The 230,686-nt window shown below is 52.0% G+C and carries 212 protein-coding genes, 3 tRNA genes and 3 pseudogenes (2 of these 218 only partly in view); 96 read left to right on the top strand and 122 right to left on the bottom strand.

Features of this window, described 5'->3' with window-relative positions:
• The 4 genes in view from flgE to flgB are tightly spaced (at most 26 nt apart) and all read right to left on the bottom strand, a layout consistent with a single transcriptional unit that may run on beyond the window.
• Nucleotides 1-1,012, bottom strand: partial view of a flagellar hook protein FlgE gene (gene flgE / locus ACLJPE_RS05900; protein ID WP_000010562.1) — the 5' portion only. The gene continues 200 nt to the left of window position 1, outside the view; only the first 1,012 of its 1,212 coding nucleotides appear in the window; it begins with the start codon at nt 1,010-1,012; its stop codon lies off the left edge, out of view.
• 26 nt (nt 1,013-1,038) lie between these two features.
• Entirely contained in the window at nt 1,039-1,737 is a 699-nt protein-coding gene (gene flgD, locus ACLJPE_RS05905; protein WP_000020450.1) for a flagellar hook assembly protein FlgD, read from the bottom strand.
• 11 nt (nt 1,738-1,748) lie between these two features.
• On the bottom strand, nt 1,749-2,153 hold the full coding sequence (gene flgC / locus ACLJPE_RS05910) for a flagellar basal body rod protein FlgC (protein ID WP_001196448.1): 405 nt from the start codon (nt 2,151-2,153) through the stop codon (nt 1,749-1,751).
• Nucleotides 2,154-2,156: 3 nt separating this feature from the next.
• Complete coding sequence (gene flgB / locus ACLJPE_RS05915) at nt 2,157-2,573, bottom strand: flagellar basal body rod protein FlgB (RefSeq protein WP_000887043.1); 417 nt, start codon at nt 2,571-2,573, stop codon at nt 2,157-2,159.
• Between the two features lie 156 nt (nt 2,574-2,729).
• On the opposite strand from flgB, the gene flgA reads away from it, so the two are divergent.
• The 3 genes from flgA to flgN all read left to right on the top strand — a co-directional run bounded on the left by flgA (nt 2,730) and on the right by flgN (nt 4,201).
• The gene (gene flgA / locus ACLJPE_RS05920; RefSeq protein WP_001194086.1) at nt 2,730-3,389 is read left to right on the top strand and encodes a flagellar basal body P-ring formation chaperone FlgA; all 660 of its coding nucleotides are present in this window, start codon (nt 2,730-2,732) and stop codon (nt 3,387-3,389) included.
• A gap of 91 nt (nt 3,390-3,480) precedes the next feature.
• On the top strand, nt 3,481-3,774 hold the full coding sequence (gene flgM / locus ACLJPE_RS05925) for a flagellar biosynthesis anti-sigma factor FlgM (RefSeq protein WP_000020893.1): 294 nt from the start codon (nt 3,481-3,483) through the stop codon (nt 3,772-3,774).
• A 4-nt stretch (nt 3,775-3,778) separates the two neighbouring features.
• Nucleotides 3,779-4,201: a flagella biosynthesis chaperone FlgN gene (flgN, locus tag ACLJPE_RS05930; protein WP_000197547.1), complete on the top strand. Its 423-nt coding sequence runs from the start codon at nt 3,779-3,781 to the stop codon at nt 4,199-4,201.
• A gap of 81 nt (nt 4,202-4,282) precedes the next feature.
• On the opposite strand, the gene murJ is transcribed toward flgN, so the two are convergent.
• The 4 genes from murJ to rimJ all read right to left on the bottom strand — a co-directional run bounded on the left by murJ (nt 4,283) and on the right by rimJ (nt 8,314).
• Complete coding sequence (murJ, locus tag ACLJPE_RS05935) at nt 4,283-5,818, bottom strand: murein biosynthesis integral membrane protein MurJ (protein WP_001537775.1); 1,536 nt, start codon at nt 5,816-5,818, stop codon at nt 4,283-4,285.
• Nucleotides 5,819-6,121: 303 nt separating this feature from the next.
• Nucleotides 6,122-7,045, bottom strand: coding sequence for a Gfo/Idh/MocA family protein (locus ACLJPE_RS05940; RefSeq protein ID WP_001259733.1), 924 nt, complete (start codon nt 7,043-7,045; stop codon nt 6,122-6,124).
• Nucleotide 7,046: 1 nt separating this feature from the next.
• Nucleotides 7,047-7,694, bottom strand: coding sequence for a YceH family protein (locus tag ACLJPE_RS05945; protein WP_000873043.1), 648 nt, complete (start codon nt 7,692-7,694; stop codon nt 7,047-7,049).
• Between the two features lie 35 nt (nt 7,695-7,729).
• Entirely contained in the window at nt 7,730-8,314 is a 585-nt protein-coding gene (gene rimJ, locus ACLJPE_RS05950) for a ribosomal protein S5-alanine N-acetyltransferase (protein WP_000468204.1), read from the bottom strand.
• A 236-nt stretch (nt 8,315-8,550) separates the two neighbouring features.
• Between rimJ and mdtH the strand changes: the two genes are divergently transcribed.
• The 10 genes from mdtH to ACLJPE_RS06000 all read left to right on the top strand — a co-directional run bounded on the left by mdtH (nt 8,551) and on the right by ACLJPE_RS06000 (nt 15,960).
• Nucleotides 8,551-9,759 (top strand): multidrug efflux MFS transporter MdtH, encoded by a 1,209-nt coding sequence (mdtH, locus tag ACLJPE_RS05955; RefSeq protein WP_000092174.1) that lies wholly within the window; start codon nt 8,551-8,553, stop codon nt 9,757-9,759.
• Between the two features lie 63 nt (nt 9,760-9,822).
• Entirely contained in the window at nt 9,823-10,470 is a 648-nt protein-coding gene (grxB, locus tag ACLJPE_RS05960; protein WP_000780893.1) for a glutaredoxin 2, read from the top strand.
• Nucleotides 10,471-10,594: 124 nt separating this feature from the next.
• Entirely contained in the window at nt 10,595-11,155 is a 561-nt protein-coding gene (locus ACLJPE_RS05965; RefSeq protein ID WP_000713054.1) for a lipoprotein, read from the top strand.
• A gap of 103 nt (nt 11,156-11,258) precedes the next feature.
• Complete coding sequence (gene pyrC / locus ACLJPE_RS05970; RefSeq protein WP_000126604.1) at nt 11,259-12,305, top strand: dihydroorotase; 1,047 nt, start codon at nt 11,259-11,261, stop codon at nt 12,303-12,305.
• A 73-nt stretch (nt 12,306-12,378) separates the two neighbouring features.
• Nucleotides 12,379-12,624, top strand: coding sequence for a DNA damage-inducible protein I (dinI, locus tag ACLJPE_RS05975; RefSeq protein WP_001217763.1), 246 nt, complete (start codon nt 12,379-12,381; stop codon nt 12,622-12,624).
• Between the two features lie 289 nt (nt 12,625-12,913).
• Nucleotides 12,914-13,168: a biofilm formation regulator BssS gene (gene bssS / locus ACLJPE_RS05980; RefSeq protein WP_000414441.1), complete on the top strand. Its 255-nt coding sequence runs from the start codon at nt 12,914-12,916 to the stop codon at nt 13,166-13,168.
• A 112-nt stretch (nt 13,169-13,280) separates the two neighbouring features.
• Nucleotides 13,281-14,399 carry an N-methyl-L-tryptophan oxidase gene (gene solA / locus ACLJPE_RS05985; protein ID WP_039513127.1) on the top strand — a complete coding sequence of 373 codons (1,119 nt, stop codon included), beginning with the start codon at nt 13,281-13,283 and terminating at the stop codon, nt 14,397-14,399.
• A gap of 40 nt (nt 14,400-14,439) precedes the next feature.
• Nucleotides 14,440-14,553, top strand: a complete 114-nt coding sequence (locus ACLJPE_RS05990) for a YceO family protein (RefSeq protein ID WP_001253282.1) — start codon at nt 14,440-14,442, stop codon at nt 14,551-14,553.
• Between the two features lie 262 nt (nt 14,554-14,815).
• On the top strand, nt 14,816-15,388 hold the full coding sequence (locus tag ACLJPE_RS05995; protein ID WP_001159784.1) for a cytochrome b: 573 nt from the start codon (nt 14,816-14,818) through the stop codon (nt 15,386-15,388).
• The gene (locus tag ACLJPE_RS06000) at nt 15,385-15,960 is read left to right on the top strand and encodes a YceI family protein (RefSeq protein ID WP_000739886.1); all 576 of its coding nucleotides are present in this window, start codon (nt 15,385-15,387) and stop codon (nt 15,958-15,960) included. The genes ACLJPE_RS05995 and ACLJPE_RS06000 overlap by 4 nt, the downstream gene beginning before the upstream one ends.
• A 51-nt stretch (nt 15,961-16,011) precedes the next feature.
• Here the strand turns inward: ACLJPE_RS06000 and ACLJPE_RS06005 are convergent, their stop codons facing one another.
• Complete coding sequence (locus tag ACLJPE_RS06005) at nt 16,012-17,064, bottom strand: rhodanese-related sulfurtransferase (RefSeq protein ID WP_001144628.1); 1,053 nt, start codon at nt 17,062-17,064, stop codon at nt 16,012-16,014.
• Between the two features lie 219 nt (nt 17,065-17,283).
• Between ACLJPE_RS06005 and ACLJPE_RS06010 the strand changes: the two genes are divergently transcribed.
• From ACLJPE_RS06010 to ACLJPE_RS06020, 3 genes are all read left to right on the top strand, one after another.
• A complete protein-coding gene (locus ACLJPE_RS06010; RefSeq protein ID WP_000163977.1) occupies nt 17,284-18,204 on the top strand; it encodes a Kdo(2)-lipid IV(A) acyltransferase in 921 nt (306 codons plus the stop codon).
• A gap of 154 nt (nt 18,205-18,358) precedes the next feature.
• Nucleotides 18,359-19,573, top strand: coding sequence for a multidrug efflux MFS transporter MdtG (mdtG, locus tag ACLJPE_RS06015; RefSeq protein ID WP_000075053.1), 1,215 nt, complete (start codon nt 18,359-18,361; stop codon nt 19,571-19,573).
• A gap of 81 nt (nt 19,574-19,654) precedes the next feature.
• Nucleotides 19,655-20,029, top strand: coding sequence for a MysB family protein (locus tag ACLJPE_RS06020; RefSeq protein WP_000180050.1), 375 nt, complete (start codon nt 19,655-19,657; stop codon nt 20,027-20,029).
• On the opposite strand, the gene ACLJPE_RS06025 is transcribed toward ACLJPE_RS06020, so the two are convergent.
• The 3 genes from ACLJPE_RS06025 to mdoG form a co-directional block, all read right to left on the bottom strand.
• A complete protein-coding gene (locus tag ACLJPE_RS06025) occupies nt 20,030-20,257 on the bottom strand; it encodes a YceK/YidQ family lipoprotein (protein ID WP_001219156.1) in 228 nt (75 codons plus the stop codon).
• A gap of 73 nt (nt 20,258-20,330) precedes the next feature.
• Nucleotides 20,331-22,874, bottom strand: a complete 2,544-nt coding sequence (mdoH, locus tag ACLJPE_RS06030; RefSeq protein WP_039513125.1) for a glucans biosynthesis glucosyltransferase MdoH — start codon at nt 22,872-22,874, stop codon at nt 20,331-20,333.
• Nucleotides 22,867-24,402, bottom strand: coding sequence for a glucans biosynthesis protein MdoG (gene mdoG, locus ACLJPE_RS06035; RefSeq protein WP_001562609.1), 1,536 nt, complete (start codon nt 24,400-24,402; stop codon nt 22,867-22,869). Before mdoG ends, mdoH begins: the two co-directional genes overlap by 8 nt.
• 271 nt (nt 24,403-24,673) lie before the next feature.
• Between mdoG and mdoC the strand changes: the two genes are divergently transcribed.
• Nucleotides 24,674-25,828: a glucans biosynthesis protein MdoC gene (mdoC, locus tag ACLJPE_RS06040; protein ID WP_000100058.1), complete on the top strand. Its 1,155-nt coding sequence runs from the start codon at nt 24,674-24,676 to the stop codon at nt 25,826-25,828.
• A 16-nt stretch (nt 25,829-25,844) separates the two neighbouring features.
• Here mdoC and ACLJPE_RS06045 read toward each other — a convergent pair whose 3' ends face one another.
• The 6 genes from ACLJPE_RS06045 to csgB all read right to left on the bottom strand — a co-directional run bounded on the left by ACLJPE_RS06045 (nt 25,845) and on the right by csgB (nt 29,685).
• Entirely contained in the window at nt 25,845-27,332 is a 1,488-nt protein-coding gene (locus ACLJPE_RS06045; protein WP_000976323.1) for a phospholipase D family protein, read from the bottom strand.
• Nucleotides 27,268-27,807, bottom strand: a complete 540-nt coding sequence (gene ymdB / locus ACLJPE_RS06050; RefSeq protein ID WP_000203939.1) for an O-acetyl-ADP-ribose deacetylase — start codon at nt 27,805-27,807, stop codon at nt 27,268-27,270. The genes ACLJPE_RS06045 and ymdB overlap by 65 nt, the downstream gene beginning before the upstream one ends.
• A gap of 86 nt (nt 27,808-27,893) precedes the next feature.
• Nucleotides 27,894-28,214, bottom strand: a complete 321-nt coding sequence (locus ACLJPE_RS06055; RefSeq protein ID WP_000111254.1) for a type 1 fimbrial protein — start codon at nt 28,212-28,214, stop codon at nt 27,894-27,896.
• A 130-nt stretch (nt 28,215-28,344) separates the two neighbouring features.
• On the bottom strand, nt 28,345-28,671 hold the full coding sequence (gene csgC, locus ACLJPE_RS06060) for a curli assembly chaperone CsgC (RefSeq protein WP_000557256.1): 327 nt from the start codon (nt 28,669-28,671) through the stop codon (nt 28,345-28,347).
• 61 nt (nt 28,672-28,732) lie between these two features.
• Complete coding sequence (gene csgA / locus ACLJPE_RS06065) at nt 28,733-29,188, bottom strand: curli major subunit CsgA (RefSeq protein WP_000771416.1); 456 nt, start codon at nt 29,186-29,188, stop codon at nt 28,733-28,735.
• 41 nt (nt 29,189-29,229) lie between these two features.
• On the bottom strand, nt 29,230-29,685 hold the full coding sequence (gene csgB / locus ACLJPE_RS06070) for a curli minor subunit CsgB (protein WP_000791656.1): 456 nt from the start codon (nt 29,683-29,685) through the stop codon (nt 29,230-29,232).
• 754 nt (nt 29,686-30,439) lie between these two features.
• Here csgB and csgD point away from each other — a divergent pair.
• The 4 genes from csgD to csgG are packed head-to-tail and all read left to right on the top strand — an operon-like array spanning nt 30,440 to nt 32,793.
• Complete coding sequence (csgD, locus tag ACLJPE_RS06075) at nt 30,440-31,090, top strand: biofilm master transcriptional regulator CsgD (RefSeq protein ID WP_000481517.1); 651 nt, start codon at nt 30,440-30,442, stop codon at nt 31,088-31,090.
• Between the two features lie 4 nt (nt 31,091-31,094).
• The gene (csgE, locus tag ACLJPE_RS06080; protein WP_000833305.1) at nt 31,095-31,490 is read left to right on the top strand and encodes a curli production assembly/transport protein CsgE; all 396 of its coding nucleotides are present in this window, start codon (nt 31,095-31,097) and stop codon (nt 31,488-31,490) included.
• A gap of 26 nt (nt 31,491-31,516) precedes the next feature.
• Nucleotides 31,517-31,933 carry a curli production assembly/transport protein CsgF gene (gene csgF, locus ACLJPE_RS06085; RefSeq protein ID WP_001264072.1) on the top strand — a complete coding sequence of 139 codons (417 nt, stop codon included), beginning with the start codon at nt 31,517-31,519 and terminating at the stop codon, nt 31,931-31,933.
• A gap of 26 nt (nt 31,934-31,959) precedes the next feature.
• The gene (gene csgG / locus ACLJPE_RS06090; RefSeq protein ID WP_001137620.1) at nt 31,960-32,793 is read left to right on the top strand and encodes a curli production assembly/transport protein CsgG; all 834 of its coding nucleotides are present in this window, start codon (nt 31,960-31,962) and stop codon (nt 32,791-32,793) included.
• Between the two features lie 38 nt (nt 32,794-32,831).
• Here csgG and ACLJPE_RS06095 read toward each other — a convergent pair whose 3' ends face one another.
• The 4 genes from ACLJPE_RS06095 to ghrA form a co-directional block, all read right to left on the bottom strand.
• Complete coding sequence (locus ACLJPE_RS06095) at nt 32,832-33,314, bottom strand: DUF1097 domain-containing protein (protein WP_001546652.1); 483 nt, start codon at nt 33,312-33,314, stop codon at nt 32,832-32,834.
• Between the two features lie 100 nt (nt 33,315-33,414).
• Nucleotides 33,415-33,969, bottom strand: a complete 555-nt coding sequence (locus tag ACLJPE_RS06100; protein WP_001001890.1) for a molecular chaperone — start codon at nt 33,967-33,969, stop codon at nt 33,415-33,417.
• 23 nt (nt 33,970-33,992) lie between these two features.
• Nucleotides 33,993-34,730: a phosphatase gene (locus ACLJPE_RS06105; protein WP_000283646.1), complete on the bottom strand. Its 738-nt coding sequence runs from the start codon at nt 34,728-34,730 to the stop codon at nt 33,993-33,995.
• 84 nt (nt 34,731-34,814) lie between these two features.
• Complete coding sequence (ghrA, locus tag ACLJPE_RS06110; RefSeq protein WP_000402553.1) at nt 34,815-35,753, bottom strand: glyoxylate/hydroxypyruvate reductase GhrA; 939 nt, start codon at nt 35,751-35,753, stop codon at nt 34,815-34,817.
• A 235-nt stretch (nt 35,754-35,988) separates the two neighbouring features.
• Between ghrA and ACLJPE_RS06115 the strand changes: the two genes are divergently transcribed.
• Nucleotides 35,989-36,076 (top strand) — tRNA-Ser (locus ACLJPE_RS06115).
• Nucleotides 36,077-36,483: 407 nt separating this feature from the next.
• On the opposite strand, the gene ACLJPE_RS06120 is transcribed toward ACLJPE_RS06115, so the two are convergent.
• From ACLJPE_RS06120 to ACLJPE_RS06135, 4 genes are all read right to left on the bottom strand, one after another.
• On the bottom strand, nt 36,484-37,590 hold the full coding sequence (locus ACLJPE_RS06120; RefSeq protein ID WP_000988594.1) for a Gfo/Idh/MocA family protein: 1,107 nt from the start codon (nt 37,588-37,590) through the stop codon (nt 36,484-36,486).
• A gap of 10 nt (nt 37,591-37,600) precedes the next feature.
• Complete coding sequence (locus ACLJPE_RS06125) at nt 37,601-38,881, bottom strand: MFS transporter (protein ID WP_000560755.1); 1,281 nt, start codon at nt 38,879-38,881, stop codon at nt 37,601-37,603.
• 282 nt (nt 38,882-39,163) lie between these two features.
• Nucleotides 39,164-39,856 carry an oligogalacturonate-specific porin KdgM family protein gene (locus ACLJPE_RS06130; protein WP_000700859.1) on the bottom strand — a complete coding sequence of 231 codons (693 nt, stop codon included), beginning with the start codon at nt 39,854-39,856 and terminating at the stop codon, nt 39,164-39,166.
• Between the two features lie 44 nt (nt 39,857-39,900).
• The gene (locus tag ACLJPE_RS06135) at nt 39,901-41,055 is read right to left on the bottom strand and encodes an N-acetylneuraminate epimerase (RefSeq protein WP_001643958.1); all 1,155 of its coding nucleotides are present in this window, start codon (nt 41,053-41,055) and stop codon (nt 39,901-39,903) included.
• Nucleotides 41,056-41,560: 505 nt separating this feature from the next.
• Between ACLJPE_RS06135 and ACLJPE_RS06140 the strand changes: the two genes are divergently transcribed.
• From ACLJPE_RS06140 to ACLJPE_RS06150, 3 genes are all read left to right on the top strand, one after another.
• Nucleotides 41,561-42,241 (top strand): N-acetylmannosamine-6-phosphate 2-epimerase, encoded by a 681-nt coding sequence (locus ACLJPE_RS06140; protein ID WP_000054242.1) that lies wholly within the window; start codon nt 41,561-41,563, stop codon nt 42,239-42,241.
• 336 nt (nt 42,242-42,577) lie between these two features.
• Nucleotides 42,578-44,074 carry a sodium:solute symporter gene (locus tag ACLJPE_RS06145; protein ID WP_000628085.1) on the top strand — a complete coding sequence of 499 codons (1,497 nt, stop codon included), beginning with the start codon at nt 42,578-42,580 and terminating at the stop codon, nt 44,072-44,074.
• 285 nt (nt 44,075-44,359) lie between these two features.
• Nucleotides 44,360-45,241, top strand: a complete 882-nt coding sequence (locus ACLJPE_RS06150; RefSeq protein WP_000433674.1) for a MurR/RpiR family transcriptional regulator — start codon at nt 44,360-44,362, stop codon at nt 45,239-45,241.
• A 105-nt stretch (nt 45,242-45,346) separates the two neighbouring features.
• Here the strand turns inward: ACLJPE_RS06150 and phoH are convergent, their stop codons facing one another.
• Entirely contained in the window at nt 45,347-46,135 is a 789-nt protein-coding gene (gene phoH, locus ACLJPE_RS06155; protein ID WP_000533527.1) for a phosphate starvation-inducible protein PhoH, read from the bottom strand.
• Nucleotides 46,136-47,027: 892 nt separating this feature from the next.
• Nucleotides 47,028-48,536 carry a sodium/proline symporter PutP gene (gene putP, locus ACLJPE_RS06160; protein WP_001643951.1) on the bottom strand — a complete coding sequence of 503 codons (1,509 nt, stop codon included), beginning with the start codon at nt 48,534-48,536 and terminating at the stop codon, nt 47,028-47,030.
• A 421-nt stretch (nt 48,537-48,957) separates the two neighbouring features.
• On the opposite strand from putP, the gene putA reads away from it, so the two are divergent.
• Together putA and ACLJPE_RS06170 are read left to right on the top strand one after the other, a co-directional pair.
• The gene (gene putA / locus ACLJPE_RS06165; protein WP_023232798.1) at nt 48,958-52,920 is read left to right on the top strand and encodes a trifunctional transcriptional regulator/proline dehydrogenase/L-glutamate gamma-semialdehyde dehydrogenase; all 3,963 of its coding nucleotides are present in this window, start codon (nt 48,958-48,960) and stop codon (nt 52,918-52,920) included.
• A gap of 58 nt (nt 52,921-52,978) precedes the next feature.
• Nucleotides 52,979-53,374 carry a lysozyme inhibitor LprI family protein gene (locus ACLJPE_RS06170; RefSeq protein ID WP_000821064.1) on the top strand — a complete coding sequence of 132 codons (396 nt, stop codon included), beginning with the start codon at nt 52,979-52,981 and terminating at the stop codon, nt 53,372-53,374.
• Here ACLJPE_RS06170 and rutR read toward each other — a convergent pair.
• Nucleotides 53,371-54,009 carry an HTH-type transcriptional regulator RutR gene (rutR, locus tag ACLJPE_RS06175; RefSeq protein WP_001529158.1) on the bottom strand — a complete coding sequence of 213 codons (639 nt, stop codon included), beginning with the start codon at nt 54,007-54,009 and terminating at the stop codon, nt 53,371-53,373. The genes ACLJPE_RS06170 and rutR overlap by 4 nt on opposite strands.
• A 136-nt stretch (nt 54,010-54,145) precedes the next feature.
• Entirely contained in the window at nt 54,146-54,313 is a 168-nt protein-coding gene (locus ACLJPE_RS06180) for a general stress protein (protein ID WP_001273663.1), read from the bottom strand.
• A gap of 384 nt (nt 54,314-54,697) precedes the next feature.
• Here ACLJPE_RS06180 and wrbA point away from each other — a divergent pair, with 384 nt between their 5' ends.
• Together wrbA and ACLJPE_RS06190 are read left to right on the top strand one after the other, a co-directional pair.
• Nucleotides 54,698-55,294 carry an NAD(P)H:quinone oxidoreductase gene (gene wrbA, locus ACLJPE_RS06185; protein ID WP_001062898.1) on the top strand — a complete coding sequence of 199 codons (597 nt, stop codon included), beginning with the start codon at nt 54,698-54,700 and terminating at the stop codon, nt 55,292-55,294.
• Nucleotides 55,295-55,314: 20 nt separating this feature from the next.
• A complete protein-coding gene (locus ACLJPE_RS06190; RefSeq protein ID WP_001143125.1) occupies nt 55,315-55,542 on the top strand; it encodes a YccJ family protein in 228 nt (75 codons plus the stop codon).
• Nucleotides 55,543-55,575: 33 nt separating this feature from the next.
• Here ACLJPE_RS06190 and agp read toward each other — a convergent pair whose 3' ends face one another.
• From agp to ACLJPE_RS06215, 5 genes are all read right to left on the bottom strand, one after another.
• A complete protein-coding gene (agp, locus tag ACLJPE_RS06195; RefSeq protein WP_023137355.1) occupies nt 55,576-56,817 on the bottom strand; it encodes a bifunctional glucose-1-phosphatase/inositol phosphatase in 1,242 nt (413 codons plus the stop codon).
• Between the two features lie 132 nt (nt 56,818-56,949).
• Nucleotides 56,950-57,456, bottom strand: coding sequence for a protein disulfide oxidoreductase (locus ACLJPE_RS06200; RefSeq protein ID WP_000907530.1), 507 nt, complete (start codon nt 57,454-57,456; stop codon nt 56,950-56,952).
• Nucleotides 57,446-58,069 (bottom strand): DsbA family protein, encoded by a 624-nt coding sequence (locus ACLJPE_RS06205; RefSeq protein ID WP_000876694.1) that lies wholly within the window; start codon nt 58,067-58,069, stop codon nt 57,446-57,448. The genes ACLJPE_RS06200 and ACLJPE_RS06205 overlap by 11 nt, the downstream gene beginning before the upstream one ends.
• Nucleotides 58,066-59,952 carry a protein-disulfide reductase DsbD family protein gene (locus ACLJPE_RS06210; RefSeq protein WP_000972972.1) on the bottom strand — a complete coding sequence of 629 codons (1,887 nt, stop codon included), beginning with the start codon at nt 59,950-59,952 and terminating at the stop codon, nt 58,066-58,068. Before ACLJPE_RS06210 ends, ACLJPE_RS06205 begins: the two co-directional genes overlap by 4 nt.
• 48 nt (nt 59,953-60,000) lie before the next feature.
• A complete protein-coding gene (locus ACLJPE_RS06215) occupies nt 60,001-60,363 on the bottom strand; it encodes a copper resistance protein (protein ID WP_001118902.1) in 363 nt (120 codons plus the stop codon).
• A 235-nt stretch (nt 60,364-60,598) separates the two neighbouring features.
• Here ACLJPE_RS06215 and cbpA point away from each other — a divergent pair, with 235 nt between their 5' ends.
• From cbpA to ACLJPE_RS06230, 3 genes are all read left to right on the top strand, one after another.
• Entirely contained in the window at nt 60,599-61,519 is a 921-nt protein-coding gene (cbpA, locus tag ACLJPE_RS06220; RefSeq protein ID WP_000420603.1) for a curved DNA-binding protein, read from the top strand.
• A complete protein-coding gene (gene cbpM, locus ACLJPE_RS06225; protein ID WP_001284251.1) occupies nt 61,519-61,824 on the top strand; it encodes a chaperone modulator CbpM in 306 nt (101 codons plus the stop codon). The genes cbpA and cbpM overlap by 1 nt, the downstream gene beginning before the upstream one ends.
• 653 nt (nt 61,825-62,477) lie before the next feature.
• Nucleotides 62,478-62,840: an anti-adapter protein IraM gene (locus ACLJPE_RS06230; protein WP_001542612.1), complete on the top strand. Its 363-nt coding sequence runs from the start codon at nt 62,478-62,480 to the stop codon at nt 62,838-62,840.
• A gap of 407 nt (nt 62,841-63,247) precedes the next feature.
• Here ACLJPE_RS06230 and ACLJPE_RS06235 read toward each other — a convergent pair whose 3' ends face one another.
• From ACLJPE_RS06235 to hpaG, 9 genes are all read right to left on the bottom strand, one after another.
• Nucleotides 63,248-64,186, bottom strand: a complete 939-nt coding sequence (locus tag ACLJPE_RS06235; protein WP_000976558.1) for an MBL fold metallo-hydrolase — start codon at nt 64,184-64,186, stop codon at nt 63,248-63,250.
• A gap of 13 nt (nt 64,187-64,199) precedes the next feature.
• Entirely contained in the window at nt 64,200-65,096 is an 897-nt protein-coding gene (gene hpaA / locus ACLJPE_RS06240; RefSeq protein ID WP_000336602.1) for a 4-hydroxyphenylacetate catabolism regulatory protein HpaA, read from the bottom strand.
• Nucleotides 65,097-65,105: 9 nt separating this feature from the next.
• On the bottom strand, nt 65,106-66,482 hold the full coding sequence (gene hpaX, locus ACLJPE_RS06245) for a 4-hydroxyphenylacetate permease (protein ID WP_001285795.1): 1,377 nt from the start codon (nt 66,480-66,482) through the stop codon (nt 65,106-65,108).
• Between the two features lie 72 nt (nt 66,483-66,554).
• Nucleotides 66,555-67,346, bottom strand: a complete 792-nt coding sequence (hpaI, locus tag ACLJPE_RS06250) for a 4-hydroxy-2-oxoheptanedioate aldolase (protein WP_000785062.1) — start codon at nt 67,344-67,346, stop codon at nt 66,555-66,557.
• Between the two features lie 10 nt (nt 67,347-67,356).
• The gene (gene hpaH / locus ACLJPE_RS06255) at nt 67,357-68,160 is read right to left on the bottom strand and encodes a 2-oxo-hept-4-ene-1,7-dioate hydratase (protein ID WP_000884795.1); all 804 of its coding nucleotides are present in this window, start codon (nt 68,158-68,160) and stop codon (nt 67,357-67,359) included.
• A gap of 143 nt (nt 68,161-68,303) precedes the next feature.
• Nucleotides 68,304-68,684 (bottom strand): 5-carboxymethyl-2-hydroxymuconate Delta-isomerase, encoded by a 381-nt coding sequence (locus ACLJPE_RS06260; protein ID WP_001119849.1) that lies wholly within the window; start codon nt 68,682-68,684, stop codon nt 68,304-68,306.
• A 9-nt stretch (nt 68,685-68,693) separates the two neighbouring features.
• The gene (gene hpaD / locus ACLJPE_RS06265; protein ID WP_000516978.1) at nt 68,694-69,545 is read right to left on the bottom strand and encodes a 3,4-dihydroxyphenylacetate 2,3-dioxygenase; all 852 of its coding nucleotides are present in this window, start codon (nt 69,543-69,545) and stop codon (nt 68,694-68,696) included.
• Nucleotide 69,546: 1 nt separating this feature from the next.
• Nucleotides 69,547-71,013, bottom strand: a complete 1,467-nt coding sequence (gene hpaE, locus ACLJPE_RS06270) for a 5-carboxymethyl-2-hydroxymuconate semialdehyde dehydrogenase (protein WP_000723524.1) — start codon at nt 71,011-71,013, stop codon at nt 69,547-69,549.
• On the bottom strand, nt 71,010-72,299 hold the full coding sequence (gene hpaG, locus ACLJPE_RS06275) for a 4-hydroxyphenylacetate degradation bifunctional isomerase/decarboxylase (RefSeq protein ID WP_000679210.1): 1,290 nt from the start codon (nt 72,297-72,299) through the stop codon (nt 71,010-71,012). The genes hpaE and hpaG overlap by 4 nt, the downstream gene beginning before the upstream one ends.
• Nucleotides 72,300-72,573: 274 nt before the next feature.
• Here hpaG and hpaR point away from each other — a divergent pair, with 274 nt between their 5' ends.
• The 3 genes from hpaR (at nt 72,574) to ACLJPE_RS06290 (ending at nt 75,324) form a co-directional block, all read left to right on the top strand.
• Nucleotides 72,574-73,014 (top strand): homoprotocatechuate degradation operon regulator HpaR, encoded by a 441-nt coding sequence (gene hpaR / locus ACLJPE_RS06280; RefSeq protein WP_000543922.1) that lies wholly within the window; start codon nt 72,574-72,576, stop codon nt 73,012-73,014.
• 217 nt (nt 73,015-73,231) lie between these two features.
• The gene (gene hpaB / locus ACLJPE_RS06285) at nt 73,232-74,794 is read left to right on the top strand and encodes a 4-hydroxyphenylacetate 3-monooxygenase, oxygenase component (RefSeq protein ID WP_000801496.1); all 1,563 of its coding nucleotides are present in this window, start codon (nt 73,232-73,234) and stop codon (nt 74,792-74,794) included.
• Between the two features lie 17 nt (nt 74,795-74,811).
• Complete coding sequence (locus ACLJPE_RS06290; RefSeq protein ID WP_001195556.1) at nt 74,812-75,324, top strand: 4-hydroxyphenylacetate 3-monooxygenase reductase subunit; 513 nt, start codon at nt 74,812-74,814, stop codon at nt 75,322-75,324.
• Between the two features lie 332 nt (nt 75,325-75,656).
• Here the strand turns inward: ACLJPE_RS06290 and hiuH are convergent, their stop codons facing one another.
• The gene (gene hiuH / locus ACLJPE_RS06295; RefSeq protein WP_000833188.1) at nt 75,657-76,067 is read right to left on the bottom strand and encodes a hydroxyisourate hydrolase; all 411 of its coding nucleotides are present in this window, start codon (nt 76,065-76,067) and stop codon (nt 75,657-75,659) included.
• Nucleotides 76,068-76,202: 135 nt separating this feature from the next.
• Here hiuH and hprR point away from each other — a divergent pair, with 135 nt between their 5' ends.
• From hprR to ACLJPE_RS06315, 4 genes are all read left to right on the top strand, one after another.
• A complete protein-coding gene (gene hprR / locus ACLJPE_RS06300) occupies nt 76,203-76,883 on the top strand; it encodes a response regulator transcription factor HprR (RefSeq protein WP_001629039.1) in 681 nt (226 codons plus the stop codon).
• The gene (locus ACLJPE_RS06305; protein ID WP_001529185.1) at nt 76,876-78,240 is read left to right on the top strand and encodes a heavy metal sensor histidine kinase; all 1,365 of its coding nucleotides are present in this window, start codon (nt 76,876-76,878) and stop codon (nt 78,238-78,240) included. Before hprR ends, ACLJPE_RS06305 begins: the two co-directional genes overlap by 8 nt.
• A 171-nt stretch (nt 78,241-78,411) precedes the next feature.
• On the top strand, nt 78,412-79,881 hold the full coding sequence (locus tag ACLJPE_RS06310) for a C69 family dipeptidase (protein ID WP_039513107.1): 1,470 nt from the start codon (nt 78,412-78,414) through the stop codon (nt 79,879-79,881).
• A gap of 108 nt (nt 79,882-79,989) precedes the next feature.
• Nucleotides 79,990-80,100, top strand: a complete 111-nt coding sequence (locus ACLJPE_RS06315; protein ID WP_000174815.1) for a hypothetical protein — start codon at nt 79,990-79,992, stop codon at nt 80,098-80,100.
• Here the strand turns inward: ACLJPE_RS06315 and ACLJPE_RS06320 are convergent, their stop codons facing one another.
• The gene (locus ACLJPE_RS06320; protein ID WP_001111006.1) at nt 80,101-80,271 is read right to left on the bottom strand and encodes a YlcI/YnfO family protein; all 171 of its coding nucleotides are present in this window, start codon (nt 80,269-80,271) and stop codon (nt 80,101-80,103) included.
• A 331-nt stretch (nt 80,272-80,602) separates the two neighbouring features.
• Here ACLJPE_RS06320 and sopB point away from each other — a divergent pair, with 331 nt between their 5' ends.
• Together sopB and sigE are read left to right on the top strand one after the other, a co-directional pair.
• Entirely contained in the window at nt 80,603-82,288 is a 1,686-nt protein-coding gene (gene sopB / locus ACLJPE_RS06325) for an SPI-1 type III secretion system effector inositol phosphate phosphatase SopB (protein ID WP_031601786.1), read from the top strand.
• A 16-nt stretch (nt 82,289-82,304) separates the two neighbouring features.
• A complete protein-coding gene (sigE, locus tag ACLJPE_RS06330; protein WP_000444724.1) occupies nt 82,305-82,646 on the top strand; it encodes a type III secretion system chaperone SigE in 342 nt (113 codons plus the stop codon).
• A gap of 9 nt (nt 82,647-82,655) precedes the next feature.
• Here the strand turns inward: sigE and ACLJPE_RS06335 are convergent.
• Nucleotides 82,656-82,977 (bottom strand): annotated as a pseudogene (locus ACLJPE_RS06335) (hypothetical protein).
• A 217-nt stretch (nt 82,978-83,194) separates the two neighbouring features.
• On the opposite strand from ACLJPE_RS06335, the gene pipB reads away from it, so the two are divergent.
• Together pipB and ACLJPE_RS06345 are read left to right on the top strand one after the other, a co-directional pair.
• On the top strand, nt 83,195-84,070 hold the full coding sequence (gene pipB / locus ACLJPE_RS06340; protein ID WP_001123036.1) for an SPI-2 type III secretion system effector PipB: 876 nt from the start codon (nt 83,195-83,197) through the stop codon (nt 84,068-84,070).
• Nucleotides 84,071-84,240: 170 nt separating this feature from the next.
• Nucleotides 84,241-84,741 (top strand): annotated as a pseudogene (locus ACLJPE_RS06345) (PipA/GogA/GtgA family type III secretion system effector); the annotation flags it as partial.
• 136 nt (nt 84,742-84,877) lie between these two features.
• On the opposite strand, the gene ACLJPE_RS06350 reads toward ACLJPE_RS06345, so the two are convergent.
• A tRNA-Ser gene (locus tag ACLJPE_RS06350) sits at nt 84,878-84,965 on the bottom strand.
• A gap of 394 nt (nt 84,966-85,359) precedes the next feature.
• On the opposite strand from ACLJPE_RS06350, the gene yccA reads away from it, so the two are divergent.
• Nucleotides 85,360-86,019, top strand: a complete 660-nt coding sequence (gene yccA, locus ACLJPE_RS06355; protein WP_000374046.1) for an FtsH protease modulator YccA — start codon at nt 85,360-85,362, stop codon at nt 86,017-86,019.
• 86 nt (nt 86,020-86,105) lie between these two features.
• Nucleotides 86,106-86,435 carry a sulfurtransferase TusE gene (tusE, locus tag ACLJPE_RS06360; protein WP_039513103.1) on the top strand — a complete coding sequence of 110 codons (330 nt, stop codon included), beginning with the start codon at nt 86,106-86,108 and terminating at the stop codon, nt 86,433-86,435.
• Here the strand turns inward: tusE and yccX are convergent.
• The 3 genes from yccX to ACLJPE_RS06375 are packed head-to-tail and all read right to left on the bottom strand — an operon-like array spanning nt 86,432 to nt 88,115.
• Nucleotides 86,432-86,713, bottom strand: a complete 282-nt coding sequence (gene yccX / locus ACLJPE_RS06365) for an acylphosphatase (protein ID WP_000072884.1) — start codon at nt 86,711-86,713, stop codon at nt 86,432-86,434. The genes tusE and yccX overlap by 4 nt on opposite strands.
• Before the next feature lie 48 nt (nt 86,714-86,761).
• The gene (locus ACLJPE_RS06370) at nt 86,762-87,541 is read right to left on the bottom strand and encodes a helix-turn-helix transcriptional regulator (protein WP_000548082.1); all 780 of its coding nucleotides are present in this window, start codon (nt 87,539-87,541) and stop codon (nt 86,762-86,764) included.
• A gap of 25 nt (nt 87,542-87,566) precedes the next feature.
• Nucleotides 87,567-88,115: a YbhB/YbcL family Raf kinase inhibitor-like protein gene (locus ACLJPE_RS06375; RefSeq protein ID WP_000859418.1), complete on the bottom strand. Its 549-nt coding sequence runs from the start codon at nt 88,113-88,115 to the stop codon at nt 87,567-87,569.
• 214 nt (nt 88,116-88,329) lie between these two features.
• Between ACLJPE_RS06375 and rlmI the strand changes: the two genes are divergently transcribed.
• Nucleotides 88,330-89,541, top strand: a complete 1,212-nt coding sequence (rlmI, locus tag ACLJPE_RS06380) for a 23S rRNA (cytosine(1962)-C(5))-methyltransferase RlmI (RefSeq protein ID WP_039513100.1) — start codon at nt 88,330-88,332, stop codon at nt 89,539-89,541.
• Nucleotides 89,542-89,598: 57 nt separating this feature from the next.
• Complete coding sequence (gene hspQ / locus ACLJPE_RS06385) at nt 89,599-89,916, top strand: heat shock protein HspQ (RefSeq protein ID WP_000561983.1); 318 nt, start codon at nt 89,599-89,601, stop codon at nt 89,914-89,916.
• Nucleotides 89,917-89,960: 44 nt separating this feature from the next.
• Here hspQ and ACLJPE_RS06390 read toward each other — a convergent pair whose 3' ends face one another.
• Nucleotides 89,961-90,374 carry a CoA-binding protein gene (locus ACLJPE_RS06390; RefSeq protein WP_001537782.1) on the bottom strand — a complete coding sequence of 138 codons (414 nt, stop codon included), beginning with the start codon at nt 90,372-90,374 and terminating at the stop codon, nt 89,961-89,963.
• Between the two features lie 173 nt (nt 90,375-90,547).
• Between ACLJPE_RS06390 and ACLJPE_RS06395 the strand changes: the two genes are divergently transcribed.
• Entirely contained in the window at nt 90,548-91,210 is a 663-nt protein-coding gene (locus ACLJPE_RS06395) for a DUF2057 family protein (RefSeq protein WP_000847732.1), read from the top strand.
• A 94-nt stretch (nt 91,211-91,304) separates the two neighbouring features.
• Complete coding sequence (mgsA, locus tag ACLJPE_RS06400) at nt 91,305-91,763, top strand: methylglyoxal synthase (protein ID WP_000424187.1); 459 nt, start codon at nt 91,305-91,307, stop codon at nt 91,761-91,763.
• A gap of 35 nt (nt 91,764-91,798) precedes the next feature.
• On the opposite strand, the gene helD is transcribed toward mgsA, so the two are convergent.
• Nucleotides 91,799-93,853 (bottom strand): DNA helicase IV, encoded by a 2,055-nt coding sequence (gene helD / locus ACLJPE_RS06405; RefSeq protein ID WP_039513098.1) that lies wholly within the window; start codon nt 93,851-93,853, stop codon nt 91,799-91,801.
• Between the two features lie 123 nt (nt 93,854-93,976).
• Between helD and ACLJPE_RS06410 the strand changes: the two genes are divergently transcribed.
• Both ACLJPE_RS06410 and yccS read left to right on the top strand, forming a co-directional pair.
• Nucleotides 93,977-94,423, top strand: coding sequence for a YccF domain-containing protein (locus ACLJPE_RS06410; protein ID WP_001261222.1), 447 nt, complete (start codon nt 93,977-93,979; stop codon nt 94,421-94,423).
• Between the two features lie 18 nt (nt 94,424-94,441).
• Nucleotides 94,442-96,595 carry a YccS family putative transporter gene (gene yccS / locus ACLJPE_RS06415; protein WP_023215050.1) on the top strand — a complete coding sequence of 718 codons (2,154 nt, stop codon included), beginning with the start codon at nt 94,442-94,444 and terminating at the stop codon, nt 96,593-96,595.
• On the opposite strand, the gene ACLJPE_RS06420 is transcribed toward yccS, so the two are convergent.
• On the bottom strand, nt 96,582-97,187 hold the full coding sequence (locus tag ACLJPE_RS06420) for a TfoX/Sxy family DNA transformation protein (protein ID WP_001202375.1): 606 nt from the start codon (nt 97,185-97,187) through the stop codon (nt 96,582-96,584). The genes yccS and ACLJPE_RS06420 overlap by 14 nt on opposite strands.
• A gap of 216 nt (nt 97,188-97,403) precedes the next feature.
• On the opposite strand from ACLJPE_RS06420, the gene sulA reads away from it, so the two are divergent.
• Together sulA and ompA are read left to right on the top strand one after the other, a co-directional pair.
• On the top strand, nt 97,404-97,913 hold the full coding sequence (sulA, locus tag ACLJPE_RS06425) for an SOS-induced cell division inhibitor SulA (RefSeq protein ID WP_000288732.1): 510 nt from the start codon (nt 97,404-97,406) through the stop codon (nt 97,911-97,913).
• A 356-nt stretch (nt 97,914-98,269) separates the two neighbouring features.
• Entirely contained in the window at nt 98,270-99,322 is a 1,053-nt protein-coding gene (ompA, locus tag ACLJPE_RS06430; protein WP_001562588.1) for a porin OmpA, read from the top strand.
• A gap of 71 nt (nt 99,323-99,393) precedes the next feature.
• Here ompA and matP read toward each other — a convergent pair whose 3' ends face one another.
• The gene (matP, locus tag ACLJPE_RS06435; protein ID WP_000877172.1) at nt 99,394-99,846 is read right to left on the bottom strand and encodes a macrodomain Ter protein MatP; all 453 of its coding nucleotides are present in this window, start codon (nt 99,844-99,846) and stop codon (nt 99,394-99,396) included.
• A 185-nt stretch (nt 99,847-100,031) separates the two neighbouring features.
• Here matP and ACLJPE_RS06440 point away from each other — a divergent pair, with 185 nt between their 5' ends.
• Together ACLJPE_RS06440 and fabA are read left to right on the top strand one after the other, a co-directional pair.
• Nucleotides 100,032-101,792, top strand: a complete 1,761-nt coding sequence (locus ACLJPE_RS06440) for a Lon protease family protein (protein ID WP_000156458.1) — start codon at nt 100,032-100,034, stop codon at nt 101,790-101,792.
• Nucleotides 101,793-101,860: 68 nt separating this feature from the next.
• A complete protein-coding gene (gene fabA / locus ACLJPE_RS06445) occupies nt 101,861-102,379 on the top strand; it encodes a bifunctional 3-hydroxydecanoyl-ACP dehydratase/trans-2-decenoyl-ACP isomerase (RefSeq protein ID WP_000227928.1) in 519 nt (172 codons plus the stop codon).
• A 100-nt stretch (nt 102,380-102,479) separates the two neighbouring features.
• Here the strand turns inward: fabA and rmf are convergent, their stop codons facing one another.
• The 6 genes from rmf to rlmKL form a co-directional block, all read right to left on the bottom strand.
• On the bottom strand, nt 102,480-102,647 hold the full coding sequence (gene rmf / locus ACLJPE_RS06450) for a ribosome modulation factor (RefSeq protein ID WP_001537784.1): 168 nt from the start codon (nt 102,645-102,647) through the stop codon (nt 102,480-102,482).
• Nucleotides 102,648-102,902: 255 nt separating this feature from the next.
• Entirely contained in the window at nt 102,903-103,466 is a 564-nt protein-coding gene (gene pqiC / locus ACLJPE_RS06455) for a membrane integrity-associated transporter subunit PqiC (protein WP_000759136.1), read from the bottom strand.
• The gene (gene pqiB / locus ACLJPE_RS06460) at nt 103,463-105,103 is read right to left on the bottom strand and encodes an intermembrane transport protein PqiB (RefSeq protein ID WP_023233085.1); all 1,641 of its coding nucleotides are present in this window, start codon (nt 105,101-105,103) and stop codon (nt 103,463-103,465) included. Before pqiB ends, pqiC begins: the two co-directional genes overlap by 4 nt.
• Nucleotides 105,104-105,107: 4 nt before the next feature.
• Nucleotides 105,108-106,361 carry a membrane integrity-associated transporter subunit PqiA gene (pqiA, locus tag ACLJPE_RS06465; protein ID WP_000333143.1) on the bottom strand — a complete coding sequence of 418 codons (1,254 nt, stop codon included), beginning with the start codon at nt 106,359-106,361 and terminating at the stop codon, nt 105,108-105,110.
• 14 nt (nt 106,362-106,375) lie between these two features.
• A complete protein-coding gene (locus ACLJPE_RS06470) occupies nt 106,376-108,283 on the bottom strand; it encodes an ABC transporter ATP-binding protein (protein ID WP_000053043.1) in 1,908 nt (635 codons plus the stop codon).
• Nucleotides 108,284-108,295: 12 nt separating this feature from the next.
• Entirely contained in the window at nt 108,296-110,404 is a 2,109-nt protein-coding gene (gene rlmKL / locus ACLJPE_RS06475; RefSeq protein ID WP_001086481.1) for a bifunctional 23S rRNA (guanine(2069)-N(7))-methyltransferase RlmK/23S rRNA (guanine(2445)-N(2))-methyltransferase RlmL, read from the bottom strand.
• Nucleotides 110,405-110,502: 98 nt separating this feature from the next.
• Between rlmKL and ACLJPE_RS06480 the strand changes: the two genes are divergently transcribed.
• The gene (locus ACLJPE_RS06480; RefSeq protein WP_023212160.1) at nt 110,503-111,612 is read left to right on the top strand and encodes a YcbX family protein; all 1,110 of its coding nucleotides are present in this window, start codon (nt 110,503-110,505) and stop codon (nt 111,610-111,612) included.
• Here ACLJPE_RS06480 and zapC read toward each other — a convergent pair.
• The 3 genes from zapC to pepN all read right to left on the bottom strand — a co-directional run bounded on the left by zapC (nt 111,609) and on the right by pepN (nt 116,147).
• Complete coding sequence (gene zapC / locus ACLJPE_RS06485; protein ID WP_001220671.1) at nt 111,609-112,151, bottom strand: cell division protein ZapC; 543 nt, start codon at nt 112,149-112,151, stop codon at nt 111,609-111,611. The genes ACLJPE_RS06480 and zapC overlap by 4 nt on opposite strands.
• 165 nt (nt 112,152-112,316) lie before the next feature.
• Nucleotides 112,317-113,327 (bottom strand): quinone-dependent dihydroorotate dehydrogenase, encoded by a 1,011-nt coding sequence (pyrD, locus tag ACLJPE_RS06490; RefSeq protein WP_000291723.1) that lies wholly within the window; start codon nt 113,325-113,327, stop codon nt 112,317-112,319.
• A gap of 207 nt (nt 113,328-113,534) precedes the next feature.
• The gene (gene pepN / locus ACLJPE_RS06495) at nt 113,535-116,147 is read right to left on the bottom strand and encodes an aminopeptidase N (protein ID WP_000193768.1); all 2,613 of its coding nucleotides are present in this window, start codon (nt 116,145-116,147) and stop codon (nt 113,535-113,537) included.
• 266 nt (nt 116,148-116,413) lie between these two features.
• On the opposite strand from pepN, the gene pncB reads away from it, so the two are divergent.
• From pncB to aspC, 4 genes are all read left to right on the top strand, one after another.
• Nucleotides 116,414-117,616 carry a nicotinate phosphoribosyltransferase gene (gene pncB / locus ACLJPE_RS06500; protein WP_000191405.1) on the top strand — a complete coding sequence of 401 codons (1,203 nt, stop codon included), beginning with the start codon at nt 116,414-116,416 and terminating at the stop codon, nt 117,614-117,616.
• A 168-nt stretch (nt 117,617-117,784) separates the two neighbouring features.
• On the top strand, nt 117,785-119,185 hold the full coding sequence (asnS, locus tag ACLJPE_RS06505) for an asparagine--tRNA ligase (protein ID WP_000117867.1): 1,401 nt from the start codon (nt 117,785-117,787) through the stop codon (nt 119,183-119,185).
• A gap of 606 nt (nt 119,186-119,791) precedes the next feature.
• Nucleotides 119,792-120,883: a porin OmpF gene (gene ompF / locus ACLJPE_RS06510; RefSeq protein WP_000977709.1), complete on the top strand. Its 1,092-nt coding sequence runs from the start codon at nt 119,792-119,794 to the stop codon at nt 120,881-120,883.
• Between the two features lie 184 nt (nt 120,884-121,067).
• On the top strand, nt 121,068-122,258 hold the full coding sequence (gene aspC / locus ACLJPE_RS06515) for an aspartate transaminase (RefSeq protein ID WP_000462653.1): 1,191 nt from the start codon (nt 121,068-121,070) through the stop codon (nt 122,256-122,258).
• A gap of 61 nt (nt 122,259-122,319) precedes the next feature.
• Here the strand turns inward: aspC and ACLJPE_RS06520 are convergent, their stop codons facing one another.
• The 7 genes from ACLJPE_RS06520 to cmoM all read right to left on the bottom strand — a co-directional run bounded on the left by ACLJPE_RS06520 (nt 122,320) and on the right by cmoM (nt 133,264).
• On the bottom strand, nt 122,320-122,967 hold the full coding sequence (locus ACLJPE_RS06520; RefSeq protein WP_001109471.1) for an MBL fold metallo-hydrolase: 648 nt from the start codon (nt 122,965-122,967) through the stop codon (nt 122,320-122,322).
• Nucleotides 122,968-122,994: 27 nt separating this feature from the next.
• Nucleotides 122,995-123,543, bottom strand: a complete 549-nt coding sequence (locus ACLJPE_RS06525; RefSeq protein ID WP_000357052.1) for a YcbK family protein — start codon at nt 123,541-123,543, stop codon at nt 122,995-122,997.
• Nucleotides 123,544-123,802: 259 nt separating this feature from the next.
• Entirely contained in the window at nt 123,803-125,650 is a 1,848-nt protein-coding gene (ldtD, locus tag ACLJPE_RS06530) for a L,D-transpeptidase (protein ID WP_000925894.1), read from the bottom strand.
• 344 nt (nt 125,651-125,994) lie between these two features.
• Nucleotides 125,995-130,461, bottom strand: coding sequence for a chromosome partition protein MukB (mukB, locus tag ACLJPE_RS06535; protein WP_000572739.1), 4,467 nt, complete (start codon nt 130,459-130,461; stop codon nt 125,995-125,997).
• Entirely contained in the window at nt 130,461-131,165 is a 705-nt protein-coding gene (mukE, locus tag ACLJPE_RS06540) for a chromosome partition protein MukE (RefSeq protein ID WP_000060025.1), read from the bottom strand. Before mukE ends, mukB begins: the two co-directional genes overlap by 1 nt.
• Entirely contained in the window at nt 131,146-132,468 is a 1,323-nt protein-coding gene (mukF, locus tag ACLJPE_RS06545) for a chromosome partition protein MukF (RefSeq protein WP_001288828.1), read from the bottom strand. Before mukF ends, mukE begins: the two co-directional genes overlap by 20 nt.
• The gene (gene cmoM, locus ACLJPE_RS06550; RefSeq protein WP_039513088.1) at nt 132,461-133,264 is read right to left on the bottom strand and encodes a tRNA uridine 5-oxyacetic acid(34) methyltransferase CmoM; all 804 of its coding nucleotides are present in this window, start codon (nt 133,262-133,264) and stop codon (nt 132,461-132,463) included. Before cmoM ends, mukF begins: the two co-directional genes overlap by 8 nt.
• Nucleotides 133,265-133,399: 135 nt before the next feature.
• Here cmoM and elyC point away from each other — a divergent pair, with 135 nt between their 5' ends.
• On the top strand, nt 133,400-134,176 hold the full coding sequence (gene elyC / locus ACLJPE_RS06555) for an envelope biogenesis factor ElyC (protein WP_023251629.1): 777 nt from the start codon (nt 133,400-133,402) through the stop codon (nt 134,174-134,176).
• On the opposite strand, the gene ACLJPE_RS06560 is transcribed toward elyC, so the two are convergent.
• From ACLJPE_RS06560 to ACLJPE_RS06625, 14 genes are all read right to left on the bottom strand, one after another.
• On the bottom strand, nt 134,156-135,049 hold the full coding sequence (locus ACLJPE_RS06560; RefSeq protein WP_000436893.1) for a YcbJ family phosphotransferase: 894 nt from the start codon (nt 135,047-135,049) through the stop codon (nt 134,156-134,158). The two genes, elyC and ACLJPE_RS06560, sit on opposite strands and share 21 nt — an antisense overlap.
• 210 nt (nt 135,050-135,259) lie before the next feature.
• A complete protein-coding gene (kdsB, locus tag ACLJPE_RS06565) occupies nt 135,260-136,006 on the bottom strand; it encodes a 3-deoxy-manno-octulosonate cytidylyltransferase (protein ID WP_023251630.1) in 747 nt (248 codons plus the stop codon).
• A complete protein-coding gene (ycaR, locus tag ACLJPE_RS06570) occupies nt 136,003-136,185 on the bottom strand; it encodes a protein YcaR (protein ID WP_000350056.1) in 183 nt (60 codons plus the stop codon). Before ycaR ends, kdsB begins: the two co-directional genes overlap by 4 nt.
• A 51-nt stretch (nt 136,186-136,236) precedes the next feature.
• A complete protein-coding gene (locus ACLJPE_RS06575) occupies nt 136,237-137,469 on the bottom strand; it encodes a winged helix-turn-helix domain-containing protein (protein WP_000056927.1) in 1,233 nt (410 codons plus the stop codon).
• A 43-nt stretch (nt 137,470-137,512) separates the two neighbouring features.
• Nucleotides 137,513-138,490 carry a tetraacyldisaccharide 4'-kinase gene (lpxK, locus tag ACLJPE_RS06580; RefSeq protein ID WP_000561679.1) on the bottom strand — a complete coding sequence of 326 codons (978 nt, stop codon included), beginning with the start codon at nt 138,488-138,490 and terminating at the stop codon, nt 137,513-137,515.
• On the bottom strand, nt 138,487-140,235 hold the full coding sequence (gene msbA / locus ACLJPE_RS06585; RefSeq protein ID WP_039513083.1) for a lipid A ABC transporter ATP-binding protein/permease MsbA: 1,749 nt from the start codon (nt 140,233-140,235) through the stop codon (nt 138,487-138,489). The genes lpxK and msbA overlap by 4 nt, the downstream gene beginning before the upstream one ends.
• A 36-nt stretch (nt 140,236-140,271) precedes the next feature.
• A complete protein-coding gene (locus ACLJPE_RS06590) occupies nt 140,272-142,536 on the bottom strand; it encodes a ComEC family protein (protein WP_000705778.1) in 2,265 nt (754 codons plus the stop codon).
• Between the two features lie 229 nt (nt 142,537-142,765).
• Nucleotides 142,766-143,050: an integration host factor subunit beta gene (gene ihfB / locus ACLJPE_RS06595; protein WP_000167332.1), complete on the bottom strand. Its 285-nt coding sequence runs from the start codon at nt 143,048-143,050 to the stop codon at nt 142,766-142,768.
• A 155-nt stretch (nt 143,051-143,205) separates the two neighbouring features.
• Nucleotides 143,206-144,879 carry a 30S ribosomal protein S1 gene (gene rpsA / locus ACLJPE_RS06600; RefSeq protein ID WP_000140324.1) on the bottom strand — a complete coding sequence of 558 codons (1,674 nt, stop codon included), beginning with the start codon at nt 144,877-144,879 and terminating at the stop codon, nt 143,206-143,208.
• 113 nt (nt 144,880-144,992) lie between these two features.
• Nucleotides 144,993-145,676, bottom strand: coding sequence for a (d)CMP kinase (gene cmk, locus ACLJPE_RS06605; protein WP_000125007.1), 684 nt, complete (start codon nt 145,674-145,676; stop codon nt 144,993-144,995).
• A 172-nt stretch (nt 145,677-145,848) separates the two neighbouring features.
• Nucleotides 145,849-146,610 carry a M48 family metallopeptidase gene (locus ACLJPE_RS06610; RefSeq protein ID WP_000792301.1) on the bottom strand — a complete coding sequence of 254 codons (762 nt, stop codon included), beginning with the start codon at nt 146,608-146,610 and terminating at the stop codon, nt 145,849-145,851.
• Between the two features lie 142 nt (nt 146,611-146,752).
• Nucleotides 146,753-148,036, bottom strand: coding sequence for a 3-phosphoshikimate 1-carboxyvinyltransferase (gene aroA, locus ACLJPE_RS06615; protein WP_000445190.1), 1,284 nt, complete (start codon nt 148,034-148,036; stop codon nt 146,753-146,755).
• Nucleotides 148,037-148,106: 70 nt separating this feature from the next.
• Entirely contained in the window at nt 148,107-149,195 is a 1,089-nt protein-coding gene (gene serC / locus ACLJPE_RS06620) for a 3-phosphoserine/phosphohydroxythreonine transaminase (RefSeq protein WP_000079590.1), read from the bottom strand.
• 185 nt (nt 149,196-149,380) lie between these two features.
• On the bottom strand, nt 149,381-150,073 hold the full coding sequence (locus ACLJPE_RS06625; RefSeq protein ID WP_000642868.1) for a DUF421 domain-containing protein: 693 nt from the start codon (nt 150,071-150,073) through the stop codon (nt 149,381-149,383).
• Nucleotides 150,074-150,209: 136 nt separating this feature from the next.
• On the opposite strand from ACLJPE_RS06625, the gene ycaO reads away from it, so the two are divergent.
• The 3 genes from ycaO to pflB all read left to right on the top strand — a co-directional run bounded on the left by ycaO (nt 150,210) and on the right by pflB (nt 155,574).
• Complete coding sequence (gene ycaO / locus ACLJPE_RS06630) at nt 150,210-151,970, top strand: 30S ribosomal protein S12 methylthiotransferase accessory factor YcaO (RefSeq protein ID WP_000194826.1); 1,761 nt, start codon at nt 150,210-150,212, stop codon at nt 151,968-151,970.
• Nucleotides 151,971-152,374: 404 nt separating this feature from the next.
• The gene (focA, locus tag ACLJPE_RS06635) at nt 152,375-153,232 is read left to right on the top strand and encodes a formate transporter FocA (protein ID WP_000642539.1); all 858 of its coding nucleotides are present in this window, start codon (nt 152,375-152,377) and stop codon (nt 153,230-153,232) included.
• Between the two features lie 59 nt (nt 153,233-153,291).
• Nucleotides 153,292-155,574, top strand: coding sequence for a formate C-acetyltransferase (pflB, locus tag ACLJPE_RS06640; RefSeq protein ID WP_001292803.1), 2,283 nt, complete (start codon nt 153,292-153,294; stop codon nt 155,572-155,574).
• A 71-nt stretch (nt 155,575-155,645) separates the two neighbouring features.
• Here pflB and sopD2 read toward each other — a convergent pair whose 3' ends face one another.
• Entirely contained in the window at nt 155,646-156,605 is a 960-nt protein-coding gene (gene sopD2 / locus ACLJPE_RS06645; RefSeq protein WP_001145572.1) for a type III secretion system effector SopD2, read from the bottom strand.
• Nucleotides 156,606-156,735: 130 nt separating this feature from the next.
• On the opposite strand from sopD2, the pseudogene ACLJPE_RS06650 reads away from it, so the two are divergent.
• Together ACLJPE_RS06650 and pflA are read left to right on the top strand one after the other, a co-directional pair.
• A pseudogene (locus tag ACLJPE_RS06650) lies at nt 156,736-157,062 on the top strand (cytoplasmic protein).
• A gap of 118 nt (nt 157,063-157,180) precedes the next feature.
• Complete coding sequence (gene pflA, locus ACLJPE_RS06655; RefSeq protein ID WP_000067928.1) at nt 157,181-157,978, top strand: pyruvate formate lyase 1-activating protein; 798 nt, start codon at nt 157,181-157,183, stop codon at nt 157,976-157,978.
• Between the two features lie 281 nt (nt 157,979-158,259).
• Here the strand turns inward: pflA and ACLJPE_RS06660 are convergent, their stop codons facing one another.
• From ACLJPE_RS06660 to lrp, 10 genes are all read right to left on the bottom strand, one after another.
• On the bottom strand, nt 158,260-159,681 hold the full coding sequence (locus tag ACLJPE_RS06660) for an APC family permease (protein WP_001134260.1): 1,422 nt from the start codon (nt 159,679-159,681) through the stop codon (nt 158,260-158,262).
• Between the two features lie 217 nt (nt 159,682-159,898).
• Nucleotides 159,899-161,047 carry an MFS transporter gene (locus tag ACLJPE_RS06665; RefSeq protein ID WP_039513079.1) on the bottom strand — a complete coding sequence of 383 codons (1,149 nt, stop codon included), beginning with the start codon at nt 161,045-161,047 and terminating at the stop codon, nt 159,899-159,901.
• A 349-nt stretch (nt 161,048-161,396) separates the two neighbouring features.
• Nucleotides 161,397-162,260 carry a dimethyl sulfoxide reductase anchor subunit family protein gene (locus ACLJPE_RS06670; RefSeq protein ID WP_000534679.1) on the bottom strand — a complete coding sequence of 288 codons (864 nt, stop codon included), beginning with the start codon at nt 162,258-162,260 and terminating at the stop codon, nt 161,397-161,399.
• A 1-nt stretch (nt 162,261) separates the two neighbouring features.
• Complete coding sequence (dmsB, locus tag ACLJPE_RS06675) at nt 162,262-162,879, bottom strand: dimethylsulfoxide reductase iron-sulfur subunit DmsB (protein ID WP_000213069.1); 618 nt, start codon at nt 162,877-162,879, stop codon at nt 162,262-162,264.
• 10 nt (nt 162,880-162,889) lie between these two features.
• On the bottom strand, nt 162,890-165,334 hold the full coding sequence (gene dmsA / locus ACLJPE_RS06680; protein WP_000850250.1) for a dimethylsulfoxide reductase subunit A: 2,445 nt from the start codon (nt 165,332-165,334) through the stop codon (nt 162,890-162,892).
• A gap of 237 nt (nt 165,335-165,571) precedes the next feature.
• Nucleotides 165,572-166,864, bottom strand: a complete 1,293-nt coding sequence (serS, locus tag ACLJPE_RS06685; protein ID WP_000886699.1) for a serine--tRNA ligase — start codon at nt 166,862-166,864, stop codon at nt 165,572-165,574.
• 258 nt (nt 166,865-167,122) lie between these two features.
• Complete coding sequence (gene rarA, locus ACLJPE_RS06690) at nt 167,123-168,466, bottom strand: replication-associated recombination protein RarA (RefSeq protein ID WP_000067787.1); 1,344 nt, start codon at nt 168,464-168,466, stop codon at nt 167,123-167,125.
• Between the two features lie 9 nt (nt 168,467-168,475).
• Nucleotides 168,476-169,087: an outer membrane lipoprotein chaperone LolA gene (lolA, locus tag ACLJPE_RS06695; protein WP_001519746.1), complete on the bottom strand. Its 612-nt coding sequence runs from the start codon at nt 169,085-169,087 to the stop codon at nt 168,476-168,478.
• A 142-nt stretch (nt 169,088-169,229) separates the two neighbouring features.
• Nucleotides 169,230-173,228: a DNA translocase FtsK gene (ftsK, locus tag ACLJPE_RS06700; RefSeq protein ID WP_001542595.1), complete on the bottom strand. Its 3,999-nt coding sequence runs from the start codon at nt 173,226-173,228 to the stop codon at nt 169,230-169,232.
• 134 nt (nt 173,229-173,362) lie between these two features.
• Nucleotides 173,363-173,857, bottom strand: coding sequence for a leucine-responsive transcriptional regulator Lrp (gene lrp, locus ACLJPE_RS06705; protein ID WP_000228469.1), 495 nt, complete (start codon nt 173,855-173,857; stop codon nt 173,363-173,365).
• Nucleotides 173,858-174,403: 546 nt separating this feature from the next.
• Here lrp and trxB point away from each other — a divergent pair.
• The 5 genes from trxB to infA all read left to right on the top strand — a co-directional run bounded on the left by trxB (nt 174,404) and on the right by infA (nt 180,254).
• Complete coding sequence (gene trxB / locus ACLJPE_RS06710; protein ID WP_000537405.1) at nt 174,404-175,372, top strand: thioredoxin-disulfide reductase; 969 nt, start codon at nt 174,404-174,406, stop codon at nt 175,370-175,372.
• A gap of 114 nt (nt 175,373-175,486) precedes the next feature.
• Nucleotides 175,487-177,253, top strand: coding sequence for a heme ABC transporter permease/ATP-binding protein CydD (gene cydD, locus ACLJPE_RS06715; protein ID WP_001044531.1), 1,767 nt, complete (start codon nt 175,487-175,489; stop codon nt 177,251-177,253).
• Nucleotides 177,254-178,975 carry a heme ABC transporter ATP-binding protein/permease CydC gene (gene cydC / locus ACLJPE_RS06720; RefSeq protein WP_001202249.1) on the top strand — a complete coding sequence of 574 codons (1,722 nt, stop codon included), beginning with the start codon at nt 177,254-177,256 and terminating at the stop codon, nt 178,973-178,975.
• A gap of 44 nt (nt 178,976-179,019) precedes the next feature.
• Nucleotides 179,020-179,724, top strand: coding sequence for a leucyl/phenylalanyl-tRNA--protein transferase (gene aat / locus ACLJPE_RS06725; RefSeq protein WP_001241640.1), 705 nt, complete (start codon nt 179,020-179,022; stop codon nt 179,722-179,724).
• A gap of 311 nt (nt 179,725-180,035) precedes the next feature.
• Nucleotides 180,036-180,254, top strand: coding sequence for a translation initiation factor IF-1 (gene infA / locus ACLJPE_RS06730; RefSeq protein WP_001040187.1), 219 nt, complete (start codon nt 180,036-180,038; stop codon nt 180,252-180,254).
• Between the two features lie 90 nt (nt 180,255-180,344).
• Here the strand turns inward: infA and ACLJPE_RS06735 are convergent, their stop codons facing one another.
• Nucleotides 180,345-181,256 (bottom strand): LysR family transcriptional regulator, encoded by a 912-nt coding sequence (locus ACLJPE_RS06735; protein WP_000597928.1) that lies wholly within the window; start codon nt 181,254-181,256, stop codon nt 180,345-180,347.
• Nucleotides 181,257-181,364: 108 nt separating this feature from the next.
• Between ACLJPE_RS06735 and ACLJPE_RS06740 the strand changes: the two genes are divergently transcribed.
• The 3 genes from ACLJPE_RS06740 to ACLJPE_RS06750 all read left to right on the top strand — a co-directional run bounded on the left by ACLJPE_RS06740 (nt 181,365) and on the right by ACLJPE_RS06750 (nt 183,158).
• Nucleotides 181,365-182,225 carry a pirin family protein gene (locus tag ACLJPE_RS06740; RefSeq protein ID WP_000809969.1) on the top strand — a complete coding sequence of 287 codons (861 nt, stop codon included), beginning with the start codon at nt 181,365-181,367 and terminating at the stop codon, nt 182,223-182,225.
• A 19-nt stretch (nt 182,226-182,244) separates the two neighbouring features.
• Nucleotides 182,245-182,922: a hydrolase gene (locus ACLJPE_RS06745; RefSeq protein WP_000097892.1), complete on the top strand. Its 678-nt coding sequence runs from the start codon at nt 182,245-182,247 to the stop codon at nt 182,920-182,922.
• Nucleotides 182,923-183,070: 148 nt separating this feature from the next.
• Nucleotides 183,071-183,158: transfer RNA gene (locus ACLJPE_RS06750), tRNA-Ser, on the top strand.
• A gap of 188 nt (nt 183,159-183,346) precedes the next feature.
• Here the strand turns inward: ACLJPE_RS06750 and clpA are convergent.
• The 3 genes from clpA to ACLJPE_RS06765 all read right to left on the bottom strand — a co-directional run bounded on the left by clpA (nt 183,347) and on the right by ACLJPE_RS06765 (nt 186,147).
• Nucleotides 183,347-185,623, bottom strand: a complete 2,277-nt coding sequence (gene clpA, locus ACLJPE_RS06755; RefSeq protein ID WP_000934064.1) for an ATP-dependent Clp protease ATP-binding subunit ClpA — start codon at nt 185,621-185,623, stop codon at nt 183,347-183,349.
• A gap of 30 nt (nt 185,624-185,653) precedes the next feature.
• Nucleotides 185,654-185,974: an ATP-dependent Clp protease adapter ClpS gene (gene clpS, locus ACLJPE_RS06760; RefSeq protein WP_000520789.1), complete on the bottom strand. Its 321-nt coding sequence runs from the start codon at nt 185,972-185,974 to the stop codon at nt 185,654-185,656.
• A 95-nt stretch (nt 185,975-186,069) separates the two neighbouring features.
• A complete protein-coding gene (locus tag ACLJPE_RS06765; RefSeq protein ID WP_212742690.1) occupies nt 186,070-186,147 on the bottom strand; it encodes a hypothetical protein in 78 nt (25 codons plus the stop codon).
• Between the two features lie 150 nt (nt 186,148-186,297).
• Between ACLJPE_RS06765 and cspD the strand changes: the two genes are divergently transcribed.
• A complete protein-coding gene (cspD, locus tag ACLJPE_RS06770) occupies nt 186,298-186,519 on the top strand; it encodes a cold shock-like protein CspD (RefSeq protein WP_000447499.1) in 222 nt (73 codons plus the stop codon).
• A gap of 129 nt (nt 186,520-186,648) precedes the next feature.
• Here the strand turns inward: cspD and macB are convergent, their stop codons facing one another.
• Entirely contained in the window at nt 186,649-188,595 is a 1,947-nt protein-coding gene (gene macB / locus ACLJPE_RS06775) for a macrolide ABC transporter ATP-binding protein/permease MacB (protein WP_000125891.1), read from the bottom strand.
• Entirely contained in the window at nt 188,592-189,710 is a 1,119-nt protein-coding gene (macA, locus tag ACLJPE_RS06780; protein ID WP_039513072.1) for a macrolide transporter subunit MacA, read from the bottom strand. The genes macB and macA overlap by 4 nt, the downstream gene beginning before the upstream one ends.
• Before the next feature lie 145 nt (nt 189,711-189,855).
• On the opposite strand from macA, the gene ACLJPE_RS06785 reads away from it, so the two are divergent.
• On the top strand, nt 189,856-190,806 hold the full coding sequence (locus ACLJPE_RS06785) for a VirK/YbjX family protein (RefSeq protein ID WP_039513068.1): 951 nt from the start codon (nt 189,856-189,858) through the stop codon (nt 190,804-190,806).
• Here the strand turns inward: ACLJPE_RS06785 and ACLJPE_RS06790 are convergent.
• Nucleotides 190,803-192,461, bottom strand: a complete 1,659-nt coding sequence (locus ACLJPE_RS06790; protein ID WP_000599770.1) for an ATP-dependent endonuclease — start codon at nt 192,459-192,461, stop codon at nt 190,803-190,805. The two genes, ACLJPE_RS06785 and ACLJPE_RS06790, sit on opposite strands and share 4 nt — an antisense overlap.
• 200 nt (nt 192,462-192,661) lie before the next feature.
• Between ACLJPE_RS06790 and ACLJPE_RS06795 the strand changes: the two genes are divergently transcribed.
• The 7 genes from ACLJPE_RS06795 to ACLJPE_RS06825 all read left to right on the top strand — a co-directional run bounded on the left by ACLJPE_RS06795 (nt 192,662) and on the right by ACLJPE_RS06825 (nt 201,806).
• Complete coding sequence (locus ACLJPE_RS06795; RefSeq protein WP_000491118.1) at nt 192,662-193,561, top strand: lysine exporter LysO family protein; 900 nt, start codon at nt 192,662-192,664, stop codon at nt 193,559-193,561.
• Nucleotides 193,562-193,704: 143 nt separating this feature from the next.
• Entirely contained in the window at nt 193,705-195,357 is a 1,653-nt protein-coding gene (gene hcp / locus ACLJPE_RS06800; RefSeq protein ID WP_000458787.1) for a hydroxylamine reductase, read from the top strand.
• A gap of 11 nt (nt 195,358-195,368) precedes the next feature.
• Entirely contained in the window at nt 195,369-196,337 is a 969-nt protein-coding gene (gene hcr / locus ACLJPE_RS06805; RefSeq protein ID WP_000178698.1) for an NADH oxidoreductase, read from the top strand.
• A gap of 157 nt (nt 196,338-196,494) precedes the next feature.
• The gene (poxB, locus tag ACLJPE_RS06810; protein WP_000815324.1) at nt 196,495-198,213 is read left to right on the top strand and encodes a ubiquinone-dependent pyruvate dehydrogenase; all 1,719 of its coding nucleotides are present in this window, start codon (nt 196,495-196,497) and stop codon (nt 198,211-198,213) included.
• Nucleotides 198,214-198,251: 38 nt separating this feature from the next.
• On the top strand, nt 198,252-199,253 hold the full coding sequence (ltaE, locus tag ACLJPE_RS06815; protein WP_000566346.1) for a low-specificity L-threonine aldolase: 1,002 nt from the start codon (nt 198,252-198,254) through the stop codon (nt 199,251-199,253).
• 10 nt (nt 199,254-199,263) lie between these two features.
• A complete protein-coding gene (locus ACLJPE_RS06820) occupies nt 199,264-200,697 on the top strand; it encodes an SDR family oxidoreductase (RefSeq protein WP_000079016.1) in 1,434 nt (477 codons plus the stop codon).
• A gap of 95 nt (nt 200,698-200,792) precedes the next feature.
• The gene (locus ACLJPE_RS06825; protein ID WP_000866902.1) at nt 200,793-201,806 is read left to right on the top strand and encodes an NAD-dependent epimerase/dehydratase family protein; all 1,014 of its coding nucleotides are present in this window, start codon (nt 200,793-200,795) and stop codon (nt 201,804-201,806) included.
• On the opposite strand, the gene ACLJPE_RS06830 is transcribed toward ACLJPE_RS06825, so the two are convergent.
• Nucleotides 201,803-202,633 carry an N-acetylmuramoyl-L-alanine amidase gene (locus tag ACLJPE_RS06830; protein ID WP_001202293.1) on the bottom strand — a complete coding sequence of 277 codons (831 nt, stop codon included), beginning with the start codon at nt 202,631-202,633 and terminating at the stop codon, nt 201,803-201,805. The genes ACLJPE_RS06825 and ACLJPE_RS06830 overlap by 4 nt on opposite strands.
• Complete coding sequence (locus ACLJPE_RS06835) at nt 202,630-202,953, bottom strand: heavy metal-binding domain-containing protein (protein WP_001160725.1); 324 nt, start codon at nt 202,951-202,953, stop codon at nt 202,630-202,632. Before ACLJPE_RS06835 ends, ACLJPE_RS06830 begins: the two co-directional genes overlap by 4 nt.
• A 127-nt stretch (nt 202,954-203,080) precedes the next feature.
• On the opposite strand from ACLJPE_RS06835, the gene ACLJPE_RS06840 reads away from it, so the two are divergent.
• From ACLJPE_RS06840 to artJ, 6 genes are all read left to right on the top strand, one after another.
• Nucleotides 203,081-203,596 (top strand): lipoprotein, encoded by a 516-nt coding sequence (locus tag ACLJPE_RS06840; protein ID WP_001270724.1) that lies wholly within the window; start codon nt 203,081-203,083, stop codon nt 203,594-203,596.
• Between the two features lie 228 nt (nt 203,597-203,824).
• Entirely contained in the window at nt 203,825-204,553 is a 729-nt protein-coding gene (gene artP, locus ACLJPE_RS06845) for an arginine ABC transporter ATP-binding protein ArtP (protein WP_000027186.1), read from the top strand.
• Nucleotides 204,554-204,570: 17 nt separating this feature from the next.
• Nucleotides 204,571-205,302, top strand: coding sequence for an arginine ABC transporter substrate-binding protein ArtI (artI, locus tag ACLJPE_RS06850; RefSeq protein ID WP_000756586.1), 732 nt, complete (start codon nt 204,571-204,573; stop codon nt 205,300-205,302).
• 6 nt (nt 205,303-205,308) lie between these two features.
• A complete protein-coding gene (gene artQ, locus ACLJPE_RS06855) occupies nt 205,309-206,025 on the top strand; it encodes an arginine ABC transporter permease ArtQ (protein ID WP_001001677.1) in 717 nt (238 codons plus the stop codon).
• The gene (gene artM, locus ACLJPE_RS06860) at nt 206,025-206,693 is read left to right on the top strand and encodes an arginine ABC transporter permease ArtM (RefSeq protein WP_000895398.1); all 669 of its coding nucleotides are present in this window, start codon (nt 206,025-206,027) and stop codon (nt 206,691-206,693) included. Before artQ ends, artM begins: the two co-directional genes overlap by 1 nt.
• Before the next feature lie 236 nt (nt 206,694-206,929).
• On the top strand, nt 206,930-207,661 hold the full coding sequence (artJ, locus tag ACLJPE_RS06865) for an arginine ABC transporter substrate-binding protein ArtJ (RefSeq protein WP_000737538.1): 732 nt from the start codon (nt 206,930-206,932) through the stop codon (nt 207,659-207,661).
• A gap of 206 nt (nt 207,662-207,867) precedes the next feature.
• Here the strand turns inward: artJ and ACLJPE_RS06870 are convergent, their stop codons facing one another.
• From ACLJPE_RS06870 to ACLJPE_RS06930, 13 genes are all read right to left on the bottom strand, one after another.
• Nucleotides 207,868-209,355: a sulfatase gene (locus tag ACLJPE_RS06870; RefSeq protein WP_000644025.1), complete on the bottom strand. Its 1,488-nt coding sequence runs from the start codon at nt 209,353-209,355 to the stop codon at nt 207,868-207,870.
• A gap of 9 nt (nt 209,356-209,364) precedes the next feature.
• Nucleotides 209,365-209,685 carry a PTS sugar transporter subunit IIB gene (locus ACLJPE_RS06875; protein WP_000655399.1) on the bottom strand — a complete coding sequence of 107 codons (321 nt, stop codon included), beginning with the start codon at nt 209,683-209,685 and terminating at the stop codon, nt 209,365-209,367.
• 29 nt (nt 209,686-209,714) lie between these two features.
• Nucleotides 209,715-211,058, bottom strand: a complete 1,344-nt coding sequence (locus tag ACLJPE_RS06880; protein WP_000399318.1) for a PTS sugar transporter subunit IIC — start codon at nt 211,056-211,058, stop codon at nt 209,715-209,717.
• A gap of 294 nt (nt 211,059-211,352) precedes the next feature.
• The gene (gene rlmC / locus ACLJPE_RS06885) at nt 211,353-212,480 is read right to left on the bottom strand and encodes a 23S rRNA (uracil(747)-C(5))-methyltransferase RlmC (RefSeq protein ID WP_001633252.1); all 1,128 of its coding nucleotides are present in this window, start codon (nt 212,478-212,480) and stop codon (nt 211,353-211,355) included.
• Nucleotides 212,481-212,522: 42 nt separating this feature from the next.
• Nucleotides 212,523-212,996, bottom strand: coding sequence for a YbjO family protein (locus ACLJPE_RS06890; RefSeq protein WP_000505788.1), 474 nt, complete (start codon nt 212,994-212,996; stop codon nt 212,523-212,525).
• A gap of 73 nt (nt 212,997-213,069) precedes the next feature.
• Nucleotides 213,070-213,915: a putrescine ABC transporter permease PotI gene (gene potI / locus ACLJPE_RS06895; RefSeq protein WP_001061629.1), complete on the bottom strand. Its 846-nt coding sequence runs from the start codon at nt 213,913-213,915 to the stop codon at nt 213,070-213,072.
• Complete coding sequence (potH, locus tag ACLJPE_RS06900) at nt 213,912-214,865, bottom strand: putrescine ABC transporter permease PotH (RefSeq protein WP_000105453.1); 954 nt, start codon at nt 214,863-214,865, stop codon at nt 213,912-213,914. The genes potI and potH overlap by 4 nt, the downstream gene beginning before the upstream one ends.
• 9 nt (nt 214,866-214,874) lie before the next feature.
• On the bottom strand, nt 214,875-216,008 hold the full coding sequence (potG, locus tag ACLJPE_RS06905; protein ID WP_001000698.1) for a putrescine ABC transporter ATP-binding subunit PotG: 1,134 nt from the start codon (nt 216,006-216,008) through the stop codon (nt 214,875-214,877).
• Between the two features lie 87 nt (nt 216,009-216,095).
• The gene (gene potF / locus ACLJPE_RS06910) at nt 216,096-217,208 is read right to left on the bottom strand and encodes a spermidine/putrescine ABC transporter substrate-binding protein PotF (RefSeq protein ID WP_000125769.1); all 1,113 of its coding nucleotides are present in this window, start codon (nt 217,206-217,208) and stop codon (nt 216,096-216,098) included.
• Between the two features lie 348 nt (nt 217,209-217,556).
• Nucleotides 217,557-218,033, bottom strand: coding sequence for a YbjN domain-containing protein (locus ACLJPE_RS06915; RefSeq protein ID WP_000624810.1), 477 nt, complete (start codon nt 218,031-218,033; stop codon nt 217,557-217,559).
• Nucleotides 218,034-218,128: 95 nt separating this feature from the next.
• The gene (gene rimK, locus ACLJPE_RS06920) at nt 218,129-219,031 is read right to left on the bottom strand and encodes a 30S ribosomal protein S6--L-glutamate ligase (protein ID WP_000684366.1); all 903 of its coding nucleotides are present in this window, start codon (nt 219,029-219,031) and stop codon (nt 218,129-218,131) included.
• A gap of 57 nt (nt 219,032-219,088) precedes the next feature.
• Nucleotides 219,089-219,811, bottom strand: a complete 723-nt coding sequence (gene nfsA, locus ACLJPE_RS06925) for a nitroreductase NfsA (RefSeq protein WP_000075300.1) — start codon at nt 219,809-219,811, stop codon at nt 219,089-219,091.
• Nucleotides 219,795-220,085, bottom strand: a complete 291-nt coding sequence (locus ACLJPE_RS06930; protein ID WP_001259137.1) for a YbjC family protein — start codon at nt 220,083-220,085, stop codon at nt 219,795-219,797. The genes nfsA and ACLJPE_RS06930 overlap by 17 nt, the downstream gene beginning before the upstream one ends.
• A gap of 169 nt (nt 220,086-220,254) precedes the next feature.
• Between ACLJPE_RS06930 and ACLJPE_RS06935 the strand changes: the two genes are divergently transcribed.
• Nucleotides 220,255-220,518, top strand: a complete 264-nt coding sequence (locus tag ACLJPE_RS06935; protein WP_000495513.1) for a GrxA family glutaredoxin — start codon at nt 220,255-220,257, stop codon at nt 220,516-220,518.
• A 31-nt stretch (nt 220,519-220,549) separates the two neighbouring features.
• Here ACLJPE_RS06935 and ACLJPE_RS06940 read toward each other — a convergent pair whose 3' ends face one another.
• Entirely contained in the window at nt 220,550-220,927 is a 378-nt protein-coding gene (locus ACLJPE_RS06940) for an inner membrane protein YbjM (RefSeq protein ID WP_000680849.1), read from the bottom strand.
• Nucleotides 220,928-221,197: 270 nt separating this feature from the next.
• Between ACLJPE_RS06940 and ACLJPE_RS06945 the strand changes: the two genes are divergently transcribed.
• Nucleotides 221,198-222,883 (top strand): aspartate:alanine antiporter, encoded by a 1,686-nt coding sequence (locus ACLJPE_RS06945; protein ID WP_001024853.1) that lies wholly within the window; start codon nt 221,198-221,200, stop codon nt 222,881-222,883.
• A 116-nt stretch (nt 222,884-222,999) separates the two neighbouring features.
• Here the strand turns inward: ACLJPE_RS06945 and ACLJPE_RS06950 are convergent, their stop codons facing one another.
• On the bottom strand, nt 223,000-223,620 hold the full coding sequence (locus ACLJPE_RS06950; protein ID WP_000661873.1) for a TetR/AcrR family transcriptional regulator: 621 nt from the start codon (nt 223,618-223,620) through the stop codon (nt 223,000-223,002).
• A 167-nt stretch (nt 223,621-223,787) separates the two neighbouring features.
• Here ACLJPE_RS06950 and ACLJPE_RS06955 point away from each other — a divergent pair, with 167 nt between their 5' ends.
• Nucleotides 223,788-224,999, top strand: a complete 1,212-nt coding sequence (locus ACLJPE_RS06955) for an MFS transporter (RefSeq protein WP_039513062.1) — start codon at nt 223,788-223,790, stop codon at nt 224,997-224,999.
• Nucleotides 224,996-225,811, top strand: a complete 816-nt coding sequence (locus tag ACLJPE_RS06960; protein WP_000023542.1) for a Cof-type HAD-IIB family hydrolase — start codon at nt 224,996-224,998, stop codon at nt 225,809-225,811. The genes ACLJPE_RS06955 and ACLJPE_RS06960 overlap by 4 nt, the downstream gene beginning before the upstream one ends.
• A 53-nt stretch (nt 225,812-225,864) precedes the next feature.
• Here the strand turns inward: ACLJPE_RS06960 and ACLJPE_RS06965 are convergent, their stop codons facing one another.
• Nucleotides 225,865-227,097 carry an MFS transporter gene (locus ACLJPE_RS06965; protein ID WP_001181284.1) on the bottom strand — a complete coding sequence of 411 codons (1,233 nt, stop codon included), beginning with the start codon at nt 227,095-227,097 and terminating at the stop codon, nt 225,865-225,867.
• Between the two features lie 312 nt (nt 227,098-227,409).
• On the opposite strand from ACLJPE_RS06965, the gene ybjG reads away from it, so the two are divergent.
• Entirely contained in the window at nt 227,410-228,018 is a 609-nt protein-coding gene (ybjG, locus tag ACLJPE_RS06970; protein ID WP_001531378.1) for an undecaprenyl-diphosphate phosphatase, read from the top strand.
• A gap of 71 nt (nt 228,019-228,089) precedes the next feature.
• The gene (gene deoR / locus ACLJPE_RS06975; protein ID WP_000450103.1) at nt 228,090-228,848 is read left to right on the top strand and encodes a DNA-binding transcriptional repressor DeoR; all 759 of its coding nucleotides are present in this window, start codon (nt 228,090-228,092) and stop codon (nt 228,846-228,848) included.
• Nucleotides 228,849-228,892: 44 nt separating this feature from the next.
• On the opposite strand, the gene dacC is transcribed toward deoR, so the two are convergent.
• Complete coding sequence (dacC, locus tag ACLJPE_RS06980; RefSeq protein WP_000195712.1) at nt 228,893-230,095, bottom strand: serine-type D-Ala-D-Ala carboxypeptidase; 1,203 nt, start codon at nt 230,093-230,095, stop codon at nt 228,893-228,895.
• Nucleotides 230,096-230,338: 243 nt separating this feature from the next.
• Here dacC and ACLJPE_RS06985 point away from each other — a divergent pair, with 243 nt between their 5' ends.
• Nucleotides 230,339-230,686: the 5' portion of a glutathione S-transferase family protein gene (locus ACLJPE_RS06985; RefSeq protein WP_039513058.1), read on the top strand. The gene runs 279 nt beyond the window's last position; the window shows 348 of its 627 coding nt (coding positions 1-348); the start codon lies at nt 230,339-230,341; the stop codon falls past the right edge of the window.

A 230,686-nucleotide genomic window follows, 5' to 3' on the forward strand; every position in this document is an offset into this window, starting at 1 on the left:
GCGTCGCCGCCCAGACGTTATCGCCCTGGGATGCCAGACCTTCGTTGTTGGCGAAGTTAGCCAGCACAATCTGCCCCAGCACCTGCTCCTGTTCGTTGGAATAGTTGCCAACTACGGTGCCATCGTTGTTAATCTGGTAGCTCACCAGGTCGCCCGGCTTATAGCCGTTCTGATTGGTGGCGACGATGTTGTTAGCCCCGGTGTTCTGCTGCATGGAGTTAAGGAAGCTGAGGGAGAAGGTGGCCGCTGTCGCGCCATTAATCGTACCGGTGGTGATGTTCACCGTACCGCCGGATTGCAGTGTCCCGTTTGCGTTAAATACCAGAGTGGTTGATGGTGCCGCCGGCGCTGTGGCTGCAGGATCGCTACTGTCATGGGTGTACACGGCCCATTCATTATCTTTGGTTTTCACAAAATAGACGTTCATGTCATGGGCATTACCCTGGCTGTCATAAACGGTGACGGTGCCTTTTTTGTTATACGAATCCGCATCACTCACGCTAAAGGGCGTTTTAGACGGTACAGGGTCCGTCGAGTTCAGGTTGATCTGCATTGACGCGGTGGTGGTCGATTTCGCCGCCATCAGCGTGTTCGGAATGGTGATCGGCGCAGGATTCGCCCCCTGCTGAATGGTCGGCGGCGTACCGGTGGCCGGATAGCCGGTCAACTGCATCCCCTGCATATTGACCAGGTTACGGTTCTCGTCCAGTTTGAACTGGCCGTTGCGGCTATAGAACACGGAACCGTTGCTGTCTACCAGGCGGAAAAAACCGTTCTGGCTAATCGCGACATCCAGCCCGCGCCCGGTGTTCGTTGTCGTACCGTCGGTAAAATCCTGGGTAATCCCCGCCACTTTTACGCCCAGCCCCACTTTGGAACCGGCAAACATATCGGCAAATGATGCCGTACCGGACTTAAAGCCATAGGTGGCGGAGTTGGCGATGTTATTACCGATAACATCAAGGTTGGTGGCCGCAGCGTTCAGGCCGCTAACCGCTTGAGAAAAAGACATGACTGACTCCTGATAAGTGTAAGGGCTTAGATTATTTGCCGAACTTCGTCGAGTGTGGTGGTGCCGTAGGTACCCAGATCCAACAGGTTGCCGTTACTGCCCTTCGTCACACCCTGTACCAGAGCGAATTGCAGCGGCTGCGCCACCAGTTGCGTCCCGCCATTGCTGGCGGTAATCGCAATGTTGTAAGAACCATTCGGTACCGTTGTTCCGTCCGTTTGCTTACCATCCCAGGTAAAGGTGTGTACCCCGGCTCGCAACTCACCGATCTCCAGCGTCCGTACCACCCGGCCATCTTTATCGGTAATGGTTGCCGTCACTTTGTCCGCAGGCTGTTGCAATTCCACGCCAAACGGCGTCGTGGACGTCACGGCCCCTTCTTCCGCGCCTTTACCCGCCAGAATTGTGGTGCCAGGCACCATAACGCCATGTCCAATCAGCGTGGTCGCCTGTAGGGACTGACTATTATCGATTTGCCCGGAAATAGCCCCCAGCGTCGTATTCAGTTTTTCAATGCCGCTCACGGTACTGATTTGCGCCAACTGTGTCGTTAACTCATTATTTTGTAATGGGTTAGTCGGGTCCTGGTTCTTCAATTGCGCGACCAGTAAGGTCAGGAAACTGCTTTGCAGATCGGCAGCGTTGCTTCCGGTCATCGACCCGCTGCCGGTCGTCGTTTTGACGCCCGTGTTGGTCGGGTCATTCATATTTACGGCAATAGACATACGCGCCTCCTTTACTGGCCTAATGTCAGCGTTTTAAGCATCATGCTTTTTACGGTATTCAGGACTTCGATATTTGCCTGATAGCTGCGCGAGGCTGACATCGTGTTAACCATTTCGCCGACCACATCGACGTTGGGCATTTTGACGTAACCATTAGCGTCCGCCAGCGGATTGCCTGGCTCATAAACCAGCTTTTCCGGTGCCTGACTTTCAATCACGCTGGCGACCTTTACCCCGCCAGTGGCTTGACCCGGCGCGGCGTCCACCTGAAAAACCACCTGTTTGGCGCGATAAGGCTGTCCGTCCGGGCCGGTGACGCTATCCGCATTCGCCAGGTTACTGGCCGCAACGTTCAACCGCTTGGACTGCGCGGCAAGCGCCGATCCGGCAATATCAAAAATGTTTAACAGCGCCACGAATTAGTTTCCTCCCTGTAGCACATTCATCATGCCTTTGAGTTGGCTACCCAGAACGGTAAGCCCCATCTGATATTTGAGACTGTTATCCGCAAACTGCGTACGTTCCCTGTCCATATCTACGGTGTTACCATCCAAAGAAGGCTGATCGGGTACGCGGTAAAGCAGATCCACTGCGGGAGAAGAGACCGCCTGAGCGGGAATATGGTGAGAGGAAGTCAACGTTAACGCGACGCCGCCGGTTTCTTCCCGTCCACGCACCATCACCTTTTTTAACTCACTGGCAAAATCAATATCGCGCGCCTGATACCCCGGCGTATCGGCATTGGCGATATTCGCCGCTAATATTTCCTGACGTTGCGCGCGCAGATTTAGCGCTTCCTGCTGAAATCGTAAGGCGGCATCGAGCCTGTCGAGCATATCTCCTCCGCAAATGGCAAAATTCAGCCGACAGCTTAAATGCCTTCACGCGCGCGTTATCGCCGGAATAAACGCAAAATGCGTCGCTATTTATTGCGTTGATGCTTGCTTCACACGGGTAGAATCCTGTCATGACATCAACCAGGGGGAAGTACCATGCAAACGTTAAAACGAGGATTCGCCGTGGCGGCTTTGCTGTTCAGCCCCCTGACAATGGCGCAGGACATCAACGCCCAATTGACCACGTGGTTTTCCCAGCGTCTGGCTGGCTTCAGCGATGAGGTGGTTGTCACGCTCCGTTCATCGCCTAATCTGCTGCCGAGCTGCGAGCAGCCAGCCTTCAGCATGACGGGCAGCGCGAAGCTGTGGGGCAACGTCAATGTGGTGGCGCGCTGCGCCAATGAAAAACGTTATTTGCAGGTGAATGTGCAAGCGACCGGCAATTATGTCGCCGTTGCCGCGCCCGTCGCGCGCGGCGGAAAATTGACGCCGGCCAACGTCACGCTAAAACGTGGCAGGCTGGATCAGTTACCGCCGCGGACGGTACTGGATATCCGTCAGATTCAGGATGCCGTCAGTTTGCGCGATCTCGCTCCTGGGCAGCCGGTACAGCTTACGATGATACGTCAGGCCTGGCGCGTCAAAGCGGGGCAACGAGTACAGGTCATCGCCAATGGCGAGGGGTTTAGCGTCAATGCGGAAGGTCAGGCGATGAATAATGCCGCCGTCGCGCAAAATGCGCGCGTGCGCATGACATCGGGTCAAATCGTGAGTGGAACCGTCGATTCTGATGGGAATATTCTTATTAACCTATAATTGTGTAAAGATTTTGTCGCGGCTGCCGATGAGATATTCAACCATGATGGTAGCTGGCCGCTACAACGTAACCCTCGATGAGGATAAATAAATGAGCATTGACCGTACCTCACCTTTGAAACCCGTTAGCACTGTCCAGACGCGCGAAACCAGCGATACGCCGGTACAAAAAACGCGTCAGGAAAAAACGTCCGCCGCGACGAGCGCCAGCGTAACGTTAAGCGACGCGCAAGCGAAGCTCATGCAGCCAGGCGTCAGCGACATTAATATGGAACGCGTCGAAGCATTAAAAACAGCTATCCGTAACGGTGAGTTAAAAATGGATACGGGAAAAATAGCAGACTCGCTCATTCGCGAGGCGCAGAGCTACTTACAGAGTAAATAAGCGTATGACTCGTTTGTCAGAAATACTTGACCAGATGACCACCGTCCTGAATGACCTGAAGACGGTGATGGACGCCGAGCAACAACAGCTTTCCGTAGGCCAGATTAACGGCAGCCAGCTACAGCGTATTACAGAAGAAAAAAGCTCGTTGCTGGCGACGCTGGATTATCTGGAACAACAGCGCCGTCTGGAGCAGAACGCGCAGCGTAGCGCAAACGATGACATTGCAGAGCGCTGGCAGGCGATTACCGAAAAAACGCAGCATCTTCGCGACCTCAACCAGCACAACGGCTGGCTACTGGAAGGGCAAATTGAGCGTAATCAACAGGCGCTGGAGGTGCTGAAACCTCACCAGGAGCCGACCTTGTACGGGGCTGACGGTCAGACTTCCGTCTCTCACCGCGGCGGTAAAAAAATTTCTATCTAATCAGTGCCGGATGGCGACGTTGCGCCTTTCCGGCCTGAATGCCTTGTAGGCCTGATAGCACAGCGCTATCAGGCACTGAATTTACGCCGTCCGGCGAACAAACTCTTTCACTTTAAAGCCCAGCACGGCAAGCGCGGCGAAATAGGCCGCGATACCCGCGATCACTACCGCCATCAAACGTAGCAAACGCCATAGCATCGACCCTTGCGACCACTCCGGCATAATATGCAACACGCCGAACAATACGGCGGCCATCACCAGTACGGAAATGATCAGACGCATCAGGAACCACATCCAGCCCGGTTGTGGCGTAAAGATATTCTGTTTGCGCAGTTGCCAGTACAGCAGCGACGCATTGAGACATGCCGCCAGACCAATAGAGAGCGACAGCCCGGCGTGTTTCAGCGGTCCAATAAACGCCAGGTTCATTAACTGCGTCATGATTAACGTCACGATGGCGATTTTCACCGGCGTTTTAATATCCTGGCGAGAATAGAAGCCCGGGGCCAGCACTTTTACGACGATCAAGCCAATCAGCCCCACCGAATAGGCGATTAACGCCCGCTGCGTCATTGCCGCATCAAAGGCGGTGAATTTACCGTACTGAAACAGCGAGACCGTCAGCGGCTTCGCCAGAATGCCTAACGCTACCGCGCTCGGCAACGCCAGTAAAAAGCACAAACGCAGCCCCCAGTCCATCAGGCGGCAGTACTCATCATGATTGCCGCTGGCAAAGCTTTTCGACAATGACGGCAACAGGATGGTCCCCAATGCCACGCCCAGCACGCCGGACGGGAACTCCATCAACCGATCGGCATAGTACATCCATGAGACCGAGCCGGAGGCCAGAAACGAGGCAAAAATGGTATTGATGATAAGGGAGATCTGACTGACGGATACGCCCAAAATCGCCGGCCCCATCTGTTTGACCACCCGCATCGCCCCGGTGTCGCGAAAGTTAATGCGCGGCAGCACCAACATACCGATCTTTTTCAAATACGGAAGTTGATACACCAGTTGCAGCACGCCGCCGACGGTGACTGCCCAGGCTAACGCCAGCACCGGCGGATTAAAGTATGGCGCGGCGAATAATGCAAAACCGATCATGCTGATATTAAGAAATGTCGGCGCAAAAGCGGGAATGGAGAAGCGATTCCAGGTGTTGAGAATGGCGCCAACCAGTGAAGCCAGCGAGATCAGCAGAATATAGGGAAACGTAATCCGCAGCAGTTGCGTCGTCAGCGCGAATTTATCCGCAGTATCGGCAAAACCCGGCGCGGTTACCATAATCACCCACGGGGCGGCCAGCATACCGGCCACCGTCACGACGGCCAATGCCAGCGTCAACAGGCCGGAAACGTAAGCGACAAAGATCCGCGTCGCTTCTTCACCCTGCTTGCTCTTATATTCCGCCAGGATAGGCACAAAGGCCTGAGAAAAAGCGCCTTCGGCAAAGATCCGGCGTAGTAGATTGGGGAGTTTAAACGCCACAAAAAAGGCGTCGGTCGCCATCCCTGCGCCAAAAATTCTGGCGACAATCGCATCACGGGCAAAGCCCAACACGCGTGAAAACATAGTCATCGAGCTGACAGCAGCCAGCGATTTCAATAAATTCATTTCTTTTGTATTCCAGACCCTGGCGTAAAACTCCTGCATGGCTGATCCATCGACCGGATAACGCAACTTCTGCCGTATCCGGCTGTATCACCGCGCCTGACGGCGACGTTAAAACGTCTTATCAGGCCTTACAGACTCCCCACGGTTTGCCATTATTCACTGTGAAAAGAGGTATTATGTAGAGTGGGCATATATACCCGCCATACTTCGAGTTGCATGTGCGTTAGCTTTTCTGCAACTCGAATTATTGAGGGTATAGTACCTGGATTACGATGAATTACTACCGCCAGATGTTACAGAGGATTATTCGCTGATGGCGTCCCGCCACAGCGCCTCCACGACGCGCTGGGCCAAAATCGCCTGCTCCCCCGCCGTTTCCGGAACCGTCTGATTTTGTACGCAGTCAATGAAATGTCGCGCGCATCCGACAAAACCACGCTGTTCAAGCGTCGTTTGCCAACCCGGAATGGGTTTGATGAGAATACCCTGCCCGCGCTCTTCGCGCCATTCACGCATATCCGTTACGTCATACAGCCCGCCGTCGGTGACGGCCTGGACCGATTCACGCTGACTTCCGGCGCGCCGGTGCATACTGGTAGTAATTTGTAGTTTGTCGGCGGAAAAATGATGTTCCGCATAGCACATTTCGCCGGACTCGCTGGTGAGCAACGTGCCGCTGGCAAGGCGCGCCTCGCCGCCCGCCAGCCACAGAGCGGTATCCACGACATGCAGATAGTCATCGAGCAAAGTAAAACGTAAGTCGTGCGGCCCGATGCTATCGGTACGATGTTTATCCATACGCAGTGACGCCGCAGTACCGAGGCGCGTCTTCAGTTCGCGGTACAGCGGCGCGAAACGGCGATTAAAGCCAACCATCAGCGTCAATTTTTTTTGCGCCGCCAGCGCCACCAGCCGTTCGGCATCACGTAGACTTTCCGCCAGCGGCTTATCCACGCAAACATGGACGCCGGCATTGAGAAGTTCGCTGACCACGGCATAATGGCTTGCGGTACTGGAGTGGACGAAGACTGCATCGCAGCCGGACGCTAAATTCGCCAGCGAATCCACATACGGTATGCGCCAGCTTTCGCAGATACGTAAGGCTTTATCCCGCGAAGGAGACCAGGCGCCCTGTAACGTCCATCCGGCGGTGTTGGTTAATACCGGCAGCCAGGCCTTCTGCGCAATACCGCCTAATCCGACAATGCCAATCCGTAATGTTCTCACATTACTCTCCCAGGTGAGCTAACAAAGAATCCAGCCGCTGCTTTAACTCCGCCACTTCGCTTTCCAGCGCTTCGACGCGCGACTGAAGATCGCCCGACGCACTTTCCGGCGCAGACGTCTGGAGAGACAGTTCATCGACGTCGCCGCAAAAAAGGTGCATATAACGGCTTTCGCGCTTACCCGGTTCACGCGCCAGACGGATGACATACGGGCCGTCCTCACGACTGGCAAGCCGTTCCAGCGTGGATTCAACTTCCGCCATATCGCTGAATTCATGCATCCGCGACGCCCGACTACGCAACTCGCCGGGCGTTTGCGCGCCGCGCAGCAGCAGCGTAGTGACGAGCGCCACTTCCGCCGCGCTAAGTTTCAGATCGCCAAATTCGGAATTACAGAAGCGCTGTTCATATTTGGTGACGCGATTGCCAAACCCACTGACCGTACGCAAAAAGTGGCGTTTCACCAGGTTATCGAGTTGTTCTTGTACCTCTTGTTCCGTCAGGTTCATCACCGGTTCACGGTTGGTTTTCTGATTACAGGCTGTCACCACCCCGTTGACGGAAAGCGGATACTGTTCCGGCGTTGTCACCTGCTTTTCCAGCAGACAGCCAATCACTCGCGCTTCAGTGGCGGTTAATTCATATTTCATCGTTTTCTCCCTTTGCCTCTCATTCCGTAAGCCGCTCAACGCCCCGGCGTCCATAACGGCGTGGTTAACGCCGTCAGGACATGGTCGCGCCATTGTCCATCAATCAACAGGTAATCTTTCGCATAGCCTTCTTTTTCAAAGCCAAGCCGCGCCAGCAACGCGCCGCTACGTTTGTTGTGCGGCATATAGTTCGCCATGATACGGTGGATATGCTGAGTGCGCTGCATATAGCGAATCGCAGCGGTTAAGGCTTCAAACATCAGCCCCTGCCCCTGCCACTTTTGCGCAATGGAATAGCCCAGATAACAGGCATGAAAAGAACCGCGCACCACATTGGAAAAATTCGCCACGCCGATAATTTCTTTTTCTTCCGGATCAAGTAGCGCGAAATAGAAGGCGGAGCCCTGTTTGTGAAATTCACCGATCATTCCCAGACGCGCCTGCCATCCTGAAGGATAACAATGACTTTCATCACGGACCGGTTCCCAGGGTTTTAAAAAATGACGATTTTCCGCGTAATAATCGGCCAGACGCCAGGCATCACGCTCATGCACTAAACGTACCACCAGACGATCGGTGGTTAAGCGCACTTTTGGCACGTTACTACGATAGCCAAACATTCTATACCTACTCCTTCCTGTAACGTCTTCAGCACGCCAGTAACATTACTATACCTGCGCAACCAGGCTCTGTGAAAAGCGCAAATCGTCATTTTTTGAATTGCTGCCACATTTTGATGAAAACTCTCGATTAAAAAGGACTTTTGATAAAAAAATATTGTCCCGCTAACGGTAGGAAAAAACGAAACGCCGCCGCAGAATAGAAGACGCTCATCTTTTATTTCCCGGGAGGGGAAATGTCGCGCGTCTCGCAGGCGAGGAACCTGGGTAAATATTTTCTTCTCATCGATAACATGTTAGTGGTGCTGGGTTTTTTCGTCGTCTTCCCGCTCATCTCTATTCGCTTTGTCGATCAAATGGGGTGGGCTGCCGTAATGGTAGGGATCGCGCTCGGCCTGCGCCAGTTTATTCAACAAGGTCTGGGCATTTTTGGCGGCGCCATCGCCGATCGCTTTGGCGCGAAACCGATGATTGTCACCGGTATGCTGATGCGCGCCGCCGGCTTTGCCACTATGGGTATCGCGCATGAGCCCTGGCTCTTGTGGTTTTCCTGCTTTCTTTCCGGTCTCGGCGGTACGCTTTTCGACCCGCCGCGCTCAGCGCTGGTGGTCAAATTAATTCGTCCGGAGCAACGGGGCCGCTTCTTCTCTCTGTTGATGATGCAGGACAGCGCGGGTGCGGTGATTGGCGCGCTGCTGGGAAGCTGGTTGCTACAATACGATTTTCGCCTGGTCTGCGCGACGGGCGCTATTTTGTTCATATTATGCGCCCTTTTCAACGCATGGCTGCTTCCGGCCTGGAAGCTATCAACGGTCAGAACGCCGGTGCGTGAAGGAATGCGCCGCGTCATGAGCGATAAAAGGTTTGTCACCTACGTGCTGACGCTGGCGGGCTATTATATGCTGGCGGTACAGGTCATGTTAATGCTGCCGATTATGGTAAACGATATCGCCGGTTCGCCTGCTGCCGTGAAATGGATGTACGCTATCGAAGCGTGTCTCTCGCTGACGTTGCTCTACCCGATTGCCCGCTGGAGCGAAAAGCGTTTTCGGCTGGAGCATCGGCTGATGGCTGGTTTACTCGTCATGTCGCTGAGCATGATCCCCATCGGGATGGTGGGCAATTTACAACAGCTTTTTACGCTTATTTGCGCTTTCTACATCGGCTCGGTTATCGCCGAACCGGCGCGCGAAACGCTCAGCGCGTCGCTCGCGGACGCGAGGGCGCGGGGAAGCTATATGGGCTTTAGCCGTCTGGGATTAGCCATTGGCGGCGCGATTGGTTATATCGGCGGCGGCTGGTTGTTTGATATGGGTAAAGCGCTTGCGCAGCCTGAACTACCGTGGATGATGCTCGGTATTATCGGCTTTATCACCTTTTTGGCTTTAGGCTGGCAATTTAGTCATAAACGCACGCCGCGCCGGATGCTGGAACCCGGCGCCTGATTTGATACCTGTCGCTATCTCCTCCATACTGGTCAGGAACCGACAGTCAAATGGAGGAGAAACGTGAAGCTTTATATTTACGATCATTGCCCTTTCTGCGTTAAAGCCCGCATGATTTTCGGCCTGAAGAACATCCCCGTTGAACTTAACGTGTTACAAAATGACGACGAGGCGACGCCCACCCGGATGATTGGTCAAAAGATGGTGCCCATCCTGCAAAAGGATGATAGTCGCTACCTTCCTGAAAGTATGGATATTGTACATTATGTCGACAACCTCGACGGCAAACCGCTGTTAACCGGGAAACGCAATCCAGCCATTGAGGAGTGGTTGCGCAAAGTTAACGGTTACGTTAATCAGCTACTGCTGCCGCGATTTGCAAAATCCGCTTTCGATGAATTTTCTACCCCTGCGGCGCGCCAGTATTTTATCCGCAAAAAAGAAGCCTCATCTGGCAGTTTTGACAACCATCTTGCGCACTCTGCCGGACTGATTAAAAAGATCGGCGATGATTTACGTTTGCTGGATAAACTCATCGTACAGCCTAACGCCGTTAACGGCGAATTATCGGAAGATGATATTCATCTGTTTCCGCTTCTGCGTAATCTGACGCTGGTCGCCGGTATTCACTGGCCGACAAAAGTCGCGGACTATCGCGATAATATGGCAAAGCAGACGCAAATTAATTTACTCTCCTCAATGGCTATCTAACGCCCGCCAGGCGGCAACCCTTTCTTGCCGCCTTTTTCAGCTTTTTCTAGTGGCGCCATGTCCGCTGGCGCGACATGCTGCTTTGTGTCAAGATTAGGGCACAGGCAACATGCTAAGGAACGCCATGAAAAAGTTTTTTTTTGCCGCTGCGCTGGTAGTTAGCGGCCTGTTAGTGGGTTGTAATCAACTTACTCAATACACCATTAGCGAACAAGAAATCAATCAAGCGCTTGAAAAACGGAATAATTTCTCAAAAGATATTGGTCTGCCCGGCATTGCCGACGCGCATATCGTATTGACTAACCTTGCCAGCCAGATTGGTCGGGAAGAGCCTAATAAAGTCACCCTTACTGGCGATGCCAGGCTGGATATGAATTCCCTGTTTGGCAGTCAAAAAGCGACGATGAAACTCAAGCTAAAAGCCCTGCCGGTCTTTGATAAAGAAAAAGGCGCCATCTATCTTCAGGAGATGGAAGTAGTAGACGCCACCGTGACGCCGGAGAAAATGCAATCGGTGCTACAAACGCTCCTGCCCTATTTAAATCAGTCTTTACGTAGCTACTTTAACCAGCGGCCCGCTTACGTGTTGCGTGAGGACAGCAGTAAAGGCGAAGCGTTAGCGAAGAAACTCGCGAAAGGCATTGAAGTTAAACCTGGTGAAATCGTTATTCCTTTCACCAATTGATATCGGAGGGCGCGCTCGCGCCCTTTTTTTACGTGCAAACGAAAACGTTTCCACTTATCCTTTGTTTCCGGCAAAAAGACTATTCCTCAGCCGGAGCTTATTAATGACTGCACCATCCCAGGTTTTAAAGATCCGCCGCCCGGACGACTGGCACGTTCACCTTCGCGATGGCGACATGTTAAAAACGGTCGTACCCTATACCAGCGAAATTTATGGTCGCGCTATCGTGATGCCGAACCTGGCGTCCCCCATCACGACCGTTGATGCAGCGATCGCCTACCGCCAGCGTATTCTCGATGCGGTGCCCGCCGGGCATGATTTCACGCCGTTAATGACCTGCTATTTAACGGATTCGCTCGATGCCGATGAACTGGAGCGTGGTTTCCATGAAGGCGTGTTTACTGCGGCTAAGCTTTACCCGGCCAATGCCACCACTAACTCCAGTCATGGCGTAACGTCAGTCGACGCTATCATGCCGGTACTGGAGCGGATGGAAAAACTCGGAATGCCATTGCTGGTCCACGGTGAGGTGACCCATGCGGAGGTTGATATCTTCGATCGTGAAGCGCGTTTTATCGACACCGTAATGGAACCGCTACGCCAGCGTCTGACCGCGCTTAAAGTGGTCTTTGAACACATCACGACCAAAGATGCCGCGCAGTATGTCCGTGACGGCAACGACTACCTGGCGGCTACCATTACGCCTCAACATTTAATGTTTAACCGTAATGATATGCTGGTTGGCGGCATTCGTCCTCACCTGTACTGTCTGCCGATTCTGAAACGCAATATTCACCAGCAGGCGTTACGCGAACTGGTTGCCAGTGGTTTTACGCGCGCCTTCCTGGGGACGGATTCAGCGCCGCATTCACGTCATCGTAAAGAGACCAGTTGCGGCTGCGCCGGTTGTTTCAACGCCCCCTCCGCCCTTGGCAGTTATGCCGCCGTGTTTGAGGAAATGAACGCGCTGGCGCACTTTGAAGCGTTCTGTTCACTGAATGGCCCGCAATTCTATGGCCTGCCGGTGAATACGGGGTGGGTGGAACTGGTTCGCGATGAACAACAGGTACCGGAAAATATCGCGCTGGCTGATGATTCGCTGGTGCCTTTTTTAGCGGGTGAAACAGTACGCTGGTCAGTAAAAAAATAAAAAATGCGCTTACTTGTTGCTATATATTGGATTCAACTGTATATATATCCAGTATATTCAACAGGGGGCCATTATGCGTATTGAAGTCACTATAGCCAAAACGTCACCTCTGCCTGCCGGTGCGATTGATGCGCTGGCGGGCGAACTCTCCCGTCGTATTAGCCATCATTTTCCTGAGAACTTGGGTAACGTCACCGTACGTTACGCTACCGCCAACAACTTGTCCGTCATTGGCGCATCAAAAGAGGACAAAGAACGCATTAGCGAGATTCTCCAGGAGACCTGGGAGAGCGCTGATGACTGGTTCATCAATGAATAAAAAATGATATGCAGTGATGTATGTTTGCCGGGTCGCCCCGGCTTTTTTATTTGCGCAACTGATGAATATTTCGCCTGACCGTCAAAATAATTGCACAACATCCTAAAAAAATATGAATGAACTGCCGCTTTATTGTTCATATAATTCTTAAAAAGAGAAATTTATCCTCCGGTCTCTTTAAAAACGCAGTGAATAGCCTTATTAATTGGTATACTGAAGTTGCTTCAGAAGAAAAACACGCATTGAACCTCGAGAACCGTTGTCTTATAACACGTACCAGGGGGGCATGATGGAAAAGAATAATGAAGTCATTCAGACCCATCCGCTTGTAGGATGGGACATCAGCACCGTCGATAGCTATGATGCGCTGATGCTGCGTTTACACTACCAGACCCCAAATCGTCCGGAACCGGAAGGGACTGAAGTTGGTCAAACGCTCTGGTTAACGACAGATGTAGCCAGGCAATTTATTTCAATATTAGAAGCCGGCATCGCCAAAATAGAATCAGGTGATTACCAGGAAAACGAGTATCGTCGCCATTAGCGTGACGCGCTCCCCCTCTCTCAGGCACCGTAAGGTGCCTCACTTATTTCTGGCTTGTATATCTCAGCGCAGTTATTTACCCTGAAATCATCGCGATAGCAGAGAGAAGCTGATGAAATACGACCTTATTATTATCGGCAGCGGTTCGGTTGGCGCCGCCGCTGGTTATTACGCCACCCGCGCCGGGCTAAAGGTCCTGATGACCGATGCGCATATGCCGCCTCATCAACAGGGCAGCCATCACGGCGATACCCGTCTTATCCGCCATGCTTATGGTGAAGGCGAAAAATATGTCCCACTGGTGCTTCGCGCCCAGGCGCTTTGGGATGAACTCTCCACACACAATGAAGAGCCTATTTTTGTCCGCTCCGGCGTCGTCAACCTCGGCCCGGCCGATTCCGCTTTCTTAGCCAACGTCGCACGAAGCGCGCAACAGTGGCAATTGAACGTCGAGCGCCTGGACGCGACGGCCCTCATGACGCGCTGGCCGGAAATTCGCGTGCCCGATAATTATATCGGGCTGTTTGAAGCTGACTCCGGTTTCCTGCGCAGCGAATTAGCCATTACCACATGGCTTCGTCTGGCCCGAGAGGCAGGCTGCGCACAGCTATTTAACAGCCCGGTAAGCCATATTCACCATGATGATAACGGTGTGACGATAGAGACGAGTGAAGGCTGCTACCACGCCAGCAAGGCGCTGATTAGCGCGGGCACCTGGGTCAAAGCGCTGGTACCGGAGCTGCCCGTTCAGCCCGTACGTAAAGTTTTTGCCTGGTTTAAGGCGGATGGACGTTACAGCACTAAAAACCGCTTTCCGGCTTTTACCGGCGAAATGCCCAACGGCGATCACTATTACGGCTTCCCGGCGGAGAACGACGAGTTAAAAATCGGCAAACACAATGGCGGGCAGCGAATACAGGCTCCGGAAGAGCGCAAGCCCTTTGCCGCCGTTGCCAGCGATGGCGCGGAAGCATTTCCTTTCCTGCGTAATGTACTGCCGGGTATCGGCGGTTGTTTACATGGGGCGGCATGTACCTACGATAATTCGCCGGACGAGGATTTCATTATCGATACGCTGCCTGGTCATGAGAATACGCTTGTCATCACTGGACTCAGCGGACATGGTTTTAAATTCGCCCCCGTGTTAGGAGAAATCGCTGCGGATTTTGCGTTGGGAAAAACGCCCCCCTTTGATCTGACGCCGTTCCGGCTTTCCCGTTTTAGCCAATAATTTGTCGGCCCCGTAAAGGGGCTGTTTATTAAGGTAAGCTATGCGTCGTCTCTTTCATTTTCTGATGAATAATATTCGCGAACATTTCATGCTTTACGTTATTCTTTGGTCGCTGCTGGCGGTGATGGATATTGTTTATCTCCTTTTCTTCTAATTGCTTTTCATTGACGTTAACTGACACTTCCTGAAAGTTCCTCACTTTTTATTTCATAACGTTGAAGCACGGCAATAATGCCAGTTCCTGCCGTTGCGCGGTTATCAGGGGGAAATATCTCGAAACTTCTGAAGCTGAACCGCAAACAACATCAAAATTATTGAAATAAAAATAAATATCATTCAAATTCTTATTTATAAGTTGCATTCGGCGCTTTTCCACGCCATTTTCATTCTCTCGTGAAATATTCATTGGTGTGTTTATGCAATTTAAAAATACTCCACAGCGTTATGGCGTGGTTTCCGCCGCGCTCCACTGGCTGACCGCCCTGGTGGTCTATGGCATGTTTGCGTTGGGTTTATGGATGGTCACGCTCAGTTATTACGACGGCTGGTATCACCAGGCACCGGAAATACATAAAAGTATTGGCATATTACTGATGATGGCGCTGATCGTGCGTATTATCTGGCGGCTTTATTCTCCACCGCCCGTTGCTTTGACCAGCTATTCCCGTTTAACGCGCGCTGGCGCCGCCGCGGGTCATCTCCTCCTGTATCTCCTGCTCTTTGCGATAATCATTAGCGGCTACCTGATTTCCACCGCCGACGGTAAACCGATTAGCGTCTTTGGCTGGTTTGAGATTCCGGCCACGCTTACGGACGCGGGCGCGCAGGCTGACATCGCCGGAACGCTGCATCTGTGGTTTGCCTGGTCGCTGGTCATTATCTCGCTCTCGCATGGGGTTATGGCGCTAAAACACCATTTCATCGATAAAGACGACACACTGAAACGTATGACAGGAATGTCGTCATCTGACTATGGAGCTCAAAAATGAAAAAAAACCTGCTGGGATTCACCCTCGCATCCTTGTTATTCACGACCGGTTCCGCCGTGGCGGCGGAGTATAAAATTGATAAAGAAGGCCAACATGCGTTCGTCAATTTCCGCATTCAGCATCTGGGCTACAGCTGGCTGTACGGCACCTTTAAAGATTTCGACGGCACGTTCACTTTTGACGAAAAAAATCCATCGGCAGACAAAGTGAACGTGACCATTAACACCAATAGCGTCGACACTAACCATGCCGAACGTGACAAACACCTGCGTAGCGCGGAATTTCTTAATGTTGCGAAATTCCCGCAGGCAACCTTCACCTCTACCAGCGTGAAAAAAGAGGGCGATGAACTGGATATTACCGGCAATCTGACGCTCAATGGCGTGACTAAACCGGTGACGCTGGAAGCGAAGCTGATGGGCCAGGGCGACGATCCGTGGGGCGGTAAGCGCGCGGGCTTTGAGGCCGAAGGAAAAATTAAGCTGAAGGATTTCAATATAACTACCGATCTCGGCCCGGCCTCACAAGAGGTTGAGCTTATCATCTCAGTAGAAGGCGTTCAGCAGAAGTAACGCCTGGCGAAATGCCGGATAGCGGCCTTTACGCTGCTATCCGGCAAAATATTACTCAGCCGGATCGGGAATGCTCAGTTTGCTATTAAGCCGACCACGCGATTTATTAAAAATTTTGTTGCCGTTCTCGCGACCCGCGCGACGTCGGCGCTGTTCTTCCTCCGGCAAGGCCAACTCTTCACAGCATTGTTCACTACAGCAGCCGTTAAATTTACTGGCGCACTGCGGACACTGAATAAACAGCAGATGGCAACCGTCGTTTTTGCAGTTGGTATGGCTATCGCAGGGCGCGCCGCACTGATGGCAATGCGCGATAATATCATCCGAGATTCGTTCGCCCATTCGTTCATCAAATACAAAGTTTTTGCCGATAAAGCGAACGGGAAGCCCCTGCTCGCGCGCGCGACGGGCGTACTCAATGATGCCACCCTCAATATGCCAGACTTTATTGAAACCGTTGTGTTTCATCCAGGCGCTGGCTTTCTCACAACGAATACCGCCGGTACAGTACATCACTATCTTTTTATCTGCATGTTCCCGCAGCATTTCAACCGCTTTTGGCAACTGTTCACGAAACGTATCCGCCGGGATTTCCAGAGCATTTTCGAAATGGCCGACTTCATACTCATAGTGGTTGCGCATATCAATAAAGACCGCGTCAGGATCGTCCAGCATCGCATTCACATCTGCCGCCTTCAGATAATCGCCGACATTACTGGCGTCAAAAGTCGGATCGTCAATACCGTCAGCGACGATACGGTCGCGAACTTTCATACGCAGCACCCAAAATGACTTTCCGTCATCCTCCAGCGCGATATTTAAACGCAGCCCGTCCAGCGCGGGGTCGAACGTATAAAGCTGTTGACGAAAGGTCTCGAGCTTGCTTTGCGGCACGCTGATTTGCGCATTGATGCCTTCATGCGCCAGGTAAACGCGACCAAAAACGTCCAACGCCGTAAACACCTGATACAACGCGTCCCGCGTCTGTTGCGGCGAGGCGATAGTGAAATATTTATAAAAAGAAATTGTCGTACGCGGCTCGCTTTCCGCCAGCATTTTGGCTTTCAGCTCGTCATTAGAGATGCGGTTGTGTAACACTGGCATGGTGTACGTATCCTGCAATCAGCAAAAAATAAAGTGGGCAGGCATGATAAGGCAAGTCTCGCCAATTTACATCCACACATTTTGCGCTACATTTCCTGCTTTACACTAAATAATTAACAACAATTGTCGATTTAATCGCCACTCTCCTGCTACATATTTTTGCTCAACGCAAAAAGATGCGAGAATACGGGGAATTGTTCGTTGAAAGACAGGATAGAAATGACGAAGTTGCCTAAGTTCTCCGTGGCCTTACTGCACCCGCGCTATTGGTTAACCTGGTTGGGTATAGGCGCGCTTTGGTTGGTCGTGCAACTCCCCTACCCGGTCATCTATAAATTGGGTTGCGCATTGGGCCACCTGGCGCGACGCGTAATGAAACGCCGCGCGAAAATCGCCTATCGCAACCTTGAATTATGCTTTCCGGAAATGACCGCGCAGGAACGCCACACCATGGTGGTCAAAAACTTTGAATCCGTCGGTATGGGCGTGATGGAAACCGGCATGGCCTGGTTCTGGCCCGATCGGCGAGTGAACCGCTGGATGGAAGCGAGCGGTCTGGAGCATATCCGTGAAGTTAAGGCGCAGGGGCTGGGGTTCATTCTGGTAGGAATACATTTTCTTACCCTTGAGTTTGGCGCCCGCATGTTTGGTATGCATAACCCGGGTATCGGAGTTTATCGCCCGAATGATAATCCGTTGCTCGACTGGTTACAGACCTGGGGACGCTTACGCTCCAATAAATCGATGTTGGATCGCAAAGATCTGAAAGGCATGGTTAAGGCATTGAAAAGCGGCGAATTGATCTGGTATGCGCCGGATCACGATTATGGCCCGCGCGCCAGCGTTTTTGTACCATTATTTGCCGTCGACCAGGCTGCCACGACCTCCGGTACCTGGATGCTCGCGCGCATGTCTAAAGCCTGTATTATCCCCTTCGTGCCTCGCCGTAAACCCGATGGGAAAGGCTACGAACTGATCATTCTTCCTGCGGAATATTCGCCTCCACTGGAGAGCGCAGAAGCGACTGCCGCATGGATGAATAAGATTGTTGAGCAGTGCATTATGATGGCGCCAGAGCAGTATATGTGGCTGCATCGCCGCTTTAAAACTCGCCCTGAAGGCGTACCGTCGCGCTATTGACAGGATTGCAGCCGTCAGGCTGCAATTTTTCCCCTCTTTTAGCTTTAAAAGCTCCCCACATTGCGAGGCTGGTAAGGTCGGCGCATAATTATAATTAGTACGCTCATAATTAAATTGATGATAGCGCAAAACGCGCATCATACTGTGGAACGCTATGTCACCCTCTGATGTCCCCATAAACTGGAAACGCAATCTAACCGTTACCTGGCTGGGCTGTTTTTTAACCGGCGCGGCATTCAGTCTGGTCATGCCTTTTCTCCCTCTCTACGTTGAGCAACTCGGCGTAACAGGCCATAGCGCGCTCAACATGTGGTCCGGGCTGGTCTTTAGTATTACGTTCCTCTTTTCAGCTATCGCTTCCCCTTTTTGGGGCGGTCTGGCGGATCGTAAAGGGCGTAAGATCATGCTGTTGCGTTCCGCTCTCGGCATGGCCATTGTGATGCTGTTAATGGGCATGGCGCAAAATATCTGGCAATTTCTGATCCTCCGCGCGTTATTAGGCCTGCTGGGCGGATTTATTCCCAACGCCAATGCGCTCATCGCCACTCAGGTGCCGCGCCATAAAAGCGGCTGGGCGTTAGGGACGCTCTCTACTGGCGGCGTCAGCGGCGCTCTGCTTGGCCCACTTGCGGGCGGTCTGCTCGCCGACCATTACGGCCTTCGCCCGGTCTTTTTTATTACCGCCAGCGTTTTGTTTATCTGTTTTCTGCTCACCTTCTTTTTTATTCGCGAGAATTTCCTGCCGGTGAGCAAAAAAGAGATGCTTCACGTTCGGGAAGTGGTCGCCTCGTTAAAAAATCCCCGCCTGGTGTTAAGCCTGTTTGTCACCACGCTGATTATTCAGGTGGCGACGGGGTCTATTGCGCCCATCCTGACGCTCTATGTGCGCGAACTCGCGGGAAATGTCAGTAATATTGCGTTCATTAGCGGGATGATAGCGTCCGTGCCCGGCGTGGCGGCATTACTTAGCGCCCCCCGACTCGGCAAGCTCGGCGACAGAATTGGCCCGGAAAAGATCCTTATCGTCGCGCTGATTATTTCCGTACTGCTGCTGATTCCAATGTCTTTTGTGCAAACGCCGTGGCAGCTCGCGCTATTGCGGTTTCTGCTTGGCGCGGCGGATGGCGCGCTGCTGCCAGCCGTTCAAACTCTGCTGGTTTACAACTCTACCAACCAGATAGCCGGGCGCATATTCAGTTACAACCAATCTTTCCGCGATATCGGCAACGTCACCGGCCCTCTCATGGGCGCCGCAATTTCCGCGAGCTATGGCTTCCGCGCCGTATTCTGCGTCACGGCAGGCGTGGTGTTGTTCAATGCTATCTATTCATGGAACAGCTTACGACGGCGCAGACTGGCAATAGAATGATTTTTGCGCTTTCATACTTGCAATATCACAGAATCAGCTATTCTTTCCCTAAATACCTCGTCAAATCAAAGGGAGACACTGATGACCATGTATGCCACGCTGGAAGAAGCTATCGATGCAGCCCGGGAAGAATTTCTGGCTGACCATCCAGGCCTCGAACAAGATGAAGCGAATGTGCAGCAGTTCAACGTTCAGAAATATGTACTGCAGGATGGGGACATCATGTGGCAGGTCGAATTTTTCGCCGATGAAGGTGAAGATGGCGAATGTCTGCCGATGCTGAGTGGTGAAGCCGCGCAGAGCGTGTTTGACGGCGATTATGATGAGATAGAGATCCGCCAGGAGTGGCAGGAAGAGAATACTTTGCATGAATGGGATGAAGGGGAATTCCAGCTTGAACCCCCGCTTGATACCGAGGAAGGCCGTACTGCGGCAGACGAATGGGATGAGCGTTAATTACTCATAAGGCCCGTGGTGAATATCGAGCGGCAGCAGCAATGTATCGAAGATCAGTGAGAAGGGCAGATCGAGGATAGTGATATAGCGCCATGCGGAATCACGCATATCCCACTGCACGCCAGGGTAATACTGGTTGCCGTGTCCTTGTCCGGGGATCGTTCTGCTGATAATACTGCCGCAGCCGCTCAGGGTAATCACCATTATGCTCACCACGAATATACGCACCTGATACCTCATTTCACTATAAAAATACCGGCATCACGCCGGTATTTTTCACCTCACTCCAGACCTCAAGACTTTATCCCGCTGACGATGCTCGTCCCTGCAACGCCTGCGGATTCAGGACGAGAGACTGATAATGGTTTACCCAGGAAGAGTATCTCTCTGGCGCATTCCAGACCCGATAGTGTAAACGCGCCATCGTCACCGGATCGCTGAGCAAAACCAGACGCCGATCGCGGTTCAGTTTCTCCGGCGTTTCGTTTAGCGCCTGCTCCACATGACGATCGCGGGCTATTTCCAGCACCTTACTGGCGCGGTGACGCGCGGTGGCCATCGCGGTCGCCAGCGCATTAAGCGACGGGTTAAATACCGCATGCATAAAGCCATCGTCCAGAATACGGCGGCGATTCATCTCCAGATATTTATCTGTATCGACCAATACCTGAGGCGGCGAATACTCTTCCGGGATCAGGAACAGCTTCCAGCGTTTGGTGCGTAATCCTACCGTTGAACGACTGGAGATCACCGAAACAAATGGCGACAGAATCAGCGAAAAGACAATCGGCGCCAGCCAGAACAGAAAGCGTAAATCCAGCCACGCCATACCCACCGCCCAGACCAGCCCCAGCAGCAGTTGAGAACCGTGACGCATAAAGGCTTCTCCCCACGGCGTAGAATCATCGTCGCGTTGCGGTGAGTTCCAGACCACTTCCCAGCCGAGAAACGCGCTGACCACAAACACGGTATGAAACAGCATACGCACCGGCGCCAGCAACACGGAGAACAGCACTTCCAGCAACAGCGACAGCGTAACGCGCCAGAAACCGCCATACTCTTTGGTGCCTTTACACCAGATCAGCATAATACTAAGCAGCTTCGGCAGGAACAGCAGCACCATCGTTGACGCAAACAGCGCGATTGCCAGTTCCGGACGCCACTGCGGCCAGACCGGAAAAAGCTGGCGCGGCTGAAGGAAATATTGCGGCTCTGTTAACGCATGAACGACCTGCAGCGCGGTAGAAAGCGCGAGGAACATAAACCATAACGGCGCGGACAGATATGACATTACCCCCGTCAGGAACACGGCGCGATGCACCGGGTGCATTCCTTTCACCAGGAACAGACGAAAGTTCATTAGGTTGCCGTGACACCAGCGGCGGTCGCGTTTAAGCTCATCCAGCAGGTTTGGCGGCAGCTCTTCATAGGAGCCGGGGAGATCGTAGGCAATCCAGACGCCCCACCCTGCCCGACGCATTAGCGCCGCCTCCACAAAGTCGTGGGAAAGAATCGATCCGGCGAACGAACCTTCTCCCGGCAGCGGCGCCAGAGCGCAGTGCTCGATAAACGGCTTCACGCGGATAATGGCATTGTGCCCCCAGTAGTGCGACTCTCCCAACTGCCAGAAGTGCAGCCCGGCGGTAAACAGCGGCCCATAAACACGGGTCGCGAACTGTTGGCAGCGGGCATACAGAGTATCCATCCCCGACGCTTTCGGCGAAGACTGGATAATCCCGGCGTTTGGATTCGCTTCCATCAGGCGCACCAGCCCGCTCAGACACTCGCCACTCATCACTGAGTCCGCGTCCAGCACCACCATATAGCTGTACTGATTGCCCCAGCGGCGGCAAAAATCGTCAATATTGCCGCTTTTGCGTTTCATACGGCGGCGGCGGCGGCGGTAAAAAATTTGGCCTTCGCCCTGCACTTCCGCGATAAGCTCCATCCACGCCTTTTGCTCCGCCACGCAGATATCCGGGTTATAACTGTCGCTAAGGATATAGACGTCAAAATGCGCGGCGTTGCCTGTGGCTTTAACGGACTCCCAGGTCGCGCGCAGACCGGCGAAAACGCGGCTAACGTCTTCATTACAGATAGGCATGATCAGCGCCGTCCGGTGTTCCGGATTGAGGGGCTCATCGCCAACCGTAGACGCGGAGATGCTGTACTTATCGCGCCCGATAAGCAGTTGCAGGAAGCCCATCAGCGCCGTCCAGAATCCGGCTGACACCCAGCAGAACAGCACGGCAAACAAAATCAGGATACCGGTTTGCAGCATGTAGGGCAGGAGCTGCATAAAGGAGACCCAAATATCCTGCCCCACCATATCCATAGGATTGATGAGCGCCCATCCCTGATAAGGCAGAATGGTCTTCATATACCAGGTCGCGACAACGGTTTGCGCCAGAGTCAAAATTAACAAAATATAGCGGCGTATAGTGCCGACGGTACGCCATTTTTGCTCGCTCGCCTGCTCTTCTTTTGTCAGACGAGAAACATAGCGCGGCGTTACATCCCGCCCACGCAGGCGATCCCAGAAACGGCCAACCGGGTTGGTTCGCCAGGGATCGGGAAACATCGAAGAGCGCGTCGCTTTTGGCATAGCCTGCAACTGATCGCGCCCTTCATCATCTTTAATTAACTGCCCCTTCGCCAATGAATCCGGCCAGGCGTGTTCAAGGCGGGCTTTTACGGAACCCTGCGGTGAATCGTCTTCTCGCGAGTAAGTCCGATGCTCGGCATCCAGCGCCTGATGTACGGCGCGGATGTCAGTTTTCGGCAATGCCGCTTTCTCACGTTCAGAAAACAGCAGTGCGTCAATATACTCAGTTGTTTTATTCATTGGCAGGTAACTGGTAGCTCCAGGTTTCACTTAGCGTCTGATCGGCATTCACCAATGCGGCACGCATTTCCGTGGTTTTCTTCGCGTCTTTGACTTTCACGCGCAGCATTAAACGCCAGCCTTTAGTGACTGGGTTATAGCGTACATTACTGTCAACGATTTCACCGTTATCGCCAATGCTGGTTTGCGCAGCGACAGGCGTATCCGGCGGCAGTTTTTTCATGTCGGCACCAACGAAATCCACCACAAAGGCAATAGTGCCGTCGGGCTGGCGAATCAGATTCGACTGTTTAACGTCGCCCGTTGAGCGGCGTGTTTGCAGCACCCAGGCATTATCCGGCGCATGAAGTTTATCTTCATCGCGGCTGAAGGTCAGAGTGTACTTGAAGTTCATCTCTTTACCCGGTTCCGGCAATTGATCCGGAGTCCAGTAAGCGACGATGTTATCGTTGGTTTCATCATTGGTCGGAATTTCAACCAGTTCAACCTTACCTTTGCCCCAGTCGCCTTTCGGGGTAATCCAGGCGCTTGGACGCAGGTCGTAGCGATCGTCTAAATCTTCAAAGCGCGAGAACTCGCGGCCGCGCTGCAACAGGCCGAATCCCTGAGGGTTTTCCATCGCATAGCTGCTCACCGCGAGGTGTTTTGGATTGTTCAGCGGACGCCAAATCCACTCGCCATTACCCGCATGAATGGATAAGCCGTTCGAGTCATGCAGTTCCGGACGATAGTTGGTCGTCGGCGACGGCTGGTTTGGCCCAAACAGGAACATACTGGTTAATGGCGCAACGCCCAGCTTGCCTACTTTATCGCGCAGATAGACTTTTGACTGCACGTCCACCACGGTATCGCGGCCAGGAATGATCACAAAACGGTAAGCGCCGGTCGCGCGCGGAGAATCGAGTAATGCATAGACGGTCAAACGCTTATCGGTGGGTTTTGGACGCTCAATCCAGAACTCGCGAAAGCGGGGAAACTCTTCACCAGATGGTAAGGCGGTATCAATCGCCAGGCCGCGCGCAGATAAGCCATATACCTGGCCTGCGCCGATCACGCGGAAATAGCTGGCGCCAAGCATACTGACGATTTCGTCGTTCTTATCTTTACTGTTGATGGGGTACAGGACTTTGAACCCGGCGAAGCCTAAATCTTTTACCGTGTCTTTATCATGCTGAACATTGCCAAAATTGAAGTAATCCGGGCTGTATTTGATTCTTTTGACCGTCGTCGCCGTCACTTCGTTAATCTTGACCGGCGTATCGAAGTACATCCCCTGATGGTAAAATTCGAGCTTAAAAGGGGTCTTTAAGTTGTTCCAGTAGGCTTTATCGCTGTTAAACTGGATCTGCTGATAATCCGCATATTTCATGTCGCGGAAAACGGAGGGCAAGTTGCTTTTAGGCGCCTCATAGCCTTTCCCGGCTAAAGATTGAGCTTGTTTTGCCACGTCATCAATACTGAACGCCCAGCTCGATGATGCGTAGAGCGTTAACATAATAGCTGCGCCCAACCAACGCATTTTCATCATTTGTCGTTTATGTTTCATAATAAGTAAGCACTTCCCCCTTTGTGTGCTTATATCGATCCGATCCATTTTAATGGATAATCAGGCATTACGACAACTGAATCCAGGCTTTGTTCAGCGCGCTGGCTCATGGATTAAGCACCTCCCGCGCCTGTTTTCACTTTGCGTGCTTATCCTGGAGACAGGTTGTCGGAGTTGGTGTAGGGTTGCTACCGAATGTAACTATAATTCGCCTTATGGATAAGGTGAAAAATCTGAGAATACGTGACCTTATATGAGCTCTGTACCCGCGCCGCGCGAATATTTTCTTGACTCTATCCGCGCATGGCTGATGTTGTTAGGGATTCCCTTTCATATCTCGTTGATCTATTCCACTCACAGTTGGCATGTCAATAGCGCCGCGCCATCGTGGTGGCTAACCCTGTTTAACGATTTTATCCACGCTTTTCGTATGCAGGTGTTTTTTGTTATTTCTGGTTATTTTTCGTACATGTTGTTTTTACGTTATCCGTTAAAACGCTGGTGGAAAGTACGGGTAGAACGTGTGGGTATTCCCATGCTTACCGCAATCCCTTTGCTTACCTTGCCGCAATTTATCCTGTTGCAATATGTCAAAGAGAAAACAGAGAACTGGCCTACACTCTCTGCCTATGAAAAATATAATACGTTAGCGTGGGAACTCATTTCACATCTGTGGTTTTTACTGGTGCTGGTGATATTAACCACAGTCAGCATCGGGATTTTTACCTGGTTCCAAAAAAGGCAGGAAACAAGCAAGCCTCGTCCCGCCGCTATTTCACTGGCCAAACTTTCGCTTATTTTTTTCCTGCTGGGGATCGCTTACGCCGCTATCAGGCGCATTATTTTCATCGTATATCCAGCAATCCTCAGTGACGGCATGTTCAATTTTATTGTGATGCAAACGCTATTTTATGTGCCATTTTTTATTCTCGGCGCGTTGGCCTTCATTCACCCCGATCTGAAAGCGCGCTTCACCACGCCCTCACGCGGATGCACTTTAGGCGCTGCCGTTGCTTTTATCGCGTATCTGCTGAATCAACGTTATGGGAGCGGCGACGCCTGGATGTACGAAACCGAATCCGTGATTACGATGGTCATGGGGCTGTGGATGGTGAACGTGGTATTCTCACTGGGGCATCGCTTGTTAAACTTCCAGTCCGCGCGTGTCACCTATTTCGTGAATGCTTCGCTGTTTATCTATCTGGTGCATCATCCCTTAACGCTTTTCTTTGGCGCGTATATTACACCGCATATCACCTCCAACCTGATCGGGTTCTTGTGCGGGCTGATATTTGTTATGGGTATTGCGTTAATTCTGTATGAAATTCATTTACGCATCCCGCTCCTGAAATTTCTCTTTTCAGGTAAACCGCCGGTAAAACAAGAAAGCCGCGCCGCGATCGGGTAGTTTTCCGCGCGCGGGTTCACAGCAACCATTCCACAGGTAAAATTGCCGCCAACCGTACCAGAACTCGCTGCCAGAAACGCGTAGCGGGTTCTTTCTTTAACACCTTTTCCTCTTCTTGCTGACGATCGATCCAGTTAATTCGTCCCCAGCGATCCAGCCGCAGTTGCCAGGCCGCATCGCGTTGGCTCTGCGTAAAACGCTTATGAATAAGCGTCGCCAGCGTTTCACTTTCAATGACAAAGCCCATTTCGGTATTTAAAAGCGTTGAACGGGGATCAAAATTAAGCGACCCGATAAACACCTTACTACCATCAATACTGAACGTTTTAGCATGTAAGCTGGAACCTGAGTTCCCGGTGAGTCCGCGATCATGTACGGCGGTTTCATGTTCGCGGGTCGGTTTCAGTTCGTAGAGCTCCACGCCATAGCGCAGTAATTTCTTTCGCCAGCGCGCGTACCCTGCGTGAACGACCGCCACATCGTTGGCCGCCAGAGAGTTAGTTAAGATGGCGATCTTCACGCCCTTCCTGACCAGATTAAGCAACTGCGCCACGCCTGCGCGCGTAGGGACAAAGTAAGCGGAAATAATGTCGATACGCTCAGTCGGCGAGCCCATCACGTCAAATAATCGCTGCGGAAGAAGCGAATGGCGCTGCGCCTTCCCCTCGCCTTTAGAAGGGTCATCGCTAAGTAAGCGTGTTTTTGCCCAAATCAGCGGCAATGTTCCGCGATCGAGATCCGCCATAAACTGACTGGTTTCCAGCTTATGCAGATAGCGGCGGGTGATCTCATCGTTATACCAGGATTCGGGAAGTTCGATACGCTGCGTCAGTTCCTGCTCAGAAAGGGATAATACTTGCTGCAATGTCGACACTGAACTACAGCGCCAGTAACGTTCAAAATCATTGGCGACATCATTGACCACCGGGCCAATGGCCATCACGTCCAGATCGGAAAATAGCGGCTCCTCGCCAGCGCCGAAATAGGCATCGCCGATGTTGCGCCCACCGACCAGCGTCACTACGCCGTCGGCAGTGTAACTTTTATTGTGCATCCGCCGATTCAGCCGCGCAAAATCCGTCAAATATCCCAGCGCGCGTAGCGTACGAAAAGAGAAAGGATTAAACAGACGAACTTCGATATTAGGATGGCTATCCAGCAAGCGCAACGTATCATCCAGACCAGGCGTATTGTTATCATCCAGCAGCAGACGAACATGAACGCCACGCTTCGCCGCCGACAGCAGTACCGAAAAGAGCAGCCGCCCGGACATATCGTCTTCCCAAATATAATACTGCACATCCAGCGTCCGCGCCGCCATTTCGGTCAGGCGGTAGCGGGCGGCAAAAGCGTCCAGACTGTTATCCAGCGCCAGAATGCCGCACTCTCCGGGATGGCGCGCGCATAGCGGTTCAACGGCACGCTCCAGGCGTGTTTTATCAGGCAGGGTCGTCGCCTTGCTGAGTAAGTAATCTTGCGTAAAGCCGGGCAGTTTCTTCATCATAACAGACAAAGTATACCTGTTCAGGCAGAGCGTAACGGGTAATAAAATCTGAAACCGTCCTGACGGCGACTTCAGCGGCCTGGGCGCGTGGATAGCCATAAACGCCGGTACTGATTGCCGGAAAAGCGATGGAACGAAAGTGATTCGCCTCGGCAAGCAGTAAACAATTCCGGTATGCCGCTTCGAGTAGCTCAGCTTCCTGGTGTTCGCCGCCTCGCCAGACGGGCCCCACTGTGTGAATAACCGCCTTTGCCGAAAGCTTGCCAGCAGGCGTGATAACCGCATGTCCCGTCTGACATTCGCCCTGTTGCTGGCGGATGAGTTTACAGGCGTCCAGCAATGCCGGCCCCGCCGCGCGATGAATCGCGCCGTCTACGCCGCCGCCGCCCATTAATGATGCGTTAGCGGCATTCACAATCGCATCGACGCTAAGTTGAGTGATATCACCCTGTATGACCTGAAGACGTGATGTCATAACCCCCCCCTTTGTCTCACCTTATCTGCAAAGTGTACAGCAGGGCTTTCAACAGAGTCGCTCTTTTTATATCTATGACACCGCCGTTAACGGTACTCAATATTCATCACCGCCAGGCTTTTTTGCGCATCGAGATAATGCAGCCGCACCGTCGCAATGGACTGAATATCCTGCGGTAATCCAGATGCCTGCCGAAGGTCAATCCGGTGCATTTGCTTTTTACCTTCACGTAGGCAGGTTAAATCAATATTTTCGGCGTGAGTAGAAATATCGCACAGTGGCTCAACAATCGCGCCGCGAAAATGGATAACGCCGCCCTGTACCGTTTGTTGCCCTACCGCAGAATGGATAAAAAAAGCGCAGATACACAGACCTATGGCAGGGATATTTTTCTTGATTACGGACATGTTAACTCCTCAATGATTAGTCATCCTCGAGGGTTCGGCGTTACCTTTTAGCGACATGCCGAGACGATGAGACGCTTTTATCGCCTCTTTATACCCAGGTCAGCCAATCCATTTCCGCCACCATCAAAAACTACTGTGCAGAAGGCGGCCATTGTTGTGATAAATGCAGTGATTGTCCGTCCGAAACAGTAACAATAATTTTAACCGAGTCCTCTGAAGATATATTTACACTAAGACGAGACAACTCAATCGGTTGATTAGCAGGTAAAGATAGCGTTTGTTTTTGCTGTGTATGGCTTTGTCCCCCGACGCCGTCGCGCACAGAGAGAATTTGCACCTGACAGACGCAGGGTTCGTTTAATGTGACCTGAGGGATCACCGTGTAAATATCGCCTTGCTGAGTTGTGGTAAACGTAATCTGATTTGAAAGTGCGGCAAGGAGCAATAAAGTATGCATAATTTCCTCCCGAAAAAAAACAGGGCTTACGCCCTGTTTTTTTATTAGCGCAGACGCTAAATTAATACTGGTTAGCCGTGGCGTTGTTGCCAAAACCAACCTGACGCACCATTACGCTGGAATCAGATGCGGTCTGATTAACCAGCGCGGCGTTATTACCGCCGTATTGGCCGACAGTAATATCGGAGTTTTTAGCGTTCCACTGGTCGATGGTGGCATTGTTTCTGAAACCATTCTGAGTCAGTTCAATAGTACTATTATCCGCACCCTGGCCTACATCGGCGCCGTTACCATAACCGCTCTGGGTAATGGTCGTTTCAGATTTACGGGCATCGCTTTGCAGAGCAAGCGCAGCGTTAGCGGAACCGTACTGATAAATGCTCAACGTTGAGTCCGGGCCGGAACTATTGCCGCCGCCGTTATGATTACCGCCGCCGCCCCATTGTGGAACGACGCCTGCCAGAGCACTGCCAGAAACTACGATTGCTGCGAATGCTGCCACTTTTAAAAGTTTCATGGTAAAACCCCCATCGGATTGATTTAAAAGTCGTAACGGTATTAGCGTTGGGTGACGCGAATAGCCATCTGCGACTGTTTCTGCACTACAACTGCTGTTTTCTGCGTACCGTACTGGGTAATATTGGCCTTATTTCCAGAGCCTTTCTGGATAATAGCCGCACTATTACCGTAAGCGCTTTGCGATATACTGGCATCGTTGGCATTGCCCGTTTGCTCAATATACGCAAAGTTATAATTCCCTGCCTGGTCGACTTTCGCCCGATTATTTCCTCCTTCTTGTGAAATAACGGACAATAGTTTTGATCCTTCCTGGCGTACTCTGGCACTATTATCCGTGCCGACTTGACCAATAATGGCCGCCTGATTAAATGAAGACTTGCTTAATTCATTTACCGCAAAATTATATTCTGAACGAGCCAGATCATAATTTGTCGCGGTTGCAATCCCAGGCGCACCCAGTATTGTCAACATCATAAATAACAATTTGTTTTTCATGCTGTCACCCTGGACCTGGTCGTACATAGCGAAAACTATCTATTGTTTTGTTAGCGACATGCGTTTTTTGTTAACGCGTCGTTACGATGAAGAGTATGTCCGTGGAAACATTTTTAATAACTCACCCACGCGTGGTATTTTGTTATTTAAGCTCATACCAAAGTGCTAATAAAACGATAGCCATGTGATTTTTTATAATTGATTTTTGGCCACAGAAGAGAGTGTATCGCGCACCCAAAAAATGAAGTGTTGGTGTGTGTTATGCCACCATGGGGATGTTCTTATGCTTCCCATGGGGGGCAATACGCACAAGACGTGACACACTTCGTTTTTTTTGTCTTTGTGCTGTCCAGGTTAATGCCACGTCTCAAATTTTAAGAAAAAATAAAATCAAAACATGACTTACAATAATTAAAATGATTAAAAATCAATGAATTATTATAATTTGTATGATTTTTTAAATCTATGCAATAACAGCTAAATGTACAACTTTACTATCAAATCTAAACTTCAAAAAAACCCAAAAACAACATTTTAATATATATTTTTACATCTTGTTACAAGTTTAACACTTGCTTTAAGATTTGTAATGGCTAGATTGAAAACAGTTAAAAGTATTTTCGTAAATATTTTTCTCTTTCTGGATAATGGGCTATTTCAACCCACAGCAGTGCAACATCTGTCAGTACTTCTGGTGCCTTTATTTTATGGGGGCAGCTGTCAGATGTGCGATTAAAAAAAGTGGAGTTTCATCATGTTTAATGAAGTCCATAGTAGTCATGGTCACACACTATTGTTGATCACAAAGCCATCTCTGCAAGCTACGGCATTATTGCAACATTTAAAGCAATCGCTGGCCATAACCGGAAAACTGCATAATATTCAACGTTCTCTGGAAGATATCTCAGCCGGTTGCATTGTTTTAATGGATATGATGGAAGCGGATAAGAAGCTTATCCACTATTGGCAGGATAATTTAAGCCGCAAAAACAATAATATAAAAACATTATTGTTAAATACCCCTGACGATTATCCCTACCGTGAAATTGAAAACTGGCCTCATATTAACGGCGTGTTTTACGCCACTGAAGACCAGGAACACGTGGTCAGCGGATTACAGGGTATTCTGCGCGGCGAATGCTATTTTTCACAAAAATTAGCCAGTTACCTGATTACACACTCAGGAAATTACCGCTACAACAGCACCGAGTCCGCATTACTCACTCATCGCGAAAAAGAGATCCTCAATAAGTTACGTATTGGTGCCTCTAATAATGAAATCGCCAGGTCGCTATTTATCAGCGAGAATACGGTTAAGACACATCTTTATAATCTTTTCAAAAAGATAGCTGTCAAAAATCGCACCCAGGCAGTTTCATGGGCAAACGATAATCTCAGGCGGTAAGGCCATGAAACGCTATCTGACCTGGATTGTAGCAGCAGAGTTACTGTTCGCTACCGGAAACCTGCATGCCAATGAAGTTGAAGTCGAGGTTCCCGGATTGTTAACCGACCATACCGTCTCTTCGATAGGACATGAATTCTATCGTGCATTCAGCGACAAATGGGAAAGCGACTACACCGGCAATCTGACCATTAATGAAAGACCCAGTGCGCGTTGGGGAAGCTGGATCACCATAACGGTAAATCAGGACGTTATTTTCCAGACTTTTTTATTTCCAATGAAAAGAGACTTCGAGAAAACCGTCGTCTTCGCATTAGCGCAAACAGAGGAAGCATTAAATCGCCGACAAATAGATCAAACGCTATTAAGTACGAGTGATTTAGCGCGTGATGAATTCTAAAACATGATTTTTATCCGGAGGCTGTCATGCGTGTTAAACATGCAGTAGTGCTGCTCATGCTTTTTTCGCCATTAACCTGGGCTGGAAATATGACGTTCCAGTTCCGTAATCCTAACTTTGGTGGAAACCCCAATAACGGTTCCTTTTTATTGAATAGCGCCCAGGCGCAAAATTCATATAAAGACCCCGCTTATGATAACGATTTTGGTATCGAACCCCCCTCAGCGTTGGATAACTTTACGCAGGCTATTCAATCGCAAATTCTGGGCGGCTTGTTGACCAATATTAATACCGGGAAACCAGGACGTATGGTGACCAACGATTTTATTATCGATATCGCTAATCGCGACGGACAGCTCCAGCTCAACGTCACGGACAGAAAAACGGGAAGAACCTCGACCATCGAAGTGTCAGGTTTACAAACTCAGTCAACCGATTTTTAAGCTACAGTCACTAAAGGATATAAATCATGCCGCGCTTACTTATTTTGGTTGCCGTTTTATTGTTGAGCGGATGCTTAACTGCCCCGCCGAAACAAGCTGCGAAACCGACATTAATGCCCCGCGCACAAAGTTACAAAGATTTGACGCACTTACCTGCTCCCACCGGTAAGATCTTTGTTTCGGTATATAACATTCAGGATGAAACGGGCCAATTTAAACCTTACCCGGCAAGTAACTTTTCCACGGCTGTGCCGCAGAGCGCCACCGCTATGTTGGTCACTGCGCTGAAAGATTCGCGCTGGTTTATCCCGCTGGAACGACAAGGCTTACAGAATCTTTTGAATGAACGGAAAATTATTCGCGCAGCCCAGGAAAACGGCACCGTGGCGATGAATAACCGTATCCCGCTTCAGTCGCTGACGGCGGCAAATATTATGGTGGAAGGTTCTATTATTGGTTATGAAAGTAATGTCAAATCCGGCGGGGTCGGCGCAAGATATTTCGGTATTGGCGCCGATACTCAGTATCAGCTGGATCAGATTGCTGTCAACCTGCGCGTGGTTAACGTCAGTACGGGCGAGATCCTTTCTTCGGTGAACACCAGTAAAACGATCCTTTCCTATGAAGTACAGGCAGGCGTGTTCCGTTTTATTGATTACCAGCGCTTACTGGAAGGCGAAATCGGCTATACCTCGAACGAACCGGTGATGCTGTGTCTGATGTCAGCCATTGAAACCGGCGTTATCTTCCTTATTAATGATGGTATCGATCGTGGACTGTGGGATTTGCAGAATAAAGCGGACAGGCAAAATGATATTCTGGTGAAATACCGTGAGCTGTCAGTACCGCCAGAATCCTGATGAATACGACAAAGCGTGGGGAAGACCCCACGCTTTTTTTATTTTGTGACCGCCGTATTCGCTGAATGTTGCTCGCGGCGTGATGCCAGCCATAGACCACTATTTTTCATGGCATAGCCAAAAATTAGCCCCAGCGCCAGCGACGGTAATACCAACCGCCAGTCACCCTGCCCTGCAAATGTCGCGCAGGCACCGATAAATGTTCCCGGAACAAAAGAAAGCAATAGCTGCTTTGCCTGGATACACATCAGGAATGCCACGATCCCCGTCAACACGTAACTGACAATTTCCAGATGCGGCGCCAGCGCGCTACCGTGAATAATGACCAGCGCCCACACCATACCGCTTAACAGCGTACAGGCGGAAATCAACAATCCCTTAAAGCCTCCCTGCGGACAGGCGAAATAAGCCGTACAGCCTAAAAAACCGGCCCAGCTTAGTAACCCCAGGGAGACGGCCACCCATCCCCATATTCCAGAAAGGATGCCCGTCGTGATAGCAATAGAAAGAAGTATGTTCATGGCGCGCATCATAGCAGAAAAGCGGCACATTAATGAGATCACGCACACATTTTATGCAATGAAGTAAAACCCGTTGCAGTTAAGGGTGATTTACATCACATTATTCTTCATCTTCTTCCTGAAGTTCATCCCACATGGCCCCTATCGCATCACGCGTTAGCGGCGCCAAAGTGCGCCAGAATGGCGTAACGGCATGGGCTTCAACTTTACCGAGGAAGGTATTGCACCAGGGAAGCAGATAATCGGCAAATAAGGTTTCCAGCGCTTCACTTTCATCTTCGGCAGACTGATCTTCCAGCCAGGAGGCCGCGAGCAATAAAGTACCAATGTGATCGGCAGGCGTATCGGCCAGCGGCATCCCTCGCGACGTTAAAAAAGCGCGCACCTCAGACTCTTCCGCGCCTTCGACCCACGCACTGCGGTATGGCGCTACCGCGCACTCTTCCCCAACAAATAACGCATTGTAATCAGTGGAAATCTGCGTGATATCGCAGCTTTTCTGTAAACGCGCCAGCATATCATCCTGCTCCAGCGGCCAGTTTGCCGCCAGTTTACCTTCACGGATTAACGTAAACAGCGGAACCAGTAAAGGATCTTGCGGTTGGCGGTAATACAACGATCCCAGCACACGGCACAGGATTGAAAACTCATTCATTGATATCTTCCCGTAAATAACGATTAAAGTTCGGCAAATTCCGGTACAGGCGCCATACCGCGTGATTCGAGAAAGGCCAGTAAGCGCTGCGGCGAGACGTTCAGGATTCGATCTTCCGGAAAATTCACCGCATCCAGAATTTTCCGGCATTCGGTGAAATCGCCAAGCGTAAAGGCCGTATGGGAATCAGAGCCTAACGCTACCCAGCCTCCCGCATCGCGTACGGCGGCAGCGACCGCGCGGCAATTATCTTCGCTTCCTTTACGCGAATGCAGAAAAGAAGAGTTGTTGATTTCCAGCGCTACATGGTGTTTCGCCGCCGCCTGCGCGATGGCGTTAACCTCCACTGGATACTTTGGATTTCCGGGGTGACTAATTATATGCACCTTGCCGCTGGCGATGGTCGCGATCATCGCCTGAGTATTGGTTTCTTTATCATGCGGCGCAAAAACGGGCTCATGAAAGCCTGCGATAATCAGATCCAGCGAGTCGAACATCTTTCCGGAGCAATCAATTTCACCGTTAATGTTCTTGATATTCGCCTCAATGCCACGCAGTATCCCCACGCCGTCAACCAGACGCGGCCAGATGCGCATGTTAATAAAATGCCAGTGATGCGGCGCATCTTCCATGTCCGGACCATGGTCGGTAATCGCAAAAAGTTTAATGCCTTTGCGTTTGGCTTCCGCGATATAATCGCTCAAAGTACTGTAGGCATGAGTGCTGGCGACGGTATGCATATGCAGGTCAACGGGATACATTGCTCTCTCCTGTAGTCATTTCCGACAAGGATAGCAGGTATCGCCAGCGTTTTTTAGCGAAACCCGGCCCGCGCCGGGTTGATGTCAATATCCTCTCGCCCGATCCACCTGCCCCGTCACCGGCTCTCCCTTCTCCAGCTGGGTAATTGTGCGGCTAATATAATCGATGGCTTCCGCCGGACGGGTGACTGCCGCAATGTGCGGCGTCATGGCGACTCGCGGATGGCGCCATAATGGACTTTCCTGCGGTAACGGTTCCTGGCTAAAGACATCCAACATCGCGCCTTTTAGCTTACAGCTATCAAGCGCAGCCAGCAGATCAGCCTCCTGAACATGAACGCCGCGCGCGAGATTCAGCACGTAGGCGCCATCCGGCAATTGATCCAACAATTCGCTATTAATAATTCCTACCGTTTGGGCCGTATTCGGCAGCAGATTAATCAGCACCCGCGTCTGGCTCAGGAAAGCGCGCAGCTCTTCACGCCCCACATAACTTTCCACGCCAGGCCAGGATTTGCGGCTACGACTCCAGCAACGTAACGGGAACCCCCACGCCTGTAGACTTTCTGCCACTTTTGCGCCCAGCACCCCTGCGCCCATGATACCGACGCTAAATTCTTCGCGGGTATATTCCGGCAACGGTTTCCATAGCGCCTGATTCTTCAGCGCCTGATAATCATCGAAACGACGGAACCAGTGTAATACCTGGCTGACGGCATACTCCTGCATTTGCAGGCCCATTCCGGTATCTTCCAGACGGAATAGAGGAATGGAGGCGTCCAGCATTTCCGGATGCGCATTTAATTTACTCAGAATTGCATCCACCCCCGCGCCCAGCGCAAAGACGGCTTTTAAGCGTCTTCCGGCCAGCATTTCAACCGGGGGCTGCCATACAAGCGCATAGTCTGCGGGGTTGTTATCACCGACCTTCCATTCACGAACGCGCGCATGTGGGAGAGCCTTCTCCAGCGCATTTACCCACCAGGCGGCGTTAAATGTCGGGTGATAAAAAATTATCTCCATGTTATCTCCTGAGCAGTATGGTGCGGAATGTGATTGCGCCTGTTATCAGCGTTTTCAACGGGATGTGCAGCATAGCAAATTTCCCGGCGCGGGCAAAAAAAGCAGTTTTCGCTTATTAAAGCCACAGATTGGTGGAAGTTTGTATAAACGCGCTTTTTTTTGAAAAAGTTGATTGACGTAGAAAGGATATTTCCCTACATTAGCGCCCGTTCCAGTAATGCTGGAGCGACAATTTGGTGAGGTGTCCGAGTGGCTGAAGGAGCACGCCTGGAAAGTGTGTATACGGCAACGTATCGGGGGTTCGAATCCCCCCCTCACCGCCATATTTAAGTTGAGAGCCTGTACAGAAGTACGGGCTTTTTGCTTATATGTATCCCCCAAACCAAGGGGGGATGAGAACCACCGACCGGGGTTCGACACAAAAACGCCGGGAGCGTTTTTGAACAGAGCTTGCTCTGGCCCCGAAGGGGCGAGGCCCAGGGATGGGCTGAGTAGCGGCGCAGCCAGTTGGACAGACGACGAGCCTGCGAGGAGACTGCCCGAAGGGCGAGCGCAGCGAGTCAATCCCCCCCTCACCGCCATATTCAAGAAAGAGCTCGTACGAAAGTACGGGCTTTTTTCGCATTAAGCCCCCGTCCATTGCCGGATGGCGCATAGTTCACAGGTGCCTTATCCGGTCTACATAAGCGCAGCGCCACCGGGTAATAACACCACCATCCGGCTTTCAATTTTAGCCAAGAATTTCAGTGAGTTTTACTTTGCGCCCCTCGTTTGAGGAAAGCGTCGCAGCATCAGCGGTAGCAATGGCATTTGTCGCCGCTTCTCCTGTTAGCAATTTAGCAAACTCCTCGCCTGGCTCCAGACCGTTTATCACATCATGCAAGTACTGCATCTCCAGTTTCATAATTGATGAGAGCCACATCGGCGTACGTTTACCGGGTTTACCATAAGCGATTGCGCCATCCATCTCGCTGGATATGTTACCGTTGCGACGATCGTCATCCTCCGCCTGGCTTTCATGCACAAGAAAGTGTGTTTTTTTGCCCGCTTTTATTAGATAACCAGCCGTATTTTGCATATCAATGAGAATTGCACCTGTCGTGCCCTCAATTAATACATAGTGCTCAGGGTAGTGGAACGATGATCCCCACTGAAGTGTCGCGAAACGACCGCTTTCGAACTCAAGAGTGATTAGGACAACATCATCTTCATCACCAAATTTTTCACCTTTGTGCGCAACATTCCCCGCCGCCATTGAAACCAGGGATGGGGTTTCATCCATGATGAACAGTGTACAATCTAGCTCGTGAATGTGATGGTACAGATGCCCGCCTGACTTTGCGCGAATCTTCTTCCATGAGATCTCATCCTGCACGTCTTCAAAACCATTACGTTTAGTGTGAACTTGTGTAACTTCACCGATTTCACCGGCTTTGATGAGCGCTTTAGCGTGGCGAACCCCGTGAAAAAAGTTCATAACGTGACCCGCCATAAAGGTAACACCAGCTTCTTTGCAGGCATCAACCATATCCTTACAATCCTGGTAATTTAAGGCGATAGGTTTTTCACAAAACACGTGTTTACCCGCTTTAGCCGCCGCAATGACCGGCGCTTTATGTAAGTAATTTGGTGAAGCAATAATTACGCAATCCACATCAGGATGGGTACAAAGCGCCTCCATCGTTGCAGTGGCGACACAGTTCAGCTCTTTCGCTATCGGATCCGCATTTACCGGATCGTAAATCGCAGTGATTTTCGCTCCTTCAACCTTAGACATAAATCGCGCCAGTTCAGCGCCAAAATAACCCGTACCTACAACACCGTATTTCGTCATCATTTATCCTCTATTAAAATTCTTTTGTTGACTGAAAACTTTCACGACGTGCTTTTAGTCTATCCGGTATGGATAAACCAATAATGAGTAGAATTGTTGCGGTCCAGAAAGCAACAATGAACGTTAGCGCAGCGCCTAGCCCCATTGTTATTCCAAGCCAGGTCGCCGCCATTGAATTGAATGTGCCTGATGTCGCAGCAAGATTATAAATCAGTCCGGTACCCAAACCACGAACCTCAAGAGGAAAGTAGTCGTAGAGGAATTTGGGAACCAGCCCGCCAACACCTACGTTAGTCGCCATTAAACCGAATAAACATGCGCCCAGCAGTAAATAATTATCTTGCGGAATTCTGAATAACGGGAAAATGAATAAAAAGGACATGAGAAGACCAATGCTGAACGTTTTCTTCAAACCAATTCTATCTGCGCACAGACCCCAAACGATATTTCCCAATACAGTGCCGAATGCTGCCGCCGTCATTAAATTAGAGACCACGCCCGTATCAAAGCCCTCGCCCGCTAAATATGTAGGCAGTAGACCAAAGATTGGCCAGTTTGCGCCGAAAATAGAGAACAGAACAATAAATACACATAATGTCAGTGGAAATTGAGCTCGATTAAATAGCCCTTTCATTGACAAAGAGAAAACTGACCAGGCACTTTGTGAGAGCTTTCCGAGACCACTGAGTTTGGCTTCTTCCCACTCTTTAGATTCAGGAGCCCTGGCCCGGATGTAGATTACTAAAAGAACGGGTAGCAAACCGACAAAAAAAGCAGCACGCCAACCATACGCTTCGGCAAATGAAGGCATAAAGTAGGCTGCTATGATGTTACCAATACCGAAACCTGAAACCAGAAATGCGCTCGCTTTAGATTTTAAATGCTTTGGCCAACTTTCCACGGCATAAGTAGAAGCGCAAGCATACTCCCCCGCCATCCCCATACCGACAATGAAACGACTAAGCGTCAGCATAATTACACCGGAAGCCAGGCCACTTAACCCTGTACCTACAGAATAGGCAACTATCGACCACATCATTAACGGCTTACGGCCAAATTTATCTGCCAGCAGACCAAATAGCGCCCCGCCAAATGGTCGCCCAATAAAGGCCGCTGTGGCAAGGAATGCGCCCTCCATATCTGTCAATCCTAAGTCAGCCTTGATCAGATACATAATGTAGAAAATCAGCATAAAGTCGAAGCCATCAAAAACGTAACCCAGCCATGCTGAAAATAAAGCATTTTTTTGTGGACGAGTTATCTCGCTATACCACGGGAAGAATTTTGCTATCACAATAAAACCCTTATTTGCTGTTACCGTCTGAAATGCTTACGGAATTAATTTTTAAGTCATATCAATTGCCGAATAAGACACTATCAACCGGCACTTTCCGACAACCGCCTGAGATCGTAGCTATGTAAAGCGTATATTCATTGTTTATCATCCTTATTCGTAGCTACGTTAAGGACGTGAATACTCAAGACAAAGTCTAACGTTCTGTAACGTAGCCACGGGCTATAAGATTATCGATATGAATACTAAGCAAAGATTAGTACAGTAACTCTTTAACCTTTCTCAAAAGTGGTATTGTAATCCAACGCGATAACGGGTCTGTCTCTCATCGGTATTATTTCTCACCGCTACATTTCCGACCTCAACGTATGGTGTAAATGACTTATTCAGTTTCCAGGCTAAAGCCACATTATGCTCATAGTTTGTTTTTTTGTTATCAAATTTAATTTGATCGCTATCCATCCAGGTAAAGTTATATTCTAATTTCAACTCATCAAAAACATAACCTATATAAGTATCAAATCTATTCGTTTTCTCATCATCATTGTAGTTAGCTGTCTTTCTTGCATAGTCATAGCGGTAACGACCAGCCATATAAATACCAGAATCAAAATTATATTGCACCCTTAAATAAGGCTTATAAATTGAAGTGTCTGGACCGCTTTCAAATATAAATCCAGGCTGCAAAACAAAATGGTCCGTAACTTTATAATTATAACTTACGCCCAGTTCTATAGCGTTTGCGACGAGATCGCTTAAATGCTTATCCTGCTCACCATCTACTCCTCCCGATTTAACGCTGGCATCGACATAAAAACCAATGCCGTTAGGAAGTTTTTCAATTATAGCAATACGGTCTTTATTAATTCTGGTTCTATCAGCATATTCATGCCGATAATCAAGGGTTGCCGCTTGTAGATATGATGAAAATGCTATAAACGAAACCATACCCAGAAGATATCTGTTGATTTTCATAAAATACTCCGCTTATCAATTAACTTTATTTTTGTATTTAAAAATTATTTTATTAATAAATTACCATCACGCATGGTAAAGGAGGTTACAGACGAAACAGGTTTCCCTTTAGCATTTTCACCACCGATAAGGAAAACTTCATCACCATAACTTACTGATACACCATAGCCGAGAGGTTGTTTCATTTTACCCATATATTGCCAATGGCCATTAACCAAACCATAGACTTCATCTCGCCATTTTTTATTTATTCCTTCGTGGGAATAAAACTTTCCATTGGTATAATTTTGTTTTGCTCCCGGAAAATTCGCGCCACCACCGACAAGCAGGACACCGTGACTATAGCCCGAAAATGCTCCGGCCAACCCTTCCTGCTGTTGTTCTCCAGGCGATGGCGGTAACTGGCTGTTCTTCAACCATGTTAGCTTATCGTTATCCCACATGGCGCGGTAAATCACATCGGTACGTAAACCCGGTTTGAGCTCACCATTAATCAGCATCAGGAAATTATTTTCCATTACCGATGACGATCCTGCCGTCCCCGCGCCTGGCAGCTCACCGGCATTCTTCCATGTGTTCTCTTTAGCATTGTAGATAAATACGATTTTATTAAAAAAATAATCTTTGGCAGGTTTATTAAAATAATTATAGATGACTTTATTTTTTTCACTTTCATCCGCAGCCGCTATATCAATAAAATACTTATCAAAGATATGCTCATTAACCCCTCCGGTAATAAGTACCATCGTTTCGTTTAATTTTACTCCCGTATGCCCTGTTAATCCAACTGGAGATATAGTGTCAACTTTTTGCCATGTATTTTTCACCGGTGAGTATTTGTACACATCGCTATAAACCTGCAACGGTGATTCACTGTTTTTTTTCCCTACGCCACCAAAAACATAAAGCTCATCATTTAAAAATACCGACACGGATTGCTCACGAGCTCCACCAGGAAACGACTTTATACGCTCCCAGTCTTTATGTTGCTTTTTAAGATCAATTTTATACCAGGATGTCCCTGCGGTACCTAAGCCGACATAAATCACGCCATTATTATCAATAGCGCCAGTACCATTTTTCAGTGGTTCTGGTATATCAGGAAGCGTCGTTGCATATCCTGATGTGGTGATAGCAACTGAGAAACATAGCGCCATTAGCGTCATCATTTTCTTAAAATTTTTCATCTGCATCCCCATGCGAAGAAATACAATTGGAGTAAAGCTTCATCATTAGTGATCTTATGGTGCACAATTTCAACAATGACAATGACAAAATGTGACCAAGCGCTAAAAATAATTACATGGAGTTATCATGTGCGAGGTAAAAGCACCCCATGGTGATGTTAGAAGTGATTATGGGTGATCTGTTATGGCCAAACTCATTAGTGATAGCATTCTGAATAAATACAACAAGAATTATGTGATGCATTTCATACTGGCTATCCCGTGGCGTATAAGCTCCTTCTGAGCATTTTATCTTTATGCCGGAAGCAGTTAATAAAATACAGCATGCTGCCGTCAGAATGAATTGTATTTGTCTTGTAGCTTCAGGTTATAGCCTCAAATCCGCTGGCGCAGTAATTGAATAACAAACATACCTTATGACTGTGTTCACATTTTTCTATCTTTTTGCTTGATGTAGCAACACTCCAAGACATAACATAAAACGGAGCAAAACTTCAAATATATAAGGCGGAACTGGATGTCACTATTAGCCAGGCTGGAACAAAGTGTACACGAAAACGGTGGGCTGATTGTCTCATGCCAACCGGTACCAGGCAGCCCTATGGATAAACCTGAAATTGTGGCTGCAATGGCACAGGCAGCGGCTTCGGCGGGTGCGGTCGCTGTGCGCATTGAAGGCATTGAGAATCTGCGGACTGTTCGTCCCCATCTTTCTGTTCCAATTATTGGGATAATTAAACGTGACCTTACAGGGTCGCCAGTCCGTATCACTCCCTATTTACAGGATGTTGACGCCCTGGCGCAGGCAGGTGCCGATATTATCGCTTTTGATGCCTCATTCCGCTCTCGCCCGGTTGATATTGATAATTTACTGACACGTATTCGCCTGCATGGATTACTGGCGATGGCAGACTGTTCAACCGTGAATGAAGGCATAAGTTGCCATCAGAAAGGAATCGAATTCATTGGTACAACATTGTCTGGCTATACCGGCCCCATCACGCCGGTTGAGCCAGATTTGGCAATGGTGACGCAACTGAGCCATGCAGGTTGTCGTGTTATTGCCGAGGGGCGCTATAACACGCCTGCACTGGCGGCCAATGCTATTGAGCATGGTGCCTGGGCAGTTACCGTTGGTTCCGCTATCACCCGTATCGAGCATATCTGTCAGTGGTTCAGTCACGCAGTAAAACGCTGAACAGGAAAAGAAAATGAACACGCTTACTATTGATATTTATGTCTCAGAGAATAATCCGACGTTAATAATGCTATCGGCAAATACGATACCCAGGCCTGAAGCCTGTTTGAACGCAATATCGGATATCTGCTATTTCAGGTATCCGGCAGGACATACGTCTGGGCATCACCATTGGTGGAGCATAAATGTTCTGCCTTTTACATCTCATGATTACCGTCATTGAGATTAACAAAAACTATTACTTGATCTGAATATCGTATCGTCTGAATGATGGGAAGATAAAAATACACAGACGATGACCGCAACTCTACTCAAAACCATAAGCAGGAAAGAACTATGATTACACATTCTTTCGGCATCGTTAATTATCTTGTATTATTTGGCTACCTCCTGGCCATGATGTTAGTCGGTGTCTATTTTTCCAGACGGCAAAAAACAGCAGACGATTATTTTCGCGGTGGTGGCCGGGTTCCTGGTTGGGCGGCTGGGGTCAGTGTATTTGCTACTACGTTAAGCTCAATTACATTTATGTCAATTCCTGCCAAAGCGTTTACTTCCGACTGGACGTTTATCATTGGTCAGTATCTGGCTATCGCAATTTTACCGCTGGTTTTTTATTTCTATATTCCGTTTTTTCGGAAATTGAAAGTCACATCAGCCTATGAATATCTCGAAGCACGGTTCGATGTGCGCTGCCGTCTATTCGCCAGCATGTCATTTATGTTGTTTCATATCGGACGTATCGCCATTATCACTTTCCTCACCGTGCTGGCCTTGCGCCCCTTCATCGCTATAGACCCGGTGATTTTGGTACTGTTGATTAGCGTGATGTGTATCATTTATACCTGGATGGGTGGAATTGAAGGAGTAATATGGACTGATGTTATTCAAGGCCTCTTACTTTCTGGCAGCGCGATACTGATTTTTATAGTGATATGTCTCAAAGTCCAGGGCGGCATTGGTGAAATTTTTACGGTGACGCAGCAGGCGGATAAATTCTTTCCGGCTACGCAGTTCCACTGGAGCTGGACGGAAAGCACAGTACCTGTATTGATGATTGGTTTTCTGTTTGCCAATATTCAGCAATTTACTGCCAGTCAGGATGTGGTCCAACGCTATATCGTGACTGACTCCATAGAGGAAACGAAGAAAACATTACTTACAAATGCCAAACTGGTTGCTGTGATCCCTGTTTTCTTTTTTGCTATCGGCTCGGCATTGTTTGTCTACTATCAGCAACATCCACAATTATTACCGGCGGGATTCAACACTGGCGGCATTTTACCCTTATTCGTGGTCACCGAAATGCCAGTCGGCATTGCAGGGTTGATAATCGCCGCTATTTTCGCTGCCGCGCAGTCCAGCATCTCCAGCAGCTTAAACAGCATTTCCAGTTGTTTTAATTCCGATATCTATCAGCGTTTGAGTCATAAAAAAAGAACGCCAGAAAACCGTATGAAAATAGCTAAGTTAGTTATTCTGGTCGCGGGCCTGATAAGTAGCGCGGCCTCGGTATGGCTGGTCATGGCCGATGAATCAGAAATCTGGGATGCATTTAATAGTCTGATAGGTCTGATGGGAGGGCCAATGACCGGTCTGTTCATGCTGGGCATTTTCTTTAAACGAGCAAATGCCGGGAGTGCGGTTTTAGGAATTATTATCAGCGTCATTACCGTGCTGGGCGCACGCTATGCCACTGACCTTAACTTCTTCTTTTATGGGGTCATTGGCTCGCTAAGCGTGGTGATCAGCGGCGTTATTTTCGCCCCGTTATTTGCCCCGGCACCGCCATTGACGCTGGATGAAAAACCTGAACCAAAGGTGACATTATGATTTCATGATACCACGCTATACCGACACAGCACACGGTGACGCCAACGCCCGGGGCGACAATACCGGGCCAGGTATAAACCATCCGTCAAATGGCGCGCTATAAACACCGTAAGAGCAAACAGATTACTCTCCAGTGATGTTCTGTCATAAGTTGGCAACGCGATGTAAATATTCCCCCTCCTTTACTTACATCGCGCTTTTTTTCATGCCGCAGACTTGATAGGCTCTGCTCTGTTCGATATTGCAGGCTTTGTGCCGCAATCAGCCCTCAAGAGCAGGAACTATATGGAGCCTCAACCCCCACGTCTTAAACCCGGAAAAATCCTTGACACTCTGGGTGCTATGCAAAAAAGCCTGACACGTGCCTCCCAGCGTATTGCGCAATATATTTTAGCCTTCCCCAGACAGGTGACACAGTCATCTATTGCCGATTTGTCACGCGAAACACAGGCCGGAGAAGCCACGGTTATTCGCTTTTGTCGCACCCTGGGCTATAAAGGTTTTCAGGATTTTAAAATGGACCTGGCCATTGAACTTGCCACTACCGAGTCTGATGACAGTAGTCCTCTACTGGATGCCGAAGTTAGCGAATCCGACGATGCCCACGCCATTGGTTTAAAATTGCAGAACACCATTAGTAATGTATTATCTGAAACGCTAAATCTGCTTGATATGCAACAGGTTCTCGGTGTCGTGGACGCCCTACGTCACTGTCACTCAGTTTATATCTTTGGTGTGGGCTCATCGGGGATCACGGCGCTGGATATGAAACACAAGCTAATGCGTATTGGTTTACGGGGCGATGCGGTAAGCAATAACCATTTTATGTACATGCAGGCTACGCTATTAAAAGCAGGCGATGTCGCGATGGGTGTCAGTCACTCGGGCACATCGCCAGAAACAGTGCATTCACTCCGATTGGCCCGACAGGCTGGCGCCACCACAGTCGCCATTACCCATAATCTGGGTTCTCCATTATGTGAAGAGGCCGATTTTTGCCTGATCAATGGTAATCGGCAAGGAATGTTGCAGGGTGACTCGATCGGTACGAAAGCCGCGCAGCTTTTCGTCTTTGACCTGCTCTATACCCTTCTTGTACAGTCCTCGCCGGAACAGGCCCGAGAAAGCAAATTACGGACAATGAATGCCCTGGACATGACAAAATAATTCCCTTCACGTACAGGCGTCATTTTCCTTTTTTGTCCATGAGTCTGCTGGACGCTTTATAGACAACAAAGCCCGGTCTCCCGGGCTCTGAAAGTCAATGCTATATTAGCTGTATGCGTGGAGCGTTCGCTGACAAAGCGCCGAGCGCACGCAGTCGTCTTTGTTGAAATGCACAATCCCTACCATTTCATCTTCTTCAAAGCGTTCCAACGCATCGCTCAATCCGGAACGCACGCCGCGCGGCAGGTCGCATTGCGTAATATCGCCATTGACAATGACCGTGACATTTTCGCCTAATCGCGTCAAAAACATTTTCATTTGCGCCGCAGTCACATTTTGCGCCTCATCGAGGATCACGACCGCATTTTCAAAAGTACGCCCACGCATATAGGCGAACGGGGCAATTTCTACCTTACCGATTTCCGGGCGCAAGCAATATTGCATAAAGGACGCGCCTAACCGTTTAAGCAGGACATCGTAGACGGGCCGAAAATAAGGCGCGAATTTTTCAGCGATATCACCGGGCAAAAAACCAAGATCTTCATCAGCTTGCAATACCGGACGCGTCACAATGATCCTCTCGACGTCCTTATGAATCAATGCTTCTGCCGCCTTTGCCGCACTGATCCATGTTTTCCCGCAGCCGGCTTCGCCGGTCGCAAAAATAAGCTGTTTACTGTCGATAGCGTTCAGATAATGCGCCTGTGCTTCATTTCGTGCCTTAACAGGCGAGGTATCGCGACTATCGCGCGCCATGCCAATGGCTTCTACTCCGCCCATCTGTACCAGTGACGTGACCGATTCTTCTTCACGTTGCTTATGACTACGCGAATCTCGTCTCAACACACGCTTTGCTTCACGACGAGCTTTGATCACTGCTTTTTGTCTTCCCATGGATAGCACCTTGAGTTGTAGGTATACATCACCCGCGTTCTCTTAAACGCGATTATGCGCACACACATCTGAGGGTTGGCTTCCTTGTAAGCCTTAGCTTGCTTTTTGAAACGACGCCACACACGGCTACGCGCACCACATATGACGTCATGGGTATGGACAGTAAGGGAAATGATGAGAGCTTTTAAGATGACAAGACCACCACCGGAGAGAGAATGTCCGTACAGGGTGTTGTAACTACTGTAAACAATGTGTCCTGGTACGGACATTACCATTCGCGATCTCCATAGTGAGTGGCCATCACTGCCGGGGAACTACCGCTATTACTACTAAGTACAACACAAAACATCAATAATGCAACAATATATTCACCAAACATTAACTAAACATTATTGCGTCATTGTCAGTCTCTTACAGAAAGATTACACGATTATTTCATCGGCAGGAGACTAAAAAAGATAATCATTAGCTACTGCGGGTATTAATGCTGAAAACATCCATAACCCATTGAATATCCAATATATAAAAGGTTAAAACGGAGTAATTAACGTGTCCTCTCTCCCATCGCTAAAACGGCATTATTTATGCAAAATTTTGTACGGCATACTTACGCCAGTAACGCTGACTCGTTTTAATTTTTGTCATTACTCTATTGCGTCAAGGCTATTGGTACCATTAACAGGCGATTTCATATATGGCCAGTTAGTGATTACTCGAGACGTATTACGCCCGCGTTAACGGCGCTCAAGGGCTAAAAATAGTTTGAGAGAGCGTCCTCATTTACCTGAACATCTTCAGTCAATCGGTCCGGGACTTATCAGAGGACCAGGCGGGCGTATAACGCCGCCTGGTAAAATATGTCCGATGGCAATAATGCTATCGGACATGTCGGTTATTCCGCCTGTAGCTTCGACGGCGGCGCGGAATGATAATGCGCGTCCGCTTTTGCAAAGCGTTCCTGCATCGCTGCTGTCGGCGCTTTGCCAAGCAGGCTAAAGATTACGATCCCCAGGCTGCCGAAAATGAAGCCAGGGATGATCTCATACAGATCCAGCCAGCCATATTGTTTCCAGACGATAACCGTCACCGCGCCAATAATCATTCCCGCCAGCGCGCCGTTACGTGTCATACGCGACCACATCACAGAAAACAGGACAACAGGTCCAAATGCCGCGCCGAATCCAGCCCAGGCGTAGCTCACCAGCCCCAGCACACGGTTATCGGGATTCGCCGCCAGCGCAATGGCGATCAGCGCTACCACCAGCACCATCACTCGCCCTACCCATACCAGCTCTTGCTGGCTGGCGCTTTTACGCAGAAAAGCCTTATATAAATCTTCCGTAATCGCGCTGGAGCATACCAGCAACTGACAGCTCAACGTCGACATCACCGCCGCCAGGATAGCAGACAGCAGAACACCGGCAATCCACGGGTTAAACAGGATCTGCGCCAGTTCAATAAATACGCGCTCTGAGTTTTGGTTCACCGCCCCGGCCAGCGCGGGGTTATTGTTAAAGTACGCAATGCCAAAGAAGCCCACCGCCACCGCGCCCGCCAGACACAGAATCATCCAGGTCATACTGATACGACGCGCATGAACAATGCTGTGATGGGAGTCCGCCGCCATAAAGCGCGCCAGGATATGCGGCTGACCGAAGTAACCCAGTCCCCAGCCCATCAGGGAAATAATGGCGACAAAATTCAGCCCCTTGAGCATGTCGACATTCTCGATGCTCTTTTGCTTGATCACCTCCAGCGACTCGCTAAAACCGCCTACGCCGACAATAACCATCACCGGCGTCAGGATTAACGCAAAAATCATCAGGCTGGCCTGAACGGTATCCGTCCAGCTAACGGCAAGAAACCCGCCGATAAAGGTATAAATAATGGTTGCCGCGGCCCCCGCCCACAGTGCGGTTTCATAGCTCATACCGAAGGTGCTTTCGAACAGTCGTGCTCCAGCGACAATACCTGACGCGCAATAGATAGTGAAAAACAGCAGAATGACCAGCGCGGAAATAATACGCAGGACTCGGCTCTTATCCTCAAACCGACCGGTAAAATAGTCCGGCAACGTGAGCGCGTTATTGTTAAATTCGGTATGCACGCGCAGGCGCCCGGCCACCAGCTTCCAGTTAATCCATGCGCCTAACGTCAGGCCAATGGCGATCCAGCTTTCAGAGATCCCCGACAGAAAGATAGCGCCAGGCAGCCCCATTAACAGCCAGCCGCTCATATCCGACGCGCCGGCTGATAAAGCCGTAACAAACGGCCCCAGGCTGCGACCGCCAAGAATATAGTCATCAAAGTTTTTGGTTGAGCGCCAGGCGATAAACCCAATCAATATCATGCCCAAAATATAGACACAGAATGTCACCAACATCGGTGTGCTAATAGCCATCAAGGTTCTCCAAATTTATTTATTGGCACTACCGTAGCGTGCCGTTTTGTACCCTGCCGGAACGTGGCAAGGGTGTTATGTTTACCAGGGCGACCGTATCCTGCCGGAAGCGGTGGTTATTCACAATCGATTTAACACACCATTTACATCAAATTTGATTGCAGAGGGATACTATTTTTCTCCAGGTTGCACTCTCTCACATTTTTTGCGGTTGCACCTTTTAAAAGTGTTAACTACCGCAGAGAAAATAAATCCAGATGGTTTTCCCCGTCAGACTCCCACTTTCTTTTTTTAACAATTTATTCATTTTTAAGCTTGCAACGCAGGTCACATTTAACGCGGTTGCACAAAGTTGCAACATAGTGGATATTTTCCGCTAACTATTGGTTAGCAGATAGAGCGAATAACAGGAGTAGAGGGTATGGGAACCACCACGATGGGGGTTAAGCTGGACGACGCCACGCGCGAACGGATCAAAATGGCCGCCTCGCGTATCGATCGCACGCCGCACTGGTTAATAAAACAGGCAATCTTTAGCTATCTGGACAAGCTGGAAAATAGCGATACGCTACCGGAGCTACCTGCGCTGTTTGCCGGCGCGGCAAATGAAAGCGAGGAGCCGGTCGCGCCGCAGGATGAGCCGCATCAGCCCTTTCTGGAGTTTGCCGAACAGATTCTTCCCCAATCCGTCTCTCGCGCCGCCATCACTGCCGCCTGGCGCCGCCCGGAAACCGATGCGGTGTCAATGCTAGTGGAACAGGCGCGCCTGTCGCCGCCTGTCGCTGAGCAGGCGCATAAACTGGCGTATCAACTGGCGGAGAAATTGCGCAATCAAAAATCCGCCAGCGGTCGCGCGGGTATGGTGCAAGGCCTGTTGCAGGAGTTTTCCCTCTCTTCGCAAGAAGGCGTAGCGCTGATGTGTCTGGCGGAAGCGCTGCTGCGTATTCCCGACAAAGCTACGCGCGATGCGTTAATTCGCGACAAAATCAGTAATGGCAACTGGCAGTCGCATATTGGCCGTAGCCCGTCGCTGTTTGTAAACGCCGCCACCTGGGGGCTGCTCTTTACCGGCCGCCTGGTCTCAACGCATAACGAAGCCAATCTTTCGCGCTCGCTGAACCGCATTATCGGCAAGAGCGGCGAACCGTTAATCCGCAAAGGCGTCGACATGGCGATGCGTTTAATGGGCGAGCAGTTCGTGACTGGCGAAACCATTGCTCAGGCGCTGGCGAATGCCCGAAAACTGGAAGAGAAAGGGTTCCGCTATTCTTACGATATGCTGGGCGAAGCCGCGTTAACCGCCGCCGATGCGCAGGCCTATATGGTTTCTTACCAGCAAGCGATTCATGCCATCGGCAAAGCGTCTAACGGTCGCGGTATTTACGAAGGGCCAGGCATCTCGATTAAGCTGTCCGCCCTGCATCCACGCTATAGTCGCGCGCAATACGATCGGGTAATGGAGGAGCTTTATCCGCGCCTGAAATCCCTGACGCTGCTGGCGCGCCAGTATGATATCGGTCTCAATATCGACGCCGAAGAGGCGGATCGTCTGGAGATCTCGCTCGATCTGCTGGAAAAACTCTGCTTCGAACCCGAACTGGCGGGCTGGAACGGCATTGGCTTTGTGATCCAGGCTTACCAGAAACGCTGCCCGCTGGTCATTGATTATTTAGTCGATCTGGCCTCCCGTAGCCGCCGTCGGCTGATGATTCGTCTGGTGAAAGGCGCCTACTGGGATAGCGAGATCAAACGCGCGCAAATGGAAGGGCTGGAGGGTTATCCGGTTTATACCCGCAAAGTGTATACCGATGTCTCTTATCTGGCCTGTGCGAAAAAATTGCTCGCCGTACCTAATCTGATCTACCCGCAGTTCGCGACCCATAACGCACACACACTGGCGGCGATTTATCATCTGGCCGGGCAAAATTACTATCCGGGTCAGTACGAATTCCAGTGCCTGCACGGCATGGGCGAACCGCTGTATGAACAGGTCACCGGTAAAGTAGCGGACGGAAAACTTAACCGTCCCTGCCGTATTTACGCGCCGGTGGGAACACACGAAACCCTGCTGGCCTATCTGGTACGACGCCTGCTGGAAAACGGCGCCAACACCTCTTTTGTCAACCGCATCGCCGATGCCACCCTACCGCTCGATGAACTGGTGGCCGACCCGGTCGAGGCCGTGGAAAAACTGGCGCAGCAGGAAGGTCAGGCTGGCATACCGCATCCGAAAATTCCGCTGCCGCGCGATCTGTACGGCGAAGGTCGGATAAACTCCGCCGGACTTGATTTAGCGAATGAACATCGCCTCGCCTCGCTTTCTTCTGCCCTGTTAAGCAACGCCATGCAGAAATGGCAGGCCAAACCTGTGCTGGAACAACCGGTGGCCGACGGTGAGATAACGCCGGTTATCAACCCGGCGGAACCGAAAGATATTGTCGGCTGGGGACGCGAAGCGACAGAAAGCGAGGTTGAACAGGCATTGCAAAACGCGGTCAATCAGGCGCCGGTTTGGTTTGCGACGCCGCCGCAAGAACGCGCCGCCATTTTGCAGCGGGCGGCGGTATTGATGGAAGACCAAATGCAGCAGTTGATTGGCCTGTTGGTGCGCGAAGCGGGGAAAACGTTCAGCAACGCCATTGCCGAAGTGCGCGAAGCGGTAGACTTCCTCCATTATTATGCCGGTCAAGTGCGTGACGATTTCGATAACGAAACGCATCGCCCGTTAGGGCCGGTAGTCTGCATCAGTCCGTGGAACTTCCCGCTGGCCATTTTCACCGGCCAAATCGCCGCCGCGCTGGCGGCAGGTAACAGCGTTCTGGCGAAACCGGCAGAGCAGACATCGCTGATTGCCGCCCAGGGCATTGCCATTTTGCTGGAAGCGGGCGTACCGCCGGGCGTCGTGCAACTGTTGCCGGGACGAGGAGAAACCGTCGGCGCCCAGCTTACCGCCGATGCGCGTGTACGCGGCGTGATGTTTACCGGTTCCACGGAGGTCGCGACGTTGTTGCAGCGCAACATCGCCACGCGTCTTGACGCCCAGGGCCGCCCTATTCCGTTGATTGCGGAAACCGGCGGTATGAACGCTATGATTGTCGACTCTTCCGCGCTCACCGAGCAGGTGGTCGTGGATGTGCTGGCTTCCGCTTTCGACAGCGCCGGACAACGCTGTTCCGCGCTCCGCGTGCTGTGTTTGCAGGACGATATCGCCGAACATACGCTGAAAATGTTACGTGGCGCGATGGCGGAGTGTCGGATGGGGAATCCAGGCCGTCTGACGACCGATATCGGGCCGGTGATTGATAGCGAGGCCAAAGCCAACATCGAGCGTCATATCCAGACGATGCGCGCCAAAGGCCGCCCGGTTTTCCAGGCCGCGCGTGAAAACAACGATGACGCGCAGGAATGGCAGACCGGTACGTTTGTTATGCCCACGCTTATTGAGCTGGAAAACCTCGCAGAACTGGAAAAAGAGGTCTTCGGGCCCGTGCTGCACGTCGTGCGTTATAACCGTAACCAACTGGCGGAGCTTATCGAACAGATTAACGCTTCCGGCTACGGGCTAACGCTGGGCGTACATACCCGTATTGATGAAACCATTGCGCAAGTCACCGGTTCCGCCCATGTCGGCAACCTGTACGTTAACCGTAATATGGTGGGCGCGGTCGTCGGCGTCCAGCCGTTTGGCGGCGAAGGCCTGTCCGGCACCGGGCCAAAAGCGGGAGGACCGCTCTATCTCTACCGCCTGCTGGCACACCGCCCGCCCAATGCGCTCAATACGACGCTAACTCGTCAGGATGCGCGTTACCCGGTGGATGCGCAGCTTAAAACCACGCTACTCGCGCCGTTGACCGCCCTGACGCAATGGGCGGCGGATCGCCCGGCGCTACAGACGCTCTGCCGACAATTCGCCGATCTGGCGCAGGCCGGCACGCAGCGCCTGCTACCGGGACCGACCGGCGAGCGTAATACCTGGACGCTATTGCCGCGTGAACGGGTGTTATGCCTGGCTGATGATGAACAGGATGCGCTGACACAGCTTGCCGCCGTTCTCGCCGTCGGCAGTCAGGCGCTATGGTCAGACGACGCCTTCCACCGCGATCTGGCGAAACGTCTCCCCGCCGCCGTCGCGGCGCGTGTCCAGTTTGCGAAAGCGGAAACGCTGATGGCGCAGCCGTTTGACGCGGTGATTTTCCACGGCGACTCCGACAAGCTACGAACCGTGTGCGAAGCCGTCGCCGCCCGCGAAGGCGCGATAGTGTCGGTACAGGGGTTCGCCCGCGGCGAAAGCAATATACTGCTGGAACGGCTCTATATTGAACGTTCGCTGAGCGTAAACACTGCCGCCGCTGGCGGTAATGCCAGCCTGATGACAATTGGCTAATACTGTGGTTAATTAAGGCTCCGTCAATGGAGCCTTTTTACTCGCGTCAGAGGACCGTATGAAACGAATTTTCCTTACCTGCGCTGCGTTGTTGTTCAGCAGTCAGGCGTTGGCTGATGAGTGTGCCAGCGCCAGTACGCAGCTGGAAATGAATCGCTGCGCCGCCGCGCAATACCAGGCGGCAGATAAAAAGCTGAACGAAACCTATCAAAGCGCGCTTAAGCGTGCGCAACCGCCGCAGCGCGAGCTGTTGCAAAAAGCGCAGGTGGCATGGATTGCCCTGCGCGACGCCGATTGCGCTCTGATTCGTTCAGGTACGGAGGGCGGCAGCGTGCAACCCATGATCGCCAGCCAGTGCCTGACCGATAAAACGAACGAACGCGAAGCGTTTTTAGCCTCGCTGCTGCAATGTGAAGAGGGGGATTTGAGCTGCCCACTGCCGCCAGCCGGTTAACGCACGCGAATCCCTTCAATAATAATGCGCTGAACGCTTTCGACCGTTTGGTTGAAAAAGGCTTCATCGCGAAGCGTCGCGCCGGTTACCGCTTCAACCTGAGGGGCGAAATCGGCGTAATGTTGCGTGGCGGCCCAAATCATGAAGATCAAATGGTGTGGGGAGACGGGCGCCAGTTTCCCGCTGTGCACCCATCCGGCAATCAGCGCGGATTTTTCATCTATCAACGCTTTTAGATCGCCGGTCAGTTCCTCCATTAAGAGCGGCGCGCCCGCCAGCATCTCCATGCAGAAGAGCCGCGACGCCTGCGGATAATCACGCGAAACTTCCAGCTTGAGACGGATATACTCTTTGATGGCCTCCAGAGGGGAAAATTCTGCGCGAAACGCCTTGAGCGGCGCCAGCCAGACATCCAGGATCTGTCGCATTACCGCGACATACAGCACCTCTTTCGAGGGATAATAATAAAGCAGATTGGTTTTGGAGACGCCTGCCCGCTCGGCGACCTGCTCAAGACGCGCGCCATGAATGCCATACTGGGAAAAAACAGCAAGCGCGGCGGTTAAGATAAGCTGCCGTTTTGCACCGGTGGCCTGCGAGCGTTTCCCGATTTTTTTCTCTGTGCGTTGCGACATGCGCCCTCTCCTTTTTGTCAGGACGCAAGCATACCAAATCCGGCTTATAAACAAAAAAACCGCCGGAAATCCGGCGGCGGTGGCGTATGACGCTTTTTAGCGCGAAACGCTCAGCGTCTTACTGTTGTGACGCAGGCTAGCTATTACGGTTACTGCTTTTGCCCCCTTTTTTGCCTGCTTCGGATGCACGCTGCGGGTCATTCTTAAAATTGCCCCCGCTGTGCTGACCACCTTTACGACCTGCTTCTGATGCTCTTTCGCGGTCTTCCGCAAAATTACCGGAACCGCCACGATGGTTTGCCATTACTGACCTCCGTCATAGATTAGACATCATATTGCATAGGTAATGAGGAGTATCTCCTCGCGCAGCGTATGAACGATATCATCAGTAACGCCGCGTAAAATTAAGCATAGTGAAAAACGCCGTGGTAGGCCGCTTACCGAAATATTCTGCAACATCGGAAGCCGAATACGCAGAATAATAACCATAAGAAATAAATAAGTTATTCTTATATTTAGAAAAATCAAAGCGCTTAAAAATGTATCATTTTGCAACAAAGGTCGCCAAATTAATTATTGTTATAAATCAAAGAAATGGCGCTGAAATTTGCACTCTTCACAGGAGGGCATATCTTTAAATAGACGTAGCGAATCGCTACACACCTGATTAATCTGAGGAGTAGTACAAATGGCAAAGATTCTGGTGCTCTATTATTCCATGTACGGACACATTGAAACCATGGCGCATGCGGTGGCGGAAGGGGCAAAGAAAGTCGACGGCGCAGAGGTCATTATAAAGCGTGTGCCAGAAACAATGCCGCCTGAAATCTTCGCAAAAGCTGGCGGTAAAACACAAAACGCACCGGTTGCCACCCCACAGGAGCTGGCGGATTACGATGCCATTATTTTTGGTACGCCAACCCGGTTTGGCAATATGTCAGGCCAGATGCGTACCTTCCTGGACCAAACCGGCGGACTGTGGGCATCCGGCGCGCTATACGGCAAGCTCGGCAGCGTGTTCAGTTCTACCGGAACGGGCGGCGGCCAGGAGCAGACCATCACCTCGACCTGGACTACGCTTGCCCATCATGGGATGGTGATTGTCCCGATAGGCTATGCAGCACAGGAACTGTTTGACGTCTCCCAGGTTCGCGGCGGCACGCCTTACGGCGCAACGACTATCGCCGGAGGCGACGGTTCACGTCAACCAAGCCAGGAGGAACTCTCTATCGCTCGCTATCAGGGGGAATACGTCGCCGGTCTGGCAGTCAAACTCAACGGCTAATCTTCAACAGGAGGATTCGAATGCCAACTCAAGAAGCAAAAGCGCACCGCGTCGGCGAATGGGCAAGCCTGCGTAATACGTCGCCGGAAATTGCCGAAGCCATTTTTGAAGTCGCTCACTATGACGAGAAACTGGCAGAAAAAATATGGGAAGAAGGTAGCGATGAGGTGCTGATCAAAGCCTTTGAGAAAACGGACAAAGACTCGCTCTTCTGGGGCGAACAAATCATCGAACGTAAGAACGTATAACACAAACGCCCCCGCCTGCGCGGGGGCATACGGCTATTTTGCGGCAGTGTTCATGACGTTATCGAACTTATCCAGCGGACAGAAGCCGTTCGCATCCACCGGACATCCTTTCAGTTCCAGGGTTACCCTTTGCGCGGGCGATTTGAGCGTTAACGCTTCCGCATTGCGTAACTGCCGGGCGCTCTGGTAGACATACTCGATTTTCATCAAATCCCGGTTAGCGTTGCCGTCATGCCAGCGTTGGAAGACAAGCTGGCCGCCAATCGGCGTTCTCTCATACTGGTCATGGAGCTGATAGGGTTTAAAATCCAGCGCCGTCAGCAGCGACGCGATATTGGAGTCATGCCCCACCAGCACGGTAACCTTCGGCGCGCTAACGCGATCGGCAACCAGCACCTTATCGATATATTTCACCAGCGGCGCAGCGATATTGCGCGCCACCGTGGGTGAGGTAAACAGGCTGTCCTGATAGCCGTTTTTCAGTTTTGACAGCACCTTCCACTGCCGATCGGTGTGGATCCCGCCCCAGGCGACCTGATCCATCGGAAACCCTTCGTAATATTGCAGGGTAAACGCATCCACCAGCGAGTTCCCTACTTTCAGCGGCCCCTGCACGCCAGGCTCTTGCTGATAGTTCGCGCTGAAGGTATCTTTCGCGTCGATTAGCGAACACTGATGCTTCTCTTTGCAGGACGGCGAGTCCTGATAATGCGTTATCTGCTCAAGCAGTTTATAACTCTCATCAAGATGTAGCTGACTACGCGCCTTTTCCATCGCCTGTACGGCCTGTTGCCGGAACGCGGCGGAATCATCGGTAATTACCGGATTGAAGGTAGGGTCCATAGTGCCCATTTTTTCCTGATGATGAACAGGAATATCACAGCCGGGGAAAGCGCCAGTAATGAAAAATTGCGCGGTGGCGACGGTGCGCTGCAAACTATTCGCATAGGCATATACCGTGTCGGGCGCCGGACATTCTCCCGACGGTATCAGCCCCTGCGCGACCAGCCATTCACGTGTGTAGTGTCCCATATAGACTTCCAGCACGCCGCCTTTCGTCGTCAGTTGCCCACCGGGAACGTCCCACGCCGGCCAGGCGTTCGGCGTCGACTGCGCCAGTACGCTGCCATTATTCGCCAGCGGCGCCCGCAGATTATGGCGGCTCATCATCAGCACCTGTTGTAATTGATAACCCTCCGGCGTTGTCTGCGCCTGTACGGCGGATGACAACAAAACAGCCCCTGCCACAGCAACAGCGAGTAATGATTTTTTCATCCCTATGACCTCTTGTTGTTATCAAATCGTTCTGAGTGTGACAGAAATGGATCATTTTTCCGGGAACGATTTCGCAAAACGGGGGTTTTTCTTACAGTAAACGCGTTAGCGCCGGGAAACCCCGGCGCATATTCAGAACGTTTTTGCCCACCATAGCCGAAGCTTCATGCCCCAATAGCTGGTCCAGCCGCTGGTGGTGAACACAACCCGACCTTGTGAAACCACCACCAGCGTTGGCGTCACGCTGATTTCCCAGCCAGCGGATAAGGCGCCATTAGCATCATTGACGACCGGAAAGTCAACGCCCTTGCGCGCCAGCCAGCGGGCAACCTCAGCGTCATCGCCGGAGCGGAGCGCAACGGTCATGACGTTTTCCCCTTCCGCCGCCAGGCGAGCGACCGCAGGCGTAGTAAAGCGGCATACCCCGCACCAGCTGGCCCAAAAATAGAGCAGTACGGGGCGTTCTTCGCTCAATGTCGCCAGAGTTGTCGACTCTCCCGTCAGCGTACGTAACGGTGTCGTGGCAAACGCCGGAGGCGCCTGCGGCGCGCGCCAGACGTCCATGACCACCATTATCGCGATGAGGAGCGCCAGAAAAACCGCGGCTTCACGCAGCCAACGCCGCAGTTTACCCGCCATTGGCAGCCGCCAGTTTTTCTTTCACCACCGCTTCCAGCGTATCCCAGGGCACTGCGCCCGGAATCAGCTCGTCGCCAATGATCGTCGCTGGCGTTCCTTGCACGCCGACCAGCCTTGCCAACTGCAAATTAGTGCGTATCGTTTCCATGCTTTTTTCATCCAGCGTCACTGGCGTAGCCCCTGCTTTCTGCTGGGCCTGTTTAATACTGTCATCCGTATGGTAACCGCGCTTTTGCATGAGTTTTTCATGTAGCGCGAGGAACTGTTGCGGATGCTCGCGCCAGGTGGTCAGCGCAATACGCGCCGCCAGTACGGAGCTCTCTCCTTTGAATGGCAGCGGTTTAATAATGACCGCAACGTCAGGATATTTCTGCACAATCTTTTCCAGCATCGGATCGAGCTGTTTGCAGTACGGGCAGTTGTAATCCGTAAAGTTCACCAGCGTCAGCTTAGGGTGTTTAGTGCCTATCCGCGGGCTGGCAGGATCGTTAAACAACGCCGCATGGATCAGATTTTCAATCTGCTTTTCCTGATCCGGCGTAAAAGGAGCAGTTTCTTGCGCGATGCTCAGCGTCGAAAACAGCGCCAGCAGTAAAACAATCATGTATTTCATTGGGTTATTCCTTTCGCTTTTTTCAACGTTTGTAATACCGCATCGCGGGTCAGCAAAGTGGGCAGTGCCTCCCCTTCCGGCAAGCCGGGGCCATATACCTGATTAAACGGCACGGCGACCTGACCACGCGTTTTCAGAAAATCTGTAATGGCATCGGACGGCAGCGTCCAGTCTCCCCGCAGCGCCACAACATCCGGCTGTTGCAAGGCGTCCTGCACATCCTCTTTTTGCAGGACGTTGTATTTATTCACTTTACAGGTAATACACCAGTCCGCAGTAACATCGACAAATACCCGCTTATGCTGCGCCAGCGCCGACTGGATTGCCTGTTCACTCAACGGTTGCCACTGAACCGTGTCTTGCGCGCTCTTTGACGCAGTGAAGCCGAAATGCGGCAGGAGTAACGTCGCCAGCCAGATAGCCGACCCCAGCATCATCAGACCGAGGATCCTGCGCAGGACATTCATCCAACGCCCGGGGCGCGGTAAACGTAGCGCAAGCCCTGGTCGTATCGCGACCAGTAGCCACGGCGCGCTCATTCCCAGGCCAAGCGCAAGGAACAGCCCCCATAGCGTCGGCAACGACGCCGTGAGCGCCACCGCCACCGCCGTACCCAGAAACGGCGCGCTACAAGGCGTCGCCAGCAGCGTGGCGAACGCCCCCTGCCAGAAATGTCCCGACATACCGTTACCGCCGTAAGTGGCCAGTTTCGTGGTCATAGATGAGGGAAGCCTGAACTCAAAAAGCCCGAACAGGCTGGCGCTAAACAACAACATCACCAGAGCCATAAAACCAATAAACCATGCATTCTGGAACTGGACTCCCCAGGCCAGCGCATGGTTTGACAGGCGAAGGAGGGTCATAAACGCCGCCAGCGCCATAAATGACGCAATGATACCGGCGACCGAAGCCAAAAATTGTCGCCTGATGTGAGAGCGGCTTTTTTCCTCTACCAATAAAATAGAGCCAAGTTTCATGCCCAGAACCGGCAGCACGCAGGGCATTAAATTAAGAATCAGTCCGCCGATCAGCGCCATCATTACAACTTGCCAGAAAGGTAGCGCCGCATTGTCCGGCGTTTGCGCTGGCGCAGCGCCAATGGTTTGCGTGCTCTCCTGGGCGATAGCGCCATCGGCTAACACGAGGGTCAGCGATTTGTTGCGCAAATCGGGCGCCTTTTCGCCCCAACTGTCCGTCACCGGCACCGTCGCCTGTAACCTGTCGCCCTCTACGCGCAGGCGAGGCTTCGCAAAATCGACGTCATCTATGGTGTCAAGATAGAGCCCGGGCGATGACCAGCCCGCCGCTCGCGTAGCAGTGACCACCAGTTCTCCCGGGCGATAGCCGACTTCAAGCGAGTCCGTTAGCCCACTGCGGAGTGGAACTTTACCCATCGCCCGTGCATAGTCATGGGCAAAATCGGCATTCTGCACAGTGGGCGTCACGGAAAAGGGGTAATCGGTCAACAGACAAACATTGCTGCAGGTTGATAACGTCAACACGCCGCTCAAGGTCGCCGGCGGCGTACCGCGCACGATCATCGGAAAGGTCACCTCGTCGTGATATCCCTGGGTGGTGATATTCGCCACATCAAAGCGCGAGGGGGTTGGCCAGAACCAGCTTACCTCAGGCATGTCGCCTTTCCAGGCGATAGAGGGTGCCACGCCCCCTTCCCCCGGCGCGCGCCAGTAGGTTTTCCAGCCGTTTTCCAGTTTGACATCCAGCAACAGCCGGGTCTCACCGTTAGCGGACGTATCGGCACGTAGCCGTATGCTGGCATGGTCGTTATCGGGCGAACGCAGCCAGCCGCTTTCCGCCGCCCAGGAGACGGGCAGCCAAAGCCATAACAGGCAGAACAGTATCCGCCTGAACAAAATCATCATATTTTTTCTCCGTGAATGAGTAAGTAACCGTTAGCAATAACCGGTCTGTCATTCACGGAAGACACAAAATCGTAGATGTACCCGTAATGTGGGCGGCGAAATAGCCCGTGGAGGCGAAAACGGCAGGCGCATGACCCGGACAGGCGCCAGTAAGGAAAGCAGTAGACAAAGCGCAAGGATAGCGCCTTCAAAGAGTACCGGAGGCGCCGCCAGCAGCGACTTGGCGCTTAATTCACAGGGAGTGACCGGCGAGCCGTCATCTGTCGAAGAGGGAGCGCTGACCACCGCAGCAGAGGCCGTCGCCTGCATCTGCAAGGCGTGCAGGCCCGCCATGCGTTGCGCGGTACAAACCATTACCACGACACATGCAAGGCAAAGAAACCACCAGCCCATCCGTTGTTGTTTCGCCATTGCGCCCTCACTGTTTAACGCGAGTTATCTTAGCCACTGGCGCGGTTTTGGCAACCTTTCCCCTGTAAAGTTATGTCGGCGCGCTGCGCAACCTTCTGATAGTCGAACAACGTAATTTATTCTTACTAATGATATAACTGGTGTTTTCATACGCACTTTTCAGGTTTACCCTACACTTAGTGGAGAAACCTTTTTGGGGTCCCTTCTGTATGTATTGATTTAGCGAGATGATGCTATGGAACTTAAGGATTATTACGCCATTATGGGCGTGAAACCGACGGACGATCTCAAGACGATTAAGACCGCCTATCGCCGACTGGCCCGCAAGTACCATCCAGATGTCAGCAAAGAACCCGATGCCGAAGCCCGTTTCAAAGAGGTTGCTGAAGCATGGGAAGTGCTGAGTGATGAGCAACGGCGCGCCGAGTATGACCAGTTATGGCAACACCGTAACGATCCACAATTTAATCGCCAGTTCCAGCAACACGAAGGCCAACCGTATAACGCCGAAGATTTTGATGATATTTTCTCGTCTATTTTTGGTCAGCACGGTCGCCATTCGCACCACCGCCACGCCGCACGCGGTCATGATATCGAAATTGAAGTGGCGGTATTCCTGGAAGAAACGCTGGAAGAGCACCAGCGTACGATTAGCTATTCCGTCCCCGTTTATAACGCGTTCGGTCTGGTGGAGCGGGAAATTCCCAAAACATTGAATGTGAAAATCCCGGCTGGCGTCAGCAACGGGCAACGAATCAGACTGAAAGGCCAGGGCACGCCGGGGGAAAACGGCGGACCTAATGGCGATTTATGGCTCGTTATCCATATTGCCCCGCATCCGCTCTTTGATATCGTCAATCAGGATCTGGAAGTCGTCCTTCCGCTTGCCCCATGGGAGGCGGCGCTCGGCGCGAAGGTGTCTGTGCCAACGCTTAAAGAGCGTATTTTGCTGACCATTCCCCCCGGCAGCCAGGCAGGTCAGCGGCTGCGTATCAAAGGAAAAGGATTAGCCAGTAAAAAGCACACTGGCGATCTCTATGCCATCATCAAAATCGTTATGCCGCCGAAACCTGACGAGAAAACAGCTGCCCTGTGGCAACAACTGGCGGACGCGCAGTCGTCCTTTGACCCACGCCAGCAATGGGGGAAAGCATAATGGCTAACATCACTGTCACCTTTACCATCACCGAATTTTGTTTGCACACCGGCGTGACGGAAGAGGAGCTAAACGAAATCGTCGGACTTGGGGTAATTGAGCCTTACGAAGACGATAACGCCGACTGGCAATTCGACGATCGCGCAGCGAGCGTGGTACAACGCGCGCTACGCTTACGCGAGGAGCTGGCGCTCGACTGGCCTGGGATCGCGGTCGCGTTAACGCTGCTGGAAGAGAATTCACGGCTGCGCGAAGAAAACCGGTTACTGCTGCAACGCCTTTCTCGCTTTATCTCGCATCCCTAATCCACGATAAAGGCAATAAACCGAGGGTGGGCTTTCTGCCCACCCCGGATTTACATGCACCCGGTATAATACCAGAATGCCTCTGACATACTTCCCCCAACGGAAGAAATATAGCCTTTCACCGCGCACAACCCGATCAACGAACCGCCAATGTCAGCCATTAATGCGCCATTGCGAAGATCATCGTTTAAATAAAGACCAGCCACAAGTTCACATTTTTTAGATACGTCGGTTATTTTTACACGTTAGCGATCATTTATTGCCTGAAGAATATATTCTTTCACTGTTTTGTACTCTCTGGTTGATACGTACCTTCTCCCTGTCAATGCCGGGTAAAATGAACCGCTGCGCTTACAGGTTGCAGTATTTATAAATAAGAAATACAACAGTCACTTACAGTTTAATAATTGAGCGTTATAACATCCACTGCCGCCCAATATTTACACCACGTATAAAATACAAAAATGTAATAGAATGTAAACAAAATAAGAGCATAAAATAAATAACTTATTAAAAAATCAATATAAATAGAGTGGTCAATAAAAAACGATCGTTTTCAACGAGTTATGTTTCTCAGATTTTCATCTATCCTGAATAGGCTTGCGGAAAATGTAATTTACACCATTGACTATTTCACTTAAAAGGTTTCTGTAATGGAATGGAAGGTCGTTGATACAGTTATAAGTCCCTCTACCGGAGTATCGTTCTCATGCATACATAGCCTAAAAAATCTTAGATTGACCTTATGGTATCAGGCAGATGTTTACATGCCTCCAGGTAGCATTATCATCCCCTTTAATAAGGGGGTCTTAATAAACGATAAACTTTATCCCGTTACTGTTTACAACGTTACCAGGTTTAATCCTGCTCTATGGAAATCGCTTAAAGAAAATAGCCACTGTCCTGGTAACTGCAATCCTAAACCAGAAGCCTGCAGTTATCCTTTCGAGTGTCTGGTATCCGTTTGTCCATTTGGTTTAACCAGAAATATTCAAATAGATAATAAGAAAGTTTAGGAAATAAAGTATGCATTAGCCATACTACTGATTAAGTGTATTCGCGCACGTTTGCAGTATTTTGCAGTTAAATATGTTTGATATAAAAATTGTACAGTTCGGATATTTTTTGATTCGTTTAATCTAACCTTCACTTTGGCAACGAGGAGCCGGTACAGAGGATATTACTGATGGCCGGCAGACAAAGAAACGCATTGCTTTTAACACTGTATAAATTCCATCCGTGACATTCTTATTTAGTAATATTTCACCAGAGCAATCATCTTACCTTTATTGTGCATAAAAATCAGCAAGTAGTGTTTAGAAAAAATAATGTTTTAGACAAAAGCTCTGCGTGTCATGCTGATCGCCAAAAGCATAACGGGCTGACATCATGTCAGCCCGTGGGTTTACCCCTGCCCTGATACTTACGGTACGCTTATCGTCATATTGTCATGACCGACAATGACAGGGCCCGGGTAATTTTTCATGGCTTCCTGTTGCCAGACGTCATCCGCAACCGTCGCAGGCACCAGATGACTTAACACCAGTTTTTTCACGTGGGCCTCGCGAGCAATCTTACCGACATCTTCAATCGTGGTGTGATGCGACGCAATCGCTTCAGCCAGCGTTTTTCCGTTGCCAATACTATTAGCCAGTTTTGCTACCGAAGGGACATGTACCGCCTCATGTACCAGGATATCCGCCCCTTGGGCAAACGTTGCAAGCGGCGGAAACCAGGACGTATCGCCAGAGAAGACGATTCGCTTACCCTGGGTATCAAAACGGTAAGCAAACGCTTCACCGTCCGGGAAAGGGGAATGAGGCACTTTCAGCGCGCTTATTGTAACCAGTTCATCTTTATAGATGACGCCCTGGCTAATATCGGTCGCCTTAACCAGGTTGCGCGGATCGGGTTTCCCCTCTTCTTCCATGCGTAGCGTGATATCCCTGTCAAAGACCTTCCAGCTAGCCTTCGTCATCGCCTGGGTTCCCGGCGGGCCATACACCTGTATGGTATGGTCTTTCAGACCACTTGCCCAGGCATTCATCAGCAAGGAAGGATAATCCAGTATGTGGTCGCTGTGCAGATGGGTGAGCAAAATAGTATTGATGTTGCGCAGTGGAATACCGTTTTTCACCAGTTGCAGACTGGCGCCGTAGCCGGCATCTATCAGCCATATTTTATCGCCGATAGTGAGCGCCGTCGCTTGCGGTAGTCTGGCTGTATTGAGCAAAGAAGGCCCGCCTTTGGTGCCCAGTAAAACAATGTTGATCTCTTGAGGCGCAGGAGCACCAGCAGCAATAGCAAGGTGGCTTTGCGCCAGCATACAAACCGCCAGCATAGCGACGCTTTTTTTCATCATGTTTTTACTCTTCTTAGTTGAGAAAAGAGGGAACTTCACGTTGGCGAAACTGCGAAGGAGAACAGCCAGCAAGGCGATTAAAGAAACGGGCGAAATAAGCCGGATCTTTAAAACCTAATTGCCAGGCGATCTCGTTGACAGCATTGTCGGAAAAAAGCAGCAGTCGTTTCGCCTCGCGTAATTGCCGATCAAAAATCAGGCGTTTAGGCGGGCGATTAGCAAAACGTCGGCAAATATCGGTCAAACGAGATTCGGTAATATGCAACTCGCAGGCATAATCGGGCACCGTCCAGTGCTGATGGAAGTGGTTGTCAATTAACAGGGTAAAGCGCTGAAAAAGTTTCAGTTCACCGCGCATCCCGGTTGCGGCGTGATCGTCCAGCTTCGCATTACGCAACAGCAAGGTAAATACCGCCTGCGCCAGTAGCACCAGGGTATGTTCGCAGCCAGCCAGTTGTTCCGTGGACTCCCGCTCAATTAGCTGCCAGTAATGTTTGAGCGCCGCCAGCTCATTGGGTTTATCCGCCAGCGACAGACAGATCCCCGGCAAGCCGAAGGCCTCTCTGGTGCCGGGATAAAGCACTTCCAGCAGCGGCCAAACCAGCTCTTCGCGTACCGTCAGAACATGGCCATCGCTATCCGATTCGGTAATAAAAGCATGCGGCACCGAGGGCGGCGTAAGCACAAATAGCGGCGCCTGCACCGAATAGCGATGATCGTCGAGCTGTAGCTCAATCTGCCCGGTATCAAGAAAGTGCATTTGAAAAAACTGGTCGTGGCGATGCGCCTGCATATCACGACCAAAGAAATCCGCCATACGAGCAAACGATTGATAATGCACATCGTTACTGCCCATACTTTCGTCATACTCTTTGCTGATATCAATATTGGCGATCGCACGTTGGCACATAGTTTCTCCTCAAGGGGTGGCGCGCGGACGCGATGCTTTCATGGGAATGAGCCAGATAATGGCGGCGCCGACGACTAACAGAGAAGCGACAAACCAGAGTCCGCTATTGAAGCTACCGGTGATATCTTTTAGCCAGCCAATCATAAATGGGCTGAGTGCGGAGCCAATATTGCCGGTGGCATTGATGACCGCAATGCCTATCGCCCTGGCGCGTAAACTGATCGACTGATCCGGCGTGGTCCAGAAGATCGCCATCGCGCTAAAGGAACCCGTGGATGCCATCACGATCCCCAGGAGCTGGATCAGGTTATGGTCGGTCGCCGACGCCAGCAGCCAGCCCGCGGCGGCAAACAGGAACGGCAACGCCGTGTGATGTTTACGCTCCTGATGTTTGTCCGAATGGCGGCTCCAGTAAATCATGCCCAGAATAGTACAAATCTGCGGGATCGCCGCCAGCAGGCCGATGGTGATATTGCTGCTGCCTTCATTAAAACTTTTCAGGATTTGCGGCGTCCAGATACTAATGGCGCTAAGCGTATTGGTAAGGCAAAAATAGGCCAGCGTATACATCAGTACAATTGGCGTGAATACTTCGCGCCACAGACTACGCTGCTGCATGGCGTTATGGCTGATGGCCCCCTCCGGCTGAACCAGCGTCAGGCGGTCATTATCCATCATCTCCTGCAAACATTTTTTATCCTCTGCCGTCAGCCATTTGGCTTTTGCCGGGGTATCATCCAGGTAAAACCAGACCATAATGCCTAACAAAACTGACGGAAATCCCTCCAGCAGGAATAACCACTGCCATCCATGCAGATTGAATATGCCGTCCAGCGATAAAATATAGCCGGAGACAATCGACCCCAACGCGGTAGTGGCCGGCATGGCAATCATAAATAATGCGTTGGCGCGGGCGCGGAAAAATGCCGGGAACCAGTAGGTTAAATAGAGCAATATTCCTGGCAAAAAGCCCGCTTCGGTAATGCCCACCAGCATTCGCAGCACATACAGGCTTTTCGGTCCCACCGCGAACATCGTGGCGGTAGATGCAATGCCCCATAGCACCATAATGGTCGCAATCCAGCGGCGGGCGCCGACGATGCTCAACATCACGTTGCTGGGAATGCCGAAAATGACGTAGGTGGCGTAAAACAGCGTCGTGGCAAGGCCAAACATGGTGGCGCTTAACCCCAGATCCTGCCCCATCGTCAACCCGGCAAAACCGATGTTGATACGGTCTAAAAACGAGAAGATAAACAACACGAATAAAAATACGATCAGTCGGCGGAACAGTTTATTTATGACGGTTTGTTGACCCGTGCTGAGCGCGTTGTGCGAACGGACAGACTCGGGGCTTTCCGGAAGTGCAGATGATGTGTCGCTCATTTTTTTTCCTCTGATGGGAATTTTTGTAGGGTACTACGGTTGCCCGGTAGCGCTACGCTTACCGGGCCAGGCTTAATAGACGCCGGACGCACCGGACAGGTTTTTTTCTGCGCCAAAGCGCGCCGCCAGCGCCTCCGCTCCGCGCGCCAGCAGCGTGGTGTCAACGCCGACGGCGACAAATAGCGCCCCCAGTTCCAGATAACGTTTCGCCAGTGCTTCATTGGCCATCAGAATCCCCGGCGCTTTCCCCGCCGCGCGTATCTGCACGATGGCGTTCTCAATCGCCGCCTGCACTTCCGGGTGCTGCGGATTGCCGGCAAAGCCCATATCGGCGCTGAGGTCCGCCGGGCCGATAAACACGCCGTCAATGCCATCCACGTCGAGAATTGACGCCAGATTGCTCATCGCCTCACGCGTTTCAATCTGCACCAGTACGCACATGGCGTCGTTGGCCTGGTGGAGATAGTCCGGAATGCGGTTCCAGCGCGATGCCCGCGCCAACGCGCTGCCCACGCCGCGAATACCGGCAGGCGGATAACGCGTAGCCGCCACGGCGTTTCGCGCTTCATCGGCATTCTGCACCATCGGTATCAGCAGCGTTTGCGCGCCGACGTCGAGCAGTTGCTTAATCTGTACCGGATCGTTCCATGACGGACGCACCACCGGCTGGCTGGGATAAGGCGCAATCGCCTGCAACTGGGTCAACACCGTCTGCACGTTGTTTGGCGCGTGTTCACCGTCAATCAGTAGCCAGTCGAAGCCGGCGCCCGCTAACAGTTCAGCGCTGTAACTGTTGGCAAGCCCCAGCCACAAACCGATTTGCGGGCGCCCCGCTTTTAACGCGTCTTTGAAAGCATTTTTCATCGTTTTTTCCTTACACAAACCGGCAACTGATCGCGCCCATGTTGCCGTAATCGACATGGAAGGTGTCGCCCTTGCGCGCCGGCACCGGGCGGGTGAACGAGCCGCCGAGGATGATCTGCCCGGCTTCAAGCTGGACATCGTAGGGGGCAAGCTTGTTCGCCAGCCACGCCACGCCGTTGGCCGGATGATTCAGCACGCCTGCGGCGACGCCGGTTTCTTCGATCACGCCGTTGCGATAGAGCAGCGCGGAGATCCAGCGCAGATCCAGCTCGTCTGGTTTGATGGGACGACCACCGAGGATCACCCCGGCGTTGGCGGCGTTGTCGGAAATGGTGTCGAACACTTTGCGCGGGCGCTGGGTTTCCGGGTCGATGTTGTGGCTGCGGGCGTCAATCAGTTCCAGCGCCGGAATCACATAATCCGTGGCATTGTAGACGTCGAACAGCGTGCAGTGAGGGCCGCGCAGCGGTTTCGCCAGCACGAACGCCAGCTCCACTTCAATACGCGGGACGATAAAACGGTCGGTGGGGATATCGCCGCCGTCATGGAAGAACATATCGTCAAGCAGCGCGCCGTAATCCGGTTCGCTGATTTGCGAGCTGGCCTGCATCGCTTTTGAGGTCAGGCCGATTTTGTGGCCTTTGAGCGTGCGCCCTTCGGCAATTTTGATATTGACCCATTCACGCTGTACGGCATAGGCATCTTCAATAGTGATGTTGGGATAATCCAGCGACACTGCGCGAATCTGTTCACGCTGTTTTTCAGCCTGATTAAGTCGCTGGGCGATCAGGGTATGGGTCTGTTTATCGAGCATAGTTGCTTCCTGTTACGTCATGCGGTGCTGCTGCGCCGGGTGGCGACGCGGGTGCGTCTTACCCGGCCTACGGTTCGGTATTGCTTCGCGCATCGTTTTTTTGTAGGCCCGGTCAGCGCAGCGCCACCGGGCGAAACAGTGTGCTATTTAAATAACGCGTGTACGTTGTTTTGTTTGTAATTGAGCGTCGGATGTAGCTCGGCAATCTCAAACGACAGCGCCAGATAGCGGTTCTCCATCAGGTCGGCGAAGTGGGCTTTAATCAGCCCAAACAGCATTTCGCCGACTTCCTGACGGCTCTCCAGGCTGCGCCCGGCACCGATTTTCAGCGTCATATGCACAAACGCGTAATCATGCTTACCGTCAGCCATCTGCCAGGTATCCAGCCAGTGGGCGCGACTGCGGATACCGCCGATGGGGAAAATCCCGCTGGCGGCCAGCGCCTCGTTTACCTTGCTGAACAGGCCGGGTAAATCAGCCTGCTCGCGAATATTTTCAGTACATTCAGCAATAAAGTGCGGCATAAACACCCCTTACGCAGGCAGCGGGAAAACAGCGTTCACCTGGCCGGTACCGGAGCTGGCGAACAGATCGGTGATGAACTCCACCTTGCCGTCGTATTTGTCCCAACCCAGCATTCCCAGCAGCATGACCGTGTCGTGCATGTTGCCTTCGCCGTAGCAGTAGTCGGCGTACTCCGGCAACATGGTGCAAAACTCCTTGAATTTGCCTTCGCGCCACAGCTTGACCACGCGCTCGTCCATCTGGTGATCGAACTCGCGGGTGTAGCTGTTCATCCCCTCTTCCGCCCGTTGGTCGTCAATAAAACGGTGCGACAGAGAACCACTGGCGAATACCGCTACGGTACCGTCATATTTCTCAATCGCCTTGAGAATGGCTTCACCCAGTCTGCGGCTGTCGGCAAAATCATGCACAGTGCAGAACGCCGAGATGGAGACCACTTTGAAGTGCTTGTCGCTGTTCATGTAGCGCATCGGCACCAGCGTGCCATACTCCAGCTTCAGGCTCGGGATGTTATGCGCTTTAGCGCGCACGCCCAGTTTGACTGCCTCGTCGGCGATCAGATGGCCGAGCTCCGGATTACCGTCATAGTCATAGGTCATGTCGCGAATAAAGTGTGGCAATTCGTTGCTGGTATAGACGCCCTGGAAATGGTCGGCACAATTAATGTGGTAAGCGCTATTCACCAGCCAGTGGGTGTCGAATACGATAATGGTGTCAACGCCCATTTCGCGGCAACGCTTGCCAATTTCAATATGACCATCAATGGCTGCCTGACGACAACCGTGATTTTTTCCCGGCAGTTCAGAAAGATACATAGACGGCACGTGGGTAATTTTTGCTGCTAACGCTAACTTGCCCATATCAAACTCCCCATTTTGGGATAGGATGGTCGCCCATTGAGATGCAGACGTTTTTCATTTCCGCAAACACTTCGAAGCTATATTCGCCGCCTTCGCGCCCGGTACCGGAGGCTTTCACGCCGCCGAACGGCTGGCGCAGGTCGCGGACGTTCTGGGTGTTGACGAAGACCATGCCGGCTTCAATCCCACGCGCCAGGCGCAACACTTTGCTCACGTCCTGGGTCCAGATATAAGAGGCCAGACCGTATTCCACGTCGTTCGCCAAACGTAACCCTTCCGCTTCGTCTTTGAATGGCAGCAGGCAGGCGACCGGCCCAAAGATCTCTTCCTGCGCGACGCGCATACGGTTGTCGACATCGGCCAGCACGGTTGGGCGCAGGAAGTTACCGCCTTTCAGATGCGCAGGCAGGTCAGTGGGTTTTTCCGCACCGCCCGCCAGCAGCGTTGCGCCCTCTTCAATGCCGAGGCGAATATAACCGGAGACTTTTTCCCAGTGCTGTTGGCTAATCAGCGCGCCGACCTGGGTATTCGGGTCGGTCGGATCGCCGACACGCAGGCGATTCGCGCGTTCGGCAAAGCGCTTCACGAACTCAGGGTAAATGCTCTGCTGGATAAAGATGCGCGACCCGGCGGTGCAGCGTTCGCCGTTGATCGAGAAGATGGTGAACAGCGCGGCGTCCAGCGCGCGCTCAATGTCGGCATCTTCAAAAATCAGCACCGGCGATTTGCCGCCCAGCTCCATCGAGTATTTTTTCAGGCCAGCATTTTTCATGATATTGCGACCGGTGGCGGTCCCGCCGGTAAACGACACCGCACGCACGTCATGGTGGCGTACCAGCGCATCGCCCGCCGTCGCACCATAGCCCTGCACCACGTTCAGCACGCCTGCCGGAATTCCTGCCTCCAGCGCCAGCTCGCCCAGCCTGTCGGCAGTCAACGGCGACAGCTCGGACATTTTGAGCACCGCGGTGTTACCCAGCGCCAGGCACGGCGCGACTTTCCAGGTCGCGGTCATAAACGGCACGTTCCACGGCGACACCAGCGCGCAGACGCCGACGGGCTGCACCAGCGTATAATTGAGCATTTTATCGTCAACCGGATAGGTCTTGCCGTTCATCTGCTGGCACACTTCGGCGAAGAATTCGAAGTTATGCGAGGCGCGCGGAATCAGCACGTTTTTAGTCTGGTGAATAGGCAGGCCTGTGTCGGCGGTTTCCATCGCCGCGATTTCCGGCACATGCTGGTCAATCAGGTCGCCAAGGCGGCGCATCAGGCGCGCACGCTCTTTCATCGGCAGGTTGGCCCATTTCGGGAACGCCTCTTTGGCCGCCGCGACAGCCTGGTTCACTTCTGCTTCACCGCCGGAGGCCACTTCCGCCAGCACGTCACCAGTCGCCGGGTTAGTGGTTTGGAAGTAGTCGTTACCTGCAACATTTTTGCCGTTAATCCAATGATTTATTTTCTTCATTTTGCGCTCTCCTCACTGACGATTCGGTTAACCAGGCGACCCACGCCTTCTACTTCCACGACAACCTCATCCCCCGGCACCACATCAGACAACCCTTTCGGCGTACCGGTGGCAATCATGTCGCCCGGTTGCAACGTCATAAATTCGCTCAGATAAGAAATCAGGAACGGGATGCTGAAGATCAGATCGGCGGTCGTCCCTTCCTGCCGCAGCTCACCGTTGACAAAGGTGCGTAACGTCAGGTTATGCGGATCAGAAACCGCCTCTTTATCCACAATCCACGGGCCTATCGGCGTCAGGCCGTCGCGGCTTTTTACCCGCAGATTTGGACGGTAGTAGTTTTCCAGATAGTCGCGGATCGCGTAGTCGTTACAGACGGTGTAACCGGCCACATACTCCATGGCTTCGGCTTCGCTCACCTTACGCGCCGTTTTGCCAATTACCACGACCAGTTCGGCTTCATAGTGCATATATTCGACGTTGTTCGGGCGCACCGACGTTTGATGATGTTCGGTAAAGGTGTTTGGCGCTTTGATAAATACCAGCGGCTCTTTCGGCGGCGTAAATGCCAGCTCGCTGGCATGATCGGCGTAGTTCAACCCCAGCGCAAATAGCGTTCCCGTTGCTGACAACGGCCACGTAAACGTCTGGTGGCGGGCGAATTCATCTTCTGCGACAACCGGATTTTCCAGAGCGGGTAAACCTTTCGCCAGAATACGCACCCGATCGCCGGGACGCAGCGCAACACGATTCTGCGGCGTACCGAGTAAGATCGCATCGCCAGGGTTAAGCGTAGCGAACTCACTTAACGCGCTAAGCAGCTGTGCGGCGCTACGCTGTAAATCGGCAGTATTCCAGTGGTCCGCTTCTCGTCCGTTGATTTCAGTGATAATGGTGAGGTTATCCACATCACTCAGCGGCGCCATTTCACCCAGAGGGCAAAAGCCATCGCGACATTTCGCTTTAATCGCCGGGCGATAAAAGCTCTCTTCCGGCAGGCTGACCTCGTTAGCCAACGCATACCCGGCGATATAGTCCGCCGCCGCTTCAGGGCGTATCCGGCTGGCGGTTTTCCCCACAATGAGCGCCACTGTCGCGCCGCTCAGTACCTTTTCTCCCTGCGGATAAGGAATGGGTTCGCCGTGACGAATCACCGTATTACGCGGCTTGATGAACCACACTGCGGTTTTAGGCGGCGCATTATAGGGAGGCTGAGAGAAAGCCTCTTGCCAGGCATCAAGCTGGCTGCGATGGTTTAACGCAACGGCGAAAACAGTACCCTTCATACATAAACTCCTCAGGCCGATTTAACGGGCTGTGATTTCATTAATATATTAATGATTAGATTTATGCTTTCGCTGTACATTTAGCAAGCTGAAGTAAAGTATTTGTGATGTGATTAACAATATTTTCACAAAATAATAATTAAATACAAATATATCAAATAGTTAAATAAAACCCCTTGTTTCTGTTAAACTTTGGACATAAAACAGATGTCATAGCTCACATCGGTAAACACGATTATTCAGGTATTAATAATTCTGCAAAAGAGAAACGCTTATGCATGATTCATTAACCATCGCATTGCTTCAGGCGCGCGAAGCGGCAATGACCTATTTCCGCCCCATCGTTAAAAGCCACAATCTGACCGACCAGCAATGGCGCATTGTGCGAATCCTGGCCGATAGCCCCTCTATGGATTTTCACGAGCTGGCCTTTCGTACCTGCATTTTGCGTCCAAGTCTGACCGGAATATTGACGCGCATGGAGCGAGACGGACTGGTGTTGCGACTCAAGCCGGTTAACGATCAGCGTAAGTTATATGTCATGTTGACGGAGCAGGGACAAACGTTGTACGCCCGTGCCCGGAGCCAGGTAGAAGAGGCTTATCGAAAAATTGAGGCCGATTTCACGCCCGAAAAAACACAGCAATTGATGCTGCTGCTGGACGATCTTATTGCCCTGGGGCGCCAGCATCCTGATAGCGAAGCGGAAGCATAGTATTATTACCTTCCCACGCCGCCGACACGGGAATCCCCTCCCGCTTACAACGTTGACGGCGATCGCATTTTACTCTTCTTCTTCGACGTTCATCTGAAAAGTACCCGCCGTTGTCCTGAAAGTCTCTTCACAGTTTACGCTTCTGCCTATTCAATTAAACAACAAATAAGAAACATATTATTAACAAAACATTCCGATTAACGAGGAAGAGGCCGCAATGAAACCTGAAGATTTTCGTACTGATAACAAGCGTCCGTTAACGGGCGAAGAGTATTTAAAAAGCCTGCAGGACGGGCGGGAAATTTATATTTACGGCGAACGCGTTAAAGATGTTACGACACATCCGGCATTCCGCAATGCCGCAGCCTCTGTCGCACAACTGTATGACGCATTACATAAACCGTCGATGCAAGATACCCTGTGCTGGAATACCGATACCGGCAGCGGCGGTTATACGCATAAATTTTTCCGCGTGGCGAAAAGCGCAGACGATCTGCGCCAACAGCGTGATGCTATCGCCGAGTGGTCACGCCTGAGTTACGGCTGGATGGGACGCACACCGGATTACAAAGCCGCCTTTGGCTGCGCTCTGGGCGCTAACCCAGCCTTCTACGGCCAGTTTGAGCAGAACGCCCGCAACTGGTACACCCGTATTCAGGAGACCGGCCTGTACTTTAACCATGCTATCGTCAACCCGCCTATCGACCGCCACAAACCTGCCGACGAAGTGAAAGACGTCTATATCAAGCTGGAGAAAGAGACGGACGCCGGGATTATTGTCAGCGGGGCGAAAGTCGTCGCCACTAACTCCGCCCTGACTCACTACAACATGATTGGTTTCGGCTCAGCCCAGGTGATGGGCGAAAACCCGGATTTTGCGCTGATGTTTGTCGCGCCAATGGATGCCGAAGGCGTAAAACTTATTTCGCGCGCCTCGTATGAAATGGTCGCGGGCGCGACGGGCTCGCCGTTTGATTATCCACTCTCCAGCCGCTTTGATGAAAACGATGCCATTCTGGTGATGGATAAGGTGTTGATCCCGTGGGAAAACGTGTTGATTTACCGTGATTTCGATCGTTGCCGTCGCTGGACGATGGAAGGCGGCTTTGCCCGTATGTATCCACTGCAAGCCTGTGTTCGTCTGGCGGTTAAACTTGATTTCATTACCGCGCTGCTGAAAAAATCGCTCGAATGTACGGGTACCGTAGAGTTCCGTGGCGTGCAGGCCGATCTCGGCGAAGTCGTGGCCTGGCGCAATATGTTCTGGGCATTGAGCGATTCTATGTGTTCTGAAGCAACCCCGTGGGTAAACGGCGCCTGGCTACCGGACCACGCCGCGCTGCAAACCTATCGTGTGATGGCCCCAATGGCCTACGCGAAAATTAAAAATATTATTGAACGTAACGTTACCAGCGGCCTGATTTACCTGCCTTCCAGCGCCCGCGATCTGAATAATCCGCAAATCGACCAGTACCTGGCGAAATACGTACGTGGCTCTAACGGAATGGACCATGTTGAACGTATCAAAATTCTTAAATTGATGTGGGATGCCATCGGCAGCGAGTTTGGCGGTCGCCATGAGCTGTACGAGATTAACTACTCGGGCAGCCAGGATGAAATTCGTCTGCAGTGCCTGCGTCAGGCCCAGAGCTCCGGCAATATGGATAAGATGATGGCAATGGTCGATCGCTGCCTCTCCGAATACGATCAGAATGGCTGGACGGTTTCGCATTTGCACAATAACGACGACATCAATCAACTGGATAAGCTGCTGAAATAACGCGGCAGGAGGTTCTCATGCAAGTAGATGAACAACGTCTGCGTTTTCGCGATGCGATGGCAAGTCTGGCGGCAGCGGTCAACATCGTAACCACGGCGGGTCACGCCGGACGCTGCGGTATCACCGCAACAGCGGTCTGCTCCGTCACCGATACGCCGCCCTCCGTGATGGTATGTATTAATGCCAATAGCGCCATGAACCCCGTCTTTCAGGGCAACGGCAGGCTGTGCATTAATGTACTTAACCATGAGCAGGAGCTGATGGCGCGCCACTTTGCCGGTATGACGGGGATGGCGATGGAGGAGCGTTTTCACCAGCCATGTTGGCAAAACGGGCCGCTGGGCCAGCCGGTACTTAACGGCGCGCTGGCCGGTCTTGAAGGCGAGATCAGCGAGGTACAAACCATTGGCACGCATCTGGTGTATCTGGTGGCGATCAAAAATATTATTCTTAGCCAGGATGGGCATGGCCTGATTTATTTCAAACGCCGTTTTCATCCGGTCAGACTTGAGATGGAAGCGCCTGTTTAACCGTCACTCATGCCCACAAGCGGGATAACCACCGCTTGTGGGAGAAGAGTCAATACGCTGAAGATTTTTATTCCCGCCGCGATGTTTGCTCGCCATAAATCGCGGCGATTAATAAAATCTAAGAGCCTATCCCACCAGGCGTTATTGGCGCAGCCAGTTTGAACACGGACAGCGCGCAAAAACCGGAGCGTACATGTAGTACGTGAGGTTTGACTCGCTACGCTCGCCCTTCGGGCCGCCGCAAGCGGCGTTCAAAACGCTAACGCGTTTTGGCGAGCACTGCCCAGGTCCAAAATGGCAAGTAAAATAACCCTAATGGGATAGGATCTAAATTAGCTCCCGCGATAGGTTGAATAACCATACTGACTTAATAACAGCGGCACATGATAGTGCTCATTCGTTTTGCTGATATGAAACTCGACGGGAATCTCCGGGAAAAACGTATCCAGTTTTTTACTTTCAAAATACTGGCCGGTTTTAAAAATAACGCGATAATCCCCCGGCGCGGCAGCTTTTTCGGGCCACAGAGCTTTAATACGTCCATCCTGGTCGGTATGCCCGGTGTTTAATTGCGTCCATCCGTTATCCTTTTTCTGCTCCAGTACCACCTCCACGCCGGGCGCCGGTTTGCCTGTTTGCTGATCGAGAATATGTACGCTGAGAATATTGTTGCCAGCGGCCAGCGCCATTGCCGGGGCTGCAACAAGAGATGCTATCACGGTAGCCAGTATATATCGTTTCATGCTTCACTCCTTTACGGTATTGATGCAGGAAAATATATCTGGCGCGTCCAGGATTAACCTTACACGGACATGACAATTATGTCATCTTGTTGGAGATTTACGGATTCGCTAACAAGCCTATGGCATACTGCGTTGATGAAGATTTTATTGATTGAAGATAACCAGAAAACCATTGAGTGGGTACGTCAGGGACTCACGGAAGCAGGCTATGTGGTTGATTATGCCTGTGATGGACGAGACGGATTACACCTGGCCCTTCAGGAACATTATTCTTTGATTATTCTTGATATTATGCTGCCGGGGCTTGATGGATGGCAGGTTTTACGCGCGTTACGCACTGCGCATCAGTCCCCTGTTATTTGCCTGACGGCGCGTGACTCGGTTGAGGATCGCGTCAAAGGTCTTGAGGCGGGCGCTAATGATTACCTTGTTAAGCCTTTTTCCTTCGCCGAACTGCTGGCCCGGGTGAGAGCTCAACTCAGACAGCATGTCCCGGTCTTTACCCGACTGACGATCAATGGTCTGGACATGGATGCCACAAAGCAATCGGTGTTACGAAATGGCAAACCGATTTCCCTGACCCGCAAAGAATTCCTGCTCCTCTGGTTACTGGCGTCCCGGGCAGGAGAAATCGTGCCCCGAACCGCGATCGCCAGCGAAGTTTGGGGAATTAACTTTGATAGTGAAACCAACACCGTTGATGTCGCGATTCGTCGGCTGCGCGCCAAAGTAGACGATCCATTTGAAAATAAGCTCATTATGACCGTCCGGGGGATGGGTTATCGATTACAGGCGGAAGCGTCGCAGAATGGTTAAGTTATCAATGACGCTGCGCCTGACAATTTCTTTTATCGCCATACTTATCCTCGCCTGTACCGGCATTAGCTGGACGCTCTATAACGCGCTGAGCAAAGAATTAACGTATCGGGATGATATGACGCTAATAAATCGGGCGGCGCAAATGCAGCAACTGTTACTGGATGGCGCCAGGCCGGAAAATCTGCCGCTCTATTTCAATCGGATGGTGGATACGAAGCAGGATATCTTATTGATCCATTCAGCAACAGGCCACAATGTTGCGATTAATCATAGCGGCATCCCCGACCAACGCTTTAACGAGATTCCGCTGGCTAAAAACATCACCCGCGAAACCTTATTTCGCCAGGCGGTACAAGGCACGGAGCTGACCGCGGTACGAGTAAACGCCAGAAGCGGCGATGACCCGCTGACCCTTACTATTGCCAGGCTGGCGACGGAAAGGCGGCAAATGCTGACGCAATATCGCCGCAACAGTTTGCTGATTAGCCTTATCGCGATCCTCGTCTGTTCGGCGCTCAGTCCATTAGTCATCAGAAACGGGCTGCGGGCCATTACGTCGCTCAGCCGACTCACCGCGGCGACAGATAGCGGCACACTTCGCCAGCCGCTGGCGGAACAGGCGTTACCCGTCGAGCTCAGGCCGCTTGGACAAGCGCTAAATACCATGCGCCAGAAGCTTTCCGACGATTTTGAACGCCTGAACCAATTTGCTGACGATCTGGCGCATGAGCTGCGCACGCCGATTAATATTTTACTGGGGAAGAATCAGGTGATGCTGAGTCAGGAACGCAGCGCCGAAGAGTATCAACAAGCCCTTGTCGATAATATTGAAGAGCTGGAGGGACTGTCGCGACTAACAGAAAATATTCTCTTTCTGGCACGCGCGGAGCACCAGAATATAGCGGTAAAAAAACAGCCTGTTTCGCTCAATGCGCTGGTCGAAAATATGCTGGATTATCTTAGCCCCCTTGCCGAGGAGAAGCGCATCTGTTTTATAAATCAATGTCAGGGAACGGTATGGGCTGACGAAATATTATTACAAAGAGTGCTCTCAAACCTGCTGACGAATGCCATCCGTTATTCTGATGAAAACGCCGTGATACGTATTGAAAGCGCTTATGATGATAACGTTGCAGAAATTCGGGTCGCTAATCCGGGCAGCCACCCCGCCGATGCGGATAAGCTTTTCCGGCGTTTTTGGCGAGGAGATAATGCCCGCCACACTGCCGGTTTCGGCCTGGGGTTATCGTTAGTTAACGCGATTGCTCTATTACACGGTGGTTCGGCATCTTACCGCTATGCCGATGAACATAATATCTTTTCGGTTCGTCTGCCTGATAGCGGTGATAGCTAAGGTCAGTACAGGTTCTGTTCCCCTTCCCTGCCACAGGGCTGTGGTTATCAATACAACCTCAATAAAGAGAAAATAAAGGATGCCGGCAAAGAATATTGCTGGCTCGATCACTTTCTCGGTTTCCAATCCAGGGTCAATTCATCCCATAACGCGTTATTCAGTGGGAACCTTATGAAAAAGTATCTTGCATTCGCCGTTACGCTGCTGGGTATGGGTAAAGTCATCGCCTGTACTACCCTTTTGGTAGGCAATCAGGCTTCGGCTGACGGCTCCTTTATTATCGCGCGCAACGAGGATGGCTCGGCAAATAACGCCAAGCATAAGGTTATTCATCCCGTCGCGTTTCATCAACAAGGCGAGTATAAAGCACATCGGAACAATTTTAGCTGGCCGCTTCCGGAGACAGCGATGCGCTATACGGCGATTCATGACTTTGATACTAACGATAACGCCATGGGTGAAGCCGGTTTCAATTCGGCGGGCGTCGGAATGAGCGCAACGGAAACCATTTATAACGGCAGAGCGGCGCTGGCTGCCGATCCTTACGTGACAAAAACGGGAATCACGGAAGACGCCATTGAGTCCGTGATCCTGCCAGTGGCGCAATCGGCGCGTCAGGGCGCCAAATTACTGGGAGACATTATTGAACAAAAAGGCGCAGGCGAAGGTTTCGGCGTCGCGTTTATTGATAGCAAAGAGATATGGTATCTGGAGACGGGAAGCGGTCATCAATGGCTGGCAGTACGACTTCCGGCAGATAGCTATTTCGTTTCCGCCAATCAGGGACGTTTACGCCATTGCGATCCGAATGATAACGCGAATTATATGGCGTCACCAACGTTAGTAAGCTTTGCGAAAAAGCAGGGATTATATGATCCGGCCCGTGGCGAATTCGACTTTCATCAAGCCTATTCGCAGGATAACAAAAACGATACCACCTATAATTATCCGCGCGTCTGGACGCTACAACACCAGTTTAATCCGCATCTGGATACGGCCGTTAGCGAAGGAGAAACATTTCCTGTTTTTTTAACGCCAATAACGAAAATTAGCGTGGCGGCAGTAAAAAACGCGTTACGCAATCACTATCAGGGAACGTCGCACGACCCTTATGCCAGTCATAATCCACAAGAACCATGGCGACCTATATCCGTTTTTCGTACCCAGGAGTCACATATTTTACAGGTCAGACCGAAATTACCGCAGGCTATCGGCAACGTAGAATACATCGCCTATGGAATGCCATCTCTTAGCGTCTATCTCCCCTATTATCAGGGGATGCGTCATTATCAACCCGGAGATGATAAAGGAACCGATCGGGCGAGCAACGACTCTACCTACTGGACATTCCGCACGCTGCAAACGCTGGTTATGCAGGACTACAATGCGTTTGCGCCAGATGTGCAAAACGCCTGGAAAACATTTGAACAGCAAACAGCTAAGCAGCAGTATAAGATGGAACAGAGCTATCTGAGATTATATGCGTCGCATCCGAAAGAAGCGCAACGCTTACTGCAAAATTTTGAAGATAAAACGATGCAAAATGCGCAGACGCTCGCCCGTCGCCTGACCAATAATATTATTACGACAATGACTTACCGCACAGATATGAAATATCACTTTTCAAGTACGCAACCATAAATTTAATGACAATCTATTAGCCACTCATACACAATAAGATAAAGCGGCACCAGAATTAGCCAGATATAAAAGACAATAATTATTATGGATTCATAGAGAGGATAGTTTATGACACTCCAGGCAAATATCAGCAGAGAGACAAAAGCGGCAAAAACCCAGGAGGTATATAAGCACGTTGTTCTTTTCAAAATGGCCGCCTCCTCTCGCATAAAACGATAACTACAACTTATGTCCCGTGTTACATAACTTTTCCCGACAGGCCTCTTTTACCCACGCTGAAAAATTCCGCGTCTTTTCAGATTTCAACGCGAATTCTATCTGTTCAAGCATGGAATAGGAAAAACGAATATTCTTCGTCACGGTCTTACTTGTCCGGGGCTTTGCTGGCATACACACACCTGTATAACATTTGATGTAACGCCGTTACTTTACGCAGGAGTAAATCGGTGAATTTGATCTGAGTCAAGAAGGTGGGTTTTCAATAAAAGTTGTGCCCTAAATTGTGAAGTTTGTAGATTTTATGAACATTTGATGCGCCGTTCCCCCCCATGATCGCCACTACGTATGCACGTCAGGACACCTCCCCGCCTGATCAGAAGCGTTTCCTCATTAAAAAGGACATTTTTTTAAAGTTCCTGGCGCATAAAAGTCACATTCTTTTAAAGGGTTGTTAACCCTGTTGAATGTTCCCACTCCCCTATTCAGGAATACTAAAAACGCTATGCAAATACAGAGCTTCTATCACTCAGCTTCACTAAAAACCCAGGAGGCTTTTAAAAGCCTACAAAAAACCTTATACAACGGAATGCAGATTCTCTCAGGCCAGGGCAAAGCGCCGGCTAAAGCGCCCGACGTTCGCCCGGAAATTATTGTCCTGCGAGAACCCGGCGCGACATGGGGGAATTATCTACAGCATCAGAAGACGTCTAACCACTCGCTGCATAACCTCTATAACTTACAGCGCGATCTTCTTACCGTCACGGCAACCGTTCTGGGTAAACAAGACCCGGTTCTAACGTCAATGGCAAACCAAATGGAGTTAGCCAAAGTTAAAGCGGACCGGCCAGCAACAAAACAAGAAGAAGCCGCGGCAAAAGCATTGAAGAAAAATCTTATCGAACTTATTGCAGCACGCACTCAGCAGCAAAATGGCCTACCTGCAAAAGAAGCTCATCGCTTTGCGGCAGTAGCGTTTAGAGATGCTCAGGTCAAGCAGCTTAATAACCAGCCCTGGCAAACCATAAAAAATACACTCACGCATAACGGGCATCACTATACCAACACGCAGCTCCCTGCCGCAGAGATGAAAATTGGCGCAAAAGATATCTTTCCCAGTGCTTATCAGGGAAAGGGCGTATGCAGTTGGGATACCAGGAATATTCATCACGCCAACAATTTGTGGATGTCCACGGTGAGTGTGCATGAGGACGGTAAAGATAAAACGCTCTTTTGCGGGATACGTCATGGCGTGCTTTCCCCCTATCATGAAAAAGATCCGCTTCTGCGTCAGGTCGGCGCTGAAAACAAAGCCAAAGAAGTATTAACTGCGGCACTTTTTAGTAAACCTGAGTTGCTTAACAGAGCCTTAGAGGGCGAAGCGGTAAGCCTGAAACTGGTATCCGTCGGGTTACTCACCGCGTCGAATATTTTCGGCAAAGAGGGAACGATGGTCGAGGATCAAATGCGCGCATGGCAATCGTTGACCCAGCCGGGAAAAATGATTCATTTAAAAATCCGCAATAAAGATGGCGATCTACAGACGGTAAAAATAAAACCGGACGTCGCCGCATTTAATGTGGGTGTTAATGAGCTGGCGCTCAAGCTCGGCTTTGGCCTTAAGGCATCGGATAGATATAATGCCGAAGCGCTACATCAGTTATTAGGCAATGATTTACGCCCTGAAGCCAGACCTGGTGGCTGGGTTGGCGAATGGCTGGCGCAATACCCGGATAATTATGAGGTCGTCAATACATTAGCGCGCCAGATTAAGGATATCTGGAAAAATAACCTACATCATAAAGATGGCGGTGAACCCTATAAACTCGCACAACGCCTTGCCATGTTAGCCCATGAAATTGACGCGGTGCCCGCCTGGAATTGTAAAAGCGGCAAAGATCGTACAGGGATGATGGATTCAGAAATCAAGCGAGAGCACATTTCTTTACATCAGACCCATATGTTAAGTGCGCCTGGTAGTCTTCCGGATAGCGGTGGACAGAAAATTTTCCAAAAAGTATTACTGAATAGCGGCAACCTGGAGATTCAGAAACAAAATACGGGCGGGGCGGGAAACAAAGTAATGAAAAATTTATCGCCAGAGGTGCTCAATCTTTCCTATCAAAAACGAGTTGGGGATGAAAATATTTGGCAGTCAGTAAAAGGCATTTCTTCATTAATCACATCTTGAGTCTTGAGGTAACTATATGGAAAGTCTATTAAATCGTTTATATGACGCGTTAGGCCTGGATGCGCCAGAAGATGAGCCACTGCTTATCATTGATGATGGGATACAGGTTTATTTTAATGAATCCGATCATACACTGGAAATGTGCTGTCCCTTTATGCCATTGCCTGACGACATCCTGACTTTGCAGCATTTTTTACGTCTGAACTACACCAGCGCCGTCACTATCGGCGCTGACGCAGACAATACTGCTTTAGTGGCGCTTTATCGCTTGCCGCAAACCAGTACCGAAGAAGAGGCGCTCACTGGTTTTGAATTATTCATTTCAAACGTGAAGCAATTGAAAGAGCATTATGCTTAATTTAATACGTCAACATACTTTCTTAATGAGATAAAACGCGATACGTATGCCCTTTACAAGAGACAAAACCATAATCTTTGGTGGAAATGTAAGGGGCAAACGTTCCTCTTTCTCATTTTGCTCTGTTTGCGGGAGCATTTTTAGTGTGTAAGTATTTCTGCTCGTCAGGTTTTTACGCCATCTACGCACATTTATTCTGCTATAAGTTGAAATACTGCAAAAAAATATTAAGGCTTATTATTTTTTCTTTAGGTAAATTTTCGCTCAACAAACTTAATTGTTTATTCATTGATGATGAAGCGTAAGCTATGCTGGAAATGAAGGAAGTCAATAGTAAGGATAATCTTATTATTCACGGGTGATATTACTTCTGCTTCACCGTTATGGCAGATATCATCGCCTCTTGTCAGATGCCAGACACCTACTCATACTCAACCAAAGCTCTAAATACAAAAATCACCTTATATCTTTTTTTATTATTCCTTGTATAAATGTGACTTGACTCACACCTATAAGGAATCGACTCACTTCCATAAGAAGGAATCAAAATGCCAATAACTAACGCGTCCCCAGAAAATATATTAAGATATTTGCATGCGGCCGGTACCGGTACGAAAGAAGCAATGAAAAGTGCAACTTCACCACGCGGTATACTGGAATGGTTTGTCAATTTTTTTACCTGTGGTGGAGTAAGAAGAAGCAATGAAAGATGCTTTCGGGAGGTAATTGGAAAACTGACCACATCATTATTATATGTAAATAAAGATGCTTTCTTCGATGGTAATAAAATATTTCTGGAGGATGTCAACGGGTGTACTATATGTCTGTCATGTGGAGCAGCATCCGAAAATACGGATCCCATGGTCATTATTGAAGTGAACAAAAATGGAAAAACTGTAACGGATAACGTTGATAGTGAGAGATTTTGGAATGTATGTCGAATGTTAAAGCTGATGAGTAAACATAATATACAACAGCCTGATTCACTTATAACCGAGGATGGTTTTCTGAACCTGCGCGGAGTAAACCTGGCTCATAAAGATTTCCAGGGGGAAGATTTGTCAAAAATAGATGCTTCTAATGCAGATTTCCGTGAAACAACTCTTTCTAATGTAAATTTAGTCGGTGCAAATTTGTGTTGTGCAAATCTACACGCTGTAAATCTAATGGGTTCAAACATGACTAAAGCAAACCTGACTCACGCAGACCTGACTTGCGCTAACATGTCCGGTGTAAACTTAACCGCTGCAATTCTATTCGGCTCAGACTTAACTGACACCAAACTAAATGGTGCAAAATTAGATAAGATAGCTCTAACTTTAGCGAAAGCATTAACAGGAGCCGATCTGACAGGTAGTCAACATACCCCTACTCCACTCCCGGATTACAATGATAAAACGCTTTTCCCCCATCCAATATTTTAGTCGAGATAAAGGGATTTTATAAACAAGAAGTATTCAAACAGAAGCCCCCCTTGTTTTATTAAATAAACCCCGCCCCTAAGTTTCATTATAAATAACATTTTCAGCGTATTTTTACATTGTTGATATGAGAGCGTAGCAGAATAAGCTCTTTGATTAAAAATATCCAGGCTGTGGAGTACCTTATCTCAGGCGCGGGTGGAATAGACCCTGATACAGAAATTGATGACGACACTTATGACGAATGCTACGATGAACTATCCTCCGTACTTCAAAATGCGTATACCCAAAGCGAAACATTCCGCAGACTGATGAATTACGCATATGAAAAAGAACTACATGATGTGGAGCAGCGCTGGCTATCGGGGGCAGGCGAAGCCTTTGAAACTACCGTGGCTCAGGAACACTTCAAACTTTCAGAAGGCAGGAACGTTATTTGTCTCAATCTGGACGATTCTGATGATTCATATACCGAACATTATGAAAGTAACGAAGGACCACAACTTTTTGACATAAAACGTTCATTTATTCATGAAGTTGTACATGCACTGAGCCATCTTCAGGATAAAGAAAAAAATCATCCAGGAGACCCTGTTGTCGAATATACCAACATTATTCTGAAAGAGATGGGGCATCCTTCACCTCCTGGAATGGCCTACATCTTCAATAAATAGACACATCAGGAAACGAAAAGAAACTAAAGACCCGCGTAGTCCGTTTTTTCGGGAAATATTCTAGCAGTATTTTCTAACTATATTCTAAGCGCCTAAAAAAAAAAGGGGCTACCTTTCGGTAACCCCTTGTTTAATCTGGCGGAAGCGCAGAGATTCGAACTCTGGAACCCTTTCGGGTCGCCGGTTTTCAAGACCGGTGCCTTCAACCGCTCGGCCACACTTCCGGAATGAGGCGCACTATAAACATCCCGGTGCGTCATGTAAAGACCGAATGTGTTCGTTTGCGTGAAAAACAGGCAAAATTTCGTTAATTGCCTGAAATAGCGGCACATTGACCATTTCTTCAACACAAAAACTGGCTTAATACGTGTTGATCGTCCCCACTGTTTTACCGCTGTGATTATCAATTTTTTATCGGTAACGCGTGGTTGGCGCTGCCGCCTGTTTTATGGCGTAGCGCCAGGCATGAGAAGACCGTTTTAACGACTGTAATCACCTGAAATCTCTTAAGGAAACTAAACGTAAACGAATGCGTAAAGATGGGTAAAACCACTGGGTGACAGTGACTGTTTTTATTATTCTCCTTTATTAATTACATCTGTCATAAGAGAGTGACTAATGGATCGTATCATTACATCATCGCGTGATCGTAGCTCGCTACTGAGTACGCACAAAGTACTGCGCAACACCTATTTTCTGTTGAGCCTGACGCTGGCTTTCTCCGCAATTACCGCGACAGCCAGTACGGTACTGATGCTGCCCTCCCCCGGCCTGATTCTGACGCTGGTCGGTATGTATGGGCTGATGTTCCTGACCTATAAAACCGCCAATAAGCCGGTCGGTATCCTGTCTGCTTTTGCGTTTACCGGCTTCCTCGGCTATATCCTGGGCCCCATTCTTAACGCCTATCTGTCAGCAGGCATGGGCGATGTCATTGGCCTGGCGCTGGGTGGTACCGCGTTAGTATTTTTCTGCTGCTCCGCTTACGTTCTGACCACCCGTAAGGATATGTCTTTCCTGGGCGGTATGTTAATGGCCGGGATCGTCGTCGTGCTGATTGGTATGGTGGCGAATATTTTCCTGCAACTGCCTGCATTGCACCTGGCGATTAGCGCGGTGTTTATCCTGATTTCCTCGGGCGCTATCCTGTATGAAACCAGTAACATCATTCACGGCGGTGAAACCAACTATATTCGTGCGACCGTCAGCCTGTACGTTTCGCTGTACAACATCTTTGTCAGCCTGCTCAGCATTCTGGGCTTCGCCAGCCGCGACTAATCGACATTCCCCTCTTCCAGCCCTGCTTATGCAGGGCTTTATTTTTTGCTACACTGCCGTCCGTGTTGATTACGCAGTGAAACGTTATGTTGATCTTTGAAGGTAAAGAAATCAGTACTGATAGCGAAGGCTATCTGAAAGAGACGACGCAGTGGAGTGAAGCGCTGGCAGTCGCTATCGCCGCCAATGAAGGCATTGAGCTCTCTGCGGAACACTGGGAAGTCGTGCGCTTCGTGCGCGAATTTTACCTGGAGTTTAATACCTCTCCCGCCATCCGAATGCTGGTAAAGGCGATGGTGAATAAGTTCGGCGAAGAAAAAGGCAACAGCCGCTATCTGTATCGTCTGTTCCCGAAAGGCCCGGCAAAGCAAGCGACCAAAATCGCCGGTCTGCCCAAGCCGGTAAAATGTATTTAATACCGAATACTAAAGCCTGTTAGCGTCTCGCGAGGGCTGTGCGGTTCAGTGAGGATTTTGTCCACACGAGCAGAGCGCGGCCCGCCCTCTTTCAGCCACTTGATGAGTTTTTCCACCTGCGCTGCGTCGCCACAGGCCACCACTTCTACGCTTCCGTCATCCATATTCTTCGCATAGCCGGTTAACCCCAGCCGCTGCGCCTCATGCTGCGTGGTATAGCGAAACCCGACTCCCTGAACGCGACCATAAACCCAGGCGATAATGCAGACGTTCGACATGATGGTTCTCCTTTCATAATCAGTGGTGGAGGCTCATACAGGACATACTTAACGTACCTGACTGGGCAGACACCCATAATGTTGGCGGAATCTGGCCGTAAATCTCGACCCCGACAGGTAACCGCACCGTAGCGCTATTTCGCCGATCGGCAGCGTCGTCGATTGCAGTTGAGAAAGCGCGCAGGACATGCGCACCTCTTCAACAATTTGTCGATAACTCTGCGATTCGCGCTGCAAACGCCGACGCAGCGTCGATGTTCCCATAGCAAGACGGCGGGCTATCTCCTGGGCTGTCCATAGCTTAGCAGGCGAGAGCATAATCAGTTGCCGCACCTGCTCCGTGAGGGTGTAACGCCGTTCAATAAGCAGCGGTCCTGCCGCGCCATCATGCAAAAGCGCTAACAGTAACCCCATCGCCTGATGTTCCTGTAGCCCAACGGGTAAACCCTGGCGCACAGCATCCAACACGTTCTCCCACATAAATGTCAGGCTACGGCTCATCGGCGTACACAGCGATGTCAGGTTTGCCGGTGGATAATCCTGAACGTACATCGTTTTAAAGCGAGCAATAATCTCCGGTGAAAGTAACAACAGGTCGGAGCGAAAACCGTTCTGCGCAGGCTGATTAATAATCTCCAGCGGCGTGTTCGCCGGAATAATAATCAACTCGCCCGGCCCGGCGACAAGGCGGCTATCATCCTGAATGATGACTTTACTGCCCTGCGTAATATGGCAGATAGCGGCGGAAAAAAGCGTAACACGATGCAAACGGTGCAGATGACTGGAACGCACCTCTGCCGTCGTAAGATCCTGATGTCGAATATGCATCTCCTGCACCGTGCCGTCCTCTATTTTATCTTCCGTATGTGGCCGTGAATTGTGCTTTCGCAATCACATGCGCGTTAAGCATAAACCCTACCAACGCGCCACTCGACTCACTGTGGAGCGGCAGTGTTGCCGTATTCAGCGCCCACACAGTAAACTGATAGCGATGAGGCTTATCGCCCGGCGGCGGACAGGCGCCGCCAAAGCCAGCATAACCGAAATCATTCCGTCCCTGCACCACTCCAGCGGGTAACGTTTTTTTATCAGCCCCCGTCGGCAGGTCGTGGATCTGCGCAGGAATATTCACCATCGTCCAGTGCCACCAGCCGCTTCCGGTGGGCGCATCAGGATCGAAGACGGTAATAGCGTAGCTTTTGGTTCCGGCAGGCGGATTGCGCCAGCTCAGCTGCGGCGAAATATTTTCTCCGCTACAACCAAATCCTTTAAAGACGTGCTGTTGCGTTAAACGAAAATCCGCCGGAATATCCGCGCTACTGAGGCTAAACGCCGACGCGGCAGATACGCCGCCACTCAATGCCATCATTGCGGCTGCGGTCAAAGAGAAGACTGTTTTCATTGTATTTCCTTCTTCGTGTAAAGAAAGAACACTATAAAAAGCGTCCGCTGAAGAAACTGTGCCTTTACGATTCTATTTTGTGCAGAAACGCTCACCGCCATACGCTGGTGATTGCCTCTCTCATCTGTGCTACCCTACGCGCCATTTCGTTTTCACGGTCCCTGGCTGGAGCTATTATCCGGCTCGCGTCACTGTTTGTGAGAGGTTACTCCGCATGACTGAATCTACATTTCCGCAATATCCCCGTTTAGTCCTCAGCAAAGGGCGAGAAAAATCTTTACTCCGCCGCCACCCATGGGTCTTTTCCGGTGCCGTATCCCGCCTGGAAGGCAAAGCCAACCTCGGTGAAACTATCGATATCGTTGACCATCAGGGAAAGTGGTTAGCACGCGGCGCCTGGTCGCCAGCATCCCAGATCCGCGCGCGCGTCTGGACATTTGATAAAGCAGAATCCATTGATATTGCGTTTTTCACCCGCCGCCTGCGCCAGGCGCAGCAGTGGCGCGACTGGCTGGCGAAAAAAGACGGCCTGGATAGCTATCGTCTGATCGCCGGTGAGTCCGATGGCCTGCCTGGCGTCACTATCGATCGTTTTGGTCATTTTTTGGTGCTGCAACTGCTCAGCGCCGGGGCCGAATATCAACGCGCCGCATTAATTAGCGCTCTACAAACATGCTATCCGGATTGCGCTATTTACGATCGCAGCGACGTCGCCGTGCGGAAAAAAGAAGGGATGGCGCTGACGCAAGGTCCGGTCACTGGCGAACTGCCGCCTGCGCTTCTGCCAATTGAAGAACACGGTATGAAATTACTGGTCGATATCCAGGGCGGCCACAAAACCGGTTATTATCTTGATCAGCGCGACAGTCGTCTGGCGACGCGCCGCTACGTGGAAAATCAGCGGGTACTGAACTGCTTCTCTTATACCGGCGGTTTTGCCGTGTCGGCATTAATGGGCGGTTGTCGCCAGGTTGTCAGCGTGGATACCTCACAGGATGCGCTGGATATCGCCAGGCAAAACGTTGAACTGAACCAACTGGACTTGAGCAAAGCCGAATTCGTGCGCGATGACGTGTTTAAGTTGCTGCGCGCTTACAGTGAACACGGCGAAAAATTCGACGTCATCATCATGGACCCGCCCAAATTCGTCGAAAATAAAAGCCAGTTAATGGGTGCCTGCCGGGGCTATAAAGACATTAACATGTTAGCGATTCAACTGCTCAATCCGGGCGGCATACTGCTGACATTCTCTTGCTCCGGACTGATGACCAGCGATTTATTTCAGAAAATCATTGCCGATGCCGCAATAGATGCCGGTCGTGATGTACAATTTATAGAGCAGTTCCGTCAGGCCGCCGATCACCCGGTGATCGCCACCTACCCGGAAGGGCTGTATCTGAAAGGGTTTGCCTGTCGCGTCATGTAACTTGAAAAGTGGAATAGTATCCTCATATAAAGGGTATCTATTTCCCGGGAGGTGACTATGATAGCCAGCAAATTCGGTATCGGCCAACAGGTCCGCCATTCCCTGTTAGGTTACCTCGGAGTGGTCGTCGATATCGACCCGGAATATTCGCTTGATGAGCCGTCGCCTGATGAACTGGCGGTTAACGACGAACTTCGCGCCGCTCCGTGGTACCACGTGGTAATGGAAGATGATGATGGTCAGCCAGTGCATACTTATCTGGCCGAGGCCCAGTTGCGAAGCGAAATGCGGGACGAGCATCCAGAACAGCCATCGATGGATGAACTGGCGCGTACCATTCGCAAACAGCTTCAGGCGCCGCGACTACGTAACTGATTGTATTTAAAAGGCCGGAGGGCGATATCCGGCCATTTAAACTTTTATTTCGCCAGCCCCAGGCGAGGGATCTCAATCGCCGGGCAGCGATCCATCACCACGGTCATGCCTGCATCCCGCGCCAGTACCGCCGCCTGCTCGTTGATCACGCCAAGCTGTAGCCACAGCGTTTTTGCGCCGATAGCGATAGCTTCCTGCGCAACGCCCCATGCAGCTTCAGAGTTGCGAAAAACATCCACCATATCGACTTTTTCTGGAATGTCCGCCAGCGTGGCATACCCCTGTTGCCCCAGCAATGTCTTACCCGCGACTTTTGGCGCAACCGGAATCACATGGTAACCCTGCTCAAGCAGGTATTTCATTACCCGATAACTTGGACGATCGGGTTTATCGCTCGCACCTACCAGCGCGATAGTGCGAGTGGACGTCAATACATCAGCAATATCGGTCTCTTTCATCATCTTTCTCCTGGCTGTTTTGCAAAGTGTACGACAAACCTGACATAGCAACCATTCATCCCATACCGATGTATGAGAGCAAAACGCCAAAATATGTCTATATGTTAGTAAACATGATCTAAGAAAAATTTCGATACATTATTAGCCAGACGGCCTTTGGACAGGAGAACCTTATGAAAACCGGCGCGCTAACCACCTTCCTTGCTCTCTGTTTGCCGGTGACTGTTTTTGCCACAACGCTCCGTTTGTCGAATGAGGTTGATCTGCTGGTGCTGGACGGTAAAAAGGTGTCCAGCTCTTTATTACGCGGCGCAGAGAGCATCGAACTGGAAAACGGGCCGCATCAACTCGTTTTCCGGGTGGAAAAAACCATCCGCCTGCCCGGTAATGAAGAGCGGCTTTATATTTCTCCGCCGCTGGTGATAAGTTTCGATACCCAGCTGATAAGTCAGGTCAATTTTCAGCTCCCGCGGCTGGAAAACGAGCGCGAAGCCTCGCATTTTAACGCGGCGCCGCGTCTGGCGCTTTTGGACGGCGACGCCATGCCCATTCCGGTAAAACTCGATATTCTGGCCATTACTTCTACGGCTAAAGTGGTCGATTATGAAATAGAGACCGAGCGTTATAATAAATCGGCGAAACGCGCCTCGCTTCCTCAGTTCGCCACGATGATGGCAGACGACAGCACATTACTTTCCGACGTCTCAGAGCTTGATACCGTACCGCCGCAATCACAAACTCTGACAGAACAGCGGCTGAAATATTGGTTCCGACTGGCCGACCCGCAGACACGCCATCATTTTCTGCAATGGGCGGAAAAACAGCCGCCCTCTTGATATGAGTTGTCCCAGCGCGCAATTTTTTTGTCTTTCTCTTGCAGCATCAAGCGCTTCCAGTAATCTGTAGACAGGTTAACTACGGAATCGAATTATGGAACTGACGACTCGCACCTTGCCGACGCGCAAACATATCGCGTTGGTTGCTCACGACCACTGCAAACAGATGTTAATGAACTGGGTGGAACGCCATCAGCCGTTGCTGGAAAAACACGTTCTTTATGCAACCGGCACCACGGGGAATCTGATCCAGCGCGCAACCGGTATGGACGTTAATGCGATGCTGAGCGGCCCGATGGGCGGCGACCAGCAGGTTGGCGCGCTCATTTCAGAAGGGAAAATCGACGTGTTGATTTTCTTCTGGGACCCGCTTAACGCGGTACCGCACGACCCCGATGTCAAAGCGCTACTGCGTCTGGCCACCGTATGGAATATTCCTGTCGCCACTAATGTCTCAACGGCGGACTTTATCATCCAGTCCCCGCATTTTAATGACGCTGTAGATATTCTTATTCCGGATTATGCGCGTTATCTGGCCGAGCGCCTGAAATAACCGCTACGCGGGCGGGATGCTGTACCGCCCGCGCTTTAGGGCTTCCTCGCCACCGGCACATCCAGCTGTTTAAGCGCCTCCACAAAGCGCGAGGGATTATCTTTATTAAAAAGCAGCCAGACCCGCGCACGCGCGCGCGTCAACGCCACATATAACAAACGCCGCTCTTCAGCGTCCGGAAAATCCTCAACCTGAGGAAGAAGCGCACTTTCCATAATGGATTCTCGCGCCGGGGCGGGGAAACCGTCGTTACCCTCCTGCAATCCGACAAGAATCACGTAATCGGCCTGTTGGCCTTTGCTGGCATGGATAGTCATGAAGTCTATCTGTAACTTCGGCCAGCGAGTCGCCGCTTTTTGTAGACTCGCGGGTTTCAGATGATGATAGCGCGCCAGCACCAGGATACGTTCATCTTCCTTCGCATAGCCGGATAATTTATCCAGTAACGCGTCCAACTGGCTTTCATCTAATAACGTCACCGCTTTTTTATCGCCTGGGGTCAGACTATTTAACGGTTTTTTAAGCTGGTGCGGATTCTGCTGTACAAAGCGATTGGCAATATCGCCAATCCGACTGTTAAAACGGTACGTGGTGTCCAGGTGGCAATGCTCGCCCTCGCCGAACGTCTGATGAAACGCCGTCGTTAAGGAGAGCTGCGCCCCGCTAAAACGGTAAATCGCCTGCCAGTCATCGCCAACGGCAAACAGTGTAGTCTGGCTATTCTGCTTGCGCAGCGCCTCTAACAGCGACGCCCGTTGCGGGGAAATATCCTGAAATTCATCGACCAGAATATGCTTCCACGGGCTGATAAAACGCCCTTTTTCGAGGATCACCATTGCCTGATGGATCAGCCCGGAGAAATCAACGGCATTTTCCGCTTTCAACGCGCTTTTCCAGGACTTCAGCAGCGGCGCCATCAGCTTAATGCGTTTGCCAAACAGCTCGCGGCACTCCTCTGGCGCGCCAGCGATCATTTCTGCCTGCGCGCCGCCGTGCATACGCATCAAGCTGACCCAACGATCCAGACGAGGGGCCAGACGCCGCTGCAATGTCTCATCGTCCCAGAAATTACCTTCCGGCACCGCCCACTGCATCTCCTCTTCCAGCCACTGACGCCAGCCTTTGGCCTGCGCTTTTTTCTCGCTACACTGCTGACGCCAGGTGTGCAGAAATAGCTGATGCCGCGCGGTGGCGTCACTTTCCAGCTTACTGACAACCGGCGCTTTTTTACTGCCTTGCTGAATAATATATAGCGCCAGCGAATGGAACGTACGGGCAGTAATCTCTTCCGTATGTAAGCGCTCGCGGATACGCTCATCCATCTCCTCTGCCGCCTTGCGGCCAAACGCCAGTAAAAGAATTTGCCCCGCATCGGCTTGTCCGCGCGCCAACAGCCAACCCGCGCGCGCCACCAGCACCGAGGTTTTGCCGCTTCCCGCCCCCGCCAGTACCAGTAACGATGATTCGCCATTAACCACCGCCCTGGCCTGGGAGGGATTAAGCGGAGAGGATTCTATCTGCGTAAAAAAGTCGGCATGCGCTTCCAGCATGGCATCAGCATACGCCTGATTATGCTGCTGCCGACTTCCCTCGCTATCCTGTAACCAGGCCAGACACTTACGCCATATCTCGCGACAGTGAGCAAACTCCTCCAGACGTGAGACCGGTAGCGGCAAGGCGGCAAACGTCTGGCGAATTTCGTGTTCCAGCCCCCGAACGCGTTCACGGGTAAGCCATTGGTTTTCGCCCGTTCGCTCACTAATACGCGCCCATTGCTCTTGTAATGCCTGCGCGGCGACATCACTCATCTCCTGGCTCCAGCGACGCCAGTGCGCGTCCAGATAGCGATGGAATTTCTGGGTTTCCGACCACTCGGTACCGTGCAAACGCACGACTTTATCCTCCGGCAGGACAAACTCCAGCTCGCCCCATACCAGCCCACGCTTACAGTGAATCGCCAATAACTGATTGAATGGAATAAGATATTCATGCCTGTCGCCAGACACTTTCACCCCAGCGTTGAGGATCACGGCACGATCATACGGGTGTTGCGCCAGACGTTTTCCAAGAGAAGTTGCTTTCAGTTCCATGACTCAGCGAATCCAGACGTAAAGATGTGCTTATCAGTGTAACCGCCAGAGAAAACGTGCTCCAGTCTAAAAAAACGTTACAATTGCCCGCAGTGATAGAAAACCGGAATGAACTGAGGGTTTATGCGTACCGTTCTGAATATTTTAAACTTTGTACTGGGCGGCTTTGCCACTACGCTGGCCTGGCTGCTGGCGACGCTGGTCAGTATTGTGCTTATTTTCACCCTGCCGTTGACCCGCTCCTGCTGGGAGATAACCAAACTGTCCCTGTTCCCTTACGGTAATGAAGCCATTCACGTTGACGAACTTAATCCGGCGGCGAAAAGCGTATTAATGAATACTGGCGGTACTTTGCTGAATATTTTCTGGTTACTTTTTTTCGGCTGGTGGCTATGCCTGATGCACATTGCCTCCGGTATCGCGCAGTGTGTCACTATCATCGGGATACCTGTCGGTATTGCGAACTTTAAAATTGCCGCGATTGCGCTTTGGCCTGTCGGTCGCCGCGTCGTCTCTGTAGAAACCGCTCGCGCCGCGCGAGAAGCTAACGCGCGCCGCCGTTTTGAATGATCGGGACAAATAGCCTTTATGTTAAGTCCGTTGATTCGCCGTTATACCTGGAACAGTGCCTGGCTGTATTACATCCGCATTTTTATCGCTCTGTGCGGCACCACCGCCCTGCCCTGGTGGCTGGGCGACGTCAAACTTACCATCCCGCTCACGCTCGGTATGGTTGCCGCAGCGCTAACCGATCTCGACGACCGCCTTGCCGGACGCTTGCGTAATTTAATCATTACCTTAATTTGCTTTTTTATCGCGTCGGCTTCTGTGGAGCTGCTCTTTCCCTGGCCGTGGCTATTTGCGTTGGGCTTAACGTTATCCACCAGCGGATTTATTCTGTTGGGAGGATTAGGGCAACGCTATGCTACCATCGCGTTCGGCGCGTTACTCATTGCCATCTATACGATGCTGGGTACCTCTTTATACGATCACTGGTATCAGCAACCACTGCTCCTGCTGGCAGGCGCAGTATGGTATAACCTACTGACGCTAACCGGGCATCTGCTATTTCCGATCCGTCCGTTGCAGGATAATCTGGCACGCAGTTACGAACAGTTAGCGCACTATCTGGAACTGAAATCACGTCTGTTTGATCCTGATATTGAAGATGAAAGCCAGGCGCCGCTCTATGATTTAGCGTTAGCGAACGGGCAGTTAATGGCGACGCTGAACCAAACGAAAGTGTCGTTGTTGACTCGCCTGCGCGGCGATCGCGGTCAACGCGGTACGCGCCGCACCCTCCATTACTATTTTGTGGCGCAGGATATTCATGAACGCGCCAGTTCTTCGCATATTCAATACCAGACGCTGCGCGATTATTTTCGCCATAGCGACGTCATGTTCCGCTTTCAACGTCTGATGTCGATGCAGGCGCAGGCCTGTACGCAGCTGGCGCGCTGTATCTTACTGCGTACGCCGTACCAGCATGATCCGCGTTTTGAACGCGCCTTTACCCACATTGACGCCGCGCTTGAACGTATGCGCGCCAGCGGCGCTTCTTTAGAGCTGTTAAATACGCTTGGGTTCTTATTAACCAACCTACGCGCCATTGATGCGCAACTGGCGACGATCGAGTCGGAGCAGGCCCAGGCAATGCCGCGCAATGAGTCAGAAAACCAGTTGGCTGATGATAGCCTGCACGGGTTTAGCGACATCTGGCTGCGTCTGAGCCGTAATTTTACCCCGGAGTCCGCTCTCTTTCGCCATGCGGTACGCATGTCGCTGGTATTGTGCATCGGTTATGCTCTCATCCAAATTACCGGGATGCGCCACGGGTACTGGATATTGCTCACCAGCCTGTTCGTTTGTCAGCCTAACTATAACGCGACCCGCCATCGCCTTGCGCTCAGGATTATCGGTACGTTGGTAGGCGTTGCGATCGGCCTGCCGATTTTATGGTTTGTCCCTTCGCTTGAAGGACAGTTAGTTCTGCTGGTGATTACCGGCGTGCTTTTCTTCGCATTCCGTAATGTGCAGTATGCCCATGCGACGATGTTCATCACCCTGCTGGTATTACTCTGCTTTAACCTCCTGGGCGAAGGCTTCGAGGTAGCGTTACCGCGCGTCGTCGACACGTTAATTGGCTGCGCTATCGCCTGGGCTGCGGTCAGCTTTATTTGGCCGGACTGGCGCTTTCGCAACCTTCCCCGGGTACTCCAGCGCGCCACCGATGCTAATTGCCGCTACCTTGATGCGATCCTTGAGCAATATCACCAGGGACGGGATAACCGCCTGGCCTATCGCATTGCCAGACGCGACGCGCACAACCGCGATGCAGAACTGGCATCCGTGGTTTCTAATATGTCGAGCGAACCCGACGTCACGGCCGAAACCCGGGAGGCGGCGTTCAGGCTGCTTTGCCTCAATCACACTTTTACCAGCTATATCTCCGCCCTCGGCGCGCACCGCGAAAAGCTCAGTAATCCGGACGTGTTGGGGCTTCTGGATGACGCGGTCTGCTACGTTGATGATGCGCTTCATCATCAACCTGAAGACGAACAGCGCGTACACCAGGCGCTGGAGGGTTTAAAGCAGCGAGTTCAGTCGCTGGAAACACGTCCGGACAGCAAAGAACCTCTGGTTGTTCAACAAATTGGTTTGCTCATTGCCTTACTGCCCGAGATTGGACGCTTGCAACGGCAAATTTCACCGCCGACTTCTACATTAATTACCCAGCCGTAAGCGAATGAGCCCAGTCGGCAAGCTCCTGGCGACGACTCGCCGGGAGCGCCGCTTCATGTACGCCGACAATTGCGCCTTCCAGGGCATACAAAACTTTCACTGTCAGCAAGGGATTGCTTTGTCGCAACCTTAGCCAGCACATTTTCGCGCCCAGTATGCGTAACATATTTTCGTCCTTTATCCCTGACTCATTGAGCAATGTTTCCAGATGGAAGGTCATATTGGGGAGATCTTTGAGTCTGTGCTGTAAAATACGGCTGTGTTTTTCCTTCATTGCCGCGTCAAGAGAATACTTCGATAAACGTACCAGCTGCTGCTGATCGCGCCACAGGCTTTCATCCACCCGGTAATAGTTGAGCATAACGGGACGTCCACATTTCATAAACATGAGCCAGGCGGGAGGATGCTTCACACAGTAGGGTACGCTTTCTTCACAGGCGCGGAGATAAAGCTCGCCATTAGCCACCATCGCAAAGACGGTATCCTCCACGGTCAGACTATAGCTACCGAATAAAGATCGATACTGGATCGTCCCCAAAGAGGCCAAATATTCTTGCGATTTATAGATCCTGTCATAAGAGAGTGCTCTCATAAAATTCCTTTTAAATCATAAAGTAAAAGAATGATTTGCAGTAACGGATCCGTTAATGACGAAAATAGGCAACTTATACTCCGCGAGCAAGATGATTTTTATTTTTGACGCCACTAAGAATAAAAATTGCGAGACAGTTTCCGAAAATAGAGTTGATCTTTCATCGCCACAGGGGTACTGTATGAATATACAGTAACTCACAGGGCTGGATTGATTATGTACACTTCAGGTTATGCAAATCGTTCTTCGTCATTTCCTACCACTACCCACAACGCAGCGCGCACCGCTACGGAAAATGCCGCGGCAGGACTGGTCAGTGAAGTTGTCTACCACGAAGACCAGCCCATGATGGCGCAGCTCCTGCTTTTGCCTTTACTTCGTCAGTTAGGCCAACAATCACGCTGGCAGCTCTGGCTCACGCCACAGCAAAAGCTCAGCCGAGAGTGGGTACAGTCTTCAGGTTTGCCATTAACGAAAGTGATGCAAATTAGCCAGCTTGCGCCTCGTCATACGCTGGAGTCGATGATCCGCGCTTTGCGTACAGGAAATTACAGCGTGGTAATTGGTTGGATGACTGAAGAACTGACAGAAGAAGAACATGCCAGCCTGGTTGAAGCAGCGAAGGTAGGTAATGCGGTAGGGTTTATCATGCGCCCTGTACGTGCGCACGCTTTACCCAGGAGACAGCATTCCGGGCTAAAAATTCACTCTAATTTGTATCATTAAGTAAAATTAGGATTTATCCTGGACTTTTTTTTACGCGAACGCATCTCCTTTGAGTGGTAACGTTTTTTTTGCGAGAAAGCTTGCCAGAAGCGGTTTCCGCAATTTTTGCTGTACGATTTATCATCTGAAACTGTTAAATGATGTGTATATCCAGCATGTTTTTTTCACATGTCTGACGGAGTTCACACTTGTAAGTTTCCAACTACGTTGTAGACTTTACATCGCCAGGGGTGCTCAGCATAAGCCGTAGATATCGGTAGAGTAACTATTGAGCAGATCCCCCGGTGAAGGATTTAACCGTGTTATCTCGTTGGAGATATTCATGGCGTATTTTGGATGATAACGAGGCGCAAAAAATGAAAAAGACAGCTATCGCGATTGCAGTGGCACTGGCTGGTTTCGCTACCGTAGCGCAGGCCGCTCCGAAAGATAACACCTGGTACGCTGGTGCTAAACTGGGCTGGTCTCAGTACCATGACACCGGCTTCATTAACAATGATGGCCCGACTCATGAAAACCAACTGGGCGCAGGTGCTTTTGGTGGTTACCAGGTTAACCCGTACGTTGGCTTTGAAATGGGCTACGACTGGTTAGGCCGTATGCCGTACAAAGGCGACAACATCAATGGCGCTTATAAAGCTCAGGGCGTTCAGTTGACCGCTAAACTGGGTTATCCAATCACTGACGATCTGGACGTTTATACCCGTCTGGGTGGTATGGTATGGCGTGCAGACACCAAGTCTAACGTCCCTGGCGGCGCGTCTACTAAAGACCACGACACCGGCGTTTCCCCGGTATTCGCGGGCGGTATCGAGTATGCCATCACCCCTGAAATCGCAACCCGTCTGGAATACCAGTGGACTAACAACATCGGTGATGCCAACACCATCGGCACCCGTCCGGACAACGGCCTGCTGAGCGTAGGTGTTTCCTACCGTTTCGGCCAGCAAGAAGCTGCTCCGGTAGTAGCTCCGGCACCGGCTCCGGCTCCGGAAGTACAGACCAAGCACTTCACTCTGAAGTCTGACGTACTGTTCAACTTCAACAAAGCAACTCTGAAACCAGAAGGCCAGCAGGCTCTGGATCAGCTGTACAGCCAGCTGAGCAACCTAGATCCGAAAGACGGTTCCGTCGTCGTTCTGGGCTTCACTGACCGTATCGGTTCTGACGCTTACAACCAGGGTCTGTCCGAGAAACGTGCTCAGTCTGTTGTTGATTACCTGATCTCCAAAGGTATTCCGTCTGACAAAATCTCCGCACGTGGTATGGGCGAATCTAACCCGGTTACCGGCAACACCTGTGACAACGTGAAACCTCGCGCTGCCCTGATCGATTGCCTGGCTCCGGATCGTCGCGTAGAGATCGAAGTTAAAGGCGTTAAAGACGTGGTAACTCAGCCGCAGGCTTAAGTTTCCGTCTGATAAAAAACCCCGCGTCGCGGGGTTTTTTGCTCTGGTCTGGATGACAACGCCTTTCAGCGTTACTTCTTGCCTAATAACGCCTGTAAATCCTGCTTTAACGTGGTCATTTGCGTGGCATATTTCTCTTTATGCTCCGCGTCTTCTATCAGTTGCACTATCGTTTCGGATAATGTTTTACCGCGTCGCTGCGCAAGGCCCGCCAGACGCTGCCAGACCATAAACTCTAAATCGATAGATTTTTTGCGCGTATGCTGATGTTCCGCATTGAAGTGTCGTTTGCGTCTTGCCCGAATGGTTTGTTTCATCCGATTAAGCAAGGCAGGATTCATATGCCTGTCTATCCAGACATTTACCCGCACCGGTTCATTTTCGAGGGCCAACAACAAATTGACGGCTTCCTGGGCAGCACTGGCTTCCACGTAGCGGGTGATCAACTCCCCTTCGCGGTGCTTTTTCACCAGATATTTCCATTTCCAACCGCTTTCAAGATTTTCAAGTTGTTGATATTTCATTGTGATCCCAATGTTACCGTGTAACTGTTATCAGAATATCAGTTTTTTAGCCATCTGAAGAAAAGAATCTCGAACCTGTGAATGGTTACACGTCTTCATATTACTTTGCATTCGCTTTCCGCGTGTGCAGCGTGACGGGTTAGGCTATAATCCCCCCTTTTACAACAGACTAAAAAACCTCAACTTTGACCATTACGAAACTTGCATGGCGTGATCTGGTTCCGGATAGCGAAAGCTATCAGGAGATATTTGCACAGCCACACGCGACTGACGAAAACGACACCTTACTCAGTGATACTCAGCCACGACTGCAATTTGCGCTTGAGCAGCTTATTCAGCCGTGGAGCTCATCCTCTTTTATGCTGACTAAAGCGCCTGAAGAGCAAGAGTATCTCACTTTACTTTCAGATGCCGTCCGCGCTCTGCAAACCGATGCCGGACAATTAACCGGCGGACATTATGACGTTTCCGGGCATACTGTTCATTACCGCGCCGCGCAGAATGCGCAAGACAACTTTGCCACCGTCACACAAGTCGTCAGCGCGGACTGGGTCGAAGCCGAACAGCTCTTTGGTTGCCTGCGGCAGTATAACGGCGACATTACCCTGCAGCCGGGACTGGTTCATCAGGCGAACGGCGGCGTGCTGATTATTTCCTTACGAACCCTTCTGGCGCAGCCGTTACTGTGGATGCGTCTGAAAGCCATCGTTAGCCGCGAGCGTTTTGACTGGGTGGCGTTTGACGAGTCGCGTCCATTACCGGTCTCCGTGCCATCAATGCCGCTCAAACTGAAGGTGATTCTGGTTGGCGAACGTGAATCACTGGCTGATTTTCAGGAAATGGAACCGGAGCTCGCGGAACAGGCTATCTACAGTGAATTTGAAGACAATTTACAGATAGCGGACGCAGAAGCTATGACCCTGTGGTGTCAATGGGTGACGCGTATCGCTTTACGCGATAATTTGCCCCCTCCGGCACCGGACGCCTGGCCCGTCCTGATACGCGAGGCTGTGCGCTATACCGGCGAACAGGATACGCTGCCTCTTTGCCCACTGTGGATAGCCCGCCAGTTTAAGGAGGCGTCGCCTTTATGCGAAGGCGATACCTGCGGCGCAGAAGCGCTCAGCCTGATGCTTGCCCGACGCGAATGGCGAGAAGGCTTTCTGGCGGAGCGGATGCAGGATGAGATTCTGCAAGAGCAGATCCTGATTGAAACCGAAGGCGAACGTGTTGGACAAATCAATGCGCTTTCCGTCATTGAGTTTCCCGGACATCCACGCGCCTTTGGCGAACCGTCGCGAATTAGCTGTGTTGTGCATATCGGCGATGGCGAATTTAACGATATTGAGCGCAAGGCCGAACTTGGCGGAAATATCCACGCTAAGGGAATGATGATTATGCAGGCCTTCCTGATGTCGGAGTTGCAGCTGGAGCAACAAATTCCCTTCTCTGCCTCGTTAACCTTTGAGCAGTCCTACAGCGAAGTGGATGGCGATAGCGCCTCTATGGCGGAATTATGTGCGCTCATCAGCGCGCTGGCCAATGTGCCAGTGAATCAAAACATTGCGATTACCGGCTCGGTCGATCAGTTTGGTCGCGCTCAACCGGTGGGTGGGCTAAACGAAAAAATTGAAGGTTTCTTCGCCATCTGCGAGCAGCGGGAATTAAACGGTAAACAGGGCGTGATTATCCCTGCCGCCAATGTCCGCCATCTCAGTCTTAAATCTGAACTGCTGCAAGCGGTTAAAGAAGAGAAGTTCACTATCTGGGCGGTAGACGACGTGACCGACGCCTTACCGCTACTGTTAAATCTGGTGTGGGATGGCGAAGGTCAAACGACGTTGATGCAGACTATCCAGGAGCGTATCGCGCAGGCGACGCAACAGGAAGGCCGTCATCGTTTCCCGTGGCCATTACGTTGGCTGAACGCTTTTATTCCGAACTGATCGGACTTGTTCAGCGTACACGTGTTAGCTATCCTGCGTGCTTCAATAAAATAAGGTTTACATAAAACATGGTAGATAAACGCGAATCCTATACAAAAGAAGACCTTCTTGCCTCTGGTCGTGGTGAACTGTTTGGCGCTAAAGGGCCGCAACTCCCTGCGCCGAACATGCTGATGATGGACCGCGTCGTTAAGATGACCGAAACGGGCGGCAATTTCGACAAAGGCTATGTCGAAGCCGAGCTGGATATCAATCCGGACCTATGGTTCTTCGGATGCCACTTTATCGGCGATCCGGTGATGCCCGGTTGTCTGGGTCTGGATGCTATGTGGCAATTGGTGGGATTCTACCTGGGCTGGTTGGGCGGCGAAGGCAAAGGCCGCGCTCTGGGCGTGGGCGAAGTGAAATTTACCGGCCAGGTTCTGCCGACAGCCAGGAAAGTCACCTATCGCATTCATTTCAAACGTATCGTAAACCGTCGCCTGATCATGGGCCTGGCGGACGGTGAGGTTCTGGTGGATGGTCGTCTGATCTATACCGCACACGATTTGAAAGTCGGTTTGTTCCAGGATACTTCCGCGTTCTAAGTGTTGAATTGATATTCCGCGCTATCGGTATCATGCTTGCAAAGCCAATAAAGGCGAAACCTCCGCACTGCGGAGGTTTCTTTTTTCTAAAGAGACAGAATCAGGCCATTACCGCCCTGTCCTCCATGGCTTGTCGCCAACCTCCCAACCAGTATGACCGTTGATTCAGCGTCTGATAGGGACACATTTCTTTTGATCGTCCGGCGATGCCGGCCTGATATCCACGTTGATGTGCCCGTTCCAGGCGATCTCGTTTTTGTCTCTTCATGCCTCGTTTCCCTCATATTTGTATCTGGTGGAAAAGAAAACAGTGATTACAAAATGTGCAATCACACTACACGAATACCTCTAAATGGATCGCCCGTCAATGCGCAAAATTCACACCAATGTCATATTTGTGAGCTATACGGTAAATCATTTGTACAAAAAATGTGAGCCATAACAACTATTTTTCCGGCGTCAAAAATAAAAAAACCGCCTCAGGCGCACGACCTGAAGCGGTTAAATTTACATTACTTTTATCTCAGGGAAGGCGCTTTATCTCATCTGCGATAGCGGCTGCTTCCTGACTCCATGCGCTTGCCAGTACTTTGACCATCTCATCATAGCCATCTTTCTGCTGGCTGGCTTCGATATGGAAAGGCCGCTTAATCAGTTGTCCGTTGTGGTTTAATAGCCACTCCCCGCTGACGATAACCTTACCATCGTAACGTCCATGGAATCCGGTTACGGTAACGTTCAACGTATCCTGGGTGGTTCCCAACGGCTGGGAAGCGACGACCCAGCCAGGAAGCCGGGCGCTAAGATTCGCCACCAGCGTGTTACGTAATTGCTGGTCCAGCGGGCTGGCCCACAGATTGTTATTGGCAATCACATACTGGACATCACTGGTTTGATACACCACGCCGTTACCTGCCAGATAGTCAGGTACGGAAACCTGCTCTACCCATAAGAGACGGTTGCCCTGGCTTGCGGTGCTTTGCACACCGCTTTGCGCTATCGGGAGCTGATAATAGCTTTTATTCTCTCCGCCGGAGCTACATGACGCCAGCCAGAACGCCATTATCACGACTAGCCATTTTTTCATTGTTTCGCCCTCTTAGGCTCAGGATCTTTTTTATCCTTCGCTTCAAATACCAGCGCGTTGCTCTTCTCGTTCAGAGTTTTCAACACCGGTTGTAACTCACGAAGCACCTGATCGAGACGCTGCATATCCGCCATCATTTTGTTATACGCCGCCGATCCAGGCTGGAAGCCTTGCATACTGCGGTTAAGTTCGCGTAACGTCGTTTGCATATCCGCCGGAAGCTGCTGCATCGACTGACTGGAGGTAATCTTGTTCATATTATCCAGCGTGGTTTGCAGCCGACGCATAGTACGCTGGCTTTCAGACAGCGTATTGGTCGCTTGTTCAATCATCGGATTCAGCGGCAGGTTGTTGATCTTATCCAACGTTTCCACCAGTCGCTGTTGAATTTGCGCCAGGCCGCTGCTGACGGTGGGAATAATTTCATAACCATCAAATTCGCGTAGCCCGGTAATCGGCGGTTCCTTAGGATAAAAGTCCAGATCGACATACAGCGCTCCGGTCACCAGGTTACCGGTTTTAAGCGATGCACGCAGACCGCGCTTAAGCAGCTCCGCCAAATGCGCGGCAACATCCGCATTTTCTCCCAGTTGCGCTTTCAGACGCTCCGGTTCAATGCGCACCAGCACAGGAATACGGTAATCATCGTTAAATACCTGGCGCATTTTAGACGCAAAGAAAGGCACTTTGCTTACCGTCCCCAGACGAATACCGCGGAACTCCAGCGGCGCGCCAGGTTGTAATCCGCGCACCGAATCTTTAAAGAACATCAGGTAATCGATATGATCGGTGTACAGCGAATCCTGAATACTTTTTTGATCGTCGTAGAGATTAAACGCCGTTTTTTCGGCGACAGGTTGCCCCTGCTCAAGTCCTTCCGGCACATCAAAACTCACGCCGCCGCCAAACAATGTCGTCAACGATCCCATTTCCACGCGCATTCCCGCCGATGTCAGATCCACAGCGATACCGCTATCTTTCCAGAATCGGACATTACTGGTAACCAATCGATCGTTTGGCGCCTTAATGAACAACTGATAACTCATTGTCCGTTTTTGCGGATCGAAAGAGCTGGTTTCAACGGATCCTACCCGATAGCCCCGGAACAGAACGGGATCGCCAGGACTGAGCTGACCGGCCTTTTTGCTGTCCAGAATCACACGAATGCCTTTGGCATCGGGCGGCGCCAACGGCGGTGAATCAAGAAGCTGATAGCTTTCCGGCTGACTGCCCTTACTTCCTGGTTGTAGTTCAATATACGCGCCTGATAGCAGCGTCCCAAGCCCGCTGATGCCTTCACGCCCCACCTGCGGTTTTACGACCCAAAATACCGAGTCTTTATGCAGCAACTTTTCCATGCCGGAATGAAGCCGCGCTTTGATTTGTACATGGGTCAGATCGTCAGTCAGCGTCGCGCTTTCAACCACGCCGACATCCACGCTGCGACTTTTGATCGTCGTTTTTCCGCCTTCAATACCTTCCGCATTGGTGGTAATTAAGGTAACTTCCGGTCCCTGGTGGCTGTAGTGATAAAACAGAATCCAGGCTCCGATAAGCGCAGTAACAATCGGGAATATCCAGACAGGCGACCAATTTTTCACCTTTTGTACTTTGGCTTCCCCTTTTTTAGGTTCCATGCTATCAGGACTCCTCATGGCCTGGTTCGTATTCACGATCCCACGACAGACGCGGATCAAAGGTCATCGCAGAAAACATTGTCATTATGACGACTAAAGCAAACATCAACGCACCCATCGCAGGATAAATATTCATTAACCCTCCCATACGCACCAGCGCAGAGAGTACGGCAATGACAAAGACATCAATCATTGACCAGCGCCCCACAAACTCCACTACTTCATAAATAAAATGCATCCGTTCACTGTCGCGCTTACCGTGGCCCTTCGCATCCCAACAAAGCCAGGCAATAGCGATCATTTTTAGCGTCGGCACCATAATACTGGCGAGAAAGATAACCGCCGCCACCGGATAAGACCCCTCGCTCCACAGCAAAATCACGCCAGCCAGAATGGTCGACGGCATTTTAGAGCCCAGTAAGTCGGTAATCATAATCGGCAAAATATTGGCGGGCAGATAAAGCATGATCGAGGTAAATAATAACGCCAGCGTCCACTGCAAACTGTTTTTACGCCGGACATAGCCTTTCGTATGGCAACGCGGACAGACGAGACTCTCCGCAGGCAGGATCGCCGTGCAGCAGGCGCAAGAACGCAAAGACTGCCGGATACCGGTAATCCCCGGCGTTAACGGCTGCGCCAGTGCAGGCTGCGGGGCGATATCATCCCACAACCAGCGGCGATCGACACACTGGAACGCCCGCAGTTGAACGAGACAAAATAAGCACCAGGGAATAAAACTGCTGCCGATGCCGATATCGCCGTAGGCCATCAGCTTAACAAAACTGACCAACACCCCGGCGAGAAATATTTCCGCCATTCCCCACGATTTGAGGAGGAAAAAGATCCTTGCCAGCGTTTTTTTTACCGACAACGGCAGATTGGCACGGTTGACAAGTAATAGAATGGTCACCAGGCAAAATGCCGGCACCAGTTGGACAAATAATAAAAAGAACGTGCCGAGGCTGGCGTAATCTTCAGAAAACATGACGCCGGGGATTTCCAGAAGCGTGACTTCGCTGGTGACGCCCGCGACATTCATATTCACGAAGGGAAAAAGGTTAGAAAGCAGCAACATAAATAGTGCCGCTAACGCATAGGCGGTAGGACGCTGCCGGGGCGCGTCCCACTCGGTCGTTAACGTTGCGCCGCATCGTGGACATGCTGCTTTTTGCCCATGCGAGAGGCGGGGTAAAGCCACCAGCATGTCGCATTGCGGGCACAATATGTGCTTCGCAGCATGGTGATGTTCACACATAGGCGCTCCTTTCGTTATGCCCCGTTTTTCAGGCCTTCAAGATACTCCCAACGTTCGAAGGCTTGCTCAAGTTCTTGCTCCGCCTGACTTAAATCGGCCAGAACTTTTTGCGTTTGCTCATGGGGTTGGCTAAAAAAGGCCGCATCCGCAACCTGCGCCTGTAGCGCTTCCAGCTTCGCTTCCAGGTCTTCAAGCTGACCGGGTAACAGCTCCAGCTCGCGCTGCAGTTTATAGCTTAGTTTGCTACTGCCACGTTTTACAATTTCTGCTTTAGGGGCAATAACTTCCTCATTTTTTTTCGCCATCGGCTGTTTCGTCGCCAGATGCTGCTCTTGCTGCGCACGCGCATCATGGTAGCCGCCGATATAACGTCCGATTTTGCCGCCGCCCTCGAAAATCCAGCATTCCGTCACTGTATTATCGACAAATTGCCGATCGTGGCTGACCAGTAGTACCGTGCCCTGATAGCCATCAATTAATTCTTCTAATAGTTCCAGCGTTTCGACGTCAAGATCGTTCGTTGGTTCATCGAGAATTAAAAGATTGCTCGGCTTGAGGAACAGTCGCGCCAGCAGCAGACGGTTACGTTCGCCGCCAGAAAGCGCGCGAACGGGCGTCATCGCCCGTTTGGGATGAAACAGGAAGTCCTGCAAATAGCCCAGTACATGGCGCGGCTTACCGTTTACCATCACCTCTTGCTTGCCTTCCGCAAGGTTATCCATCACGGTTTTTTCCGGATCCAGTTCGGCGCGATGCTGATCGAAGTAGGCGACTTCCAGCTTCGTTCCTACGTGGATGCGCCCGCTGTCAGCCTGAAGCTGTCCCAGCATCAGTTTCAGTAGCGTGGTTTTACCGCAGCCGTTCGGGCCAATTAACGCAATCTTGTCGCCGCGCTGCACCTGAGCGGAGAAATCTTTTACCAGTTGTTTTCCTTCTACCTGGTAATCGACATTCTCCATCTCAAAAACGATTTTACCGGAGCGCGTCGCCTCTTCGACCTGCATCTTCGCCGTGCCCATCACTTCCCGGCGCTCGCTGCGTTCACGACGCATCGCTTTTAACGCCCGCACGCGCCCTTCATTACGGGTGCGGCGCGCCTTGATACCCTGGCGAATCCAGACTTCTTCCTGCGCCAGTTTGCGATCAAATTCCGCGTTTTGTAATTCTTCTACGCGCAGCGCTTCTTCTTTCTCCAGCAGGTATTGATCGTAATTTCCCGGATAGGTGACAAGTTTGCCACGATCGAGATCGACAATGCGGGTCGCCATATTGCGAATAAACGAACGATCGTGAGAGATAAAAATAATCGTTCCGTTAAAGGTTTTCAGAAACCCTTCCAGCCAGTCGATAGTTTCGATATCCAGATGGTTAGTCGGTTCATCCAGTAACAATACGCGCGGATTGCTGACCAGCGCCCGACCCAGCGCGGCTTTACGCAGCCAGCCGCCGGAGAGCGACGACAGCGCGGCGTTAGGATCGAGTCCAAGCTGCGCCAGCACTTCATTAATACGGTTTTCCAGCTGCCACAGATTATGATGATCGAGCTGTTCCTGTACGCGCGCCATTTCATTGAGGTTTTTCTCGCTGGGATCGGTCATCACCAGACGGGAAATCTCATGATAGCGCTTGAGGTATTCCGCTTGTTCTTCGATACCTTCGGCGACAAAGTCATAGACGCTGCCCGCAATATTACGGGGCGGGTCCTGTTGCAGACGCGCGACGATCAGATCCTGCTCATAAATAATACGCCCATCGTCCAGACCCTGTTCGCGGTTGAGGATCTTCATCAAGGTGGATTTCCCGGCGCCGTTACGCCCCACCAGACAGACGCGTTCGTTATCTTCGATATGCAACTCTGCGTTATCGAGAAGCGGCGCGTCGCTGAACGACAGCCATGCGCCATGCATACTGATTAATGACATTTACTTTTCCTTTCAGGCGGCGCGGATCAGCCAACAGTTATGAATCTGACGGTTACGGGCAAAATCCGGGGAAAGCGTTTTTTGCGTAATTTCTTGTGCGGTAAGCCCCAGCTCAGCCAGCCCTTCCAGATCCATACGGAATCCGCGCTTATTATTTGAGAACATGATGGTGCCGCCTTTACGCAGCAGGCGTTTTAAATCTTTCATTAACGCAACATGATCGCGCTGAACATCAAACGACTCTTCCATACGTTTTGAGTTAGAGAACGTTGGCGGATCGATAAAGATCAAATCGAACTGTTCATTCGCCTCGCGCAGCCAGCCCAGGCAGTCGGCCTGAATCAGGCGATGCGCGCGGCCACTCAGTCCGTTCAGACGCAAATTACGTTCGGCCCACTCCAGATAGGTGCGGGACATATCCACCGTTGTGGTGCTGCGCGCGCCGCCCAGCCCCGCATGTACGCTGGCGCTGCCGGTATAAGAAAAGAGATTCAGGAAATCTTTGCCTTTGCTCATTTCTCCCAGCATTCTGCGGGCAATACGGTGATCGAGGAACAGACCGGTGTCGAGATAATCCGTCAGATTTACCCATAAGCGCGCATTATATTCGCTGACCTCAAGGAACTCGCCCTTCTCGCTCATTTTCTGATACTGGTTTTTTCCTTTTTGTCGTTCACGGGTTTTTAACACCAGTTTATTCGGCGGAATACCGAGCACTGACAAGGTTGCCGCAATAATATCGAACAGACGTTGCCGCGCTTTTTGCGCATCCACCGTTTTCGGCGGCGCATATTCCTGAATCACTGCCCAGTCGCCGTAACGGTCTACCGCCACGTTATATTCCGGCAGGTCGGCATCATACAAGCGATAGCATTCAATCCCTTCCTGGCGCGCCCATTTCTCCAGCTTTTTAAGATTTTTACGCAGGCGATTAGCGTAATCTTCCGCCACCGTCGCCGGTTTACTGTCCGCCGTGGTTTCCGCAATATGATAGTTTTTCTGCACGCAGTCCAGCGGGCCATTCTTGGCTTTAAACTGTTTGTCGGCACGTAATTGCAGGCTGCCCAGCAAATCGGGCGAAGCGCTGAACAGCGACAGGTTCCAGCCGCCAAACTGATTTTTCATGGTACGGCCCAGCAGGCTGTGCAACGCAATCAGCGCCGGTTCGCTGTCCAGACGTTCGCCGTAAGGCGGGTTACTGATCACCGTACCATACGGGCCTTTCGGCAATGGATTACTCAGTTGCGCCACATCTTTCACTTCAAAGGTGATAAGCTCGCCGATACCGGCGCGACGGGCGTTGCTGCGCGCCCGCTCAATGACGCGCGCATCGCTGTCGGAACCGTAGAAATGAGAGGAATACTCCGCCAGTCCCTTACGCGCCCGGGTCTGCGCTTCGGCTTTCACTTCCTGCCAGATAGCCTCGTCATGCTGCGCCCAGCCGCTAAATCCCCAGTGACCACGGTGCAGGCCCGGCGCGCGATCGGTCGCCCACATCGCGGCCTCAATCAATAGTGTCCCCGAACCACACATAGGGTCGAGCAGCGGCGTACCTGGTTGCCAGCCGGAACGCATAACAATCGCTGCCGCCAGCGTCTCTTTAATTGGCGCCAGCCCGGTGCGATCGCGATAACCGCGCAGGTGCAGGCCATCACCACTGAGATCCAGCGCAATGCTGGCAGTTTCTTTATTCAGCCAGACGTTAATACGGAGGTCCGGTGATTCGCGGTCCACATTTGGACGCGGAAGATTTTTCCGCGTAAATGCATCGACAATCGCGTCTTTAACTTTCATCGCGCCATACTGACTATTACGGATGGTGTCGTTCAGGCCGCTGAAATGCACCGCAAACGTCGCGCCAGGATTAAAAATCTCTGTCCAGTTTATCGCCTGAACGCCGAGGTAAAGATCGAGATCGCTGTAGACCTTGCACTCACCCATCGGCAGGATAATACGCGAGGCCAGGCGGCTCCACATCAGGCTCTGGTAAATAAGCCGCGTGTCGCCCTGAAAATGGACCCCACCCTGAACAACCTGACACCCTACGGCGCCCAGTTTTTCCAGTTCAGTTTTTAACAGCTCTTCCAGCCCGCGGGCCGTACTGGCAAACAGAGAATTCATATTGTCACTTTTACGCTAAGAAAATTGTTGCGCATTATAGCTAATCTCACGCCCATGTCATAAAGTTGAAGGCTTATTTTCATTTGAGGGACTGTACGGTGGCGACGTTATCACGGCTCTTTATTCATCCGGTCAAATCCATGCGCGGCATTGGTCTGACTCATGCGCTGGCAGATATCAGCGGCCTGGCTTTTGATCGCATCTTCATGATAACCGAGCCTGACGGCACATTTATCACCGCCCGCCAGTTTCCACAAATGGTACGTTTTACCCCCTCCCCCTTACACGACGGCCTTCATTTGACCGCGCCAGACGGCAGTAGCGCGCTGGTTCGCTTTACGGATTTCACCCTGCAGGATGCGCCGACCGAGGTCTGGGGAAACCATTTTACCGCTCGCGTCGCCCCGACGGCGATTAATCAATGGTTGAGCGGCTTTTTCTCCCGCGATGTCCAGTTGCGCTGGGTTGGGCCGCAGTTGACGCGCCGGGTTAAACGGCATAACGCGGTGCCGCTGGGATTTGCCGATGGCTACCCGTATTTATTGACCAACGAAGCCTCGCTGCGCGATCTGCAACAGCGTTGTCCGGCAGGCGTACAAATGGAACAATTTCGCCCAAACTTAGTGGTTTCCGGCGTAGCGGCCTGGGAGGAAGATAGCTGGAAAGTGCTTCGCATTGGCGATGTGATTTTTGACGTCGTGAAACCCTGTAGCCGCTGTATTTTTACGACCGTCAGCCCTGAAAAGGGGCAAAAACATCCTTCCGGAGAACCGCTGGCGACACTGCAAGCTTTTCGTACTGCCCAGGACAATGGCGATGTGGATTTCGGTCAGAATCTGATTGCCCGCAATAGCGGCGTCATTCGCGTCGGCGATGAGGTGGAGATTCTGGCGACAGCCCCGGCAAAAGCTTATGGCACCACAACGGTCGACGACAGCGTTACGCCAGAGAAACACCCGGACGCGAGTGTAACCATCGACTGGCAGGGGCAAACCTTCTGCGGGAATAATCAACAGGTACTACTGGAACAGTTGGAGAATCAGGGAATTCGTATTCCGTATTCTTGCCGGGCTGGTATCTGTGGTTGCTGCCGGATACGTTTGCTGGAAGGCGAAGTAAGTCCGCTGAAAAAATCGGCTATGGGTGACGATGGTACGATTCTGAGCTGTAGCTGCGTGCCTAAGACCGCGTTACGACTGGAAAATTAAACCGCTTGTTCAAGGCTGAAACTGTGACAGTGAACCTGCGGTTTCAGCCTGTCGTTCATAATTTTAATCGCATCGCCAAGCTGCATGGTTCGGCCTGCTATCACCACGCCCGGCTGGGCCAGCAGACACAACGCGGCATTTTCTCCCGGCTCAACGACCAGCAAATTAACCTGTTCCGCCGTATCGCTTAACCAGACGCTTGCGGCATCGCCCGTTCCCGGGGTCCACATTTCGCCATGCGCCACAAAATGCCAGCTTTTTGGCATCTGCGGTTTGAGATAGCGAATCGCCACCAGCGCATTCAACACCAGCTCCGCGCGTTGCTCTTTAGTTAATTCGAAATCCCGGCATTTTTCTTCAAAGGAAAAATAGAGCGCGGCATCATCCACACAAAAACCGGTCGGGCAAAACGCGTCCGGCGTAAGCATTTTACGAGAGAAGCGCGAGCGAAAAAGCATACCATTGGCGAGATCGAGCATCATACGATCGTGCTCTTCATCATAATACCAGCGCCAGTTATCGTCAGGTTTAATTCGCATTACCTCTCTCCCGCTTTTAAGCAACTCGTAACAGCATTGTCCTTTCGCCGCTTCGTTTATTACCCCAATAATAAAAGCCTAAAATGTCTAAATAAGCAACAGTGGAGAAATATAAAACAACCAGCGCCGGAAATAAAGCCCTGGTTGTCTGATAAAGGGTAAAGTTTAGATGTGCGTTACGATTTCTTTAATCAATGGCGGGCCTTTAAAAATAAAGCCGGAATAAATTTGTACCAGCGTAGCTCCTGCCGCTATCTTCTCGCGCGCGGCGATAACTGAGTCAATGCCGCCGACGCCGATAATAGGCAATTGTCCTTTTAACTCCTGGGATAAACGGCGAATAATTTCTGTGCTTTTTAATTGTAATGGCCGGCCACTTAATCCCCCCGTTTGCTGGCAATTTTTCATTCCTTGTACCAGAGAACGATCGAGGGTGGTATTTGTCGCAATCACCCCATCAATATTATGACGAAGCAGGCTATCGGCAACCTGGATCAATTCTTCTTCACAAAGATCCGGCGCGATCTTTACTGCCACCGGCACATATTTATGGTGGATCGCCTGAAGATCGTTTTGCTTATTTTTAATGGCAGTTAACAGATCGTCCAGCGCATCGCCATACTGGAGCGTACGTAGCCCTGGCGTATTCGGCGAAGAAATATTAATGGCGATATAACCCGCATAAGCATAGACTTTTTCCATACAAATCAGGTAGTCATCTTTGCCATTTTCGACAGGCGTATCTTTATTTTTACCGATGTTAATTCCCAGAATACCATCAAAATGGGCTTTTTTAACATTCTCGACCAGGTTATCGACGCCCAGATTATTAAAGCCCATCCGATTGATCAGACCTTCAGCATCCACCAGACGAAAAAGACGCGGCTTATCGTTACCCGGCTGTGGGCGCGGCGTCACGGTGCCGATTTCCAGGGAGCCAAACCCCATCGCGCCTAACGCGTCGATGCACTCCCCGTCTTTATCCAGACCGGCAGCCAGCCCCAGTGGATTTTTAAAGGTAAGTCCCATGCAGGTAACCGGCTTTGTCGGTACTTTCTGGCGCACCAGCGCTTCCAGCGGCGTACCTGTAATGCGGCGTAATTGTTGAAATGTAAATTCATGAGCGCGCTCTGGATCGAGCTGGAAAAGGGCTTTACGAACGAAGGGATAGTACATGAACTCTCCTGGATTCCCGGTGTGCAAACCGGGGGCGTATTATGGGCGATAACAAAGCAAAAGGGAATTGACCTACGGCAATAAATAGCAATCGTTTTCCTTCATTCTCACTTCACGTTTCGCCAGCGAGCGTCATCGTCCGGCAAAAAAATGCCCGGCAGCGCTAACGCTTACCGGGCATGTCTTACCTCTTTATAGCAGATACTGTCAGGCTAACGCTTTAGTTATCTTCTCGTACAGATCGCCGGAAAGATTCTCCAGTCCTTTTAACTGCTCCAGCGCCGCGCGCATTTTCTCCTGACGCTTATCATCATAACGTTTCAGACGAATCAGCGGTTCAATGAGGCGAGATGCTACCTGCGGGTTACGGCTATTCAGATCGGTCAGCATCTCGACCAGGAACTGGTATCCGCTACCGTCTTGCGCATGGAACGCCGCCGGGTTGCTGCCAGCAAATGCGCCAATTAATGAACGGATGCGGTTCGGGTTGCTCATACTGAAAGAACGGTGTTTGAGCAGGCTGCGTACGGTTTCCAGTACATTTTCCGCCGGGCTTGTGGATTGCAGGATAAACCATTTATCCATCACCAGGCCGTCCTGATGCCACTTATCGTCATACTCCTGCATCAGCATATCGCGGCACGGCAACTGCGCCGCCACCGCAGCAGACAGGGCCGCCAGCGCATCGGTCATATTATTGGCGTCGCGATACTGTTTGCTGACCAGCGTATTAGCCAGCTCCGTCTCACCAAACGCCAGGAAGCGCAGGCAAGCATTGCGCAGCGTGCGCTTACCGATATCGCCGTGATCAACACGATACTCATCCAGATGATTGGCGTTATAGATAGCCAGGAACTCATCCGCCAGTTCTGCCGCCAGCGTACGCGTTAGCGCTTCACGAACTTGCGCAATGGCGATCGGGTCAATGACCTCAAACAGCTCCGCAATTTCATTGGCCGAAGGCAGCGTTAAAATTTCTGCGGCCAACGCCGGATCGATTTTCTCATCCAACAGTACTGCACGGAACGCATCAGCGACATGCACCGGAAGCGATAGCGGTTGCCCCTGCTGATGACGCGCCACATTCAGTTTAATGTATGTGGCCAGCAGGCTTTGCGCCGCATCCCAACGGGAGAAATCATTGCGCGCATGGCGCATCAGGAACGTCAACTGCTGATCGCTCCATTTATATTCCAGTTTCACCGGCGCTGAAAACTCGCACAGCAAGGCCGGAACAGGCTGGAAGTAGACATTATCGAAGGTAAATGTCTGCTCCGCCTGCGTGACGTTCAGCACGGCATTGACCGGGTGACCGCCTTTTTGCAACGGAATGACGTTGCCTTCGTTATCGTACAGTTCAATGGCGAATGGAATATGCAGCGGCTGCTTCTCCGCCTGATCCGCCGTCGCCGGAGTACGCTGGCTGATGGTCAACGTGTACTGCTCGGTTTCCGGATTATAATCATCTTTTACCGTTACAATCGGCGTGCCGGACTGACTGTACCAGCGGCGGAAATGGGACAAATCGACATTAGAAGCATCTTCCATCGCCTGTACGAAGTCATCACACGTCGCGGCGCTGCCGTCATGGCGCTCAAAATAAAGCTGCATCCCCTTCTGGAAATTTTCCTCACCCAGCAACGTGTGGATCATGCGAATGACTTCCGCACCCTTTTCATAAACGGTGAGGGTGTAGAAGTTATTCATTTCGATTACTTTATCCGGGCGGATAGGATGCGCCATCGGGCTGGCGTCTTCCGCGAATTGTAAACCGCGCATGGTACGCACGTTACTGATGCGGTTCACCGCGCGTGACCCCAAATCAGAGCTAAACTCCTGATCGCGGAACACGGTTAGCCCCTCTTTCAGGCTCAACTGGAACCAGTCGCGGCAGGTGACGCGGTTGCCGGTCCAGTTGTGGAAATACTCATGACCTATCACGCGCTCAATATCGAGATAATCTTTATCCGTCGCGGTATCGGTTCGCGCCAGCACGTATTTGGAGTTAAAGATATTGAGACCTTTATTCTCCATCGCGCCCATATTAAAGAAATCCACCGCGACAATCATATAGATGTCGAGGTCATATTCGAGCCCAAAACGCGTTTCATCCCATTTCATGGAATTTTTCAGCGAGGTCATTGCCCACGGCGCGCGATCCAGATTGCCACGGTCAACGTACAGTTCTAACGCGACTTCACGCCCGGAGCGGGTGGTAAAGGTATCGCGCAGCACGTCAAAATCACCGGCCACCAGCGCAAACAGATAACACGGTTTCGGGAACGGATCTTGCCACTGAACCCAGTGACGGCCATTCTCCAGTTCGCCCTGCGCAACACGGTTGCCATTGGAGAGCAGGAAGGGATATTTGCTTTTATCGGCAATAATTTTGGTGGTAAATCGCGCCAGTACGTCCGGGCGGTCAAGATACCAGGTAATATGGCGGAAGCCCTCCGCTTCACACTGGGTACAGAGCGCATCGCCGGACTGGTACAATCCTTCCAGCGCCGTATTCGCCGCCGGACTTACCTCGTTGACAATGCGTAACGTAAAACGCTCTGGCAGGTCGCGGATGATAAGCGCGCCCTCTTCTTCCTTATATGCTGTCCACGGCGCATCGTTGACGTGGATAGATACCAGCGTTAAATCTTCCCCATCAAGGCGAAGAGGCGCATCAGGCGCGCCATGACGAACAGCCTGGCTTATTGCGGTGACCACGGTTTTTTCGGCATCGAGGTCAAAGGTCAAGTCAATATCAGTAATCTGGTAATCCGGCGCGCGATAGTCATGGCGGTATTTGGCTTGTGGCTGTTGTGTCATAAAAAACCTTTCGCATCTTTGTGTAGAGTGTCGACTCCAGTCTATTCCTGTTGCGCAAATCGCGCTACGCAGAATGTTCATCTTTTCAGGCACAAACGGCCTCTTTGCTACATTTTTATAACATGGGGCACGAAATGCGCTCGACCCTAAAGACAGCTTATGGTGTGATCGGGGTTCAATAAATCGCTAAACAAGGTATACTCCAGCGGTTTTCTTAGTTGTTTATTGTACTAAACGCTCCCGTGAGAGGACGCAACAGCGCACCTATGACACAATTCGCTTCTCCTGTTCTGCACTCGTTGCTGGATACAGATGCTTATAAGTTGCATATGCAGCAAGCCGTTTTTCACCACTACTATGATGTGCAGGTAGCGGCTGAGTTTCGTTGCCGTGGCGACGACCTGCTGGGTATTTATGCCGATGCTATTCGCGAGCAGGTGGACGCGATGCAGCACCTGCGCCTCCAGGAGGACGAGTTCCAGTGGCTCTCCGGCCTGCCCTTTTTTAAACCGGATTATCTGAACTGGTTACGCGAGTTTCGCTATAACCCAGCTCAAGTCTGTGTCACCAACGATAACGGCAAGCTGAATATTCGCTTAACCGGCCCGTGGCGTGAAGTCATTATGTGGGAAGTGCCGCTGCTGGCCGTGATCAGTGAGCTGGTTCATCACTACCGCTCGCCAAACGCGGGCGTTGATCAGGCGCTCGACGCGCTGGAAAGTAAGCTGGTTGATTTCACTGCGTTAACCGCCAATCTCGATATGTCCCGCTTCCACCTGATGGACTTCGGCACCCGCCGCCGTTTCTCTCGTGAAGTGCAGCAGGCGATAGTTAAACGTCTCCAGCAGGAGTCATGGTTCGTCGGCACCAGCAACTATGATCTCGCGCGTCGCCTGGCGCTGACGCCGATGGGCACTCAGGCGCACGAATGGTTCCAGGCGCATCAACAAATCAGTCCGGACCTGGCGACCAGCCAGCGTGCCGCGTTGGCCGCCTGGCTTAACGAATATCCGGACCAGCTTGGTATCGCATTGACAGATTGCATTACAATGGATGCGTTTTTACGCGATTTCGGCATTGAATTCGCCAGCCGTTATCAGGGGTTACGCCACGACTCAGGAGACCCTGTCGCATGGGGCGAAAAGGCGATTGCCCATTATGAAAAGCTGGGGATTGATCCGCTGACAAAAACGCTGGTCTTTTCAGATAACCTTGATCTGCAAAAGGCGGTCGAGCTCTATCGCCATTTCGCCTCTCGCGTGCAGTTAAGCTTCGGCATCGGTACCCGCCTGACCTGCGATATCCCTCAGGTAAAACCGCTCAATATTGTGATTAAACTCGTGGAATGTAACGGAAAGCCGGTGGCTAAACTTTCCGACAGCCCCGGTAAAACGATCTGTCATGATAAAGCGTTTGTGCGCGCGCTGCGTAAAGCCTTTGATCTCCCGCAGATCCGCAAAGCCAGTTAATTCTTTCCAGGGAGCCTGCCTGGGCTCCTTTTTCAGGTTTATTTCCGAAATCTTTCACTTCAGCTGCGATTTCTGCTTGTCTGATTGCAGATGCCAGGTAACATAGGAATACCCCCATTTCGGGTGGACAAGTGTTTATTTTTTCCGACTATTAACAGAGAGAATATTATGAGCGTTGTGCCTGTAGCCGACGTACTCCAGGGCCGCGTAGCCGTTGACCAAGAAGTCACCGTGCGCGGATGGGTGCGTACCCGCCGAGATTCAAAAGCTGGCATCTCCTTCCTCGCCGTTTATGACGGCTCCTGCTTTGATCCTGTACAGGCTGTCATTAATAATTCTCTGCCCAATTATAATGAAGAAGTATTACACCTGACGACAGGCTGCTCCGTAGTAGTAACAGGTAAGGTTGTCGCGTCGCCGGGACAGGGGCAAAGTTTCGAAATCCAGGCTACGAAAGTAGAGGTCGCAGGCTGGGTGGAAGATCCGGATACCTACCCGATGGCGGCAAAACGCCATAGCATTGAGTATCTGCGTGAGGTCGCGCATCTGCGCCCGCGCACCAACCTGATTGGCGCGGTAGCGCGCGTCCGCCATACTCTGGCGCAGGCGCTGCATCGCTTCTTCGATGAGCAGGGTTTCTTTTGGGTCTCTACCCCGCTGATTACCGCTTCCGATACCGAAGGCGCTGGCGAAATGTTCCGCGTCTCAACGTTGGATCTGGAAAACCTGCCGCGTAACGACCAGGGCAGAGTAGATTTTGACAAAGACTTTTTTGGCAAAGAATCATTCCTGACCGTCTCCGGCCAGCTCAACGGTGAAACGTATGCCTGTGCGCTGTCCAAAATCTATACTTTTGGGCCGACCTTCCGCGCGGAAAATTCCAACACCAGCCGCCACCTGGCGGAGTTCTGGATGCTGGAGCCGGAAGTGGCGTTCGCCGATCTGGAAGACAACGCCCGTCTGGCGGAAGCCATGCTGAAATATGTCTTCAAGGCGGTTCTGGAAGAGCGTGCGGATGATATGAAGTTCTTTGCCGAACGCGTGGATAAAGACGCTATCGCTCGTCTGGAGCGTTTTGTCTCTACCGACTTCGCTCAGGTGGATTACACCGATGCGGTCGCCATTCTGGAACGCTGTGGTAAGACATTTGAAAACCCGGTGTTCTGGGGCGTCGACCTCTCTTCCGAACACGAACGTTATCTGGCGGAAGAGCATTTCAAAGCGCCGGTAGTGGTGAAAAACTATCCGAAGGAAATTAAAGCATTTTACATGCGCCTTAACGAAGATGGCAAAACCGTGGCGGCCATGGATGTGCTGGCGCCGGGAATCGGCGAAATCATCGGTGGTTCCCAGCGTGAAGAGCGTCTGGATGTGCTGGATGCCCGTATGGCCGAAATGGGGCTGAATAAAGAGGATTACTGGTGGTATCGCGACTTGCGTCGCTACGGTACTGTACCGCATTCCGGCTTTGGCCTGGGCTTTGAACGCCTTATCGCTTACGTCACGGGTGTGCAAAACGTGCGCGATGTTATTCCGTTCCCACGGACCCCACGCAACGCCAGCTTCTGATTTTTACGTCACACTCAAGGCCAGCTATGCTGGCCTTTTTTTTCGCCTGAATGTCAGTTTTATTATCAATAAGTAAATAAATTTAATTACAACCCTCTGAATTACCACATCTTGTTACTGTATATTTCACGAAAATATTTACACATAAAAATTAATCCTTAATTTTATTGCGGATTAGATTTTTCTGTTCTAATAGCACAATTTTTCACCATAATTTCAGACATCAAGACTTCTAAATGGCTATTTTTATGAAATGGCTCGTCTGCTGCTTTTTCAGGCACAACGGTTCTACAAGCCAATAATTACAATAAAATCATAGTGATAAAAGAAAAACGATCAAATCAAAGCGAGAACTCAGGGGAAGTTTGACGTTGTTCACAAAGTTCCGCGAAAATAACATTTGTTTACATATTTTTTCCTTTTGAAACTAAATCTTTATATTTGTAGCACTTTCACGGTAGCGAAACGTTAGTTTGAATGGAAAGATGCCTGTCAGACACATAAAGACACCAAACTCTCATCAATATTTCTGTAAAGTTTTATTGACGGAATTTATTGACGGCAGTGGCAGGTGTCATATAAAAAAACCAATGAGGGTAATAAATAATGATGAAGCGCAAAATCCTGGCAGCGGTGATCCCTGCCCTGCTGGCTGCTGCAACCGCAAACGCAGCAGAAATTTATAATAAAGATGGTAATAAGCTGGATCTGTACGGTAAAGCCGTGGGTCGTCACGTATGGACAACGACCGGCGATAGCAAAAATGCCGACCAGACTTATGCCCAGATTGGTTTTAAAGGGGAAACGCAGATTAACACCGATCTGACCGGTTTCGGTCAGTGGGAATACCGTACTAAAGCAGACCGCGCTGAAGGCGAACAGCAGAACTCGAATCTGGTCCGTCTGGCTTTCGCGGGTTTGAAATACGCGGAAGTGGGTTCAATCGATTATGGTCGTAACTACGGTATCGTTTACGATGTTGAATCCTATACCGATATGGCCCCCTACTTCTCCGGCGAAACCTGGGGCGGCGCCTATACTGATAACTACATGACCAGCCGTGCTGGCGGTTTGTTGACCTACCGTAACTCTGACTTCTTTGGTCTGGTGGACGGTCTCTCTTTCGGTATCCAGTATCAGGGTAAAAATCAGGACAACCACAGCATTAACTCTCAGAATGGCGATGGCGTAGGTTACACCATGGCATATGAGTTCGACGGCTTTGGCGTCACCGCAGCGTACAGCAACAGCAAGCGTACTAACGATCAGCAGGATCGCGATGGTAATGGCGATCGCGCAGAGTCATGGGCCGTTGGCGCGAAATATGATGCAAACAACGTCTACCTGGCTGCCGTATATGCTGAAACCCGCAATATGAGCATTGTTGAAAATACGGTTACCGATACCGTGGAAATGGCAAACAAAACGCAGAACCTGGAAGTGGTCGCTCAGTACCAGTTTGACTTCGGCCTGCGTCCGGCAATCTCGTATGTGCAGAGTAAAGGTAAGCAGTTGAACGGCGCCGACGGCTCGGCCGATCTGGCGAAATATATTCAGGCGGGCGCGACTTACTACTTCAACAAAAACATGAACGTATGGGTTGACTACCGTTTCAACCTGCTGGACGAAAACGACTACAGCTCCAGCTACGTTGGCACCGACGATCAGGCGGCTGTCGGTATTACTTACCAGTTCTGATCAGCAGACCCCTTTGTTTTATGCCTCAAAAACAGGACTTCGGTCCTGTTTTTTTATCTCTCTTAGAGAAAATGTGCGTCTTTCAAAAACAGGCGGGCTTTTTAGCGCTAACGGTTGGCATTTTGTAAATCTGCCGTTAACCTGATAGCGGATTTCCCTTCTGTAACTATAATGGAACCTCGTCATGTTTGAGAACATAACCGCCGCTCCTGCCGACCCGATTTTGGGCCTGGCCGATCTGTTTCGCGCCGATGACCGTCCAGGGAAAATTAACCTTGGCATTGGCGTATATAAAGATGAAACCGGCAAAACACCGGTGCTCACCAGCGTTAAAAAAGCCGAGCAGTATTTACTGGAAAATGAAACGACGAAAAACTATCTCGGCATTGACGGGATTCCGGAATTTGCTCGCTGCACTCAGGAACTGCTGTTCGGCAAAGGCAGCGCGCTGATTAACGATAAGCGCGCACGCACGGCGCAAACGCCGGGCGGTACCGGCGCGTTACGCATTGCCGCCGACTTTTTGGCAAAAAATACTCCGGTAAAACGGGTGTGGGTGAGCAACCCCAGCTGGCCGAACCACAAAAGCGTGTTTAACGCTGCCGGCCTGGAAGTTCGGGAGTACGCTTACTACGATGCGGAAAATCACACGCTGGATTTTGAAGCGTTACAAGCCAGCCTGAGCGAAGCTCAGGCCGGCGATGTGGTTCTGTTCCACGGTTGCTGTCATAACCCAACCGGCATTGACCCTACTCTGGAACAGTGGCAGGTTCTGGCTGAGCTTTCCGTTGAAAAAGGGTGGCTGCCGCTATTCGATTTCGCTTACCAGGGCTTTGCCCGCGGCCTGGAAGAAGATGCGGAAGGTCTGCGCGCCTTTGCCGCGCTGCATAAAGAGCTCATTGTCGCCAGCTCCTACTCCAAAAACTTCGGCTTATATAATGAACGAGTCGGCGCCTGCACCCTCGTTGCCGCCGATGCGGAAACCGTGGATCGCGCTTTTAGCCAGATGAAATCCGCCATTCGCGCTAACTACTCCAACCCGCCAGCGCACGGCGCGTCCATCGTCGCGACTATCCTGAGTAATGACGCCCTGCGCGCTATCTGGGAACAGGAACTGACGGATATGCGCCAGCGTATTCAGCGTATGCGTCAACTGTTCGTGAATACCTTGCAGGAAAAAGGCGCGAACCGTGACTTCAGCTTTATTATCAAGCAGAACGGGATGTTCTCATTCAGCGGTCTGACCAAAGATCAGGTGCTGCGTCTGCGTGAAGAGTTCGGCGTTTATGCCGTGGCTTCTGGTCGCGTGAACGTGGCGGGCATGACCCCGGATAATATGGCGCCGCTGTGCGAAGCCATTGTCGCGGTACTGTAAAAAGCTGCCGACTGGCGTGACCGATAAAAAAGCCTGCACATTGCAGGCTTTTTCATTCTGCTTACCAGACCGGCATCTCATCTTGCAGGAAGGGATTATGCAGACGCTCGTACCCGAGCGTAGAGAGCGGGCCGTGGCCAGGAATAAAGGTCACATCATCGCCAAGCGGCAATAATTTACGCTTAATAGCGTCAATCAACTGGGTGTGATCGCCGCGAGGAAAATCGCTGCGCCCGACGCCACCTTTGAAAATCACATCGCCGGAGATCAGCAGTTGCGACTGTTCATCAAAGAAAACCACGTGTCCCGGCGTGTGTCCCGGACAATGTAACACCTGTAACGTCACATTCCCCACGCTGACGCGATCGCCGTCGTTCAACCAGCGATCAGGCGTCAGCGGCTGACACTCATCCAGACCAAACATGCGGCTTTGCGCCGGCAGTCCTTGCAGCCAGAACTCATCTTCTTTTTCCGGACCGATAACAGGAACGCCGTAATGCTGCGCCAGTTCACTCGCCGCGCCGACATGATCGAGATGCCCATGCGTGAGTAAAATTTGCATCAACGTCACGCCGCTGGCGTCCACTTCCTGTTTAATTTTTTCCGCGTCGCCGCCCGGATCGACCAGCGCCGCCAGCCGGGTTTGTTCGCACCAGATTAATGAACAGTTCTGGGAGAACGCGGTGACCGGAATAATACGATAGTTCATACTGCTCCTTTGATTAAGCCTCGCTGATTACCAGTGCCGCGCCGGCCCGGTATCAATATGCACAAAGTTACTACGTGGGTAATATCCTACACCACCTGCGCGCATAGATAACGCCGCTTTGCGAATATTGCTCAGCGCCACGCCCTCAATATGAAAATCCATCGCCTGCCCTTTTGTATGGTAGCTTTTTTTCGCTACGCCGCTGCTACGGGCGCGTAATTCATTATTGGTATCAAGAGAACGGTAGCCCGAGATGAGCTGCACAGGTTTACGCGTCCCTAACAGCCCCTGAAGTCGGTAAAGTTGGTCAAACAGGCGGGGATCGATTGATCGGACTTTATTCGCGCGATAGTCACGGAAAAAATGGTTTAACTTTGCTAATTCATCCTGAATATAGGCTCTTCCATCGAAAAACTCCGCCTTGATTGACTCTCCGGTATGGAGATTGTTTAACGTCAAAATGCGCGGGCGTGGGGTCGAGAGTGTGGCAAACGCTGGCGCGGGCAGGATGGCGGCGCCGAGAGCGACACCACCAAGCGCCAGCAGCTTGCGGCGATTAGCGTCAAATTTGTCCATGATAATCAGGTCTACAGGTCAATGTTATCGTTAATACACTTCTACCTTTAAGCAGACATGATACCGGCTGGCACAGACTTCTGAACGGCCCGGTCGACTTAAAGGTTGTTGTATATGCACTTCTGGCGCACGAAAGGCACCTTAACTGCCGATAAAGCCCGCGTCAAGATGGCCCTCCCCCAGCCACAACGGGGGTCTACAGCGAAACGCCCCGTTGAAGCCAAACATTAGGACAACATATTTACCAGAACTTCTTCATTTACCTGATTAATTGTTCAACCTTTGGCACAATTTGTGCGCTGGATCGCGCTGTGAGATCGTAATTGTAAATATCTGTACGATATTGCATACGTCCATCTGCGCCGACAAACGCGGTCAGATAGTAAAGATTTACTGGAATGTTCTGCCGGATATTGACATACCGCGTGTCGCCTTGCTTCAGGGCGCCTGAGATCCGCGCATCGTTCCAGCCAGCATCCTGCAAGAGCATATTCGCCAGTTCAGAGGCCTTATTGACCCGCACGCAGCCGGAACTTAACGCCCTGGCGTCACGCTGAAAGAGAGTATGGTTGGGCGTATCGTGCAGATAGATCGCATCTGAACTCGGCATATTAAATTTATAACGCCCCAGCGAATTGTGCGCGCCTGGCGCCTGCTGGAAACGGAACGGAAGATTCGATGGCGTAATGGTGGCCCAGTCAACCTGCCACGGATCGATCGCTTCTTTGCTGTTCCAGCCGCGCATCACGGTGTAGCCATGGCGCTCCAGATAGCCTGGGTCATTCCACACCTTCGGTAAAATGTCTTTACGCGCAAGCGTGGGCGGAACGTTCCACGGCGGGTTCACCACCACATTATTCAGCGCGCTGCTCATCATCGGCGTTTTACGGTCAGGACGCCCGACGATCACCCTCGAAGCCAGCACCTGGTTGCCATTCTGATAGTAGACCAGCGAATAAGCGGGAATGTTTACCATAATACCGGTAGAGAGTTCCGCCGGCAGCAGGCGTAAACGTTGGATATTCAGTGCCAGTACGCCTGCGCGTTGCGCGGGGGTCATATTAAGCCAGTTACGCGTCGCCGGGCCAATAACGCCATCCGCCCCCAGCCCTTGCCATGCCTGAAAACGCTTTACCGCCTCGACCAGTTCACGATCGTAGGCGCGTGCCGCCGGAGCCGACTTACTACGGCGGGCCGTTTGTTCGTCGACCGGCTGCGCCACCGATGTTTCGACTACCGCGGCGGAGGGGCTGACGACGGCGCTATCAGCAGTGTTATCGCCGGGTAAGGCTATCTTTGGACCGCCATCCAGCGTCCCCGTACGCTGTAATATTTCGCGCAGCGCAGGCACATCGTTACTCCATTGCCCCGGGCGCAGCGTCGCGGTATTGGTCAACTGCGGCCACGGGCGAGAGTCCGCCACCAGCTTCAGTAGCGCGTCATGCATGGGCGCATACTGTGGATGCTGCGGCGCCAGGCTGGCGATATACATCGGCAACTGCCCCTCTTCCAGCGCGATTTGCCACTGGTTAATCACCGAGACTGGCGGCGTCGCCAATGCGTAAGGTTTGTTGCTATATAACCAGCGCTGGCCTTTGACGGGGATATTCGCAATGAAATGGAGATAGCCCATCATGGCGTCTGACAACACAACATCGCGCGCCATACCGTTTACGGCGGGATCGGTCAACAATGCCACCCAGGCGGTAAACTGCGGCTGGAATCCGGCAATCGCCACCTCCGCCAACTGTTGCTGGAAGGCTTTCACCGCATCGCGATTATCCCACATGGGCTTCATGTCGCGCGCGGCATACAGCAATGTTAGCTGGCTCATATAGACCGGCGTATAGCCGGAAGGAAGCTGCGACTGTAAATCAGCCCGGACTTTCTCGGCTGAAACGCCCTCCGGCAGCGGCTGAATCCCGGCCATAATCGCCGTCGCGGCGGATTGCTTCTGCGGCCCAGCCTGATCCGTCGCGGCAACGGCGCTATCGCCAGGTATCATTTCAGGCTCATCGGCCTGCGCATTGAACAGTGGAGCGAATGTTACGGCCAGGCATAAACTGATTGCCGACAGACAACGACCACACATCTTGTTAAGCAACATCCCTTGCCCCCTGTTTTCGTTATCATACTCCGCATGACTGTGCTGCCCGCAGCGCGGGTCAACCTCAACCGATGCTTTTGTTTAGTATGACGAGTCAGCCTGCTCACTCGTCAGGCTTAACTCCAGTATATAAAGTTCGTTACGTTTTTGCCTAACCTAATGTAAAGAAGTTTAAAGAAAATGCACTACCCGGAGAGATTTTTCAGATAAAGAAAAAGGCGGCTTTCGCCGCCCCAGGGTAATGATAAAGCAGAACTTGTTGTGCCGGATGGCGGCGTAACCGACTTATCCGGCCTTGCCTGATAAACGAGGCGCCATCGGGCACTTCATTATTTCTGCCGTATTTAACTCGCTTCTGAAGGCGTATCTTCCGTCCGCGTACCGGGAAGCGTTTCCGGAAGCTGCGGCGCAAAGCCACGCAGCCCGACAACATGAACATGCTCAGTATTCTGAAACACTTTACGCACCAGTTTATACGTCGTGCCCTTCTCCGGACTGATGTTTTCCGGCGCGGCGATGATGAGCTGCATCTGCAAACGTTCGCATAGTTCAAACAGCGTGGCGATAGAGCGCGCATCCAGACGCGCCGCTTCATCGAGGAACAGCAGGCGACATGGCGAAATATCTTTCCCGCGCAGTCTGCGCGCTTCGTCTTCCCAGCTTTGCACCACCATCACCAGAATTGACATCCCGGTCCCGATAGCTTCACCCGTGGATAGCGCGCCGGATTCCGCACGCAGCCAGCCGTCAGACCCACGGTTAACTTCAACTTCCATTTCCAGATAGTTACGGTAGTCCAGCAACTCCTCGCCGATGGTCTGCGGCGTGCGTTGCCCCATATCGATCTGCGGATTCAGACGCTGGTACAGTTTCGCCAGCGCTTCAGAGAAGGTCAGACGATTGCTGTTAAACAGATCCTGGTGCTGCTCTTGCTGTTCTGAAAGCACATCCAGCAAGGTGGCATGCGTTTCACGCACGTTGACGTTTAACCGCACGCTATTCACCTGGCCAAACGAGACGCTTTGCAAACCCTGGTTCAGCATACGAATACGGTTCTGCTCACGCTGGATAGTCTTGCGGATGATGTTTGCCACGCTGCGGGAACTGATCGCCAGCTTTTGCTCACGCGATGTCAGCTCTTCCGTCAGACGGCTCAGCTCAATCTCCATTTGTTCAATGGCTTCAACCGGATCGTCGGTACGAATAATATCCTGACGAATACGTTCGCGCAGATGCTGGTAAACGGCCACAAAGAACTGGATTTTACGTTCCGGGCGTTTCGGATCTTCCGACAGACGCAATACGTCGCGCAGATGTTCGTTATCCGCGACGGCCAGGCGCAGCGCGCCCAACGCCTTATCCGACATGGAGCGCAGTTCATCCGCCGACAGATAAGCCAGCTCACGACGGTGCAGACGGCGTTCCACGCCATTGTCTTTCACCATCCGCATGACTGCGCACCAGCCGGCTTTCGCGGTTACGACCTGCTCGCGCATTTCATGATAATCGCGCTCCAGCTTGCGCAGCTTACGGGTCAGGTTCTCCATCTCCGCTTCGCAGAAAGTGAGCGCTTTCTCAAGCTGATTGCGACGCGAACGGTTATTGCTCAACTGAGCGTGCAGTTCATCGCGACGCTGGCGAGCGCGCTCTTCCGCCCCGCTATCGGCGCGAACGCCAATATCCTGTAATTCGCGCTGCAAATCGTTAAGCAGCTCTTTTTTCGTGTCGTAAGAGCTTTTTAGCGAGGCCAGGACCTGGCTGTACTGACTTAACTGCGCGGCATGGCTGCGCAGCGCTTCGCGGGCGCGGGTACGCTCGGCTTCCGCCTGCTCCAGCCGCTGGCGCAGCTTTTCGTTAAGATCGCTGTTGCCGCTCAACATTTCCGCCGAGTCGGAATAGCTGAAATGCGCCCGACGTTCGACGACTTCAGCCAGCGCAAAAGCCTGCTGGCGCGCGTCGCGCTGCATTTGCTGCGACCATGCATAGTCTTCTTTTAACTGCTCAAACTGTTCCGGATCGCTTTGCAGAACGGAAACCACCGGCTCCAGTTTGGCTAACTGGTTGCCATATTGCTGCACAAATCGCGCCGCTTCCTGCGCCTCATCCAACCGTTCCTGAATTTCATCGACCCGATCGGCCAGCGTTTCATCGGCCAATAAATTCAGCCGCGGCAGCAAACGGTTAAGCGCGGAAACGCCCTCTTTCGCCTGCTCAAACTGAAGGCGCTGCTGCTGGTTGTCGCTTTCATGCGTCGCCAGCGCGCGCTCCAGTTCGACGCGACGCCCGTTCAGTCGGCGAATTTCCGCTTCCGGATCGTCCTCAAAAGCAACGGAAAGGTGGCTGCCGATAAAACGGCTGAACGCCTGGTGCAAACGCTGGGTTTTCTGAACGTCAAACGAGAGCGTGGCAAAGCGCTCGGAAAGCACTTCCCGTTCCGCATGGAGACTTTCAATACGGTTCTCGCGCGCCGCGCGGCCAAAAATAGGCAGCGACGGGAAACGCGAATAACGCCACTGACGGTCGGCAATTTTCACGACCACCGCCTTTTCCAGCTCGTCAACGCTGAATACGCTGTCATCAAAAGACTGCGGATCGCCTTCGATCAGGTACAGATCTTCCGGGCAGTCGGTCAGACCTTCAAGCTGTTCGGCTATTTGCGATAAATCCGGTACGACGATCGCATGGCGCGACGGGCCATACAGTGCGGAAAAGTACGGCGCATCTTCAAGACTGACATCATCGTAGATTTCCGACAGCAGTACCCCGCCAAAACGCTCCGCTAGCGCATTCAAACGCTGATCTTCCGCGCCGCCCGGCTGGCTTAAACGTTCGATCTCTTCATCAACCGCATTTTTACGCGCGCCCACTTCGTCGCGTTCGACAATGGCTTCGCGCTCACGCTCCAGCAGCTGTTGCAGGTATTCGGTCACTTCCTGGCTGGACGTAAACTCCTCGCCACACTGTTCGCTAAGCTGGTTAAGGCTGTTTTGCGCCGCCAGCCAGACAGGAGCGCGTTGCATCAGATGCTGGATACGGGATTGAAGCTGCTCCTGCTCCTGACGCAAGGCCATACGCTGTTCGCTGGCTGACGATACGCTATCAGACAAGGACGCGATGCGGGCTTCCAGCTCCTGATGCAGCGCTTCCAGTTCGTCAATATCAAAATTTTTGCCCTGTCGCTTACAGAACTCCGCCAGCAGACGTTCCGCCTCTTGCTGCTCGCGCAGCCGCTGTTCCAGTTCGCTCAGGCGCATCCGCAGCGGCTGTACCTGTTCCGCCAGATGACGCTGGTTCACGCCGTCCCGTAACAGCTCGCGCGCCACGTCCCAGGCTTCGCTACGCGCCAGCGGGCCGTTGATCGCCGCCACCAGCTGGTAAGCCTGCTCAAACTGACTGTGCGCGGTTTGCGCCACGCTCATTTTTTGTTCCAACGACAGCAGTTTTTCCGTAGCTTCCTGCTCTTTTGCCTGGAAAGTATCCAGCCATTCGGCGGCGCTTTCCGGCGTTAGATCCGGCAGATGGCAAAGTTCTTTAGCGCGGGCAAGCGCTGATATCGCCTGGTTATACTGAATCGCGCGCGTTTGCTGTACATCCAGCGCCTGCTGGTAATCCGCAAGCTGGCTTTTGAGTTCATCGACTTCCAGCTCGGCGGCTTCGGCACGCGCTTCATTTTCGTCCTGCATTTCGGCGGCTTCCGCCACCACTTCGTTTTGCTCTTCGAGTCGAATCTGCAGCTCTTCAAGATCTGCTTCGTAGCGTTCAATTTTTTCCTGCTGGCGCAGCGCGGTTTGCACCAGATTCAGGTGATCGCTCGCCGCCTGATAATCCGCTTCAAGAGAACCTTCGGCGCCGTTATGTTCGCCCAACTCACGGGCCATATCGACGTGCTTATACTGCTCTGCCGCCAGTTGCTTGCGCGATGTGTACAGTTCGCGTCGAAACGCCAACGCCTGATCAAGGTGAACCCGACGCTCATTGGCGTGGCGCATATAATCCGCCGCCACATAATCGGTGGCTTCGCTGATCAAATGCTTAAACAGATCGCGATCGGATTGGGTAACACGAATCGCTTCCAGCGTGAGTCGGTTCTCGCGCAGCGCCGCTTCCATATCCTGGAATGCCTTGCGCACGCCGCTGTTTTCTGGCAATAAATAATCGCGCAGCGATCGGGTAATGGCGCTGGAGATCCCGCCGTACAGCGAGGCCTCTATCAAACGATAGAATTTACTACGATCGGAAGCGGAGCGCAGACGACGGGCGATAATCCCTAAGTCAAACATCAGCGAATGATAATCGGTGATGGAGTTAAACTGCTTAAACTGCACGCCTTCCATCTCGTCAAGCTTGTCTTTCAGCTCAGCAAGCGACAGTACGCGCGCCTGACGTTCGTTTAATGTCTCCGTCACCAGTTGTGTCGGCTGTACCGACATCGGCAGCCCCTGGATAGCGAACGGTTTGATGTCCACTTTGCGATCGCGCCCAGCGACCTGCTGCAGACGCACGCCGACCACCACCCGCTGATGGCGGGAATTAATGGTGTCGAGCATGGAGTAACAGACGCCCGCCTTCAGCTTACCGTGCAGACCTTTATCGCGCGAACCGCTGGTGGCGCCGGCTTCCGTGGTGTTACGAAAGTGCAGTAATGTGAGATCCGGGATCAGCGCCGTGACGAACGCCGCCATCGTCGTGGATTTTCCGGCGCCGTTGCCCCCGGATAACGTCGTGACCAGTTCATCCAGGTCAAAAGTGCGGGCAAAAAAACCGTTCCAGTTAATCAGCGTTAGCGAGCGAAATTTACCGCGTTCAATCATTATTCTTCCTCTCCACTGTCCGGCTGACTCTCTTCGGTCTCATCATTAAGTTGCAGATGGTTTTCAATGGGCATCGCTTCCCCGTCGCGGATGAGACGACGCTGCGCCTCGCGAGGATCGTCGCCGGCGCGGACATCCGCGCCAAAGCGGAAGACCGATTCGGTAATGCGGAATTTGCTGCTGTCGTGGCCCATAAACCATACCATGCCCAAACGACGCAGGCGGTTCAAAGAAGAACGCACCTTTTCCTGCAGTTTCTGACGATCAACGTCAGATCCCGTCGAGCGGTTATTCACTAGCTTTAGCAGTTTGGCTTCGTCCGCAAGGGTAAGCAGCTCGTCGTACAACTCTTGCTGAGTAAAGATCCCTTCGTTGGCCAGACGCTCCGGGCTAAGATAGAGGTAGCAGAGAATTTTACCGACCATCATATCCAGTTCGGATAACACCGAGCGCGGGATAAGCGTGGTAGAACGCGGACGCAGGTAGAAGAACCCCTCCGGCGCGCGAATCAGTTCCACGTTATAACGCGCGTAAAATTCTTCCAGGTATTCCTGAAAATCCATCAGAAAGGCATGATTATCCAGTTCGTCCAGCCCGATGTGGCGGCCCGAACGTAATGCGCTATCCAGCGCCGGAAATAACGGATTCGCCAGCGCCTGCGCCAGCTTAACCGGCATCACTTGTTCAATATTTGTCAATGACATGCGCCTGTACCTTGGCTCCGTAATCATTAATCGGCTGCCATTTGGCTGGCAGTCCGGTGAAATCTGCTTGCGCTACGCCAAGACGTACCGCTTGATCGATAACAATACGCGCCACGTCGAAATGACGCGCGCGCGGGTATTGCGCCAGATACTCGCGCACCACCAGCCCAAGATCCAGTGGCGTTTGTCTGGTTTTGTAGATAGCCAGCTGTTCTTCAATGATGGCCGCTAACTGCTCGCGGATCTCGTTAAACTCTTCATATTCCAGATCCGGCGGCAACTCCCCGGTGACTTCATCGTCACGCAACGCCATCTCTTCATCGCGCATATCCAGCAGACGATCGGCATTCGCGTAGGTTAGCGCCCACGGATCGTCAAAATAAGTCTGCACGGACTGGCGCAACCGCTGGGCGAAGACACGGTTTTTATCCATATCGATCGCGGTACGGATAAATTTATGCACGTGACGATCGTAGCCGATCCATAAATCAATAGACTGTTGACCCCAACTGATAATGCGGTCAAGTTTACTTTGTAAGTCAAACACCAGCCTGTCGACAAAATGCAGATCGTCGTGCGTCATCGTGGCATCCTGAATGCGCAGCAGGTTAGCCTGCAGCTTATCGCCCGCCGCCTCCAGCGTATCCTGCAATTCGCGCAGCGTACCGGACGTTTCGGAAAGCAGCAGTTCACAGCTGGAAATCGCCGCCCGCCAGTCTTTATTCAGCAGTTGTGCGATATCGTCTTTCACCTGCTGCTGCTGTTCATCCATGATGCGCTGGGTGAGATCGATACTGTCGAAAATCTCCGCCACCGAATATTTCAATGGCGCGTAAACGTTGCGATGCCAGTGGAACTCATCGCCACCCTCCGCTGCCGCATCCGCCGCGCGCTTCAATTCGCCGGCCACAATCGACAACTGCATAGAAAGACGCAGCGTAGAGAATTCGCGTTGACGAATGTAGTAATCGGTGATGCCAATCCCGAGCGGGGTTAATCGGTAAATCGCATTGCCTTCCGCCTGCTCGCTGGTAAAGCGGTTCAGCAGACGTTGACGCACCATATCGTTAATCGCGTTATTAGCGCGCACGCCGATGGTTTCGCTGGTTTGCTCAAACGCATCACTCACATGGCGGAATGCATCCACCAGCTCGCCTTCACTCATCTCGCCGTCAAGGCGTTCGCCGTTCAACGTGGCGACCGCCAGCAGAAAGGAAAGTCTGTCTACCGGCAGCGAGATGGAAAAGTCGTTTTTTCTGGCCCAGGCAACCAGTTCGGGGACTGTCTGGGAAAATTCACTCATAGGTTATCCTTGCATCTGCGGCTAGCGCCGGGCTTTTAATCGCGGTGACATGAATGTAGCGCCCAAGGCTAATATACGGCTCCTGGCGGCAATAACGCGTTTCCAGTTCGACCAGGGTCTCATAACAGTCACGCTGCTGGTGTTTTTCACGCAGATAATCATGAAACACACGCACGCCGGTTTTACCGGTAATCTGCCAGCCAATCGCCTCCAGCCACTGGTACACCTGCGCGGGGTCGCGCGGGTAGTCAGGCGACAGCGTGCGCTTCTTGCGTTTAGGCATCCCCGCCTGCACGTAGTCAAAATTACCCGCCACCATATTGTGCATCAGCAAACCGTTAGCGTTATAGAACATCAACGACAGCGCGCCGCCAGGGCGCAATACTGACCAGAGCGTTTCTAATACGCCGACAGGATCGGCTACCCACTCCAGCACAGCATGAAACAATATCAGATCAACCGGGCTTTCCAAATGCGAAGCGACGTCCTGAGCCGGGCATTGTATAAAATGCATGTCTTTGCTCACACCTTTTGCCTCGGCCGCCTGCCGCGCGTGGGCGATCATTTCGCCAGACAGATCGCATAACGTCACCTGATGGCCGCGTTCCGCCATCTTAATCGCCGTTTGCCCTTCGCCGCCGCCGGCATCCAGTACCCGCAGTTTTCGCCCGCCAATCTCCTCCAGCACGCGATCCAGGTCTTGCCACAGAATGGCTTGCCGCAGTTGTCCTTTGGTCGTGCCGTAAATGTTACGGGAAAACTTTTCAGCAATGTCATCAAAATTGCGATCCTGCATCGGACTCTCCACAGGCTGGCTCAGGCGTTATCTGATAAAACCGCTATTTTGTCACAGCCGCGGCCAGAATGAACCTGTCTGGTGTAATATCACCGTTAATCCTCCGCTATATGGTTAAAAAAGGAACCAAAAAGGATGCTTTTTACGCTAAAGAAAGTGATTGGCGGTATGTTATTGCCGCTTCCGCTGATGTTGCTAATGATTGGCGTCGGCCTGGCGCTGCTCTGGTTTAGCCGCTTTCAGAAAACCGGAAAAGTATTTATCAGCGTAAGTTGGCTGGCGCTATTGCTATTAAGCCTGCAACCCGTCTCCGACCATCTGCTGCGTCCGATAGAAAACCGCTACCCTACCTGGCAGGGTCCGCAAAAGGTGGAATATATTGTGGTTCTCGGCGGCGGCTATACCTGGAACCCGCAGTGGGCGCCGAGCTCTAATTTAATTAACAACAGTTTACCGCGGCTGGCGGAAGGCATTCGGCTGTGGCGCGCGAATCCGGGAGCAAAGCTGATTTTTACCGGCGGCGTAGCAAAAACCAATACGGTAAGCACGGCGGAAGTCGGTGCGCAGGTGGCGCAGTCGCTGGGCGTACCGCGTAGCGATATTATTACGCTGGATAAGCCAAAAGATACGGAAGAAGAAGCCGCCGCCGTTAAGCAGGCCATCGGCGACGCCCCTTTCCTGTTGGTAACCTCCGCCTCGCATTTGCCGCGTGCGATGATTTTCTTTCAGCATGCCGGGCTGAATCCGCTTCCCGCGCCGGCGAATCAGTTGGCGATCGATTCGCCGCTCAATCCCTGGGAGCGGGCAATTCCGTCCCCGGTCTGGCTAATGCACAGCGATCGCGCTGGGTATGAAACATTAGGACGACTTTGGCAATGGCTGAAAGGCATATCAGGCAAGCCAGGGGAGTAATGATTTCGCCGCCAGATCAAAGTTGGTACGGTTAAAACGTCCGGTATTGACCAACTGTGCAACCTCGTCCCACAGCACATAGAGCCAACGCCGCCAGATGAAGGACTCCGCCACTGGCGCGCGTTGCAGATAATGCCAAAGCAATCCCTCCGCCAATGGATTATCCATCAGGCGAAACAGTTCGAACTCTCTCGGCGCCCACAGCATCAGCCCGGGGCCGACCATCGCCAGAAGCTGATCGCTACGGGCGTCTTTAAGCATACTGCGCAGGCAGAAGTTGCCATGCACCAGTACGCAGTTGTCGTTAAACCCTTCAAATAACGAAGGAAGACATTCTCTGGTACGAAACAGAATGCGTTTGTCCTGCATCGTCAGGCCGGTATTGCTGAACTGATTTAGCGTCGTCCACAGCACCTCCACCCGCTGACGATACCAGGAAGGCCAGATATTCTCCTGAGTATGGTCTACGGCGCCAACGCAACCGCGGCTATCCTGCCGATGCCAGGCTAACAATCCTTCGACAATCTGATCTTTTAGCTGTTCCCAGCGTTCCGGAGTGCGCGCCGGTGCCTCGACCGGCACACCGCGCAGTCGTTCCAGTAGCAGCACATCCGGACCAGGATGCTCTTCATGCGTCAATACGCCATAGATTACCGGCATCCTCACCGTACCGCTACGCGCCAGCATTGAGGTTTTCCATGCCAGTTGCTGCGCAACGCCGGGAGTGGTAAAGCTTCGCGCCATCAGCGGCATCGGATTTCCCTGGCTGTCATATAATGACCACAATGCGGAATCCGCTTTCTCATTCACGCACTCTATACGGCTAAGTTTTTCACCCAACAAATGACTGAGTTCGGCCCGCAACTGTTCCATTCCAGATTACCCCCATTAGTGCTACTGCTTTAATAATGAGCGTCGTATGGACAGATGTCACCCGTATCAGATCAAGGGAAGAAAAGAAAAATGAGGAAAATCGTAACGGTACGAGAAAGCCGCCACTAGTGAGCAGACGTGAGTATTCATCTTTGCGCTACCATACCGCGCTGTTCATGACCGTCTAAGACGATCATGAACAGGATCATGTTAACGCATTTCAGCGCGAACGCGCTCCAGGTCGTCGGCAGTGTCTACGCCCGTGCCGGGCACCACTTTGGCGACGGCGACATGAATTTTTTCGCCGTACCACAGCACACGGAGTTGCTCCAGCATTTCAATATGTTCCAGCGGGCTGGGTTGCCAGCTCACGTAACGGCGGATAAAACCCGCGCGATAGCCATAAATGCCTAGGTGGCGCAGGCAAGTATCCCCTACTGTTTCCAGACTTTTTGCAAAGCGGTCGCGATCCCAGGGAATCGTCGCCCGGGAAAAGTAAAGCGCATAGCCTTCAGCATCCAGCACGACTTTTACCGCATTCGGGTTAAATGCTTCTTCGGCGCTGTGAATCGGCACCGCCAGCGTCGCCATGCCAACCTGGCGCTGCGCCAGATTTTCCGCGACCTGGCGAATAATAACCGCCGGGATCATCGGCTCATCGCCCTGAACGTTCACAATAACGGTATCGTCGCTGAATCCGCACTTCTCTACCACTTCCGCCAACCGTTCGGTGCCGGACTGGTGATCGGCGCGCGTCATGCACACTTCGCCGCCAGCCGCTTCTACCGCACGAGCCACGTCTTCATGATCGGTGGCGACAATAATGCGTTCCGCGCCAGATTCGCGCGCCCGCTCCAGGACATGAACAATCATGGGCTTACCATTAATATCCACTAATGGTTTGCCTGGCAGTCGGGTAGATGAAAAACGGGCCGGAATGATGACGACGAAACTCATGATTTACTCTCATCAGATGTCAGGGAGCGAGCTTCATTTTCCAGCAATACAGGAATGCCGTCGCGTAACGGGAAAGCGAGATTATCCAGTTTGCAAATTAATTCTTGCTTTTCCTGGTTATACCAGAGTTTGCCGTTACATACCGGGCAGGCGATGATTTCAAGCAGACGATGATCCATAGTTCCTCCAGATGGACCGGATTGTGAATCCTTCAATATTAACATAATCGGTTATGGTGCAGGGTCTATTTCCCAGCCATGACGCATGGCGCTAAACAGGCCTGGCGGACATTGTCCCAGCGTCACGCGCGATGCCCGTTGCCAGGCAGCAAACGCGCTAATAGCCTGCCAGATTCCTTTTTGCAGACTAACGCCAGGGCGGATATCGTCCTCCAGATACAGCGAGATAACCTCAAGCACCCCCGTTTTACGGTGCATTTTGGCATCCATTCGCCCGACTAAACGGCCCAGGTATAATAGCGGCAGCACAAAATAACCGTACTGGCGCTTCGCTGCGGGCGTATAACATTCCAGCCGATAGTTAAATCCGAAGAGCTGCGCTGCCCGCTTGCGATCCCATACCACAGGATCGAAAGGCGACAGTACTGCGCTATGAGTCGCCTTTAAGGCGTTATTTAGCGCCGGTTCCAGCTGCGAAAGAAGATCGGCATGAAGCCACATCCGCCCCAACGTTTCCACCTCGACCGGAATAATCTGCTGCTGTTCCGCCCGGCTCTCCCGCCATCCCTTCAGGTCAGCACGTTTCAGGCGGTAGTAATCCGCCAGCCACTGTTCACGGAAAATCCCCAGACTGCGCGCGCTATTATCCAGCATCAGGCTTTCCGCCTGCGACTGTGACAGTCCATCGCGTTCATCATCCCAGTGCGGCATCACACGGGGCGTTAAATCATAGACACGTTGAAAATTACGCCGCTCAACAACCATGACTTTTCCGGCGGTAAATAAACCCTCAAGGTGGCGTTTATGCGGTTTCCATTCCCACCAGCCGCTGACGCCTTTCCGCGCATGTTCAAAATCGGCAGAACGCACCGGACCGTGCTCCTGAATATGCCGAACCAGCTGTTCTATTTCTTCCGCGTGTTCATGCATCCATGCCGCGCGATATTTCCAGCCCATCTTTTCCGGCGACAGCATACGATGGCGGATAAGTTTAAAGTCGCGGCGTGGTAAGAAACAGGCCTCATGCGCCCAGTATTCCATTAACTCGCCGCGTCGCAGCGCCTCATCCAGCCAGGCCTGCGGGTACGAACCGAGACGGCTAAACAGCACCAGATAGGGGCTACGTGCGACAACATTGATGGTATCAATTTGCAACAACGCCATGCGTGAGATGGCGGCAAGAACATCGCCAGGCATCGCGTTACGGCGCGGCTTTTTCAATAGCCCCTGCGCAGCAAGGTGAAGACAACGGGCCTGGGAAAGAGAAAGGTACGGCAATGACATTCATGACTCCATAAATTCATCACTGCCGCAGCATTGGGGTACGCTAGCGAACCAGCGAGGTGATATGTTCAAGCAGCTTATCAGGCTGCTCACCGGACAAACGCGCATCAACCGGTAAGAACCACCAGTTATCTTCGGCAAAAGCACGGCATTTCACCGCGTCTTTTTCCGTCATTACCAGGGTCTGCCCTTCACCGACCAACGCCTGAACGTCAGCAGGGGCGAGCGTTTGATGATCGGCCAGCGGGACGCACTTTTGCGGATGCGCGCCACAGGCTTCCAGCGTCGCGAAAAAGCGCGGCGGATGACCGATGCCCGCCATCGCCACAATATTGCTCAGTTGCGCCACATCGCAACGCGCTCCCGTACGTAAGTTCACCGCCAGTCCAGGCGCTAGCTGCATGGGGATTTCGCCCGCCCGGGCGACGCCGCCATTCACGATAGCGGCGTCCACGGTTTTCAGGCGACTGGCGCGTTCGCGCATAGGACCGGCAGGAAGCCACCAGCCGTTGCCAAAGCGGCGCACGCCGTCAATCACCACAATTTCAATATCTCGCGCGAGTCGGTAATGCTGCAACCCATCGTCGGTGATAATAATCTGCACATTATGCGCCGCCAGAATCGCTTTCACCGCCGCGGCGCGTTCAGGCGCCACCGCGACAGGCGCGCCGGTCCGTTGATAAATCAATACCGGTTCATCTCCCGCTTCTGCGGTTGTCGTCTCCGGCGTCAGGAGCAGCGGATAAGCGGCAGCTTTCCCGCCGTAGCCGCGGGAAACGACCCCCACGCGCACGCCACGCTGTTGCAGCTTTTCCACCAGCCAAATGACTACGGGTGTTTTACCGTTACCGCCAGCCGTAAGATTCCCTACCACAACCACCGGTACCGGCGCTCGCCAGGCGCGTTTAAAACCAAGCTTATAGCTCAGACGAATCGCCCCGCTCACCAGGCCATACAGCCAGGAGAGCGGCAGCAGTAACCGCCATAGCGGGGATTCACCCGACCAGATACGCGCAATCATTGGCCAAATTGCATCTTATGTAGCTGGGCGTAAACGCCGTGTTGCGCCAGCAGCTCGCTATGAGTGCCGCGCTCAACGATAATACCGTCTTCGACTACAACGATCTCATCCGCCTGTTCGATGGTAGAGAGACGGTGCGCAATCACCAGAGAGGTACGGTTTTTCTGCAGCTCATCCAACGCGGCCTGAATCGCACGTTCAGATTCGGTATCCAGCGCGGACGTAGCTTCATCAAGGATCAAAATCGGGCTGTCGCGCAGTAAGGCGCGGGCAATCGCGATACGCTGGCGTTGACCGCCGGAAAGCAGTACGCCGTTTTCGCCGATGATGGTATCCAGGCCATTATCCATCTTGTTGATAAAGTCCATGGCATAGGCCATGCGCGCCGCCTCTTCAATCTGCTCGCGGCTATATTCTTCCGTCCGGGCATAAGCAATGTTATTGGCGACCGTGTCGTTAAACAGATGCACGTTTTGCGAAACCAGCGCCACCTGATTACGTAGAGAGGCCAGAGTGTATTCGCGTAGATCGTGACCATCCATGAGGATGTGTCCTTCATCAATATCGTAGAAACGGGTGATCAGACTGGCGATAGTTGATTTACCCGATCCGGAACGCCCCACCAGCGCCACGGTTTTCCCGGCAGGAATTTTCAAATTGATGTTACGCAATGCCGGCACTTCACGGCCCGGGTAAGTAAACGTCACATTGCGGAATTCGAGATCGCCGGTCGCGCGGTCAATGACACGTTTACCTTCATCTTTCTCCTGTTCGCTGTCCAGAATCGCAAACAACGTCTGACAAGCCGCCATCCCACGCTGGAACTGCGCGTTAACGTTTGTCAGCGATTTTAATGGACGCATCAGCGCGATCATGGAGGAGAACACCACGGTGATGGTCCCTGCCGTCAGGCTATCCATTACGCTTGGGAAGCTCGCAGCATAGAGGACAAACGCCAGCGCCAGCGAGGCAATGAGCTGAATGATAGGATCGGAAATTGACGAGGCAGAGACCATTTTCATGCCTTGCAGTCGCATCTTATTGCTGACTTTATCAAAGCGTTTAGTTTCGACTTCCTGACCGCCGAAAATCAGTACCTCTTTGTGTCCTTTCAGCATTTGTTCAGCGCTGGTAGTCACTTGTCCCATCGTGTTCTGCATATTTTTACTGATGCTGCGGAACCGCTTTGAGACAACGCGAATCGCAGTCGACACAATCGGCGCTAAAACAACCAGGATGATCGACAGCTGCCAGCTGTAATAGAACATCATGATGAACAATCCGATGATCGATGCCCCTTCACGCACCACGGTAATCAGTGCGCCAGATGAAGAAGAGGCAACCTGTTCTGAATCGTAAGTAATACGCGACAGCAGCGTACCGGTAGACTGTTTATCAAAGAAGGCGACGGGCATTCCCATCATATGGCCAAACAGGCGACGGCGCATGGTCATTACCACCTTGCCTGACACCCATGAAATACAGTAGCTGGAGATATAGCTAGTGATGCCTCGTAATATCATCAGCCCAATAACCACCAGCGGCATCCACAGCAACACTGAGCGATCCGTTTTACCGAAACCATCATCCAGTAATGGCTTGAGGAGCGATAGCATGAAGGTATCGCTGGCTGCGTTGAGAATTAACGCTATGCCCGCCACGATCAGACCTGCTTTAAAAGGCGCTATGGTTGGCCACAGTCGGCGGAAGGTCTGCCACGTAGAGAGATCTTTATCGTTATGCATTCAAAAAACCAGCATTTGTTGAAATAGCCGCATATTCTACCCGTTATCCTCGGACACGCCAAACCACTGATGATACCAGCGAGGTAAAATTTGATCCCGTAAGCCTTGTATGCGCCAGCCCTGCGGAGAAAACCGCAGCGAAATTTGCCCCTGGTGGGGTGTATCAAACCACTGATACGCCTGCTGTCGGTAGCGCTGTTTTACCTTGCGGGACGGCAGCCGCCATGCGTTATAGCGCGATGCGGACGCCAGCGCCGCTTCACCATGTACGCGCTGAATAAATGGTAGCGACGACGACGTATTACTACCATGATGCGGCACCTGGATAAACGTCGCCGCAAGATGTCGCCAGTAACGACTTAGCATTTTTTGTTCAGCGCCAGCTTCGATATCGCCCGTGAGCAGGATGCTATGTACACCGTCATCCACTTTGACCACACAGGAGCGGTTATTTCCTCGATCGGCACTTTTGCGTAACGGCCAGTGCGCCTGAAACGTTAGCCCCTGCCATTGCCACTGCTCGCCGCGAAAACAGGGCAAATGTCCCTGCCAGCCTAATGGGCTGCGAATCCACATTGACGGCCAGACCTGCTGTAGCGAACGCAGCCCGCCCCGATGATCCAGATGCTCATGACTCAAAATAACGCCCTCCGGCGTCAGATTATGCCAGCGCAACCAGGGAATAATAACCTGTTGCCCGCTGTCGCCCTCCGGCCATGCCCGACCGGTATCGTAGAGTATTACTTTATCGCCCCTGACGATCGCTATCGCCAGCCCCTGACCGACATCCAGCATATGCACCTGCCATCCGCTGGCGTTTATCGGTCGCCAGAGTGGCCAGCTCATCAACAATAACCCGCATAAACAGACCGCCGGCCAGGTACGCCAGACGTTTAATCGCCACGCGATAAGCATTAGCCAGGGCAAAAACGTCAGCCACTGCCAACGGTTATCAATATTCACCCAGCCCTGCGGTAAAGCATTCAACAGGTAAAATAGCGCGGCTAACGCGCGATCGGTCAGGTACCATACCCACTCTTCAAGAAAAAACGGCCCGGTTAAATGCAGAACCATTCCCGCCAGGATGAGTGGAACCGTCACAAATGTGACCCAGGGTACGGCAAAAAGATTCGCCAGCATTGCGGTAACGCTTATGCCATGAAAAAGCGCCACCTGGAGAGGCAAAAGCAGAAGTGTAATGCCTGCCTGTAGGTGAAGCAGGTTAAGCAACCAGCGTAAGCCCCGTGGAAAATTTCCGTTTGGCGCAGGAAACCACTGATACCAGAATAACAGGCCGGCAACCGCAAATGCTGACAGCCAAAGACTTTGTGATATAACCGCCACAGGGTCGGCGAAAATAATCGCGGCCAGACAGCAGCACCAGACTTGCCAGCCGCTCCACTGTCGTCCGCTTAATTTTAATCCTCCCCAGACGCTCAGTGCCGCCACCGTGCGCAGCGCAGGCGGTTGTAAACCGGTAAGCCAGGCATAACATATCGCGCAAAGAATGCCGCCCAGCAATGGCGTCTGCCAACGAATCCATCTGGCCGGCAAAAAGAATTGTCCGCCACGGATTAATCCGGCAGCCAATAACGCGGCAAAAGCGATATGCAGGCCGGAAATCGCCATCAAATGGGCAGTCCCCGTATCGCGCATAACGGCCTTCACCTCCTGCGACACCTCTCCCCGCTCCCCCATTCCCAACGCCAGAATAACCTGTTGCCACGGATAAGGCGCAAGCGTAGCGCGAAGCGAAGCAAGATAGCGCCCACGCAAGCTACACTCAGGTTTAATCGCTTTAGCCTGTAGAAAACGCCCGGTCAACGGTTGGTGCTGCGCCAGCGCGTAACGTTGGCTATCAAAACCGCCTTCGTTAAGCTGTCCGTGTACCGCTCTGACCTTCAGCGTCATCGCCCACTGTTGCCCGGCACACACTTCCGTGGGTAAGTACTGGCCATGCAGGACAATCCCTACAGCAGGAAAGAGCGGCTTTCCGCGCAAATGGGTGATTCGCCCATAATGAGTGGTCATATGATCGGTGGCAGTAATGACGACTGTCGCCTCCTGCGTCGCGGCGGGCAGGACGTTTCCCGCCCAGATGGCCTGCCTGGCGGCAAATATCCCCCACATGAAAAAGAGCAAGGTTAATGCCGCGTAGCGCGCATAGTGATGGGGTATGAGGCAAAGCAAACATGCCAGACAAAACAGCACCGCGAGAATCCACGTGTCAGGTAATACTGGCAATATCATGAGCGGAAGTATGCCGCATACTACGCATACGCTGACCGTCGTTATCTTCATAGACACCTCCCTGTGCGGGAAAGTGTGCAGGTTCAGGACGCCATTGTCTGGAGGGGATTTTGTGCTATACGGCGCGGATTCCAGGTTTTTTACCTGATAAATGTAAGACGCAGCAAAAAATGCGAAACGTTTTCCAGTTTTCGGTCGAATAGCGTTTGCGCCTGACGGCGTATAAATGAAAAAAGCACCCTGGAGGTGCTTTTTTCGGGTTCAAGTTTTGCGTTAAAACTTAACCGTAAATATTGGCGCGATCGCGCAGTTCTTTACCCGGTTTAAAGTGAGGAACGTATTTTCCTTCCAGTTCCACTTTATCGCCGGTCTTGGGGTTACGTCCGGTACGAGGCGCGCGGTAATGCAAAGAAAAACTGCCGAAACCGCGGATTTCAATACGCTCGCCCTGCGCAAGAGTCGAGGCCATATGCTCCAGCATCTCTTTTACCGCGTCTTCAACCGCCTTAGCGGGAATGTGAGATTGCTGGGTTGCAAGTCTTTCAATCAATTCTGACTTGGTCATGATTCCTCCGGTTCCTTAAAGGCAAATTGGCTGCAGCCGTGAGATTGATTAAGGGCGGCCGTAGCCGCCCTTAGTGCTTGATTACAGGCCGAAACCTGCAATCTGTCAAGTAATCTCGTTATACTTCGGACTAAAAGGCCCGAAGTTTCAGAGGATTACTCGCCTTTAGCTGCTTTGAATGCTTCAGCCATTGCGTTGTTAGAGAAGTTTGCATCTTCCTGTTTGTTAACAGTTGCGATGGCATCTTTCTCGTCAGCTTCGTCTTTCGCACGAACAGACAGGCTGATTGCGCGGTTTTTACGATCAACGCCGGTGAATTTAGCTTCAACGTCGTCGCCAACGCTCAGAACCAGAGTCGCATCTTCAACGCGGTCACGGGATGCTTCAGAAGCACGCAGGTAACCTTCAACGCCGTCAGCCAGTTCTACGGTTGCGCCTTTCGCGTCAACTGCAGTGACTTTACCGGTTACGATAGCGCCTTTCTTGTTCAGAGCAACCCAGTTGTTGAACGGATCTTCTGCGAGCTGTTTAACGCCCAGGGAGATACGTTCACGTTCTGCGTCAACCTGCAGAACAACTGCAGCGATTTCGTCGCCTTTTTTGTATTCACGAACTGCTTCTTCGCCTGCAACGTTCCAGGAGATGTCAGACAGGTGAACCAGGCCGTCGATGCCGCCGTCCAGGCCGATGAAGATACCGAAGTCAGTGATAGACTTGATTTTACCTTCAACGCGGTCGCCCTTGTTGTGGGTTTCTGCGAACTGCTGCCACGGGTTAGATTTGCACTGCTTCAGACCCAGGGAGATACGACGACGTTCTTCGTCGATATCCAGAACCATCACTTCCACTACGTCGCCAACGTTAACCACTTTGGACGGGTGGATGTTTTTGTTGGTCCAGTCCATTTCGGAAACGTGAACCAGGCCTTCAACGCCTTCTTCGATTTCAACGAAGCAGCCGTAGTCGGTCAGGTTGGTCACGCGACCGGTCAGTTTGGTACCTTCCGGATAACGTTTAGCGATAGCTACCCACGGATCTTCGCCCAGCTGTTTCAGGCCCAGGGATACACGGGTACGCTCGCGGTCGAATTTCAGCACTTTCACGTTGATTTCGTCGCCAACGTTCACGATTTCGCTCGGATGCTTAACGCGTTTCCAGGCCATATCAGTGATGTGCAGCAGGCCGTCAACGCCGCCCAGATCAACGAATGCACCGTAGTCAGTGAGGTTCTTAACGATACCTTTAACTTCCATGCCTTCCTGCAGGTTTTCCAGCAGCTGATCGCGTTCTGCGCTGTTTTCGGATTCGATAACGGCACGACGAGAAACCACAACGTTGTTACGTTTCTGGTCCAGCTTGATTACTTTGAATTCAAGCTCTTTGCCTTCCAGGTGCAGAGTGTCACGCACCGGACGAACGTCTACCAGAGAACCCGGCAGGAACGCGCGAATACCGTTCAGCTCAACAGTGAAGCCACCCTTAACTTTGCCGTTGATAACACCGGTAACAGTTTCAGCATCTTCGTAAGCTTTTTCCAGCGTGATCCATGCTTCGTGACGTTTAGCTTTCTCACGAGAGAGCAGAGTTTCACCGAAGCCGTCTTCTACTGCATCCAGAGCAACGTCAACTTCGTCACCAACCTGGATTTCCAGTTCGCCCTGGGCGTTTTTGAACTGCTCAGCCGGAATGGCAGACTCAGATTTCAGACCGGCGTCAACCAGTACTACGTCTTTGTCGATAGCAACAACAACACCACGAACGATGGAACCCGGGCGGGTTTCGATTTCTTTTAAGGATTCTTCAAAGAGTTGAGCAAAAGATTCAGTCATGTTTAATCTTCAGGTTTCATATTTAACGTCCACCTGGCTCCGTGCCGGATGGGGTTGTTTAACATACCCGCTGTCAATCCTTTGCAACGGGGGTACTACAAATTCGGTCGCATTTAAGCGAGAGCCAATTTTTGGCGCGCATATTGTAACGCTTTTTCAATCACTTGCTCAATGCTTAATCGGGTAGAATCCAAAACTAATGCATCAGCAGCAGGAACTAACGGCGCTACAGCGCGATTACGATCGCGATCGTCGCGTTCCTTGATCTCGGCCAAAAGGCGTTCAAAGTTAACACTAAAGCCATTCTCCTGCAACTGTAGCATACGTCGATGCGCACGTTCCTCCGAGGAGGCGTCAAGGAAAATTTTTACCGGCGCATCCGGGAAGACCACGGTCCCCATATCGCGTCCATCGGCGATTAAACCAGGCGCTTCGCGGAATGCACGTTGGCGGCGAAGAAGCGCTTCACGCACGCGTGGGAATGCCGCCACCTGGGATGCCGCGTTCGCGACTTCCTGCGTACGGATTTCGCCGCTAACGTCCTCGCCTTCCAGGATAACTTCCAGGTTGCCGTCCGTTGAGACGAAACGCACGTCCAGATGGGACGCCAGCGGCACCAGCGCATCTTCAGAGGCGAGATCGACATGGTGGTGCAATGCCGCCAGCGCCAGTACGCGGTATATCGCGCCGGAATCCAGCAGATGCCATTGCAATGCTTCCGCCATTGCTTTGCACAAGGTGCCTTTACCTGCACCGCTTGGGCCATCAATGGTTATTACCGGGGCAATTGCCGTCATCTTTATCTCCTTAAACAGGCGTACCGTTAACGTAAACGCCGCGCATTATACGCGCCAACGCTCGCGACCGTTAACGTTGCGTGCAAAAACCAGTTTTGTCTGTAATCAGATGCGGAATAATTGCGCAATTATAGCGGGCCGGCGAGAAACCAGCCCGAAAGATGACAATGATTTACTTTTTATCTTCGGCAATTCTGTCGCGCATATGCTGCGCGCGATCGGCTGAGGCCGGGTGGGAGTCCATCAATGATTTTGCATGACCTGCGTCCATTGTGGCGAATTTATCGAATGCCGTGACTAAGCCCTGGGTGTTAATCCCACGTTTTTTCAGCAGATCGTAAGAGAAATCATCCGCATCCGACTCCTGACTGCGAGAAAACGCCGAATTGATGACGCCTTCCGCCAGATCGCCCAATTGAGACTGGGAAAGCTGCGCTGCGACACCGCTGGTGGCGGAAATCGCATCGCGAGCCGCCAGCGTGGCATAGGCGGTCTGCATTGCCTTGCGGGAGTGCCCTAAAGAGACATGGCCCAGTTCATGGCCCAGTACGCCTTCAATTTCATTATCGGTCATCAGATCCATCAGGCCGGAGTATACGCGAACGCAACCGTTCGCCATCGCCCATGCGTTGATATCGCTGGTCATATAGACTTTATAGCTAACCGGCGTACCGTCAATGTTGTTACCCAGCGCTTTGGCGATTTTGCTCAGACGTTTGGTGTATTTGCTTTTCGAACCTGCCAGTTGATTCTCGCTGTCCATTTGTTTACAGGCATTATTAGATAATGCCTTAACATCCGCATCGGACAGTGTGGCGGCTTTGTAGGCTGACATGCCGGAACTGGCGATTAAATTGCCATTCACGCCATTTTTACATCCTGCCAGTAGCGTAGCGGAAATCGCCACCGCCAGTAATAATGATTTATTTTTCATACTAATCTTCCGTTGATAACTATTATAAAAAACACATAAATCAATGTGTTAAATCATCAACAAATTAGCATTAGTCATAATTGTAAAAATAGTGCGAATGCGGACTCGGCGCGCCAGCCCGTCGACTGGCGCAACAGAAGACTTAGGCAGGCGTACTCATTCGCGCCAGTTGTTCGAAATAATCAGGGAACGTTTTTGCGGTACATTTAGGGTCCAGGATCGTGACTGGCGTATCGGACAGTGCGACCAGTGAGAAACACATCGCCATACGGTGGTCGTTGTACGTGCCAATATCCGCGTGTTGGAGCTTCGCCGGCGGCGTGATACGAATATAGTCGTGCCCTTCTTCGACTTCAGCGCCCACTTTACGTAGCTCGGTCGCCATCGCGAACAGGCGATCGGTTTCTTTCACTCGCCAGTTATAAATATTGCGCAACGTCGTGGTTCCTTTCGCAAACAGCGCCGTGGTGGCAATCGTCATCGCCGCATCCGGAATATGGTTCATATCCATATCTATGGCGTGCAATTCGCCGCGCGTGCAGGCAATAAAATCATCGCCCCAGGTAATGGTCGCGCCCATTTTCTCCAGCACATCGGCAAAACGAATATCGCCCTGCATACTTTTGCGGCCAATTCCGGTCACTTTTACCGTGCCGCCTTTTATCGCCCCGGCGGCGAGAAAATAGGACGCTGACGAGGCATCGCCCTCGACCAGATAGCGACCCGGAGAGTGATACTGTTGACCGCCCTTCACGACAAATTGTTGGTAGTGATGGTTCGTTATCTCCACGCCAAAGGTTTTCATTAAATTTAGCGTGATATCGATGTAAGGCTTTGATACCAGTTCGCCTTTAACGCGAATAGTTGTGTCTTCAGGCGCCAGCGGCGCAGTCATCAGCAGAGCGGTCAGGAACTGGCTGGAAACGCTACCATCAACCTCAATGTCGCCGCCGGTAAAACCGCCGCGCAGACGCAGGGGCGGATAGTTTTCCTGCTCCAGGTAATCAATATTCGCCCCGCCCTGGCGCAGCGAATCAACCAGATGGCCTATCGGACGCTCTTTCATACGCGGTTCGCCGGTTAACACTATCTCATTTTGCCCCAGACATAGCGCTGCCGCTAACGGACGCATCGCGGTTCCGGCATTACCGAGAAACAGTTCCAGAGCGCCTGGCGCACGTAATGCGCCGCCATTACCCGTGATATCACAGCGGGTGCGATCGGCAGAAAGGGTGTAATTGATCCCCAACGCGCTCAGGGCATTGAGCATATGGCGGACGTCATCGCTATCCAGCAGATTCGTCAGAACGGTTTTACCACAAGCTAAAGCCGCCAGGAGCAAAGCACGGTTTGAAACACTTTTGGAGCCAGGTAAATTAATGGCGCCATCGACCCGCGCGATGGGTTGTAACGTCAGGGATTCCATGAAACTCAACTCTCAAAAAACAGAAATAAAAACCCCACAGACTGGCCGTGGGGATGAAAAAAGAAACGTATTAGCCGTGGCGACGCTCAAAATCGATCATGAAATCGGTCAGCGCTTTCACCCCTTCAATCGGCATGGCGTTATAGATAGAGGCGCGCATACCGCCAACAACACGGTGCCCTTTTAAGGCGTGCAGACCGGCGGCGAAAGACTCTTCCAGAAAGACCTTGTCCAGCGCATTGTCCGCTAACTGGAACGGAACGTTCATCCGCGAACGGTTGGCCTGTGCGACATCGTTACGGTAGAAATCGCTGTTATCAATCACACCGTACAGCAACTCCGCTTTTTGCTGATTGATTTTGTGCATCGCCGCCACGCCGCCCTGCGCTTTCAACCATTTGAACACCAGGCCGGAAAGATACCAGGCGAAAGTCGGCGGCGTATTAAACATCGAGTCGTTATCATTCAGGACGGTGTAGTCGAGGATGGACGGGCAACTCTCATGCGCCTTGCCTAACAGATCCTCCCGGACGATAACCAGCGTCAGTCCTGCCGGACCGATATTCTTCTGCGCGCCAGCATAAATTACGCCATAGCGAGAGACGTCCAGCGGCGCAGACAGGATGGTAGAAGAAAAGTCCGCCGTGACGACCACCTCCGGGCCAAAATCCGGCGTTTCATCGATGGCGATGCCGTCAATAGTCTCATTCGGGCAATAGTGTAAATAAGCGGCGTTATCGGAAAGCTGCCACTCGCGCATCGGTTTTACGGCACGTTTGCCGTCAACGGTGATTTTGGCGTCGATAATCTGCGGCGCACAGTATTTTTTGGCTTCTTTGATGGCGCTCGCCGCCCAGTAACCAGCATCGACATAATCCGCCGTGGTTTTATCGCCCAGCAGATTGAGCGGCACGCCAGCAAACTGCCCGCGACCGCCGCCGTGACAAAATAAAACTTTATAGTTGGAGGGGATATTAAGGAGATCGCGAAAATCCTGCTCCGCCTCTTCAGCGACCTGGATAAACTCTTTGCCTCGATGGCTAATTTCCATTACCGACGTACCAAGACCGTGCCAGTCACGCAGTTCCTGTTGCGCCAGTTTAAGTACTTCCGCCGGTAGCATCGCCGGACCTGAACTAAAATTAAAGACCTGAGCCATTTCCCCTCACCACGCTGCATTGTTTCCTGCCTGACAGACATCAGGCAAACGTTATTCATGTGAATATCGGTTTTATCATTCAGTGACACGCGCCGCAATGGGTAAAACAATGCGAGGAGAAAATGCGGCATGCGTCACACAACAGAATCTTCCGGATTAACCGTATAAATCCGATATTTTCGCTGTTAAACAACGCGTTTAGCCCGGCTTGCCTTCGTCCATTCTGGATTTGCGCAGCGCGGACATAATTGCTTTTCCCCGACGTTCATGCGTATCACTTCACTGCAACGTACGCAGGCATAGTCGCCAGCCTCCGGCGCCACGATAAAGCGTGGCGTACAGTGCTCAGGAAGAATGCTTAACCCCGGCTTAACGTCTTTATTTTCAAAGAAATAGACGCTGATTTGTCCGTTTGTCTCCAGGATGGCCAGTCTGACCTGCCCCAGTTGCTCAACGCCATTCAAGCGAAGCTCCATAAAAAACTCAAACTCCGTCATGTTCGAGCGCTGCAGTTTTTCCCACGCCAGTTCGCCGTCTTCAACAATGACTACCGACTTGCCTTCCAGCAGATCTTCCAACTTTTCACTATGCGCCATCAGCCACATGACCAGGCGATAGAGCAGCGCCAGGGTGATGAATACCACCAGAACAGGGAGCATCGGAACGTCATCATAAAACGCGACGTCGCCTGCCGCCGACCCCAATGTCAAAATGATCAGCACTTCAAAAAGCGACATTTGCCGTACGCCGCGTCGTCCTGTCACCTTTAAGAAAAGAAACACCAGAACAAAGGTGTAAAAGCTACGTAGCGCCACTTCCCCCAAAAACGCTACCGGCACGTTATCCAGCGCCATTCGTTGCAAATCAAATGCTTTCATTTTTTATGCTCTTCCTGTGAATTCCAGTGTAAAAGCATAGCCAATACTTTTATTTCCGCCGATGTCCCGGCGAGATAGCGCCCGTCACATAAAACCCGTATCATTGCGCGCTTTCCGTACGACAAAAGTGATTTTCATGACGCAAACATTTATTCCCGGCAAAGACGCCGCGCTGGAAGACTCCATCGCCCGCTTCCAGCAAAAGTTACTCGACCTCGGCTTTCACATCGAAGAGGCCTCCTGGCTGAACCCGGTGCCAAACGTCTGGTCAGTGCATATTCGCGATAAAGAGTGCGCGTTATGCTTTACCAACGGAAAAGGCGCGACCAAAAAAGCGGCGCTGGCCTCGGCGCTGGGCGAATACTTCGAGCGTCTGTCAACCAACTACTTTTTTGCTGATTTCTGGCTTGGCGAAACGGTTGCCAACGGGCCATTCGTGCATTATCCGAATGAAAAGTGGTTCCCGCTGACTGAAAATGACGACGTACCGGAAGGCTTGCTTGATGCCCGTCTGCGCGCGTTTTACGATCCGGAAAATGAACTCACCGGAAGCCAGTTAATTGATCTTCAGTCCGGCAATGAAGAACGCGGCGTCTGCGGCCTGCCATTTACCCGTCAGTCCGATAACCAGACCGTGTATATTCCGATGAATATTATCGGCAACCTGTATGTCTCTAACGGAATGTCCGCCGGCAATACGCGTAATGAAGCCCGCGTTCAGGGACTGTCGGAAGTCTTCGAGCGCTATGTGAAAAATCGTATCATTGCAGAAAGTATCAGTCTGCCGGAGATTCCCGCAGAGGTGATGGCGCGTTATCCGGCGGTAATGGAGTCAATCGCCACGCTGGAAGCCGAGGGTTTCCCGATTTTCGCCTATGACGGCTCGCTGGGCGGTAAGTATCCGGTTATCTGCGTCGTGCTGTTCAACCCGGCTAACGGTACCTGCTTTGCTTCTTTTGGCGCCCATCCTGACTTTGGCGTTGCGTTGGAACGTACAGTGACCGAACTACTCCAGGGACGCGGTCTGAAAGATCTTGATGTCTTCACCCCGCCAACGTTCGATGATGAAGAAGTCGCGGAGCACACTAATCTGGAGACCCACTTCATCGACTCCAGCGGCCTGATTTCCTGGGATCTGTTCAAACAGGACGCCGATTACCCGTTCACGGACTGGAGTTTTTCCGGCACTACCGAAGAAGAATTCGCCACGCTGATGGCCATCTTTACTGCTGAAGATAAAGAAGTTTACATTGCCGATTACGAGCATCTTGGCGTATACGCCTGTCGTATTATCGTACCGGGAATGTCTGATATTTATCCTGCCGAAGATCTGTGGCTGGCCAACAACAATATGGGTAGCCATCTTCGTGAGACTCTGCTTTCGCTGCCCGGTAGCGCCTGGAATAAAGAAGACTATCTCAATCTGATTGAACAATTGGATGAAGAAGGTTTTGACGATTTCACCCGCGTGCGTGAACTGTTGGGTCTGGCGACCGGAGCGGACAATGGTTGGTATACACTGCGCGTCGGCGAATTAAAAGCAATGCTAGCGTTAGCGGGCGGCGATTTGGAGCAGGCGCTAATCTGGACAGAATGGACGATGGAGTTCAATTCGTCGGTCTTTAGTCCGGCACGCGCAAACTATTACCGTTGCCTGCAAACGCTGCTGCTCCTGTCGCAAGAAGATGCGCGTCAGCCGCTGCAATATCTCAATGCTTTTATAAAAATGTATGGCGCGGAGGCTGTAGAAGCCGCCAGCGCTGCGCTTAGCGGTGAAGCGGCTTTTTACGGGCTACCGGCTGTCGACCACGATCTACAAGCGTTCCCGGCGCATCAGTCCTTGTTAAAAGCGTATGATAAATTACAGCGTGCGAAAGCGGCATACTGGTCAAAATAAGGCCATATGAGTGACTTAGGGTAGGTTTACCCTCTCGGCTGCGTTATATTACGGGGCGCCTTTGCGGCCCCGTTTTATTTATTTTCGCTAAACGGCGAAAAATGTAATAACAAGGTTAAATATTGGTTGTTGATATTAAATTAATTGACATAGTGATGTTACTTTATTTGTTGATTACTCCATATTAATTAACCGTGCAGCAGGAGGAGTCAGGAAAAAATTCAACTCTATTTATAATTTTTAAAATTTATTTTTATTAGTATAATCAAAAAGTTACACCGTAATTGCATAAAAGCCATGCGACTTACGGGCCTATAAGCCAGGCGAGATATGATCTATATCAAATTCTCATCTATAATGCTTTGTTAGTATCTCGTCGCCGACTTAATAAAGAGAGAGTTAGTGTGAAAGCTGACAACCCTTTTGACCTTTTACTCCCTGCAGCAATGGCCAAAGTGGCTGAAGAAGCAGGCGTCTATAAAGCAACGAAACATCCGCTTAAGACTTTCTATCTGGCGATTACCGCCGGCGTATTCATTTCAATTGCCTTTGTTTTTTATATTACTGCGACAACCGGTACTGGCGCGATGCCTTATGGCATGGCGAAACTTATCGGGGGTATCTGTTTCTCTTTGGGACTGATTCTCTGTGTTATTTGCGGCGCTGATCTTTTCACCTCTACTGTTCTGATCGTTGTAGCTAAAGCTAGCGGTCGCATCACCTGGGGGCAACTGGCTAAAAACTGGTTAAACGTCTATTTTGGTAACCTGATTGGCGCTCTGCTTTTCGTGTTACTGATGTGGCTTTCCGGCGAGTATATGACTGCCAACGGTCAATGGGGACTTAACGTCCTGCAAACCGCCGACCACAAAATGCACCACACTTTTATTGAAGCTGTCTGCCTCGGTATTCTGGCGAACCTGATGGTTTGTCTGGCCGTGTGGATGAGCTATTCAGGTCGTAGCCTGATGGACAAAGCGTTCATCATGGTACTGCCCGTCGCCATGTTTGTCGCCAGCGGTTTTGAGCACAGTATCGCAAACATGTTTATGATTCCTATGGGTATTGTAATACGCGATTTCGCTACACCGGAGTTTTGGACCGCAGTCGGTTCGTCTCCGGAAAGTTTTTCTCACCTGACCGTGATGAGCTTCATCACTGATAACCTGATTCCGGTCACGATCGGTAATATTATCGGCGGCGGTTTGTTGGTCGGGTTGACATACTGGGTCATTTACCTGCGTGGTAACGAGCATCATTAATCTGTTGATGCCCATTACACGCAGTAAATAAAAAATCCACTTAAGAAGGTAGGTGTTACATGTCCGAGCTTAATGAAAAGTTAGCCACAGCCTGGGAAGGTTTTACCAAAGGTGACTGGCAGAATGAAGTAAACGTCCGTGACTTCATTCAGAAAAACTACACTCCGTATGAGGGTGACGAGTCCTTCCTGGCTGGCGCTACTGACGCGACCACCAAGCTGTGGGACAGCGTAATGGAAGGCGTTAAACAGGAAAACCGCACTCACGCGCCTGTTGACTTTGACACCTCCGTTGCTTCCACCATCACTTCTCACGACGCTGGCTACATCAACAAAGCGCTTGAGAAAATTGTTGGTCTGCAGACTGAAGCTCCGCTGAAGCGTGCGATTATCCCGTTCGGCGGTATCAAAATGGTTGAAGGTTCCTGCAAAGCGTACAATCGCGAGCTGGACCCAATGCTCAAAAAAATCTTCACCGAATACCGTAAGACCCACAACCAGGGCGTATTCGACGTTTATACTCCGGACATCCTGCGTTGCCGTAAATCTGGCGTTCTGACCGGTCTGCCGGATGCGTATGGCCGTGGCCGTATCATCGGTGACTACCGTCGCGTAGCGCTGTACGGTATCGACTACCTGATGAAAGACAAATTCGCGCAGTTTACGTCTCTGCAATCCGATCTGGAAAACGGCGTAAATCTGGAAGCGACTATCCGTCTGCGTGAAGAAATCGCTGAACAGCACCGCGCTCTGGGTCAGATCAAAGAAATGGCAGCTAAATACGGCTGCGATATCTCTGGCCCGGCGACTAACGCTCAGGAAGCAATCCAGTGGACTTACTTCGGTTACCTGGCTGCGGTTAAATCTCAGAACGGCGCAGCAATGTCCTTCGGTCGTGTATCCACCTTCCTGGATGCGTACATCGAACGTGACCTGAAAGCAGGCAAAATCACCGAGCAAGACGCACAGGAAATGATTGACCACCTGGTCATGAAACTGCGTATGGTTCGCTTCCTGCGTACTCCGGAATATGATGAACTGTTCTCCGGCGACCCGATTTGGGCAACCGAATCTATCGGTGGTATGGGCGTTGACGGCCGTACTCTGGTCACCAAAAACAGCTTCCGCTTCCTGAACACCCTGTACACCATGGGGCCGTCTCCGGAGCCGAACATCACCGTTCTGTGGTCTGAAAAACTGCCGCTGAACTTCAAGAAATTCGCCGCTAAAGTCTCCATCGACACCTCTTCTCTGCAGTACGAGAACGATGACCTGATGCGTCCGGACTTCAACAACGATGACTACGCTATCGCATGCTGCGTAAGCCCGATGATCGTTGGTAAACAAATGCAGTTCTTCGGCGCGCGTGCAAACCTGGCGAAAACCATGCTGTATGCAATCAACGGCGGCGTTGATGAAAAACTGAAAATGCAGGTTGGTCCGAAATCCGAACCGATCAAAGGCGATGTTCTGAACTTCGACGAAGTGATGGATCGCATGGATCACTTCATGGACTGGCTGGCTAAACAGTATGTCACCGCGCTGAACGTTATCCACTACATGCACGACAAGTACAGCTACGAAGCCTCTCTGATGGCGCTGCATGACCGTGACGTTATCCGCACCATGGCGTGTGGTATCGCAGGTCTGTCCGTTGCGGCTGACTCCCTGTCTGCCATCAAATATGCGAAAGTTAAACCGATTCGTGACGAAGATGGTCTGGCTATCGACTTCGAAATCGAAGGCGAATACCCGCAGTTTGGTAACAACGACGCTCGTGTAGATGACATGGCGGTTGACCTGGTAGAACGTTTCATGAAGAAAATTCAGAAACTGACCACCTACCGTGGCGCTATCCCGACGCAGTCTGTTCTGACCATCACTTCTAACGTTGTGTATGGTAAGAAAACTGGTAACACCCCGGATGGTCGTCGTGCTGGCGCGCCGTTCGGACCAGGTGCTAACCCGATGCACGGTCGTGACCAGAAAGGCGCTGTCGCTTCTCTGACCTCCGTTGCTAAACTGCCGTTTGCTTACGCGAAAGATGGTATTTCTTATACCTTCTCTATCGTTCCGAACGCACTGGGTAAAGACGACGAAGTTCGTAAGACTAACCTGGCAGGTCTGATGGATGGTTACTTCCACCACGAAGCGTCCATCGAAGGCGGTCAGCACCTGAACGTCAACGTCATGAACCGTGAAATGCTGCTGGACGCGATGGAACATCCGGAAAAATATCCGCAGCTGACCATCCGTGTATCTGGTTACGCAGTACGTTTTAACTCCCTGACGAAAGAACAGCAGCAGGACGTTATTACTCGTACCTTCACGCAGACCATGTAATGGGTTTGACTGAAATTACGCTATAAAAAGCGTACAAAAAAGGCTCCATGTCAGTGGGGCCTTTTTAATTTTTATAAAAGCATATTTCGACAACCAGAATTTTTACTTATAAATAAAGTGTTATTATGTGATCTATATATTCTTCTCAGAATAGCATCAATTTCTCTTTTATTATTTTGATAATCATCATAATCCTTATTTAATACATCAGAAAACAGCATGGTGTTAGCTTCTGTAAAATCACATGACAATGACGGCATATATCCATGTAGCAGATAGATAAGTGTTGGATGAAACATATCAAACAGGACTTCTCCCTCTAATTCCCAGTAACCTATTTTACAAAATTGGGTAGAAATCTCAAAAGACCCCATTTGGAGACAGCGTAGTTTATCCATCTCATCCTCAGTAAGCGTACCATTCCATTCAACACATGCCATTTTTCGATCTTCTCCAGATCGCATAAGCTTATAAACTTCATCCTTAATTTCATCATCTTCATTAACTTCCTGCCTAAGTTTAAAAGCAAAGTTTTCTAATAATTCTGGATAGCAAGCAATTTTTTCTCCATACTTAATACATACTTTAAAAAACAACTCTTCTTCATCTTCTTCCATCACTTTAAAAATACAGTTTTCTGAAACATTGAGGATACGATGCAAATTACATTTATCAATAACCTTGCCATCAATCTCAAATGAAACTTGTGTCTGACTCACATCAAAACGCATAACAAAGCGGTCTTGTTGAGATGGATTAGCATATTGTTTTAATTGTGCAAAGGCATATATCTTCTCCATGCCGACTGTATCAACATTAAGGTCAGCTTGATTTTCACGTTCACATCCATGGATGAGTGTATATAATACCTCCAGCACCTCTCTTTTTTTGTGTGTTCTGAAGCAGTCCTTAAATCTATCCCATACCCCCATGTATAGCGCTTCTTCTTTGTCAGAACTCATCAAACGGACTAGCCGTGAAGCATTAACTTCATAGTTATGACGATTACCAAAACTTAACGTAACTGGCATAATAACTCCTTTGATTATTTACCGCGAAAGCAAAATTCAATCCGTTGCTCTCATTTTTTGATTAAAGCCACACTCTATTTAAGAGATTGAATCAGTCCGGCTTTAGAAATAACATCAGATTTAGACCTGATTGCATGTTGAATGCGGCGCCAGGCGCTGGACAGCGCATAACGTTCTTTGGACACATCTGAATTATGTTGAAAATTATTTTCGTTCTGACCACAACAAAACGGCGCCAACCATTTGAAAAAAGAGGCGGATCATAAACAGCAAAACCAGGGCGCTATGGATGATACACTTGCAGTATGTATTGCGGTTCGGGCGTTACGAGCTGATGAATGAGCCAGAATTTCTGGTGGTGCAAGTTATACAGCATAGATTTGCCGTATATTTTATACTGAATAGAGGTAAAATAGCTCCATTGCAGCACATTCTGGAACAGCCACACATTCTGTAGTCCAAAATTTACGCTCGCAGTACCGCTTTTTTACAGGATGCAACCCCCTTACCAGGGTGCTCAACATGCCCGGAATGTGTCCATAAACCCCATGTTATTTAGAGCTAGCCGAAGCGATATGAGTAACTTAACCGATTGTATTACAAATGAAAGTGTTGCAGTAACTGCTGATAAAAAGCCGGTTATTGGTCGCATTCACTCCTTTGAGTCCTGTGGCACCGTTGATGGCCCAGGCATCCGCTTTATTACCTTTTTCCAGGGCTGCCTGATGCGCTGCCTGTATTGCCATAACCGCGACACATGGGATACGCATGGCGGTAAAGAAATCACCGTTGAAGACTTAATGAAAGAGGTGGTGACCTATCGGCATTTTATGAATGCTTCTGGCGGCGGCGTGACGGCATCCGGCGGCGAGGCCATTTTGCAGGCAGAATTTGTACGCGACTGGTTTCGCGCCTGTAAAAAAGAAGGTATCCACACCTGTCTCGACACCAACGGCTTTGTGCGCCGTTATGACCCAGTGATTGATGAACTGCTGGACGTTACCGATCTGGTGATGCTCGATCTCAAGCAGATGAATGATGAGATCCACCAGAATCTGGTCGGTGTCTCTAATCACCGGACGCTGGAATTCGCTCAGTATTTATCAAAGAAAAATGTGAAGGTCTGGATCCGTTACGTTGTCGTTCCCGGCTGGTCTGACGACGATGATTCCGCGCATCGCCTGGGTGAGTTTACCCGCGATATGGGGAATGTCGAAAAAATCGAACTGCTGCCCTATCATGAGCTGGGCAAACATAAATGGGTGGCAATGGGCGAAGAATATAAACTGGATGGCGTGAAGCCGCCTAAAAAAGAGACCATGGAGCGTGTGAAGGGCATTCTTGAGCAGTATGGTCATAAAGTGATGTATTAATCGCCTGCTATCTTATCCGCTTTTAAACGGCTACCCGTGACGGTAGCCGTTTTGCTGTCTGGATAACGCTCTTACCGCTAAAATACCCGACTCCGCCGTCAGACAGGCCTGGTTAACAATATTGCGCTTACCAGGTATTACGCTTATCTGCTGCTGGGTTGAAGGTCTGACAACTATTGCTGACCCGGTGCCTGTTAATACCATGGTCTCCGCCTGGAACCCAGGCACCTGTGACCTTAAAAGGCGCTCGCCTGACAGGAGCGCCGTGGAAAAGAGCGTCGTTATGTGTTTCTACGCGCCAGCAGTGGGAAAATTAATCCCAACCCGACCAGGACAAAAGGCGTCACGATGTTCAACGTCAGCTGGAATGTCCACTCCGGTGTGAACGCCTCCATTTTGGGGAAAATACCGGTAAGGCAGGCAAACGCGGTGAAGGCAAAACACCATATTCCCACAGTTAACGCCAACGCCCGGTTGCGAATAAACACATATTCGGGTTTGTACTTTTGCGCCAGTCGAATGACAGCAATAAAGGCGACAAATACCCACAGATAGCGCAGCGGCATAACAACTGAGTTGAGATTAAGCAGCCATTTGTACAGGTTGTTCATATCGCCGATGCCAAGCGTTGGCAACATAATCAAGATAGCGACCAACACCAATGTCAGCAAATAACCGTTAACTGGCGTACCTGAAGCGTTAGTACGACATAAGCGCTGCGGGATATATTTACTGTCTGCATCACCCAGCAATACTTTTAGTGGCGCATCAATAGAAAACACCAGCGCGGCGATTTGCCCCAGAGTATTGGCAATGGCATAAATCACCATTAATGAATTACCCATATGGTAATACTCACCCAATTTCTGGAATGCATAATATTGCCCATTGGTCATTAAATCGTCAGGTATATGCCGGGAATCAAACATCATTCCCATCGCCAACGAACCGAGGATAGCGCAGACCGCAACCATGACGGCTAAAAAGAGCATCCCCTTCGGAAATTCTTTTCCTGGATTCCGCGTCTGGTTGACATAAGGCGAGATCTTCTCTGCCCCACCAACCGCAAAGACCAACATAGAGATAGTGGTGATATAGGTAAAATCGATATGAGGAATAAATGACTGCCAGGTGATGTTTGCGGTCGCAATTTCAACGTTTGTAATTGCTGGCGCGGTCACTGCCATCACAACATATAAAATTGACATGATAAACATGGCAATCCCGGCCACAGACCCAACAACCTTTAGCGATTTCATCCCCCTGGAAGCAACCCACATAAAGAAAACAAACAATGCCAGCGTCAGCCCCTGCAAGGCAACGACGGTATATTCTTTTATCAACGAGCCGTCGCCTTTTAAAGCCCATCCCAATGCAATGAGTATCGCCTGCGGCTTTTGCGCCAGGTAGGGAATATGCACGACCCAATAAGTCCATGCCGCAAGGTAAGCCAACCCCGGCCCCATCGTATGCTTAATCCAGGTACTGACGCCCCCTTTTCCCTCTTTGAAGGTTGAGCCCAGTTGCCCCACGATTAAGGCATAAGGAATAAAATAGAGCGCAAAAATAAACACCCAGGAGAAGACAACCACTAACCCCTGGTTAGCATAGTTATTGACAACATTGCCGAATCCCCAAACGGTAATAAACGACATCAGGGCGATGTTGTACCATCGCAACTGTTTTTCCTGCACATTCGGCATAACGTGATCCTTCGTGAACACAATGCTATTACTATAAATGAAGCGGGGAATTATGCGCGGTAAAGACGAAGAGAGAAAATAGAGGAGCGCAAAATTATAACCTTCGGCACATTTTATTTTTCAGTAAAGCAAGAAAATTATGCAGGTCAATTATTTTACGTAAAACATAAACAAAGAGTATGCAAGACTCACGTCCTGCATACGATTCAGAGAACAGTTAGATGTGGGCGACAGGATTAGGCGTCTGGCCGGCGTTACGTAACAGCATCAGCAGATAAATAAACGATACGCTGGCGATCATAATAAACAGCAGATTATCTGAATAATTCTGCATTAACATCGCAGCAAAAGACGGCCCCAACAGGCTCCCTACTGTATAACTTAACAACAGTGCCTGGTTCATTGCCACAAGCTGGTGGTGTTCGACTTTTTCACAGGCCCAGGCCATTGCAACAGGATAAAGCGTAAAACCCGCCGCCCCCAGAATAAACAGAGCTGGCGCCATCGCCGCCTGGGTTAACATGGCAATACTACCGAGTATGACAACGAAGACCTGTACGCGTAACACCAGCAAGCGACCAAATTTGTCCGCCAGACGTCCCATTGGCCATTGCCCCAAAATGCCGGCGCTCACCAGCACCGCCATCCAGAAACCGATGCTGGCGTTAGCCATCCCCTGATGCTTCAGATATAACGGCATCAGGCCATATAATGAACCAAGAACAATGCCGGAAATAATGCAACCATTCACGCCAAGACGCGCCTGGCGTAGCTTCAGCATGGCGCTAATAGAAGAGGAATGACGTGCCTGCGTTTGCTGATTTACAATTCGGGTAAAGAGTAGCGGCAGAATTCCCGCCAGAATCATTCCGGTCACCCAGGGAAGGGCGTGCAGCAATTCACCAGATACTTTACTGACCAATAATTGTCCAAGGAAGGTCCCCATGTAATAGACCATCATATAGGCAGCCAGCAGGCGCCCGCGATTATGCGAGGTTCCGCTGCACATCAACGCGCTTTCGACAACCACCCAAATCATGGCGCAGCCGATACCGGCAATAAAACGCCAGCTCATCCAGCTCCAGAACCCCACCATCACGCCCAACCCGACACAACCCGCGGCGAAGATCAGCGAGGCAAGATAATAGCTACGGTTAAACCCAATGCGTTTAATTAAATACCCGGTAAATAACGTCCCGACCAGATTGCCGGTAAAATAAGACGAGCTGACCATCCCCACCTGCCAGGTCGGAAGGTTTGCCTGAGCAAGCCACAGCGGCACAAGCGTATTCAGTACCGCAATGGCCAGGGTCAACAAAAGTAGCCCGCACAGCAAAAGCATGACGGGACGGGTATAGGTGGACATGAATAAAAACCGTGAGGAAGTTCAAATTTCATGCGCATCATGCCATCGCCAAAAACATTGTCAATCGGCTCCGCATGGGCGATCCGCAAGTTTTGAGACTATCGATTTGATTTACTTATTCTGCACGTGAATATATTAAAAGGCTAAAAATTCATCCCCTTGTTTTTATTGATCTAACCCGCAAAATCGGCGTTTTGTTCAGTCGAAAAATTTCATGGTTCCTTTAGCTTCGTTTTCTTCTCTATGGATTTATATGCGCCTTCCCCGCCCCGGTTATATTCCTTATATTGATGGTGGCTAAAGGCGTATTCGGCCTGCACGTTCTGCAGGCCGAATACGCGTCAACGCGTTAGCTGGCTACCGCCATGCCCACGGTCATATGCAGCCCATAGAATACGCCGCGGCCAATCAATTCCCCCGCCAGCATCAGAATGAAGGCGACAGAGAGCAACGGTACCGCAGGTTGATACCCTTTTAACTGTGGCACAATCCAGCAGCACAACGCCGCCGCAAGCAGCACCATACGCCAGGCCATCAGCGAGCCATAATCCGGCACCAGAGCAGACGCCTGCTGAATGGAACTGTGAATCGTCGCCAGTTCCGCGCCCTGCATGGCCGCCATAATGGCGATAACCACCAGCGCCAGCACCGAAACCGCAGGTAACAAACGCATCGCCCAACCGTTCACGCCCGCGATGCGCAGCAGCAGATAACCCAGTAGCGGCCCCCCCATAAAGAGCGTCAGGAAGAAGCCCAGCGGCGTCCAGACGCTATACCAGGTCGGTACTGTATCGATGCTGTTATAGACGCGTACCATCATCCAGACGAAGACGACGCCCAGTACCATCGTGATAATCAGCCAGAGTGTGCGCAGTGCCGGCGGCAGCTTTTTCAGTACCGCCAACAGCCAGCCAATCCCGCCGACCGCAAAAAACACCGAACCGCTGGCAATTTCATTGCTCAGTGCGGAAGCACCTACGCGGTTAAGCGAGTTAAACGCGCGCATCGGCGAACCCAGATGCAGCATCGAGGCGATAAAGCCAATCCCCATCAGCACCCACAGACCAAACATACAGGCGATCACCCGCTGCTGCGTTTCCGCGCGCAGGTCGCCCTTCATCAGCGCCAGAGCCAGAACAATAAAACCACCGGCCACGCACTGACCAAAGACCGTGAAGATCATCAACGGCCATTCATGCCATCCACTTCCCATCTTATACCTCCTTCGGATTGGCCAGATAACCGGTAGTGTCCCCGGTCGGGCGGCTGTTGGCGTTGGGTTTAATCACAATATTCGGCTTCGTGAAATGCGCGCGCGGCAGCGGCGCGACGGCAGCCAGCTCACCGTGTTTTTTACGCAGCTCGTCGATAGGACCAAAGTCCAGCGCTCGCAGCGGACAGGATTCGACGCAGATCGGTTTTTTGCCTTCCGCCACCCGGTCGTAACAGCCGTCGCACTTGGTCATATGACCTTTGGCCGCGTTGTACTGCGGCGCGCCGTACGGGCAGGCCATGTGGCAGTAGCGACAGCCGATACAGACCTCTTCGTTCACCACCACAAAACCGTCATCGCGCTTGTGCATCGCGCCGCTCGGGCAGACTTTGGTACAGGCCGGGTCTTCGCAGTGGTTACAGGAGATGGAGAGATAATAGGCAAAGACGTTCTGGTGCCAGACGCCGTTATCTTCCTGCCAGTCGCCGCCCGCATACTCATAAATGCGGCGGAAGCTGACATCCGGGGTCAAATCTTTGTAGTCCTTGCAGGCCAGTTCGCAGGTTTTGCAACCGGTGCAACGGCTGGAATCAATAAAAAATCCATACTGGGTTGTCATCGGTTACTCCTTACGCCTTTTCAACCTGAACGAGGTTCGTATGTGACGGGTTCCCCTTCGCCAGCGGAGAAGGACGTTGGGTCGTCAGTACGTTAATACATCCGCCCTGATCCACGCGTTTTGCATCCGGGTCATACCATGCGCCTTCTCCCAGGGCGACCACGCCCGGCATCATGCGCGGCGTCACTTTAGCCTCGATATGTACTTCGCCGCGATCGTTGAAGATGCGGACTTTATCGCCATTGTTGATACCGCGTTTCTGCGCATCCATTGGGTTAATCCACATTTCCTGGCGACAGGCGGCTTTCAGTACGTCTACGTTGCCATAAGTGGAATGTACACGCGCTTTATAGTGGAAACCCGTCAACTGCAGCGGGAATTTATCCGTTAGCGGATCGTTATAGTTTTCAAAACCTGGCGTGTAGATCGGTAATGGATCGATCACGTCGCCTTCCGGCAGCTCCCAGGTGGCGGCGATATCCGCCAACGCCTGTGAATAGATTTCAATCTTGCCCGATGGCGTTGTAAGTGGATTCGCTTGCGGATCTTCGCGGAAGTCTTTATAGGCGACATGGTGGCCTTCGGGGTCACGCTGTTTGAAGATGCCTTGCTTACGGAACTCCTCAAAGGTGGGCAGATTCGGAATGGATTTACGCGACTGTTCGTACAGATGACGCATCCACTCTTCTTGCGTCCGTCCTTCGGTAAACTGTTGTTCCACGCCAAGACGTTTCGCCAGTTCGCTGGTCATCTCATAAATCGTCTTACACTCGAAGCGAGGTTTAATCGCCTGGTCAGTGAAGATAACGTAAGACATGTTTCCGCAGGAGGCATCCAGCGCAAAGTCCATCTGCTCAGAAGCAGTGCAATCAGGCAACAGAATATCGGCGTATTTTGCCGACGATGTCATATGACAGTCGATAACGACGATCATTTCACATTTCTTGTCATCCTGCAGGATTTCGTGGGTGCGGTTAATCTCAGAGTGCTGGTTAATCAAACAGTTGCCAGCATAGTTCCAGATCATTTTGATCGGCACGTCCAGCTTATCTTTCCCCCGCACGCCATCACGCAGCGCCGTCATTTCCGGGCCGCGTTCAATGGCATCGGTCCACATAAACATGGAGATGCTGGTTTCAACCGGGTTTTCTAACGTGGGCATACGTTCAAATGGCAGGGCATAAGACCCTTCGCGCGCGCCGCTGTTACCGCCGTTAATCCCAACATTACCCGTCAGGATCGCCAGCATTGAGATGGCGCGCGTGGCGATTTCTCCATTAGCATGACGTTGTGGTCCCCACCCCTGGCAAATATAGGCGGGTTTAGCGCTGCCGATTTCTCGCGCCAGCTTAATAATGCGATCCGCCGGGATACCGGTAATTTGCGCCGCCCACTCCGGCGTCTTCGCGATACCGTCTTTACCCTGGCCCAGAATATAGGCTTTGTAGTGACCGTTTTTCGGCGCGCTGGCAGGCAAGGTTTTTTCGTCATAACCGACGCAATATTTGTCCAGGAACGGCTGATCGACCATGTTCTCGGTGATTAAGACATATGCCAGACCATTGACCAGCGCCGCATCGGTACCTGGACGAATCGGAATCCACTCATCTTCGCGACCGGCGCCGGTGTCGGTGTAACGAGGATCGATAATGATCATCCGCGCGTTTGATTTCTGCCGCGCCTGTTCAAGATAATACGTTACACCGCCCCCGCTCATGCGGGTTTCGCCAGGGTTATTACCAAACAACACCACCAGCTTACTGTTTTCAATGTCGGATGGACTATTGCCATCCGCCCAGCCGCCATAGGTGTAATTCAGACCCGCTGCGATTTGCGCGGAAGAGTAATCACCGTAGTGATTAAGATAACCGCCGCAGCAGTTCATCAGACGGGCGACCAGCGTTTTTCCTGGCGGCCATGAACGTGTCAAAGTGCCGCCCAGCGTACCCGTGCCATAGTTCAGATAAATGGACTCGTTGCCATACTCTTTGATAAGACGCTGCATATTGGTAGCAATGATATCGTAGGCTTCGTCCCAGCTAATACGCTCAAATTTACCTTCGCCGCGCGCGCCGACGCGCTTCATCGGATACTTGAGCCGATCCGGGTTATAGACGCGACGACGCATAGAACGACCGCGCAGGCAGGCGCGAACCTGGTGCAGGCCATCGTAATCATCGTTTCCGGTATTATCCGTTTCTACATATTTGATTTCGCCATCCACAACATGCATACGTAGCGGACAACGGCTGCCACAGTTTACCGTACAGGCGCTCCAGACGACTTTCTCGCCGGTTTTCGCCGGGCTTATCGCCTCTGCGGCGTTAGCGATGCGGGTAAATGGCAGGGTAAATGCGCTACTGGCCATCGCCAGGCCGCCTATCGCGGTGGTTTTGACTAAACCACGACGGCTCACCTCGGCTGCCAGCACGGCATCAGGGATCTTAGTTTTCATAAGGGCTCACTCTGCTGCTCACAATAAAAAAAACAATAAAACGATGTATAGAATTTTATATAGCGATAACGTCGCTATAAAGTCTGATATATATCGAAAAAATAGAAAAATAGCGTTAAAAACTGACCTTCATTCGAAATCAGTATTACCCCTAATAGGGTAGGGATTATTGTCCGGTATCAAACTGGCATAAAAAAAGCGCCCGAAGGCGCTTTTTAGAAGAAGAGAAAGCGAGGATTAGCCGATATATTCCAGTCCGTTCATGTACGGACGTAATACTTCCGGCACTTCAATGCGACCATCAGCCTGCTGATAGTTTTCCATCACGGCCACCAGGGTACGACCTACCGCCAGACCAGAACCATTCAGGGTATGGACCAGACGGGTCTTTTTGTCGGACTTGCTGCGACAGCGTGCCTGCATACGACGCGCCTGGAAGTCCCAGACGTTAGAGCAGGAAGAGATCTCGCGGTAGGTATTCTGCGCCGGAACCCAGACTTCGAGGTCATAGGTTTTGCAGGCGCCGAAGCCCATATCACCAGTGCACAGAATAATTTTACGGTACGGCAGTCCCAGTAGCTGGAGCACTTTTTCCGCGTGACCGGTCATCTCTTCCAACGCAGCCATAGAATCTTCCGGGCGAACGATCTGCACCATTTCCACTTTGTCAAACTGATGCATACGAATCAGGCCACGGGTATCACGACCATAAGAACCTGCTTCAGAACGGAAACAAGGCGTATGCGCCGTCATTTTAATTGGCAGCTGATCTTCGTCGATGATTTCATCGCGTACCAGATTGGTCAGCGGAACCTCCGCCGTCGGGATCAAAGCATAGTTGCTGCTGTCTGCTTCTTCTTCCAGCGGACGGGTATGGAACAAATCGCCTGCGAATTTCGGCAGTTGACCGGTGCCATACAGCGTGTCGTGGTTAACCAGATACGGCACGTAGTTTTCGCTATAGCCGTGCTGTTCCGTATGCAGATCCAACATGAACTGCGACAATGCGCGATGCATACGCGCAATCTGTCCTTTCATCACTACAAAACGGGAGCCGGTCAGCTTAACCGCGGCGGCAAAGTCGAGGCCGGAGTGCATTTCCCCTAAGGTGACGTGATCGCGGATTTCAAAATCAAACTCACGCGGGGTACCCCAGCGGCTGACTTCAACGTTGTCGTTTTCATCTTTACCTACCGGCACTTCATCCGCAGGCAGGTTTGGGATGGTCAGCGCGATATTGCGGATCTCCGCCAGCAAGGTATCCAGCTCGGCTTTCGCCGCATCCAGCTCTTCGCCCAGTTTATTCACTTCCAGGCGTAAAGGCTCGATATCTTCCCCGCGCGCTTTCGCCTGGCCGATGGATTTCGATCGAGAATTACGCTCCGCCTGCAGGTTTTCCGTGTTGACCTGCAAAACTTTACGACGCTCTTCAAGAGCGCGCAGCTTATCTACATCCAGCTTAAAGCCCCGGCGTGCCAGTTTTTCAGCGACTGCGTCTGGCTCATTACGCAGCAGATTGGGATCGAGCATGCTTATCCTGTGCTTATCGAATAATAAAAGGAAACGCGATCAATTGATGATCGCCTCTGATTGTATTGATGAACGTAAACCGCGTTTACGTAATAGCGACGTTTTCGCCTTACCTGACCGACGACAGCAACAACGCATCCATTGCGCTATACCCGCAGACCTCATAAGCAACGTGCTATCAGGCATAACGAGATTCATCATCAACGCCATGATACCTGGAGCATCATATTTAGAGATAACCTTACCGCAACGTTTACACTAGCGGTAGCGTTTTGTGGGGCTATTTTGATCCTGTTCAGCCAGCCAGGCGAGCTTTTCGCCAATCTTGCCTTCCAGACCACGATTTGTCGGATGATAATAGCGCGTTTGCGCGATTTCCGGCGGGAAGTACACTTCACCCGCAGCATAGGCATTGGGCTCATCGTGGGCATAGCGGTACTCCTGGCCATAGCCCATCTCTTTCATCAGTTTGGTTGGCGCATTACGCAGATGGACAGGAACGTCATAATCAGGACGTTCGCGCGCGTCGGCCAGCGCAGCCTTAAAGGCGGTATAGACGGCGTTGCTCTTCGGCGCGCAGGCGAGATAAACGATAGCCTGCGCGATCGCCCTTTCGCCTTCAGCCGGACCGACGCGGGTGAAACAATCCCACGCGGCAATAGCGACCTGCATCGCGCGCGGATCGGCATTACCCACATCTTCCGAGGCAATCGCCAGGCAGCGACGCGCCACGTACAGCGGATCGCCTCCCGCGGTAATGATACGGGCATACCAATAGAGGGCGGCATCCGGCGCGCTGCCGCGCACTGATTTATGTAAGGCGGAAATAAGATCGTAGAAGCGATCACCTTTGTTATCAAAACGCGCGCTGCGTTCGCCGGCGATCTCGGTCAACAAGGCGGGCCATAAAACGCGTTTGCCGCTATCATCCGCCTCCGCCATATCGGCCATCATTTCCAGCGTATTTAAGGCGCGCCGCGCGTCGCCATTGACCAGCTCAGCAATCGCTCGCCGTGTCTCATCCGGTAACACGATATCCTGATCGCCGTAACCACGCGTTTTGTCCTGCATCGCCTGGTCCAGTACTTGCTCAATATCGTCAGTGGTCAACGATTTCAGCAAATAGACCCGCGCTCGCGACAATAGCGCCGAGTTCAGCTCAAAAGAGGGATTTTCCGTGGTCGCGCCGATAAAGGTGATAGTGCCATCTTCGATATGCGGTAAAAAGGCGTCCTGCTGGCTTTTGTTAAAGCGATGCACTTCATCGACAAACAGGATGGTACGGCGACCGGCATTACGATTCTGGCGGGCGCGCTCGATAGCTTCGCGAATCTCTTTTACCCCAGAAGTGACGGCGGAAATACGCTCGACATCGGCGCTGGCGTAGCGGGCGATCACTTCAGCGAGCGTGGTTTTCCCCGTCCCTGGCGGCCCCCATAAAATCATGGAGTGCAGGTGCCCGGCCTCAATAGCGCGAGGCAACGGTTTACCTGCGGCCAGCAAATGCTGCTGGCCGATATACTGCGCTAAATTTTCCGGCCGCATTCGCGCGGCCAGCGGTTGAAACGTATTATCAGAAAAATCGAGCGACAGATTGCTCACTCATCGCCTCTACTTACGTTGGTCGTCTATCGTTACCCCTTGCGGCGGAGTAAACGTAAATTTTGACGGATCAACAGCGCCGTTTTGCTGGGATTTTAGCTGATAGGCGCTACGCTGATCGTCTTGTTCTACGGCGCTAAACTGGTGGATAGTCCCGTCGCGTCCCACATTGATGGTGAACTGTTTCAGATTGCCGTTGCTGGCTTTCGGCGTCAGCACAAAATTATCGCCATCCTGCTTAATATTATACTGCTGCCAGTCGCTGGCCTGGTTGCGGGCAATCAGCATAAACGGTGTATTTCCGGTGGCATCTTTCAACCACGTGGCGGTAGCCTGTTCTACAAACGGGTTATAGAACCATAACGTTTTGCCGTCAGAAACCAGAATACTCTCGTCAGGTTGCGTCATATGCCAGTTGAATAAATTTGGCCGCTTAACCCATAAATCACCCTGTCCCTCCTGCACCGCGGCACCGCTGCCATCGGTGACTTTTTGAGTAAAGGTGGCATGAAAGCTGCTCACTTTATCCAGACGGCTTTTCAGAGAGCTGGCGGCGTCAGCCCATACGCTGCTGGCTACAACGCTTGAAAGTAATGCACAGGCGATTGCCATTTTTTTCATCATTATTCCTCAGGTTTCGACACTCCCGACCAGGAGCTCCTTTTGCTTTCTATTCCAGGCCAAAAATCAGCATGAGGAAAGAAGAAAATACTGAATTTTGTTGCCGGATGGCAACCTGCACAGCGCCATCCGGCTTACAGGTTTACTCAAAAGGCGGCGGAGCCAGCACTTCACGATTACCGTTATGCCCCTGAGCGCTGACAATACCCTGCGCTTCCATCTGTTCGATAATACGCGCCGCACGGTTATAGCCGATGCGGAACTGACGCTGAACGCCGGAAATGGACGCTTTACGCTTCTGGGTGACGAAATTAACGGCCTGATCGAATAGCGCATCTAATTCTTCGCCGCCGTCAAAACCGCCACCACCACCTTCGCTTTCGCTGTCGGAGGTAATGCCATCCACATATTGCGGACGACCGCGCGCTTTCCAGTCCTGAACCACCGCATGGACTTCCTGGTCACGCACAAACGCCCCATGGACACGTACCGGCATGGTGGAGTTTGGTCCGGAATAGAGCATGTCCCCCATTCCCAATAACGACTCAGCGCCACCCTGATCAAGAATGGTGCGGGAGTCGATCTTACTGGATACGGTAAAAGCGATACGGGTTGGAATGTTGGCTTTAATTAAACCAGTAATCACATCGACCGACGGACGCTGCGTCGCCAGTACCAGGTGAATCCCCGCGGCGCGCGCTTTCTGCGCCAGACGCGCGATCAGCTCTTCAACTTTTTTACCGACGGTCATCATCAGGTCGGCAAATTCATCAACCAGTACCACGATATACGGCAGTTTTTCCAGAACCGGATGCTGAACATCCATACTGTCACCCGGCTTCCAGTACGGGTCTGGAATCGGACGTCCCATGCGGGCCGCTTCGGCGATTTTCTCGTTATACCCAGCCAGATTACGCACGCCGAGCGCGGACATCAGCTTATAGCGACGCTCCATCTCATTGACGCTCCAGCGTAACGCGTTAGCCGCGTCTTTCATGTCGGTAACAACTTCTGTCAACAGATGCGGTATACCCTCATAGACCGAGAGTTCTAACATTTTCGGGTCGATCATGATAAAGCGAACGTCTTCCGGCTGCGCTTTATACAGCATACTGAGGATCATGGCGTTAACTCCGACCGACTTACCGGAACCGGTCGTACCGGCCACCAGCAGGTGAGGCATTTTCGCCAGATCCGCCACTACCGGATCGCCCGCGATATCCTTACCTAACACCACGGTAAGCGGCGACGGATTCTCGCGGAATTTGGCGTTATCCAACACTTCGCGCAGATAAACGGTTTGCCGTTTCTTGTTCGGCAATTCCAACCCTACGTAAGGTTTGCCTGGAATGACCTCCACAACGCGTACGGCTACCGTTGACAATGAGCGCGCCAGATCCCGGGAAAGGTTGGAGATACGCGCCGCTTTAACGCCCGGGGCCAGATTCAGTTCAAAGCGAGTAATGACCGGGCCTGGCGAATAGTTCACCACATCAGCTTTAATGCGGAAATCCGCCAGACGCGCTTCAACCAGACGCGCCATTTGCTCCAGCGCAAAGGTATCTACCGGTTCAACTTCGCTCGGCGGCGGCGTCAGAAGATCTAACGAAGGCAGCGGCGTCGTCGGACGCTGTAATGGACGACTGTCGCCGTTACGCATCAACAGCGGGTGAATCAGGCTGTCTTGCGGCGCTGTCGGCTGTTGCGGCTGCTGATACTGCGGCTGCGGCGCTGTCGGTTGCTGCGGCTGCTGATACTGTGGCTGCGGCGCTACCGGCTGCTGCGGCTGCTGATACTGTGGCTGCGGCGCTACCGGCTGTTGCGGCTGCTGATACTGCGGTTGCGGCGCTACCGGCTGTTGCGGCTGCTGATACTGCGGCTGCGGCGCTACCGGCTGTTGCGGCTGTTGATACTGCGGCTGCGGTGCTACCGGCTGCTGAACAGGCGTTGATTCGGGCATGACACTCGGCGTGAACAGCGGTTCGTGCGGACCTTCATCAACCAATACTTTCATTGGCGAGAAATCCAGATCGTCCAGTGAGAACGGCTGCGCGCCAGCGGGTTGCTCGCCGGAATATCGCTGCTGTTGCGAAGCGGCAAACTGGCGGGCTAATTCAGCTTCCGCAGCGGTATCGTCATCTTCTGCCTGTTGAGTATCATGCTGATACGTCTCACCATAACGATGCTGCTGCGACTGCGCAAACTGACGGGCTAACTCGTCCTGATGCATTGCATCTATTTCTTCATCGGTTAGCTGCGCGCCCGTCTCGTACTGATTGCGCTCCGCCTCGCGGGCTTTTTCTTCTGCAATCCTCTGTGACGGCAGCTTAATACCGTACGACGCCAGTTCCCGTCGGGTCGGCACGCGAACGCGGTTCGGACGCGGCAGTTGCGGACCAATCCCCTCTTTCACCTGCGGACGCGGCGCGCCGCCGGTAGCCAGACCAAATGCAGGCGCAGCGGCCGCGGCGCCTGCTGCCAGAGCGCCACTCTTAATACCTGCGTCAAGCGACGCGGCGGCGGCTACCGCTTCCACTGGCGGTATGGATGGCGCGACAGATACCGTAGGTTTGACCGGCACGTTCTCTTTTACCGGCTCCGGAATCGGTTGATACCATGCCGCCAGTTGTTCGCGCTCACGGGCGCGTTTCTCTTCCACCTCTTCAAAATAGTAAAGCGGAGGACGGGCGGGTCTGGTCTCTTCTATGACAGGTTCAGGCTCGGTGGCAACCGGCTGTTCGATAACCGGCGGCGGCATGTGGGAAGGTTCAGCCGCTATCGGCTCCGGCTGATAAACCGGCGTCGGCTGATGGGTCGGCTCCGGCTGCCAGTGTTGTTCGGCATCCGGCGCCTGCCATTGCGGCTGTGTTTCCTGCGGCGCAAGAGAGTCATACTCTGCTGCGGTCGCTGGCGTCGCGGCGTATTGCGGCGCGGAAGCGACAGGCACAGGTTGCTGCCACGGCGCACTTTGCGCCTCCTGCGGTTGAGCATATTGCGGATGCGGCTGATACCCCTCCGGCGCAGGCGCGATAACCGGCTCGCCGGTTTGCGGCCCCGGTACGGGCTGCCACTCCACGGTCGGTTGCGCGACAACCGGCTCAGCCCCCGGCATGGGCGGCGTTTGCATTATGGGATCGGCGGACGCTGCCCACGTCTGGGTGACGGCAGTTGCGGCCGCAGCGGCGGCAACCGGTTCGGTGACAGAATGGCCGTTTAACAGCGGATCATATTCATCATATTCCGGCTGCGTCGCACGGTTGCCCGAAAACAGAACGTCGTCGGGATCGGCAGCGACGCCGCGCGCGCTATACTGAATGTCCTCGTCATCATCCATCCGTTTGCCGGAAAAGAGCGCGGCATCGGTCTGACGGCCCCGTGGATTGCTGAATTTTTCAGCCAGTCGCTTACGACGCGCCAACGCGCCGCGCAAAATACGCGCCCGGCGAGATTCACGCTGCACGCCGTCGGTTTCTTCATCGTATTCGTCATCATACTCTTCGTCGTCAACCCACGTATCATCACGCCGGGTACGGTTGCTGGCGAAGGTCAGTATATTAAGCAACCAGCCGCCTAATTTTTCGGCGATACTAACCCAGGACCAACCGGTAAAGAGCGTCAGCCCGGCAGCCCAAATACAGAGAAGCATTATCGTTCCGCCGCTACTATGCAACAACGGCTGCAGCGTGGTGCTTAACAGGCTGCCAATTACGCCGCCGGAGGCGAAATACCAGATATCGTCGGCATTAATGGCCGCCAGACCGCAGGAAGTGAGAATCAGCGCCAGCACGCCGATAAGGCGTAGCGACACAGCAAAATAGTCGATGTAATCATCCGTAGACTGATGACGCCACGCAAACCAACACCCGCCGACAATAATGACAGGGATGGTGTAGGCCATTACGCCAAAAATAAAGAACAGTGTATCGGCCAGCCACGCGCCCGGCGCGCCGCCTAAATTATGGATGGGTTCATGCCAGGCGGTTTGCGACCAACTGGGGTCCGAAGGGTTAAAGCTCAACAAGGCCGCCATCAGCCAGACGGCAAAAAGGGCAATAAGTATCAACAACGCTTCCAGAAGTCGGCGCCCGCTGCTTAACTTCGTCAATGTGACGTCTTTGTCTTCAGTATATTCCTGGCTCAAAAAAGGCTCTCCAGGTTCCAGGCTTTTCCCGCCCGATGCTAAAACGGACAACAGCACCGGGTTACCCCGGCACTGTTGCTGTATGGATTAACAGGAGTGTAATCAAACTACGGCGATTTTGCACCTGTTCCGTGTTAGCGTGTCTTAATAACCAGACGATTACTCTGTTTTACCTCTTCCATCACTACGTAAGTTCGGGTGTCGTTCACACCTGGCAAGCGCAGCAACGTCTCTCCCAATAGTTTTCGATACGCTGACATATCCGGTACACGGGTTTTCAACAGGTAGTCGAAATCGCCGGAAACCAAATGACACTCCTGAATCTCTTCAAGCTTTTGCACGGCGGCATTAAACTGTTCAAACACATCCGGCGCGCCGCGATTTAAGGTAATCTCAACGAATACCAGAAGTGACGCATCCAGATAATGCGGGTTCAACAGCGCCGTATAGCCCTGGATAAACCCCTGTCGCTCCAGCCGACGCACACGCTCAAGGCAAGGTGTCGGCGAAAGCCCTACTCGTTTAGAAAGCTCGACGTTGGAAATACGCCCATCCTTTTGCAGTTCATTAAGAATGTTACGATCGATACGGTCGAGATCTTTGCCAGGGCGCTTCTTGCTATCTACCATTATTATTGTCTCTCTGTATTCCTTCCCTACTCCTGCCTGACTCTACTCACATCACTGTTCAGAGTCGCTGCCCATCACAATAGACCGAAACCCAGAGGGATTAACGGCGCGCAATGCCTGGTCTATGGTGAGAAGACCGTTGCCTCGCGGCAGCTATCGACATCACGAATGGCGTCTGTCCACGCCATGCGTAGATTTCACTAGCCCGGTAAACATGGTATTTACATGCATGATTATGCAGCACATACATAACACAGTTTTTTTCTTCCTCGAATGTTTTCGCAAAACAGCAGGTGATTGTCAAAGCAAAACATCGATTTTTAGTACAACATGCCAGTTATTCATTAGAGAGGGCGGTAAACTGTCATTTCGTCACCTTATAAGTTACCGATTTCAAGTAAAATTTGTGATGATAACGTCGCTGTCCCGGTCGTTCATCGGTTCATGCTATTACACATATTGTTAACAAAATCGTTATGCTCTTTTTTTACGTCTGTAAATTCCCTACAATTCTGCTCATTGTCTGCCAACAACTATGGGGATCTCATGGGCACGACCAAACACAGTAAGCTGCTTATTCTGGGCTCAGGACCGGCGGGATATACCGCGGCGGTGTATGCCGCGCGCGCAAATTTACAGCCAGTACTTATTACCGGTATGGAAAAAGGCGGTCAACTGACTACCACGACGGAAGTGGAAAACTGGCCCGGCGATCCAAACGATTTGACCGGCCCGCTGCTGATGGAACGCATGCATGAACATGCGGCAAAATTTGAAACCGAGATAATTTTTGATCACATCAACAAAGTGGATCTGCAAAATCGTCCGTTCCGTCTGACAGGTGACAGCGCAGAGTACACTTGCGATGCGTTGATCATTGCGACCGGCGCTTCCGCGCGCTATCTGGGGCTGCCATCGGAAGAAGCCTTTAAAGGGCGCGGCGTTTCCGCCTGCGCAACCTGCGACGGTTTCTTCTACCGCAACCAGAAAGTGGCGGTGATCGGCGGCGGCAACACCGCAGTTGAAGAAGCGCTTTATCTGTCCAACATCGCTTCGGAAGTGCACCTTATCCATCGCCGTGACGGTTTCCGCGCTGAAAAAATCCTCATTAAGCGCCTGATGGATAAAGTTGAAAATGGCAATATCATTCTGCACACCAACCGGACGCTGGAAGAAGTGACCGGCGATCAGATGGGCGTCACTGGTCTGCGTCTTCGCGACACGCAGCAGAGCGATAATATCGAGACGCTGGACATCGCCGGACTTTTCGTAGCCATCGGTCATAGCCCAAACACGGCGCTCTTCGAAGGCCAGCTTGAGCTGGAAAATGGTTATATCAAAGTTCAGTCCGGCACCCATGGCAACGCCACACAAACCAGCATCCCTGGCGTATTCGCGGCGGGTGACGTTATGGATCATATTTACCGTCAGGCGATCACCTCTGCAGGTACGGGCTGTATGGCGGCGCTGGATGCTGAACGCTATCTCGATTGTCTGGCCGACGCGAGCAAATAGTTTTTACAAATCAGTAACAAAAGTAAAAAAGGCGACTATAAGTCGCCTTTATTTTTGCGTCGTTGTAACATTGCCCTTGCCTGAAATTCTAATAACTCACCTGCTAAGCGTGCAATGAATAAAACCCGTCAAAAAGAGCTGACCCGCTGGTTAAAACAGCAAAGCGTAATCTCCCAACGGTGGTTGAATATTTCCCGCCTGTTGGGATTCATGAGTGGCGTATTAATTGTCGCTCAGGCCTGGATCATGGCGCGTATCCTGCAACATATGATCATGGAGAACATTCCACGGGAAGCGCTGTTGCTCCCTTTTATCCTGCTAATACTGGTCTTTGTCCTTCGCGCCTGGGTGGTGTGGTTGCGCGAGCGCGTCGGTTTTCATGCCGGACAACATATTCGCTTTGAGATCCGCCGTCAGGTGTTGGATCGTCTGCAGCAAGCCGGCCCTGCCTGGATTCAGGGCAAGCCCGCCGGTAGCTGGGCGACGCTGGTGTTGGAACAGATTGACGATATGCATGACTATTATGCGCGCTATCTGCCGCAAATGGCGCTTGCCGTTTGCGTACCGCTCTTAATCGTGGCGGCGATTTTCCCGTCAAATTGGGCGGCGGCGCTGATTCTGCTGGGCACTGCCCCGCTCATTCCCCTATTTATGGCGATGGTGGGAATGGGCGCGGCTGACGCCAACCGCCGCAATTTCCTGGCGCTTGCCCGGCTAAGCGGCCATTTTCTTGACCGTCTGCGCGGGATGGAAACGCTGCGAATTTTCGGTCGTGGAGAAGCGGAAACCGAGAACATTCGCGCAGCATCGCAGGATTTTCGTCAACGCACGATGGAAGTACTGCGCCTCGCCTTTTTATCTTCCGGCGTGCTGGAGTTTTTCACCTCGCTTTCTATTGCGCTGGTCGCCGTTTATTTTGGCTTCTCTTACCTGGGCGAGCTGAACTTTGGTCATTACGGTACTGGTGTGACGCTCGCCGCCGGGTTCCTCGCTTTGATCCTCGCGCCGGAGTTTTTCCAGCCGTTACGCGACCTCGGCACGTTTTATCATGCTAAGGCGCAGGCGGTTGGCGCGGCGGATAGTCTGAAGACATTTCTGGAAACACCCCTCGCCCACCCGGCGCGCGGCGAAGTTGAGCTGGCGGAAAACGAACCTGTAACCATTGACGCAGTCAATCTTATTATCACCTCGCCAGAAGGCAAAACGCTTGCCGGGCCGCTGAATTTCTCATTAGCGGCAGGAGAACGCGCCGTCCTGGTAGGACGCAGCGGTTCCGGTAAAAGCTCTCTGTTGAATGTATTATCCGGTTTTCTCTCCTATCAGGGATCTTTGCGTATTAACGGTGTCGAGCTTCGCGATCTCTCGCCGGAATCCTGGCGCCAGCATCTCTCCTGGGTCGGACAAAACCCGCAATTACCTGCGGCGACGCTACGCGAAAATGTATTACTGGCGCGCCCGGACGCCAGCGAGCAGGAACTTTATGCCGCGCTTGACGCCGCATGGGTAAGCGAGTTTTTACCGCTGCTGCCGCAGGGAGTAGACACCCCGCTCGGCAATCATGCCAGCAGACTTTCCGTCGGCCAGGCACAGCGTGTAGCGGTCGCCCGTGCGCTACTTAATCCCTGTCAACTGCTACTGCTGGATGAACCGGCGGCAAGCCTGGACGCTCACAGCGAGCAACGCGTCATGCAGGCGTTAAAAGCGGCGTCAAAACGCCAGACCACATTAATGGTGACGCATCAGTTGGAAGATCTCGCCGACTGGGACGCTATCTGGGTTATGCAAGATGGCGCGATTGTCGAACAAGGCAGTTATGCCGAACTCAGCGCCGCCAACGGCGCTTTTGCGACGTTATTGGCTCACCGTCAGGAGGATATTTAAATGCGCGCGCTACTCCCTTATCTGACGCTTTATAAACGCCACAAATGGATGCTAACGCTGGGAATTGCGCTGGCAATCCTGACCCTGCTTGCCAGTATCGGGCTGCTGACGCTTTCCGGGTGGTTCCTGTCCGCGTCCGCTATCGCAGGCTTCGCGGGAATTTACAGTTTTAACTATATGCTCCCGGCAGCCGGCGTGCGCGGCGCGGCCATTACCCGTACCGCCGGTCGTTATTTTGAACGTCTGGTAAGTCATGACGCCACGTTCCGCGTGCTGCAACATCTGCGTATTTACACCTTCAGCAAACTTCTACCGCTCTCCCCCGCGGGTCTGGCGCGATATCAGCAAGGTGAACTGCTGAACCGCATCGTTGCCGACGTCGACACGCTGGATCATCTCTATTTGCGCGTCATCTCCCCGCTGGTCGGCGCTTTTGTAGTGATTATGATTGTCACCCTGGGGCTTAGCGTTCTCGACGTGACGCTGGCGATCACGCTGGGCGGCATTATGCTGTTGACGCTGTTTATTATGCCGCCGGTGTTTTATCGCGCCGGCAAAAATACCGGCCAAAATCTGACGCATCTACGAGGTCAGTATCGCCAACAGCTCACGTCATGGTTACAGGGCCAGGCGGAACTCACCATTTTTGGCGCCAGCAAACGCTATCGGGCGCAAATGGAAGCCACCGAATTACAATGGCATGAGGCCCAACGCCGACAGTCTGAACTGACCGCCTTATCGCAGGCGTTAATGCTGCTGATTGGCGCGCTGGCGGTGATGTTAATGTTGTGGATGGCCTCCGGCGGCGTTGGCGGCAATACGCAGCCCGGCGCGCTCATCGCGCTGTTTGTCTTCTGCGCGCTGGCGGCTTTCGAGGCGCTTGCGCCCGTTACCGGCGCATTCCAGCATCTGGGGCAGGTTATCGCCTCTGCGCTTCGTATCACTGAATTAACGGAGCAAAAACCGGAGGTGACCTTTCCACAGGCAGAAACTCCCGCGCCGGAAAAGGTCACACTCACCCTGCGGGACGTTTCGTTTCGTTATCCCGACCAGCCGATTAATGCGCTCAATGCCCTCTCATTACAGGCTAATCCTGGCGAGCATGTCGCTATTCTGGGGCGTACCGGCTGCGGAAAATCAACGCTGTTGCAGCTACTCACCCGCGCCTGGGACCCGCAACAAGGCGAAATTCTGCTCAACGATCTTCCGCTATCCTCGCTGAGCGAATCCGCCTTACGCCAGACTATCAGCGTGGTGCCGCAGCGTGTCCACCTGTTCAGCGCCACACTGCGTGATAATTTATTACTGGCGGCGCCCAATGCCAGCGACGAAGCCCTTTCCGACATGCTGCGTCGCGTCGGCCTCGAAAATCTGCTCGAAGATAGTGGGCTTAATAGCTGGCTTGGCGAAGGCGGTCGTCTGCTGTCCGGCGGCGAACTTCGTCGCCTGGCCATCGCCCGCGCGCTGTTGCACGATGCCCCGTTAATGCTGTTGGATGAGCCCACTGAGGGGCTGGATGCGACCACCGAGAGCGAAATGCTGGAATTACTTGCCGATGTGATGCGCGAGAAAACCGTCCTGATGGTGACTCACCGTTTGCGCGGCCTGGCCCGTTTTGATCAAATCATCGTAATGGACGACGGGCGCATCATTGAGCGAGGCACTCATGCAGAATTGTTAGCCGGACAAGGGCGCTATTATCAGTTTAAACAACGTCTGTAAGCTATTATTGAACGATCCGACTTGCGTACTGGAGTTTCGCCGTCATGCGTCTGGTTCAGCTTTCCCGACATTCTATCGCCTTCCCTTCGCCGGAAGGCGCTTTACGCGAGCCTAACGGTTTACTGGCGCTGGGCGGCGATCTCAGCCCTGCCCGGTTGTTAATGGCCTACCAGCACGGGATTTTCCCGTGGTTTTCGCCGGGCGACCCGATTCTGTGGTGGTCGCCCGATCCGCGCGCCGTGCTGTGGCCTGAAAAGTTTCACCTCAGTCGCAGCATGAAGCGCTTTCACAACGCATCCCCTTACCGCGTGACGCTCAATTACGCTTTCGATCGGGTCATTGATGGATGCGCCAATCACCGTGACGAAGGCACCTGGATAACGCGTGGTATTGAGGAAGCCTATCGCCGATTACATGAATTGGGCCACGCGCACTCCATTGAAGTGTGGCGTGATCAGGAACTGGTCGGCGGGATGTATGGCGTCTCGCAGGGGGCGCTGTTTTGCGGCGAATCGATGTTTAGCCGCCAGGAGAATGCCTCTAAAACCGCACTGCTGGTTTTTTGCGCTGAATTTATCCGTCACGGCGGTAAACTTATTGATTGTCAGGTACTTAATAGTCATACCGCCTCGCTCGGCGCCATTGAAATTCCACGTCGTGACTACCTCGATCACCTCGCGGCCTTACGCCAACAGCCGCTGGCCTCCCGTTTTTGGGTGCCGCGGACATTATTTTTGCCCCGGAAGTGAATGTTTTCGGCACATTTTTTATTGGGGTGTTATAATTGCTGCCGCAGAATTGGTTTAGCATATTATCCCGCAGCCCGTTGTCAGGTAACGCCCATCGTTTATTTCACCGTTCCCTTATATGTTGCGCTTATGTCGATACATCAGGCGGTAGTATCAGGGAAAAGGTGTATAACGCGGCGTTGTCGTGTGTCGCGGAATCATGTGCTAAACCTGGTTTGCTGTGTTTTAAACGCACAAATCTTTACTTATCAAAAGAAGTTCGGCATTATCTTGCCGGTTCAAATTATGGTAGTGATACCCCAGAGGATTAGATGGCCAAAGAAGACAATATTGAAATGCAAGGTACCGTTCTCGAAACGTTACCTAATACCATGTTCCGCGTAGAGTTAGAAAACGGTCACGTGGTTACTGCACACATCTCCGGTAAAATGCGTAAGAACTACATCCGCATCCTGACGGGCGACAAAGTGACCGTTGAGCTGACCCCGTACGACCTGAGCAAAGGCCGCATTGTCTTCCGTAGTCGCTAATTGTCTCCTCACGCCCTGAAGGGCGGCTGGATAAAAGGTCGGTTTAACCGGCCTTTTTTGCGTCCATTAAGTCGATGAATGACGAGCAGGTTACTCTTCCACCATGCGCGCATACTCTTCCGTCAAAAAATCGACCAACGCGCGTACGGAAGGTAATAATCCTCGCCGGGATGGGAACACAGCATGAATAACCTCCCGCCGGGGCTCCCACTCTTCCAGCACCGCGACCAGTTCACCGGCGGCCAGTTGTTCTTTCACCATTAAGACAGGTAACTGCACAAGCCCCACGCCCGCCATCGCCGCCTCGCGTAGCGCCAACATGTCGGTGGTAATCATACGCGGGGTAAAATGGACTTCCGCACGCGCGCCCTGCGGGCCGTAAAGTTCCCAGCGGTGGATATGCTTGCCGGATGCAAGACTTAGCCCTGGCCAATGACTCAACTCCGCCGGCGCGGAAGGGATTCCCATCCGTGCGATAAGATCCGGGCTGGCAAACAGGCGATGCCCTCTGTCAGCCAGGACGCGCATCACCAGGTCGCTATCTTCAAACGGGCGCGGCCTGACGCGAATCGCCACATCCACCCCCTCCCCTACGACGTCCACCCGACGATTGGTCGCTTCAAGCTGTAGCGAAACATCAGGATAACGCGCCATAAATTTCGCCAGCATTGGGCCGATGTGTACATGCAGCAGCGTCACCGGGCAGGTCAGCTTCACGATACCGCGAGGCTCTACCTGCAATGCGGCAATGGCATCCTGCGCCGCCTGAGCTTCCACCAGCATCGCTTTACAGTGCTCATAGAATGTTTGTCCCACTTCGGTAACGTTAAACTGCCGGGTAGTTCGCTGAATCAATCGCACGCCCAGCCGTTCCTCCAGTTGCGCAATACGCCGGCTCAGTTTTGATTTTGGTTCATCAAGCGCACGCCCCGCAGCGGCAAACCCACCCTCTTCGACCACATGCACAAACCACGCAAAATCATTGAGATCCGTTTTTATCATTACATTGTCCTATTAATGGAACGGTATGAGCCATTTTAGCCACTACCGAACCTTTTGTCATGAATATAAGCTTATTCACATCAAGACAACGCCACTGAGGAGAACACCATGAAACAGATTACAGGCGTCTATACCGCACCTCGCCCGCACTGGGTTGGCGATGGATTTCCGGTTCGTTCACTCTTTTCTTATCAGTCACATGCGCAGCAGTTGAGTCCATTCCTGCTGCTGGATTATGCCGGGCCGCACACATTTACGCCGGGTAATGAAAAACGCGGCGTTGGAGAGCATCCACACCGCGGTTTCGAGACCGTGACGATTGTTTATAGTGGCGAAGTCGAGCACCGGGACTCTACCGGTCGCGGCGGCGTTATCGGCCCGGGCGACGTTCAGTGGATGACCGCAGGCGCAGGCATTTTGCATGAAGAGTTCCACTCCGACGCGTTTACCCGTCGGGGCGGCGAACTGGAAATGGTGCAGTTGTGGGTTAACCTTCCAATGAAGGACAAAATGACCACCCCGGGTTATCAAAGCATTACCCACGATGTTATCCCGACCGTTACGTTGCCGGATGACGCCGGAGTCGTGCGGGTCATCGCAGGGCGTTATGAAGAGACAAAAGGCCCAGCGCACACTTTCTCGCCGCTCAATGTCTGGGATATGCGCCTGCAACGCAATCGCCAGCTTACATTGGCACAGCCGGAAGGATGGAGCACCGCGCTGGTGGTACTGAAAGGCAATATCACGGTGAACGGCACGACGCCGGTCAACGAAGCGCAACTGGTGGTATTGAGCCAGCAAGGGAAAACGCTGCACCTTGAGGCCAGCAGCGACGCCAGCGTATTGCTGTTATCAGGCGAGCCGCTGAATGAACCGATTGTGGGTTACGGCCCATTTGTTATGAACACGAAACAAGAGATCGCAGAAGCAGTCCGCGATTTCAACTCCGGCCGTTTTGGCCAAATCTGAAAACATGAAGGAGAACACGATGTCAAGTCCTGCTAATTTTAATGGTTTGCGCCCGGTAATTGATGTTAACGATTCCGTGATGCTTTTAATCGATCATCAAAGCGGTCTTTTCCAGACCGTAGGTGATATGCCAATGCCGGAATTACGCGCTCGCGCCGCGGCGTTGGCGAAGATGGCGACGTTAGCGAAAATGCCGGTCATTACCACGGCATCCGTACCGCAAGGTCCGAACGGCCCGCTGATCCCGGAGATCCACGCTAATGCGCCACATGCGCAGTACATTGCGCGCAAAGGTGAAATTAACGCCTGGGATAACGAAGATTTCGTTAAGGCGGTAAAAGCGACGGGTCGTAAGACGCTGATCATTGCCGGGACGATTACCAGCGTGTGCATGGCATTCCCGGCCATTAGCGCGGTAGCGGAAGGTTATAAGGTATTTGCCGTGATCGACGCATCCGGTACCTACAGTAAGATGGCGCAGGAGATCACCCTGGCGCGTATCGTACAGGCTGGCGTCATACCGATGGATACTGCCGCAGTCGCCTCTGAGCTGCAAGGCACCTGGAACCGTGAAGACGCCGCCGCGTGGGCCGACGTTTATACTCAGGTATTCCCGGCCTATCAACTGCTGATCGAAAGCTACAGCAAAGCGCAGGATGTGGTGAAAAACAACGAAATGTTGGATTCACAGCGCTAATTTGCCCCCCCGCGCCAGTTTGGGCGGGGATTATGTCTATTGCATGAGCAAACGACAGTGAATATGTAAATTCTGCTTGACCGTTTTAGCGCAACTCCCTATAGTAGCGCCCCGTTGCCCCCCAAGTGGTCAGGCAGCAATACAATATGGTGAGGTGTCCGAGTGGCTGAAGGAGCACGCCTGGAAAGTGTGTATACGGCAACGTATCGGGGGTTCGAATCCCCCCCTCACCGCCATATTCAAGAAAGAGCTCGTACGAAAGTACGGGCTTTTTTTTTCACATTGACCCGTCGATTACCGGATGATGACGCAATTTACAAGCGCCTTGTCCGCCTACCGCGAGCACAACGCCATCAGGCTAACTATTAGCCGGCATAAAAAAACCGGGCGCTAAGGCCCGGTTTGTACGGCAGTGAAACGAAGATTAATGCGCGGCTTCCGGCTTGTGCTTTTGCGCACTCTGGAAGCCATACGTCAACGCATTTTTCTCTTTATCCAGCGCGACGGTGACCTGTCCGCCATCAACCAGCGATCCAAACAGCAACTCATTGGCCAGCGGTTTTTTCAGGTTATCCTGAATCACACGCGCCATCGGTCGTGCGCCCATCGCCCGGTCATAGCCCTTTTCCGCCAGCCAGTCGCGCGCTTCCTGACTGACTTCCAGGGAGACGCCTTTCTGATCCAACTGGGCCTGCAACTCGACGATAAACTTATCGACAACCTGATGAATCACCTCGCCAGACAGATGATCGAACCAAATAATGTTGTCGAGACGGTTACGGAACTCCGGCGTAAACACTTTCTTGATCTCGCCCATCGCATCGGTACTGTTGTCCTGATGAATAAGACCAATAGATTTACGTTCGGTTTCTCGCACGCCGGCGTTGGTGGTCATCACCAGCACCACGTTGCGGAAATCCGCCTTACGGCCGTTGTTATCGGTCAGCGTACCGTTATCCATCACCTGCAGCAGCAGGTTAAAGACATCCGGGTGCGCTTTTTCGATCTCATCCAGCAACAGCACCGCATGAGGATGCTTAATCACCGCATCCGTCAGCAGCCCACCCTGGTCGAAACCGACGTATCCCGGAGGCGCGCCGATCAAACGGCTCACCGTATGACGCTCCATATATTCGGACATATCGAAGCGCAACAGCTCAATACCCAGCGCTTTTGAAAGCTGTACCGTAACTTCAGTTTTCCCTACGCCAGTTGGCCCGGCGAACAAGAATGAGCCGACAGGTTTATGCTCATGGCCCAGACCCGCACGACTCATCTTAATAGCTTCGGTCAGCGCCTCAATCGCGTTATCCTGGCCGAAGACCAGCATTTTCAGACGATCGCCCAGGTTCTTCAGCGTATCGCGATCGCTCTGCGAGACGCTCTTTTCAGGAATTCGCGCAATTCGCGCCACTACGGACTCAATATCCGCCACGTTGACCGTTTTCTTACGTTTGCTCACCGGCATCAGACGCGCCCGCGCGCCCGCTTCGTCAATCACGTCAATGGCTTTATCCGGCAGATGGCGGTCATTGATATATTTTACCGCCAGCTCGACCGCCGCACGCACCGCTTTCGCGGTATAACGCACGTCGTGGTGCGCTTCGTACTTAGGTTTCAAGCCGTTGATAATTTGCACCGTCTCTTCTACCGAAGGCTCGGTAATATCAATTTTCTGGAAACGGCGCGCTAATGCGCGGTCTTTCTCAAAAATATTGCTGAACTCCTGATAGGTCGTTGAGCCGATCACCCGGATCTTGCCGCTGGAAAGCAGCGGTTTAATCAGATTTGCCGCATCCACCTGTCCGCCCGACGCCGCGCCAGCGCCGATAATGGTATGGATTTCATCGATAAACAGGATGCTGTTGGTATCCTGCTCAAGCTGTTTCAGCAACGCCTTAAACCGTTTTTCAAAATCGCCGCGGTATTTGGTGCCCGCCAGCAGCGAACCGATATCCAGCGAGTAAATGGTGCAATCGGCCATCACTTCCGGCACATCGCCCTGCACGATACGCCAGGCCAGCCCTTCGGCAATCGCCGTTTTGCCAACGCCGGATTCCCCCACCAGCAGCGGGTTATTTTTACGGCGACGACACAAGACCTGGATCGCGCGTTCCAGTTCTTTTTCACGACCAATCAGCGGATCGATGCCGCCCACGCGAGCAAGTTGGTTAAGATTCGTCGTGAAGTTTTCCATACGTTCCTCCCCACCAGCTTGTTCGTCGCCAGTTGGCTGATTGCCGAGATCGGAAGATTGGCTCGGTTCGTCTTTTCGCGTCCCGTGAGAAATAAAGTTCACGATATCCAGACGGCTCACTTCATGCTTACGCAGCAGATAAGCCGCCTGTGATTCCTGTTCGCTAAAGATAGCCACCAGCACATTCGCGCCAGTCACTTCACTACGCCCGGAAGACTGAACGTGGAAGACGGCACGTTGCAGGACACGCTGGAAACTTAACGTCGGCTGCGTATCACGCTCTTCTTCACTGGCAGGCAGTACGGGTGTGGTTTGTTCAATGAAGGCTTCGAGTTCCTGACGGAGCGCCACCAGATCCACGGAGCATGCTTCCAGCGCTTCGCGAGCCGATGGGTTGCTGAGCAGCGCCAGCAACAGATGCTCGACGGTCATAAACTCATGACGGTGCTCGCGCGCTCTGGCGAAAGCCATGTTTAAACTGAGTTCCAGTTCTTGATTGAGCATAGGCACCTCCCCCAATTTTTATACCTGCATTCAGGCTTTTTCCAGCGTACACAGCAACGGATGCTCGTTCTCCCTTGCATACTTGTTCACCATCGCCACTTTGGTTTCCGCCACCTCGGCGGTGAACACGCCGCAGATGGCTTTGCCTTGATAGTGAACCGCAAGCATCAATTGCGTTGCACGTTCTACATCATAAGAAAAGAATTTTTGTAACACGTCAATAACAAACTCCATCGGAGTGTAATCATCATTGACTAATATCACTTTATACATAGATGGCGGTTTTAGCGCGTCGCGCACGCTATCTTCCACCAGCTGGTCAAAATCCAGCCAATCGTTCGTCTTACCCATCGTCAGTCGTCATTATCGGTTACGGTTGTCGGCAGGAAAATCTGCCGCTGACCAGAGTCTATGCACACAATCAATCTACCTCAATTGATAGATAACTAACATCTATCAGTACCATCCGCGACATCTGTCACATTCCCGGCAATAGCGTTAACTGCTTCAAATTTTTGATTCATTTTTACCCGATCCCCCCTGCCTGATGCTTGACGCCTCGCCTGATTTCTCTAAATTGTAATGTCGAGAGTTGGTGAGGTTTTGAACAGCCCCCACTCCGTCACCGGTTCATTCCATCTTACTTATATAAGATTTACGAAGGATGTCGAAGCATGGAAACGGGTACTGTAAAGTGGTTCAATAATGCCAAAGGGTTTGGTTTCATCTGCCCTGAAGGCGGCGGCGAGGATATTTTCGCCCATTATTCCACCATTCAAATGGATGGTTACAGAACGCTTAAAGCCGGACAGTCTGTCCGGTTTGATGTACACCAGGGGCCAAAAGGCAATCACGCCAGCGTCATCGTGCCCATCGAAGCAGAGGCCGTTGCATAGCTCCTCTGTCTCATTGTGTACATCCAGGAGGCAAAATGCCAGCCCGATCGGCTGGCATTTTTATTTAACGCCAGTTCCTGATAGCGACACTGTTACATCTTATCAGGCCGACAAATGACGTCAGCAAGATTACTCCCTTGCCAGCGCATCCACCGGGTCCAGTCGCGCCGCGTTTCTCGCCGGTAGCCAACCAAACAGTATCCCAGTAAACGTCGAACATAAAAACGCGCTCGCCAGCGCAGTCAGTGAAAAACCGATCTCCCAGCCGGGCAGGAAAAGCTGTAGCATAAATGCGATGAACATCGACAAGCTAATCCCCAGCGCTCCCCCAACCAGGCAAACCAGCACCGCTTCAATAAGAAACTGCTGTAGCACATCGCTGGCGCGCGCGCCTACCGCCATACGGATGCCGATTTCACGCGTTCGCTCGGTGACGGAAACCAGCATAATATTCATAACGCCGATGCCGCCGACAACCAGCGAAATGACGGCCACCAGCGTCAGAAATAACTGAAGAGTATAGGTGGTTTTTTCAGCCGTTTTCAGGACGCTGTCCATATTCCAGGTAAAGAAGTCTTTTTTACCGTGGCGTAAGGTGAGCAGGCGGGTAAGCTGCTGTTCAGCCTGATCGCTATCAACGCCATCTTTCACACGAACGGTGATCGAGTTAAGCCATGACTGACCCATTATGCGATCTGACATCGTGCTATAGGGCAACCAAACTTGCAACAGATTGCTATTGCCGTACATGGACGGTTTCTCTTCCGCCACGCCAATAACAATAACCGGCATATTACCCACCAGCACCACTTCCCCTACGACATTCGCTTTATTTGGAAATAGCTGGCGTCGCGTGTTGGCATCCAGCACCACCACCTGCGCGCGATCCTGTTGCTGTACAGCATTGAAGGTGTTCCCCTCCCTAAAGGACATGCCGTAAACGTTAAAATAATCGCCACTGACGCCATTAGCATTTACGGCAATATCAATATTGCCATAGCGAAGACGTAGGCTCTTTGAAACGCTGGGCGTCGCAGAGTTAACCCACGGCTGTTTCTGAATAGCCACCAGATCGTCATATTTCAGCGCCTGTCGATACTGCGGGTTGTCGTCGCCAAAATCTTTGCCTGGATGAATATCAATCGTGTTAGTGCCCATAGCGCGGATATCCGCCAGTACCATCTTTTTTGCGGCGTCGCCGACCACCACAATCGACACCACCGACGCAATACCGATAATAATTCCCAGCATGGTCAGTAAAGTACGCATTTTGTTAGCGGCCATCGCTAACCACGCCATCGACAGCGCTTCGCGAAAGCTGCTGGCAAATTGCCGCCAGCCGGGAGCCGTATTAACTACGGCAGCGTCAACGCCCTGTTCGCGTTTCTTTTCCTGCGCGGGCGGATTATGGACAATCTTGCCATCGTGAATTTCAATAATCCGCTCCGCCTGGGCGGCAATCAGCGGATCGTGCGTCACAATGATCACCGTGTGTCCGCGATCGCGCAGTTGGCGCAAAATCGCCATCACCTCTTCGCCGGAATGGCTATCCAGCGCGCCGGTCGGCTCATCCGCCAGAATCACCTGTCCGCCGTTCATCAGCGCGCGGGCAATGCTGACACGCTGCTGCTGTCCGCCAGAAAGCTGTGAAGGTGGGTAATCGACGCGATCGCTTAATCCCAGCCGCAAAAGCAACTCTCTGGCGCGCGCCTGGCGTTTTTTGCGTTCAATGCCGGCGTAGACGGCGGGGATTTCAACATTTTGCGCTGCCGTTAAATGCGACAACAGATGGTAGCGCTGAAAGATAAAGCCAAAATGCTCACGCCGCAGCTGCGCCAGCGCGTCCGGGTCCAGCGTCGAGACGTCCCGCCCCGCCACCCGATAAGTGCCGCTGGTCGGTTTATCCAGGCACCCGAGGATATTCATCAGCGTTGATTTTCCAGAACCGGAAACGCCGACGATCGCCACCATCTCCCCGGCGTGGATTTGCAGGGAGATATCTTTCAACACCGCCACCTGCTCTTCTCCGGAGGGGTAGCTGCGACTCACATTGCGCAGTTCAAGCAATGCCGTCATGGCATCGCTCCTGGCCTGCTCTCGCCGATGATCACCTCATCGCCCGCTTCCAGACCTTTAACCACTTCCACGTCTGTATCGTTACGCTCGCCAATGACCACTTCGCGCTCACGTTTTTCGCCGTTACGCAACAGCGCCACTTTATAACGATTGCCGCCCACCGGTTCGCCAAGCGCGGCGAGAGGAATAATCAGCACATTTTTGACATCCATGAGTTGAATATAAACCTGTGCGGTCATATCAAGACGCAAGATTCTTTTGGGATTCGGCACTTCAAACCGGGCGTAATAAAAAATAGCGTCGTTGACCTTTTCCGGCGTCGGCAGAATATCTTTTAAAACGCCTTCATAGCGCGTTTGCGGATCGCCTGCAATGGTGAACCATGCTTTCTGCCCCGCCCGAAGATGGATCACGTCCGCTTCCGAGACCTGCGCTTTTACCAGCATGGTGCTCATATCCGCCAGCGTCAGAATATTGGGCGCCTGCTGAGCTGCAATCACCGTTTGTCCTTGCAGGGTAGTGATTTGCGTCACTTCCCCCGCCATGGGGGCAACAATACGGGTATATTCCAGGTTGGTTTTCGCGGTGTCCAACGAGGCCCGATTACGTTTGATCTGGGCATCTATGGTGCCAATACGCGCCTGTTTAACCGCCATCTCCGTCGCCGCGGTATCCAGATCCTGTTGCGATACCGCCTGAGTCTTAGCTAACTGCTGCTGGCGCGCCAGCGTAACCCGCGCCAGCTTTAACTCAGCGGCTGCCTGCTGACGCTCCGCGTTCAGCTCCATCAGGGTGGCCTCGACCTCTTTTATCTGGTTCTCCGCCTGATCTGGGTCAATCACGCCGAGTAGCTGATCTTTTTTAACGTTATCTCCAATGGAGACCAGCAGCGTTTTCAACTGGCCGCTCACCTGCGCGCCGACATCCACTTTACGCAACGCGTCCAGTTTTCCAGTCGCCAGTACACTCTGTTCAAGATCGCCTGGCCGCACGATTAATGTCTGATAAGTTGGCAGCGGCGCATTTATCATTCGCCAGCTAACCATCCCCCCCACTAAAAGAATTAAAATAATGGCCAGATAACGCTTTTTAAATTTCTTTCCCTTAGCACGCATAGAAACCCTGACGGCAAAATTTTAACCAGAAAGTAAACCGTATCTAAACAAACCTGACACAATAAAGATAGCGTCGGCTGTATTGACGATTGGTTAATGTTTCCTGTGGTTCAATCTCGACAATCTTATGTCGCGGATTACGATCATGACACAGCTTACAGATAATACCTGGTACACTTCAGATCACATCTCTCCTTTACAATTATTTATTCGTCTGACGCGCGGGCAATTACAGCCAGGAAAATTCTGGCGTAAAGCCAGCTTTCGTCGCAAGTTTTTAATCCGCTCATTAGTCATGCCGCGTGCGACCAGCCAATTACTGACCAATCTCACCCAATGGCCGGAGTTAAATACGTTACTTGCTCGTCAGCCGCGTTTGCCTATTCGGCTACATCGTCCTTATATGGCTGTAAATATTAAACGCGATTTCGCCTTAGATGCGCTGTGTTTTCATTATCAACAGATGCGCCAACTTTTATCGCGGGAACAACAGGTTAGCTATTTAAGTCAGTATGGCCTGAATCTTGCTAAATTTGAAACTAAAACCGGCGAGTTGTTTCAACTTGATTTAGTCAGTCTGGTCTCACTGGATAAAGAAGGTGAAAGCACTATTGTTGTTCGCGACGCACAGTTACGTATTCTGGCAGAGATCACATTTACCCTGTGTCGCTTTAACCAACAACGCACACTATTTATCGGCGGATTACAGGGCGCGGCAAACGACGTTCCTCACGAAATTATCCAGCAGGCGACCAAAGCCTGCCATTGTCTTTTTCCCAAACGCATCGTGATGGAGGCTCTCTGTCAGTTTGCGCAAGTCTTTCAGGCGGAGCAGATTATAGCCGTGAGTAACGATGCGCACGTTTACCGTAGCTGGCGATACATGGATAAAAAGACGCAAATGCATGCCGACTATGACGCGTTTTGGGAATCGTTAGGCGGTGAAAGAATTAAAGGGAATTACTATACGCTACCGCTGGCGATCGCCCGAAAAAGCGAAGCGGAGATCGCCAGTAAAAAACGGGCCGAGTATCGCCGCCGCTATGCTTTACTCGATAGCGTTGTCGAACAGGTTCCGGCCACATTCAAACGCTAATCCGCCCGGCCCCGCGCCAGCCAAACCACGCGCGAGAACATCTTTCTGAACAGCGGCGGCACGGCGTCAATTCCCCGCCGCCCGGCTTCCATCGCGACTTCAATCGCCAAATCCGGCTTTGACGAGCGGTGGATAGCTTTAGTGATAATTTTCCGGGTATTCATCGGTACATTAGGCGGAAGCTGCGCAACCCGGTGAAAAACATCGGCAAAGCCCTGACGATACATAAAATGTTCCATATCCAGCGCAGGCAGCGCCGTGAGATGTTCGCGTTCTTCTTCCCGATCGTTATTAAGCAGGCTGCGGACCGTCGCGGCATATTTTTTCCCCGCTTCGTCGCCATCCACCAGGACATGCCACTCGATTCCCATACGGCGGGCGAACTTCACCAGCGGTTTCAGACCGGACTGAGCAAACTCAATGACTTTAATGCCCTCCGCATCAAAATGATGTCCACACTGACGCGCCAGCTCATTAATAACCCAGGTTTCCGTCTCGCCTTCCACCAGTAGCCAGCAACGCGCAAACAGCGACGACGCGCGATTAAAGCGGATATGAAAGGCGATGCGCCGTCCATCTTCCGCGCTTAACCCGCCCGGGCCCAAACGCCAGGCGGCGACGCGGGAAGATTCGCGCACCAGCCGTACGACATGCTCCACCGGCGTTAGCGAGAGCAATTCGCCTGAGTTAGTCGTCGCTATCCGCTGTAGCGGCAACAGATTGAGCAATTGCCAGGCGACTGAAAGCATAATGGGATGTAAACGGGTTTCCGGATCTTCCACCAGCAGTAATGGTCGCGCGTCTTTATGTAACCGCAGCGTCCCTTTCGCCTGTAACAGCGTGGAGAAAAGCCCCAGCAGGATCACCCGATGCGACCGGCTGCCCGGTTTGTCGATCATCCGATTAATAATATCCAGATAGCGCCAGCTACGTTGCTCATTTTGCGAACGCCGGCGCATGAGTCGGTGACGCGCCTGTCCTGCGCCCTGCTCCGAAAAATAGTGCTCAAGCAGTTGCACCATCGCGGACAGTCCCTGACGAATCTGCCCGTCAGTTAAATTTTGCGGCCGGGTCGCCAGCTCACGCGCCAGAAAATCCAGCTGTCGGGCCGTGACTTCAACATCCGGCACATTGGGCACCGTACCGTTGCGAATACGTCGCATAAAGCGCGCATCGCGCAAACGTAGCACTGGCATCAGACGAACCAGGTGGCGCACCTGATCGTTAATATTTTCCACCGGCAATGGCTGCCCATCGCTATTAAGAAAACTGCGTAGCGTCATCACGCTGCCATCAGCGCCGCATTCGCCCTCTAGCCGATAAAAAATACGGTGAAAATCATCCTCGCAAGGCGACCAGCATGCTTCCAGCGCTCGATAACGACGTACCCGATGCCGCCCTGGCTGCGTTTCGCGAAAAGTCAGAATAATATGCAGGTGATGCTCGCGTCCTTTTATGTCGCCAGGCGGAAACCAGAAATCCTCACGGACAAAATGGTAGAGATCGAGTTCCGGCGACAATAACAGAGTCAGCGCATCCAGCAGGCTGGATTTGCCCCAGGCGTTTTCCCCAATCAGCACGTTGTTTTGCTCCAGCATCAACGACAGTCGGTTGATACCGCGAAATCCCACTATTTCAACGCGTTCGAGAATCATGCTTCCTCCAGAAAAGCGTCACCACTCCATTAAACTCACCGCAGTATAACGGCAAATGCTTCCGCCTGGCGTGATATTCCCCCCTTTGCCTGAGGCAACTGTATGATAAATGTACGGCTGACGGTGTCGCTTTACTGATAGTCTGGAATTCGGTAGTGTCATGTACGCTATTCAAACAATAAAAAAGGGCCCGGCTGTTCATGTTTTCAGGACTTTTAATCATTCTGGTTCCACTGATTGTGGGCTATCTCATTCCACTGCGACATAAAGCCGCATTACAACTTATTAACCGGCTACTGAGCTGGATCGTGTATCTTATTCTCTTTTTTATGGGAATAAGCCTGGCGTTTTTGGATAACCTCGCCAGTAATCTGGTGGCGATTTTTCATTATTCCGCCGTCAGTATTACGATTATTTTATTGTGTAATATCGCTGCCTTATTGTGGCTGGAACGTATCCTCCCGTGGCGTCACCATCATCAGCAGGAAAAACTGCCTTCGCGTATTGCCATGGCGCTGGAGTCGCTGCAACTGTGCGGCGTAGTGGTATTGGGGTTTGTTATCGGCCTGAGCGGACTCTCTGTTTTACAGCACGCCACCGAAGCCAGTGAATATACGCTGATCTTTTTATTGTTCCTGGTGGGGATTCAGCTACGAAATAGCGGCATGACCTTAAAGCAAATTGTGCTTAACCGCCGGGGAATGATGGTCGCGGTCGTTGTCGTGGCAAGCTCATTACTGGGCGGCGTGATTAATGCGTTTATCCTGGACTTACCGCTAAAAACCGCCCTGGCGATGGCGTCAGGTTTCGGCTGGTACTCTCTTTCCGGTATTTTGTTGACGGAGTCGTTTGGACCGGTTATCGGCAGCGCGGCATTTTTTAACGATCTGGCCCGCGAACTTTTGGCCATTATGCTTATTCCCGGTCTGGTTCGCCGCAGCCGTTCAACGGCGTTGGGCCTGTGCGGAGCGACCTCAATGGACTTTACGTTGCCGGTATTACAGCGCTCCGGCGGCGTGGAGATTGTTCCGGCGGCTATCGTACATGGCTTTATCCTCAGCCTGCTGGTCCCCCTCTTAATGGCGTTCTTCTCGGCCTGATACCTCTTTGGCGGTAGGCATCTGCCGCCAAAATTGCGCTAAATCAATCTCCTTGCACATTATGGCAGAAATCCCTTTTATCCCTTTGTTCACAGGCATAATCTTAAACATGTATATTAAATATAACTTTAAAAGGTGTGACCATGTTTTGTGTGCAATGTGAACAAACCATCCGTACACCAGCCGGAAACGGCTGCTCCTACGCGCAGGGAATGTGCGGTAAAACAGCTGAAACGTCCGATCTGCAGGATCTGCTGATTGCGGCTTTGCAAGGTTTGTCTGCCTGGGCGGTGAAGGCCCGTGAATATGGCATCATTAATCACGACGTTGATAACTTTGCGCCGCGCGCGTTTTTCTCCACGCTGACCAACGTTAACTTCGACTCTCCGCGTATCGTCGGCTACGCCCGTGAAGCGATTGCCTTGCGTGAAGCGTTGAAAGCGCAGTGCCTGAGCGTGGATGCCAATGCGCATTGCGACAATCCGATGGCCGATCTGCAACTGGTTAGCGACGATCTGGGCGAACTGCAACGTCAGGCGGCGGAATTTACCCCGAATAAAGACAAAGCCGCCATTGGCGAGAACATCCTCGGCCTGCGTCTGCTGTGCCTGTACGGTCTGAAAGGCGCGGCGGCGTATATGGAGCACGCGCACGTTCTCGGTCAATACGACAACGACATTTACGCGCAGTACCACAAAATCATGGCCTGGCTGGGCACCTGGCCTGCTGACATGAACGCGCTGCTGGAGTGCGCAATGGAAATCGGCCAGATGAACTTCAAAGTGATGAGCATTCTGGATGCCGGTGAAACCACCAAATACGGTCACCCAACGCCGACTCAGGTCAACGTCAAAGCGACTGAAGGCAAGTGCATTCTGATCTCCGGTCACGATCTGAAAGATCTCTACAACCTGCTGGAGCAGACCGAAGGCACCGGCGTTAACGTCTACACTCACGGTGAAATGCTGCCCGCACACGGCTATCCGGAACTGCGTAAATTCAAGCATCTGGTCGGTAACTACGGCAGCGGCTGGCAGAATCAGCAGGTCGAATTCGCCCGCTTCCCTGGCCCAATCGTGATGACCTCTAACTGCATTATCGACCCGACCGTGGGCAGCTATGACGACCGTATCTGGACCCGTAGCATCGTCGGCTGGCCGGGCGTTAGCCATCTTGAAGGCGATGACTTCGGGCCGGTCATTGCCCAGGCGCAGCAGATGGCGGGCTTCCCGTATAGCGAAATTCCGCATCTCATCACCGTCGGTTTTGGCCGTCAGACCCTGCTCGGCGCTGCCGATACGCTCATCGATCTGGTCAGTCGTAAAAAACTGCGCCACATCTTCCTGGTCGGCGGCTGTGACGGCGCGCGCGGCGAGCGTAACTACTTTACCGATTTCGCCACCAGCGTACCGGATGACTGCCTGATCCTGACTCTGGCGTGCGGTAAATACCGTTTCAACAAACTGGAGTTCGGCGACATCGAAGGGCTGCCGCGTCTGGTCGATGCCGGTCAGTGTAACGATGCTTACTCCGCGATTATCCTGGCGGTGACGCTGGCGGAAAAACTGGGCTGCGGCGTCAACGATCTGCCGCTATCGCTGGTGCTCTCCTGGTTTGAGCAGAAAGCGATCGTGATTCTGCTGACGCTGCTGTCATTAGGCGTGAAAAATATTGTCACCGGGCCGACCGCGCCGGGCTTCTTCACGCCGGATCTGCTGGCTATCCTCAACGAGAAGTTCGGTCTGCGCTCCGTGACCACCGTTGAAGAAGACATGAAGCAATTGCTGAGCGCGTAAGGAGGCCAATGATGACGATGCCAACCTCACAATGTCCCTGGCGAATGCAGGTGCATCACATCCGTCAGGAGACGCCGGATGTATGGACAATTGCGCTATTATGCCATGACTACTACCCTTACCGCGCCGGGCAGTATGCGCTGGTGAGCGTGCGTAATTCAGCGGAAACGCTGCGCGCCTACACCCTTTCGTCTACGCCGGGCGTCAGTGAATATATCACGCTGACCGTTCGTCGGATTGAAGATGGCACGGGTTCACAGTGGTTGACCCATGACATCAAGCGCGGCGATTACATCTGGCTGTCTGATGCAATGGGCGATTTTACCTGTGACGATAAAACAGAAGATAAGTTTCTGCTGCTCGCCGCCGGTTGTGGCGTAACGCCAATCATGTCGATGCGTCGCTGGCTGGCGAAATACCGCCCGCAGGCCGATGTGCAGGTCATCTTTAACGTCCGTTCGCCGGATGATGTGATTTTTGCCGACGAGTGGCGACAGTATCCGGTCACGCTAGTGGCGGAAAATCATGCCACGGAAGGTTTTGTCGCGGGCCGTCTGACCACGGAATTATTACAGCGCGTACCGGATTTGGCATCGCGCACCATCATGACCTGCGGCCCGGCGCCCTATATGGATTTCGTCGAACAGGGCGTGAAAGCGCTTGGCGTAACGCGCTTCTTTAAAGAGAAGTTCTTCACGCCGGTGGCGGAAACGGCAACCAGCGGCCTGAAATTCACCAAACTACAGCCAGCGCAGGAATTTTATGCCCCGATCGGTACGACGCTGCTGGAGGCGCTGGAGAGTAATAAAGTACCGGTTGCCGCTGCCTGTCGGGCAGGTGTTTGCGGCTGCTGTAAAACCAAAGTCGTTTCCGGCGACTATACGGTGAGCAGCACCATGACGCTGAGCGAGGCGGAGATTGCCGAAGGTTACGTACTGGCCTGCTCCTGCCATCCGCAGGGCGATCTTGTTCTCGCATAATCGGTAAACGTTCCATCGTAGGCCCGGTAAGCGTTAGCGCTACCGGGCGATTTACCACTCGCTTCATCCTTTCGCCCCTCTCTTCGCCAAAGAAAAACGTCATCGTCATCTTCAACTAAACTTGTAACCGTTATCACATTTAAGGAGATGGAGAACCATGAAACAAACCGTTGCTGCTTTCATCGCCAAAACGCTGGAACAGGCTGGCGTAAAACGAATCTGGGGCGTCACTGGCGATTCCCTGAACGGCCTGAGCGATAGTCTTAATCGTATGGGAACCATTGAATGGATGCCAACCCGCCACGAAGAGGTTGCCGCTTTCGCCGCCGGCGCACAAGCGCAGCTTACCGGCGAGCTGGCAGTGTGCGCCGGTTCATGCGGACCGGGCAACCTGCACCTGATCAATGGCCTGTTTGATTGCCACCGTAACCACGTCCCTGTTCTGGCGATCGCCGCCCATATTCCGTCCAGTGAAATCGGCAGCGGTTATTTCCAGGAGACCCACCCGCAGGAGTTGTTCCGTGAATGCAGCCACTATTGCGAGTTGGTTTCCAGCCCGGAGCAGATCCCGCAGGTGCTCGCCATCGCCATGCGCAAAGCGGTGCTAAACCGCGGCGTCTCCGTGGTCGTACTGCCGGGTGACGTGGCGCTGAAACCCGCGCCTGAAAACGCCGTCACTCATTGGTACCATGCCCCGCACCCCGTCGTCACGCCGGCGGAGGAAGAGCTGAAAAAACTGGCGCAACTGCTGCGCTACTCCAGCAATATCGCATTGATGTGCGGTAGCGGCTGCGCGGGCGCGCATGAGGAGTTGGTCGCGTTGGCGGCAAAACTAAAAGCGCCAATCGTTCATGCCCTGCGCGGCAAAGAGCACGTTGAGTACGATAACCCTTATGATGTGGGAATGACCGGCCTGATTGGCTTTTCTTCTGGCTTCCACACCATGATGAACGCCGATACGCTGATCCTGCTCGGCACCCAGTTCCCCTACCGCGCCTTTTATCCGAGCGATGCCAAAATCATTCAGATTGACATCAACCCGGGCAGTATTGGCGCGCACAGCAAAGTCGACATGGCGCTGGTGGGCGATATTAAAGCCACGCTTCGCGCCCTGCTACCGCTGGTGGAAGAAAAAAGCAATCGTAAATTCCTCGATAAAGCTCTGGAGCACTATCGGGACGCCCGTAAGGGACTTGATGACTTAGCCAAACTCAGCGACAAAGCCATCCATCCACAATATCTGGCGCAACAAATTAGCCATTTCGCCGCTGACGACGCTATTTTTACCTGCGATGTCGGCACGCCGACCGTCTGGGCGGCCCGCTATCTAAAAATGAACGGCAAGCGCCGCCTGTTGGGCTCGTTTAACCACGGGTCAATGGCCAACGCCATGCCGCAGGCGCTCGGCGCTCAGGCCACCGCGCCGGGTCGGCAGGTTATCGCGATGTGCGGTGATGGCGGCTTCAGTATGCTGATGGGCGATTTTCTCTCGGTGGTACAGATGAAGCTGCCGATAAAAATCGTCGTCTTTAATAACAGCGTGCTGGGCTTTGTGGCGATGGAAATGAAAGCTGGCGGCTACCTTACCGACGGTACCGAACTGCACGACACCAATTTCGCGCGTATCGCCGAAGCCTGCGGCATTACCGGTATTCGCGTGGAAAAAGCCGCAGACGTGGACGGAGCGCTACAGCGCGCGTTTTCCATTGACGGCCCGGTACTGGTTGACGTGGTCGTGGCAAAAGAAGAGCTGGCGATCCCGCCGCAGATCAAACTGGAACAAGCGAAAGGCTTTAGCCTGTACATGCTACGCGCCATTATTAGCGGCCGCGGCGATGAAGTGATCGAACTGGCGAAAACGAACTGGCTAAGGTAAAACAGTGCACATCACCTTTTAAAATCCAGGGATGTGCCATGATTGATTTACGCAGTGATACCGTTACCCGACCGGGCCGCGCCATGCTCGAGGCGATGATGACCGCCCCGGTCGGGGACGACGTATACGGCGATGACCCTACCGTTAACGCCCTTCAGCGCTACGCCGCCGACCTTTCCGGTAAAGAAGCGGCGCTTTTTTTACCCACCGGCACCCAGGCCAATCTGGTCGCGCTACTTAGCCATTGTGAACGCGGCGAAGAGTATATCGTCGGTCAGGGCGCGCATAATTATCTCTATGAAGCTGGCGGCGCTGCGGTGCTCGGCAGCATTCAGCCGCAGCCCATCGACGCCGCCGCGGACGGTACACTGCCGCTGGAGAACGTGGCGGCGAAGATTAAAGCGGATGACATCCACTTCGCGCGCACGCGCTTGCTCAGTCTGGAAAATACGCATAACGGGAAAGTGCTGCCGCGCGCGTATCTGAAAGACGCCTGGACATTTACCCGCGAACGTGGACTGGCGCTGCACGTTGACGGCGCCCGAATTTTTAACGCGGTGGTTGCCTACGGCTGTGAGTTAAAAGAGATTACGCAGTATTGCGACTCTTTTACCATCTGCCTGTCAAAAGGTCTCGGAACGCCGGTCGGTTCGCTGCTGGTCGGCAACCGCGATTACATTAAACGCGCGACGCGCTGGCGTAAAATGGTCGGCGGCGGAATGCGTCAGGCCGGGATTCTGGCAGCGGCCGGACTGTATGCGCTGAAGCATAACGTGGCGCGTCTGCAAGAGGACCATGATAACGCCGCCTGGCTGGCGCAGCAGCTTCGCGAAGCGGGCGCGGAGGTCATGCGCCACGAAACAAATATGCTGTTTGTTCGCGTTGGCGAAGCACAGGCCGCCGCGCTTGGCGACTATTTACGGGAACGGAATATCCTGATTAACGCCGCGCCGATTGTGCGTCTGGTGACGCATCTGGATGTTTCTCGCGAACAGCTTGCCGACGTCGTCGCCCACTGGCGCGCCTTTTTAGCCCGCTAAGGAGAGCAACGTGGCGCAACGCATTCTGGTTCTCGGCGCCAGCGGCTATATCGGCCAGCACCTGGTCTTTGCGCTAAGTCAGCAAGGACATCAGGTGCGGGCGGCGGCGCGGCGCGTGGAACGTCTGGAAAAGCAGCGCCTCGCCAACGTCAGTTGTCATAAGGTCGATCTGCACTGGCCGGAAAATTTACCCGCGCTGCTTCGCGACATTGATACCGTTTACTATCTGGTACACGGCATGGGCGAAGGCGGCGATTTTATCGCCCATGAGCGTCAGGCGGCGCTCAACGTGCGCGACGCGCTGCGCCAGACGCCGGTTAAACAACTTATTTTCCTCAGTTCATTGCAGGCGCCGACGCATGAGCAATCCGATCACCTGCGCGCCCGCCAGCTTACGGCTGACACACTGCGCGACGCAGGCGTGCCGGTGACGGAATTACGCGCCGGGATCATCGTCGGCGCAGGCTCCGCCGCCTTCGAAGTCATGCGTGACATGGTTTACAACCTGCCAATACTCACGCCGCCGCGCTGGGTGCGTTCGCGCACCACGCCCATCGCTCTGGAAAATTTACTCTACTACCTGGTCGGCTTGCTGGACCACCCTGCGCGCGAGCATCGTATTCTGGAAGCCGCCGGGCCGCAGGTATTAAGTTATCAGCAGCAGTTTGAACGTTTTATGGCCGTCAGCGGTAAACGGCGTCCGCTGATCCCGGTTCCTTTTCCGACCCGCTGGATTTCGGTCTGGTTTTTAAACGTCATTACCTCCGTGCCGCCGACTACCGCAAAAGCGTTAATCCAGGGGTTAAAGCACGATTTGCTGGCCGATGACGCCGCGTTAAAAAAGTTGATCCCCCAAACGCTTATCACCTTTGATGACGCCGTTCGCCGCACGCTGAAAGAAGAAGAAAAACTGGTGAACTCCAGCGACTGGGGCTACGACGCGCTGGCCTTCGCCCGCTGGCGTCCCGAATACGGCTATTTTCCAAAGCAGGCGGGCTTTACCGCGCAGACCCCGGCCAGCCTATCGGCGCTCTGGCAGGTCGTAAATCGGCTGGGTGGCAAAGAGGGCTATTTTTTCGGCAATATTTTGTGGCAGACGCGCGCCGCGATGGACCGTCTGGTGGGGCATAAACTGGCGAAAGGCCGCCCGTCGCATACCTTGCTCAAGCTTGGCGATACGGTAGATAGCTGGAAAGTGATCATTGTCGAGCCAGAAAAACAGCTCACGCTCTTGTTTGGTATGAAAGCGCCGGGTCTGGGGCGGCTTAGCTTCACGCTGCACGATAAAGGTCGCTACCGCGAAATTGACGTGCGCGCCTGGTGGCATCCACACGGAATGCCGGGCCTGATTTACTGGCTACTGATGATCCCGGCGCACCTGTTTATTTTCCGGGGAATGGCAAGGCGTATTGCCCGACTTGCAGAACAAATCACAGAAAAATGAGAAAAAGTTGCTGTATTCTTTCGTGTTTCCCATTGCATACCGACGTAATTCACGGAAGAATGCGCACGACGGTTTATTAAACACAGTGGATTGATATGAAGGTACTGGTTACCGGCGCCACCAGCGGCTTAGGTCGAAACGCGGTTGAATTTTTGCGCAATAAAGGCATCAGCGTCAGAGCGACGGGTCGCAATGAAGCGATGGGCAAGCTGCTTGAAAAAATGGGCGCGGAATTCGTCCATGCGGATTTAACCGAACTGGTCTCCTCGCAGGCTAAAGTGATGCTCGCCGGGATCGACACGTTGTGGCACTGCTCCAGCTTTACCTCGCCCTGGGGAACCCAACAAGCTTTCGATCTGGCGAATGTTCGCGCCACCCGCCGTCTGGGAGAATGGGCGGTCGCCTGGGGCGTGCGCAATTTTATTCATATCTCCTCTCCCTCACTCTATTTTGATTACCACCACCACCGTGATATCAAAGAGGATTTCCGTCCGCATCGGTTTGCCAATGAGTTCGCCCGCAGTAAAGCCGCCGGCGAAGAGGTGATTAATCTGCTGGCGCAGGCCAATCCGCAAACACGTTTTACGGTGTTGCGTCCGCAAAGCCTGTTTGGCCCGCACGATAAAGTATTTATCCCACGTCTGGCGCATATGATGCACCATTACGGTAGCATCTTATTACCGCACGGGGGCAGCGCGCTGGTCGATATGACCTACTATGAAAATGCGATCCACGCCATGTGGCTGGCCAGCCAGCCGGGCTGCGATCATCTGCCTTCTGGCCGCGCTTATAACATCACTAACGGCGAAAACCGCACCTTACGCAGCATCGTACAAAAGTTAATTGATGAACTGACTATCGACTGCCGCATTCGCTCTGTGCCTTACCCGATGCTGGATATGATCGCCCGCAGTATGGAGCGCTTCGGCAAAAAATCCGCCAAAGAGCCCCCGCTAACGCATTACGGCGTGTCAAAACTGAATTTTGATTTTACGCTCGATACGACTCGCGCGCAGGACGAGCTGGGCTACCAGCCCATCGTCACGCTGGACGAAGGCATTGAGCGCACCGCCGCCTGGCTACGCGATCACGGAAATTTACCGCGTTAATCCTGGCCGTACTTCTCCAGTAATGCTTCGGCAATCGCCTGCGTTTCGGCATCTGCGATACCGTTCCATTGCGCCGGACGGAAGTGCATCTGGAACGCCATAATCACCCGCTGTTGCTCGCGTGCCGTCATATCGGCTTTGACTTCATAACCATAGCGCGAGAGTAACGCAAGCACCGTTGCGGTATCGACTGGCGTATACGGCGCGCGTCCAGCCAGATAAAACGCCACACGCTGGGCGTCAGGCCAGGCGCCAATTCCCTGCGCCGCCAGCTCGCGCCACGGGAAGCGCGGGCCGGGATCGTCTTTACGCTGCGGCGCGATATCCGCATGGGCCACCACATTCTGCGGTTTGATGTCATAGCGCGCGATAATGTCCTTCGCTAACGGAATCAATGCCTGAATTTGCGCGGATTCAAACGGCGCGAAAGATTTCACCCCGCCGGACATTCGCCAGCCGCGATTTTCCAGCTCAATGCCAATAGACGTATCATTGAGACGCGTGGCGCCTCGCCAGAAACTGACGCCCGCATGCCAGGCCTGATCCTGTTCCGGCACCAGTTGCCAGATGCGCGGTTTACCGCCATATAATGGCGGGGTTGCGGGAATCAGGTAATGCGAACTGACGTTGCGACCCGTTAACGTCGCCAGCGAAACGTCAAAGTTTTCCGCCGTATAGTGAATCACCAGGACTTTAATGCGCGGATAGGCCGCCTGCGCCCGATGTCGGGTATCAAGCTGATATCCCTCTTTATCGATAATTCCTTTTTCGCTCGCGCAGCCTGTTAACAGCAACGCGAGACCCACCAGCCACAGTAGCGCTCTCATCGGCGCGTTTTCACCGCCGTTCCGCTGACGCTGACCATCAGCATACTGCCATCCTTGCCGACAGTTTCGTAATCAATATCGATGCCTACCACCGCATCGGCGCCCAACGCTTTAGCCTGCTCGCCAAGTTCCTGGAAAGCGATTTCACGCGCTTTACGCAGCTCTTTCTCATACGCGCCGGAACGTCCGCCGACGATATCCCGAATGCCGGCGAAAAAATCGCGGAAAATATTGGCGCCTAAAATGGCTTCGCCCGTTACCACACCGCAATACTCCACGATGCTTTGTCCTTCCAGCGTTGGGGTTGTTGAAAACTGCATAGTGAATCTCCCGGGTTAGCTAAGCACACGATCTCAAACGCATTATCAAGCTGATACGCTATCATTGAAAGGATATAATTGATTATCGTAGATCGGTTTTTGCTCGATCGCCTATAAGGAAATCATCATGCGCTATTCTAAACTCTCTTTGCTCATCCCGTGCGCGCTTCTGCTTAGCGCCTGTACGACCGTCACTCCCGCCTACAAAGATAATGGCCCGCGTATCGGCGCGTGTGTGGAAGGCGGCCCGGACAGCGTGGCTCAACAATTTTACGACTACCGTATTCAACACCACAGCAATGATATCGCCGCGCTTCGCCCCTACTTGAGTGATAACCTGGCGAAATTGTTGACCGACGCCAGCCGCGATACGGAGCACCGCCAGTTGATGAGCGGCGATCTGTTCTCCAGCCGCGCTACGCTGCCGGATAGCGCCAACGTCGCCAGCGCATCAACCATTCCGAACCGAGATGCGCGCAACATTCCTCTGCGGGTAGCGTTAAAACAGGGCGATCAAAGCTGGCAGGATGAAGTGCTTATGATTCACGAAGGCTCATGCTGGGTGATTGACGACGTTCGCTATCTGGGCGGAGATGTCCATGCCCCTGCCGGTACGCTGCGCCAGTCGATAGAAAACCGTTAACAGCCAGTATTCCCCGCTTTTGCACCCATAACCCCGTAAATTGTCTGGCATTCTGCCCGGGATGCCGACAATTCTTCTTACCTACTATTCCTCCTGCTATTTTGTGCTATGTTTAGGGAAGAATGTGGGATATATTTAACTTTTAACGCATAAATATTGCATAACTATTCTGCGAAAGGTACTATCTGCGGCTTCAATAGCTATCAGACTGCCTGTATACGAGTGTCAATGAGTATTCAATTAAACGGCATTAATTGCTTTTACGGCGCGCATCAGGCGCTGTTCGATATCACGCTGGATTGCCCCGAAGGCGAAACGCTGGTGTTGCTTGGCCCAAGCGGGGCGGGTAAAAGTTCGCTGCTGCGTGTACTCAATCTGCTTGAGATGCCGCGCTCCGGCACTCTGACTATCGCCGGGAACCATTTTGATTTTACGAAAACGCCGTCCGATAAGGCGATTCGTGAGCTACGTCAAAATGTCGGAATGGTCTTTCAGCAATATAATCTTTGGCCGCATCTCACCGTTGTGCAGAATCTGATTGAAGCGCCCTGCCGCGTACTGGGTCTGACAAAAGATCAGGCGCTGGCGCGCGCAGAAAAGCTGCTGGAGCGTTTACGTCTGAAGCCCTATAGCGATCGTTATCCGTTGCATCTTTCCGGCGGTCAGCAGCAGCGCGTCGCGATTGCCCGCGCGCTGATGATGGAGCCGCAGGTGCTGCTGTTTGATGAACCGACCGCCGCGCTGGACCCGGAAATTACCGCTCAAATCGTCAGCATTATTCATGAGCTGGCGGAAACGAACATTACTCAGGTGATCGTTACGCATGAAGTCGAAGTGGCGCGTAAGACCGCCAGTCGTGTGATTTATATGGAAAATGGTCACATCGTCGAGCACGGTGATGCGGGTTGCTTTGCCCACCCTCAGACCGAAGCGTTCAAAAACTATCTCTCTCACTAAGATTCGGGACAATGACAATGAAAAAAGTTCTGATTGCCGCGCTAATTGCAGGCTTTAGCCTTTCCGCTACAGCAGCCCAGACCATTCGTTTTGCGACCGAAGCGTCCTATCCGCCGTTCGAATCGATGGATGCTAATAACAAGATTGTCGGCTTTGACGTCGACCTGGCCAACGCGCTATGTAAAGAGATCGACGCCTCCTGTACCTTTACCAATCAGGCGTTCGACAGCCTGATCCCCAGCCTGAAATTCCGCCGCTTCGACGCTGTAATGGCGGGAATGGATATCACGCCGGAACGTGAAAAGCAGGTGCTGTTTACCACGCCATATTACGACAACTCCGCGCTGTTCGTGGGTCAGCAGGGCAAATACACCAGCGTCGATCAACTGAAAGGCAAGAAAGTCGGCGTACAGAACGGTACGACGCACCAGAAATTCATCATGGATAAGCATCCGGAAATCACCACCGTACCGTATGACAGCTATCAGAACGCGAAGCTGGATCTACAAAATGGCCGTATCGACGCTGTTTTCGGCGACACGGCGGTCGTGACCGAATGGCTGAAAGCCAATCCTAAGCTGGCGCCGGTCGGCGATAAAGTCACCGATAAAGATTATTTCGGCACCGGCCTGGGTATCGCGGTACGTCAGGGCAACACCGAGCTGCAGCAGAAATTCAATACTGCGCTGGAAAAAGTGAAAAAAGATGGGACTTACGAGACCATCTATAACAAATGGTTCCAGAAGTAATCTTTGATGAACGAATTTTTTCCTTTAGCAAGCGCCGCCGGGATGACCGTCGGCCTTGCCGTCTGCGCGCTGATCATTGGCCTCGCGTTAGCCATGTTCTTTGCCGTCTGGGAGTCCGTAAAATGGCGCCCGATTGCCTGGATAGGCTCCGCGCTGGTCACTATTTTACGCGGCCTGCCGGAAATTCTGGTGGTGCTGTTTATCTATTTCGGCTCCTCGCAACTCCTGCTTACGCTGTCTGACGGGTTTACCCTCCATCTCGGCTTTACACAGATCCCGGTGCAAATGGAGATTGAGAACTTTGACGTCAGTCCGTTCCTGTGCGGCGTGATTGCGTTGTCCCTGCTGTATGCGGCCTATGCGTCGCAGACGCTACGCGGCGCGCTGAAAGCCGTTCCGTCTGGTCAGTGGGAGTCGGGTCAGGCACTGGGATTATCAAAGACGGCGATTTTTTTCCGTCTGGTGATGCCGCAGATGTGGCGTCACGCCCTGCCAGGGCTGGGTAATCAGTGGCTGGTGTTGCTAAAAGATACGGCTCTGGTCAGCCTTATCAGCGTTAACGATCTGATGTTACAGACCAAAAGTATTGCCACACGCACCCAGGAACCGTTTAACTGGTACATTATTGCGGCGGCTATTTACCTGGTCATTACGCTGATCAGTCAGTACATTCTCAAACGCATAGACCTGCGCGCGACACGTTTTGAGCGGAGGCCAGACTAATGCTTGAGTACTTACCTGAACTGCTAAAAGGGCTACACACCAGCCTGACGCTGACCGTGGCTTCTATTGCCGTCGCTTTGGTGCTGGCGTTAGTTTTTACCATTATCCTGACGCTAAAAACGCCGTTCGTGGTGTGGCTGGTGCGCGGCTATATCACGTTGTTTACCGGTACGCCGTTGTTGGTGCAAATTTTCCTGATCTACTACGGACCCGGTCAATTCCCGACACTGCAAGAGTATCCGCTACTCTGGCATCTACTGTCTGAACCGTGGCTGTGCGCACTGACCGCGTTGTCGCTAAACAGCGCCGCTTATACCACGCAGCTATTTTATGGCGCGATTCGCGCGATTCCGGAAGGTCAGTGGCAGTCCTGCGGCGCGCTGGGGATGAGTAAGAAAGATACGCTGGCGATTTTGTTGCCCTATGCGTTTAAACGCGCCCTCTCCTCCTATTCTAATGAGGTAGTACTGGTCTTCAAAAGTACCTCTCTGGCCTATACCATCACCTTGATGGAGGTCATGGGGTACAGTCAGTTGCTCTATGGTCGTACCTACGATGTGATGGTATTTGGCGCGGCAGGCGTAATTTATCTGGTCGTCAACGGTCTATTGACGCTGATGATGCGTTTGATTGAGCGTAAAGCCCTGGCATTTGAGCGGCGCAATTAACCAGGCAGGATAAGGCATTCTCGCCGCCGTTCGACAATGGTCAGATGGCGCTGCGCTTATCAAGCCTACGATGCATAATATTGAATAAACCCGACGGACAAGTGGTTAACTTGTCCGTCTTTTTTTATCCATTTTAAAATATTTAATCATTTTTATTGCATACAAATTCAATTAATGGCATTGTAAATCTATGCCGCAGACACGGCGCATAATCATAAGATTACGGGAGTGACATCATGAAAAAGTTAGTTCTGGCCGCATTACTCGCCTCTTTCGCCACTGGCAGCATCGCCGCTGAAAAAATCAATTTCGGGGTTTCCGCCACCTATCCCCCGTTTGAATCCCTGGATGCGAGTAATAAAATTGTGGGCTTCGATATCGATCTGGCAACCGCATTATGCAAGCAAATGCAGGCAGAATGTACTTTTACCAATCATGCTTTCGATAGTCTTATCCCGGCGCTGAAATTCAGAAAATATGATGCCGTCATTTCCGGAATGGACATTACCCCGGAGCGCAGTAAGCAGGTCGCCTTTAGCAATCCCTATTATGCGAACTCCGCGCTGGTGATTGCCAAAAAAGACACCTATAAAACCTTTACCGATCTAAAAGGTAAGCGTATCGGTATGGAAAATGGCACCACGCATCAAAAATATCTCCAGGATAAACATCCGGAGGTCAAAACCGTGGCCTACGACAGCTACCAGAATGCGATTATCGACCTGAAAAATGGCCGTATTGACGGCGTCTTTGGCGATACCGCAGTGGTCAATGAGTGGCTGAAAACGAATCCGCAACTGGGTCCGGCAACAGAGAAAGTGACCGATCCGCAATACTTCGGTACCGGACTTGGCATCGCGGTGCGCCCGGACAATAAGGCGTTGCTGGAAAAACTGAATAATGCGCTGGCCGCCATTAAAGCGGACGGCACTTATCAGAAAATCAGCGATCAGTGGTTCCCACAGTAAGACGTATGTGATTAGCCCACCGTGTTGCGAAATGGCAGTATAAATACCTTATTCAGACCACGAAATCATCCTGGCCTGATAAGCGCAGCGCCATTGAGCATTCTACAGTTTGTCATCAGTCTCAAACGCCTGCATCAACAGGCGATTCGGACTAATACTTGCCGGGTGACGCTGACGCGTACCCGGCTTATAACATTGTTACGTTTTTAGATAACATCCAGACCCAGACGGCGATACTGCTCCGCCGGAGCATCATTTTCTTTCATCAAACGGATAAGTAAGTTGATCATCCTTGCTTCGATGGCCTCATCATGAATAGGATGTTGCTGCTGCGGATCGTCTCTGAGATCAAACAAGAGATGACCAAAGCTATTCACACCTTTATATTTTTCCCTGGCCGGAATACGTAATACCTGAAGCCCTTTAGTGAATTTAAACGGAGGCGCCAGAGATAATTTTCCCAGTTCATCCACGTCATAACGCGCATTCATCTTGATCGGCATTAACGTGTAGTTCGCAATGTCATGCTCACGCCCCGGCTGCGCGGCCCGCATATAAACATACCGTCCGTCGGTAACATTAACATGTCCGCTAAACACGCCAAACAGCGCGCCTTCCCTGACGGGTTCATCACTGGCAATGACTTTCGCCAGCGGTTGGCCCTGCATATCTGCGGGAATAGGTTGTTGAAAATAATCCAGTAGCGTTGGCGCCCAGTCAATCATCTGCACCAGCGACTGCCGTCGCGCTCCGCATACCGCGCTGCGCGGGTCCCAGATAAACAGCGGGTTATTCGCCACCTCGTTATAATAGGGCATTTGATTTTTAGCCCACCAACCGTGCTCCCCCAGCAAGAAGCCGTGATCGGTACCGACAATCAGCATCGTATCGCGCCAGAGATCGTGTTCACCCATCAGATCAAGGATACGTCCAAGATTGCGGTCGCACATGGAAACCAGGGCCCGATAACGACAGCGAATATGCGCTATCGCCTCCTCGCTTTCACTGACTTTGCCGCGCGGCCAGTCATAATGCGGGCCTTGCCACTCATCGTCATAGAGCGATAAATATTCCTCGGTGGTATAAAACGGTTCATGCGGATCGAACGTCTCAACCTGCAATAACCAGTTATCTTCGGCATGATTTTTATGGATAAAATCGCACCCGGCGTCAAAAACTTTCGTCTGGGGAAAATCGGCTTCCTGCTGGATGTATTCGCGGTTCGCCCAGTCATGACGCCATAGCCCGGAAACGCCGCCTCCGGTTTGTTTTTGTGGAACGCGCAGTACTTCCGGAATGGGCGGCTCGCCAACACTTGCCTTCCAGTGATCGCCCTCCTGACCGCGTACTACGTCCCAGGAGCTATAGCGGTTATGGTAGTTACCGCCGCCGTCTTCCCAGTAATGCAAATGATCGCTGATAAGATGGGTGTAGATCCCCGCTTTTTTCAATAATTCCGGCATGGAATCATCAAAGGGTTCCAGCGGGCCCCACTCACGATGCAGGAAATTATAGCGCCCGGTGTGCAGTTCCCGACGGGCTGGCATACAGGGCATACTGCCGACATAACTATTGTCAAAGGTGGCGGCATGTGCCGCCAGGCGTTGAAAGTTAGGCGCTTTCGTTAGCAAATCGCCATAGGGCGGCAAATAGTTTTTATTCAGACTGTCAAACAGCAGAATAATCGCTTTCATGACTCACCCTCATTTGTTGAGCAGGTGCGGAAAATTTTTCTCTACCACATCGTAAATCTGTTTACCTATTGATTCGCCATCCATGATATTTTCAATGGGAATGAGATATTGTCCGTGTTTAGGATCGAGGCTAACAACATCAAGCAATTTTTTCGAAATCGCATAAATATCTGCCCAGTCGGTAAATCCACCGACCTCTCCCGCTGCCGTATGCTCCATATCAAAAGAGAAGTCATATTTTGCTAACGCTTTTTTAACCACAGTCTGTAACATTACGCTACTGCCTACACCATAACCGCATACGAATAAAATATTTACAGAATCTTTCATAATAAAATCCTTTATATAAACCGAATCAATTAAATGGAATAAGGACCAAGATGGAACGTTGAAGCAATAAATTTCAGTAATTCACAAATCGCAGGCCACAGAGTCGCCCAGTCAAATATTCCCGTCCAGCCCACGCCTTCTTTTGCCAGCCCGGTTAAAGGAATGGCCCATACCGTACCGAAAGTCTGAATAATCCCTAACAGGAAAGTACAAATAATAACGGAACGATATCCCCCCATTCGGTTGGCTAATACGCCGATGGGACCGCCGGAAAAGAAGAGCGGAACAAAACCAGGCAATACCATAATAGGGCTATGGATGAGCAGCAGAATGCCCATGGAAAAAATCGTGCCGAAGGTACAAAAGACGAATCCCAGCGTGGCCGCGTTCGGCGAAAAAGGTAATAAAGCAGCAACATCCACAGCCGGTATAGCGTTAGGAATAAAGCGATCCTGCCATCCTTTAAACGAACCGTTAATTTCGCCTACCATCATCCGCACGCCCTGCAGCAAGATGACCATATACATAGAGAATTGCAGGCCCAGATTGATGATATAGATATACCAGGGTTTGCCTTTCGCCATTAACTGTACGTTATCGATTCCTGTCGCCAATAAAAAACCGCCAACGAAGAGCGTCATCACAATGGCGATTGCCGTCACGTTGTGGTTAAAAATGGCTAACCAACCGGGAAGTTTCAGGTTTTCGGCGTCATGCTTTTCCGGATCGCCGAATTTATGCGCGAATTTCGAGAAAAACCACAGTCCCAACATCTGGTTATGCGCGATGGTAAAACCGGCGTTATTGGTCACTTTGGCGATGGGTTTAACAATAAGCGTGGTTGAAAACGCCCAAAAGACCCCGGTCAATACCCCGGCAATCACAATGGATTGTACCCAACCGAACCCCAGCCAGAAGACAATTAACCACAGTACCGCCTGTGAATGTGAGACCCCGGTATTACCGGTAAGAAATATACCTTTTGCGCCAGTATAACGACCAAATAAAACTAATATCAGGTTAGTAAAAAACGCCAGTACAAAAACGTATCCTACATAGCCGAAATTATCGCCCAGCGCTATTTGCGTCGCGGCTTTCATGGCGTATGAATCCATTAAGTATCCATGCACGCCATAAGCCTTGCTGACTGCCTCTGCAACCGGTTTAAAAGTGGCTGAAAATTGAAAGCCGCCAAATAGCACCATCATCAAACCGACCATCGCGCTGATCATACCGGTGATAATTTTTATAGGCGTCTTTTTATCCAGCGCATAGCCAACACCGACTAATATCCCAATTAATATTGCCGGTTCAGTTAAAAACGTTTGAATAACATCTATAAATTTGGCAAACATCGTCTGAACGCCCTCCATAAGCGTGCCTATTCGTTGTCATGATTGACCCCTTTACTGACGTTACGTATTGCTTCGCTGATGCTATTGAAATTTACCCGATAAACCACCTTGTCTAATTTTGCCTTACACGCACTGTAATAATCAAAATTAGTCATTAAAAGATTTAAAGTGATTATTTGTGATTTGATTTGCAAAAATAGGATAATATATAACCATGATCGATCGGAGTTTTTTATCGATCGATCATGGTTATTATTATTTATGGATAATTAGACAGTTAATATAGATATTTTGTATGTCTAGCTTTTGGCGCTACAGCCTGCAAAGCAATGTTAACACTTCATAATGCGCGGTATGCGGGAACATATCGAAAAGTTGAACACGTTGAATACGGTAGTTCGGCAGATGACGAATATCCTGCGCCATCGTCTGCGCGTTACAGCTTGAATAAATGATAAAACGCGGCGCCATTTGTGCAAGGTAATCGCACAACGGCTTGCCAATGCCGCGGCGGGGAGGATTCACCAACACCAGGTCGGGCGTTTCACCTTGTGCGGTGGCGAATTGGGTGGAATCCAGCGCCTGGAAATGAAGGCGGGTCAATCCCAGCTCGGCAGCGGATTGCTTCGCGCAGGCAATCGCCTCCGGCGCGATCTCAATACCGGTTAATTGCATCTGCGGCGTCGCGCAGTGCAGGCCGAATCCGCCCACTCCGCAAAAAAGATCCCACATATGGCGTACCGGCAGTTGTCCTACCCAGTCGCGCGCCGTCGCATATAATCGGCTGGCGACCGTAGGGTTGGTCTGAAAGAAACTTTGCGGACGAATCCACAGCGGCACATCGTTAAAACGTTCCGCCAGCGCCTGCTGATCCGTCAGGTAGATTTCCGTCTCCCCTTCCATAATCGCCATATGTACCGGCTGAATATTTGCGGTGATCACCCTGAGCTGCGGCAGTTGCGCACGCAGCCACGGTAACGCCGCGCGCAGTTGCGTAAGTTTGGTTTCTGAACGCAACACGAAGCGTAGCATCATGCCGCCATCGAACTGACTTTCCGTCAGCAACAGGTATTTCAGTTCGCCGCGTTTTCGCGCCACGTTATAAGGCGTGAGTCCGGCACGGGCAATAAAAGGTTTTAGCGCGCTGAATACGGGGGCAAAGGAGGCGGGATACAGCGGGCAGCCGCAAAGATCGACCGGCGTACCGTCGCGATGCAGCATCCCGAAGAGCGGTTTTTCTACACTACCGCTCACGACCATTTTCGCTTTGTTGCGGAAATGCTGTTCCGGGCCGCCAATCGACGCGCACCACTGTTCAACAGGCAGCCCGGTCAGCAAACGATGTAAATCAGCTGTTTTTGCGGAAAGTTGTTCATTAACCGACTGCGTAATCCATTGACAGGAACGGCAGCGACCCGCGTCATAGAGTGCGCACTGCATACCAAAAAACCTTCATATTATCCGGGGCGACGATTATACACATTATTGCAGCCGGAAGAACCGACGGCTGGGAGCGGGAATAAACAGCAGAAACAGAATTAAAAGATCGGGGAGTTTTTGCATGACCAGGGAATGCAGGATATCACGCTTCGATTCTCCCGCGATGCTAAACAACTCCGGATACCCGTAGCCTAACGACGCCGCCCACAGATATCCGCTCACAATAATTTGTGTCGCCAGGTACACCCAGCGCGCCCAGCTACGGCCTTTCACCAGCGAAAACGCACAATAAATTTCAACAAAGACCAGCACTAAGCTTGCCAGAAAGACAAGGGTTAAGCTCCACGTCTGCACACTGCGATGAATAAACTCGCCCATCCCGCGTATGCCGAGGGTATTCATAATCATCAGCACATCGAGACCGCGAATCAAAATAATCGCCATAGCCGCAACCTGCACCAGCGTAGGCACATTTAAACGGGCATGTGATGAGGTTGATTGCTTTATAAATCCCAATGAATGTCTTCCCTGAAAATGATGCCGCGACCCGCGCGGCAACGCATTGCCATAGTGGAAGATTTTAGTGGCTTCAGCCGCGTCTTGCACGCTGGATATCGCGAATCCGCTGTTTTTCCGCTCGCGCCATCAGGTACCAGGCAATAAATCCGACGATTCCTACCACGCCGAGGATTAACGTCGCCAGCGCGTTGATTTCCGGGTTCACGCCCATGCGCACGCTGGAGAAAACCAGCATCGGTAGCGTGGTGGCGCCGGGACCGGAAACGAAGCTGGCAATCACCAGATCGTCAAGGGAAAGCGTAAAGGCCAACAGCCAGCCCGAGATCACCGCTGGCATGATCATCGGTAACGTAATGACGAAAAAGACCTTCAACGGCGCCGCGCCAAGATCCATCGCCGCCTCTTCAATCGAACGATCCAGTTCGCGTAATCGCGAAGCGATCACCACTGCCACGTAGGCGGTACAGAAAGTGACGTGCGCCAACCAGATGGTCAGCATCCCGCGATCGGAGGGCCAGCCGATAGCATGACCGAGCGCGACAAACAGCAGCAGCAGCGACAGCCCGGTAATCACATCCGGCATCACCAGCGGCGCGGTGATCATAAACGCAAAGCCGTTTGCGCCGCGAAACCGTCCAAATCGCACCATCACCACCGCGGCAATGGTACCGAGCACCACCGCCATCGTCGCCGCGCAGGCGGCAATTGTCAGGCTTAGGCCCACTGCGCTCATCATGGCGGTATCCCGAAAGAGCTCGCCATACCAGCGCGTCGACCATCCCGCCCACACCGTCACCAGCTTCGAACTGTTAAACGAGTAAATCACCAACATTAACATCGGCGCATAGAGAAAAGTAAACCCCAGCACCAGAATCAGAATGCGCCAGGGCGAGCGAACGACCGGTAAGTTATTCATCCGTGCTCCCCCACACTTTTTTGCTGATGTTTATGGAACCACATGATCGGTACTATCAGCAGCAGCAACATAATAATGGCGACCGCAGAAGCCACCGGCCAGTCGCGGTTATTGAAAAACTCCTGCCACAGAACGCGACCAATCATGATACTGTCCGGCCCGCCAAGCAGTTCCGGGATCACGAACTCGCCCACCGCCGGGATAAAAACCAGCATCGAGCCGGCGATGATTCCGCCTTTGGTGAGCGGTACAATGATGCTAAAAAACGTTTTCAGCGGTCGGGCGCCGAGATCCAGCGACGCTTCCACCAGCGAATAATCAATGCGCGTCAATGCGGTATAAATGGGCAGAACCATAAACGGCAGATAAGCATAAACAATGCCGATATAGACGGCCAGGTTAGTGTGCAGGATCGTCAGCGGCTGATCGATAACCCCTAGCCACAGCAACACATTGTTCAGCACGCCGTTGTTTTTCAAAATGCCCATCCAGGCATAGACGCGTATTAAAAAAGATGTCCACGAGGGCAGGATCACCAACAGCAGCAGGATATTGCGCGTGGAGGGCTTGCTGTGCGCCACCGCCCACGCCAGCGGGTAGCCCAACAGCAGGCAGCAGATTGTGGAAATACCGGCAATTTGTAACGATTGCAGATAGGCTTCGAAATAAAGCGGATCGTCGGTCAGTTGCAAAAAATTGCCGAGGTTGAGCGTAATCGACAACTGACCGTCAGCCCATTCCAGCAGATCGGTATACGGCGGGATCGCCCTCGCCATTTCCGCCAGGCTTATCTTAAAGACGATAAGAAACGGCAGTAAAAACAGCAGAATGAGCCAGATATAAGGCAAAGCAATAACCAGCTTACGCCCATGTTTCATTTGCATCCGCGCCAACCATAGCGCCGCGCCGCCAGGTTTACTGATGCGTGCCGGAGGTTCAAGTGTGCTCATGTTTCCCCCTTATACCGTCAGGACCACGCAGCTATCCGCTTCCCAGCACAAACGCACTTCATCGCCCCAGGTCGGTAACCCTTTCCGGTAACGGTGCGCATTCTGCAGTTGAGCGCTGATCATCTGCCCGCTTTTTAGCCGCACATGATAAATAGACAGATCGCCGAGATACGCAATATGCGCCACTTCGCCGACGGCGAAATTATAGCCATCGGCAGGCGGCGACTCACACAGCATGATTTTTTCCGGACGTAGCGCCACATATACCGGCACATTATCAACGACAGAGGCATCTGCATCGACTTTTAACGGATGAACCAAACCGGGCGCGTCAATGACCAGACCGTCCTCTTCACGCGCTTTCAGTAAGCCCTCAAAAACATTTACCGATCCGATAAATTCGGCGCTGTAGCGGGTCGTCGGATGCTCGTAAATCTCCTCCGGTTCGCCAATTTGCACAAATTTTCCACGGTTCATGATGGCAATGCGCCCCGCCATCGTCATCGCTTCTTCCTGATCGTGCGTCACCATGACGCAGGTCACGCCGACGCGCTCAAGGATATCCACCACTTCAAGCTGCATCCGGTCGCGTAATTTTTTATCCAGCGCGCCCATCGGTTCATCCAACAAGAGCAGCTTAGGACGTTTCGCCAGGCTGCGAGCCAGGGCCACGCGCTGACGCTGACCGCCGGAAAGCTGATGCGGCTTACGTTTCGCAAACTCCTGCATGTGCACCAGACCCAGCATCTCATTGACGCGGCTGGTAATCTCCGCCTTCGGCAGTTTGTCCTGCTTCAGACCAAAAGCGATGTTCTGCTCTACCGTCATATGCGGAAACAACGCATAGGACTGAAACATCATATTAATTGGACGCTGATACGGCGGAACATGCGCCAGATCGACGCCGTCGAGCATAATTTGCCCGCTGCTCGGCGGTTCAAAACCTGCCAGCATCCGTAGCAGAGTCGATTTTCCACAACCTGACGCGCCCAGCAGGGCAAAAATCTCGCCTTTATAGATAGTCAGACTGACATCATCGACAGCATGTTGCCCGTCGAATGACTTCGTCAGGTTGCGAATTTCCAGAAGCGGCGTCAGCGCTTTACGGGTTTTCACCTGCGGGCGGTGGGGGACATCATTCACAAGGCGCTCTCCGGCATAACACAATCAAACGATACAAACGGTGGAATGCCCGATAGCGCACGCTTATCAGGCCATACCGTTAATAAATTACTTACCGCTTTTCACCTTCGTCCATGCGCGGGTGCGGACGCGATCAATCTTCGGCTCCTGCACTTTCAGGGTAAACAACTTGGCCCGCACATCCGCCGGCGGATAAATTCCCGGGTTATCGCGCACCTGCTGGCTGACCAGCGCCGTCGCCTCTTTATTCGCATTGGCGTAGAAAACGTGATCGGAAATATGGGCAATCACATCAGGGCGCAACAGATAATTAAGGAACTGGTAGGCCTCGTCTTTATTTTTGGCGTCAGCCGGCATGGCAAACACATCAAAAAATGCCATTGCCCCCTCTTTGGGGATCGAGAAAGAGATATTGACGCCATTTTTCGCCTCTTTCGCCCGGTTAGCGGCCTGCCAGACATCGCCCGCCCAGCCGATGGCCACACAGGTATCGCCATTAGCCAGATCGTTAATGTATTGCGAGGAGTGGAAATAGCGAATGTTTGGCCGTAGCTTCAACAACAGATCGGTTGCCGGGCCGGTGTAGTCATCCGCTTTGCTGCTATTCGGATCTTTACCCAGATAGTTCAGCACGGTGGCAAAAATTTCTTCAGGCGCATCAAGGAAAGAGACGCCGCAGCTTTTTAGCTTCTCCAGATTTTCCGGCTTGAGGACTAAATCCCAGCTATTCACTGGCGCATCATCCCCCAGCACCGCTTTCACTTTATCAACGTTATAACCAATGCCCGTCGTGGCCCACATATAGGGCATGGCGTATTTGTTGTCAGGATCGTGCTTCGCTACCAGTTTCAGCAGTTCAGGATCGAGGTTTTTCCAGCCGGGAAGTTTGCTTTTATCCAGCGGCTGAAAAACGCCCGCGGTGAGCTGGCGCTCAAGAAAACTGGCCGATGGCACCACCAGATCGAACCCGGTGCTGCCTGCCATTAACTTGCCTTCCAGCACTTCGTTAGAGTCAAAGACATCATAGATAACGTTAATCCCGGTCTCTTTTTCAAAGTTCGCCACCGTGTCCGGCGCGATATAATCTGACCAGTTATAAATGTGCAGCGTTTTTTGTTCGGCAGCGAGCGTGCCGACAGAGACGACCATCAGAGCACCCGCAACCAGACCCGATAGCCATTTTTTCTTTAAGGCGGTCATCATCGCTTTCCTTCTGAAATCCGTTAACAAATGAACCCATTAGGCGTGGTTTAAAACATGCCTGAAATGTGCATACCTTTTCATTTGATACAAATGAAGAAGAGAGGTCGCCCTCCCTGCCATCAAGCTCGCTATAGAAGCTTCGCAAGAATAACTTTAGCTAAGGTTTGAGGCTATAGCCCAGATTAAAAAACGCCTTTTATCAATTTTTTATGCAGGTTTTGTCTATGTGATAAAGCGAAATGGTCAGAAAGGAGGTGAATAATTCTTTAAATAAAGGTTAACAGCAGCATAAAAAAACGTAAACAGCAGCCGCGCTGGCAGCGACTGCCTGATTATCGGGAGGGATCAGTGAAGAAAATGGTCAACCGCGCTGGTTTTTTGCGCGTCTTCTTCCGCGTTAAACAGAAGCTGATGCGCCCCGGCCTCAAGGATCACCATAGAAATCTGCTCTTCACTTTGGCGAACAAACCATTCGAACTGTTCGTAGGTGACGCCTTGCATAACGGATAAAGACTGGCACACAACCAGTTTTGGCAGATTATCATCCTGCATATCGAGAAAGGCTTTTACCGTCAACGAACTGGCGTTGATAGCAGAGAGATCGGCCGCCAGCGGCAGCAACGCGGAAGGCCTGACCTCCGCCATCGCGGAAAAAAGAATGGTGTTGTCCACCAAATCGATTTTAGCATCGTAGACGCCGTCAAAATTCTGCATATGCGGCAAATGCAGCGCCTGGCAGGTATCACATTCGAAGAAATTCATGCCCAGGTCGTCGAGCCATTGACGCAACGTATCCAGAGTGGGAACGACCAGTGATATCATAATAATGTGCTACCTCTTACGATGACGATGAAAAATTACCGGCACAGCTTACGCAAAAAGCGTGCTTCGTACTACGGCGGAATCCACGATTGCGATTAGCCGCCGATTTTAAGGCAAAATTCAGGCGTAGCGTGACGTTCTATCCACTGAATCATTCGCCCCGCGATATCCACGCCCGTAGTCTTTTCGATACCTTCCAGTCCCGGCGAGGCATTCACCTCCATCACCAGCGGCCCGCGCGCGGCGCGTAAAATATCGACACCCGCCACATCCAGCCCCAGCGTCTGTGCGGCTTTGATGGCGATATCCCGTTCACGGGGCGTGATCGTCGCGATGCTGGCCACCCCGCCACGATGAAGATTGGAGCGAAAATCACCGGCTTTCGCGCACCGCTCAATCGCCGCCACAACCTCATTGCCGACGACCAGACAACGAATATCGCATCCTTTAGCTTCGGCAATGTATTCCTGAACCAAAATATGGGCATTCAGCCCCCGAAACGCATCAATAACGCTTTCAGCAGCCTGACGCGTCTCCGCCAATACCACGCCGATCCCTTGCGTGCCTTCTACCAGCTTCACGACCAGCGGCGCCCCGCCAACCATCTTAATAAGATCGCTGGTGTCATCCGGCGAATGGGCGATCCCGGTAATGGGAAGATCGATCCCCTGGCGCGCCAGAAGTTGTAGCGATCGCAGCTTATCGCGCGCGCGGGTAATGGCGACGGATTCATTCAGCGGATAGCTACCCAGTAGCTCAAACTGACGTAGCGCAGCGGTACCATAAAAGGTAATGGCCGAACCAATACGGGGAATAACGGCGTCATAATGGGGCAGACGACGCCCCTTGTAATGGATCGACGACGCAGCCGGATTAATATTCATATAGCAGGAAAGAGGATCGAGTATCTCGACCAGATGGCCGCGCCGCATCGCCGCTTCACGCAGACGTTTGCAAGAATAGAGCGTTCCATCCCTGGACAATATGGCAATTTTCACCCTGCACCTCGCTGAAAACCCTGAAAAGCCCGCGTATCATACACTGGCCCGCAGGTTTTAGCGCGTCGCCCAGCCCTGTTTATGCAAATATTCAAGGATAAATGGGCGATTTTCTTTAATCAGGGTGCGACGGATATGATCGCTCCAGGTATCGCGTCGCGTATTACTGCCTCGGGTCAGATAATACTCAGCCAACTGCTCGTCATAGCGCGCCAGCAGCTTTTCATCAAGCGGTTGATACTGGTTCTCATGAACCACAAGCTCTGCAGGCAGGCGCGGTTTCAGATCCGGATTATCCGCAGGCCATCCCAAACACAGGCCAAAGAGCGGCAATACATGCTTCGGCAATTTTAACAGTTCGGTAACAGATTCAATATTGTTACGAATACCGCCGATATACACGCCGCCTAACCCCAGTGATTCCGCCGCCGTCAGCGCATTTTGCCCCATCATCGCCGTATCGACGACACCGAGCAGCAGTTGTTCGGCAAGCCCCAACTGCGCGTCAGGGCAGATCTGCAAATGACGATTAAAATCGGCGCAAAATACCCAGAACTCAGCGGCCTGCGCCACATGCTTTTGCCCGCCCGTCAGGGGCACTAACGCCTCGCGCAGCGCCCGATCGGTAATACGGATAATAGAGCTGCACTGTAAAAAACTGGAACTGGACGTGCTGCGCGCGGCGGCAATAATGGCCTCTCGCTGCGCGTCAGTCACGGGTTCATCGGTGAAATGGCGAATAGAACGATGGCCACAAAGAAGTTCAATGGTCGGACTCATTATGCTTTTCTCTATCTGAACGGGAAGAAATGTCGGGTGGACGTTTCATCAACTGCGGCGCCAGTAACTGCGCAATACGCCACATCATCGCCACCGCGGCGGGGAGGATCAACACGACGCCCAGGAAAACCATCAATACGCCAGCCAGCGGCGTATTGAACGGCGCGGGCAGCGTAAGGTAATGATTAAGCGATAGCAGAGCAAGCGCCAGCAAAATCATACCGAGGTATTCCAGTATCAGTACGCTTTTGGGTAACACGCCAATCGTGCGCATATCAAGCCTCCCGGTTAACTGACGCACAGTGTAGAACGTTCTGGTCCGGCGTGCTTAACAGATATAGCCCTGGGTTATCAAAGGAACAGGCGTAACCTGCTTTTCATCTGCCGTAAATCGCGGCATGATAACACCTGTTCGCCGTCTGGCTTTATGTTCGAGGAGAGATATGTTTACTGTTATTTTTGGCCGCCCAGGGTGCCCTTATTGCGTGCGTGCAAAAGAGTTGGCGGAAAAACTGAGCAAAGAACGCGACGATTTCAACTACCGCTATATTGATATCCATGCCGAAGGCATTACTAAAGCGGATTTGGAAAAAACCGTAGGTAAACCTGTAGAAACCGTACCGCAGATTTTTGTCGATCAAAAACATATCGGCGGCTGTACGGATTTTGAAGCATGGGCAAAAGAAAATCTGAATCTTTTCGCCTGATTGCCCTAGCAACGCCCTCTACCGGAGGGCGCTATTGGCGTTTTTTTCGCCGGTGGCTAAACAGGCTGCTAATAAACAAATAACAGAGCGCGCCTAACGCACACCAGAATACGGCGCTAAATAACCACGCCAGTTCTTGCCAAAACGATCGGGTAGGCATAAATACCACGCGCATTAACACCAGGCAAAACGGCGCCGCCAGCATCGCCCCGATCAGCGGTCGGATCACCTCGCGTCGGTGAGAACAAAAACTGGCCACCGCACCAGGCAACGTAAAAAATAACAGTCCAATCTCAGGATGCCCTGCCGCGCGAAAAGCGCCTTGTACATGCATAGTTAATGAAAGACACACCACAATAAAGAGTACAAAGCAGCAGACAACGCTTGCCCACCCGTGTTTATGTTTCAATCGTTCCTCCTGACACTCTCTATCGAACACGCTTTCCGCCGTGAGGCATCCAGTCAGATAAAGTCATGTGGCATTCCATGCCAAAAACACACCTGCACGATTCTTATAGCCGTTAGTACGCAATAAGATTAAACTAGCAGGATATATTGTTGTGTTGTTTTTATTTGGATGCTGTATGCAATACGATTGCACCCTTAATTCATGATAAAAACAGTAGCGTAAATTACCATTTCTTTCAACAGCTTACTCGTAAACAAGAAGTTAGTCTCCGTGAATATAAACGTCGCAGATTTGTTAAATGGGAATTACATCCTGTTATTATTTGTGGTCCTGGCTCTTGGCCTGTGTCTTGGCAAGTTACGTCTGGGTTCAGTCCAACTTGGTAATTCCATTGGCGTTTTAGTGGTCTCTCTATTATTAGGGCAGCAACACTTTAGTATTAACACCGACGCGCTAAATCTGGGATTTATGCTGTTTATTTTTTGTGTCGGCGTCGAGGCTGGCCCCAACTTTTTTTCGATTTTTTTTCGCGACGGTAAAAATTATCTGATGCTTGCCCTGGTCATGGTCGGTAGCGCTCTGCTAATCGCCTTAGGCCTTGGTAAGCTATTCGGCTGGGATATCGGCCTGACGGCCGGTATGCTGGCCGGCTCAATGACATCCACGCCCGTGCTGGTTGGCGCAGGCGATACCCTGCGACATTCCGGCATCGCCAGCACCCAACTTTCCTCCGCTCTTGATAATCTGAGCCTGGGTTATGCCCTGACCTATCTGATTGGGCTAGTCAGTCTGATCGTGGGCGCGCGCTACTTGCCTAAACTACAGCATCAGGATTTGCAAACCAGCGCCCAGCAAATTGCTCGCGAGCGCGGTCTGGATACCGATGCTAATCGCAAAGTTTATTTGCCGGTTATCCGCGCCTATCGGGTTGGCCCGGAGTTGGTGGCCTGGACTGACGGCAAAAACCTGCGCGAGCTGGGTATTTACCGTCAGACAGGCTGCTATATCGAACGTATTCGCCGTAACGGTATTCTGGCGAACCCGGATGGCGATGCGGTGCTGCAAATGGGCGATGAGATTGCGCTGGTCGGCTATCCGGACGCGCACGCCAGGCTCGATCCCAGCTTCCGTAATGGTAAGGAAGTGTTTGATCGCGATCTGCTTGATATGCGCATCGTGACGGAAGAAATTGTGGTGAAAAACCACAATGCGGTCGGTCGCCGCCTCGCTCAGCTCAAGCTGACCGATCATGGCTGTTTCCTTAACCGCGTCATCCGCAGCCAGATCGAAATGCCTATCGACGATAACGTCGTGCTGAATAAAGGCGATGTGTTACAGGTGAGCGGCGACGCCAGACGCGTAAAAACCATCGCCGATCGCATTGGTTTTATTTCGATCCATAGCCAGGTGACGGACCTGCTCGCCTTCTGCGCTTTTTTTATCATCGGGTTAATGATCGGGATGATTACCTTCCAGTTCAGCAATTTTAGTTTCGGCATCGGCAACGCGGCCGGATTGCTGTTCGCCGGGATCATGCTCGGTTTCCTGCGCGCTAACCATCCTACCTTTGGTTATATTCCGCAGGGCGCGCTTAACATGGTGAAAGAATTCGGCTTGATGGTATTTATGGCCGGCGTTGGTTTAAGCGCCGGCAGCGGCATCAGCAACGGTCTGGGCGCGGTCGGCGGACAAATGCTGATCGCCGGGCTTGTCGTCAGCCTGGTACCGGTGGTGATCTGCTTCTTGTTTGGCGCTTATGTGCTGCGCATGAACCGGGCGCTGCTGTTTGGCGCCATGATGGGCGCGCGTACCTGCGCCCCGGCGATGGAAATCATTAGCGATACGGCGCGCAGCAATATTCCAGCGCTGGGTTATGCGGGGACTTACGCCATCGCCAACGTTCTGCTAACGCTGGCGGGGACGCTTATTGTCATCATCTGGCCGGGGTTAGGATAAAACTGAAGTTTGCCTTTAAGTGAAAAAATTTTGCCAATAGGTCGAACTTTTCGTTAAAGCATCAGTCATACCTATTGCCACTGCTTTTCTTTGATGTCCCCATTTTGTGGAGCCCATCAACCCCGCCATTTCGGTTCAAGGTTGGTGGGTTTTTTGTTGCCTGACGCAGAGTGACACGACATTGACTCTCCGGCGATTCGCTTTACCATCTGTAAAATCGCTTCACGCGCCAGCGGCGTTCGATCCGTTACAAAATGCAGCGTCATCCCCTCGATAAACGCATCCAGCGCGCGGGCGGTCTGTGCGTCAAACCACTGCGCCAGCGTATTCTGGCTACGCTGCATCCAGTTTTGCATGACTATTTTTAACGCTGGCTTATCGCTGGCATAGGCATATAACTGATACATTAACGCCATATTATCCGGCGTCGTAACCTGCGAGCCGTAAATCATTTCCGTTATCGCCTGGCACGCCCCCTCCGCATCCGTCACCTGCGCAAAAAAGTCCTGGTATTGACGCGACATGTTCTCGGTGAAAAGTGTAAAAGCTTCACTCAATAACGCATCCATACCGGCAAAATAGTAGGTCATCGAGCCAAGCGGCACCTGAGCAATAGCGGCGATTTTCCGGTGCGTCACGGCATGAACGCCATAGGTCTTTACCGCTTCCAGTGTGGCCTGAATTATTTTTTCCCGTCGCTTAGGATCATTGGCGCGTCTTACGGCATTTTCTTTCATGATGAGTTCCACATCTCATTCAGGATGCAGGCTATAGTAACCTGCCGCTTACGCTGAAAAAATAGACAGTAAAAACTGTCTGCACAACGAAGTATGACGACGATATGTACAAATGTACACAAGCTTGCTAATGTTTACCTCTCGCTTCTATTTTCTGGCCTGACGCTATGACCGTCCTCTCCTCACGTAACGCCTTAAAACGCCGTACCTGGGCGCTGTTTATGTTCTTCTTTTTACCCGGACTGCTGATGGCCTCCTGGGCAACCCGAACGCCTGCTATTCGGGATATTCTTTCCGTCTCTACCGCGGAAATGGGGGCGGTCTTATTCGGGCTTTCTATCGGTTCAATGAGCGGTATTCTTTGTTCCGCCTGGCTGGTGAAACGATTTGGCACCCGAAAGGTTATTCGCACAACGATGACCTGCGCAGTAACCGGGATGGTTATTCTTAGCGTCGCGCTGTGGTGCGCCTCGCCGCTGATTTTTGCCCTTGGATTAGCCGTTTTCGGCGCCAGTTTTGGCGCCGCCGAAGTGGCGATTAATGTCGAAGGCGCGGCGGTCGAACGCGAGCTGAATAAAACCGTTCTGCCGATGATGCATGGTTTCTACAGTTTCGGCACGCTGGCGGGCGCTGGTGTCGGCATGGCGTTAACCGCATTAAGCGTCCCGGCTAACATCCATATCATCCTCGCGGCTGCCGTGGCGATCGCGCCCATTTTTATCGCCATTCGGGCGATCCCTGACGGTACGGGTAAAAACGCATCGGAAGATGCTCACCTTCAGGAAAAAGGATTACCTTTTTATCGGGACATCCAGCTTTTGCTTATTGGCGTGGTGGTGCTGGCAATGGCATTCGCCGAAGGCTCTGCGAATGACTGGCTGCCGCTACTGATGGTAGACGGACACGGTTTTAGCCCAACCTCCGGCTCTCTGATCTACGCCGGTTTCACGCTAGGTATGACCGTTGGCCGCTTTACCGGCGGCTGGTTTATTGACCGCTATAGCCGGGTGACGGTTGTTCGCGCCAGCGCGTTGATGGGAGCGCTGGGCATTGGTCTGATTATTTTTGTCGATAGCGACTGGGTTGCCGGCGTCTCGGTCATTCTTTGGGGCTTAGGCGCTTCGCTCGGCTTCCCGCTGACCATTTCCGCCGCCAGCGATACCGGTCCCGACGCGCCGACGCGCGTGAGCGTTGTCGCCACGACCGGCTATCTGGCGTTTTTGGTCGGGCCGCCGCTGTTGGGCTATCTGGGAGAGTACTATGGATTACGCAGCGCCATGATGGTTGTGCTGGCGCTGGTTATTCTGGCGGCGCTGGTGGCGAAGGCCGTCGCCAAACCTGTATCGACTCCGCAACCGGTGATGGAGCATAACGCATGAGTATCAAATTAATCGCCGTCGACATGGACGGCACTTTTCTGAGCGATCAAAAAACCTATAACCGTGACCGGTTTATGGCGCAGTACCAACACATGAAGCGGCAAGGCATTCGCTTTGTCGTGGCCAGCGGCAACCAGTATTACCAGTTAATCTCCTTCTTTCCGGAAATTGCGCACGAAATCGCTTTTGTCGCGGAAAACGGCGGCTGGGTGGTCAGCGAAGGAGAGGATATTTTTAACGGCGAGCTGACAAAAGCCGACTTCCAGACGGTTGTCGAACACCTGCTCACACGCGCCGATGTGGAGATTATCGCCTGTGGAAAAAACAGCGCCTACACGCTGAAACGGTATAACGATGCGTTAAAAGCCGTTGCGGCAATGTATTATCATCGTCTGGAGTTTGTGGATAATTTTAATAATATCAACGATGTCTTTTTCAAATTCGGCCTTAATATTACCGATGAACGGATACCGGAAGTACAGGCGGCGCTGCACGACGCCATTGGCGATATCATGGTCCCTGTTCATACCGGCTATGGCAGTATTGATTTAATAATTCCCGGCGTGCATAAAGCCAACGGCCTGCGTCTGTTACAGCAGCGCTGGGGCATTCATGATAGTGAAGTGGTGGTCTTCGGCGACGGCGGCAACGATATTGAGATGCTGCGTCAGGCCGGGTTTAGTTTTGCCATGTCGCACGCCAGCGAAGCGGTCGCGGCGGCGGCGAAATACCGCGCCGGATCGAACAACCAGGAAGGCGTGTTGGATATTATCGACAGCGTATTAAACAACGAGCCGCCGTTCAACGTCTAGCGGATGCCTCTCTATGCCTGATAACAGAAAGCTTATCAGGCGTAGCCGCTCTCTCAGACTGTTTGCAAATTCCCCGTCCGCTTATCTTTTAAGAAGACCAGCATCAGCAGTAGCCAAAGAATACCGTTTGCCAGATTAAACAGGCTAAATAGCCCATTGCCGCCGCTTAACCAGGCGTGTTTACTTACTTCAATGCCAACGGTAAAAATCAGCATTTGTAGCATTCCCATCGCCGCCGAGACCGTTCCTTTACTCATATCGCTGGAAAAGAGCGTCAAACGCACCAGTCCGGCATTCGCCAGCCCAATGCCAAAAGCGTATACGCTTAATCCCGCCGTCATCCATAAATAAGCATGGGATGAAACCACCGTCGCCGCCGCGGCGATGATCAGCCCCGCGACGATAGGCCAGCCGCCCATCACGATCAGCGAGCGAACCGTACGTCGGGAGGTTAAACGCGCCAACACCAGATTACCGGCAATGAGCGCGCCAAAAACGGGCACCTGTAGCAGACCATATTCATAGCTGCTGAGCTGTTCGCCGCTAATGATGATAATTGGCGACTGCGCAATCCAGGCCAACAGCGGCAGGCTGACAAATCCCAGCGCTAACGCCCCTGCGACGAACCGCCGGTTTTTTATCACCAGCCGATAATCCCGGCCCAGCGCCTTAAATGACAACGTTTCGCCCCGCCGCGTGGCGGTCTCCGGCATTGCGCGCTGTAGCCCGAAAAAGGCGATAGCGGCCAGTGCGGCAAATAAAATAAACATCCCCTCCCACGGCAGAACATGCACCCATGCCGCCCCAACCAGTGGTCCCAGTAGCGGCGCGATTAACGCCACGTTCGCCATCAGCGCGGTAATTTTTATACACACCGCCTCCTCAAAGGATTCCTGAATCGCGGCATACCCTACAGCGCCGATAAAACACAGGCTAATCCCTTGCAAAAAACGCAGGAAGGTAAATTGTTCGATGTTTTTCGCCAGTAACGTCGCCAGGCAGGTGACAATAAACCACACGACGCCCGCCAGCATCACGGGACGACGGCCAATCCGGTCAGACAACGGGCCAAGCAGCCACTGTAAGAACATACCGCCCGCCAGATAAGCGGTCATGGATGTCGGAACCCAGTCCAGGCCCGCCTGATACTGCTCAACCACCGCCAGCATACCCGGCTGGATCATGTCGTTGCCAATATAAGTAGAAAATTCGTACAGCACCAGACAGAGAGGAAAAAGCAACGCCTGACGTCCCAGCCTGCCGCCTGATTGTAAACGATTCTGCATACCATCTCTTCGCCAATAAAAACCGCGCAGAGTGTAATGAAAGTCGGGGAACTGAGATAGCGAATTATGAGGCTGCAAGGGAAATAGCGCACATTTTTACAGAAAGCCACTTAGCGCTTGCGTACTTTAAGGTTAATTTAAGTTTGCGCCGTTATCATCGACATTATTTTATGCCATTGTCTTAAATCTCTTCATGTTGCCGCCAAATAAGACAATACTGCTTTTCCTCCCTGTTACGCTGCATTTATGCTCAGTTTGCACGGGGATGAGCTGGCTATCCCTTTTGATTTCATTGCTCCGAGCCTGGATGTTATGCTGGAAAACCTTAACAACTCGCTGTTTTATTTTATTAACGCCACGCCTGATTCCGCGCAGTGGACAATTTCGCTCGCTATCTTTATCGCCAAAGATGTCATCAACATCGTCCCGCTCTTAGCCGTGGTACTCTGGCTGTGGGGTCCCCGCGATCGGGTCTGCGCCCAGCGTCAGCTGATCGTTAAAATCGGCATCGCGCTGATTATCAGTCTGGCGGTCTCCTGGACAATGGGACACCTTTTCCCACACGACCGTCCGTTTGTCGATCATATCGGCTATAACTTCCTGCATCATGCCGCCGATGACTCGTTCCCCAGCGATCACGGTACGGTGATTTTTACCTTTGCGCTGGCGTTTTTGTTCTGGCACCGCCTCTGGTCAGGCATCGTGATGATGGCGATAGCTATTACCATCGCCTGGTCGCGCGTCTATCTCGGCGTACACTGGCCGTTAGATATGATTGGCGCGCTGCTGGTAGCGATGCTTGGCTGCCTGAGCGCACAGCTGATCTGGCAATGGTACGGCGCGCCGCTCTACCAGGCGCTGCAACGTTGTTACCGTTTCTGTTTCGCGTTGCCCATTCGAAAAGGCTGGGTACGTGACTAAACAGCGAAAAAAAGAGTAATATTAAGCGCTCTGTATGGTGCGGAGCGCTTATTTAACTCTCCAGGGGAACTATGGAAACGCGACGCGACGAGCGTATTGGTCAATTGCTGCAGGCCTTAAAACGCAGCGATAAACTTCACCTTAAAGAAGCCGCGACCCTGTTGGGCGTCTCTGAAATGACCATTCGTCGCGACCTGAACCATAAAAGCGCGCCTGTCGTGTTGCTGGGCGGCTATATCGTACTGGAGCCCCGCAGCGCCAGTCATTATCTGTTAAGCGATCAAAAATCTCGTCTGGTGGAAGAAAAACGCCGAGCCGCTCAGTTGGCTGCGGGCCTGGTACAAGCGCATCAGACGGTATTTATTGACTGTGGCACCACCACGCCGTGGATCATTGAAGCCATTGATAATGACCTTCCCTTTACGGCGGTGTGCTATTCACTTAATACCTTCCTGGCGCTGCAGGACAAACCCCATTGCCGCGCCATCCTCAGCGGCGGGGAGTTTCACGCCAGCAACGCCATTTTCAAACCGCTTGATTTCCATGAAACGTTAAACAATATTTGTCCGGATATCGCGTTTTATTCCGCCGCCGGCGTTCATACCAGTAAAGGCGCTACCTGCTTTAATCTGGAAGAGCTGCCGGTAAAACATTGGGCAATGACAATGGCACAGTGCCATGTACTGGTGGTGGATCACAGTAAATTCGGCAAGGTACGTCCGGCGCGGATGGGGGAACTATCACGCTTTGATACGATTATCAGCGACCGCCGTCCCGATGAGGCCTTTGTGGCCTACGCTAAAGCGCAACAAATTACTCTGATGTATTAACCGCCCGTTGCCGGATGCGACGCACACCCGGCAACGGGGTTATTTTACGAGAACCAACTGCCAAACCACTGATGGAGTTTCATCAGCACAAAATCCCACATCCGGCTGAAAAATCCCCCCTCCTCGACGTTTTCCATCACCATTAACGGGCGTTGCTCAATGGATTTTCCGTTAAGCTGGAAATCGATGGTGCCGACAACCTGCCCTTTCTTCAACGGCGCCGTGAGCTGTGGTTCGTTCAACGTAAAGCTGGCCTTCAGGTTTTTAAGCTGCCCACGCGGAATCGTCACAGACCCCGCATCGCCCGCCCCCAAATTGACCTCACGCTTATCGCCAAACCAGACCCGTTGCGTCACGAATGTCGCGTCAGGTTTAATCGGCGTGACCGTTTCAAAGAAACGGAAACCCCAGGTCAGCAGTTTTTCTGACTCATTAAAACGAATACGGTCTGTTTTCGCCCCCAGCACGACAGAGATCAGGCGCATATCGCCCTGGGTGGCGGAGGCGACAAGGTTATACCCTGCGCCAGCCGTTGTCCCCGTTTTCATGCCGTCGACATGCAGATTGGTGCTCCACAACAGGCGGTTGCGGTTCGGTTGACGAATATTATTAAAAGTAAATTCTTTCTCTTTATGAATGGCGTATTCGTCAGGCACATCGTGAATCAAGGCCTTGCCGAGCAACGCCATATCGCGAGCGGTACTGAACTGCCCTGGCGCATCAAGACCGTGTACCGTCTGGAAGGTTGTATTCGTTAATCCCAGTCGTTTCGCATAGGCGTTCATCAGGCCGATAAAGGACTCCTGGCTTCCGGCGACGTAGTCGGCAAGCGCGATACAGGCATCATTACCTGACTGAATGATGATGCCTTTATTAAGATCCGCCACCGACACCTGATCGCCTGGCTTCAGAAACATCACCGACGACCCACGTAGCGCCGGGTTCCCCGTCGCCCAGGCATCTTTGCCCACCGTTACCATATCGGTCAACTTGATTTTCCCTGCCTTCAGCGCCTGGCCCACCACGTAGCTGGTCATAATTTTTGTCAAACTGGCAGGGTCAAGTTTCTCATCGGCGTTGCCTTCCGCCAGTACTTTACCGCTGGCGTAATCCATTAAGATCCAGGCTCGCGCATCAACGCCCGGCGGCGCGATCGTTTGTTCCTCTGCCTTTACAGGCGAAGCGAAAAGGAATAAGAGAACCGAACCTGCCGCGAGGCTACGAAGGGAAGAAGCGTATTGCGTCATAGTACCACCCGAGTATCCATTCCAAAAACACACGTCACACCACCGTGTAATAAGTGCGGTGAGTAATAACGCACTCACGACGTTAAAGAAACCGTAACTTGGTAAAGTTTTTAAAGTTTATGCAATAACATCCCGTTACGCTTCCTTCATAACGATTTTTTTACAGACCATTGTGTAAATGTTAGGTTTATCTCACGGTAGGCCGATTACTGTCATCATCCTGATAAAACAGAAGGGGTTAATATGATTACGCTGTGGGGCCGGAACAACTCGACTAATGTTAAAAAAGTGTTGTGGACGCTTGAAGAGCTGGAACTGCCATACGATCAAATTCTGGCAGGCGGAAAATACGGCGTTAACCAGGATGCCGACTATCTGGCGATGAATCCTAATGGGCTGGTGCCGCTGCTTAAAGATGATGAAACCGACCTGTTATTATGGGAATCCAATGCCATTGTCCGCTATCTGGCGGCGCAATACGGCCAGAACCGGCTATGGGTTGATAATCCGGCGCGGCGTGCGGAGGGCGAAAAATGGATGGACTGGGCGAATCAAACGTTAAGCCCGGCGCACCGCGTGATCCTGATGGGA

Source organism: Salmonella sp. SAL04196, assembly GCF_046550835.1.
Lineage (GTDB): Bacteria > Pseudomonadota > Gammaproteobacteria > Enterobacterales > Enterobacteriaceae > Salmonella > Salmonella enterica.

What these genes read in the sequence shown, in the direction of transcription:
- flgD (WP_000020450.1), bottom strand. Translation starts at nt 1,737, where the DNA reads ATGTCTATTGCCGTAAATATGAATGACCCGACCAACACGGGCGTCAAA.
- flgB (WP_000887043.1), bottom strand. Translation starts at nt 2,573, where the DNA reads ATGCTCGACAGGCTCGATGCCGCCTTACGATTTCAGCAGGAAGCGCTA.
- flgA (WP_001194086.1), top strand. Translation starts at nt 2,730, where the DNA reads ATGCAAACGTTAAAACGAGGATTCGCCGTGGCGGCTTTGCTGTTCAGC.
- flgM (WP_000020893.1), top strand. Translation starts at nt 3,481, where the DNA reads ATGAGCATTGACCGTACCTCACCTTTGAAACCCGTTAGCACTGTCCAG.
- flgN (WP_000197547.1), top strand. Translation starts at nt 3,779, where the DNA reads ATGACTCGTTTGTCAGAAATACTTGACCAGATGACCACCGTCCTGAAT.
- murJ (WP_001537775.1), bottom strand. Translation starts at nt 5,818, where the DNA reads ATGAATTTATTGAAATCGCTGGCTGCTGTCAGCTCGATGACTATGTTT.
- ACLJPE_RS05945 (WP_000873043.1), bottom strand. Translation starts at nt 7,694, where the DNA reads ATGAAATATGAATTAACCGCCACTGAAGCGCGAGTGATTGGCTGTCTG.
- rimJ (WP_000468204.1), bottom strand. Translation starts at nt 8,314, where the DNA reads ATGTTTGGCTATCGTAGTAACGTGCCAAAAGTGCGCTTAACCACCGAT.
- mdtH (WP_000092174.1), top strand. Translation starts at nt 8,551, where the DNA reads ATGTCGCGCGTCTCGCAGGCGAGGAACCTGGGTAAATATTTTCTTCTC.
- ACLJPE_RS05965 (WP_000713054.1), top strand. Translation starts at nt 10,595, where the DNA reads ATGAAAAAGTTTTTTTTTGCCGCTGCGCTGGTAGTTAGCGGCCTGTTA.
- pyrC (WP_000126604.1), top strand. Translation starts at nt 11,259, where the DNA reads ATGACTGCACCATCCCAGGTTTTAAAGATCCGCCGCCCGGACGACTGG.
- dinI (WP_001217763.1), top strand. Translation starts at nt 12,379, where the DNA reads ATGCGTATTGAAGTCACTATAGCCAAAACGTCACCTCTGCCTGCCGGT.
- bssS (WP_000414441.1), top strand. Translation starts at nt 12,914, where the DNA reads ATGGAAAAGAATAATGAAGTCATTCAGACCCATCCGCTTGTAGGATGG.
- solA (WP_039513127.1), top strand. Translation starts at nt 13,281, where the DNA reads ATGAAATACGACCTTATTATTATCGGCAGCGGTTCGGTTGGCGCCGCC.
- ACLJPE_RS05990 (WP_001253282.1), top strand. Translation starts at nt 14,440, where the DNA reads ATGCGTCGTCTCTTTCATTTTCTGATGAATAATATTCGCGAACATTTC.
- ACLJPE_RS05995 (WP_001159784.1), top strand. Translation starts at nt 14,816, where the DNA reads ATGCAATTTAAAAATACTCCACAGCGTTATGGCGTGGTTTCCGCCGCG.
- ACLJPE_RS06000 (WP_000739886.1), top strand. Translation starts at nt 15,385, where the DNA reads ATGAAAAAAAACCTGCTGGGATTCACCCTCGCATCCTTGTTATTCACG.
- ACLJPE_RS06005 (WP_001144628.1), bottom strand. Translation starts at nt 17,064, where the DNA reads ATGCCAGTGTTACACAACCGCATCTCTAATGACGAGCTGAAAGCCAAA.
- ACLJPE_RS06010 (WP_000163977.1), top strand. Translation starts at nt 17,284, where the DNA reads ATGACGAAGTTGCCTAAGTTCTCCGTGGCCTTACTGCACCCGCGCTAT.
- mdtG (WP_000075053.1), top strand. Translation starts at nt 18,359, where the DNA reads ATGTCACCCTCTGATGTCCCCATAAACTGGAAACGCAATCTAACCGTT.
- ACLJPE_RS06020 (WP_000180050.1), top strand. Translation starts at nt 19,655, where the DNA reads ATGACCATGTATGCCACGCTGGAAGAAGCTATCGATGCAGCCCGGGAA.
- mdoH (WP_039513125.1), bottom strand. Translation starts at nt 22,874, where the DNA reads ATGAATAAAACAACTGAGTATATTGACGCACTGCTGTTTTCTGAACGT.
- mdoG (WP_001562609.1), bottom strand. Translation starts at nt 24,402, where the DNA reads ATGATGAAAATGCGTTGGTTGGGCGCAGCTATTATGTTAACGCTCTAC.
- mdoC (WP_000100058.1), top strand. Translation starts at nt 24,674, where the DNA reads ATGAGCTCTGTACCCGCGCCGCGCGAATATTTTCTTGACTCTATCCGC.
- ACLJPE_RS06045 (WP_000976323.1), bottom strand. Translation starts at nt 27,332, where the DNA reads ATGATGAAGAAACTGCCCGGCTTTACGCAAGATTACTTACTCAGCAAG.
- ymdB (WP_000203939.1), bottom strand. Translation starts at nt 27,807, where the DNA reads ATGACATCACGTCTTCAGGTCATACAGGGTGATATCACTCAACTTAGC.
- ACLJPE_RS06055 (WP_000111254.1), bottom strand. Translation starts at nt 28,214, where the DNA reads ATGTCCGTAATCAAGAAAAATATCCCTGCCATAGGTCTGTGTATCTGC.
- csgC (WP_000557256.1), bottom strand. Translation starts at nt 28,671, where the DNA reads ATGCATACTTTATTGCTCCTTGCCGCACTTTCAAATCAGATTACGTTT.
- csgA (WP_000771416.1), bottom strand. Translation starts at nt 29,188, where the DNA reads ATGAAACTTTTAAAAGTGGCAGCATTCGCAGCAATCGTAGTTTCTGGC.
- csgB (WP_000791656.1), bottom strand. Translation starts at nt 29,685, where the DNA reads ATGAAAAACAAATTGTTATTTATGATGTTGACAATACTGGGTGCGCCT.
- csgD (WP_000481517.1), top strand. Translation starts at nt 30,440, where the DNA reads ATGTTTAATGAAGTCCATAGTAGTCATGGTCACACACTATTGTTGATC.
- csgE (WP_000833305.1), top strand. Translation starts at nt 31,095, where the DNA reads ATGAAACGCTATCTGACCTGGATTGTAGCAGCAGAGTTACTGTTCGCT.
- csgF (WP_001264072.1), top strand. Translation starts at nt 31,517, where the DNA reads ATGCGTGTTAAACATGCAGTAGTGCTGCTCATGCTTTTTTCGCCATTA.
- csgG (WP_001137620.1), top strand. Translation starts at nt 31,960, where the DNA reads ATGCCGCGCTTACTTATTTTGGTTGCCGTTTTATTGTTGAGCGGATGC.
- ACLJPE_RS06095 (WP_001546652.1), bottom strand. Translation starts at nt 33,314, where the DNA reads ATGAACATACTTCTTTCTATTGCTATCACGACGGGCATCCTTTCTGGA.
- ACLJPE_RS06100 (WP_001001890.1), bottom strand. Translation starts at nt 33,969, where the DNA reads ATGAATGAGTTTTCAATCCTGTGCCGTGTGCTGGGATCGTTGTATTAC.
- ACLJPE_RS06105 (WP_000283646.1), bottom strand. Translation starts at nt 34,730, where the DNA reads ATGTATCCCGTTGACCTGCATATGCATACCGTCGCCAGCACTCATGCC.
- ghrA (WP_000402553.1), bottom strand. Translation starts at nt 35,753, where the DNA reads ATGGAGATAATTTTTTATCACCCGACATTTAACGCCGCCTGGTGGGTA.
- ACLJPE_RS06120 (WP_000988594.1), bottom strand. Translation starts at nt 37,590, where the DNA reads ATGATGACGAAATACGGTGTTGTAGGTACGGGTTATTTTGGCGCTGAA.
- ACLJPE_RS06130 (WP_000700859.1), bottom strand. Translation starts at nt 39,856, where the DNA reads ATGAAAATCAACAGATATCTTCTGGGTATGGTTTCGTTTATAGCATTT.
- ACLJPE_RS06135 (WP_001643958.1), bottom strand. Translation starts at nt 41,055, where the DNA reads ATGGGGATGCAGATGAAAAATTTTAAGAAAATGATGACGCTAATGGCG.
- ACLJPE_RS06140 (WP_000054242.1), top strand. Translation starts at nt 41,561, where the DNA reads ATGTCACTATTAGCCAGGCTGGAACAAAGTGTACACGAAAACGGTGGG.
- ACLJPE_RS06145 (WP_000628085.1), top strand. Translation starts at nt 42,578, where the DNA reads ATGATTACACATTCTTTCGGCATCGTTAATTATCTTGTATTATTTGGC.
- ACLJPE_RS06150 (WP_000433674.1), top strand. Translation starts at nt 44,360, where the DNA reads ATGGAGCCTCAACCCCCACGTCTTAAACCCGGAAAAATCCTTGACACT.
- phoH (WP_000533527.1), bottom strand. Translation starts at nt 46,135, where the DNA reads ATGGGAAGACAAAAAGCAGTGATCAAAGCTCGTCGTGAAGCAAAGCGT.
- putP (WP_001643951.1), bottom strand. Translation starts at nt 48,536, where the DNA reads ATGGCTATTAGCACACCGATGTTGGTGACATTCTGTGTCTATATTTTG.
- putA (WP_023232798.1), top strand. Translation starts at nt 48,958, where the DNA reads ATGGGAACCACCACGATGGGGGTTAAGCTGGACGACGCCACGCGCGAA.
- ACLJPE_RS06170 (WP_000821064.1), top strand. Translation starts at nt 52,979, where the DNA reads ATGAAACGAATTTTCCTTACCTGCGCTGCGTTGTTGTTCAGCAGTCAG.
- rutR (WP_001529158.1), bottom strand. Translation starts at nt 54,009, where the DNA reads ATGTCGCAACGCACAGAGAAAAAAATCGGGAAACGCTCGCAGGCCACC.
- ACLJPE_RS06180 (WP_001273663.1), bottom strand. Translation starts at nt 54,313, where the DNA reads ATGGCAAACCATCGTGGCGGTTCCGGTAATTTTGCGGAAGACCGCGAA.
- wrbA (WP_001062898.1), top strand. Translation starts at nt 54,698, where the DNA reads ATGGCAAAGATTCTGGTGCTCTATTATTCCATGTACGGACACATTGAA.
- ACLJPE_RS06190 (WP_001143125.1), top strand. Translation starts at nt 55,315, where the DNA reads ATGCCAACTCAAGAAGCAAAAGCGCACCGCGTCGGCGAATGGGCAAGC.
- agp (WP_023137355.1), bottom strand. Translation starts at nt 56,817, where the DNA reads ATGAAAAAATCATTACTCGCTGTTGCTGTGGCAGGGGCTGTTTTGTTG.
- ACLJPE_RS06200 (WP_000907530.1), bottom strand. Translation starts at nt 57,456, where the DNA reads ATGGCGGGTAAACTGCGGCGTTGGCTGCGTGAAGCCGCGGTTTTTCTG.
- ACLJPE_RS06205 (WP_000876694.1), bottom strand. Translation starts at nt 58,069, where the DNA reads ATGAAATACATGATTGTTTTACTGCTGGCGCTGTTTTCGACGCTGAGC.
- ACLJPE_RS06210 (WP_000972972.1), bottom strand. Translation starts at nt 59,952, where the DNA reads ATGATGATTTTGTTCAGGCGGATACTGTTCTGCCTGTTATGGCTTTGG.
- ACLJPE_RS06215 (WP_001118902.1), bottom strand. Translation starts at nt 60,363, where the DNA reads ATGGCGAAACAACAACGGATGGGCTGGTGGTTTCTTTGCCTTGCATGT.
- cbpA (WP_000420603.1), top strand. Translation starts at nt 60,599, where the DNA reads ATGGAACTTAAGGATTATTACGCCATTATGGGCGTGAAACCGACGGAC.
- cbpM (WP_001284251.1), top strand. Translation starts at nt 61,519, where the DNA reads ATGGCTAACATCACTGTCACCTTTACCATCACCGAATTTTGTTTGCAC.
- ACLJPE_RS06230 (WP_001542612.1), top strand. Translation starts at nt 62,478, where the DNA reads ATGGAATGGAAGGTCGTTGATACAGTTATAAGTCCCTCTACCGGAGTA.
- ACLJPE_RS06235 (WP_000976558.1), bottom strand. Translation starts at nt 64,186, where the DNA reads ATGATGAAAAAAAGCGTCGCTATGCTGGCGGTTTGTATGCTGGCGCAA.
- hpaA (WP_000336602.1), bottom strand. Translation starts at nt 65,096, where the DNA reads ATGTGCCAACGTGCGATCGCCAATATTGATATCAGCAAAGAGTATGAC.
- hpaX (WP_001285795.1), bottom strand. Translation starts at nt 66,482, where the DNA reads ATGAGCGACACATCATCTGCACTTCCGGAAAGCCCCGAGTCTGTCCGT.
- hpaI (WP_000785062.1), bottom strand. Translation starts at nt 67,346, where the DNA reads ATGAAAAATGCTTTCAAAGACGCGTTAAAAGCGGGGCGCCCGCAAATC.
- hpaH (WP_000884795.1), bottom strand. Translation starts at nt 68,160, where the DNA reads ATGCTCGATAAACAGACCCATACCCTGATCGCCCAGCGACTTAATCAG.
- ACLJPE_RS06260 (WP_001119849.1), bottom strand. Translation starts at nt 68,684, where the DNA reads ATGCCGCACTTTATTGCTGAATGTACTGAAAATATTCGCGAGCAGGCT.
- hpaD (WP_000516978.1), bottom strand. Translation starts at nt 69,545, where the DNA reads ATGGGCAAGTTAGCGTTAGCAGCAAAAATTACCCACGTGCCGTCTATG.
- hpaE (WP_000723524.1), bottom strand. Translation starts at nt 71,013, where the DNA reads ATGAAGAAAATAAATCATTGGATTAACGGCAAAAATGTTGCAGGTAAC.
- hpaG (WP_000679210.1), bottom strand. Translation starts at nt 72,299, where the DNA reads ATGAAGGGTACTGTTTTCGCCGTTGCGTTAAACCATCGCAGCCAGCTT.
- hpaR (WP_000543922.1), top strand. Translation starts at nt 72,574, where the DNA reads ATGCATGATTCATTAACCATCGCATTGCTTCAGGCGCGCGAAGCGGCA.
- hpaB (WP_000801496.1), top strand. Translation starts at nt 73,232, where the DNA reads ATGAAACCTGAAGATTTTCGTACTGATAACAAGCGTCCGTTAACGGGC.
- ACLJPE_RS06290 (WP_001195556.1), top strand. Translation starts at nt 74,812, where the DNA reads ATGCAAGTAGATGAACAACGTCTGCGTTTTCGCGATGCGATGGCAAGT.
- hiuH (WP_000833188.1), bottom strand. Translation starts at nt 76,067, where the DNA reads ATGAAACGATATATACTGGCTACCGTGATAGCATCTCTTGTTGCAGCC.
- hprR (WP_001629039.1), top strand. Translation starts at nt 76,203, where the DNA reads ATGAAGATTTTATTGATTGAAGATAACCAGAAAACCATTGAGTGGGTA.
- ACLJPE_RS06305 (WP_001529185.1), top strand. Translation starts at nt 76,876, where the DNA reads ATGGTTAAGTTATCAATGACGCTGCGCCTGACAATTTCTTTTATCGCC.
- ACLJPE_RS06310 (WP_039513107.1), top strand. Translation starts at nt 78,412, where the DNA reads ATGAAAAAGTATCTTGCATTCGCCGTTACGCTGCTGGGTATGGGTAAA.
- ACLJPE_RS06315 (WP_000174815.1), top strand. Translation starts at nt 79,990, where the DNA reads ATGACACTCCAGGCAAATATCAGCAGAGAGACAAAAGCGGCAAAAACC.
- ACLJPE_RS06320 (WP_001111006.1), bottom strand. Translation starts at nt 80,271, where the DNA reads ATGCCAGCAAAGCCCCGGACAAGTAAGACCGTGACGAAGAATATTCGT.
- sopB (WP_031601786.1), top strand. Translation starts at nt 80,603, where the DNA reads ATGCAAATACAGAGCTTCTATCACTCAGCTTCACTAAAAACCCAGGAG.
- sigE (WP_000444724.1), top strand. Translation starts at nt 82,305, where the DNA reads ATGGAAAGTCTATTAAATCGTTTATATGACGCGTTAGGCCTGGATGCG.
- pipB (WP_001123036.1), top strand. Translation starts at nt 83,195, where the DNA reads ATGCCAATAACTAACGCGTCCCCAGAAAATATATTAAGATATTTGCAT.
- yccA (WP_000374046.1), top strand. Translation starts at nt 85,360, where the DNA reads ATGGATCGTATCATTACATCATCGCGTGATCGTAGCTCGCTACTGAGT.
- tusE (WP_039513103.1), top strand. Translation starts at nt 86,106, where the DNA reads ATGTTGATCTTTGAAGGTAAAGAAATCAGTACTGATAGCGAAGGCTAT.
- yccX (WP_000072884.1), bottom strand. Translation starts at nt 86,713, where the DNA reads ATGTCGAACGTCTGCATTATCGCCTGGGTTTATGGTCGCGTTCAGGGA.
- ACLJPE_RS06370 (WP_000548082.1), bottom strand. Translation starts at nt 87,541, where the DNA reads ATGCATATTCGACATCAGGATCTTACGACGGCAGAGGTGCGTTCCAGT.
- ACLJPE_RS06375 (WP_000859418.1), bottom strand. Translation starts at nt 88,115, where the DNA reads ATGAAAACAGTCTTCTCTTTGACCGCAGCCGCAATGATGGCATTGAGT.
- rlmI (WP_039513100.1), top strand. Translation starts at nt 88,330, where the DNA reads ATGACTGAATCTACATTTCCGCAATATCCCCGTTTAGTCCTCAGCAAA.
- hspQ (WP_000561983.1), top strand. Translation starts at nt 89,599, where the DNA reads ATGATAGCCAGCAAATTCGGTATCGGCCAACAGGTCCGCCATTCCCTG.
- ACLJPE_RS06390 (WP_001537782.1), bottom strand. Translation starts at nt 90,374, where the DNA reads ATGAAAGAGACCGATATTGCTGATGTATTGACGTCCACTCGCACTATC.
- ACLJPE_RS06395 (WP_000847732.1), top strand. Translation starts at nt 90,548, where the DNA reads ATGAAAACCGGCGCGCTAACCACCTTCCTTGCTCTCTGTTTGCCGGTG.
- mgsA (WP_000424187.1), top strand. Translation starts at nt 91,305, where the DNA reads ATGGAACTGACGACTCGCACCTTGCCGACGCGCAAACATATCGCGTTG.
- helD (WP_039513098.1), bottom strand. Translation starts at nt 93,853, where the DNA reads ATGGAACTGAAAGCAACTTCTCTTGGAAAACGTCTGGCGCAACACCCG.
- ACLJPE_RS06410 (WP_001261222.1), top strand. Translation starts at nt 93,977, where the DNA reads ATGCGTACCGTTCTGAATATTTTAAACTTTGTACTGGGCGGCTTTGCC.
- yccS (WP_023215050.1), top strand. Translation starts at nt 94,442, where the DNA reads ATGTTAAGTCCGTTGATTCGCCGTTATACCTGGAACAGTGCCTGGCTG.
- ACLJPE_RS06420 (WP_001202375.1), bottom strand. Translation starts at nt 97,187, where the DNA reads ATGAGAGCACTCTCTTATGACAGGATCTATAAATCGCAAGAATATTTG.
- sulA (WP_000288732.1), top strand. Translation starts at nt 97,404, where the DNA reads ATGTACACTTCAGGTTATGCAAATCGTTCTTCGTCATTTCCTACCACT.
- ompA (WP_001562588.1), top strand. Translation starts at nt 98,270, where the DNA reads ATGAAAAAGACAGCTATCGCGATTGCAGTGGCACTGGCTGGTTTCGCT.
- matP (WP_000877172.1), bottom strand. Translation starts at nt 99,846, where the DNA reads ATGAAATATCAACAACTTGAAAATCTTGAAAGCGGTTGGAAATGGAAA.
- fabA (WP_000227928.1), top strand. Translation starts at nt 101,861, where the DNA reads ATGGTAGATAAACGCGAATCCTATACAAAAGAAGACCTTCTTGCCTCT.
- rmf (WP_001537784.1), bottom strand. Translation starts at nt 102,647, where the DNA reads ATGAAGAGACAAAAACGAGATCGCCTGGAACGGGCACATCAACGTGGA.
- pqiC (WP_000759136.1), bottom strand. Translation starts at nt 103,466, where the DNA reads ATGAAAAAATGGCTAGTCGTGATAATGGCGTTCTGGCTGGCGTCATGT.
- pqiB (WP_023233085.1), bottom strand. Translation starts at nt 105,103, where the DNA reads ATGGAACCTAAAAAAGGGGAAGCCAAAGTACAAAAGGTGAAAAATTGG.
- pqiA (WP_000333143.1), bottom strand. Translation starts at nt 106,361, where the DNA reads ATGTGTGAACATCACCATGCTGCGAAGCACATATTGTGCCCGCAATGC.
- ACLJPE_RS06470 (WP_000053043.1), bottom strand. Translation starts at nt 108,283, where the DNA reads ATGTCATTAATCAGTATGCATGGCGCATGGCTGTCGTTCAGCGACGCG.
- rlmKL (WP_001086481.1), bottom strand. Translation starts at nt 110,404, where the DNA reads ATGAATTCTCTGTTTGCCAGTACGGCCCGCGGGCTGGAAGAGCTGTTA.
- zapC (WP_001220671.1), bottom strand. Translation starts at nt 112,151, where the DNA reads ATGCGAATTAAACCTGACGATAACTGGCGCTGGTATTATGATGAAGAG.
- pyrD (WP_000291723.1), bottom strand. Translation starts at nt 113,327, where the DNA reads ATGTACTATCCCTTCGTTCGTAAAGCCCTTTTCCAGCTCGATCCAGAG.
- pepN (WP_000193768.1), bottom strand. Translation starts at nt 116,147, where the DNA reads ATGACACAACAGCCACAAGCCAAATACCGCCATGACTATCGCGCGCCG.
- pncB (WP_000191405.1), top strand. Translation starts at nt 116,414, where the DNA reads ATGACACAATTCGCTTCTCCTGTTCTGCACTCGTTGCTGGATACAGAT.
- asnS (WP_000117867.1), top strand. Translation starts at nt 117,785, where the DNA reads ATGAGCGTTGTGCCTGTAGCCGACGTACTCCAGGGCCGCGTAGCCGTT.
- ompF (WP_000977709.1), top strand. Translation starts at nt 119,792, where the DNA reads ATGATGAAGCGCAAAATCCTGGCAGCGGTGATCCCTGCCCTGCTGGCT.
- aspC (WP_000462653.1), top strand. Translation starts at nt 121,068, where the DNA reads ATGTTTGAGAACATAACCGCCGCTCCTGCCGACCCGATTTTGGGCCTG.
- ACLJPE_RS06520 (WP_001109471.1), bottom strand. Translation starts at nt 122,967, where the DNA reads ATGAACTATCGTATTATTCCGGTCACCGCGTTCTCCCAGAACTGTTCA.
- ACLJPE_RS06525 (WP_000357052.1), bottom strand. Translation starts at nt 123,543, where the DNA reads ATGGACAAATTTGACGCTAATCGCCGCAAGCTGCTGGCGCTTGGTGGT.
- ldtD (WP_000925894.1), bottom strand. Translation starts at nt 125,650, where the DNA reads ATGTTGCTTAACAAGATGTGTGGTCGTTGTCTGTCGGCAATCAGTTTA.
- mukB (WP_000572739.1), bottom strand. Translation starts at nt 130,461, where the DNA reads ATGATTGAACGCGGTAAATTTCGCTCGCTAACGCTGATTAACTGGAAC.
- mukE (WP_000060025.1), bottom strand. Translation starts at nt 131,165, where the DNA reads ATGTCATTGACAAATATTGAACAAGTGATGCCGGTTAAGCTGGCGCAG.
- mukF (WP_001288828.1), bottom strand. Translation starts at nt 132,468, where the DNA reads ATGAGTGAATTTTCCCAGACAGTCCCCGAACTGGTTGCCTGGGCCAGA.
- cmoM (WP_039513088.1), bottom strand. Translation starts at nt 133,264, where the DNA reads ATGCAGGATCGCAATTTTGATGACATTGCTGAAAAGTTTTCCCGTAAC.
- elyC (WP_023251629.1), top strand. Translation starts at nt 133,400, where the DNA reads ATGCTTTTTACGCTAAAGAAAGTGATTGGCGGTATGTTATTGCCGCTT.
- ACLJPE_RS06560 (WP_000436893.1), bottom strand. Translation starts at nt 135,049, where the DNA reads ATGGAACAGTTGCGGGCCGAACTCAGTCATTTGTTGGGTGAAAAACTT.
- kdsB (WP_023251630.1), bottom strand. Translation starts at nt 136,006, where the DNA reads ATGAGTTTCGTCGTCATCATTCCGGCCCGTTTTTCATCTACCCGACTG.
- ycaR (WP_000350056.1), bottom strand. Translation starts at nt 136,185, where the DNA reads ATGGATCATCGTCTGCTTGAAATCATCGCCTGCCCGGTATGTAACGGC.
- ACLJPE_RS06575 (WP_000056927.1), bottom strand. Translation starts at nt 137,469, where the DNA reads ATGTCATTGCCGTACCTTTCTCTTTCCCAGGCCCGTTGTCTTCACCTT.
- lpxK (WP_000561679.1), bottom strand. Translation starts at nt 138,490, where the DNA reads ATGATTGCGCGTATCTGGTCGGGTGAATCCCCGCTATGGCGGTTACTG.
- msbA (WP_039513083.1), bottom strand. Translation starts at nt 140,235, where the DNA reads ATGCATAACGATAAAGATCTCTCTACGTGGCAGACCTTCCGCCGACTG.
- ACLJPE_RS06590 (WP_000705778.1), bottom strand. Translation starts at nt 142,536, where the DNA reads ATGAAGATAACGACGGTCAGCGTATGCGTAGTATGCGGCATACTTCCG.
- ihfB (WP_000167332.1), bottom strand. Translation starts at nt 143,050, where the DNA reads ATGACCAAGTCAGAATTGATTGAAAGACTTGCAACCCAGCAATCTCAC.
- rpsA (WP_000140324.1), bottom strand. Translation starts at nt 144,879, where the DNA reads ATGACTGAATCTTTTGCTCAACTCTTTGAAGAATCCTTAAAAGAAATC.
- cmk (WP_000125007.1), bottom strand. Translation starts at nt 145,676, where the DNA reads ATGACGGCAATTGCCCCGGTAATAACCATTGATGGCCCAAGCGGTGCA.
- ACLJPE_RS06610 (WP_000792301.1), bottom strand. Translation starts at nt 146,610, where the DNA reads ATGAAAAATAAATCATTATTACTGGCGGTGGCGATTTCCGCTACGCTA.
- aroA (WP_000445190.1), bottom strand. Translation starts at nt 148,036, where the DNA reads ATGGAATCCCTGACGTTACAACCCATCGCGCGGGTCGATGGCGCCATT.
- serC (WP_000079590.1), bottom strand. Translation starts at nt 149,195, where the DNA reads ATGGCTCAGGTCTTTAATTTTAGTTCAGGTCCGGCGATGCTACCGGCG.
- ACLJPE_RS06625 (WP_000642868.1), bottom strand. Translation starts at nt 150,073, where the DNA reads ATGAAAGCATTTGATTTGCAACGAATGGCGCTGGATAACGTGCCGGTA.
- ycaO (WP_000194826.1), top strand. Translation starts at nt 150,210, where the DNA reads ATGACGCAAACATTTATTCCCGGCAAAGACGCCGCGCTGGAAGACTCC.
- pflB (WP_001292803.1), top strand. Translation starts at nt 153,292, where the DNA reads ATGTCCGAGCTTAATGAAAAGTTAGCCACAGCCTGGGAAGGTTTTACC.
- sopD2 (WP_001145572.1), bottom strand. Translation starts at nt 156,605, where the DNA reads ATGCCAGTTACGTTAAGTTTTGGTAATCGTCATAACTATGAAGTTAAT.
- pflA (WP_000067928.1), top strand. Translation starts at nt 157,181, where the DNA reads ATGAGTAACTTAACCGATTGTATTACAAATGAAAGTGTTGCAGTAACT.
- ACLJPE_RS06660 (WP_001134260.1), bottom strand. Translation starts at nt 159,681, where the DNA reads ATGCCGAATGTGCAGGAAAAACAGTTGCGATGGTACAACATCGCCCTG.
- ACLJPE_RS06665 (WP_039513079.1), bottom strand. Translation starts at nt 161,047, where the DNA reads ATGTCCACCTATACCCGTCCCGTCATGCTTTTGCTGTGCGGGCTACTT.
- ACLJPE_RS06670 (WP_000534679.1), bottom strand. Translation starts at nt 162,260, where the DNA reads ATGGGAAGTGGATGGCATGAATGGCCGTTGATGATCTTCACGGTCTTT.
- dmsB (WP_000213069.1), bottom strand. Translation starts at nt 162,879, where the DNA reads ATGACAACCCAGTATGGATTTTTTATTGATTCCAGCCGTTGCACCGGT.
- dmsA (WP_000850250.1), bottom strand. Translation starts at nt 165,334, where the DNA reads ATGAAAACTAAGATCCCTGATGCCGTGCTGGCAGCCGAGGTGAGCCGT.
- serS (WP_000886699.1), bottom strand. Translation starts at nt 166,864, where the DNA reads ATGCTCGATCCCAATCTGCTGCGTAATGAGCCAGACGCAGTCGCTGAA.
- lolA (WP_001519746.1), bottom strand. Translation starts at nt 169,087, where the DNA reads ATGAAAAAAATGGCAATCGCCTGTGCATTACTTTCAAGCGTTGTAGCC.
- lrp (WP_000228469.1), bottom strand. Translation starts at nt 173,857, where the DNA reads ATGGTAGATAGCAAGAAGCGCCCTGGCAAAGATCTCGACCGTATCGAT.
- trxB (WP_000537405.1), top strand. Translation starts at nt 174,404, where the DNA reads ATGGGCACGACCAAACACAGTAAGCTGCTTATTCTGGGCTCAGGACCG.
- cydD (WP_001044531.1), top strand. Translation starts at nt 175,487, where the DNA reads ATGAATAAAACCCGTCAAAAAGAGCTGACCCGCTGGTTAAAACAGCAA.
- cydC (WP_001202249.1), top strand. Translation starts at nt 177,254, where the DNA reads ATGCGCGCGCTACTCCCTTATCTGACGCTTTATAAACGCCACAAATGG.
- aat (WP_001241640.1), top strand. Translation starts at nt 179,020, where the DNA reads ATGCGTCTGGTTCAGCTTTCCCGACATTCTATCGCCTTCCCTTCGCCG.
- infA (WP_001040187.1), top strand. Translation starts at nt 180,036, where the DNA reads ATGGCCAAAGAAGACAATATTGAAATGCAAGGTACCGTTCTCGAAACG.
- ACLJPE_RS06735 (WP_000597928.1), bottom strand. Translation starts at nt 181,256, where the DNA reads ATGATAAAAACGGATCTCAATGATTTTGCGTGGTTTGTGCATGTGGTC.
- ACLJPE_RS06740 (WP_000809969.1), top strand. Translation starts at nt 181,365, where the DNA reads ATGAAACAGATTACAGGCGTCTATACCGCACCTCGCCCGCACTGGGTT.
- ACLJPE_RS06745 (WP_000097892.1), top strand. Translation starts at nt 182,245, where the DNA reads ATGTCAAGTCCTGCTAATTTTAATGGTTTGCGCCCGGTAATTGATGTT.
- clpA (WP_000934064.1), bottom strand. Translation starts at nt 185,623, where the DNA reads ATGCTCAATCAAGAACTGGAACTCAGTTTAAACATGGCTTTCGCCAGA.
- clpS (WP_000520789.1), bottom strand. Translation starts at nt 185,974, where the DNA reads ATGGGTAAGACGAACGATTGGCTGGATTTTGACCAGCTGGTGGAAGAT.
- ACLJPE_RS06765 (WP_212742690.1), bottom strand. Translation starts at nt 186,147, where the DNA reads ATGAATCAAAAATTTGAAGCAGTTAACGCTATTGCCGGGAATGTGACA.
- cspD (WP_000447499.1), top strand. Translation starts at nt 186,298, where the DNA reads ATGGAAACGGGTACTGTAAAGTGGTTCAATAATGCCAAAGGGTTTGGT.
- macB (WP_000125891.1), bottom strand. Translation starts at nt 188,595, where the DNA reads ATGACGGCATTGCTTGAACTGCGCAATGTGAGTCGCAGCTACCCCTCC.
- macA (WP_039513072.1), bottom strand. Translation starts at nt 189,710, where the DNA reads ATGCGTGCTAAGGGAAAGAAATTTAAAAAGCGTTATCTGGCCATTATT.
- ACLJPE_RS06785 (WP_039513068.1), top strand. Translation starts at nt 189,856, where the DNA reads ATGACACAGCTTACAGATAATACCTGGTACACTTCAGATCACATCTCT.
- ACLJPE_RS06790 (WP_000599770.1), bottom strand. Translation starts at nt 192,461, where the DNA reads ATGATTCTCGAACGCGTTGAAATAGTGGGATTTCGCGGTATCAACCGA.
- ACLJPE_RS06795 (WP_000491118.1), top strand. Translation starts at nt 192,662, where the DNA reads ATGTTTTCAGGACTTTTAATCATTCTGGTTCCACTGATTGTGGGCTAT.
- hcp (WP_000458787.1), top strand. Translation starts at nt 193,705, where the DNA reads ATGTTTTGTGTGCAATGTGAACAAACCATCCGTACACCAGCCGGAAAC.
- hcr (WP_000178698.1), top strand. Translation starts at nt 195,369, where the DNA reads ATGACGATGCCAACCTCACAATGTCCCTGGCGAATGCAGGTGCATCAC.
- poxB (WP_000815324.1), top strand. Translation starts at nt 196,495, where the DNA reads ATGAAACAAACCGTTGCTGCTTTCATCGCCAAAACGCTGGAACAGGCT.
- ltaE (WP_000566346.1), top strand. Translation starts at nt 198,252, where the DNA reads ATGATTGATTTACGCAGTGATACCGTTACCCGACCGGGCCGCGCCATG.
- ACLJPE_RS06825 (WP_000866902.1), top strand. Translation starts at nt 200,793, where the DNA reads ATGAAGGTACTGGTTACCGGCGCCACCAGCGGCTTAGGTCGAAACGCG.
- ACLJPE_RS06830 (WP_001202293.1), bottom strand. Translation starts at nt 202,633, where the DNA reads ATGAGAGCGCTACTGTGGCTGGTGGGTCTCGCGTTGCTGTTAACAGGC.
- ACLJPE_RS06835 (WP_001160725.1), bottom strand. Translation starts at nt 202,953, where the DNA reads ATGCAGTTTTCAACAACCCCAACGCTGGAAGGACAAAGCATCGTGGAG.
- ACLJPE_RS06840 (WP_001270724.1), top strand. Translation starts at nt 203,081, where the DNA reads ATGCGCTATTCTAAACTCTCTTTGCTCATCCCGTGCGCGCTTCTGCTT.
- artP (WP_000027186.1), top strand. Translation starts at nt 203,825, where the DNA reads ATGAGTATTCAATTAAACGGCATTAATTGCTTTTACGGCGCGCATCAG.
- artI (WP_000756586.1), top strand. Translation starts at nt 204,571, where the DNA reads ATGAAAAAAGTTCTGATTGCCGCGCTAATTGCAGGCTTTAGCCTTTCC.
- artQ (WP_001001677.1), top strand. Translation starts at nt 205,309, where the DNA reads ATGAACGAATTTTTTCCTTTAGCAAGCGCCGCCGGGATGACCGTCGGC.
- artM (WP_000895398.1), top strand. Translation starts at nt 206,025, where the DNA reads ATGCTTGAGTACTTACCTGAACTGCTAAAAGGGCTACACACCAGCCTG.
- artJ (WP_000737538.1), top strand. Translation starts at nt 206,930, where the DNA reads ATGAAAAAGTTAGTTCTGGCCGCATTACTCGCCTCTTTCGCCACTGGC.
- ACLJPE_RS06870 (WP_000644025.1), bottom strand. Translation starts at nt 209,355, where the DNA reads ATGAAAGCGATTATTCTGCTGTTTGACAGTCTGAATAAAAACTATTTG.
- ACLJPE_RS06875 (WP_000655399.1), bottom strand. Translation starts at nt 209,685, where the DNA reads ATGAAAGATTCTGTAAATATTTTATTCGTATGCGGTTATGGTGTAGGC.
- ACLJPE_RS06880 (WP_000399318.1), bottom strand. Translation starts at nt 211,058, where the DNA reads ATGGAGGGCGTTCAGACGATGTTTGCCAAATTTATAGATGTTATTCAA.
- rlmC (WP_001633252.1), bottom strand. Translation starts at nt 212,480, where the DNA reads ATGCAGTGCGCACTCTATGACGCGGGTCGCTGCCGTTCCTGTCAATGG.
- potI (WP_001061629.1), bottom strand. Translation starts at nt 213,915, where the DNA reads ATGAATAACTTACCGGTCGTTCGCTCGCCCTGGCGCATTCTGATTCTG.
- potH (WP_000105453.1), bottom strand. Translation starts at nt 214,865, where the DNA reads ATGAGCACACTTGAACCTCCGGCACGCATCAGTAAACCTGGCGGCGCG.
- potF (WP_000125769.1), bottom strand. Translation starts at nt 217,208, where the DNA reads ATGACCGCCTTAAAGAAAAAATGGCTATCGGGTCTGGTTGCGGGTGCT.
- ACLJPE_RS06915 (WP_000624810.1), bottom strand. Translation starts at nt 218,033, where the DNA reads ATGATATCACTGGTCGTTCCCACTCTGGATACGTTGCGTCAATGGCTC.
- nfsA (WP_000075300.1), bottom strand. Translation starts at nt 219,811, where the DNA reads ATGAGTCCGACCATTGAACTTCTTTGTGGCCATCGTTCTATTCGCCAT.
- ACLJPE_RS06930 (WP_001259137.1), bottom strand. Translation starts at nt 220,085, where the DNA reads ATGCGCACGATTGGCGTGTTACCCAAAAGCGTACTGATACTGGAATAC.
- ACLJPE_RS06935 (WP_000495513.1), top strand. Translation starts at nt 220,255, where the DNA reads ATGTTTACTGTTATTTTTGGCCGCCCAGGGTGCCCTTATTGCGTGCGT.
- ACLJPE_RS06950 (WP_000661873.1), bottom strand. Translation starts at nt 223,620, where the DNA reads ATGAAAGAAAATGCCGTAAGACGCGCCAATGATCCTAAGCGACGGGAA.
- ACLJPE_RS06955 (WP_039513062.1), top strand. Translation starts at nt 223,788, where the DNA reads ATGACCGTCCTCTCCTCACGTAACGCCTTAAAACGCCGTACCTGGGCG.
- ACLJPE_RS06960 (WP_000023542.1), top strand. Translation starts at nt 224,996, where the DNA reads ATGAGTATCAAATTAATCGCCGTCGACATGGACGGCACTTTTCTGAGC.
- ACLJPE_RS06965 (WP_001181284.1), bottom strand. Translation starts at nt 227,097, where the DNA reads ATGCAGAATCGTTTACAATCAGGCGGCAGGCTGGGACGTCAGGCGTTG.
- ybjG (WP_001531378.1), top strand. Translation starts at nt 227,410, where the DNA reads ATGCTGGAAAACCTTAACAACTCGCTGTTTTATTTTATTAACGCCACG.
- deoR (WP_000450103.1), top strand. Translation starts at nt 228,090, where the DNA reads ATGGAAACGCGACGCGACGAGCGTATTGGTCAATTGCTGCAGGCCTTA.
- dacC (WP_000195712.1), bottom strand. Translation starts at nt 230,095, where the DNA reads ATGACGCAATACGCTTCTTCCCTTCGTAGCCTCGCGGCAGGTTCGGTT.